Origin of the sequence: Microvirga lenta, from assembly GCF_020532555.1 — a bacterium.
Taxonomy (GTDB): Bacteria; Pseudomonadota; Alphaproteobacteria; order Rhizobiales; family Beijerinckiaceae; genus Microvirga; species Microvirga lenta.
On record NZ_JAJBBR010000008.1, the window covers coordinates 224648 to 422410 of the forward strand.

Annotated in this window: 192 protein-coding genes and 1 pseudogene (1 of these 193 running past the window's edge); 81 read left to right on the plus strand and 112 right to left on the minus strand. The window is 66.5% G+C overall.

Features of this window, described 5'->3' with window-relative positions; genetic code table 11:
* The 4 genes from xdhC to LGR44_RS13820 all read right to left on the minus strand — a co-directional run.
* Positions 1–141, minus strand: partial view of a xanthine dehydrogenase accessory protein XdhC gene (gene xdhC / locus LGR44_RS13805; RefSeq protein WP_226741278.1) — the start only. The gene continues 831 nt to the left of window position 1, outside the view; only the first 141 of its 972 coding nucleotides appear in the window; it begins with the start codon at positions 139–141; its stop codon lies beyond the left edge, outside the window.
* Positions 138–2498 (minus strand): xanthine dehydrogenase molybdopterin binding subunit, encoded by a 2361-nt coding sequence (gene xdhB / locus LGR44_RS13810; protein ID WP_404809924.1) that lies wholly within the window; start codon positions 2496–2498, stop codon positions 138–140. Before xdhB ends, xdhC begins: the two co-directional genes overlap by 4 nt.
* 3 nt (positions 2499–2501) lie before the next feature.
* Positions 2502–3989, minus strand: a complete 1488-nt coding sequence (gene xdhA, locus LGR44_RS13815; RefSeq protein ID WP_404809925.1) for a xanthine dehydrogenase small subunit — start codon at positions 3987–3989, stop codon at positions 2502–2504.
* Positions 3990–4116: 127 nt separating this feature from the next.
* The gene (locus LGR44_RS13820) at positions 4117–4557 is read right to left on the minus strand and encodes a VOC family protein (RefSeq protein WP_226741467.1); all 441 of its coding nucleotides are present in this window, start codon (positions 4555–4557) and stop codon (positions 4117–4119) included.
* 197 nt (positions 4558–4754) lie between these two features.
* On the opposite strand from LGR44_RS13820, the gene pepN reads away from it, so the two are divergent.
* Both pepN and LGR44_RS13830 read left to right on the plus strand, forming a co-directional pair.
* The gene (gene pepN / locus LGR44_RS13825; protein WP_226741280.1) at positions 4755–7403 is read left to right on the plus strand and encodes an aminopeptidase N; all 2649 of its coding nucleotides are present in this window, start codon (positions 4755–4757) and stop codon (positions 7401–7403) included.
* Between the two features lie 196 nt (positions 7404–7599).
* On the plus strand, positions 7600–9927 hold the full coding sequence (locus LGR44_RS13830) for a sensor histidine kinase (protein WP_226741281.1): 2328 nt from the start codon (positions 7600–7602) through the stop codon (positions 9925–9927).
* Between the two features lie 21 nt (positions 9928–9948).
* Here the strand turns inward: LGR44_RS13830 and LGR44_RS13835 are convergent, their stop codons facing one another.
* From LGR44_RS13835 to LGR44_RS13855, 5 genes are all read right to left on the minus strand, one after another.
* Complete coding sequence (locus LGR44_RS13835; RefSeq protein ID WP_226741282.1) at positions 9949–10884, minus strand: DUF5996 family protein; 936 nt, start codon at positions 10882–10884, stop codon at positions 9949–9951.
* A gap of 440 nt (positions 10885–11324) precedes the next feature.
* Positions 11325–14309 carry a bifunctional [glutamine synthetase] adenylyltransferase/[glutamine synthetase]-adenylyl-L-tyrosine phosphorylase gene (locus LGR44_RS13840; protein WP_226741283.1) on the minus strand — a complete coding sequence of 995 codons (2985 nt, stop codon included), beginning with the start codon at positions 14307–14309 and terminating at the stop codon, positions 11325–11327.
* Positions 14310–14385: 76 nt separating this feature from the next.
* On the minus strand, positions 14386–15813 hold the full coding sequence (locus LGR44_RS13845) for a HAMP domain-containing sensor histidine kinase (RefSeq protein WP_226741284.1): 1428 nt from the start codon (positions 15811–15813) through the stop codon (positions 14386–14388).
* A gap of 13 nt (positions 15814–15826) precedes the next feature.
* Complete coding sequence (locus LGR44_RS13850) at positions 15827–16525, minus strand: winged helix-turn-helix domain-containing protein (RefSeq protein WP_226741468.1); 699 nt, start codon at positions 16523–16525, stop codon at positions 15827–15829.
* Positions 16526–16659: 134 nt separating this feature from the next.
* Positions 16660–17871: a S1C family serine protease gene (locus tag LGR44_RS13855; protein ID WP_404809926.1), complete on the minus strand. Its 1212-nt coding sequence runs from the start codon at positions 17869–17871 to the stop codon at positions 16660–16662.
* Positions 17872–18100: 229 nt separating this feature from the next.
* Here LGR44_RS13855 and LGR44_RS21835 point away from each other — a divergent pair, with 229 nt between their 5' ends.
* Positions 18101–18226, plus strand: a complete 126-nt coding sequence (locus LGR44_RS21835; RefSeq protein ID WP_264196507.1) for a hypothetical protein — start codon at positions 18101–18103, stop codon at positions 18224–18226.
* Positions 18227–18255: 29 nt separating this feature from the next.
* Here LGR44_RS21835 and LGR44_RS13860 read toward each other — a convergent pair whose 3' ends face one another.
* From LGR44_RS13860 to LGR44_RS13925, 14 genes are all read right to left on the minus strand, one after another.
* Positions 18256–18720: a cytochrome c-type biogenesis protein gene (locus LGR44_RS13860; protein ID WP_226741285.1), complete on the minus strand. Its 465-nt coding sequence runs from the start codon at positions 18718–18720 to the stop codon at positions 18256–18258.
* A 4-nt stretch (positions 18721–18724) separates the two neighbouring features.
* A complete protein-coding gene (locus LGR44_RS13865; protein ID WP_226741286.1) occupies positions 18725–20707 on the minus strand; it encodes a heme lyase CcmF/NrfE family subunit in 1983 nt (660 codons plus the stop codon).
* A 16-nt stretch (positions 20708–20723) separates the two neighbouring features.
* Positions 20724–21182 (minus strand): cytochrome c maturation protein CcmE, encoded by a 459-nt coding sequence (gene ccmE, locus LGR44_RS13870; protein WP_226741287.1) that lies wholly within the window; start codon positions 21180–21182, stop codon positions 20724–20726.
* The gene (ccmI, locus tag LGR44_RS13875; RefSeq protein WP_226741288.1) at positions 21179–22279 is read right to left on the minus strand and encodes a c-type cytochrome biogenesis protein CcmI; all 1101 of its coding nucleotides are present in this window, start codon (positions 22277–22279) and stop codon (positions 21179–21181) included. The genes ccmE and ccmI overlap by 4 nt, the downstream gene beginning before the upstream one ends.
* Positions 22280–22349: 70 nt before the next feature.
* The gene (locus LGR44_RS13880; RefSeq protein WP_226741289.1) at positions 22350–23747 is read right to left on the minus strand and encodes an ATP-binding protein; all 1398 of its coding nucleotides are present in this window, start codon (positions 23745–23747) and stop codon (positions 22350–22352) included.
* A complete protein-coding gene (locus tag LGR44_RS13885) occupies positions 23744–24415 on the minus strand; it encodes a response regulator transcription factor (protein WP_226741290.1) in 672 nt (223 codons plus the stop codon). Before LGR44_RS13885 ends, LGR44_RS13880 begins: the two co-directional genes overlap by 4 nt.
* A 15-nt stretch (positions 24416–24430) precedes the next feature.
* Positions 24431–24706 (minus strand): PepSY domain-containing protein, encoded by a 276-nt coding sequence (locus tag LGR44_RS13890; RefSeq protein ID WP_226741291.1) that lies wholly within the window; start codon positions 24704–24706, stop codon positions 24431–24433.
* Between the two features lie 85 nt (positions 24707–24791).
* On the minus strand, positions 24792–25001 hold the full coding sequence (locus LGR44_RS13895; RefSeq protein WP_226741292.1) for a hypothetical protein: 210 nt from the start codon (positions 24999–25001) through the stop codon (positions 24792–24794).
* The gene (locus tag LGR44_RS13900) at positions 24998–25543 is read right to left on the minus strand and encodes a glycoside hydrolase family 108 protein (RefSeq protein WP_226741293.1); all 546 of its coding nucleotides are present in this window, start codon (positions 25541–25543) and stop codon (positions 24998–25000) included. Before LGR44_RS13900 ends, LGR44_RS13895 begins: the two co-directional genes overlap by 4 nt.
* A complete protein-coding gene (locus LGR44_RS13905) occupies positions 25543–27063 on the minus strand; it encodes a DUF2793 domain-containing protein (RefSeq protein WP_226741294.1) in 1521 nt (506 codons plus the stop codon). Before LGR44_RS13905 ends, LGR44_RS13900 begins: the two co-directional genes overlap by 1 nt.
* Positions 27064–27080: 17 nt before the next feature.
* Positions 27081–30953: a baseplate multidomain protein megatron gene (locus LGR44_RS13910; RefSeq protein ID WP_226741295.1), complete on the minus strand. Its 3873-nt coding sequence runs from the start codon at positions 30951–30953 to the stop codon at positions 27081–27083.
* 5 nt (positions 30954–30958) lie between these two features.
* Positions 30959–31381, minus strand: a complete 423-nt coding sequence (locus LGR44_RS13915; protein WP_226741296.1) for an NlpC/P60 family protein — start codon at positions 31379–31381, stop codon at positions 30959–30961.
* A gap of 450 nt (positions 31382–31831) precedes the next feature.
* Entirely contained in the window at positions 31832–32722 is an 891-nt protein-coding gene (locus LGR44_RS13920) for a DUF2163 domain-containing protein (RefSeq protein ID WP_226741297.1), read from the minus strand.
* A 200-nt stretch (positions 32723–32922) separates the two neighbouring features.
* Positions 32923–33561: a DUF2460 domain-containing protein gene (locus LGR44_RS13925; RefSeq protein ID WP_226741298.1), complete on the minus strand. Its 639-nt coding sequence runs from the start codon at positions 33559–33561 to the stop codon at positions 32923–32925.
* 86 nt (positions 33562–33647) lie between these two features.
* Here LGR44_RS13925 and LGR44_RS13930 point away from each other — a divergent pair, with 86 nt between their 5' ends.
* On the plus strand, positions 33648–33896 hold the full coding sequence (locus LGR44_RS13930; RefSeq protein WP_226741299.1) for a YdcH family protein: 249 nt from the start codon (positions 33648–33650) through the stop codon (positions 33894–33896).
* 121 nt (positions 33897–34017) lie between these two features.
* Here the strand turns inward: LGR44_RS13930 and LGR44_RS13935 are convergent, their stop codons facing one another.
* Complete coding sequence (locus LGR44_RS13935; protein ID WP_449871022.1) at positions 34018–34776, minus strand: phage tail tape measure protein; 759 nt, start codon at positions 34774–34776, stop codon at positions 34018–34020.
* Here LGR44_RS13935 and LGR44_RS13940 point away from each other — a divergent pair.
* Entirely contained in the window at positions 34766–34990 is a 225-nt protein-coding gene (locus LGR44_RS13940) for a hypothetical protein (RefSeq protein WP_226741301.1), read from the plus strand. The two genes, LGR44_RS13935 and LGR44_RS13940, sit on opposite strands and share 11 nt — an antisense overlap.
* Before the next feature lie 124 nt (positions 34991–35114).
* Here LGR44_RS13940 and LGR44_RS13945 read toward each other — a convergent pair whose 3' ends face one another.
* From LGR44_RS13945 to LGR44_RS13975, 7 genes are all read right to left on the minus strand, one after another.
* On the minus strand, positions 35115–35345 hold the full coding sequence (locus LGR44_RS13945) for a phage tail assembly chaperone (protein ID WP_226741302.1): 231 nt from the start codon (positions 35343–35345) through the stop codon (positions 35115–35117).
* Positions 35342–35680 (minus strand): gene transfer agent family protein, encoded by a 339-nt coding sequence (locus LGR44_RS13950; RefSeq protein WP_226741303.1) that lies wholly within the window; start codon positions 35678–35680, stop codon positions 35342–35344. Before LGR44_RS13950 ends, LGR44_RS13945 begins: the two co-directional genes overlap by 4 nt.
* 391 nt (positions 35681–36071) lie before the next feature.
* On the minus strand, positions 36072–36482 hold the full coding sequence (locus tag LGR44_RS13955) for a phage major tail protein, TP901-1 family (protein ID WP_226741304.1): 411 nt from the start codon (positions 36480–36482) through the stop codon (positions 36072–36074).
* 194 nt (positions 36483–36676) lie between these two features.
* Positions 36677–36952: a tail completion protein gp17 gene (gene gp17 / locus LGR44_RS13960; RefSeq protein WP_226741469.1), complete on the minus strand. Its 276-nt coding sequence runs from the start codon at positions 36950–36952 to the stop codon at positions 36677–36679.
* Positions 36937–37086 carry a hypothetical protein gene (locus tag LGR44_RS13965; protein ID WP_226741305.1) on the minus strand — a complete coding sequence of 50 codons (150 nt, stop codon included), beginning with the start codon at positions 37084–37086 and terminating at the stop codon, positions 36937–36939. The genes gp17 and LGR44_RS13965 overlap by 16 nt, the downstream gene beginning before the upstream one ends.
* Positions 37083–37418: a phage head closure protein gene (locus tag LGR44_RS13970; protein WP_226741306.1), complete on the minus strand. Its 336-nt coding sequence runs from the start codon at positions 37416–37418 to the stop codon at positions 37083–37085. The genes LGR44_RS13965 and LGR44_RS13970 overlap by 4 nt, the downstream gene beginning before the upstream one ends.
* Positions 37419–37501: 83 nt before the next feature.
* Positions 37502–38062, minus strand: a complete 561-nt coding sequence (locus LGR44_RS13975; protein ID WP_226741307.1) for a head-tail connector protein — start codon at positions 38060–38062, stop codon at positions 37502–37504.
* Positions 38063–38082: 20 nt separating this feature from the next.
* On the opposite strand from LGR44_RS13975, the gene LGR44_RS13980 reads away from it, so the two are divergent.
* Positions 38083–38829: a S1 family peptidase gene (locus LGR44_RS13980; RefSeq protein ID WP_226741308.1), complete on the plus strand. Its 747-nt coding sequence runs from the start codon at positions 38083–38085 to the stop codon at positions 38827–38829.
* Between the two features lie 75 nt (positions 38830–38904).
* Positions 38905–39699: a S1 family peptidase gene (locus LGR44_RS13985; RefSeq protein ID WP_226741309.1), complete on the plus strand. Its 795-nt coding sequence runs from the start codon at positions 38905–38907 to the stop codon at positions 39697–39699.
* A 447-nt stretch (positions 39700–40146) separates the two neighbouring features.
* Here LGR44_RS13985 and LGR44_RS13990 read toward each other — a convergent pair whose 3' ends face one another.
* The 5 genes from LGR44_RS13990 to LGR44_RS14010 all read right to left on the minus strand — a co-directional run bounded on the left by LGR44_RS13990 (position 40147) and on the right by LGR44_RS14010 (position 42692).
* Positions 40147–41385, minus strand: coding sequence for a phage major capsid protein (locus tag LGR44_RS13990; RefSeq protein ID WP_226741310.1), 1239 nt, complete (start codon positions 41383–41385; stop codon positions 40147–40149).
* 83 nt (positions 41386–41468) lie between these two features.
* A complete protein-coding gene (locus tag LGR44_RS13995; protein WP_226741311.1) occupies positions 41469–41684 on the minus strand; it encodes a hypothetical protein in 216 nt (71 codons plus the stop codon).
* A gap of 104 nt (positions 41685–41788) precedes the next feature.
* Positions 41789–42325, minus strand: a complete 537-nt coding sequence (locus LGR44_RS14000) for an HK97 family phage prohead protease (RefSeq protein WP_226741312.1) — start codon at positions 42323–42325, stop codon at positions 41789–41791.
* Positions 42322–42495 (minus strand): hypothetical protein, encoded by a 174-nt coding sequence (locus LGR44_RS14005; protein WP_226741313.1) that lies wholly within the window; start codon positions 42493–42495, stop codon positions 42322–42324. Before LGR44_RS14005 ends, LGR44_RS14000 begins: the two co-directional genes overlap by 4 nt.
* Positions 42492–42692, minus strand: a complete 201-nt coding sequence (locus tag LGR44_RS14010; RefSeq protein WP_226741314.1) for a hypothetical protein — start codon at positions 42690–42692, stop codon at positions 42492–42494. Before LGR44_RS14010 ends, LGR44_RS14005 begins: the two co-directional genes overlap by 4 nt.
* 162 nt (positions 42693–42854) lie before the next feature.
* On the opposite strand from LGR44_RS14010, the gene LGR44_RS14015 reads away from it, so the two are divergent.
* Positions 42855–43217: a DUF4174 domain-containing protein gene (locus LGR44_RS14015; protein ID WP_226741315.1), complete on the plus strand. Its 363-nt coding sequence runs from the start codon at positions 42855–42857 to the stop codon at positions 43215–43217.
* Between the two features lie 13 nt (positions 43218–43230).
* Here LGR44_RS14015 and LGR44_RS14020 read toward each other — a convergent pair whose 3' ends face one another.
* The 8 genes from LGR44_RS14020 to LGR44_RS14055 all read right to left on the minus strand — a co-directional run bounded on the left by LGR44_RS14020 (position 43231) and on the right by LGR44_RS14055 (position 49533).
* Positions 43231–43803, minus strand: coding sequence for a hypothetical protein (locus LGR44_RS14020; protein WP_226741316.1), 573 nt, complete (start codon positions 43801–43803; stop codon positions 43231–43233).
* Between the two features lie 595 nt (positions 43804–44398).
* A complete protein-coding gene (locus LGR44_RS14025; protein ID WP_226741317.1) occupies positions 44399–45550 on the minus strand; it encodes a phage portal protein in 1152 nt (383 codons plus the stop codon).
* A gap of 94 nt (positions 45551–45644) precedes the next feature.
* A complete protein-coding gene (locus LGR44_RS14030) occupies positions 45645–46064 on the minus strand; it encodes a DUF2267 domain-containing protein (protein WP_226741318.1) in 420 nt (139 codons plus the stop codon).
* A 144-nt stretch (positions 46065–46208) separates the two neighbouring features.
* Positions 46209–46520, minus strand: a complete 312-nt coding sequence (locus tag LGR44_RS14035; protein ID WP_226741319.1) for a putative quinol monooxygenase — start codon at positions 46518–46520, stop codon at positions 46209–46211.
* A 147-nt stretch (positions 46521–46667) separates the two neighbouring features.
* The gene (locus tag LGR44_RS14040; protein WP_226741320.1) at positions 46668–47870 is read right to left on the minus strand and encodes a DNA-packaging protein; all 1203 of its coding nucleotides are present in this window, start codon (positions 47868–47870) and stop codon (positions 46668–46670) included.
* 58 nt (positions 47871–47928) lie between these two features.
* Positions 47929–48444 carry a hypothetical protein gene (locus LGR44_RS14045; protein ID WP_226741321.1) on the minus strand — a complete coding sequence of 172 codons (516 nt, stop codon included), beginning with the start codon at positions 48442–48444 and terminating at the stop codon, positions 47929–47931.
* A gap of 7 nt (positions 48445–48451) precedes the next feature.
* On the minus strand, positions 48452–49189 hold the full coding sequence (locus LGR44_RS14050) for a LamG domain-containing protein (RefSeq protein ID WP_226741322.1): 738 nt from the start codon (positions 49187–49189) through the stop codon (positions 48452–48454).
* On the minus strand, positions 49189–49533 hold the full coding sequence (locus LGR44_RS14055) for a hypothetical protein (protein WP_226741323.1): 345 nt from the start codon (positions 49531–49533) through the stop codon (positions 49189–49191). The genes LGR44_RS14050 and LGR44_RS14055 overlap by 1 nt, the downstream gene beginning before the upstream one ends.
* Positions 49534–49867: 334 nt before the next feature.
* Here LGR44_RS14055 and LGR44_RS14060 point away from each other — a divergent pair, with 334 nt between their 5' ends.
* The 3 genes from LGR44_RS14060 to LGR44_RS14070 are packed head-to-tail and all read left to right on the plus strand — an operon-like array spanning position 49868 to position 51622.
* Positions 49868–50251, plus strand: coding sequence for a hypothetical protein (locus LGR44_RS14060; protein ID WP_226741324.1), 384 nt, complete (start codon positions 49868–49870; stop codon positions 50249–50251).
* Positions 50221–50697 carry a hypothetical protein gene (locus LGR44_RS14065; RefSeq protein WP_226741325.1) on the plus strand — a complete coding sequence of 159 codons (477 nt, stop codon included), beginning with the start codon at positions 50221–50223 and terminating at the stop codon, positions 50695–50697. Before LGR44_RS14060 ends, LGR44_RS14065 begins: the two co-directional genes overlap by 31 nt.
* Before the next feature lie 25 nt (positions 50698–50722).
* Entirely contained in the window at positions 50723–51622 is a 900-nt protein-coding gene (locus LGR44_RS14070) for a protein-L-isoaspartate O-methyltransferase family protein (protein ID WP_226741326.1), read from the plus strand.
* A 274-nt stretch (positions 51623–51896) separates the two neighbouring features.
* Here LGR44_RS14070 and LGR44_RS14075 read toward each other — a convergent pair whose 3' ends face one another.
* On the minus strand, positions 51897–52988 hold the full coding sequence (locus LGR44_RS14075) for an endonuclease/exonuclease/phosphatase family protein (protein WP_226741327.1): 1092 nt from the start codon (positions 52986–52988) through the stop codon (positions 51897–51899).
* A 100-nt stretch (positions 52989–53088) separates the two neighbouring features.
* Between LGR44_RS14075 and LGR44_RS14080 the strand changes: the two genes are divergently transcribed.
* The 6 genes from LGR44_RS14080 to LGR44_RS14105 all read left to right on the plus strand — a co-directional run bounded on the left by LGR44_RS14080 (position 53089) and on the right by LGR44_RS14105 (position 58890).
* The gene (locus LGR44_RS14080) at positions 53089–53244 is read left to right on the plus strand and encodes a hypothetical protein (RefSeq protein ID WP_226741328.1); all 156 of its coding nucleotides are present in this window, start codon (positions 53089–53091) and stop codon (positions 53242–53244) included.
* 241 nt (positions 53245–53485) lie between these two features.
* Complete coding sequence (locus LGR44_RS14085; RefSeq protein WP_226741329.1) at positions 53486–53764, plus strand: hypothetical protein; 279 nt, start codon at positions 53486–53488, stop codon at positions 53762–53764.
* A 123-nt stretch (positions 53765–53887) separates the two neighbouring features.
* Positions 53888–55387 (plus strand): sensor histidine kinase, encoded by a 1500-nt coding sequence (locus LGR44_RS14090; RefSeq protein WP_226741470.1) that lies wholly within the window; start codon positions 53888–53890, stop codon positions 55385–55387.
* Positions 55388–55526: 139 nt separating this feature from the next.
* Positions 55527–56615, plus strand: coding sequence for a TRAP transporter substrate-binding protein (locus tag LGR44_RS14095; RefSeq protein WP_226741330.1), 1089 nt, complete (start codon positions 55527–55529; stop codon positions 56613–56615).
* A gap of 156 nt (positions 56616–56771) precedes the next feature.
* Complete coding sequence (locus LGR44_RS14100) at positions 56772–57395, plus strand: DUF2939 domain-containing protein (protein WP_226741331.1); 624 nt, start codon at positions 56772–56774, stop codon at positions 57393–57395.
* A 421-nt stretch (positions 57396–57816) separates the two neighbouring features.
* Positions 57817–58890, plus strand: a complete 1074-nt coding sequence (locus LGR44_RS14105; RefSeq protein ID WP_226741332.1) for an AI-2E family transporter — start codon at positions 57817–57819, stop codon at positions 58888–58890.
* 266 nt (positions 58891–59156) lie between these two features.
* On the opposite strand, the gene LGR44_RS14110 is transcribed toward LGR44_RS14105, so the two are convergent.
* Entirely contained in the window at positions 59157–59660 is a 504-nt protein-coding gene (locus tag LGR44_RS14110; RefSeq protein ID WP_226741333.1) for a YcgN family cysteine cluster protein, read from the minus strand.
* Between the two features lie 235 nt (positions 59661–59895).
* Here LGR44_RS14110 and LGR44_RS14115 point away from each other — a divergent pair, with 235 nt between their 5' ends.
* The 4 genes from LGR44_RS14115 (at position 59896) to LGR44_RS14130 (ending at position 63851) form a co-directional block, all read left to right on the plus strand.
* Positions 59896–62112 carry a transglycosylase domain-containing protein gene (locus tag LGR44_RS14115; RefSeq protein WP_226741334.1) on the plus strand — a complete coding sequence of 739 codons (2217 nt, stop codon included), beginning with the start codon at positions 59896–59898 and terminating at the stop codon, positions 62110–62112.
* Positions 62113–62191: 79 nt separating this feature from the next.
* Entirely contained in the window at positions 62192–62785 is a 594-nt protein-coding gene (locus LGR44_RS14120) for a DUF1214 domain-containing protein (protein ID WP_226741335.1), read from the plus strand.
* Entirely contained in the window at positions 62782–63345 is a 564-nt protein-coding gene (locus LGR44_RS14125; RefSeq protein WP_226741336.1) for a DUF1254 domain-containing protein, read from the plus strand. The genes LGR44_RS14120 and LGR44_RS14125 overlap by 4 nt, the downstream gene beginning before the upstream one ends.
* Positions 63345–63851: a GNAT family N-acetyltransferase gene (locus tag LGR44_RS14130; RefSeq protein ID WP_226741337.1), complete on the plus strand. Its 507-nt coding sequence runs from the start codon at positions 63345–63347 to the stop codon at positions 63849–63851. The genes LGR44_RS14125 and LGR44_RS14130 overlap by 1 nt, the downstream gene beginning before the upstream one ends.
* Positions 63852–63875: 24 nt before the next feature.
* On the opposite strand, the gene LGR44_RS14135 is transcribed toward LGR44_RS14130, so the two are convergent.
* A complete protein-coding gene (locus tag LGR44_RS14135; RefSeq protein WP_226741338.1) occupies positions 63876–64082 on the minus strand; it encodes a cyclase family protein in 207 nt (68 codons plus the stop codon).
* Positions 64083–64335: 253 nt separating this feature from the next.
* Between LGR44_RS14135 and LGR44_RS14140 the strand changes: the two genes are divergently transcribed.
* Entirely contained in the window at positions 64336–65436 is a 1101-nt protein-coding gene (locus LGR44_RS14140) for a hypothetical protein (RefSeq protein WP_226741339.1), read from the plus strand.
* Positions 65437–65788: 352 nt separating this feature from the next.
* Here LGR44_RS14140 and LGR44_RS14145 read toward each other — a convergent pair whose 3' ends face one another.
* The 3 genes from LGR44_RS14145 to LGR44_RS14155 all read right to left on the minus strand — a co-directional run bounded on the left by LGR44_RS14145 (position 65789) and on the right by LGR44_RS14155 (position 68715).
* Positions 65789–66130 (minus strand): DUF1491 family protein, encoded by a 342-nt coding sequence (locus LGR44_RS14145; protein WP_226741340.1) that lies wholly within the window; start codon positions 66128–66130, stop codon positions 65789–65791.
* A complete protein-coding gene (locus tag LGR44_RS21970; RefSeq protein ID WP_226741341.1) occupies positions 66130–66864 on the minus strand; it encodes a peptidoglycan-binding domain-containing protein in 735 nt (244 codons plus the stop codon). Before LGR44_RS21970 ends, LGR44_RS14145 begins: the two co-directional genes overlap by 1 nt.
* A 78-nt stretch (positions 66865–66942) precedes the next feature.
* Positions 66943–68715 (minus strand): sensor histidine kinase, encoded by a 1773-nt coding sequence (locus LGR44_RS14155; RefSeq protein WP_226741342.1) that lies wholly within the window; start codon positions 68713–68715, stop codon positions 66943–66945.
* 296 nt (positions 68716–69011) lie between these two features.
* Here LGR44_RS14155 and LGR44_RS14160 point away from each other — a divergent pair, with 296 nt between their 5' ends.
* Together LGR44_RS14160 and LGR44_RS14165 are read left to right on the plus strand one after the other, a co-directional pair.
* Positions 69012–69323: a hypothetical protein gene (locus tag LGR44_RS14160; protein ID WP_226741343.1), complete on the plus strand. Its 312-nt coding sequence runs from the start codon at positions 69012–69014 to the stop codon at positions 69321–69323.
* Between the two features lie 79 nt (positions 69324–69402).
* Positions 69403–69837, plus strand: coding sequence for a SufE family protein (locus tag LGR44_RS14165; protein ID WP_226741344.1), 435 nt, complete (start codon positions 69403–69405; stop codon positions 69835–69837).
* A gap of 244 nt (positions 69838–70081) precedes the next feature.
* Here the strand turns inward: LGR44_RS14165 and LGR44_RS14170 are convergent, their stop codons facing one another.
* The gene (locus LGR44_RS14170; RefSeq protein ID WP_226741345.1) at positions 70082–71047 is read right to left on the minus strand and encodes a DUF6456 domain-containing protein; all 966 of its coding nucleotides are present in this window, start codon (positions 71045–71047) and stop codon (positions 70082–70084) included.
* 178 nt (positions 71048–71225) lie between these two features.
* Positions 71226–71660, minus strand: a complete 435-nt coding sequence (locus LGR44_RS14175) for a rhodanese-like domain-containing protein (RefSeq protein WP_226741346.1) — start codon at positions 71658–71660, stop codon at positions 71226–71228.
* Between the two features lie 67 nt (positions 71661–71727).
* Here LGR44_RS14175 and ftrA point away from each other — a divergent pair, with 67 nt between their 5' ends.
* Positions 71728–72741, plus strand: coding sequence for a transcriptional regulator FtrA (gene ftrA / locus LGR44_RS14180; RefSeq protein ID WP_226741347.1), 1014 nt, complete (start codon positions 71728–71730; stop codon positions 72739–72741).
* A gap of 47 nt (positions 72742–72788) precedes the next feature.
* Here ftrA and LGR44_RS14185 read toward each other — a convergent pair whose 3' ends face one another.
* Positions 72789–73217: a MucR family transcriptional regulator gene (locus tag LGR44_RS14185; RefSeq protein ID WP_226741348.1), complete on the minus strand. Its 429-nt coding sequence runs from the start codon at positions 73215–73217 to the stop codon at positions 72789–72791.
* Positions 73218–73650: 433 nt separating this feature from the next.
* Between LGR44_RS14185 and LGR44_RS14190 the strand changes: the two genes are divergently transcribed.
* Genes LGR44_RS14190 through LGR44_RS14200 form a run of 3 tightly spaced genes read left to right on the plus strand, consistent with a single transcriptional unit; the run spans position 73651 to position 78798 of the window.
* Positions 73651–75762, plus strand: a complete 2112-nt coding sequence (locus tag LGR44_RS14190; protein ID WP_226741349.1) for a S9 family peptidase — start codon at positions 73651–73653, stop codon at positions 75760–75762.
* Between the two features lie 23 nt (positions 75763–75785).
* Positions 75786–78242: a PAS domain-containing protein gene (locus LGR44_RS14195; protein ID WP_226741350.1), complete on the plus strand. Its 2457-nt coding sequence runs from the start codon at positions 75786–75788 to the stop codon at positions 78240–78242.
* A 1-nt stretch (position 78243) separates the two neighbouring features.
* Positions 78244–78798, plus strand: coding sequence for a hydrolase (locus LGR44_RS14200; RefSeq protein ID WP_226741351.1), 555 nt, complete (start codon positions 78244–78246; stop codon positions 78796–78798).
* On the opposite strand, the gene LGR44_RS14205 is transcribed toward LGR44_RS14200, so the two are convergent.
* Complete coding sequence (locus LGR44_RS14205) at positions 78791–79795, minus strand: hypothetical protein (RefSeq protein WP_226741352.1); 1005 nt, start codon at positions 79793–79795, stop codon at positions 78791–78793. The two genes, LGR44_RS14200 and LGR44_RS14205, sit on opposite strands and share 8 nt — an antisense overlap.
* A 258-nt stretch (positions 79796–80053) precedes the next feature.
* Here LGR44_RS14205 and LGR44_RS14210 point away from each other — a divergent pair, with 258 nt between their 5' ends.
* Positions 80054–80653 carry a superoxide dismutase gene (locus LGR44_RS14210; protein ID WP_226741353.1) on the plus strand — a complete coding sequence of 200 codons (600 nt, stop codon included), beginning with the start codon at positions 80054–80056 and terminating at the stop codon, positions 80651–80653.
* Between the two features lie 59 nt (positions 80654–80712).
* On the opposite strand, the gene LGR44_RS14215 is transcribed toward LGR44_RS14210, so the two are convergent.
* Together LGR44_RS14215 and LGR44_RS14220 are read right to left on the minus strand one after the other, a co-directional pair.
* Positions 80713–81513 (minus strand): M48 family metallopeptidase, encoded by an 801-nt coding sequence (locus tag LGR44_RS14215; RefSeq protein WP_226741354.1) that lies wholly within the window; start codon positions 81511–81513, stop codon positions 80713–80715.
* A gap of 34 nt (positions 81514–81547) precedes the next feature.
* On the minus strand, positions 81548–82396 hold the full coding sequence (locus LGR44_RS14220) for a ChbG/HpnK family deacetylase (protein WP_226741355.1): 849 nt from the start codon (positions 82394–82396) through the stop codon (positions 81548–81550).
* 94 nt (positions 82397–82490) lie between these two features.
* Here LGR44_RS14220 and LGR44_RS14225 point away from each other — a divergent pair, with 94 nt between their 5' ends.
* Both LGR44_RS14225 and murJ read left to right on the plus strand, forming a co-directional pair.
* The gene (locus tag LGR44_RS14225) at positions 82491–83480 is read left to right on the plus strand and encodes a glycosyltransferase family 2 protein (RefSeq protein WP_226741356.1); all 990 of its coding nucleotides are present in this window, start codon (positions 82491–82493) and stop codon (positions 83478–83480) included.
* 3 nt (positions 83481–83483) lie between these two features.
* Positions 83484–85010 carry a murein biosynthesis integral membrane protein MurJ gene (gene murJ / locus LGR44_RS14230; protein ID WP_226741357.1) on the plus strand — a complete coding sequence of 509 codons (1527 nt, stop codon included), beginning with the start codon at positions 83484–83486 and terminating at the stop codon, positions 85008–85010.
* Here murJ and LGR44_RS14235 read toward each other — a convergent pair.
* The 4 genes from LGR44_RS14235 to LGR44_RS14250 form a co-directional block, all read right to left on the minus strand.
* Positions 84991–86169, minus strand: coding sequence for an adenylate/guanylate cyclase domain-containing protein (locus LGR44_RS14235; RefSeq protein ID WP_226741358.1), 1179 nt, complete (start codon positions 86167–86169; stop codon positions 84991–84993). The two genes, murJ and LGR44_RS14235, sit on opposite strands and share 20 nt — an antisense overlap.
* Positions 86170–86234: 65 nt before the next feature.
* Complete coding sequence (locus tag LGR44_RS14240) at positions 86235–86954, minus strand: DUF1194 domain-containing protein (protein WP_226741359.1); 720 nt, start codon at positions 86952–86954, stop codon at positions 86235–86237.
* 137 nt (positions 86955–87091) lie between these two features.
* Entirely contained in the window at positions 87092–88438 is a 1347-nt protein-coding gene (locus tag LGR44_RS14245) for an esterase-like activity of phytase family protein (RefSeq protein WP_226741360.1), read from the minus strand.
* A gap of 111 nt (positions 88439–88549) precedes the next feature.
* Complete coding sequence (locus tag LGR44_RS14250; RefSeq protein WP_226741361.1) at positions 88550–89425, minus strand: branched-chain amino acid aminotransferase; 876 nt, start codon at positions 89423–89425, stop codon at positions 88550–88552.
* A gap of 166 nt (positions 89426–89591) precedes the next feature.
* On the opposite strand from LGR44_RS14250, the gene LGR44_RS14255 reads away from it, so the two are divergent.
* The gene (locus tag LGR44_RS14255) at positions 89592–90269 is read left to right on the plus strand and encodes a haloacid dehalogenase type II (RefSeq protein WP_226741362.1); all 678 of its coding nucleotides are present in this window, start codon (positions 89592–89594) and stop codon (positions 90267–90269) included.
* 247 nt (positions 90270–90516) lie between these two features.
* On the opposite strand, the gene LGR44_RS14260 is transcribed toward LGR44_RS14255, so the two are convergent.
* From LGR44_RS14260 to LGR44_RS14285, 6 genes are all read right to left on the minus strand, one after another.
* The gene (locus tag LGR44_RS14260) at positions 90517–91899 is read right to left on the minus strand and encodes a M20/M25/M40 family metallo-hydrolase (protein WP_226741363.1); all 1383 of its coding nucleotides are present in this window, start codon (positions 91897–91899) and stop codon (positions 90517–90519) included.
* Positions 91900–91978: 79 nt separating this feature from the next.
* Complete coding sequence (locus LGR44_RS14265) at positions 91979–92437, minus strand: GNAT family N-acetyltransferase (RefSeq protein WP_226741364.1); 459 nt, start codon at positions 92435–92437, stop codon at positions 91979–91981.
* 42 nt (positions 92438–92479) lie between these two features.
* Complete coding sequence (locus LGR44_RS14270; RefSeq protein WP_226741365.1) at positions 92480–93460, minus strand: ABC transporter permease; 981 nt, start codon at positions 93458–93460, stop codon at positions 92480–92482.
* Between the two features lie 3 nt (positions 93461–93463).
* A complete protein-coding gene (locus tag LGR44_RS14275; protein WP_226741366.1) occupies positions 93464–94465 on the minus strand; it encodes an ABC transporter permease in 1002 nt (333 codons plus the stop codon).
* Positions 94458–95984 carry a sugar ABC transporter ATP-binding protein gene (locus LGR44_RS14280; RefSeq protein ID WP_226741367.1) on the minus strand — a complete coding sequence of 509 codons (1527 nt, stop codon included), beginning with the start codon at positions 95982–95984 and terminating at the stop codon, positions 94458–94460. Before LGR44_RS14280 ends, LGR44_RS14275 begins: the two co-directional genes overlap by 8 nt.
* A gap of 91 nt (positions 95985–96075) precedes the next feature.
* Entirely contained in the window at positions 96076–97053 is a 978-nt protein-coding gene (locus LGR44_RS14285; RefSeq protein ID WP_377034501.1) for an ABC transporter substrate-binding protein, read from the minus strand.
* A 121-nt stretch (positions 97054–97174) separates the two neighbouring features.
* On the opposite strand from LGR44_RS14285, the gene LGR44_RS14290 reads away from it, so the two are divergent.
* Entirely contained in the window at positions 97175–98395 is a 1221-nt protein-coding gene (locus LGR44_RS14290; RefSeq protein WP_226741368.1) for a LacI family DNA-binding transcriptional regulator, read from the plus strand.
* 192 nt (positions 98396–98587) lie between these two features.
* Positions 98588–99436 (plus strand): phytanoyl-CoA dioxygenase family protein, encoded by an 849-nt coding sequence (locus tag LGR44_RS14295; protein ID WP_226741369.1) that lies wholly within the window; start codon positions 98588–98590, stop codon positions 99434–99436.
* 93 nt (positions 99437–99529) lie between these two features.
* Here LGR44_RS14295 and LGR44_RS14300 read toward each other — a convergent pair whose 3' ends face one another.
* Complete coding sequence (locus LGR44_RS14300) at positions 99530–101071, minus strand: helicase HerA-like domain-containing protein (protein WP_226741370.1); 1542 nt, start codon at positions 101069–101071, stop codon at positions 99530–99532.
* Positions 101072–101190: 119 nt separating this feature from the next.
* Between LGR44_RS14300 and LGR44_RS14305 the strand changes: the two genes are divergently transcribed.
* From LGR44_RS14305 to LGR44_RS14335, 7 genes are all read left to right on the plus strand, one after another.
* Entirely contained in the window at positions 101191–101574 is a 384-nt protein-coding gene (locus LGR44_RS14305) for a DUF2267 domain-containing protein (RefSeq protein ID WP_226741371.1), read from the plus strand.
* Between the two features lie 303 nt (positions 101575–101877).
* Positions 101878–103746 carry a methylmalonyl-CoA mutase subunit beta gene (locus LGR44_RS14310; protein WP_226741372.1) on the plus strand — a complete coding sequence of 623 codons (1869 nt, stop codon included), beginning with the start codon at positions 101878–101880 and terminating at the stop codon, positions 103744–103746.
* Positions 103747–103792: 46 nt separating this feature from the next.
* Entirely contained in the window at positions 103793–104179 is a 387-nt protein-coding gene (locus tag LGR44_RS14315; RefSeq protein ID WP_226741373.1) for a hypothetical protein, read from the plus strand.
* Positions 104180–104581: 402 nt separating this feature from the next.
* Positions 104582–104950: a hypothetical protein gene (locus LGR44_RS14320; RefSeq protein WP_226741374.1), complete on the plus strand. Its 369-nt coding sequence runs from the start codon at positions 104582–104584 to the stop codon at positions 104948–104950.
* A 126-nt stretch (positions 104951–105076) separates the two neighbouring features.
* A complete protein-coding gene (scpA, locus tag LGR44_RS14325) occupies positions 105077–107248 on the plus strand; it encodes a methylmalonyl-CoA mutase (RefSeq protein ID WP_226741375.1) in 2172 nt (723 codons plus the stop codon).
* 170 nt (positions 107249–107418) lie between these two features.
* Entirely contained in the window at positions 107419–108600 is a 1182-nt protein-coding gene (locus tag LGR44_RS14330) for a family 16 glycosylhydrolase (protein ID WP_226741376.1), read from the plus strand.
* 254 nt (positions 108601–108854) lie between these two features.
* Positions 108855–109073, plus strand: a complete 219-nt coding sequence (locus LGR44_RS14335; protein ID WP_226741377.1) for a hypothetical protein — start codon at positions 108855–108857, stop codon at positions 109071–109073.
* A gap of 60 nt (positions 109074–109133) precedes the next feature.
* Here LGR44_RS14335 and LGR44_RS14340 read toward each other — a convergent pair whose 3' ends face one another.
* Positions 109134–110120 carry a Bug family tripartite tricarboxylate transporter substrate binding protein gene (locus tag LGR44_RS14340; protein ID WP_226741378.1) on the minus strand — a complete coding sequence of 329 codons (987 nt, stop codon included), beginning with the start codon at positions 110118–110120 and terminating at the stop codon, positions 109134–109136.
* A 219-nt stretch (positions 110121–110339) separates the two neighbouring features.
* Between LGR44_RS14340 and LGR44_RS14345 the strand changes: the two genes are divergently transcribed.
* Positions 110340–110588 carry a DUF6894 family protein gene (locus LGR44_RS14345; RefSeq protein ID WP_226741379.1) on the plus strand — a complete coding sequence of 83 codons (249 nt, stop codon included), beginning with the start codon at positions 110340–110342 and terminating at the stop codon, positions 110586–110588.
* Positions 110589–110966: 378 nt separating this feature from the next.
* Here LGR44_RS14345 and LGR44_RS14350 read toward each other — a convergent pair whose 3' ends face one another.
* A complete protein-coding gene (locus tag LGR44_RS14350; RefSeq protein WP_226741380.1) occupies positions 110967–111953 on the minus strand; it encodes an alpha/beta hydrolase in 987 nt (328 codons plus the stop codon).
* A 147-nt stretch (positions 111954–112100) separates the two neighbouring features.
* Here LGR44_RS14350 and LGR44_RS14355 point away from each other — a divergent pair, with 147 nt between their 5' ends.
* Both LGR44_RS14355 and meaB read left to right on the plus strand, forming a co-directional pair.
* Positions 112101–112886: a DUF3750 domain-containing protein gene (locus LGR44_RS14355; protein ID WP_226741381.1), complete on the plus strand. Its 786-nt coding sequence runs from the start codon at positions 112101–112103 to the stop codon at positions 112884–112886.
* A 35-nt stretch (positions 112887–112921) separates the two neighbouring features.
* Positions 112922–113908 (plus strand): methylmalonyl Co-A mutase-associated GTPase MeaB, encoded by a 987-nt coding sequence (gene meaB / locus LGR44_RS14360; protein ID WP_404809927.1) that lies wholly within the window; start codon positions 112922–112924, stop codon positions 113906–113908.
* Here the strand turns inward: meaB and LGR44_RS14365 are convergent.
* Positions 113886–114602, minus strand: a complete 717-nt coding sequence (locus LGR44_RS14365; RefSeq protein ID WP_226741383.1) for a glutathione S-transferase family protein — start codon at positions 114600–114602, stop codon at positions 113886–113888. The two genes, meaB and LGR44_RS14365, sit on opposite strands and share 23 nt — an antisense overlap.
* A gap of 137 nt (positions 114603–114739) precedes the next feature.
* On the opposite strand from LGR44_RS14365, the gene LGR44_RS14370 reads away from it, so the two are divergent.
* Positions 114740–115375, plus strand: a complete 636-nt coding sequence (locus LGR44_RS14370; RefSeq protein ID WP_226741384.1) for a TetR/AcrR family transcriptional regulator — start codon at positions 114740–114742, stop codon at positions 115373–115375.
* A 103-nt stretch (positions 115376–115478) separates the two neighbouring features.
* Positions 115479–116264: a bestrophin-like domain gene (locus tag LGR44_RS14375; protein WP_226741385.1), complete on the plus strand. Its 786-nt coding sequence runs from the start codon at positions 115479–115481 to the stop codon at positions 116262–116264.
* Between the two features lie 20 nt (positions 116265–116284).
* On the opposite strand, the gene LGR44_RS14380 is transcribed toward LGR44_RS14375, so the two are convergent.
* Positions 116285–116896: a LysE/ArgO family amino acid transporter gene (locus LGR44_RS14380; RefSeq protein ID WP_226741386.1), complete on the minus strand. Its 612-nt coding sequence runs from the start codon at positions 116894–116896 to the stop codon at positions 116285–116287.
* 93 nt (positions 116897–116989) lie between these two features.
* Here LGR44_RS14380 and LGR44_RS14385 point away from each other — a divergent pair, with 93 nt between their 5' ends.
* Complete coding sequence (locus tag LGR44_RS14385) at positions 116990–117874, plus strand: LysR family transcriptional regulator ArgP (RefSeq protein WP_226741387.1); 885 nt, start codon at positions 116990–116992, stop codon at positions 117872–117874.
* On the opposite strand, the gene LGR44_RS14390 is transcribed toward LGR44_RS14385, so the two are convergent.
* Positions 117871–118878, minus strand: a complete 1008-nt coding sequence (locus LGR44_RS14390; protein ID WP_226741388.1) for an asparaginase — start codon at positions 118876–118878, stop codon at positions 117871–117873. The two genes, LGR44_RS14385 and LGR44_RS14390, sit on opposite strands and share 4 nt — an antisense overlap.
* A gap of 159 nt (positions 118879–119037) precedes the next feature.
* Here LGR44_RS14390 and LGR44_RS14395 point away from each other — a divergent pair, with 159 nt between their 5' ends.
* On the plus strand, positions 119038–120342 hold the full coding sequence (locus LGR44_RS14395; protein WP_226741389.1) for a UDP-glucose dehydrogenase family protein: 1305 nt from the start codon (positions 119038–119040) through the stop codon (positions 120340–120342).
* Positions 120343–120429: 87 nt separating this feature from the next.
* Positions 120430–120666, plus strand: a complete 237-nt coding sequence (locus LGR44_RS14400) for an Lrp/AsnC ligand binding domain-containing protein (RefSeq protein ID WP_226741390.1) — start codon at positions 120430–120432, stop codon at positions 120664–120666.
* 21 nt (positions 120667–120687) lie between these two features.
* Here the strand turns inward: LGR44_RS14400 and LGR44_RS14405 are convergent, their stop codons facing one another.
* The 4 genes from LGR44_RS14405 to LGR44_RS14420 all read right to left on the minus strand — a co-directional run bounded on the left by LGR44_RS14405 (position 120688) and on the right by LGR44_RS14420 (position 126375).
* Positions 120688–121857: a sensor histidine kinase gene (locus LGR44_RS14405; protein WP_226741391.1), complete on the minus strand. Its 1170-nt coding sequence runs from the start codon at positions 121855–121857 to the stop codon at positions 120688–120690.
* Positions 121858–121934: 77 nt separating this feature from the next.
* Positions 121935–123023: a transglycosylase SLT domain-containing protein gene (locus LGR44_RS14410; RefSeq protein ID WP_226741392.1), complete on the minus strand. Its 1089-nt coding sequence runs from the start codon at positions 123021–123023 to the stop codon at positions 121935–121937.
* Between the two features lie 191 nt (positions 123024–123214).
* Positions 123215–123661 (minus strand): Crp/Fnr family transcriptional regulator, encoded by a 447-nt coding sequence (locus LGR44_RS14415; protein WP_226741393.1) that lies wholly within the window; start codon positions 123659–123661, stop codon positions 123215–123217.
* Positions 123658–126375: an ABC transporter transmembrane domain-containing protein gene (locus LGR44_RS14420; RefSeq protein WP_449871021.1), complete on the minus strand. Its 2718-nt coding sequence runs from the start codon at positions 126373–126375 to the stop codon at positions 123658–123660. The genes LGR44_RS14415 and LGR44_RS14420 overlap by 4 nt, the downstream gene beginning before the upstream one ends.
* 175 nt (positions 126376–126550) lie before the next feature.
* Between LGR44_RS14420 and LGR44_RS14425 the strand changes: the two genes are divergently transcribed.
* The 10 genes from LGR44_RS14425 to LGR44_RS14470 all read left to right on the plus strand — a co-directional run bounded on the left by LGR44_RS14425 (position 126551) and on the right by LGR44_RS14470 (position 139693).
* The gene (locus tag LGR44_RS14425; RefSeq protein ID WP_226741395.1) at positions 126551–127801 is read left to right on the plus strand and encodes a glycosyltransferase family protein; all 1251 of its coding nucleotides are present in this window, start codon (positions 126551–126553) and stop codon (positions 127799–127801) included.
* Between the two features lie 8 nt (positions 127802–127809).
* A complete protein-coding gene (locus LGR44_RS14430; RefSeq protein WP_226741396.1) occupies positions 127810–129084 on the plus strand; it encodes a glycosyltransferase family 4 protein in 1275 nt (424 codons plus the stop codon).
* Positions 129081–130214 (plus strand): glycosyltransferase family 4 protein, encoded by a 1134-nt coding sequence (locus LGR44_RS14435; protein WP_226741397.1) that lies wholly within the window; start codon positions 129081–129083, stop codon positions 130212–130214. Before LGR44_RS14430 ends, LGR44_RS14435 begins: the two co-directional genes overlap by 4 nt.
* 4 nt (positions 130215–130218) lie before the next feature.
* A complete protein-coding gene (locus LGR44_RS14440) occupies positions 130219–132144 on the plus strand; it encodes a glycosyltransferase (RefSeq protein ID WP_226741398.1) in 1926 nt (641 codons plus the stop codon).
* Between the two features lie 34 nt (positions 132145–132178).
* The gene (locus LGR44_RS14445; RefSeq protein ID WP_226741399.1) at positions 132179–134044 is read left to right on the plus strand and encodes an ABC transporter ATP-binding protein; all 1866 of its coding nucleotides are present in this window, start codon (positions 132179–132181) and stop codon (positions 134042–134044) included.
* Positions 134044–135960, plus strand: a complete 1917-nt coding sequence (locus LGR44_RS14450; protein ID WP_226741400.1) for an ABC transporter substrate-binding protein — start codon at positions 134044–134046, stop codon at positions 135958–135960. Before LGR44_RS14445 ends, LGR44_RS14450 begins: the two co-directional genes overlap by 1 nt.
* Positions 135957–136976 (plus strand): ABC transporter permease, encoded by a 1020-nt coding sequence (locus LGR44_RS14455; protein WP_226741401.1) that lies wholly within the window; start codon positions 135957–135959, stop codon positions 136974–136976. Before LGR44_RS14450 ends, LGR44_RS14455 begins: the two co-directional genes overlap by 4 nt.
* Complete coding sequence (locus tag LGR44_RS14460; protein ID WP_226741402.1) at positions 136973–138136, plus strand: ABC transporter permease; 1164 nt, start codon at positions 136973–136975, stop codon at positions 138134–138136. The genes LGR44_RS14455 and LGR44_RS14460 overlap by 4 nt, the downstream gene beginning before the upstream one ends.
* Positions 138137–138273: 137 nt before the next feature.
* Positions 138274–138645, plus strand: coding sequence for a putative quinol monooxygenase (locus tag LGR44_RS14465; protein WP_226741403.1), 372 nt, complete (start codon positions 138274–138276; stop codon positions 138643–138645).
* Positions 138646–138748: 103 nt separating this feature from the next.
* Positions 138749–139693 carry an acetamidase/formamidase family protein gene (locus LGR44_RS14470; RefSeq protein WP_226741404.1) on the plus strand — a complete coding sequence of 315 codons (945 nt, stop codon included), beginning with the start codon at positions 138749–138751 and terminating at the stop codon, positions 139691–139693.
* Positions 139694–139701: 8 nt separating this feature from the next.
* Here LGR44_RS14470 and LGR44_RS14475 read toward each other — a convergent pair whose 3' ends face one another.
* Together LGR44_RS14475 and LGR44_RS14480 are read right to left on the minus strand one after the other, a co-directional pair.
* Positions 139702–140463 carry a hypothetical protein gene (locus tag LGR44_RS14475; protein ID WP_226741405.1) on the minus strand — a complete coding sequence of 254 codons (762 nt, stop codon included), beginning with the start codon at positions 140461–140463 and terminating at the stop codon, positions 139702–139704.
* Between the two features lie 126 nt (positions 140464–140589).
* Positions 140590–142047, minus strand: coding sequence for a DEAD/DEAH box helicase (locus LGR44_RS14480; protein ID WP_226741406.1), 1458 nt, complete (start codon positions 142045–142047; stop codon positions 140590–140592).
* A 309-nt stretch (positions 142048–142356) separates the two neighbouring features.
* Here LGR44_RS14480 and LGR44_RS14485 point away from each other — a divergent pair, with 309 nt between their 5' ends.
* The 3 genes from LGR44_RS14485 to glpK all read left to right on the plus strand — a co-directional run bounded on the left by LGR44_RS14485 (position 142357) and on the right by glpK (position 146678).
* Positions 142357–143565 (plus strand): MFS transporter, encoded by a 1209-nt coding sequence (locus LGR44_RS14485; RefSeq protein WP_226741407.1) that lies wholly within the window; start codon positions 142357–142359, stop codon positions 143563–143565.
* A 77-nt stretch (positions 143566–143642) separates the two neighbouring features.
* Entirely contained in the window at positions 143643–145163 is a 1521-nt protein-coding gene (locus tag LGR44_RS14490; RefSeq protein ID WP_226741408.1) for a glycerol-3-phosphate dehydrogenase, read from the plus strand.
* Between the two features lie 27 nt (positions 145164–145190).
* On the plus strand, positions 145191–146678 hold the full coding sequence (gene glpK / locus LGR44_RS14495) for a glycerol kinase GlpK (protein ID WP_226741409.1): 1488 nt from the start codon (positions 145191–145193) through the stop codon (positions 146676–146678).
* 46 nt (positions 146679–146724) lie between these two features.
* Here glpK and LGR44_RS14500 read toward each other — a convergent pair whose 3' ends face one another.
* Positions 146725–147147: an HIT family protein gene (locus LGR44_RS14500; RefSeq protein ID WP_226741410.1), complete on the minus strand. Its 423-nt coding sequence runs from the start codon at positions 147145–147147 to the stop codon at positions 146725–146727.
* 368 nt (positions 147148–147515) lie between these two features.
* Here LGR44_RS14500 and LGR44_RS14505 point away from each other — a divergent pair, with 368 nt between their 5' ends.
* Positions 147516–147710 (plus strand): con-10 family general stress protein, encoded by a 195-nt coding sequence (locus LGR44_RS14505; protein WP_226741411.1) that lies wholly within the window; start codon positions 147516–147518, stop codon positions 147708–147710.
* Between the two features lie 96 nt (positions 147711–147806).
* Here LGR44_RS14505 and LGR44_RS14510 read toward each other — a convergent pair whose 3' ends face one another.
* The 5 genes from LGR44_RS14510 to LGR44_RS14530 form a co-directional block, all read right to left on the minus strand.
* Positions 147807–148355 carry a hypothetical protein gene (locus LGR44_RS14510; protein WP_226741412.1) on the minus strand — a complete coding sequence of 183 codons (549 nt, stop codon included), beginning with the start codon at positions 148353–148355 and terminating at the stop codon, positions 147807–147809.
* Positions 148356–148383: 28 nt separating this feature from the next.
* Complete coding sequence (locus LGR44_RS14515; RefSeq protein ID WP_226741413.1) at positions 148384–148623, minus strand: hypothetical protein; 240 nt, start codon at positions 148621–148623, stop codon at positions 148384–148386.
* A gap of 300 nt (positions 148624–148923) precedes the next feature.
* Positions 148924–149748: a PRC-barrel domain-containing protein gene (locus LGR44_RS14520; RefSeq protein ID WP_226741414.1), complete on the minus strand. Its 825-nt coding sequence runs from the start codon at positions 149746–149748 to the stop codon at positions 148924–148926.
* A 350-nt stretch (positions 149749–150098) separates the two neighbouring features.
* A complete protein-coding gene (locus LGR44_RS14525; RefSeq protein WP_226741415.1) occupies positions 150099–150632 on the minus strand; it encodes a hypothetical protein in 534 nt (177 codons plus the stop codon).
* 297 nt (positions 150633–150929) lie between these two features.
* Positions 150930–151733, minus strand: a complete 804-nt coding sequence (locus tag LGR44_RS14530; RefSeq protein ID WP_226741416.1) for a response regulator — start codon at positions 151731–151733, stop codon at positions 150930–150932.
* A 178-nt stretch (positions 151734–151911) separates the two neighbouring features.
* Here LGR44_RS14530 and LGR44_RS14535 point away from each other — a divergent pair, with 178 nt between their 5' ends.
* Both LGR44_RS14535 and LGR44_RS14540 read left to right on the plus strand, forming a co-directional pair.
* Positions 151912–152142, plus strand: coding sequence for a NepR family anti-sigma factor (locus LGR44_RS14535; protein ID WP_226741417.1), 231 nt, complete (start codon positions 151912–151914; stop codon positions 152140–152142).
* Positions 152126–152671: a sigma-70 family RNA polymerase sigma factor gene (locus LGR44_RS14540; protein WP_226741418.1), complete on the plus strand. Its 546-nt coding sequence runs from the start codon at positions 152126–152128 to the stop codon at positions 152669–152671. Before LGR44_RS14535 ends, LGR44_RS14540 begins: the two co-directional genes overlap by 17 nt.
* A gap of 93 nt (positions 152672–152764) precedes the next feature.
* Here LGR44_RS14540 and LGR44_RS14545 read toward each other — a convergent pair whose 3' ends face one another.
* Complete coding sequence (locus LGR44_RS14545) at positions 152765–152938, minus strand: DUF1328 domain-containing protein (protein WP_226741419.1); 174 nt, start codon at positions 152936–152938, stop codon at positions 152765–152767.
* Positions 152939–152975: 37 nt separating this feature from the next.
* Between LGR44_RS14545 and LGR44_RS14550 the strand changes: the two genes are divergently transcribed.
* Positions 152976–153338, plus strand: a complete 363-nt coding sequence (locus LGR44_RS14550) for a hypothetical protein (protein WP_226741420.1) — start codon at positions 152976–152978, stop codon at positions 153336–153338.
* Between the two features lie 62 nt (positions 153339–153400).
* Here LGR44_RS14550 and LGR44_RS14555 read toward each other — a convergent pair whose 3' ends face one another.
* Positions 153401–154261: an SDR family oxidoreductase gene (locus LGR44_RS14555; protein ID WP_226741421.1), complete on the minus strand. Its 861-nt coding sequence runs from the start codon at positions 154259–154261 to the stop codon at positions 153401–153403.
* 131 nt (positions 154262–154392) lie between these two features.
* The gene (locus LGR44_RS14560; RefSeq protein ID WP_226741422.1) at positions 154393–155730 is read right to left on the minus strand and encodes a solute carrier family 23 protein; all 1338 of its coding nucleotides are present in this window, start codon (positions 155728–155730) and stop codon (positions 154393–154395) included.
* Between the two features lie 177 nt (positions 155731–155907).
* On the opposite strand from LGR44_RS14560, the gene LGR44_RS14565 reads away from it, so the two are divergent.
* Complete coding sequence (locus tag LGR44_RS14565; protein ID WP_226741423.1) at positions 155908–156927, plus strand: alpha/beta hydrolase; 1020 nt, start codon at positions 155908–155910, stop codon at positions 156925–156927.
* 11 nt (positions 156928–156938) lie between these two features.
* On the opposite strand, the gene LGR44_RS14570 is transcribed toward LGR44_RS14565, so the two are convergent.
* The 6 genes and pseudogenes from LGR44_RS14570 to LGR44_RS14595 form a co-directional block, all read right to left on the minus strand.
* Positions 156939–157886, minus strand: a complete 948-nt coding sequence (locus LGR44_RS14570) for an NAD(P)/FAD-dependent oxidoreductase (protein ID WP_226741424.1) — start codon at positions 157884–157886, stop codon at positions 156939–156941.
* Positions 157887–157963: 77 nt separating this feature from the next.
* The gene (locus LGR44_RS14575; protein ID WP_226741425.1) at positions 157964–158467 is read right to left on the minus strand and encodes a peptide deformylase; all 504 of its coding nucleotides are present in this window, start codon (positions 158465–158467) and stop codon (positions 157964–157966) included.
* Between the two features lie 111 nt (positions 158468–158578).
* Positions 158579–159520 carry a cation diffusion facilitator family transporter gene (locus LGR44_RS14580; RefSeq protein ID WP_226741426.1) on the minus strand — a complete coding sequence of 314 codons (942 nt, stop codon included), beginning with the start codon at positions 159518–159520 and terminating at the stop codon, positions 158579–158581.
* A complete protein-coding gene (locus LGR44_RS14585; protein WP_226741427.1) occupies positions 159517–159960 on the minus strand; it encodes a hypothetical protein in 444 nt (147 codons plus the stop codon). Before LGR44_RS14585 ends, LGR44_RS14580 begins: the two co-directional genes overlap by 4 nt.
* A 95-nt stretch (positions 159961–160055) precedes the next feature.
* Positions 160056–160379, minus strand: coding sequence for a PRC-barrel domain-containing protein (locus LGR44_RS14590; RefSeq protein ID WP_377033180.1), 324 nt, complete (start codon positions 160377–160379; stop codon positions 160056–160058).
* Between the two features lie 63 nt (positions 160380–160442).
* Positions 160443–160988: pseudogene (locus LGR44_RS14595) on the minus strand (hypothetical protein); the annotation flags it as partial.
* Between the two features lie 131 nt (positions 160989–161119).
* Here LGR44_RS14595 and LGR44_RS14600 point away from each other — a divergent pair.
* Genes LGR44_RS14600 through LGR44_RS14615 form a run of 4 tightly spaced genes read left to right on the plus strand, consistent with a single transcriptional unit; the run spans position 161120 to position 162330 of the window.
* Complete coding sequence (locus LGR44_RS14600; protein ID WP_226741428.1) at positions 161120–161362, plus strand: hypothetical protein; 243 nt, start codon at positions 161120–161122, stop codon at positions 161360–161362.
* 38 nt (positions 161363–161400) lie between these two features.
* Positions 161401–161766 (plus strand): hypothetical protein, encoded by a 366-nt coding sequence (locus tag LGR44_RS14605; protein WP_226741429.1) that lies wholly within the window; start codon positions 161401–161403, stop codon positions 161764–161766.
* A gap of 6 nt (positions 161767–161772) precedes the next feature.
* Positions 161773–162039 carry a DUF5985 family protein gene (locus LGR44_RS14610; protein ID WP_226741430.1) on the plus strand — a complete coding sequence of 89 codons (267 nt, stop codon included), beginning with the start codon at positions 161773–161775 and terminating at the stop codon, positions 162037–162039.
* Entirely contained in the window at positions 162040–162330 is a 291-nt protein-coding gene (locus tag LGR44_RS14615; RefSeq protein ID WP_226741431.1) for a DUF5985 family protein, read from the plus strand.
* An 84-nt stretch (positions 162331–162414) separates the two neighbouring features.
* On the opposite strand, the gene LGR44_RS14620 is transcribed toward LGR44_RS14615, so the two are convergent.
* On the minus strand, positions 162415–163608 hold the full coding sequence (locus LGR44_RS14620; protein WP_226741432.1) for a YihY/virulence factor BrkB family protein: 1194 nt from the start codon (positions 163606–163608) through the stop codon (positions 162415–162417).
* A gap of 188 nt (positions 163609–163796) precedes the next feature.
* On the opposite strand from LGR44_RS14620, the gene LGR44_RS14625 reads away from it, so the two are divergent.
* Positions 163797–164693, plus strand: a complete 897-nt coding sequence (locus LGR44_RS14625) for a pirin family protein (RefSeq protein ID WP_226741433.1) — start codon at positions 163797–163799, stop codon at positions 164691–164693.
* A 63-nt stretch (positions 164694–164756) separates the two neighbouring features.
* On the opposite strand, the gene LGR44_RS14630 is transcribed toward LGR44_RS14625, so the two are convergent.
* The 6 genes from LGR44_RS14630 to LGR44_RS14655 all read right to left on the minus strand — a co-directional run bounded on the left by LGR44_RS14630 (position 164757) and on the right by LGR44_RS14655 (position 171336).
* The gene (locus LGR44_RS14630) at positions 164757–165497 is read right to left on the minus strand and encodes a PRC-barrel domain-containing protein (RefSeq protein ID WP_226741434.1); all 741 of its coding nucleotides are present in this window, start codon (positions 165495–165497) and stop codon (positions 164757–164759) included.
* Between the two features lie 399 nt (positions 165498–165896).
* Positions 165897–166946, minus strand: coding sequence for a sensor histidine kinase (locus tag LGR44_RS14635; RefSeq protein WP_226741435.1), 1050 nt, complete (start codon positions 166944–166946; stop codon positions 165897–165899).
* On the minus strand, positions 166943–167374 hold the full coding sequence (locus tag LGR44_RS14640; RefSeq protein WP_226741436.1) for a response regulator: 432 nt from the start codon (positions 167372–167374) through the stop codon (positions 166943–166945). Before LGR44_RS14640 ends, LGR44_RS14635 begins: the two co-directional genes overlap by 4 nt.
* On the minus strand, positions 167374–169482 hold the full coding sequence (locus tag LGR44_RS14645; protein WP_226741437.1) for a PAS domain-containing sensor histidine kinase: 2109 nt from the start codon (positions 169480–169482) through the stop codon (positions 167374–167376). The genes LGR44_RS14640 and LGR44_RS14645 overlap by 1 nt, the downstream gene beginning before the upstream one ends.
* A 522-nt stretch (positions 169483–170004) precedes the next feature.
* Positions 170005–170670 carry a hypothetical protein gene (locus tag LGR44_RS14650; protein ID WP_226741438.1) on the minus strand — a complete coding sequence of 222 codons (666 nt, stop codon included), beginning with the start codon at positions 170668–170670 and terminating at the stop codon, positions 170005–170007.
* A gap of 33 nt (positions 170671–170703) precedes the next feature.
* On the minus strand, positions 170704–171336 hold the full coding sequence (locus LGR44_RS14655; RefSeq protein ID WP_226741439.1) for a hypothetical protein: 633 nt from the start codon (positions 171334–171336) through the stop codon (positions 170704–170706).
* Between the two features lie 707 nt (positions 171337–172043).
* Here LGR44_RS14655 and LGR44_RS14660 point away from each other — a divergent pair.
* Complete coding sequence (locus LGR44_RS14660; RefSeq protein WP_226741440.1) at positions 172044–172226, plus strand: hypothetical protein; 183 nt, start codon at positions 172044–172046, stop codon at positions 172224–172226.
* 397 nt (positions 172227–172623) lie between these two features.
* Here the strand turns inward: LGR44_RS14660 and LGR44_RS14665 are convergent, their stop codons facing one another.
* The 4 genes from LGR44_RS14665 to rfbB all read right to left on the minus strand — a co-directional run bounded on the left by LGR44_RS14665 (position 172624) and on the right by rfbB (position 176892).
* A complete protein-coding gene (locus tag LGR44_RS14665) occupies positions 172624–172884 on the minus strand; it encodes a helix-turn-helix domain-containing protein (RefSeq protein ID WP_226741473.1) in 261 nt (86 codons plus the stop codon).
* 1035 nt (positions 172885–173919) lie between these two features.
* On the minus strand, positions 173920–174789 hold the full coding sequence (gene rfbA, locus LGR44_RS14675; protein ID WP_226741441.1) for a glucose-1-phosphate thymidylyltransferase RfbA: 870 nt from the start codon (positions 174787–174789) through the stop codon (positions 173920–173922).
* On the minus strand, positions 174786–175694 hold the full coding sequence (rfbD, locus tag LGR44_RS14680) for a dTDP-4-dehydrorhamnose reductase (protein ID WP_226741442.1): 909 nt from the start codon (positions 175692–175694) through the stop codon (positions 174786–174788). The genes rfbA and rfbD overlap by 4 nt, the downstream gene beginning before the upstream one ends.
* Positions 175695–175830: 136 nt before the next feature.
* On the minus strand, positions 175831–176892 hold the full coding sequence (gene rfbB, locus LGR44_RS14685) for a dTDP-glucose 4,6-dehydratase (RefSeq protein ID WP_226741475.1): 1062 nt from the start codon (positions 176890–176892) through the stop codon (positions 175831–175833).
* Between the two features lie 293 nt (positions 176893–177185).
* Between rfbB and LGR44_RS14690 the strand changes: the two genes are divergently transcribed.
* The 4 genes from LGR44_RS14690 to LGR44_RS14705 all read left to right on the plus strand — a co-directional run bounded on the left by LGR44_RS14690 (position 177186) and on the right by LGR44_RS14705 (position 183090).
* Positions 177186–179264 carry a glycosyltransferase family 2 protein gene (locus LGR44_RS14690; RefSeq protein ID WP_226741443.1) on the plus strand — a complete coding sequence of 693 codons (2079 nt, stop codon included), beginning with the start codon at positions 177186–177188 and terminating at the stop codon, positions 179262–179264.
* Positions 179155–180210, plus strand: a complete 1056-nt coding sequence (locus LGR44_RS14695; protein WP_226741444.1) for a hypothetical protein — start codon at positions 179155–179157, stop codon at positions 180208–180210. The genes LGR44_RS14690 and LGR44_RS14695 overlap by 110 nt, the downstream gene beginning before the upstream one ends.
* On the plus strand, positions 180207–180950 hold the full coding sequence (locus LGR44_RS14700; protein WP_226741445.1) for a hypothetical protein: 744 nt from the start codon (positions 180207–180209) through the stop codon (positions 180948–180950). The genes LGR44_RS14695 and LGR44_RS14700 overlap by 4 nt, the downstream gene beginning before the upstream one ends.
* Before the next feature lie 223 nt (positions 180951–181173).
* Positions 181174–183090: a glycosyltransferase family 2 protein gene (locus tag LGR44_RS14705; protein WP_226741446.1), complete on the plus strand. Its 1917-nt coding sequence runs from the start codon at positions 181174–181176 to the stop codon at positions 183088–183090.
* Positions 183091–183157: 67 nt separating this feature from the next.
* Here the strand turns inward: LGR44_RS14705 and LGR44_RS14710 are convergent, their stop codons facing one another.
* From LGR44_RS14710 to LGR44_RS14735, 6 genes are all read right to left on the minus strand, one after another.
* Entirely contained in the window at positions 183158–184741 is a 1584-nt protein-coding gene (locus LGR44_RS14710) for a glycosyltransferase family 2 protein (RefSeq protein ID WP_226741447.1), read from the minus strand.
* A gap of 41 nt (positions 184742–184782) precedes the next feature.
* Positions 184783–185340 carry a dTDP-4-dehydrorhamnose 3,5-epimerase gene (gene rfbC, locus LGR44_RS14715; RefSeq protein ID WP_226741476.1) on the minus strand — a complete coding sequence of 186 codons (558 nt, stop codon included), beginning with the start codon at positions 185338–185340 and terminating at the stop codon, positions 184783–184785.
* Positions 185341–185429: 89 nt separating this feature from the next.
* Complete coding sequence (locus LGR44_RS14720) at positions 185430–187325, minus strand: glycosyltransferase (RefSeq protein ID WP_226741448.1); 1896 nt, start codon at positions 187323–187325, stop codon at positions 185430–185432.
* A gap of 183 nt (positions 187326–187508) precedes the next feature.
* Positions 187509–188270, minus strand: a complete 762-nt coding sequence (locus LGR44_RS14725; protein WP_226741449.1) for an ABC transporter ATP-binding protein — start codon at positions 188268–188270, stop codon at positions 187509–187511.
* A gap of 9 nt (positions 188271–188279) precedes the next feature.
* Positions 188280–189059, minus strand: coding sequence for an ABC transporter permease (locus tag LGR44_RS14730; RefSeq protein WP_226741450.1), 780 nt, complete (start codon positions 189057–189059; stop codon positions 188280–188282).
* A gap of 138 nt (positions 189060–189197) precedes the next feature.
* Positions 189198–190505: a nucleotide sugar dehydrogenase gene (locus LGR44_RS14735; RefSeq protein WP_226741451.1), complete on the minus strand. Its 1308-nt coding sequence runs from the start codon at positions 190503–190505 to the stop codon at positions 189198–189200.
* Positions 190506–190984: 479 nt separating this feature from the next.
* Between LGR44_RS14735 and LGR44_RS14740 the strand changes: the two genes are divergently transcribed.
* Entirely contained in the window at positions 190985–191881 is an 897-nt protein-coding gene (locus LGR44_RS14740; RefSeq protein WP_226741452.1) for a glycosyltransferase family 2 protein, read from the plus strand.
* Positions 191882–191898: 17 nt separating this feature from the next.
* Here the strand turns inward: LGR44_RS14740 and LGR44_RS14745 are convergent, their stop codons facing one another.
* Positions 191899–192624: a NeuD/PglB/VioB family sugar acetyltransferase gene (locus LGR44_RS14745; RefSeq protein ID WP_319004853.1), complete on the minus strand. Its 726-nt coding sequence runs from the start codon at positions 192622–192624 to the stop codon at positions 191899–191901.
* Between the two features lie 221 nt (positions 192625–192845).
* On the opposite strand from LGR44_RS14745, the gene LGR44_RS14750 reads away from it, so the two are divergent.
* The 3 genes from LGR44_RS14750 (at position 192846) to LGR44_RS14760 (ending at position 196554) form a co-directional block, all read left to right on the plus strand.
* Positions 192846–193961: a DegT/DnrJ/EryC1/StrS family aminotransferase gene (locus LGR44_RS14750; protein WP_226741453.1), complete on the plus strand. Its 1116-nt coding sequence runs from the start codon at positions 192846–192848 to the stop codon at positions 193959–193961.
* 11 nt (positions 193962–193972) lie between these two features.
* A complete protein-coding gene (locus LGR44_RS14755; RefSeq protein WP_226741454.1) occupies positions 193973–195187 on the plus strand; it encodes a glycosyltransferase family 2 protein in 1215 nt (404 codons plus the stop codon).
* Between the two features lie 317 nt (positions 195188–195504).
* On the plus strand, positions 195505–196554 hold the full coding sequence (locus LGR44_RS14760) for a glycosyltransferase family 4 protein (protein ID WP_226741455.1): 1050 nt from the start codon (positions 195505–195507) through the stop codon (positions 196552–196554).
* Between the two features lie 205 nt (positions 196555–196759).
* Here the strand turns inward: LGR44_RS14760 and LGR44_RS14765 are convergent, their stop codons facing one another.
* Positions 196760–197719: a hypothetical protein gene (locus LGR44_RS14765; RefSeq protein WP_226741456.1), complete on the minus strand. Its 960-nt coding sequence runs from the start codon at positions 197717–197719 to the stop codon at positions 196760–196762.
* Positions 197720–197763 lie beyond the last annotated feature (44 nt).

Consider the following 197763-nt stretch of genomic DNA (forward strand, 5'->3'; position numbering starts at 1 on the left):
GCCGTGGAAGGCGCCATCCGGGCGCACGACCATGCGGGCGCCCGCCTCGCGCGGAGCCGAGCCCTTCACCTCGTGGACGCTGACGAGGGCAGCGGAACCGTGCCGGCCCACGAACTCGGCAAGCTGCCGCCAGACCTTCACCCCATCGGCCTCCCGCGCAGGGCCTCGCAGGCTCTCAGGAGGGCCTCGGGGGTGGCAGGCGCGTGCAGCGGCACGGGCTTCGACGGATCGAGGGAATGCACCGCATCGGCCAGCGCGCAGAACACGCTGTTCGCCAGCATGATCGGCGGCTCGCCCACCGCCTTCGAGCGGTAGACCGTCTCCTCCCGGTTGGCGTTGGGATAGAGCGCAACGTTGAAATCCGCCGGCACGTCGGACGCCACCGGGATCTTGTAGGTGGACGGCGCATGCGTGAGCAGGCGCCCCTCGCTGTTGAAGACCAGCTCCTCCGTGGTGAGCCAGCCCATGCCCTGAACGAACCCGCCCTCGATCTGGCCGATGTCGATGGCCGGGTTCAGGGACTTGCCGACATCGTGGAGGATATCCGCGCGCAGGAGGCGGTTCTCGCCGGTCAGCGTGTCGACGATCACCTCTGAGCAGGCGGCCCCGTAGGCGAAGTAGAAGAACGGGCGACCCGTGGCGCTCGCCCGGTCCCAGGTGATCTTCGGCGTCGCGTAATGGCCCGCTTCCGAGAGCGCCACGCGGGACTGGATGCATTTGCGCGCGAGCTCGGTGAAGGAGATGCTTTCGTTGCCGATGAAGACCCTGTCGTCGCGGAATTGGATCTGCTCCTCGGGCACGTCGTAGCTCTGCGCCGCATGGGCGATCATGCGGCGCTTGATGGCGCCGGCCGCGATGCGGGCCGCCATGCCGTTGAGATCGGAGCCGGAGGAGGCCGCCGTGGGCGAGGTGTTGGGTACCTTCGCCGTGGTCGTCGCGGTGATGCGCACCCGCTCCATGGCGATGCCGAACTCCTCGGCCACCACCTGCGCCACCTTGATGTAGAGCCCCTGCCCCATCTCGGTGCCGCCGTGGTTCAGGTGTACGGAGCCGTCCTGATAGACATGGACCAGCGCACCCGCCTGGTTGAGATGGGTGAGCGTGAAGCTGATGCCGAACTTCACCGGCGTGAGCGCCAGCCCCCGCTTCATGATGGGCGAGGATGCGTTGAACTCCGCGATCTCCGCGCGCCGCGCCCGGTAATCGGAGGTTCGCTCCAGCGTCTGCACGAGGCCGTGCAGCGTCTCGATCTCCTCCACCTCCATGCCGAAGGGCGTGAGGTTGCCGTCGGGCCGGTAGAAATTGGCATAGCGAACGTCGAGCGGGTCGCACCCGGTCGCCCAGGCGATCTGGTCCATCACGTGCTCGATGGCGAGCATTCCCTGCGGTCCGCCGAAGCCGCGGAAGGCGGTGTTCGACACGGTGTTGGTCTTGAGCCGTTTCGACCCCACATGGACGGCCGGCATCCAATAGGCGTTGTCGGCGTGGAACATGGCACGGTCGACCACGCCGCCGGAGAGATCGGCCGAGTAGCCGCAGCGGGCGAGAAGCTCCACGGAGTAGCCCTGGATGCGCCCCTCCCCGTCGATACCCACCGACCAGTCGCAGCGGAAATCGTGGCGCTTGCCGGTGAGGATGAAGTCGTCGTCCCGGTCGAGCCGCAGCTTGCACGGACGGCCCGTGACGCGGGAGGCGAGCGCCGCCGTCACGGCCCATTGCGTCGCCTGGCTCTCCTTGCCGCCGAAACCGCCGCCCATGCGGCGCGTCTCGCACACCACATAGGCATCGGGAATGTCGAGCACCCGGGCGACCACGTGCTGCACCTCGCTCGGATGCTGCGTCGAGGAATAGACGTGGATGTCGCCGTCCTCGCCCGGCACCGCGAGGGCCACCTGGCCTTCGAGATAGAAATGCTCCTGTCCCCCGACCCGGAACTGACCCTCGATCCGGTGCGGCGCCGCCGCAATGGCCGCCTTCGCGTCGCCGCGGCCGAAGGCATAGTCCGGCAGCACGGTCTCGCCGCGCGCCAGCGCATCCTCGACGGTGATGCTGGGCGTCTCGGCTTCGATCTCCATCACGGCCAGCTTCACCGCCCGGCGCGCCACGTCGCGGGTGGTGGCGACGACCGCGAAGACCGCCTGGCCGAGAAAGCCGATCTCGTTCTCGACGAAGAGCGGATCGTCGCCGAAGGCGGGCGAGACGTCGTTCTTGCCGGGAATATCGGCGGCTGTCAGCACCGCCACGACGCCGGGCACGGCGCGCACGGCGGAGACATCGAGGGAGAGCAGCCGTCCCCGCGCCTTCGGCGACTGGCCGATGGCCACGTGAAGCGTGCCCTCCGGTTCGCGAATGTCGTCGATGTAGTGCGCGGAGCCCTGCACGTGCTTGGCGCCGGAATCGTGCGGCAGCGGCTGCCGGACATGGCGCAGGGCCTCGCCCTGCTCTCCGGCCCATGCGGAAGCACTGGCGGCCCCGTCCAACTTCATACGCTCGTTCATGGTCTACTCCGCCGCCTCGAGCGCATCGCGCCGGCCGACGATGCGCGTGGCATGGGTCTGGCCGGAGGCGGTCTCGCTCAGGGCCTTGAACAGGAGGTTGCGGGCGACCGTCGCACGGTAGGCGGACGAGGCCCGGAGATCGTCGAGGGGCTGGTAGTCGCGCCCGATGGCCGCGAGCGCCTCGCCCCAGGACGACGCTTCGTCGAGGGAGATGCCGGCAAGCGCCCGCTCCGTTTCAGAGGCCCGTTTCGGAATGCCCGCCATGCCCCCGAAGGCGATGCGGGCCGAGGCGACGCGGCGCCCGTCCAGCGTCAGCCTGAAGGCCCCCATGACGGCCGAGATGTCCTCGTCGAAGCGCTTCGAGACCTTGTAGGCGCGGAAGACCTCGTGGGCCTTCGGCTTCGGCAGGACGACGCGGCGCACGTACTCGCCGGGCAGGCGATCCTGCCGGCGATAGGCGATGAAGGAGTTTTCGAGGGGAATGGTGCGGATGCTCTCGCCCCGGCGCAGTTCGAGCTCGGCGCCCAGCGCGATCAGCGCCGGGGCGAGGTCGCCGATGGGCGAACCGTTCGCGATGTTGCCGCCCACGGTTCCCGAGGCGCGCACCTGCGCGGAACCGAAGCGGCGCATCAGCTCGCCGAGATCCGCATCGATGCGGGCGAGCGAGGCGTAAGCCTGCGCGTGCGTCGCCGTCGCCCCGATGGCGAGCGCGTCCGTACCGTCGTCGATGATGTCGAGGCCCGCCACGCGGCCGAGCCAGACGATCTTTTCGAGCTCGGCCATTCCCTTCGTGATCCACAGGCCCACATCGGTGCAGCCCGCGACCAGCGTGGCGTCGGGATGCTGCGCATAGAGCGCGGCGAGGGAATCCTCCGTGGCCGGAGCGGCGAAGAAACCGTCCGTGCCGCCGACGAACACGTCCTGCCCGTCCGCAAGACTCGTGAGGCCTTCCAAGGTCCGTTCGCTCGATTGCGTAAAGGAATCGTCGGGATCGCCGCCGCAGGCATCGAGCGCCGCATCGACGATGGGACGGTAGCCGGTGCAGCGGCAGAGATTGCCCGCCAGCGCATCGTTGACCGCCTCGCGCGTCAGGGGACGCTCGCCCTCGTGATAGAGCGTGAACAGGCTCATCACGATGCCGGGGGTGCAGAAGCCGCATTGGGAACCGTGATGGGAGACCATGGCGGCCTGAACCGGATGGAAGTCGCCGTCGGCGACGAGATCCTCGACCGTCACCACCTCCGCGCCGTCCACCTGGCCGAGAAGCAGGATGCAGGCATTGACGGGCTCGTACTGCACCCGCCCGCCGCGCACGCGCCCGAGCGCGACCGTGCAGGCGCCGCAATCGCCTTCGGCGCAGCCTTCCTTTGTGCCGAGCTTGCGTTCCTGAAGCCTCAGGTAGTCCAGAAGCGTGGTGCGCGGGTGAAAGCCCGCGGCTTCGACAACTCGTCCATGCCGCCAAAAGCGGATCGCTTCCCGTGTCACAATCATCCTCCGCCGGTTGCACCCGGCTCCTTATGGTGAGCCGGGTAGAATGACGGAGCAAGGGCTTTTCGCCAACACCATCCTTAGGCGTGGCCTCGGACGAAGGCCAGGGAAGCGCCGAAACGCTTGGCCCTTACCAGCTTCCGGTGTTCGGCATGGAGGCCCAGGGCTCCTGCGGCTCTTTGGGCTCGCCGCGCTGGAGCAGCTCGATGGAGATGTTGTCCGGGGTCTTGATGAAGGCCATGTAGCCGTCGCGCGGCGGACGGTTGATGGTGATGCCCGCATCCATCAGCTTCCGGCAGGTCTCGTAGATATCGTCGACCCGATAGGCGAGATGGCCGAAATTCCGCCCTCCCGCATATTCATGCTCGTCCCAGTTATAGGTGAGTTCGAGCAGGGGAGCCCTCGTGTCCTTGGCCTTCTCCACGTCTCCGGGGGCGGCGAGGAAGACGAGGGTGAAACGGCCCTTCTCGTTCTCGATCCGGCGGGTCTCGACGAGGCCGAACTTGTTGCAGAAGAAGTCGAGGGATTTGTCCAGGTCCGAAACGCGAACCATCGTGTGCAGGTATTCCATCATGGTCTCCCCTTTTGCCGAGGCTACGTGATGGCGCATTTGACGCAGAGATCAAGAGCCACCCGTCACAAGCACCAGGAAAGCTTGAGGATGTTTAATGTTTGTTAACCTTTCACCGTTCGCACCGCCGCAGCCTTGCACTGAATCGCTCAGGCCATAGATCAAAACAAAGTTACGCCAGCACGAAAGCTTTTCCGATGCGCACCGACATTGCCCAGATCGTCCGCCTTGAGGATTACCGGCCCAGCGATTTCCTGATCGACCGCGTGGAACTCGATGTCCGGCTTCATCCCACGGCGACGCGGGTTACGGCCACGCTGGCCCTGCGGCCGAATCCGGAAGGGCGCGCGGATGCGCCCCTCGTGCTCGACGGCGACGAGGTGAACCTGAAGGCCCTGGCCCTCGACGGACGGTCCCTGCCGGGCGGCGAGTTCGGGGCCTCGCCGCAATCCCTGACCATCGCGCAGCCGCCGCGGCGGCCCTTCACGCTCACGATCGAGACCGAGATCGACCCGACCTCGAACACCAAGCTCATGGGCCTCTACCGGTCGAGCGGCAACTACTGCACGCAGTGCGAGGCGGAAGGGTTCCGCCGCATCACCTATTTCCTCGACCGGCCGGACGTGATGGCGGTCTACACCACCCGCATCGAGGCCGAGCGGGAGGAGGCGCCGGTGCTCCTCGGCAACGGCAACCTGGTCGAGGCCGGCGCCATCGAGGGCAAGGGCCGGCACTATGCCGTGTGGCACGATCCGCACCCGAAGCCGTCCTATCTCTTCGCCCTGGTCGGCGGACGCCTCGGCCGCGTGGCCAAGAGCTTCACCACCATGAGCGGCCGCGAGGTGGAGCTCGCCATCTATGTGGAGCCCGGCAAGGAGGATCGCGCCGACTACGCCCTCGATGCGCTGGAGCGTTCCATGCGCTGGGACGAACAGGCCTTCGGCCGGGAATACGATCTCGACGTGTTCAACATCGTCGCCGTGTCGGACTTCAACATGGGCGCGATGGAGAACAAGGGCCTCAACATCTTCAACGACAAATACGTGCTGGCGAGCCCCGAGACCGCGACGGACGCGGACTACGCCAATATCGAGGCGATCATCGCGCACGAGTATTTCCACAACTGGTCGGGCAATCGCGTCACCTGCCGCGACTGGTTCCAGCTCTGCCTCAAGGAGGGCCTGACGGTCTTCCGCGACCAGGAATTCTCTTCCGACGAGCGCTCGCGTCCCGTGCACCGCATCGCCGAGGTCAAGACCCTGCGCGCGCGCCAGTTCCTGGAGGATGCGAGCCCCCTCGCCCATCCGGTGCGCCCGGCGCAGTACCGGGAGATCAACAACTTCTACACGGCCACCGTCTACGAGAAGGGCGCCGAGATCGTGCGGATGCTCAAGACGCTGATCGGCCCCGAGGATTTCCGGCGCGGGATGGACCTCTATTACGAACGCTGCGACGGCACCGCCGCGACGGTGGAGGATTTCCTCGACGCCTTCGCCGAGGTGACCGGTCGCGACCTGTCCCATTTCGCCCGCTGGTATGCCCAGGCCGGCACGCCACGGGTGACGGTGAAGGGAACCTACGACGAGGCGGCGCGGACCTACCGCCTCGACTTCACGCAGGAAACGCCCGCGACGCCGGGGCAGCCGACGAAGGAGCCCATGGCGATCCCGGTGGTGGTCGGCCTCGTGGCGCGTGATGGAGGCGCGCTCGACGCCTCCGGCGACCGCGTGAATGCCCAGGGCGTGTTCCTGCTCGACAAGGCCAGCGACAGCGTGACCTTCACGGGCGTGGCCTCCCGGCCCGTCCCCTCGATCTTCCGGGGCTTCTCCGCTCCGGTGAAGGTCACGCTCGACCTGACGAACGAGGAACTTCTCGTTCTCCTGCGCCACGACAGCGATGCCTTCAACCGCTGGCAGGCGGCGCAGACCGTCGCCATGCGTCTTCTGGTCGAGCTCTCGAAGGGAGCGTCCGTTCCCGATGCGGCAATCGCAGATTTCACCTCGGCGTTGCGCGCCTTCATGGAGGCGGATGCCCTGCAGGATCCTGCTTTCGCGGCCCTTGCGATCACGCTTCCCAGCGAGGCCGATATCGCGCAGGAGATCGGCGCGGATGTGGACCCCGACGCGATCCATCGCGCGCGCAGGCATATGCGCCGGCATATCGGGCAGGCCTGCCTCGAAACGTTGCAGGATTTCCGCCGTTCGCTTGCGGAGACGGGCGCCTACAGCCCCGATGCAGCGAGCGCGGGACGGCGCGCCCTGCGCAATGCGTCGCTGGATCTCCTGGCGGCCGCGGACGCGGAGCTCGGCGAGGCGCTTGCGGGCGAGCAGTTCGCATCCGCCGGCAACATGACGGACCGTCTCGCATCGCTGAGCGTTCTGACGACGCTGCCGGGCGATGCACGGGAGAAGGCGCTGGCGCAGTTCGAGGAGCGCTATCGCCATGAGCCGCTCGTGCTCGACAAGTGGTTCACCCTGCAGGCCGCCATTCCCGAGGATGGCACTCTGGAGCGCGTGAAGCGCCTGATGCAGCACCCCGCGTTCTCGATCAACAATCCCAACCGCGTGCGCTCGCTGGTGGGAAGTTTCGCGATGCTGAATCAGATGCAGTTCAATCGCGCGGACGGATCGGGCTACGAGTTCCTGGCCGATATCGTGCTGCGCGTGGACGCGTTGAATCCTCAACTTGCGGCACGGCTTCTGACCTCGTTCAGCAGCTGGCGAATGATGGAAAAAACGCGTCGCGGCAAGGCCGAACAAGCCCTGCGCCGCATCGCTGGAAAGCCCAATCTTTCCCGCGATGTAGGCGACATCGCGGCGCGTTCGCTGGAGGAACAGAATGCCTGACAACCTCCTGAAAGGACTTGGTTTTTCTGTCCAGTACCACGAACGGCTGATGCGCAATCGGCAGCGTAAATTTCTGTTAACCTAGATGATCACATAGCTAGACAAATCACTCGCCCATGATTCTATTGATGGTGATTCGGAGAGATGCGGCACGTCCTCCGATCAAGGACGTAAATGGTTCCGGAGGGAGAATCGCATGGCGGGGGCGGTGACCGCATGCGTACCCGCTCGTGCGGGTACAATTCTCGGGGTAACGCGATCCGACGCGAACCCGACATATCGGCGACTTGAGCAATACGAACCCTGGCTCAGGCTTGCAGTTCCCGCTCTTCTCGCCCTCTTTCTCATCACGCTCGCAGGCAGCGCGTGGATCCAGGTTCGCGAGAACCGGGAGGACACGCTCGTCGATGCGATCGCGGATATCGACATCGTCGCATCCCTTTCTGCCGCGAAGCTCGGCGACCGGGCCGCACCGGCCGATCATGCCGCGGCCGTCGCGCAGCTCGCGGGTCTCGCGGAGAGCATGCCGGACAGCGCCCTCGCGCACAGCCGCACGCTGCTTCTGGTCGATCAGTCCGGCAAGGTTCTGGCCGTCTACCCGGCGATGGAGAACGCGCCCGACACCCTCGCCGAGGTGCTCGGCGATGCGCAGCCCCTCGCCCTGTTCGCGGACCGCGCGGGCGTGATGACCATCAGGCTCGTCAGCGGCCAGGAAGGCATCGCGACCGTACGCTCCCTGCCGGCATCGTCCGGACGGATCGCCGTGATCCAGCCCCTGCCGGATGTGCTCTCCGGCTGGTGGACGCGCACCATCGGTCACGTGTCGCTGCTGGCCGCCACCATCGTCGTGCTGATCGGCATCGGCATCGCCTATGTGATGCAGGCGAACCGCGCCCGCGCTGCCGACGAGGTGTGCGAGAAGGTGCGCGACCGCATCGACTCCGCGCTGAACCGAGGCCGCTGCGGCCTGTGGGACTGGGATATCGGCCGTGGCCGCATCTATTGGTCGGACTCGATGTACGAGCTTCTCGGCTACGAGCGGCAGGACGAGTTCCTCTCCTTCGGCGAAGTGAACGCCATGATCCATCCCGAGGATCAGGACCTGTACACGCTGGCCGAGCAGCTCGCTTCGGCCAGCACCTCGCTGGTGGATTACGAGTTCCGCATCCGCAGCCTCAGCGGCGACTGGGTGTGGCTGCGCGCCCGCGCCGAGCTGATGAACGATCCCGACGATGCGGCGAGCCATCTCGTGGGCATCGCGGTCGACGTCACGGAACAGCGCAAGCTGGAAGAGAAGACCGCCAAGGCCGACGCCCGCCTGCACGACGCGATCGAGGCGATCTCCGAGGCCTTCGTTCTCTGGGACGCCAACAACCGCCTCGTTCTCTGCAACTCGAAATTCCAGAAGCTGCACGAGTTGCCGGCCGAGGCGCCGCTTCAGGGCATGAGCTACGCCGAGGTGATGGCTCTCGGCCGTCCGCCGGAAGTGCAGCACCAGTTCGTCCGCGCGCAGAACCAGGACGTGGGCGCGCGCACCTTCGAGGCCCGCCTTCAGGACGGCCGCTGGCTGCAGATCAACGAACGGCGCACGAAGGACGGCGGCTACGTCTCCGTCGGCACGGACATCACCGCCCTCAAGCGCCACGAGCACCGTCTGGTGGAATCCGAGAAGGAACTCATCGCCACGGTTCTCGACCTCAAGCAGTCGCGCCAGAAGCTCGAGGCGCAGACGCACCAGCTCGCCGATCTCGCCGAACGCTATCTCGACCAGAAGGCCCAGGCCGAGAGCGCCAACCGCGCGAAGTCCGAATTCCTGGCCAACATGAGCCATGAGCTGCGCACGCCGCTCAACGCCATCATCGGCTTCGCGGAAGTGATGCAGAGCGGCATCTTCGGTTCGCTGGGCTCGGACAAGTACGAGGAATACTGCTCCGACATCCGCTCCAGCGGCGAGTACCTCCTCTCGGTCATCAACGACATCCTCGACATGTCGCGCATCGAGGCGGGCCGCACGAGCCTCAAGAAACAGCCCATCGAGGTTCATGCCTCGATCCAGCGGGCGATCAAGTTGGTGAGCGAGCAGATCCGCGGCAAAAGCCTCTCCGTCTCCGTCGACGTGAACCCCGAGGACATCGTGGTCCCGGCCGACGAGCGTGCCCTGCACCAGATCCTGGTCAACCTGCTCCAGAACGCCACCAAGTTCACGAGCGAGGGCGGCTGCATCACGGTGCGCACCCGTCAGGCCGGCAAGGCGGTCAACATCTACGTCGAGGACAACGGCATCGGCATTCCGGCCCATGCCCTGCAGAAGCTCGGGCGTCCCTTCGAGCAGGTCGAAACCGAGTTCTCGAAGAGCTACAAGGGCTCTGGCCTCGGCCTCGCCATCGCCCGCTCGCTCACGGAACTGCACGGCGGCTCCCTGCGCATCAAGAGCCAGGAAGGCATCGGCACCATCGTGCTGGTCCACCTGCCGCTTTCGGAGGCCACCAGCGCCGACATCGCGCTGGCCGACGCGGCGGCGTGAGGACGGGCTGAGTTCCCCACTCTATCCGACGACACGCGGCTGCGCCGGAACGCCGAAAGGACATTCCAGCGCCGCCCGGTCCCAGCGGCCTGTCTCGGCTGCGGCCTCGTAGGTGGCCGACAGGAAATCGAGCAGCAGCGTATCCGGCGCATCCGCCGTGCGGACGGCCTCGTAGGGCAGGATGAACTCGCCGAGGGTCGTATCGAAATAGGCTGGCGGCGGCACGGCGTGCTCGCGAAAGCCCTGGGGCTCCGGATAGGCGTAGGAGTAGAAGGCGGCCTGCGGGAAGGCCTCGCTGCCCGGCCAGAAGCCGGCGCTGCTCACCTCATGCGAATAGGCCTCGCGGGTGACCGCGTCCGGCAGTCCCGGCACACCGCCGGGATGAAGGGGAGCCGGCCTGCCGGAGAAGCGCGTCACCGCGAGATCGAAGCTGCCCCAGAAGAAGTGGACCGGGCTCGACTTGCCGAGAAAGCCGCTGCGGAAGAGCTTGAAGACGCGGTCGGCCTGCACCAGCGCGCGCCAGAACCGGTGCGCCGCCTCGGCATCGTATTCGGAGTGCGTCCGGTCCTCCGGGAAGCGGATCGGATCGGAAACCTCGTTCGGCATCTCGTTGATCGCGACCGGGATGCCGGTCCGGAGCAGGATGCCTATGAGGTCACCGTAGAAATCCGCGACCGTCCTGGGCCTCAGGTCGAGCGCCGCCTCGTCCCCGCGGCTCGTGCGGACGACGACGCGATGCGCGATGAAATCGAAGTCGATCTCCAGGATTTCGGAACCGAACGGAACGGGCGAGGTTCCGAGCCCGCGCGCGGTGACGTAGAGCGGAACGTGCCAGCCGTGGTTGAGCCAGGGCGACAGCGCGAGACGGACCTTGCCGACCACTTGGGTCCAGAGATGGAGGGTCGTGGCGGTCCCCCGCCAATCGGCATAGGGAATATCGGGCCAGACAATGTGCATGACGAGCCTCCGCACCGGGCGCCTGCCATCGGCAAGGCCGACCTCCGGCTCGCGCCGGGCGGATCGAGCTTAGATGTCTTCGGCCCGGCCGCAAGGCCGTCAGGTGTGCGGTCCCCTCAGAGAATGAGAGGCAGGTACAGAACGCCGATGACGCAGACGACCGACAGCACGGCTGTGATCTCTGCCCAGCGTGACGTCCGACCCGCATTCTGGCTGTTATCGCCGTCCATGACTCGTCACCCCATCGCCTCGTGAGCGATATCCTGTCCCCATTTCCACACTAGGCCGGGCGGACCGGGGAAGATGTGCTCTGCGGCACATCCAAAATGATATCTTGTAACATATCGGATATCGTCCCTTCGGACAAGCCGGTGCCCGAATCAGGATCCGGCTCCCTGCGGAGGGTGGCGTTCGCCCGGCGTTGATGGTTGCGGGCGCAATCAGCCCGACCGCCTCGATCTCTTCGCCGCGCCCGCATCGAGCACCCGGCCGAACACCTCCGTCACCTGCCCTCGCGTCTCGCCCAGGTGCTCGAGCAGCACCTTTTCGTCCGGCAGCCCGGCGACGGAGGCGAGCCGTTTCAGGATGACCGGCGGCACCGTCGCAGGATCGAATCTTCCTTCGATCGTCAGCCGCTGCCACTGGAAGATCGCGTTGAAGAGGCGATGCGCCTCGATGAGGGTTTCGGCATCGTCGCGGCTCAGCAGACCCGCCTTTCGCGCCTCGGCGAAGAGCGCTTCCGGCGCGAGGCCGATGAGGGCGGGATGCTCCGCGCCGTGCGTCAGGACGAGTCCTTGGGCGATGAAGTCGATGTCGGTCAGTCCGCCGCGGGCGAGCTTCAGGTCCCAGGGATTGTCGTCGCCCTTCTCCTGCGCGATGAGTTCCCGCATGGCGGCAACCTCCGAGATCACGTATTTGCGGTCCCGGGGCGTGCCGACGATCTCCTTCACCGCCGCCTCGACCTCGGCGGCGAAGTCGCCGTTGCCGGCGATCACGCGCGCGCGGGTGAGCGCCATGTGCTCCCACAGATCGGCTTCGGTCTTCTGGTAGCTCAGGAAGCCGCGGAACTGCGAGGCGACCGGCCCCTTCCCTCCCTGCGGGCGCAGGCGCAGGTCGACCTCGTAGAGCAGGCCGCGCCGGGTCGGCACAGTGAGCGCCGCGACGAGGCGCTGGGTCAGGCGCGTGAAATAAACCACCGCATCGAGCTTTCTCGGCCCGTCGCTCTCCCGCCTGTCCTCGTCGAAATCGTAGATGACCACGAGGTCGAGATCGGAGCCCGCGGTCAGCTCGCGGGACCCGAGACGGCCGAGGCCCAGGATGGCGATCCTCGCTCCCGGAACCACGCCGTGATCGGCCTCGAACACCTTGCGCACCGCCTCGAAGGAAGCGCGGATCACCGCATCGGCGATCGACGCATAGGCCTCTCCCGCCTGGGCGGGCGACAGAATGTCGGAGAGGAGCCGCGCGCCGGTGATGAAGCGCATCTGGCGGGCCGCGTCGCGGGTCCGGTCGAGGAAATCCTCGTGATCGCTGGGAGTGCCGATGATCTGGCGCACCTGCTCGCCGACGGCGGCATCGTCGTTGAACGGAATGCCGAAGGCCGGATCGATCAGCGCATCGAGCACGTGGGGCGACTGCGCCACCGTGTCGGCGAGGCGCGGCGCGGTGCCGAGAAGATCGGCGAAGCGCAGGCGCAGGCGGTCGTGCGACTGCAGGATGGTGAGGAGCTCGACGGCGGCCGGCATCCTGCCGAAGGCCCGGTCGAGCGCCGCGAGAGCCCCGTCGGGGTCCGCCGTGCCGCCGAGCGCCGCCAGGAGCGCCGGCACGAGCTCGGTCAGCACCTCGCGGGCGCGCTGGCTCGTGATGGCGGCCCGCCGGCCGAAATGCCAGCCGCGCACGGTTTCCGCCGCCTGCGCGGGATTGCGGAAGCCCATGCGCTCCAGGGTGGCGAGCGTTTCGGGATCATCCGTCGTGCCGGTGAAGACGAGATTGCCCACGTCCGAGGCGAGTTCCGGCCCCTCCTCGAACAGCAGCGCGTAATGCCCCTGCACGATCCTGGCCTGCTGCGTCAGCGCCTTGGCGAAGGCCTTGAGGTTGGGATAGCCGCAGAACTTGGCGAAGCTCTTGAGCGCTTCCTCGTCGGAAGGCAGGCGCTGCGTCTGCTCGTCCGCCACCATCTGCAGCCGGTGCTCGATGGTGCGCAGGAAGCGATAGGCGTCGGATAGCTCGTCGCGGGCCGTCTCCGTGATCCAGCCTTCGTCGTGCAGCGCCTCCAGCATGTCCAGGGTACGGCGGCCGCGCAAGGCGGGACGGCGTCCGCCGAAGACGAGCTGCTGCGTCTGCACGAAGAACTCGATCTCGCGGATGCCGCCGCGCCCGAGCTTGATGTCGTGCCCGGCCACCGCGATCTCGTCATGCCCGCGCACCGCGTGGATCTGCCGCTTCATGGCGTGCACGTCGGCGATGGAGGCGAAATCGAAATACTTGCGCCAGATGAACGGCCGCAATTCGGCCAGGAAGGTCTCGCCGAGGGCGATGTCTCCCGCCACGGGCCGCGCCTTGATGAGCGCCGCGCGCTCCCAGTTCTGGCCGACGGTCTCGTAATAGATATAGGCCGACGGCAGGGCGACGGCGGTGGGCGTCGAGCCGGGGTCGGGTCTCAGGCGGTAATCGACCCGGTGCACGTAGCCGTCCGGCGTGCGCTCCTGCAGCAGCCGGGCGAGCTGCTGGGCGATGCGGGTATAGAGGGTGGCGGGCTCCGCCCCTTCCGGCAAAGCGGGCGACTGAGGATCGAAGAAGATCACCAGGTCGATGTCGCTCGAATAATTGAGCTCGCCCGCCCCGTGCTTGCCGAGCGCCAGCACGGTGAAGCCGCAGCCCTCCCCCGGATCCTCGGGATCCTTGAGGCGGATGCGCCCGAGATCAGCGGTCTCGGTCAGAACCAGATTGACGCCGCCGCGCACGGAGGAATCCGCGAAGGCGGACAGGGCTCCGATGACGTCCTCCACGCTCCAGAGACCGCCGATATCCGCAAGCGCCACGAGAAGGGCATGGGAGTTGCGGTTGCGCCGGAAGGCGCGGACCACGTCGTCGCGGGTCCGTGCGCCGGAACGCAGCTCGCGGAAGAGATTGGCCTGGCTCTCGACGATGGCGCGATGACTCTCCTCGGGGGGTTGCAGGACGAGCCTCGCCATCCGGGCGGGGTCGCTCACCACGAGCTGCCAGAGAAAGGTGGAATGGTCGGCCAGGGCGAGAAGGAGATCGCGCAGGATTCCCCCTTCCAGATGCGGCAGCAGCGCGGCCGCCTCGGGATTGTCCCGCACCCGCTCGACGAAGTCGGCGAGTTGCGCCTTCGCCCGCCGGAGATCGGACACGGGAGGCGCCTTGCTCAGGCGGCTGAGGAGGGAACGGTTCTGGTCCGGCACGGCCAATCCATGGAAAGGGTCATCGGAGCCTATGTCTCCATGCCGCTGCCGGGAAGGCAATCGAAATATCGGACCTTCACGCCGCCGTTTGCGCAGGCTCCGGCGAGGCCTGCGCATTGCCCAGGGGCAGGACGAGGACGGCGCGCAGGCCCGGCTCGTTATCCTCCAGGGTGAGGGCTCCGCCATGCAGGCGGGCGACGGCGGCGACGAGGCTCAGGCCGAGGCCGAAACCCGGGCGGGAGCGGGCCGTCTCCAGCCGCACGAAGCGCTCCAGCACGCGGCCGCGGTCGGCCTCGGGAATGCCCGGGCCGCGATCCGCCACCACGATGCGCATGGCCCCGTCGATCCGGTGGGCGGATACGGTAATGGAGCGAAAGGCGTCGCTGCCTTCGGCCTGGGCGCCGTATTTCAGGGCGTTGTCGAGCAGATTGGCCACCGCCTGTCCGAGAAGCTCGCGGCTGCCGTGAAGAGGCAGGTCCTCGTCGACCGTCACCTCCAGGGGCAGGCCCGCCTCCTCGGCCAGGGCCTCGTAGAGCTCGGCGACGTCGCGCACGGTCTCGGCGGCGTTGAAATCCGCGAGCCCCTCGCGGGCGTTGCCGGCCTCCAGGCGCGCGATCATCAGGAGCGCGTTGAAGATGCGGATGAGGTTGTCGCTCTCCTCGATGATGGCCTCCAGGGAGCCCTTCAGCTCGTCGGGGGACTTGGCGGTGCGCAGGGCCTCGTCGGCCTTGTTGCGCAGGCGCGTCAGCGGCGTCTTCAGGTCATGGGCGATGTTGTCGGAGACCTCCCGCATGCCGTGCATGAGTTCGCCGATGCGGTCGAGCATGTCGTTGAGGTTCTGCGCGAGACGATCCAGCTCGTCGCCGGTTCCGGCGATCCTCAGGCGCCCGCCGAGATCGCCCGCCATGATCTCCCGGGTGGTCTCCGTCATGTCGTCGACGCGCTTGAGCACGCGCCTGGCGATGAACCAGCTTCCGGCGCAGCCGAGAATGCCGATGAAGAGAAGGGAATAACCGAAGGCGCGGTGGATGATGTCCCGCAGACGGATGCGCTCCTCCACGTCCCGTCCCACCAGCAGGCGGAAACCTCCCGGCAGGCGATAGACCCGGATGATGGCGTGGTTGGGCCCGGCATCCGCATCCTCGGTCCGGCTATAGGGCGTCTCGAACTGCCCGGGCCGGTCAATCACGCCCGGCGGCAGCGCCCCGACATTCCCGGCGATCCGCTCGCCGGCATTCGTGGTCACGAGGTAGAGGGAGGCGCCGGGCGCCCGGGAGCGCCGCTCGACGATGTTCACCAGACGGCGCAATCCACCGACCCGGTACTGCTCGGAGAGGCCGTTGATCTCGGCCTCGATGGTGGAGATGAACTGTTCGGTCAGGAGCCTCTGTGCGCTCCAGGCCACATAGCCCAGGGTCACGAAGGCGAAGATCGTGAAGACCAGCAGATAGGCGAAGGACAGCTTGAACGCGGTCGTCCGGAAGAGCTTGCCGAGGGCGGTCATGGATCGGCCCCCGTCACTCCTCGGCCCCTTCCGCCCCCACGCGCACCATGTAGCCCGCGCCGCGGATGGTGTGGATCAGCGGCTTGTCGAAGCCCTTGTCGATCTTGGCCCTCAGGCGCGAGACGTGGACGTCGATCACGTTGGTCTGCGGGTCGAAATGATAGTCCCAGACGTGCTCCAGCAGCATGGTGCGGGTCACGACCTGGTTGGCGTTCTTCATCAGGTATTCGAGCAGCCTGAATTCGCGCGGCTGCAGCACGATCTCCTGGCCGGAGCGGGTGACGCGATGGGACAGGCGGTCGAGCTCAAGATCGGCGATGCGATAGATCGTGGGCTCGGCGTTCGGCGTCGCGGCGCGACGGCGCGAGAGAACCTCGACCCGGGCGAGCAGCTCGGAGAAGGCATAGGGCTTGGGGAGGTAGTCGTCGCCGCCCGCGCGCAGGCCCTTCACCCGGTCGTCCACCTGGCCGAGGGCCGAAAGGATCAGCACCGGAGTCTCGACCTTCTGCTCGCGCAGGGAGCGGATGAGGGAGAGGCCGTCGAGCTTGGGGAGCATGCGGTCCACCACGAGCACGTCGTAATCGCCGGATTCGGCCATGGCGTAGCCGTCGAGGCCATCGGCGGCGTGGTCGGCCACGTAGCCGGCCTCACGGAACGCCTTCACGAGGTAGGAGGCCGCCTCTCGGTCGTCCTCGATGATGAGAATCCGCATGGACATGAGCGTAACGTACTGATTTCCCAGCGGCAGGCCAGCCCTGGAGGGGAAAGAGGCCGGCCTGCCGTGGGCAAGGGACACCGGGTACGGGGGCTATCAACAAGAAACCCGGTATCCGACTTGGGAAGGGGTTAGATGCCCTTCGGCTGAGGGGCGACCTCGAGAGTCACGGTGCGCTCCTTGCCGTCACGGAAGAGCGTGAGCGACACGGACTTGCCGGGCGCGACCTGGGCGACCTTGCGGGACAGGTCCTTGGCCTCGCGGATCGGCTGGCCGTCGACGGCCACGATGGTGTCGCCGGTCTTCACGCCCGCCTTGGCGGCCGGACCGTCCTTCATGGCTTCCGCAACGAGGGCGCCCTTGGGCTCGGACAGGCCGATCGCTTCCGCGATTTCCTTGGTCACCGCCTGCATCTGCACGCCGATGAAGCCGCGGGTCACGGAGCCGTTCTCCTTGAGCGCCGTCACGATGTTGTCCACCGTGCTGGCCGGGATCGCGAAGGCGATGCCGACATTGCCGCCGGACGGCGAGAAGATCGCCGTGTTCACGCCCACGACCTCGCCCGCGAGGTTGAAGGTCGGGCCGCCCGAGTTGCCCCGGTTCACGGAGGCGTCGATCTGGATGAAGTCGTCGTACGGACCCGCGCCGATGTCGCGGTGCTGGGCCGAGACGATGCCCGCCGTCACGGTGCCGCCGAGGCCGAAGGGGTTGCCGATCGCCACCACCCAGTCGCCGATCCGGGCCTTCTGGCCGGCAAGGCGGACGTGAGGGAAGTCGCTGCCCTCGACCTTCAGCAGGGCGAGGTCGGTCTTCGGGTCGGTGCCGATCACCTTGGCGTCGAGCTCCTTGCCGTCGTCCATGATCACGGTCACTTCGCTGGCCTTGTCGACCACGTGGTTGTTGGTCACCACATAGCCGTCGGCCGAGATGAAGAAGCCGGAGCCGACGGCCTGGCCGAAGCGGCGGGGCTGCTGACGCTGGCCGCGCTGACCGCGCTCGCCCGGCTCCTGCCGGTCGCGGAAGTTGCGGAAGAAGCGCTCCATCGGGTGGCCGGGCGGGAGGTCGGGCATCGAGAACTGCTGTCCGTCGCCGTCGCCGCTGCGGTCGGCCACGTTCTGCACCTTGACCTTGACCGAGACCACGGCGGGCTTCACGCGCTCGACCACGTCCGCGAAGGACGGGGCGGCCGGAACGGCCTGTGTCATGGAGCGCAGTTCGGCATGGGCGGAATTGGGAGCGATGAGACCGGACTCGACAGCGCCGCCCGCAATCAATGCTGCGACGGCCGCCGCGCCGAGCCACGTGGTCATACGCTTGCGGGGTGTGGAAACCTTGTCCATCATATTTCTGTCTCTCCTCGAGGACCCTTGGGGAGGAACCCTTGTGGGATCGTCGTGAGAGGAAGATGGGGTCCCCCGCGTTACCGTACCCTCACGCGCAGATGAAATGTTGGTAAGGTTTTGTTGGGCATGACCCCATAGGGTCCCTGCCCGGCCGTCCGCGCCGGCCCCGGGAGGCTGGAAGCCTCGAGGGTCGTGTCATAGGGTGGCGGCGCAGAGTGGGGGTTTGAAGATGAAGCGTATTATTCAGGTCGCATGCGTGGTCGGGCTCGGGCTCCTGGCGTCGGCCTGCGACAAGTGCGGGAACTGGAACATCAACACCCCGCAATTCTGCAGCGGCGTGAATCCCAAGAGCTGACGCCTCCGAAAGGCAAGGCCGGCATCCGGTCAGGACCGGGCGCCCTCGTCCCGTTTGAGCACGGCCTCCAGTGCCTGCTGCTCCTCGATATCGAGCGCGGCCGCCGGCTGCGGCCGGCGGCGCAGGGCGGCATAGGCCCCGATGCCGCCCAGGACGAGCACCAGGGCCGGCGCGAGCCACAGCAGCAGCGTGTGCGTGCCGAAGGTGGGTTTCAGCAGCACGAACTCGCCGTAGCGCTGGACCAGGAACGACTCGACCTCCGCATCCGTGTCCCCCGCCTGCAGGCGCTCGCGCACGATCAGGCGCAGGTCCTTGGCGAGAGGCGCGTCGGAATCGTCGATGGACTGGTTCTGACAGACGAGGCAGCGCAGGCCCGCCGAAATGTCGCGGGCGCGCCGCTCCAGGGCGGGATCCTTCAGCACCTCGTCGGGCTGGACCGCATGGGCCGCGGTGCCGATGAACAGGGTTGCGACGAGCGCCAGAACGAACCGCATGCCCTTACTCCGCCGGTACGGATGCCGCCTGCATGGCCCTCGCCCGCGACGGGGCGCCGATGCGCAGGCGCCGGTCGGTGAGCGACAGGGTGCCGCCCGCGGCCATGACCACGGCGCCGAGCCAGATCAGCAGGACCAGGGGCTTGTGATAGATCCTCATGCCGATGGAGCCGTCGGGCAGGATCTCGCCGATGCTGACATAGACCTGGCTGAGGCCGACTGTCATGATTCCCGCCTCGGTGGTCGGCATGCCGCGCGTCACGTAGAGGCGCTTCATGGTCTCGACCGTGCCGAGCTCCCGCCCGCCGCGGGAGATGCGCAGGGTTGCGACGTCCTCGCGGTAATTGGCCGCCTGACGCGGCACCACCCGCTCCAGCCGCGCCTCGTAGGCGCCGGCCCGCATGGTGTCGCCGATTTTCAGGGTTCCGAGCCCCTCCGCGTCCCAGGCGGTGGCGGCGATGCCGATCACGGTCACGCCCACGCCCGCATGGGCCAGCACCGTGCCCCAGGTCGAGCGCGGCAGGCCCGAGGCCTTGCGCCAGGCCGAGGCCAGGGGAGTGCCCCGGCTCCAGGACCGGGTCACGATCTCGTTGAAGGAGCCCAGGATCAGGTAGATGCCGAGGCCGATTCCCAGGGGCGCGGCCACGGGGCCGCCGTTGCGGAAGGCGACGAGGGCCAGCGTGGCGATAAGGGAGATGCCCAGCACCGCGTAAAGCCGCTGCGCCGTGCCGAGGAAGTTGCCGCGCTTCCAGGCCAGCGTCTGCCCCAGCGGCACGAGCAGGAGCAGCGGGACCACGAGCGGCAGGAAGGTGAAGTTGAAGAACGGCGCACCGACCGAAATCTTGTCGCCGGTGACCACCTCGAGAGCCAGCGGGTAGAGGGTGCCGATGAACACGGTGGCGCAAGCGGTCGCCAGGAAGAGGTTGTTGAGGACCAGCGCCCCTTCCCGCGAGACGGGTGCGAACAGGCCGCCCTGCTTGAGCAGGGGCGCGCGCCACGCGAAGAGCGTCAGGGATCCGCCGATGAACAGGACCAGGATGCCGAGGATGAACACGCCGCGCTCCGGGTCCACCGCGAAGGAATGAACCGAGGTCAGCACGCCGGAGCGGACCAGGAAGGTGCCGAGCAGCGACAGCGAGAAGGTCAGGATCGCGAGCAGGATCGTCCACACCTTGAGGGCGTCGCGCTTCTCCATGACGACCGTGGAATGCACGAGGGCCGTTCCCGCGAGCCACGGCATGAGGGAGGCATTCTCCACCGGGTCCCAGAACCACCAGCCGCCCCAGCCGAGCTCGTAATAGGCCCAGTAGGAGCCCATGGCGATGCCCAGCGTCAGGAACACCCAGGCCCCGAGCGTCCAGGGCCGGACGATCCGCGCCCAGACAGCGTCGATGCGCCCGTCGATGAGGGCGGCGCACGCGAAGGCGAAGCAGATCGAGAAGCCGACATAGCCGATGTAGAGCAGCGGCGGATGGATCGCGAGGCCCAGGTCCTGCAGCAGCGGGTTGAGGTCCTGTCCCTCGGCCGGCATCGGAACCACCCGGGTGAAGGGGTTGGACGTGGTGAGGATGAAGAGCAGGAACGCGACCGTGACGAGGCCCTGCACGGCCAGGGTGTTGGCCTGGAGGCGCGCGGGCACGCTGTTGCGCGCCAGGGCGACCACGGCTCCGAACAGGGCCAGGATCAGGACCCAGAGCAGCATGGAGCCCTCGTGGTTCCCCCACACGCCGGAGATCTTGTAGATCATCGGCTTGGTCGAGTGCGAGTTCTCGACCACGTTGAGCACCGAGAAATCGGAGGTCACGTAGGCGACGGTCAGGCTGAGGAAGGCGAAGCCCAGACAGGCCAGAACCGCCAGGGCGGCGGCCGGGGCCACCGCCATCAGGACCGGATCGTTCGAACGGGCGCCCCAGAGCGGCACCACGAACTGGATCAGGGATAAGCCAAGCGCGAGCGCGAGCGCGAAATGTCCGGCCTCGACCAACACGGATGGCACTCCTTCGTTACTGAGTCGGCGGCGCGGCGCTGGCCTCGCCCTGCCAATGGCCCTGCTTCTTCAGGGTGTCCGCCACCTCGCGGGGCATGTAGTTCTCGTCGTGCTTGGCGAGAACCGTGTCGGCCTTGAAGATCCCGGCCGGGTCGAGCATGCCCTCGGCGACGACGCCCTGCCCCTCGCGGAACAGGTCGGGCAGCATTCCCTGGTAGCTCACCTTGATCGAGCGCTCGGCATCCATGACCTCGAAGGCCACCTGCTGATTGTCCCCGCGCTGGACGGAGCCTTCCTTCACGAGCCCGCCGAGGCGGAAGCGCGTGCCGGGCTGCACGTTCTTGGCAACAACGTCCGCAGGGGAGTTGAAGAACACGATGGTGTCGTTCATCGCGTAGAACACAAGGCCCAGGGCGATCGCGAGGAAGCAGCCCGCGACACCGATCAAGGTCAGGCGGCGTTGTTTTCTGGTCATTGCGCGGCGTCAGTCAGTTTCAGTTCACGGGCCATCGTTTCGATGGTCTTCAGCCCTGCGTCGTCCTTCGCCAGTGCCTGGCGCGCACGTCGAGCTGCGGCCTCTGCTTTATCACGTTGGCCGAGGACCGCATAGGAGCGCATGAGTCGCGCCCATTCCTCGGCGCTGCCGCCCTGGCTTTCCAGGCGCTCGGCGAGGCCCGAGACCATGCGCAGGATGTCCTCCGGGCCCATCTGCGGCTCTCCGCCCTGAGCCGGAGCGGCCTGCGGGGCGCCGAGCCGGGCCAGCTGCTCCTTCACGAGCGGCGTCCACGGGGCATCGGCGGGGGAGACGGCCAGGAGCTCCTCGTAGGCCGCCTTGGCCTTGTCGGTCCGCCCGTCCTGCTCGGCGGCCTTGGCGAGATAGAACCGGGCCTTGGGGGCGGCTTTGTCGAGGGCCACCGCCTTCTCGAAGGCGGCCTGCGCCTCGGACGAGATCAACCCGTTCCCGGCGAGCACCATGGCCTCTCCGTAATTGGAGAGCCTGTCCGCATTCTCGCCGAGGATGCGCAGGGCATTCCCGTAGGCCTTCACCGCATCGTCCACCCGGCCCATGCGCAGGTAGACAGGCGCCAGAACCTCCCAGCCGCGCCCGTCCTGCGGGTTCTGGGCCAGATGAGTCTCGATCTGGGTGACGGCCACGTCGAGGTCGGGCGCAGCGGCCTGCGGCCGGCTCGCCATCATCGCGGGGCGGTCGAAGATGTGGGGCGAGCCGTAAGCGCCGTAGAGGGCGATGGCGAGAATCGGGACGACGGACAGGGCCAGGGCCGATACGGCGCGACGGCGGCGCAGGGCGGGCTCGCCGAGGGCCGCGAAGCCCTCGTCCTGGGTGCCGGTGGCGCGCAGGAGGCGGCGTCCGGCCTCGGCCTTGGCGGCCTCCGCCTCGCCCGGCAGGAGCGCGCCTCTTTCCTGGTCGCGTTCGATCTCGGCGATCTGCTCGCGGTAGAACTGGATGTCGGGATCCGCCTGCCCGCGCGCGGCGGCGTGGCGCGACAGGGGCCACAGGACCACCATCACGGCCGCGGCCGTCATCGCCAGGAGTATTATCCAGATCACCATGGGCTCCTAATTAACCCGCGCACCCGTCAAGCACGATGGCGGCACGGTGTCACGCGCAAAGCGCACAGGGTCAAGCTCTGTCCCCGGGGAGTTCGAGGATCGCGCGCAGACCGCCCATGGGCGAGGCGTCGAGCTTGAGGGAGCCCCGGTAGAGCGCGGCCAGGTCGCTGACGATGGACAGGCCCAGCCCCGAGCCCGGCTTGGTCTCGTCGAGGCGGCGTCCGCGCTTGAGCATCTCCTCCCGCGCGGCTTCGGGCAGGCCGGGGCCGTCGTCGTCGATGAACAGGCGCAGGTTGGTCCGGTCCGCGTCGGTGCGAACGATCTCGGCCGTCACCGCCACCTTGCCCGAGGCCCACTTGGCCGCGTTGTCGATGAGGTTGCCCGCCATCTCTTCCAGGTCCTGCTTCTCGCCCCGGAAGCGCAGGCCCTTCGGAACGGCGAGTTCGACCGCCAGATCCTTGTCGCGGTAGATCTTCGCGAAGGTGCGGGCGAGACTGTCGATCACGGGGTCCACATCCGTCAGCGTGCCCAGGGTGCCGGCGAGCGCCGCGGCGCGGGCGCGGTCGAGATAGTAGTTCACCTGGTCGCGCATGACCGCCGCCTGCTCGCGCACCCTGGCGGCCACCTCCTCCGGCGCATTCTCGGCCTCGTTGACGACGATGCTCAGCGGCGTCTTGAGGGCATGGGCGAGGTTGCCCACCTGGGTCCGCGCCCGCTCCAGGATCTCCCGGTTGGTGTCGAGGAGCAGGTTGAGCTCGCTCGCCAGCGGCGCGATGTCCTGCGGGTACTCGCCCGCGATGCGCTCCGCCTCCCCGCGCCGGATGGCCCCGAGGGCGCTGCGCAGGTTGGCGAGCGGGCGCAGGCCGAAGCGGATCTGCAGCAGGGTCGTGAAGCCGAGCGCGAGCCCGAGCAGCGCGAAGGTCACGGTCATCGCGAACACGAAGTTGCGCACGTCCGTGGCGATCTCGTCGGAGGGGCCGGCGACGCGGATGATGAACCGGCCGTCCTCGCCCAGGTCGATGTCGCGCTCGATGATGCGCAGGCCGCGCTCGTCCGGGGCCTTGCCGTAGCCGCGGCGGATCTGCCCGAAGGTCTCGTCGCTCACCGGCCCGAGGCTCGGCAGCATTCCGCCGAAGAGCGACTTGGAGGAGCGCACCTCCCCCGGCCCTGCATTCGGCCTCGCCACCTGCCAATACCAACCCGACAGGGGCAGCTCGAAGCGCGGGTCGCCGATGGGGCCGAGGTCCCGGTCGGGATCGCCCGGCGCGACGAGGTTGGAGGCCAGGGTGTTGGAATAGACCAGCAGGCGCTGGTCGAACGCCCTCTCGGTGGTGTCCCGGTAGAGGGTCGAAAGAATGAGCCCCGCGATCAGCAGGATCGCGAAGCTCCAGAAGACCGAGGAAGCCGCCAGGCGGACCGCGATGGACCGGCCCGTGAAGCCCTTGAGGATCGGGCGGAGCCCGCTCACGTCTTCGACTGGCTCGCGTCGAGGAGATAACCCAGGCCGCGCACGGTCTGGATGATGTCGACGCCGAGTTTCTTGCGCAGCCGGCCGATGAACACCTCGATGGTGTTCGAATCCCGGTCGAAGTCCTGGTCGTAGAGATGCTCGGTCAGCTCGCCCCGGGAGACGATGCGGCCGGTATGGTGCATCAGGTACGACAGCAGCCGGTATTCGTGCGAGGTGAGCTTGATCGGATTGCCGTCCACCGCCACGCGGCCGGAGCGCGTGTCGAGCTTGACCGGGCCGCAGCTGATCTCGCTCGTCGCATGGCCCGTGGCCCGGCGCAGCAGGGCCCGCACCCGGGCCAGCAGCTCCTCCATGTGGAAGGGCTTGGTCACGTAGTCGTCGGCGCCGGCGTCGAAGCCCTGCACCTTGTCGCTCCAGCGGTCGCGGGCGGTGAGGATGATGACGGGCATCTTCCTCCCCTCGCGCCGCCAGGCGTTGAGCACGGACACGCCGTCGACCTTCGGCAGGCCGAGATCGAGGATCACGGCATCGTAGGGCTCTGTGTCGCCCAGGAACTGCCCCTCCTCCCCGTCCGAGGCGGAGTCGACCGCGTAGCCGGCCTGCTCCAGGGCGGTCACGATCTGGCGATTGAGGGTATTGTCATCCTCGACAACGAGAAGGCGCACGCTTTTCAGCTTTCCTTATTGAACCGATTTCACGCGTCCCGAAGAACCGTCGATCATCACTTGCACGATCCGGCCGTTCTTCTGCAAGGCCATGATCACATAAACCAGGGCATCGCTGCTCCGGCAGAGATTGGCCCGGACCACGTCGGCGTTGGGAACCTGGCGCCTCGCCGTCATCACGGCGACGGCGGGCGCGACCACGCCCTTGGAGGCCACAGCCTCCTGCATTTCCCGGGGCGGCAGGCAGTTCCGGAGCGCCGCCGACGCGCTCTGCGCGTGCGCGGAACCCATCAACCCACACAAGACGATGATCGACCAAACCAGACGCATGTTGCGACCATGCCTTTCCAGCACTGAACGAAGTCTGAATGTAACACTAGCTCAGGATCTGCTTCGTGGCCAGGATCCGGAACACCGTCGAAGCGATAAAGCTCGCGCCGGCAACGAGTTGCGCCGCGGCTTCCGCGAAGGCGTCCGAGTCCAGCTCCGAAGCGTCGAAGCCGAGGAGGCCGAGGACGAGCGCCGCGAGGCCGACCAGATTGGCCCAGACGGTGCGGCTGGCGAGAATGGTCTTGGTGTCGATCATGAGGATGGTTCCCTTTCAGGGTGGGTGGAGGAAGGGGCGAGCCGGAGAGCCTCCCGCTCGACCGCGAGAACCCGAATGCGCCAGCCCCGCCCGAAGACGGGCCAGGCGGCGAGCCGGGAAAGGAAGGCAAGCCGCGCGCGGGTCAGGCGGCGGACGGCGTCCGCCGTGTCCGCCTCCCGCGCGGCCTGCAGGGTCAGCGGCCCGGCGACGCCGTCCGCCGCGACGCCGAGGACGTCCTGCAGCGTCCGCACGGCCCGCGCCGGACCGGAATTGACCGCGAAATCGAACAGGGCGAGATCGAGCCCGGGCGGCAGGTCGTCGGCCCGGACCACGTCCCAGTAGAGGCGGCGATAGATCCCGCCCGCCTCCTCCCGGCTGAGCCCGCGCACGTCCTCCACCGAGACGGGGCGGCCCCGGGACCGGGCGAGGGTCGCGCGGGTGATGCCGAACTTGGTCGCTCCGCCCGGATCGGCCGGGTGGTGGACGAACCCGCCCTCGTGCCGCAGGACGCAGGCGAGGCAGGCCTCGAAGGTCGCCGCCATCACGGTTCCGCCTGCAGGGCGATGAAGGCGGAGGCGCCGAGATGGAGCGCGCCGACCGCGCCCGGCGACCCGCTGAACGAGGTGCCCGCCTGCAGCCTCACGACAGCGGAGCCGGCCCCCGCGCGCGCCAGCGACAGGGCGAGCCCGCCCGACAGGCCCGCCCAGAGCCCGGCGGCATTGTCGAAGAAGGCGATCTGGTTGCCCGAAGGCGCCGCACCCGACCACGCGAAGCCGCTGGTCAGGAGGGCCGGAGCGGCCCGCATGGGCGTGGGCAGAGGACAGAACACGTCGATGAGATTGCCCGAGACCCGCTGGGCGAGAACCATGCCGCCGCCGCTCGCGATGCGCTGGTAGTAGCGGCGGCAGCGGGCCTCCGTGATCTCGATGGGCTCCGCGCTCCATGGCGTCGCGACCGCTCCGCGTTCGAGCCGGACGCGGGCGAAGGTGCAGGCCGATGCCGGATGAAGGCGGACGGTGACGTGCCCGGTCTCCGATGCGTCGAGCGTCACGGTGGCGGAGCGGCGGCCGCTTCCGGCCGGGATGGTCGCGGCCTTCGTGCCGACGACCACGGGGATCGGCGCCGAAGGGTTTTCGACCGAGAGGGTCAGGGTGCCGCCCGCATAGGAGGACGCGCCGGTGAGCGCCGCCGCCTGCGCTACGTCCACCACCTGCTCGACCGGCCCGGTGAGAGTGACGGTTCCGTCGGCCGTGCGTGCGATCGTGCAGCCCCCCGGCCCCGCCTTCCAGCGGTCGAAGCCGGAGGCGCCCGCCGCCAGGGCGCCGCCTGCGAAGGGGCGCTGGTTGACGAGGAAATGGCCGTTGACGAGGAGGTTCGGCGCGGTCTCCCCCGCATGGCCGCTGGGAAACGACACGAGCCCCGTTGCCGCATCGACGCGGAGCGCATCGTGCCACGCGCTGCCGTCGGGCGAGACGCGGATGCGGAAGTCGTCGCCGCCGATCAGGCCCGTCTCGGCCCGTCCGCTGTAGCCGCTCTGATAGAGCTGGGACAGCACGCTGGCGGCGCCCTCCTTGTTGAGCACGAAGCGCAGATCCCCCGTGCCGCCCTCCCCCGCGCCGAGCGCCGTGAACAGCGCCGCGTTGAGCTTCGCGGCGAGGCGGTTGAGATCGTCCGCGCCCGTGCCGATACCGAGGCGCTCCACATGCGAGAGCTCCCGGGTGTAGCGGCCGAGATCGCGCCATTGCGCGCCGTCGAAGACGAGGATCGCGTCCTCCGCCTCCACATAGGCGCGCCAGCCGGGGCGCGGGACGAGGAAGCGCCACGAGCCGAGGTCGAACAGGGCGATCTCGCCGCCATGGCCGGCGAAGACGCCGGCGGCGTCGGAGCCGAGGAGATAGCGGTCCCCCTCCTGCGGGGAACCCGGCGCGGCAACGCGGTTCCTCTCCTTCACGGCGAGGTGGACGAGCGCGTCGAGGGAGGCCAGGGCCTCGTTGTGCGTGACGTGCTTCTGGGCCTGCGCCGCGGCGAGCAGCGGCAGGTCGAGATGGGGTGTGCTGGTCATGTGGTACCGACGGGAGGTCAGAGGATGGGAACGGTGACGGCGCGCGCGAAGCCGCGCCCGGCCGCGGCGCTCACCTGCGCGATGCGCAGGTCGAGGCTCGTCTGCGGCGCGCCGAAATCGGCGATTTCCTGCACGGACGGATAAAGGACGAAGGGCGCCGCGCTCGACAGGACGCGGCAGACGGCGCCGCCCTGGAGGATGTCGACCTCATAGAGCTCCGCATCCTCCCCGAGCGGCACGTCGGCGGGCTCCCAGGCGTCGCCGTCGCGGCGCGTGCGGCGGAACCAGCGCAGGGCGATGCCGCCCTCCTCCCGCCTCGCGCTCACGCCGACGGGACTGAAGGGCTTCAGCGCCTCGCGGCCCGCGGCGGCCGCGAACTCCACCACGGCCGGATCCGCATGGTCGCGGCCCGCCGGTCCGACGCGGTAGCGCCATGTCCGGCCGAGGTCCTGAAGGTCGCTCGTGAGCGGCACGACGCCCTCGTCCAGGCGCACGATCAGCGCCCCTTGCGGCACGGCGCGCATGGCCTCGGGCTCGCTGCCCGCCAGGCCGCGCAGCAGGCGCGAGAGGCGGTATTGCCGCTCGCCGATCATCTCCGCGCGGGCGGCGGACAGGATCTCCCACCGGCCGTCCGCTCCCTGCACGGCGAAGGGGTTGCCGCCCGCGAGCGCCGCCTCGTCGTCGATGGAACCGACGGCGCCGGATGAGATCTCGACATCGACACTCCCGCGCCGGTCCCAGCGCCAGAGGGGACCGGGATCCAGCGCGGTCAGCGTCCTCCCGATCACCGCCGGCAGGCTGAGAATGCGGTGCGGCGTGAAGCTCGCGCCGTTGCCCGAACGCCAGACGGCCACCGCGCCGGGCCACGGATCGGCCGCCACGGCGATATGCTGCAGCGGCGTCGGATCCGCCGGGCTCGCGGGCAGGTCGAGGACCACCGCGAGCGGCTTGCCCGGAAGCGGCGGCGGACGGCGGACCGGGCGCGGGATCGAGGCGCCCGGCGTCTCGAACACGGCAGGCTCCACCGCCCGCGCCGTCACCTTGCGGGTCGGCCCGTCGGCGATGCGCGTGACCCGGTGCAGCTTTCGCCCGGCATCCGTGGAAAGGGAGATCACGTCGCCGGGTTCGATATCGACCCGGCGCGGGGACAGGGCGAACTCGGCGCTCTCGCGCCCGGCCCAGAGGTCCTGCAGCCAGGCATCGGCGAGGCGCTGCGCCTCGGCGCGGCGGGTCACGACGGCGGTATCCGCCCGCGCCTCCCGGCGGCTGGTGCCCGCGAGGCGGCGCGAGGCCACCGCGGCCCGGCGATAATCCAGGTCCCCTTCCGTGTAGCCGATCTCCACCTGCTGCGGCAGGTCGGTCTCCTGGGACCGGACGAGCTTGAGGGAGGGCTCGCGCTCGTCGAGAACGAGGTCTTCCGGCGCGAGGTCGAGCACCGCCCGGCCGCCGCGCCCGCGCCAGAGGATCCGGCCGCCGCTCGCCACCGCATCGACGCCGAAGAGGCGCAGCAAGGGTTCGAGGGCGCCGCGGGCCGACAGGGGGCGGTCGATCACATAGCCGTCCACGAAGCCGTCGACCGGAAACGGGCCCGACGCGTCGAGGCCGAAATCCCTGAGGATGGCGGCGAGAAGCCGGTCGAGGGGCGCGCCCTCGATGCGCCCGGTGATCCAGTGCCCGGTCTCCCAGTTGGCGCCGTCGTTCCAGACCGTGTCGAAATCGGGAAAGGCCGGAAAGGGGCGCGCATCCCAGGCCCAGACATAGACGTGGTCCGGATCGACCATGCGGCCGCCGTAAGCAGGCGAGACCGGATTGTAGGTCTCCTGGAAGCCCGGCAGGCCGGGATCGAACCGGGACAGGATCGCCTCCAGTCCCCGCGCCTGGATGAGGTCGTCGCGCACGCCCCGGGAGAACGGCGGGCGGGCCGACTCGGAGGATTTCGGGTCCGGGAAGACGTTGGGGCCGTTGGAGCCCTTGTCCACGGCCGGAATCCCGATCTCCGTGAGCCAGATCGGCTTCGACCGGGGTTCCCATGCGGTAGTACGGATTTCCGTACCCCCCTGGCGCTCCACATGCGGGTTCGACCACCAGGAGACGAGGTCCTTCGCCCGGTAGATCCAGGGCTTGCCGTAGGCCCCGTCCGCGATGGGCCGGCGGACCTGCCCGGCGCGCTCGGCGGCATCGGCATAGTACCAGTCGAAGGCCTCGCCGCTGCCGAGCCGGGCGCGCAGGTAATCCACGTCATGGACGCTGCGCCCGTCCGGAAGGTCCGCGTGATCCGGCCCGTCGCGCCAGTCGGAGATCGGCGGATAATAGTCGATGCCCACCGCGTCGATGCTCGCCTGCGCGAAGAGCGGATCGAGGGGAAAGCGCACCTCGTTGCCGCCGTCGAGCACATGGGCGCCGTACTCGGTCCAATCCGCCGCGTAGACGATCTTGGTGCCCGGGCCGAGAATGGAGCGGACCTCGTTCGCAATCTGCCGCAGGCGCGTGACGGCCGGGTAGATGCCCGAGGACGAGCGCACCCGCGTGAGCCCCACGAGTTCGCTGCCGATGACGATGGCGTCGACCCCGCCTTCGTCCTTGGCCATCCTGGCGTAATGCACGATCAGGTCGCGAAGGCCGCCGCCGTCCCGGAAGAAGAACTGGTTGATCTGCAGCGTCGCATCGCTGGTCCCGTCCGGCGAGCCCGGCTGGCCGGGCGCCGGATGGCAGGTGATGCGCCCGCGCCAGGGATAGGCGGGCTGGCCCGTGCCGCCATAGGGGTTCGGCAGGTCGTTGCCGGCGGGCACGTCCATCATCACGAAGGGATAGAGCACCACCTCCAGGTCGCGCTCCTTGAGCTCCGCGATCAGGCGCCGCACGGAGGCGTCGGAGGGCGTGCCGCCATACGCGGGGGCGCCGTCGGCCTGCGACACCGCCTTTGCGTCCGCGCGGGACCGGCCTGCCACCGCCCATTCCGACCCGTCGGTGGTCTTGGTCTTCACGTCCACGCGCGGCTCGATGAGGCACGAGCCCGCGCGCAGGTCGTCGCCGAACCAGCTCACCACCAGGGAGACCCGTTTCAGGTTCGGGCAAAGGGCCTGCAGGGCATCGAGGGAGGCGGCCACGTCGGTGCCGTTGCGCAGCTGGTGGCGGTTCTCCGGCCGCGTGGCCCCGAGGCCCAGGACCTGGGTGACGGGCCGCGTGTCATAGCCGAACTCGCTCGCGCCCGGGATCAGGCAGACGGCGCGCACCATGCGGTTGAGGCCGTCCACGGGCCGCACCACCTCGAAGGCGAATTGCGGCACGCGGTTGCCGTAATCGGCGAGGGGCAGGCGCTCGAACACCACATAGGCGAGGCCGCGATAGGCGGGTGCGTGGGAGGAGCCCTCCTTCGCGACGATGAGCGGATCGGGACTCTGCGTCTCCGAGCCGCGATGCACCCGCATGGTGACGGTCGACAGGTCGATCTCGCGCCCGTCGGCCCAGACCCGGCGGACGAAGGCGATGCGGCCCTCGCACAGGCCCACCGCCAGATTGGCGAAATAGGAATAGGTCTTGTTGACCGTCTCCGGCCCCTGGCCGCCCACGCCCTTGCCGCCCTGGCTCCCGGAGCGCTGCGTGCTGGTGTTGACCACCTCCTCCAGGCGGGTCGCCCAGATGAGCTGGCCGCCGATGCGGGCGCGTCCGTAGACGCGGGGGATCGGCGCGCCCTCCGTGGAGGTGAGGCCGTCGATCTCCTTCAGGCGCGGTCCCTCCACGACCTTGGGGCCGTCGGAGCCGGCAAAGAGCGCGTTGTCGATGGCGGCTCCGGCCAGGGCCCCGAGGGCCCGGCCCGCCATGGCCCCGATGGGCCCGGCGATCGCGCCGCCGACCACGGAGCCGACGGTTTGCAGGACGAGAGTGGCCATGGGCGTTATCCGGGAAAGCGAAAGACATGGGCGAGATGGCGCCGCCACCAGGGCCGGAACGCCACCTCGGCGACGCAGGCCCCGTCATGGGCATGGATCATGGTGGCGTCCGACGTGGCGATGGCGCAGTGCTTGGCGGGCAGGCCCGCGCGCCAGCGGAAGAGCAGCACGTCCCCCGGCGCGAGATCCGCGATTTCCACCTCGACCAGGTGCCGCCGCGCCGCGGCGAGAAGCGTGTCGGCCCCCGCCTCCGCCCAGTCGGCGGCATAGGGCGGCGGCTTTTCGGGCTCGGCGCCCATGACCTCCCTCCACACCCCGCGCAGAAGGCCGAGGCAGTCGCAGCCGACGCCCTTGAGCGAAGCCTGATGGCGATAGGGTGTGCCGAGCCAGGAGCGCGCCTCGGCGACGACTATGTCGGGTATGGGCATGGAAGATGCAGCCTCGTTCCTCTCCCCTTGGGGAAGAGTCAGGGATGGACGTGCGACGGATGAGGAGGCGGGTCGGTCGAAGGCCCACACGGGCAGCGCCGCGCGAGCTCTCCTCCCTCACGGATCTTGGGCCTTGGAAGCGCCGACCGGCTCTCCTCCCCACGGACCTCGGACTTGCCGGAAGCGCCGCGTTGCTCTCCTCCCCCTTGTGGGGAGGAGGTGGAGGTGGGGGTGTGAGCGCCATCCTGGTTCCAGTCCTGCGCTCACACCCCCACCCTGGCCCTCCCCACAAGGGGGAGGGAATGAGGTCGCGCTGTACGCTGCCACATTCGGAAGCGACACATCTCCCACCCTCATCCCGAGGAGCCGCGAAGCGGCGTCCCGAAGGAGGCTCCAGGGCATTCCGGAGACGCCTCGCCCCTGAGAATGAGACTGCGGAAGTGCCTTGCGTCACCGGAAGAAGCTGCCGCCGTCGAGGCCGGGTTCGCCCTGGCGCGGCATGCGGATGATGAAGTCGTTGCCGGGCATGTGCGGGAAGCCGCGGAAGTTCGCCACGTTGCGGAACCTGGCGCGGCACATGGCATGGGTCTTGTCGCATCCGGCCGTGACCCGGAACGTGTCGCCGGCCGCGATGGCCTGCGGCGCGCGCTGCCAGAGGTCGAATTCGTCGGTGCCGCTCACGGCGCGATGGACCTTGACCTCGACCGACAGCCCCGCATTGGCCCCGCCGGTCCAGGTGAGCCGCCCGCCCGTGCACCAGCCGTCGGCGAACCCGATGCCGGCAGCCGCGATGACCAGCGCGCCGTCCGTGCGGGTGACGGTGCCGGTGCCGGAATAGCTCGACGACGAGAGGTTCACGCCGCATTTCCCATCGCCCAGATCGGCCGAGCAGGTGGCGCGGAACAGGCGGCCGCGTTCCTCGTCGAACCGGTGCATGAGCCCCCTCACCTCGGCCACGAAGCTGCCGTCCGAGCGGCGGATCTCGCCGATGGAGCCGATGTCGAGGAGAATGCGCTCGTCCGGGCTCTCCCAGTTGACGAGCCAGGTCTCGACGCTCGCGTCGTCGTAGAGGCCGGACGCGATGTCGTCCTCGGTCAGCCCGGCCGAGACGAGCGCGCCCGCCACCTCCCCGCCCCCGACCGCGAAGCCGAGCTCGGCGGAGGCCTCGGCGGCTTCGAGCCCGGTACGGGCCGCGAAGACGGTGCCGCCGAAGGCGAGGTCGCGGTCGTGGTCGGTGAAGCCGAAGGCCTGCCCGTCGCGGCGGATCAGCTTCCAGCAATGGCAAAGGAAGGTCGCCCCCTCCGCCAGATGGGCGGCGAGGTCTTGGGGGATGGTGCGCATGGGGACTCCAAGGAGAAGACGCAACCGCCAGCGATCCGAGGCGCGCCCTTCCCGTCATCCCGGGGCGCACCGGAGGTGCGAGCCCGGGACCCATAACCGCCGACGTGGCAGGAAGAGGTGGGACGCTTGCCGCTTTTTAGCAGAACGTCAGTGGTTGTGGGTTCCGGTCCCGGCCTGCGGCCGTCCCGGAATGACGGCCGCTACGGCACGATCTCGATCAGCGGGATCTTCGGGATCTCGCCGGCGTCGAAGGCCGAGAGGTCGATATCGAGTTCGTCGGTGTCGAAGCGGACCGGCACGTCGAAGGCAAAGCCCGCGGTGACCGCCGAGCCGGGCGGCGGCGGGGCCGTGAAGACCACGACGCCCGTGGCCGGGTCGCAGGTGAAGGCGGCGCCGACGGGCTGTTCCACGCCGTCGAGGGCGACGCGCACGGTACCGCCCACCGGCTTGGCGATCGGGCGCCGGTAGGGCGCGTGAGCGGAGCCGTAGGTCTTCGCCAGGGGAAAGGCCAGGCTCGTCCCGTCGCCGGTGCCGATGCGCTGGTCCAGGGGCGTCGGCTCCCGCGAGGGCGGGCCGGAGCGCCAGTCGGCGCGGTCGCGGAAGCGGAAGCCGATGAGGCGCCCGCGCCTTTCCTCGAAGAAGGCGATCACCGCGTGCAGCGCGTCCACGGTCCGCACGCCCAGGCCCGCATCGTAGCGGCGGCGCGACCGGACCCAGCGGCTGTTGCGGTGCTCCCGGCCCGAGGCCAGCGTGACGATATCCGTGCGCCGCACGGGCCCGCCGCGGCTGCCGAGGCTGACGTCGAGGGGAAAGCGCACCTCGTGGAAGTCGGAGGCCATGATCCTCACCTTTTGCGATGAAACGGAAAATGCGGGGTGACGTTGTCGTGTCGACACGTCGAAAACGAAAAGGGAGACGACAGGCGATGAGCAACGCCCCCAACGACCTCGCCTCGGACTTTCCGGACAAGACCGACCGGATCCACCAGCTCAAGACGAGCAACAACCACTTCGCGCGGCTCTACGACGAGTACAACGAGCTGAACCGCACCATCCATAGGGTCGAGACCCGGGTGGAGCCGACCACCGAGGACGTCGAGGAGGACCTCAAGCGCCGCCGCGTCAGGCTCAAGGACGAGCTGCTGGCGATGATCGAGAACGAGGAGAACGCCTAAAGCACCGGACCCAGAAGTGGACTTGCACTTTGGGGCTGATCCGATGCTTTCCCTATGGATGAGAGCATCGTTCATGCGGAAAACCGGATCCCCTTTTCGCACGATGCTCTAGGCACCGTCCTCACATCCCGCGCTGCCCCCGCGCCACGGCCCGGGCCAGCGCGGCGGAAACCTGCGCCTCGGACCGGCGGAAGCTCTCCGCGTCCGGGGTCGCGATATTGACCGTGATCGAGGCGGAACGCCCCGCCCCGCCCGCCTGCACGCCGAGCCGTCCGTCCGGCCCCCGCGCCAGAGGCATCACGGCCTCGGCGCCGCGCTCGCCCATGAGCCCGAGGCCGCGCCCGAGCGGGAAATAGGTCGGCGCGCCGACCACGCCTCCTTGCGCGAACGGCATCACCATCCCGCGCGAGAGCACGCCGCCCTGCGCGAGCGCCGTGGCCTGCCCGCCACCGAAAAGCGAGCCGAAGAACGAGCCGATGCCCTTTCCGACATCGGACAGGCCGGACCCGTCCGACAGCGAATTGTCGAAGATGCCCCCAAGCAAGCTTTGGAGACCTTTCGTCAGGGAATTTTGCAGCGGCGCGATGGCGCTACGTAAAGCGAATTGTGTGAATGTCTGCCGGACATTCTTCAGAACATCGTCAAACTTCTTGCCCTCGGCAATGTTCTTTGCGAAGGCACTGGCCATGGACTCACCGAAACGGTCGGAAAGACCTATGAGCGTATTGAGCTGCCGGTCTTTATCCTTGAAAACTTCTTTTTGCGTATTCTTGAAATCGATAGGATCAGCCACGATCCGATCTCCTTTAAACCTGTTCCTGATTCCGATCCTGAGCCTGGCCGCCTGCGTGTCGGAGCCGGTATCGCTGGTGTTCGACACCAGCAAGCTCACGCAGCAGGAACGGGTGCGGATGCAGGATGAATGCGACTACGAGGCCGAGAAAGCCACGGCCTCGGCACCCGTCAACATCGCCTATTACAGGTGGCGAAGGCTCTACATCGGCTGCATAGAATTGCGTGGAATCAAATATCTGGGAACAACCGACGACTTTCCGCACCTGAGGAGGAGTGCGGTGCAGAAAACCAGCGATTGATGACATCGTCCAATCTGGCGCTCTCGGCAGTATTCCTTGCGAGGCATTGGCCGTGGACGCACCGAAACGGTCGGAGAGGCCGATGAACATGTCGAGGCGTTGCCTGTCGTCCGCAGGTCCGTCGTCACTTGTTCGCAGATGATCCTTCCGTGCCTCGTTCATCCGGAAATGCCGCCATCAGCCGCATGAGATCGTGGCCCAGCGCCGGCTCGGCTCTTCGCCCACCGTTCAATCCCTCCCACGCCGCCATCAGCTTGCGCGGGGTGGCGCGCCAGAAGGCGGACGGGCTCCACCGCAGGACACTCAAAGCGAACATCATGGCGTCGTCCCAGGGAAACGCCTGCGGCTCGCTCACGCGTCCTGCGGCTGCAGATGGTTTGGAGCGGCTCCGAAGGTCGCGGCGAGAAGATCCGCAATCGCCGCCGCCACGGGCGCGATGCCGTCGTTCAAGGGCAGGCTCGCCACCTCGGCGTCGGAAAGCGCATGACCGCCGCCGCGCAGGGAGATCGCGAGCAGCGCGAGGAGATCCCGGCTCGACAGGCGACCCGTGCCGAAGCGCTCGGCCAGGGCCATGAGATCCTGCACGCCGAAGGCATCCTCGAGCTCCGCGAGCGCCCCGAGGGTGAGGCAGAGCGTGTAGCGCACCTCGCCGATCTGCAGCGCGACCTCGCCGCGTCGTCTGTTGGGCATGGTCGTGTCCTTTCGTGATGGATGGTGTCGTTCGGGACCGTACGAAGACCCGTTCCGGCGGCTTCCCGCCGTTTGGAAGCCTCATCCTGAGGAGGTCATGCCGTGACCGTCCCGAAGGACGAGGCGTCTCGGGAGTAAACTGGAGCCTCCTTCGAGACGCCGCTTCGCGGCTCCTCAGGATGAGGGTGGGAGCGGTTGCGGCCCTCGTTAATGCGGCGCTGTCTGGCGCGACCTCCTTCCCTCCCCCTTGTGGGGAGGGCCAGGGTGGGGGTGCCGGCGCCACACCTTCATAGGCTATCGCCCACACCCCCACCTCCACCTCCTCCCCACAAGGGGGAGGAGAGCAACGCGGCGCTTCCGACCTGCCGCCGAGTGCAGGCCGCGCCGCTTGTCACAACGCCGCGAAGGTGAGCGCGCCTGCGGATTCGAAGGCCATCTCGAAGGTCACTTCGCCCGCATGGTCGCCGCGATATTCGAGACTCGTGATCTGGAACGGGCCTTCGATGCGGCCGAAATCCGGAACGACGATCTGGTAGGCGAGAATGTCGCCGTCGAAGAAAACCTGGCGCATGCGCGCGTCGGAGGCTTCGTCCTTGAACACGCCGGAGCCGGTGATGCCCGCGCGGCGCACGCCGACCCCGGCGAGAAGCTCGCGCCAGCGTCCGGCGGATTCCGCGTTCGTCACGTCGACCGTTTCGGCGTTGAACGCGATCTGGCGCGTGCGCAGCCCCGCCACCGTGACGAAGCCGCCATCCGCATCGCCGATCTTGACGAGCAGGTCCTTGCCCTTCTGTGCAGGCATGGAAGATTCCTTTCATGATCGATGAGGAACGCTCCACCGTCATTCCGGGGCGAGCGCAGCGAGAGCCCGGAACCCATAGACGCTGACGATGCAGAATGAAGCGGGACGCTCGCTGCATGTCTCGGATACGCTGGCGGTTATGGGTCCCGGGCTCCGCTTCGCGGCCCGGGATGACGGCGGGCGTTGAAAAAATGTCAACCCACCTCCGTCACCGCGCGCAGATTGAGCGCCACGCGGGTGAGCTGGCTATCCTTGTCGCGGCTGGCGGAGAGTTCCGTCACGCGCAGGTTCACGAGGCGGTGGCCGTCGAGGGGAAGCGCCGCATCGTCGAGGATCGCCGCGAAGCGCTCGGCGACTGCGAGCGCCGTGCCGGCGCTGCCGCGCTCGGCCCAGACCACGAGGCTTGCATCCTGCTCGTGGCCCCGGTCGAAATCGGTGGACCAGTCCTGCGCGGTCACGTTGCCGAACAGCGCATAGACAGGGCGCTGGCGCGGGGCGGCTCGTCGTGGAGCCGCAGGGTGCCGCCCATGAGCGCGACGAGGTCCGGATCGGCCGTCGCCGCATCGAGAATGGCGCGGCGCAGGGCCAGGACCGGGCTCGTCATGCCTTGATCTCCTCGACGAGGCAGACGAGGTCGCGCCGTGAGCCGTCGGGATCGGACGCGGCGCGGATCGCGAAGCGCCGGAGGCCGCAGACGATCCGCATGGCGCCGGTCACGCCCTCGCGGTAGCGCAGGGTGATGCGGTGGGTGAGCGCCTGTTCCGGCCGGTCGGCGCGCACGCGCTCGGCGCCCGAGAGCATTTCCATGGCGCCCCAGATCTGGGGGCCCGGCGCATAGGACCGGATGACGCCGCCGAAGCCGTCGGGCCGTTCGAGCGGCAGTTCGAGCACGAACCGGCGCGCCCGCGCGCCGATGGGAAGGGTTTTGGATGGCATGGTTCTTTTCGGATGACGGGAGATGTCTCCGCCGCCCCTCCGGGCTCAGCCCTGCGGACTGCCCGGAATGGCGGCGGCGGTTTTCACAGCCGCGCGCGCCGGAACGGCGCGACGAGGGCGAGGGCCTCCGGCGGCAGGGTCTGCTCGCCGGTCATGTCGCCCCGGTTCTCGAACCAGCGGGCGACGAGCATCCGCACGGCGAGGCGCAGGGTGGCGGGCACGTCCTCGGGCGCAGGCCCGAACCCGGCCCGCACGGTGACGGCGATGCCGTTGCGGGCGAGCGGCGATTGCGGCGGCGGCAGAACCGCGAGGCGCGGCGGATCGCTGAGCGTGTCGGCCTCGATGCGGTCCGGCGCGATCTCGGTTTCCGTACCGGAAGAATCGCGCACCGAAACGTTCTCCACAGCGATGATGGGCGACAGGGGCAGCATGAGGGTTCCGTTCTCGGGCCAGCGGTCCAGCACCACGCGCCAGCGCTGCGAGACGAGCACGCGCCGCGAGGCGGCTTCCACCGTCAGGCGCGCCGCCGTCACGAGGCCGCCGATGAGTTCGTCCTCCGCATCGCCGTCGACGCGCAGGTGCAGCTTCATCTCCGGCAGGCTCACGGGCTCGACGGCGGGGCCTTCGACGAGTATCGGGGTCATGGAAACAGGGATCCTTTTTCATGAAACGGCTCACCACCCTCCTCCTCGCGTGCGGCCTGTCGGCGACGGCCGCGCAGGCGATCGTCGGCGGCCGCGAGGACAACGGTCCTCTCGCGCGGCAGAGCGTGATGGTCCTGAGTTCGAACGGCGGCGTGTGCAGCGCCGTGGTCGTGGCGCCGGACGCGGTGCTCACCGCCGCCCATTGCGTGACCGGCGCGGCGGAACACCGGGTGCATTTCCGCGACGAGTCGGGAGAGCCGGTGCTGATCGTGCCCGCCGCGAAGGCGGTGCATCCGGCCTACGACCCGAAGGCCATCGAGACCCGCCGGCGCTCCATCGACCTCGCGCTGCTGCGCATTCCCGAACCGCTGCCGGACCGATTCGAGACGGCGACCCTCGGCGCGTCATGGCCGGCGAAGAACGGCACCGTCGTGGTGGGCGGCTACGGCCTTGCCCGCCGCAACGACCCGAAGACCACGGGCACCTTCCGCACCGCGTCCCTGACGGTCATCGAGCCCTACGGCCCAAGCCGGATTCTCCTGTGGTCGAAGGGCACGGGCGCGATGGGCGCGTGCCAGGGCGATTCAGGCGGGCCGATGGCCTCGGGAGATTCGGTGGTCGCGGTCACGAGCTGGTCCACCGCCGCCAAGGGAGAGAGCTGCGGAGACGTGACGCAAGGCATCCTGGTGGGGCCGCAGCGGCAATGGATCGATCAAACTCTCGCGAGCTGGCGGCGAAGCGCGCGGTGGAACGGCGCGGTGCCCTGAAATTCCTCAGGGAACCATTGGCCTACCCCAAACCTTCACTTGTGGAAACGCCCACCACCCCTCACACTCGTTCCCATGCGCATCCTGCCGTTCCTCATCGCCGCCTTCATGCTTTTCGCCGCTCCCGCGCAGGCCGTGCTGCTGGGCACCACGACCCGCGATCCGAACGGCCTGCGGCGCTCGGTGGTCTACATCGAGAACAGCGCGGGCGAGCTCTGCTCCGGCGCGGTGATCGCGCGGGACCTCGTGCTCACCGCCGCCCATTGCATGATGGACGTGGCGTCCTACCGGGTCGTCGCGGTGAACCGCGCCTTCCGTCCGCAGCGCTACGCGGTGGTGGCGATGGCGGTTCACCCGACCTTCGTGCACGGCACGACGCCGCGCACCCAACCCGGCGTGGACCTGGCGATCCTCAAACTCGGTCAGCCCCTCAGCCCCGACTACGCGCCGCTCGATCCGAGGCTCGCGGTGGACATCGACACGGGCAACCGGGTCACCATCGCGGGGTTCGGGCTTCTGTCCGAGCGGCAGCGGCGCACGGCGCGCATTCTGCGCCAGACGGATCTGGTCTCCCTCGGCCCGGTGGAGGTGGCGAACCGGGTGATCATCGTCGCCGACAGGACCCGGCTCGCCGAGACCACGGGCGCGGGCGCCTGCCGCGGCGATTCCGGAGGCCCCGTTCTGGCCGCGACCCGCGGCGGCTACCGCCTCCTCGGCATCGTCAGCTGGTCGAGCGGCGCCCTGCGCAGCCGCGACACCAGCGCCTGCGGCGGGCTGACGGCCGTGACGCCGATTTCCGAGCATCTGGGCTGGATCATGGAGGGCATCCGCTCCCTGGACGGAATCGGGCCCGCCTGGACGCGGCGCTGAGGGCGAAAACCGGGCTCCTCATCACCCTCCGTCCTTATCCTGAAAGTCTGGCTCTCGGGGCGCCGACAGCCCTCCTCCCCACGGAACTCGGGCCTGCCCCTGTTCACCGGTGGCGCTGACCGGCTCTCCTCCCCACGGACCTCGGGCTTGCCCGAGATCCGCATCCTCTTGCGCAAGTCGGGAACACCCGACTTGCGGTGGGGAGGAGGTGGAGGTGGGGGTGTGGGCGCCACACCGTCATAGGCTATCGCTCACACCCCCACCCTGGCCCTCCCCACAAGGGGGAGGGAATGAGGTCGCGCTTCATGGGCCAGATTTGAGGGGCGGCGTAGCCGCGTCCCGAAGGATGGTTCCAGCGGTCTCCGGAAACGCCCTCGTGCTTCGAGACGGTCACTGCGTGACCTCCTCAGCATGAGGGCTGTGGTGAGGCGATGATGACCCCGACTATCAGCTCGCGAACTTCAGGAGCTTGATCGCCGCGAAGTCCTGCACGCCGCCGCCCACGCGCTTGGTGGTGTAGAACAGCACGTAGGGCTTGGCGGAGTAAGGATCGCGCAGCACGCGCATCCCGGCCCGGTCCACCACCAGATAGCCGCGCTTGAAGTCCCCGAAGGCGACCGCGCAGGCATCCGCCGCGATGTCAGGCATGTCCTCGGCCTCCACCACGGGAAAGCCCATCAGGGTCGCGGCCTGTCCGGCGCTCGCGGGCGGCGCCCAGAGATACTGGCCATTATCGTCCTTGAACCGGCGAATCGCGCTCTGCGTCTTGCGGTTCATCACGAAGGCGGCGTTCTGCCGGTAGCCGGCCTTCAGGGCGTAGATCAGCTCCACCAGTACGTCGGACGGGTTGGTGGCCGGAAAGCCCGCGCCGCCGGTCTGCACCGTGCCGAGGCGGCCCCATTCCCAGATCTCGTCCTCCACCGTGTCGGCGGCCAGAAAACCCTTCGGCTTGTTCACGCCGTCGCCGTTGACGAAGGCGGCGCCCTCCTGTTCGGCGAAGGCGGATTCGACCTCCTCCGCGATCCAGCGGTCGATATCGACCACCGCGTCGTCGAGAAGGGTCTGGGTCGCGGCCGGCATGGCATAGAGCTCCATGGCCGGGAAGCTCATCTCCGAAAGGGTCGGGCCCGCCGTCTGCGGCCGGGCCGCCGTCTCGCCGACCCAGCCGGTGGCCGGTCCCGAGGCCGAGAAGGCGCGCTTGTACTGCCCGCCGGAAATCACCCGCACGGACGAGATGGCACGGATCGGCGACACCGCGGACAGGCGCCGCAGCACCTCGCGCTCCACGACATCGGGCACGAGATAGCCGCCGTCCGGTCCGGAGCCCGCCGACAGGGCCTTCTCCTCGAGCCGCTTGAGCCCCGAGGCCTCGCCGCTGCGGATATAGGCGTGGAACGCGGTCTTGTGCTCGGCCTGCGCCGGATCGCGCGCTCCCTCCCCGCCGTCGCCCAGGGGCGGGCGCGAGCGGTCGAGGGCCAGGCGGTCCAGGCGGCGCTTGGCGTCGTCGAGGGCGGCGTCGATGCGGGCGAGCTTCTCGTCCGTCACCACGTCGCCGGTCAGGCGCGTCTCGATCTCGCCGAGGCGGGTGTCGTTGGCGTCCTTGAAGGCCTCGAAGGCCCGGGCGAAATCCTCGAAGGCCTGGGCCACGTCGGCGGATTGCGCCTTGGTTTCAACAATGGGGATCATGTCACTCAATCGAATGGATGGATTTCAACGAAAAGGCCCGCCGGATGGCGGGCCCTGCGGTTTTCCCTCGGTGAGGGAAAGGGTCAGCGGCGACGGCGAACCGTGCGCGTATTGTCCTGAACCGTGTCGACCACCGTGGGCGCCGTCGCGGCGCCCACGGCGCCGCCGGCGATTGCGCCGACAGGACCGGCCACCGCACCGACGCCCGCGCCGACGGCCGCGCCGCCGATCCGCTCCTCGGTGGTGGTGCAGGCCGCGGCCGCGAGGGCCAGGAGAGCGACAAATCCAAGCTTCTTCATCAAAACCTCCCAGGCGAGCGGACTTGAGATACCGGACACCCGAAGATGCCCGCAGCGTCCGCCCCTCTGCGGGCTTTCAGCTAACGCGCTGTCGCAGCTAAGGTTCAGGGGAACAATCGGGCCGCGGCCCGGCGGATCGCGCCCGCCAGATCGGGCCTGCCGCCCTTCACGCTCGCCACGCGGGCGCCGGGCAGCATGGGGAAGGTCACGACGGAGATTTCCCACAGGTCGAGCTTTTCGAGCCGGCGCAGGCCGGTGGGCCGCTCGGCCCGGGCGCGCTCGACGCGAAAGCCGATGGACAGCCCGTCGACCGCGCCGTCGCGCATCAACGCATGGATCTCCCGCGCCCGCTCGACCGCGAGGTTGAGCCTGCCGCGCACGAAGAGGCCGCGCCGGTCCTCCTCGATGGCGAGCCAGCGTCCGATGGGCTCGGACGGATCGTGCTGCCAGAGCAGGCGCACGGCGGCGGCGCCGCGCTTGGCGAGGCTGTCGGCGAAGGCGCCGGGCATCACCACGTCCTTGCCGAGATCGGCGATGCCGAACAGGCTGGCATAGCCCTCGAACACCCCGTCCGCCTCGACGGTGCTCAGCGGCTCGGCCAGGAGCTTCACCTCGCGGGTGAAAGGGGTGCGGGCCTTCATCGCGCACCGCCGCGGGCGGCCTTCAGCGGGCGGGCGTCGAGCTTTTCGAGCTGGCGCACGAAATCGCGGAACACGAGCGAGGCGCGGCTCTGCGTCTCGCGCGCCGCCTTGGGCTTGCGGGCGGGGCGGGTCGAGGCGCGGCAAGGGGCGTTGGAAGCGGCGCGGGTCATGGGGTGTCTCCCGAGTGGCGGCGGTTGAAGAGGGCGAGCTCGCGCACGAAGGCGTCGAAGCGGCGGTTGGCCGCGAACAGATCGCGCAGGGTCATGGCGAGCAGCGCGGAGGCCCCGCTCGCCCAAACGAACAGGGCGAGATGGGCAAGGTCGCCGCGCCGGATCACGGCTTCGGCGACCTGATCGAAAATGTTCATGATTTGTTCTAGCCTGGATATGGGGGAATACGGAGAGGTGAACGAGGCGCGGTGCAACCCGCGCCCGTCCGGCGGCTTACCTCCTGGTCCGGGCGGCAGGTTCGGGTCGCCCCTGTGGCCGATCCGAAAGCCGCCGTCGTCATTGCCGATGGAGCCTCAGCCATGCCGTCGTCCTGGCACGACAAGCGCGTCCTTCTCGTCTTCGCCGATGCAGCCGGCCCGCGGGTCGACGAGCAGACCGGCGCCTTCCTGTCCGACCGCGATGCGCTCGCGGAGCGCGACATGGTCGTCCTCGCGGTGGTCGGCGACCGGGTCGATCCCGTTTTCGGAGACGCCCCCTCCGGCGCCGACGCGGCGGCCCTGCGGGCCCGTTACGGCGTGGAGGCCGGAACGCCTTTCACGGCCCTGCTGATCGGCAAGAACGGCGGCGTGAAGCGGCGCGAGCACAAACCCGTGACCCCGGCCGAGATCTTCGGGCTGATCGACACCATGCCGATGCGAAGGGCGGAGATGCGGGAGCAATAGGGCCCGAACGCCCTCACGCCGACCCACTGACCGGAGTTTCAAAGCCCGATCTCGCCCGGCGAACTCTCTCGACGCTCGCCAGGAGGTCGGCGTATCCGACCGGCTCGGCAAGACTCCGTACGCGCGAAAGAGTGATGGTCTTGTTGTTCGGCAACAGGTCGGATGGCGTCACATGGAAGATCCACTGCGAGGGGTCGCGATGGTCGGCCGTGTCGTCACTCACAGGATGGAAGGCGAAAACATAGAGGTTGGCGAGACGGCCTGCCGTCTCGTTTTGCTGCCAATTGCCTCCCTCCACCCAGTGGCCACTACGCGCTTCGATGTCGAATCTGGGAGATTGCGGACGCTTCGGTCGCGTGGACCAGGATTGTCTGGCCGCTGACTGCTTGACTTCGAGGCGCGTTCCATCCGCGTGTTCGAAGTCCCAGCCGGCCCAGTCCCCTGAGCACCATCGCCACTCGGGCCGCAATGCGCAGTCGACGATCAACTCGGCCACCAGGGCTCTCAGATTGTTGACGATCAATGGCTTGCCGAACGCGACTTCGGCGGCCTGCTGCTTGATCTGTTCGGGTAACGGCAACTGCATGTCAGGACGGCGCTCTCCTCAACCTGCGATATATGAAACATGATTGCAGAAAACATTCCACACCCGTGCCCGCTTCCCGCCGTCGTCTTCGCGGGGGCTGTCGCTGGAAACAGGCCCTTGGCTCACGCCGAATGGCACTGCGTCCTCTCCCACGTGGCGGTGTCCAGCGCGACGTCCTTCCCTCCCCCTTGTGGGGAGGGCCAGGGTGGGGGTGTGAGCGATAGCCTATGAAGGTGTGGCGCCCACACCCCCACCTCCACCTCCTCCCCACAAGGGGGAGGAGAGCCGGTCGGCGCGTCCGAGGTCCGTGGGGAGGAGAGCCGGTCGGCTCCACTCGCGTCATGGCCGGGCCTGTCCCGGCCACCCACGCCTTCAAGCGGCATTGAGTGCTCCCACGCCCGTCATTCCGGGGCGGCTCGTCAGAGCCGCGCCCGGAACCCATAAACGTCAGCATCGCAGGAAGGAGCGACAACATTGCCGCTCATCCTGAACCGTCAGCGGTTCTGGGTTTGCCCGCTTCGTGTGCCCCTTCGGGTCGGGCTCCGCTACGCGGCCCCGGAATGATTGAGGTGGCGCATCGAAACATCTGTGCCGCTCACCGCCGCCCGTATCCCACCGCCTCGCGTTTCTCGTCGTCCGTGAGAAACGCCGCCGCCGAGACGCGCCGCCACAGGCTTTCGCGCTCCTCGGCCAGCGCCTCGATGGCGTCGAGGTCGGGCATGAGCGTCAGCGTCTCGCCAAAGGCAGGCGAGAGCCAGTGCGCGAGGGCTTCGGCCGTGCGGCGCACCAGCGGGATGACCGTCTGGCGGTAGAAGGCGCGGTTGGCCTCCGCATAGTTCGCATGGGTGTTGTCGCCGGAAAGTCCGAGCAGCAGCGGCGGCACGCCGAAGGCGAGCGCGATCTCCCGCGCGGCGGCCGCCTTGGCCTCGACGAAGTCCATGTCCTTCGGCGACAGCGACAGAGGCTTCCAATCGAGGCCGCCTTCCAGCAGCAGCGGGCGGCCCGCATTGGCGGAGCCCTGGTATTGCGTGTCGAGCTCCCCTTTGAGCCGGTCGAACTGCGCATCCGTGAGTGACGCGCCGCCGACCACCAGCGCGCCGGAGGGCCGCGCCGCGTTGTCGAGGAGCGCCTTGTTCCAGGCGCCCGCCGCGTTGTGGATGTCGAGGGCGGTGGCGGCCGCCTCCATGGGCGACAGGCCGTAATGATCGTCCGCCGGATGGAACAGGGTGAGGTGCAGGACCGGCGGCACTGTCTCCCCGGCCCTCGGCGCGAAGCGGATCGTCTCGCCGCCCACGGCGTAGTTGTAGGCGGCGGGCCAGCCGTCCGCGCCCGGCACCACGCGCATCCGGTCGGGACGCAGCGCGTGGAGTTCGCGCGGCATACCGTCCACCTGCACGGCTTCCACATAGGCATTGCCGGACACCATGAGATGCCCGTAGACGCTCTCCAGGAAACGCTGCCCCTCCTCCCGCATGTTGGGCCGGGCGAGAAGCGCCAGGAGCGGATGCTCGACGAGTTCCCCTGCCCCGCGCCTGAGCACCAGCGGCAGCGACGCCGCCGCCTCGGCCACCAGCCGCACGGCGCGATGCACGACGGCGTTCTTCTGGAATCCCTCGCGCGAGAGCGCCGTGTAATCCCGCGGCGTCCAGACGGGATGTCCCGCCACGTAGAGCGCGATGGCCCCTTGCGTGCGCGAGGCCTTGGCTTCGGGCGGCGCCTGAAGCCAGCGGGTCAGCAGATCGATCATGAAAAAGGCTCCTGCCCCGGCGGGGCGAAGACGGGTGGATGCGGCGACGGTCCGGTTCAGCCGCCATGAGGCCCGTAAAGAGGCCCGTATCGGATCAGGCGCTCCAGAATTCCCGCGCCGCCGCCGGCAATTCGGCGAGGACCCGGTCCAGCCCGGCCCCGTCCGCGTGGCGCCGCAGGGCCGCCGCCACGTCCCGGATCGAGCTGTCGGGCGCAAAGTTGTGGTGGCGGCGGACGGCCTGCACCTCCCGGGTCATTGCGGCGCGATCCGCGAAGGGAAGCCTCGGCTCGTCCACGTCCCAATCGGTCACGAACAGCGCCCGCAGGACGGGCGGCAGCGCGTTGGCGAAGCGGATCGCCTCCTTCACCGCGAGGCGGCGGCGGAAGACCTGGAGAACGGCCTGCACCATCGTGTAGGTCTGGTTGCGGGTCGCAAGGCCCGCGAGATCCCGCGCATCGGCCAGGAATCTCTCGAAATCCTCCGAGGCGTGCTGGAACTCCATCGGTATCGTCATGGGCCGTCCGGTCCGTCCGTGTCGCGATGCTTCACGAACCGGGTCATAGCACGATCCCGTCCGGGGCGTGCGCGGTCGGCCTTCCGCCTCATCCCGAGGAGCAGCCGGCAGGCCGTGTCCCGCGGGAACGACCCGGAGCGCCGGTCATGCCATCACGACGCCCTGCATGGCGGTGTCCTTCATGGCCGCCACCTCCAGGAACCGCGCGGTCGGCTCGCCCTCGACCATCGGCGCCATCTGGGCCCAGAGGGCCCTGGCGTGCGGCAGGGCATCACGGGCGGCCCGCTCGTCGTCGAAGATCGCCAGGACGAAGAACTCGCCGCCGGTGTCCATCATCCCGATCCATTGCCGCAGCCCCGGCTGGGCATAGATCGCGGCCTCGTTCTGCTCGCGCCAGCGGCGCAGCTCTTCGAGCTTGTCGGGCTTGACGCGGAACGTCGTCAATCGTGCGTACATGATGACCTCCTCGTGGAGGCTGATGTGACTGGCATCAGGCCAGCGCTGCACCGGATACGACGGCGGGAGTCTAGACCGGTTCGAGAAGCCGGGAAAGAACAATCCTCTGCGAGCCGCCGGGGATGGCAGGAGGGCAGCGCCGCCCGCCTACAGCACCCGCACCCGCGGCTCGCGCCGTTCGCGCAGCATCAGCTCCGTGAGCGCCCAGACCAGCGCGTCCATGCGGTCGGGGGAGCGGCCGTTGCTCAGGCCCCCGGGGCCGAAATCGCACAGCTCGTCCTCCAGCTCCGGCAGCGCGCCCACGTGGCGCACCCGGTTCTGCGCGTAGAGCACGGAGACCGGCTCCGCGCGCAGGTATTTTCCCCGCGTGGCGCGCACGCTCGCCACCGGCACGGCGGGATCGACCTCGCGGATCACGCCGGTCGCCATCTCGCCGCCCTGGTTGGTTTCGACCACGAGGGCGTCGGCCTGCAGGCGGCGATACAGCGCCACAGCCTTCGTGGCCCATTCCGGCGGCCTGAGGCCGGAGGCGGTGGCGTCCTCCAGCACATAGGCCGTGCCGCCCTCGTCCACGCCCGCCGCGACGATGCCGCAGGCATCCGCCCGCTTCGACGACGAGGCGGGCGGATCGACTGCGACGACGATGCGCATGAGCGGCGGCGGCGAGTCCACCCGGTTGAGTTCGAGCACGTCCCGGGTCCAGAGCGCGTCGGGCCGGTCCTCCACGATCTCGCCGTCGAGCTCCTGCCGCCCGAGCCGCGTGCCGCCGTAGCGGCCGATGACCGTTTCCAGAAAGGCGGGTGCGAGATTGTCCGCATTGTCCGCCGTCCTCACCCGCGACACCGCCACGTGAGGATCGGCGAGGAAGCGCTTGAGCAGCGGGATCGGGCGCGGCGTCGTCGTGACCATCTGGCGCGGATGCTGGCCGAGGCGCAGGCCGAATTGCAGCATGTCCCACGTCTCCTCGGCGTGCTTCCACTTGGCGAGTTCGTCCGCCCAGGCGGCTTCGAATTGCGGGCCGCGCAGGGAGTCGGGGTCCTCCGCCGAGAAGACCTGCGCCACCGCGCCGTTGCGCCATTCCAGCTTGCGCAGGGAGGGCGACCAGGCCGGGCGCTCGTGGCGGTCATGGACCTCCAGGATTCCGGCGGGTCCCTCCACCATCACGTTGCGCGCATCGGAAAAGGTTTCGCCGATGAGCGCGATGCGCCCGACGGCGTTCGGGGAAAAATCCGGCAGGCCGAGCGCGAGGCCGCGCACCCATTCGGAGCCAGCGCGGGTCTTGCCCGCGCCGCGCCCGCCGAGCATGAGCCAGGTGGTCCAGGGATCGTGATGCCGCGCGAGGCCCGGCATTCGCTGTTCGGGACGGCAGCGCAGCGGCCAGTGCCGGAGCGCGACGTCGAACTCCGCCTCAGACCAGGAGGCCGTCGCGGCCTCGAGCCTCCTCCTCCGCGATAACCCGCTCAAGATGGCGAGCAAGTTCGTCGCGGAGTTCGTGGATGCTGCGGGGCGGTTTTTCGGTGTGCCCGTGTCCATCGAGCGTGCTGCCTTCCTGTTCCAGCAGGGATTGCGCGGCCGTGAGCGTCTTCGCATAGGAGGCGAGCGTGCGCGCGGTCCTGTCGTGATCGTCGGCGCCGTCCGCGCGCTGCTCCCTCACCAGCGCGTCGATGCGCGTGCGGGTGACCTGCGCGAGCGACAGGGCCGCCTCGCGCAGGGTGTTCTGCGGCGACGCGGGAACGCTCTGCGGCGGCTCCGCATTCAGGGCCTCGGAGCGCGGCGGCCAGCCCCAGCTCTTGCGCAGGCGGCGGAAGCTCCACACGCTCACGCCGAGGAACGACGCGATGGCGCCGAGGGAGACTTTCGGGTGACGGGCATAGTAGTCGTAGGCCCGCTGCCTGACGTCGTCGGTGATGGCGGATGTCTTCATGTCTGTCTCATGCTTGTCCGAGAGTGACGCCGGCTTCGGCCGCGACCTGCGCGGTGCGCTGCGCCACGAGGGCGGGCGCGAGCGCGCCGGTCCAGACCTCGAAGGCCGCCAGCACCATGTTGTTGCCGTCGCCGGTGCCCGTGTCGCTGTAGATCGAGTTGATCATCATGCCGGCCGAGCCGCCCGGATCCCAGACCGGCGCATCGGCCGCGGCCACCACCTCGCCGTCCATGTGGACCTTGAGGTGGTTGGACGGCAGCGCCGGATCGAACGTGACGCAGAAGACGCGCCAGACGCCCGGCACCACCGTTCCGCCGACCGCGCGGCTGCCGTTGCCGGCGGTGCCCGCATTGAGGCTCGCGCCGCCCGGCTGTCCGCGCCAGAGCATGTAGGGCAGCGGCGAGCTCCTGGCGGTGAAATACACCCCCTGCCCGTCGAGGCTGGCGTTCTTCACGAGCATCAGCACCGTGAACGGACCTGCGGGAAGAGTGGCGGCGGTTTCGAGGATCTGCGCGGCGGTGAATTGCAGCGCCCCGCCCTCGCCCAGCGCGACGAGTGCCGGCTCCTCGCCGGGTTTCGGGCGCCATTCCGTCGTGTCCGTGCCGGTGCTCGGCACCACGAGGGGCGCGGTCTGCGCATGGGCGAAATCGAGGCGGATCATCGGGTCCGGCATCGCGACGGGGGAACGGGTTCGCCTCCGGCGCCGCTGCAGCCCGTAGCCGTAGCCGAAGCTGTAGGCGGCCATCAGGCGATCTCGACGAGCGAGAACAGGGTGCCCGCCTCGCAGAAGACCGGCACCTCCTCGCCGGGCTCGACGAGCTTGCCGTTCGTCTCCGACGCGACCGGATCCTCGCCCCAGGCGACGGCGACGGGATTGTCCGACCCGCCCAGGCAGCGCACCAGCGCATAGCCCGAGGCGCGCGAGCCGAAATCCGGCGCCGCCGGTCGCGCCGCGCCCGCCGTCGGCGCCGTGGTGACGGCGAGGATCACGGCGGAGCCGTGCAGGCGCTGGATGATGTTGTGAGCCGACCCGTTCAGGGAGCGGCCCTCGCCGAGGGTGACCCATTCGATGCGGGCGCGTGCGGCCATGGGCGATCTCCGAATATGACTGAAACGAATGCCGGGGCCCGAGGCGAAGGTCGCGCCTGCGAGGGCCCCGGAAGGGGAATAAAAAAACCGCCCAGGCCGGAGGCTTGGGCGGTTGCAGACTGACAGGAGAGCAAAGAGGCCGGGGGGCACGGGTCTCATTCACACTTCGTCAGCGTTCTTGTTTTGTACTCTAAGAGCGTCGCGCTGTCAAGGTGGATTTTCTGAATAGGCAAGTGGACACAATGTTGCACATCGTGCCATTCTATCCAGAATAAAACCCACAATTCGGTCAATGCACGGGCGTCAAGCGGAATCGGTTGAGGAGTGGCTACAGTTGGTGGAGCTTTCTCGCCGGCAAGCAGAGTTTTGTCTCCAATTTCCTGAAATGGCCGCCGCAGCTTGGAGCCACTGTGGCTTTGCCTGTGAGTGTGTTCTCAAGGCTGCAATTATGGATAAAGAACGTTTGAATTCCTGGCCTTCCAAGGGAGCTAGAAAGGAATCACACACCCATAATCTACAGGATTTAGCTAAGATCTTGGGCTGGCAACCTATCCCTCGGGATCACGTTGCCCCAGCATGGAGTGTTGTGGTCAACTGGCGGCGCGGCCATATGTATAGCCTTGAGATGTCGCCTGCGGCGGCACAGGATCTATTTGACGCAACCTTTGGAGAAGAGGGAGTAGTGACATGGATACGCCAGCGCTTCCTGAAGCTCTAAAGCGAGCAGGCGCAGACTATCAGAGGAAGTTAAGAGCTCTTGGCTTAGACCCCGAGGGCTTCCTTTGGGCCTTTGATCGATATGACGAGAAGTTTCACCTCTGGATTGTGTGGTCTGGCGTTGATGAGTTCGGCCCTTACAAGCTTGCTCAGCTCCTGTTCAAAGCCTATCGCCTATCGGCGCTCCCGCAGGAAATCGACCCCTTTACAGTGGAGGTTTTGAGCCCACGCCTTAGCATCGTTCATGCTCTTCGTAGATTGATTGAAGAATCAATCAAGAAGGGACCTCAGGAAATGAAAATCTCTGAGACATCCGACCATACGACTGAGCTAACCCGCTTCAAGACCGCTTGGATCTACAAATTCGACCGGAAAGATTTACCGACGACAAGGGTCTTGAAAGACTGGAAACGTTTTCAGCACAACGTCGGTGCTTTGGCTGCCTGAGGGTTAAAAAGCTTAACGGCTCCGCATGGACTATGACACCTCCTTCGACGACAAGGCCCTCTCCATTATCCGGCGCGCCTATGCCCGGCAGATGCTGGCCGTGGCCGGAATCGAGGACGATCCCCGGCTGGAGGAGGCCTTCGCCAGTGTCCCGCGCGAACACTTCCTCGGCGACCCGCCCTGGCTCATGTCGGGCTTCGGCGGCTACAAGCCCCTGCCCTCCGGCGACCCGGTGCTCGTCTATCAGGACGTCAATTTCGCGCTTTCGCCCTCGCGCGGCGTCAATAACGGCTCCCCGTCCCTCCATGCGCGCTGGCTGCATCAGGCCGGGCTGAAACCCGGCGAGCGCGTGGCGCATATCGGCGCCGGAACCGGCTACTACACCGCGCTGATCGCGGATCTCGTCGGCGAATCGGGGCATGTTCTCGCGGTGGAGTTCGATCCCGCCCTCGCCGACATGGCCCGGCGCAATCTCGAGCCCTCGGCCAACGTCACCGTCGTCCAGGGCGACGGCGCCGAATGGCCCCGGGAGGAGGTGGACTGCGTCTATGTCAATTTTCTCGTGCAGCGTCCGGCGGATGCCTGGATCGAGCGTCTCGCTCCGGGCGGCCGTCTGATCTTTCCCCTCGGCGTGCCGCGTCCGCAGCGCAGCCCGGCCGGCGGGATGCACACGCTCCACGGCGCCGGCCTGCGCATCGAGCGCCGCGCCGGGGGCTTCGCGGCGCGCTGGCTCGGCGCGGCCTATTTCGTCTGCGCGGAAGGCGCGCTCGCCGGTAGCCCGGAGGAGAGCGCGGCGCTGAAAGCCGCCTTCGAGCGGGGCGGCGTCGAGTTCGTGCGAAGCCTCGCCTGGAAGGAGCCGGGCGATCCCGGGCGCTGCTGGTTCAGCGGACCGGACTGGAGCCTGAGCTACGACGAGGCCGCCTGACCGGCCCCTGCGTCGGCCGTGTTCACGATAAGTTCCCACAATACCGTTTTCCGGTAAATATTGTTGCAGATGATCACGATCAAAATCGGAACATTCCGGCAATCAATCGGCAACAACGACAGTCTAAATTTCGCCTCAACAGAATAACCTATATGTTTATATAGCTATTCCCTGACGTTATTACTTGATGTGATGTTTCTGCATTACCTATACGATTGAGTAGGTTATTTTACAACGGCCTGTTCTGTTGCCCCGCTTCGGGTGGCGCCGGGCCTCAAAGGACCAGATCCACCGCGACCATCTCATGATCCGAGATCGGTTTTCCGGACCCGTCGAGCACGGGAACGACCTGGGGATTCTCCGCCGTCACGCCGCGCACCACGAGCCAGTCGAGCTTGCCGAAGGGCGGCCGGGGCTTGTTCGCCGGTCCGGTGCGCTGGGTCGGGCGGGCCAGGTTGGATTCGGCCCATGAGAACCCGGCGGCGCGCAGGTCGCCGAAGAGAGGCTCGAAGCGTTCGGGCGCGTCGATCAGGAGATGGCGCTCGTCCTCCCCGCGCGGCAGCGCCTTGGTGTTGAAGTCGCCGCCGATGATGCAGGCATCGTTGGGCGCGAAGCCGTCGAGGGCGCGCAGAAGCGCCTGAACCTGGCGTTGCCGGTCGGCCTCGTCAGTCTTGCTTTCGAGGTGGGTGCTCACGAGCCATAGGGGACGCGGCGCGGCTGCGACCCGCGCGGCCAGGGCCATGCGCCCGCCGATGCGCCGCTGGGTCCCTTTCCGGCCCGGGAACCAGAAGCCGCTTTCCTCCAGCGGGATCAGGCACGGCTCCTCCAGCGCCAGGCGGGTCACGACCGCATTGCCGTGGAAGCCGCAGGCGTTGCGCTCGCCCGCATGAAGACGCGTCTCGCTCACCCCGCCGAGATCGAGTTCGACGAACTCGACCCCGTAGAGATAGCCGTCGCCCGTCTCCCCGATCAGATCGCGGATCGTGTGGACGTTGCCGGAACGCGCCATCCCCACATCGACCTCGCTGAGAAGGGCCGCATGGGCGCCGATCCGGTCCAGCAGGGCGCGGGTCGCCGGGCGGTACTTCAGGCGCTCCGCATTGAACGCCGCGACCCGCAGACGGCCCGGCCAGTCGAGCGGCTGCGCGGGCGGGCGCCGCTCCAGGGCGTGCAGCGCCGCGATGCGCTCCAGGAAGCGCCGGTGCTCCGTCGGATTCGGCTCGGCGCGGCGCGCCTCGGCAAGAAGCGCGTCGTCCGGTGCCGGAAGCTCATCGAGCGCGTGCTTGATCGGGGGCCGCATGGAGGTCGGGGGCGCTGACGTCAGGAAGAACTCTCGCGCAAGATAGGGTCGCGCGGCGCCCGCCACAGGGCCTCCGCGGCACAGAAATTTTTCACCGCGGCCAGGAACTTTCACCCGGCTTGGCCGTTGACCGGCCGCACAACAAAGAATGCCTGGGAGAGGGCCCATGATCGCTTGGGCTGCCGTTGTCGCGCTCATCTTGAGCGCAATCGCTTACTTGAGCAGCGATCCTTCTTCCTTTTTCCTCAGTCTGGCCGAACTCGGCGGAGTCCTCGCGCTCTTCGCCCTTGTCTGCGCCGCCGAGTCCTTCGACCAGACCTGAGCCGCGCCATCCGGCATGATCGCTCCGCGGACCCGTCATTGGCCGTGGCGTCGTGTGCCGTGAGAGGACCGACCGGCGGCAGGAAGGCGCCCGCACGAAGTCTGCAGATCACGACGATGAGGCCAAAAACGGCAGCGCCGCAGGCCCGGCGACCGGTCGCCTGCGTCCCCGGAACCACCCCGCAGCCTTGGAGTTCAGTCCTAGAACGGCAATGCCGGCAGGCTTCGAGGAGGAGAACGTCATGGGTCCGCGCAGATGGGGTGCACTCTCGATCATTGCCATCGCGACGATCGTTCTCTGCGCCGTCCTCTGGTACGTCTTCATCGCCGGCGAACCGACTCCCGCCCTCGACCAGGGCACGGTCGCTCCGGCGCCGGCGCCAGCCGCCCCTGCCCCGGCACCGGGCGTCGCACCGGCTCCAGCTCCAGCTCCAGCACCAGCCCCGGCTCCGGCACCGGGCGTCGCACCGGCACCGGGCGTCGCCCCGGCTCCGACACCTGCCCCCGCCCCTGCCCAGTAGCGCGGCGGCTTTCCTAGGCGGGCGGTCCCACGCGGCAAGGGGTGCGAACGTTATCCTATAGACTGATTGCCACGGAGCTTGGCCGCATTGCCTCAACGGCATTTTGTGACTAAGTTTCACTTGATGGACATCGCCCGGCCCAAATACGCCGATTCGCCCGCCCTCGCGCAGCTCGTCAGCGACGCGACGGCGGCCGCCTCCCGCCCGGATGCGGGCGGGCTGGCCGAAGCGGCCCTCGAGAAGGCGATCCAGCTTTCCGTCGACGCCAAGGTCGAAGCCCGCCTCTCCGTGATCCTCGAAGGCATCGGCGACGCCTTCTATTCCCTCGATGGCGACTGGCGCTTCACCTACATCAACCGCGCCGCCGAGACGTTCTACGGCATGCCGCGGGACGAGATGCTGGGCCGGGTGATCTGGGATCTCTTCCCCTGGTCTGAAGGCACGGAGCTTCGTGCCCGCTACGAGGAGGTGTTCCGCACCGGCCGGCCGGTCGCGTTCGAGGGCAAGGCCGTCAGCGCGCCCGACCGCTTCGTGGAATTCCACGTCTTTCCCTACGATGGCGGCCTCGCGGTCAGCTTCCGCGACTGGACCGAACGGCGGCGGGCCGAGGAGGAACTGCGCGAAACCCAGGCGCGCCTGAGCGCGCTCGCCGACAACCTGCCCGTCGGCATGGTCTACCAGATGCTGGAGAGCGACAATTTCTTCGCGCGCAAGTTCATCTACCTGTCGGCGACCTGCGAACGGCTCAACGGCATTCCCGCCGAGGAGGCGCTGAAGAACCCGTTCCTGCTCTACGAGCTTCTCCTGCCGGAACACCGCCAGCGCATGTTCGAGAAGCAGGTCGAGTCCTTCCACAAGCGCCAGCCCTTCGACATCGAGGTCGCCCTGCGCCATGCGCAGACGGGCGAGACCCGCTGGCAGCGCATCGTCGCCACGCCGCGCGAGCTGCCGAGCGGCGCCGTCGTGTGGGACGGAATCCAGATCGACATCACCGACCACAAGCGGGCCGAGGAGCACCTGCAGCTTCTCGTCAACGAGCTGAACCACCGGGTGAAGAACACCCTCGCCATCGTCCAGTCCCTCTCCTCGCAGAGCTTCTCCAGAATCGGCGCTCCCGGGGACGAGGGCGGCGCCTCCGCCCGCAGCGCCTTCGAGGCGCGGCTCTTCGCCCTGGCGCGCGGGCACGACGTCCTGACCCGCGAGAACTGGGAGGGCGCGAGCCTGCGCACGGTTCTCGACGAGGCCTTCGCGGCCTATCGCGAGCGCCCGGAAGGCTGCGACCTCTTCCGCATCTCCGGGGAGGACCTGCGGGTGACCCCCGCCATGGCCCTGAGCCTGTCGATGGCCCTGCACGAGCTGTGCACCAACGCGCTGAAATACGGCGCCCTCGCGGCGCCCGGCGGCCGGGTCTCGGTCTCCTGGGAAACGCCGTCCGGCCCGGAGGGAACCCGTCTGGTGATGCGCTGGGAGGAAAGCGGCGGCCCGCCCGTGGCGCCGCCGGCCCGGAAGGGGTTCGGCTCCCGCCTGATCGAAGGGGGCCTGGCGCGGGAGCTGAACGGCTCCGTCCGGCTGGAATTCGCCCCCGGCGGCGTGGTCTGCACGATCGACGTGCCTCTTGCTTGAGCAAATCCCCGTGAGATCTCCTCAGGCATCTCAGCCATTGGTCGATAGTATGACGAAAGCTCCTTGCTAGGGTGGTGGGATTTGGTGTCAATAAGCGCCGAGTGACAGAGTCACTATAAACCAGGGAGGAGTTCACCCAATGAAACGTCGTCAGTTTCTTCAGGCCGCAACGATCGGCGCAGCCTCGACCGCTGTTGCCGCCCCGGCCATCGCCCAGTCGATGCCGGAGCTGAAGTGGCGCCTGCAGTCCGGCTTTCCGAAGTCGCTCGACACCATCTACGGCGCCGCCGAGGTCATCACCAAGTTCGTGTCCGAGGCGACCGACGGCAAGTTCCAGATTCAGCCTTTCGCGGCCGGTGAGATCGTCGGCACGCCGCAGGTCGCCGACGCGGTCGGCAACGGCACCATCGAGATGGGCCATACCTGCTCCTACTACTATTTCGGCAAGGACCCGACCTTCGCCATCGGCACCGCGATTCCGTTCGGCCTCAACGCCCGTCAGACCAATGCCTGGATGTATCACGGCAGCGGCAACGACCTGCTGAACGAGTTCTACGCCAAGCACAACATGTACGGCATGCCCGCGGGCAACACCGGCGTGCAGATGGGCGGCTGGTTCCGCAAGGAGATCAAGACCGTTCAGGACGTGCAGGGCCTGAAGATGCGCATCGCCGGTCTCGCCGGCATGGTCATGGCGAAGCTCGGCGCGGTGCCGCAGCAGATCCCGGGCGGCGACATCTATCCGGCGCTCGAGCGCGGCACCATCGACGCCGCCGAGTGGGTCGGCCCCTACGACGACGAGAAGCTCGGCTTCGCGAAGGTTGCGCCGTACTACTACTATCCGGGCTTCTGGGAAGGCGGCCCCGCCATCCACCTCTTCATCAACAACGCGAAGTGGAACGAGCTGCCGAAGGCCTATCAGGCGATCCTGACCGCCGCCGCCGGCTACGCCAACTCGGACATGCTGGCCAAGTACGACGCCCGCAACCCGGCCGCCCTGCGCCGCCTGCTCGGCGCCGGCACGCAGCTCCGTCCGTTCTCGGCCGAGATCCTGGACGCCGCCTACAAGGCCTCCAACGAGGTCTATGACGAGGTGTCGGCCAAGAACCCCGACTTCAAGAAGATCTACGAGAACTACCGCGCCTTCCGCAACGAGGAATACCTCTGGTTCCAAGTGGCCGAATACGCCTACGACACCTTCATGATCCGCGCCCGCGCGCGCGGCTAAGGCGTCGTCTTCACGATCTCGACAAAGGGCGATCCACGGATCGCCCTTTTTTGTTGCGACGTTACGTCCTTCCCGGCATCAAGGAACGATTCCCATATGAGGTGGCCCGCGGGGGCCTCCCGCCCGCGCCTATCGGCCGGAAGGAAAGACGAAGACATGATCTGGACGCTGCGCATCACATTCCTGCTCTTCATCGCCTGGATCGTCTTTCTCGTCTCGCCCTTCGTGGCCCTGTACGACCTCTCCCGGGCCGTGGAGGCGAAGGACGTCGATACCATCACGGAGCGGGTGAATTTCCGCGCCTTGCGGATCTCGCTCTCGCGCCAGATCGCCAGCGAGTTCCTGAAGACCCGCGACGGCAAGGAGGAGCTCGGCGGCCTCGACCCCCGCGCCGCGGCCAATGCCGGCGCGGTCATGGTCAATCCGCTGGTGGAGCAGCTCGTCACGCCGCAGGCCCTGATCGACCTGCTCGAGGACGGCTGGCCCCAGGCGGCGGCGGGCAGCCGCCGCGGCGGCGCTGCCGCGCCCGCGGTCTCGCCGATCAGCTTCGACATCGGGTCCCTGGGACAGGCCCTCAAGCTGTTCTTCACCTCGGAAGGCCAGGGCTTCAGGAGCGTGACCGTGCCCGTTCCGGTCGACGAGCCGCGGGACAAGCAGTTCAGGCTCACCCTTCGCCTCAGCGGGATGACCTGGCGCCTGACGGGCGTCGAGCTGCCCCAGGCCCTGCGCCAGGAGCTGATCCGGCGCGCCCCCAAGGCGACCACCTTGAACATTCCCTGACCGGATCCGCACGATCCGCACGATCCGCCAGTCACGGCCAGAAAAAACCCGCCCGGGCAAGCTCGGGCGGGTTCTTTTTCAAATGCTACGCAACTTTCAAGTCATGCAGTACAAATAAATACTTCAATAAAAACCAGGAAAACAATGCCCTTCGTCAGCCGTTCACAAGCAACCAACCCACCGTAGCCAAGGGGAATACCGTTCCCAACAGAAAACAGATTACGCTCGATGTCATAGGAGAACCCTCCTTCATCGGATCAACCTCCGGAAAAAGGAACCGTTCCCTAATTTTTTCACTCACCGAGGAGTGAATACTTTTTCGCCGCGAGCCGGCACGCGGCGCCGCCACGCCCGGGTTTTCACTTTCCAAGGAACCAAGCTTCACCGTTTCCATTGTCCAGCGGAGACGTGAGGTGCGACGATGAACGAGCAAGGCGGCTCATCGAGGGGCCTGATCAGCGATGCGGAATTCATCCGCAAGTGCCTGATCGTTCTGGGAATCGTCCTGCTCACCCTGGTCCTGTGGAGCCTGTCGAGCGTCCTGCTCCTGGGCTTCGGGGCCATTCTGGTCGCCATCATCTTCCATTCCGCCGCCGAGGGGCTCGTGCGCTACCTGCGCGTGCCGGAGCGCTGGAGCCTTGCCCTGGCCAGCCTCCTCATCCTGGGCCTCTTCGTCGGGCTGGCGATCCTGTTCGGAACCCAGCTCCGGTCGCAGCTGACCAACGTCATCGAGCAGTTGCCCAGGGCCCTCGACAATTTCGGCCGGGCCATCGGCGTGGGGGCGGTCAGCGACGATCTCAGCAACATCATCGATTCCCAAAGCGCCGGCGGGCTCGCCAGCCGCCTGGCCGGTATCGGGGGAACCATCCTGGGCGGCCTGGCCGACTTCCTCCTGGTGATCGTCGCGGGCCTCTACATCGCCGCCTCGCCCAAGACCTACGTGGACGGGCTGGTCAAGCTGTTCCCCGTGAAGCACCACGAACGGGTGAGAGGCTCGCTCCACGCCTCGGGCGAGGCGCTGAAGCTCTGGCTGCTGTCCCAGCTCATCGCCATGGTGTGCGTCGGCGTGCTGTCGACCCTCGCCTACTGGATGATCGGCCTGCCCTATTTCTACGCCCTCGGCCTCATCGCGGGGCTGGTGGACTTCATCCCGTTCCTCGGCCCGATCCTGGGCGCCCTGCCGGCCGTCATGATCGCCTTCACGCTCGAGGGCAACGCGGCCCTGTGGACCATCGTGGCGGTGCTGGCGATCCAGCAGATCGAGGGCAACATCATCTTCCCCCTGGTGGCGCGCAAGGTGGTCACGATCCCGGCGGCGCTCGCCCTCTTCGCCATCGTGGCCGGAGGCATCCTGTTCGGCAGCTTCGGCCTGATCTTCGGCTTCCCGCTCGCCGTGGTCACCTACGTGCTCGTGAAGAAGCTCTATGTCCGGGAGACCCTGGGCGAGGACACGCCGATCCCGGGCGAGGACGAGACCGCCGACAAGCCGTCGTGACCGGCGGCCCGAGCCTCGCGAACCCATGGAAAAGGGGTTCTGCGCTGGGACTCAGAACCCCTCCGTGACGATGTCGTCATGCGCCAATGGCGAGAATCCGGCAGAAGCCGGCAAGTATAAGACGGATTTTATGTCCTGTTCCGGTCACAAGCGCAGCTGTTTCGCTGCAGCCTCAGGTCGACCTCAAGCATTCCTCTGCGGCGGCGTCATTATCTTAGCCTCCAGCATCGAAGAGACCGGGATTCTGGGCGCGATCGTCAGGGGCGTCAAGCCGGATTTTCTTGCGGCCAGTCGGTGATCCGCTCCAGCAATTCACGAATGGTGAAGTCTTCCTCGGGTCCGGCCACGCGGTCGCGGACCGAGATCCCGGCCGCATGGACCGTCTCCGCATCCCCGGACACCAGGGGGTGCCACCAATAGAGGTCGTGCCCCTCCGCCACGAGCCTGTACGCGCAGGTCTCCGGCAGCCAGGACAGGCCGCGCACGGCATTGGGGGTCAGGCGCACGCAATCCGCCACCTTGGCCTGCCGGTTGGGATAGTCCCGGCAGCGGCAGGCTTGGTCGTCCAGAAGGGTGCAGCCGACATCCGTGTAGAGGACATCCCCCGTATCCTCGTCCTCCAGCTTGACCAGACAGCAGCGGCCGCAGCCGTCGCAGAGGCTTTCCCACTCGTCCGGGGTCAGGCTCTCGAGGGTCTTGGCGCGCCAGAAGGGCAGCTCGTCCGGACGGTCTTCCGGAAGGGGGGCGGCGGGGGACGTTGCGTGTGTCATAGGGGGAGCCTTGGCGCCTCCTTTGCGGCGGTTTGAGGGAAGTCGCGAGGATGTGAGGTGCGGCTTTGTTGGCTCTGTCCCGTTTTCGCCCGGAAGAGGTAGAACCGTTTGAACCGATAAACCTGTTTGTGAGTTGTTGATAGAAGGTTTCGGCAGCTCGGAAGCGTTGCCGTAACGAAATTCAACAATCATATAAGCAGGCACAAGGTTGCCTGACCTGCCCCGAAGGACCGCCGTGCGCCCTCAACCCACTCCCCCCCTGTCAACCCGTCTCAAGCGCGCGGCTCTGGCATTCGACGCATGGCTCAACTCGTTCCTGTTCCAGAGCGGTCGGGGACTGGCAGGCGCCTGGGATGCCTATTCCGAAAAGGCCAAGTGCCTGAGATTCCGCGGCGTTCCGCGCGTCGCCCTCGACCTCGCCAGCGAGGCGACGACGCTCGGCCTGGTCGGCGGCGTGGTGATGCTCGCCCTCGCGCTTCCGGCCTTCCGGGAGACGGAGGACGACTGGCTGAAGACCCAGGACCTCGCCGTCACCTTCCTGGACCGGTACGGGCAGGAAATCGGGCGCCGGGGCCTGAACCTGGACGATTCGTACAAGCTCGAAGACTTTCCGGACTACATGATCAAGGCCGCCCTGGCGACCGAGGACCGGCGTTTCTACGAGCACTGGGGCATCGACCCGATCGGCACCTTCCGGGCCCTCGTGGTCAACGCGCAGGGCGGCGGCGTGGTGCAGGGCGGCTCCTCGATCACGCAGCAGCTCGCCAAGAACCTGTTCCTCACCAACGAACGCTCCCTCGAACGCAAGATCAAGGAAGCCTTCCTGGCCGTGTGGCTGGAATTCCACCTGACCAAGGACGAGATCCTCAAGCTCTATCTCGACCGCGCCTATATGGGCGGCGGCGCCCACGGCATCGTGGCCGCGGCGGAGTACTATTTCGGCAAGTCGGCCAAGGACCTGACCCTCGCCGAGTCGGCCATGCTGGCCGGCCTGTTCAAGGCGCCGACCAAATATGCGCCGCACGTGAACCTGCCGGCGGCCCGCGCCCGCGCCAACGAGGTCCTGCGCAACATGGTCGAGGCCGGCTTCCTGACGGAGGGCCAGATCCAGATCGCGCGGCGCAACCCGGCGACCCCGGTCAACCGCAGCCGCGAGACCACCCCCGACTACTATCTCGACTGGGCCTTCGACCAGGTGAAGCGCCTCGCCGCCGACAAGAAGCTCGGCAGCGAGCGGGTGCTGATCGTGAAGACCCCGCTCGACACCGCGCTCCAGCAGCATGCGGAGCAGACCCTGGAGAACATGCTCCGCCAGCACGGCCGCCAGTACAAGGTGGGCCAGGGCGCCATGGTGGTGATGGACGTGGACGGCGCCGTCAGGGCCATCGTGGGCGGCCGGGATTACGGCCAGAGCCAGTTCAACCGCGCCGTCGGGGCGCTGCGCCAGCCGGGCTCGTCGTTCAAGCCCTTCGTCTACGCGGCCGCCATGACGGTGAACCCGAAGCTGCGGCCCAACTCGAACGTGGTCGACCAGCCCATCTGCCTGGGCAACTGGTGCCCGCAGAACTACGGCCGCAAGTTCTCCGGCAGCATGTCGCTCACCTCCGCCATCGCGCGCTCGATCAACTCGATCCCGGTGCGGATGTCGCTCGAGATCGGCAAGGGCAACGCCAAGGCCGGCCGCGCGGTCATCATCGACACCGCGAAGCGCATGGGCCTGACCCATCCGCTGACGGATTCGAGCTCGCTGCCCATCGGCGCGGCCGAGGCGACCGTCATCGACATGGCCGCCTCCTACGCGGTCTTCGCCAACGGCGGACGGCGGGCCGATCCCTACGCCGCCTGGGAGGTGCGCAGCTCCTCCGGCGAGATCATCTACCGCCACGACCGCGACACGGAGCCCAAGCAGGTTCTCGAACCCCGCGTCGTGAACGACATGAACTTCATGTTGAGCAAGGTGGTGGAGGAAGGCACCGGCAGGCGCGCCGCCCTCGACGGGATCAAGGTCGCCGGCAAGACCGGCACGACCAACGCCTATCGCGACGCCTGGTTCGTCGGCTACACGGGCAATCTCAGCGCGGCGGTCTGGTACGGCAACGACGATCACAGCACCATGAACGACATGACCGGCGGCAGCCTTCCGGCCATGACCTGGAAGGAAGTGATGACCGTCGCGCACCAGAACCTGGAGATCCGGCCGATGCCGGGCCTCGAGCCGGAGAGCGCCCGCGTCGCCTCGAAGGGCGGCTCCGCCACGGATCAGCAGGCCGCGCCTCCCGCCTATCTGGCAGGCACCCTGTCCCGTCAGTCCTACGAGGTGCTGGGCAACATCGGCAACCTGTTCCAGTCGGTGGAGCGCGCGGCCGCCCCGGCGGCTCCGGCGGGTGCCCAGAGCCAGGCGGCATCCACAGGGAACACGACCCGCGTCGCCCGTCAGGTCACCGTCCCCTAGCAGGATGGAGCGCCACGCGATATTGACGAACCTCCCGGCGGGCGCTTCGGCGCGCGCCTATTCGAGCTTGCCGTTTTCCGTGACAGCCAGATTCAACCTGACCGCCCTTCTGATCGTCTATGCGCTCCTGCTCGCGCTGGGGCTCGGATTGGGCACGGCCTACTGGGCCCTGAAGGGCGATCCGCCCTTCGGTGGCGTGCGGCTGGGCCCGTGGGAGACCTGGCCCCGGCTCGGCTCGCCCCAGGCCGATCCCTACATGCGGGCGATCGTCGCCCGGCGCGGCGAGATTCCGCTGGCGACCGGCGAAGGCCTGGCCCTGACCGCGAGGGTCGACAGCGAAGGCCGCCGCCTCGACGCCGGGTGCTCCTACCGCATCGGCTCGGTGATGCCGCCGGCGCGCCTGTGGACCCTGACGCTCTACGATTCCGAGGGCCGCCTTCCCCCGTCCGAACTCGGGCGCAGCAGCTTCACCTCCGCCGAGATCGTGCGGGCTCCCGACGATACCTTCTCCATCGCGCTGTCGCGCAACCTGACCGCCGGCAACTGGCTGCAGGTTCCGGCCGGGGGGCCGTTCAGCATCGTGCTCCGCCTCTACGACATGCCCGGCGCGGCCGGCTCCAACCTGGAGGCAAGCGCCTATCCGATCATCGAGCGCGTGGGGTGCGGGTCATGAAACTCCGCCACCGCTTCCTGCTCGCCACTCTCGTCGGCGTCGTGCTGGGCCTGGGCGTCCACATCGCCGCGATCATCGCCGCCCCGCGCCTTGCCGAAAACGACGCCTTCGGCAAGATCCTGCCGACCCTGGCCGCCGAGCGGGCGCAGATCGTCAGCGCCCCGGGCGGCGGCGACACCTGGCTTCCCCTGCCCGACCCGTCCGTCGCGGTCGCGGCCTGCGCGTTCGACCTGCGGACCGGCCCCATGCGCGTCGGCGCGCAGACCGGATCGCTCTTCCTGTCGTTCTCGTTCCACACCAAGACGGGCGGCGTGTTCTTCGCGGTGACCGACCGGGCCGCCGTGCGCAACCAGCTCGAAATCGTCGTCATGACGCCCCGGCAGCTCGACGAGGCCCGCGCGGCGGAAGACGAGAACGACCCGTCCCGCGACGTGCGCATCATCGCGCCCGAGGAACAGGGCTTCGTGGTGGTGCGCGTCGCGGCGCCGTCCCACAGCCTGCGCACCCAGGCGGAGGAATCCGCCAAGGCCGTCGCCTGCACGGTGGACGAGGAAGCCTGATGCCGTGGCGTCCGATGACGTCGCCGGACCTCGATCGGGTGCAGGAGCTGGCAGACCGGATTCATGTCGATCATCCCGAGGACAGGGATGTTCTGGCCGAGCGCCTGGAGCTCTATCCCGCGGGCTGCCACGTGCTCGAGGAAGGCGGAAGCATCGTCGGCTATGCGCTCACCCATCCCTGGCGCTTCGGAGAGCCGCCGCCGCTGAACGAGCGCCTGCGCGGGATCCCGCCGGTCCCCACCACCTATTACATCCACGACGTCGCGCTGCTGCCCGGCGGACGCGGCAAGGGACATGCGGCCGACATCGCGGAGCGCGTGGCCGAACATGCACGGTCGGAGGGCTTCACCAACATGTCGCTGGTGGCCGTGAACGGGTCTCGACGGTTTTGGGAGCGGCTGGGCTTTCGTGCGGAGGCCGTACCGGGCCTGGAGACGAAGCTGCTCAGTTACGGGTCGGACGCGACACTGATGGTGCGCGATCTGACGACGGCCGGCCGGCGCTGAACGACGCGCGGGCCCGATCTTGGATCAGAAGCGGCGGCGACGGCCCGGGCCGTCCGACGCGAAGGGCTTCGAGGGACCCGGATTGGGAGAAGGCCGCTCGTACCGCACGCCGGTGAAGAGCAGGATCTCGCCCCTCGGCTCGTCGGGAGAAAGGTGCGGACGCAACGGCCGCGAGGCGGCATCGGGAAAATCGATCACCACACCGGGCGATCTTATCGAGACCTCACGCATCGGATATCCTCCCTTCACCGGGACAAAGCTGCTTCGACCGACCTCAACAAAATAGCCCTATGGTTAACAGACGGTTTCCGGGAAGGCGGGCTTTGCTTCAAAAACCTTGCTCGGACACAAAACCAACAACTACGGCTGCGCTTCTGTTCCATGCGCGCCCGATCACATCCTCTCCATCTGGAGGGGCTGGTTAAAGATGCGCTAACGGACATTCTCTAAGCTTCCGGCTCAGTTGCGTGAGTAGAGTTGAGTGATGGCGTCCCTTGCTTCGCCGGACCGCCGGCCGGATCTGTCGGGTCTCGACATGGCGGAGACCAACGGCACCGATGCGCGTGCGGCCCTCCTGAAGGCCAATGCGGAGATGTTCGTCGCGGCGCCCGTCCGCGACCGGGAGATGATCGAGACCTTCGAGATGCTGGCGCTCGGCTTCCTGCCGATGGTGAGCCACGCCACCCTGGTCGAGATCGCGCGCATTCTCGCCGCCTGCGAGGACACGCCCGCTTCCGTGCTCGACCATCTCGCGCGCCATTCGCCGCAGGCGCGGGACATCGTTCTCAAAGGTGCCGCTCGCCTGCCCTCGCCACAGGGGGACAAGCGCCTCGCGACACGGGAGGGGCGGATGCGGCTGGCCTCCCGCTCGGACATCGAGCCGGCTCTCGCGGAGCGCCTTCTCGTCCTGCACGAGGACGACATCGACGACCGTCTGGCCGCCAATGCGGGCTTCGTTCCGGCGGAGCCTGCTTTCGACGCCCTCGTGCGCCGCGCGCAGCACCGCCCTGCCCTCGCGGCCCTTCTCCTTGCGCGCAGCGATCTCGCCTGCGCGCAGGAGGCGGCGCTCTATCTCTCCGCATCACCCGAGCGCCGTGCGCAGATCAGGAACAGGATCGCGGCCTCGCTCGCGCATCGGCGTGCGAAGCTGACCTTCGTGCTGACGCAGCACGACATGGGCGAGTTCCTCGATGCCGCAAAGGAAGGCGATGCGCGGCGCCTCGAATGCCTGATGAACGCGGCCCTCGGCTTTCCGCCCGCAACCGATTGGTGCTGTCTGCAGATCGGCCGCCACGGACTTCTCGCCCTCGGCCTGAAGGCTCTCGGTTTCGCGCACAAGGATGCCGCGCGCGTCTTCATCGCCCTGCATCCGGCGCTCTCGCATCCCCTGTCGGCGCTCAAGGCGCTGGCGCGCATCGTGCGCGACGTTCCGAGTCCCGTGGCGCTCGCGCTCGTGGAATCGATCCTGGATGTGCAGGCCCTGTCCTGGAGCGAGGCCACGCAGCGGGCGCTCGCGGATGCGCAAGTCGATCGCCGCGCCTTCGCGGCCCTGGCGCAACGGGGACAGACCAACGCAGATCCCTGACAGCCCGTTTCAGCGCTCGATGCTCATCATGCCTCGCGTTGCTGTCCTCCCGGATCTCGAGTCTCGCCGGAAGCGCCGCGTTGCTCTCCTCCCCACGGAGTTCGGGGCCCGTCGAAGGCGCCAGCCTGCTCTCCTCCCCCTTGTGGGGAGGAGGTGGAGGTGGGGGTGTGGGCGCTAAGGCTTCAGGATGTGGCGCCGGCACCCCCACCCTGGCCCTCCCCACAAGGGGGAGGGAATGAGGTCGCGCCATCACAGCCACATCCACGACGGTCGCAACCAAACTCCACCCTCATCCTGAGGAGCAGACGAAGTCTGCGTCTCGAAGGAGGGCTCACGGATGCCGGTGAAGGCCTCAGATGTCGGGCGCGAGATCGAGGAAATGCCTTCCGTCGCGGTCGTCCACCTCGACCAGCCAGAGATCGGAATCGAAGCGCAGCTCCCGCTGCACCCGTTCCTCCACATCGAGCGGCGTCACGTCCTGCAGCACCGGGACGAACAGGCGCTCGCCGGAATCATCGAGGAAGAGCTGCGGCGCGGGACCGTAGAGGCTCGCGGTGCCGTCGAGACGATCCACCTTCACGAAGATGGCCCCGGCCTCCGCCGCGCCGCGACGGCGCAGGGCGGCCTCGATCCCCTCCACGCCGCAGCGGCGCAGATAGGCCGAGACCCAGAAGTCGGAACGAAGGCGCGCCACTACGGGACCGCGATGCCGGAGGCGGCGGACAGCTCGCGGATCGTGCGGGCATTGAGCTCGCCCGTCACCGGCAGGTTGCGGTCCTGTTCGAAGCGCTCGATGGCGTGGCGCGTCTCCGAACCCATGATGCCGTCGACCTTGATGTTGAACCCGAGCTTGGCGAGCGCACGCTGGCCGGAGAGCACCACGTCGCCGTTGTCGCTGTGTCCCACATTGGCGGGCGGCATCGGAACCGGGCCGCCCATGCGGATGATCTCCGCGATGGGATCGCGCACGAGCGGCGCCCTGGACGGAGCGGCCGCGACCTTCGCTGGCGGCGCAGGCGCCGGAGCGGGCGCGGCACGCGGGGACGGCTGGGAAACGGCGCCCGGCTGACCGTTGTTGCGGATCAGATCCGTGATGGCGCTGCGCGAGGGCGGCATGGGCACGGCGACGGAGGGCGACGCCGCAGGAGCGGGAGCCGCCTCGAACGTCTGCGGCGCCGTCTCCGCCTGCGCCTGGGACGGAGCCGCCATGGGATGTGCCGCCGGCAGCGGCTGCGCGGCCTGCGGCGCCTCGGGGCTCTGGTTGAAGAGCGGCGCGGGGTGATGGGCCGTCTGAAGCACGAGAGCGTTCCAGGCGATGTAGGTGCCGCACCCGCCCAGGATCAGCGTCCCCAGGATGCGGCGGGGATGCTGCAGGGCCAGCGACAACAGGCGCGAGGACAGGCTCGGCGTCTTCGGCTTGCGCTTCACGGCCGATCTCCTCCGCACGGGCGCGGAGATCATGAAATCATCGTCGGAGCGGGCGGCTAGGGCTTCACGCAAGAGAGGTCATCCCGTCTTGAGAACGATCACGTCGGATTCAGGGCGCTTGGCTGCCGGGACAAGTCCCTTGGCGGCAGCGGCGCGGTGCGCGTCGACCGGCAGGCTGATCTTCACGCAGGTCCCGTTGCCGGGCGCGCTGGAAATGCGCAGCCGGCCCTGATGCAGGGTCACGAGACCGCGCACCACGGAAAGGCCGAGGCCGTTGCCCTTTTCCGGGCGGGCGCGCGTCGAGCCTTGATAGAACGGCATGCCGAGTCGCGGAAGCTCGTCCTGCGCCACGCCCACGCCCGTGTCGCGCACCGCGAGGGTGACGGCATCGGCCTCGTGCCGCACCTCCACGGTCACCTGCCCGCCCTGCGGCGTGAACTTCACCGCGTTGGAGAGCAGGTTCAGCAGGATCTGCCGGCAGGCGCGCCGGTCGGCCACGAGCGCAGGCAGGCCGGGCGCCAGCTCCTGCTTGAGCACGATCCCGCCCTGCTCCGCGGGCAGCGCCATGACCGTGCAGCATTCGCCGATCAGCTCCGCGAGGTCGATGGTCTCGAAGGCGAGATTGTAGTGCCCGGCCTCGATGGCCGAGAGGTCGAGCAGCGTGTTGACCACGCCCAGCATGTGCTGGCTCGATTGATTGATGATCTGCGCGTAGCCCTCGCGCCGGTCGAGCAGGATCGGCCCGCCCTTGCCCATGAGGATTTCGGAATAGCCGATGATGGCGTTGAGCGGCGTGCGCATCTCGTGGCTGACAGTGGCGAGGAGCTGGGCGCGGCCCTCGCTGGCGCTCACCGCCTCGCGGCGCATGGCGTCGAGCTCCTCCGCATGGCGGCGATGCTCGGTGATGTCGCGGATCACCGCTACGGCGGCGCAGCGGTCGTCGCCCGGCAGGACGAGCCGGTTCGCGCGCATCTCGATCCAGATCGTGGACTGGGACGGACCCTCGCCCGTCTGCACGCGCAGCTGCGCGACCGCGAAGCCGCTGCCGTTGGCGGCGTCGCTGATCGCCTTCAGGAAGGCGGGCCTGTCGGCGACGTGGATGCGCGTGAACAGGCCGTTGCCGTGGATCGAGGACGGCGATGCGCCGAGCAGGCGCGTACAGGCGCCGTTGGAACGCAGGACGATGCCGTTGCCGTCATGCCAGGTGACGAGGTCGTCGATGGCGAGCAGGGTCTGCGCATCGCGCTCCGCGCCCGCATCGGCGCCCGTGCCGAGCAGCGCCGCAACCGTCCGGTCCGACACGAGACGGGACAGGACATGCCCGAACGCCACCGCCCCCGCGATGGCGAACACGGCCCCGGCAGGCAGGCTCTGGCCGGCCATGCCGTAATTCTGGAGAAGGAGGGTCAGGGGAAGGCCCAGCAGGGCGAGGAGGCAGGCGGCGAGAAAGCCCCGGCGCGAGCCGGACGAGGCGGCCTCCAGCGGCACCGCGAGCAGGGCCGGCAGGGCGAGGAGAAGCGGTCCGCCGCCCGCCGCCATGGCCTTGGCGACGAAGAAGGTCAGGGCCGCGGACATCACGGCCTGGGCCGTGCCGAGCCGCCCCCAGCGGGAGAGGACGAACACGGATGCGAGAGGCGCGAGAATCAGGATGGCCCAGTAATCGAGAAGCTCGGGCGCCACCTCCCCCAGCAGGGACAGGGGTAGGCCCGCCATGGCCACCAGGGACGTCGCCATGCGGCCGACGACGAACCGCTCCTGACGCAGACGCTCGGCGGGAACGGCCAGAGCCGAACGATGGACGAGCCCGGAGAGCCATTCATCGGTCCAGTTGCCTGTGAGGTCCGTTTGCAAGGCGTTTCCGCTCCCCGTCTTCACTGGACCGGACCCTGACAGAGGCCGCTTAAGCGAACCCTAAAGGGACCGGCGGCAGCCCCGCACCCGGGTCCCGCAGGCAGTCCACAAGGAACGGCACCGCCTGCGGGACACCCGGTTTTGGCATGGTTCCTCAACAGCTTAACGGCACTCGCGCCGGTTTAACCCTTTGTTCATCCTGTCCGCAGGTTGTCGCCGGAGGTCCTACGCGGCGGCGGGCGGGCACGTTATGATGCTGCGCGTCATCTCCCGCCCAGGGCAATCAGCAGCCGGCCATGTTCTCCATTCTGCGTTTCATCCTCATCGTCGGAGCGATCTTCTACTATTCGCCCGTGCGCGAGCGCAGCGACATGCCCGCCTCCCTCGAGGCCCTTCTCGGCTGGTCGAAGGGCGGAAACGAGGACGACGCGGAAGCGGCCCCTCCCCTGACGCCCGACCGGCTCGAAACCGTGTGGCAGGCCCTGCCCGACAGGGCCAAGCAGGCGGTGATCGAGAAGATCCTCACCACCTCGGGCCTCGGCGCCCCGGCCCCTTCCGGGCCGACCGACACCCTCCAGCCGGGCGAGCGCCACCCTTCCTTACGCTGAAGCGCGCCTTTGCGCGCCTGCCGCCATCGCCAAAGCGGCCCGCCATGACTATATGAGCGGCAGACACGATAGGGATGCCATGCTGCCGTCAATTGACGAGATCGTCTCCAATTTCGAGCTGCTCGACGACTGGGAAGAGCGCTACCGCTACATCATCGAGCTCGGCCGCCAGATGGAGCCGCTGGCCGAGGAGGCCCATACGGACGCCAACAAGGTGCAGGGCTGCGCCAGCCAGGTCTGGCTCGTGACGCAGCTCGACCCGACCCAGGGCGACAAGCCGGTGCTGCGGCTCGTGGGCGACAGCGACGCCCATATCGTGCGCGGCCTCGTGGCCCTGCTGATCTCCCTCTACAGCGGCAAGACCCCGGCGGACGCCCTCTCCACCGACGCCCTCGCCCTGTTCAAGGAACTCGGCCTGTCGGAGCATCTGACGCCGCAACGGTCGAACGGCGTCAGATCCATGGTCGAGCGCATCCGCCACGACGCGCAGGCGGCGCTGGCCGCCTCAGGATGAGGCCTTCGAGACGCCGCCGACGCGGCTCCTCGGAGTCTCGCTCATGAAGCGCCGATAGCCCTCCCCCACGAATCTTGAGCCTCACCGGAAGCGCCGCGCTGCTCTCCTCCCCCTTGTGGGGAGGAGTTGGAGGTGGGGGTGTGGGCACCATCCTGGTTCCAGTCCTGCGCCGGCACCCCCACCCTGGCCCTCCCCACAAGGGGGAGGGAAATCGCGCCGCGCCTTCATGGGCCAGACTTTGAGGTCAGGTCCGCCCGCCCTCGATCACCACCGCCTTCCAGGTGCGGATGCCCCGCGATGCGGCGGGGCCCTGCGCGGCGGCCTCGATGCCGTAATGCTCGGCGAGTCGCGCCAGCGCCATGCGCAGCACGATCTTGGCGGAGCGTGGCGGCCAGTGCCGTTCGCGCTCGATCACCTCCAGCCCCTTGAGGAAGCCGCAGAGATCCATGAGCAGGTCGGCGAAATCGGCGCCGACCGCGTCGAAGGCGTGCCGGATCCGCTGGCGCGCCGCCACCATGCGGTCCGAGGCATCGGAGGGCGAGGACGGACCGCCGCTGCGGGGCATCGCGTCCCAGCGCGCCGTCACGCTCGGCAGCATCCCGGCGAGCATGATGTCGGTCCGCAGGCGCTCGCCCGCCTGATACGACGCCTCGTCGATCAGCGGCTGCCCGTCGCGGCCCTTGCGGCGGCGCAGCCAGTCGAGGGGGCTCTCGTCCGTGTCGACCCGCACCCGCTGCATCCCGGTCTCCGTCTCCATGGCGACCAGCGCCGTCTCCCGGTGCTGATGGAAGAAGGCGGCGTCCGGCTCCGGCGCCTCGGCGCGGCGCAGATGCGCGCGCCCCGCTTCGGTCAGGCACAGGGTCGTCTGCCCGGTCTTCGCCTTCTCCCAGCAGGCGAGATCGTGCCGCTGCAGGGCATCGGCCGCCGCGCGGGAGAACCGGCCCGCCCCCACGGAGACCCCTGCCCTCCTGCGCTGGAGGATCACGTCCTTGTCGTCGGTGGGGTCGAGCAGAACCCGCGCCTCCGGCAGCCCGAGGGCGCTCAGCAGGCGCTGCGCCTCCTTCGCCAGCAGGTCGTTGCGGCGCAGGTTGGAAGGCTCCCTCGCCCGTCCCTCGCCGTCGCGCCTCCGGCCCGCCCGGCGGCTCCGCCCGGCGGCGGGATCGGGCTTCTTCGAAATCGTCTCGTCTGAGCAATCGCCTTTTTTGTTCATGATTTGTTCCTAAAATAACTAAACGGAGGGACGAGTCCCTCCGCCCTTGATAGTGGGCCATCATTCCTACCTGTCAACGGCGATTCATGGGCGGTGTTGATAGCGAGGATAACTCCCTCCCGAACCGTGCCGGAGAACGAACGCGCCCTTGCCGCTCGGCGAAGGGCGCATCCGATTCTCATGCGGCGGTGGTGGCCGAGGGCGTTCCGGGTTCGCTGCCATGGGCGAAGGCGAAGCCCTCGTCGGCCCAGCCCGTCATGCCGCCCAGCATGAGTTTGACGGAACGGCCGAGGGTCGCCAGCTTCAAGGCCGCGCGGTCGGCCCCGTTGCAGTGGGGACCGGCGCAATAGACCACGAAGAGCGCGTCGCGCGGCCATGCCGCCAGCGTCTCCGCCGTGATCTGCCGGTGCGGAAGGTTGATCGCGCCCGGCACGTGCCCGCGCAGATAGGCGTTCGGGCCGCGCACGTCGAGCAGCACGAAATCGACCGTGCCGCTCTGCATGGCGTCGTGGACGTCGGCGCAGTCGGTCTCCAGGGAAAGACGGCGCGCGAAATGCTCGGCGGCCTGGGCGGGTGAGGCCGCGACGACGGCGGCGACGGAACTGACTGGCATTGCAATCTCCCTGTGGAAAAGCCGCTGCCAGATTTCCGCGCCGGAGCTAAGGTGAAAAGTGGCACTCATGCCAACAAGCGTTCAAATCATGCCAAACCGTCTCGTCGTCGCCCTCGCCTATGACCGGCTGTGCACTTTTGAATTCGGCATCGCCACGGAAGTGTTCGGCCTGCCGCGTCCCGAGATGGGACCGGACTGGTATCGCTTCGCGGTCTGCGCCATCGAGCCGGGCCCGCTGCGGGCCACGGGCGGCTTCCATGTCATCGCCGATGGCGGGCTGGAGCTGCTGGAGGATGCGGGCACCATCGTCATCCCGGGGTGGCGCGGCGCCATGGCGGAGCCCGTTCCGCCCGCGCTGATCGAGAGCCTCAGGCGGGCCCATGCGCGCGGCGCGCGGCTGATGTCGATCTGCTCGGGTGTCTTCGTTCTCGCGGCCGCGGGTCTGCTCTCCGGCAGGAAGGCGACGACCCACTGGCATTACGCGGAGCAGCTTTCCGCCGCCTATCCCGACATCCAAGTGGAGCCGAACGTTCTTTACGTGGATGAAGGCAGCGTGCTCACCTCCGCCGGCAGCGCGGCGGGCATCGATCTGTGCCTGCACGTGGTGCGCCACGATTTCGGACCCGAGATCGCCAACCGCATCGCGCGGCGTCTCGTGGTGCCGCCGCACCGGGAAGGCGGGCAGGCCCAGTTCGTCGAGCGCCCGGTGCCTCCGGCCCGGGAGGGCGTGCGCTTCGGGCCGCTCTTCGACCGCATGCGCTCGCGCCTGACCGAGGAGCAGCCGGTGGCGGAGCTCGCCGTCGAGGCCGGCATGAGCCTTCGCACCTTCCTGCGGCGCTTCAAGGCGGCGACGGGAATGCCGCCGGGGGAGTGGCTGCTGACGGCGCGGCTCCTGCGCGCCCGCGAGCTGCTGGAGACGACGACGCATTCCATCGACGCCATCGCGGCGGCATCGGGCTTCGGCTCGGCGGCGGCCCTGCGCCACCACTTCCGCGCCCGCCTGGGCACGAGCCCGGCCGCCTACCGGATCAGGTTCGCGCGCAACAACGGCGGCGATGCGGACGCCGCACGGCCCGCATAACAAAAAAGCCGCCCGTGGGGCGGCTGATTTAAAGTATTCGTTAAGGATCAGCCGCGGGAGGAGCGGCGCTTGCGGCGCTGCTGACCGAGACCCATTTCCTTCGCGAGCTCCGAGCGGGCCTTCGCGTAGTTGGGAGCGACCATCGGGTAATCGACGGGCAGGCCCCACTTCTCGCGGTACTGCTCAGGAGTCATGTTGTACTGCGTCCGCAGGTGACGCTTCAACGACTTGAACTTCTTACCGTCCTCCAGGCAGACGATGTAGTCCGGAGTGACGGACTTCTTCACCGGAACGGCGGGCTTCGGAGCCTCGGCCGGCACCTCGATCGCGCCGCCCCCGACACGCAGAAGAGCCGAATGGATATCGTTGATCAGGTTCGGGAGTTCGCCCGACGGAACGGAGTTGTTGCTCACGTAGGCCGAAACGATGTCTGCCGCCAGCTCGATATAGTTCGATGTAGCGATGTTGTCGCTCATTTTGATTTTGTTCCTTTCCGGTTCTTTAGAACAACTCAAAAAAGCTTTTAAGCCCATATTTTGAGCAGTCTTTTCCGAGGCTATGCTTGCCTCATCATCGAACCGCACTGTAATCACGCATAAAACGTGCCTGACCGCTCAGGTATGGCAAAATTCACCGGATTACAAGATGTTCAAAAGGAAAACTTTGGAAAACTCTGTATCATCTTCGTGAACGCAATAAAGACCGCTTGTTTACAGCTCCTGCTTTTAACCATAGGTCACGTGCTGGCTAAGCTCATGTCCGGCATCCGGACCAGAAGAAGTAGCTATTTATCGTTCTCTTCCGTTCCTTCGCCCGCTTCGCAGCATCGGGCGGGACTGTCACCGGTTAATCGGTGTTATATATGGGTGCCGGTCCCGTATTCCTTAACGTCACGATCTGGATGGTTTCATGAAGCTCGAGCGCCTTCCTTCTCCTGTGCTTCCGCCCGCCCCCGCCGCCCCGGCGAAACCCCATGTCTTCGAGCTTCATGGCGAGCGGATCCGGGACGACTACGCCTGGCTGAAGGCTGAAAACTGGAAGGACGTGCTCAAGAACCCGCAGGCGCTCGATTCGTCGATTCGCGAATACCTGGAACGGGAGAACGCCTACACGGCGGCGGCCTTCGCGGGCACGGAGGCGTTCCAGCAGCGTCTCGTTGCGGAAATGCGCGGCCGCATCAAGGAGGACGATTCCTCCGTGCCTCAGCCGGACGGGCCCTATTCCTATTTCACCCGCTACCGCGAGGGCGGACAGCATCCCCTCGTCTGCCGCATGCCGCGCGACGGCGGCGCGGAGACGATCATGCTCGACGGGGACAAGGAGGCGGACGGCCACGCCTTCTTCGACCTCGGCGGCGCGGATCACTCTCCCGACCACCGCCTGATGGTCTGGGGCTCCGACGTCAAGGGCTCCGAATACTTCACCCTGCGCGTGCGAGATCTTGAGAGCGGCGAGAATTTCGCCGACGAAGTGCCCCACACCTCCGGCGGCGCCGTCTGGCTCAACGACTCGTCGGGCTTCTACTATGTCGAACTCGACGAGAACCACCGTCCCGTGCGCGTCAGGCGCCACATGCTCGGCACGCCGGCCGATCAGGACGCGGTGATCTACGAGGAGAAGGACCCCGGCTTCTTCGTCAAGCTCGGCGTGACGCAGTCCGACGCCTTCGTGCTGATCGAGGCGAGCGACCACGAGACGTCGGAGGTCTATCTCATCGACAGGACCGACCCGACGGCGACGCCGCGCCTGGTCGAGCCGCGCACGCCGAAGCTGCAATACGACGTGGAGCATCACGGCGACAGCCTGATCATCCTGACCAATGCGGACGGGGCCGAGGACTTCAAGATCGTCACGGCGCCGGTCGCGACGCCCGGGCGCGCCCATTGGCGCGACCTCGTTCCCTACCGGCCGGGCGTGATGATCCTCTTCGTCATGGCGCTCGCGCGCTATCTCGTGCGCCTCGAGCGGGAGAACGCCAATCCCCGCATCGTCCTGCGCGAGATCGCGACCGGCCGCGAGGAGACCATCGCCTTCGAGGAGGACACCTATTCCCTCGGGGTCGATCCCGGCTACGAGTTCGACACCGACACGATCCGCTACCGCTACTCGTCCCTCACCACGCCGACGGAAGTCTACGACTACGACCTGCGCACGGCGGAGCGGACCCTGCGGAAGCGGCAGGAAGTGCCGAGCGGGCACAACCCCGCCGATTATGTGACGCGCCGCCTGTTCGCGACCGCGCCCGACGGCGAGCAGGTTCCGATCTCCATCGTCCACCGGCGCGAGATCGCCCTCGACGGCACGGCGCCCTGCCTGCTCTACGGCTACGGCTCCTACGGCATGTCCATGTCGGCGAGCTTCCGCACGGGCATCCTCTCGCTGGTCGATCGCGGCTTCGTCTATGCCATCGCCCATATCCGCGGCGGCACGGAGAAGGGCTGGCGCTGGTATCTCGACGGCAAGCGCGAGAAGAAGACGAACACCTTCACGGACTTCATCGCCTGCGGCGAGGCGCTGATCGCGGCGGGCTACACCGCGCGCGGGCGCATCGTGGCCCATGGGGGCAGCGCGGGCGGCATGCTCATGGGCGCGGTCGCCAATCTGGCGCCGAACCTGTTCGCCGGCATCGTGGCCGAGGTGCCGTTCGTGGACGTGCTCAACACCATGCTCGACGCGGATCTCCCCCTCACCCCGCCGGAATGGCCGGAATGGGGCAACCCGGCCGCCGACGAGGCCGCCTTCCGCACGATCCTGTCCTACTCCCCTTACGACAATGTGAAGCCCCAGGCCTATCCGGCCATCCTGGCGCTCGCCGGCCTCACCGATCCGCGGGTGACCTATTGGGAGCCGGCCAAATGGGTGGCGAAGCTTCGCTCCACCGCGACCGGCGGCGGCCCGATCCTGCTCAGGCTCAACATGGATGCCGGCCATGGCGGCGCCTCCGGCCGGTTCGACAGGCTGGAGGAGGTTGCAATCGCCTATACATTCGCGATTAAAACCGTGGCAGGTTTCCAGAACTGATCGAGGCCCTATGTCCAGGGGTCATGTCCGGAAATCGGGGCAACGAGAAGGATGGGACGCGCGTTAAGAGCATCCGCGAGTACGAGTACGAGTACATGAAGAAGCAACGCGAATTGCCGGATGCAAAGAACGGCGCCCCCGCCGCGGGCGACGATCCTGCCCGCATGGCCGAGCTGCGGAGCCGCCTGGAGGCCGCGGAAGCGGAGCTGGACCGGTGCCGCGGCACCCTGCGGATGTCGCTCGACGTGGGAAGGCTCGGCTCCTGGGAGCGCGACCTCGCCACGAACGAGCTCGTCATCGACAAGGCCGGCAAGACGATTCTCGGCGTCGGGCCCGACGACACCCTGACCTACGAGCAATACGAGCGGATGATCCATCCGGGCGACGTGGAGCGGCGCAGTCAGGCCCTCGCCTATGCCCTGGCCACGAAGACCGACCTCAACATCGAGCACCGCATCATCCGCTCCGACGGCCGGATCGGGCGGGTTCTGGTCCGGGGCGGCGCCATCTACGAGGCCGGCCGCCCGATCCGCATCCTCGGCGTCATCCAGGACGTCACCGAGCGTGAAAAGGCCAAGGAGGAGATCAACCTCGCCCAGCGCCGCCAGGAATTCCTCCTGCGCCTGAACGACCAGCTTCGCGGCATCGACGATCCCTACGAGATCATGGAGGCCACGGCCCGCGCCCTGGGCCGCTTCCTCAAGGTCGACTGCGCGGGCTACGGAGAGGTCGACGAGAACCGGGAGCTCATTCTCGTGGAGCGGGAATGGTCCAGGGGCGCGATCAGCAACGAAGGGCGGCACTACCGCCTCCAGGACTTCCTGCCCGACATGCTGGCGGAGCTCAAGCAGGGGCGCACGCTCTCGTTCAACGACCTGAAGAACGACCCCGACCGGGCCAACCTGTCCCGCCAGGGGGTCTTCAACGCGGTGAACGCCAGGACCGCGCTCGCCATCCCCCTGCTCAAGAACCAGCGCCTGACGGCCCTGCTCTATCTGAACGCGGCCGAGCCCCACGAATGGTCCAGCGACGAACTCGCGCTGATCGAGGACGTGGCCGAGCGCACCTGGATCGCGGTCGAGCGGGCCCGGGCGGAAGCCGCCCTGCGGGAGAGCGAGGCGCGCTTCCGCGTGATCGCGGAGTCGCTCCCGGCCCTCGTCTGGATCATCGACACCAACCTGCACCTGACCTATGCCAACGACCGCTGGCGCGAGTTTTCCGGGCTTCCGGCGGAAGACGCCCTCGGCGACAGCTGGATGCACTGGATCCACCCGGACGACCTCGCCCGGGTGCGCGCCGAGATGGAGCCGGTGGGCCGGAGCCAGTCGGCCCACACCACCGAGATGCGCTACCGCACCCTCCAGGGCGAGTATCGCTGGCACATGATCCAGGCCGCGCCGGTTCACGACGCCCGCGGGGAGTTCAGGGGCTGGTGCGGCACGAGCGTGGACATCCACGACCTCAAGGAGACCGAGCAGGCCCTGCGCCGCAGCGAGGAGCAGCTCCGCATCGCCCTGCGGGCCGCGAAGATGGGCGACTGGAACTGGGACATGGACAGCGACGTCATGACCCTCTCCGAGCGCGCCGCCGAGATCTTCGGCCTGGAGCCCGGCACCGCCCTGACCTGGACCGACCTGCGCAACCTGCTTCATCCGGCCGACATGGAACGGGCATCCGCGGCCATGCTGCGGTCCATGGACACCCAGGCGCCCTACGACGTGGAATACCGGATCACCCGCGCCAGCGACGGGGTCCGGGCCTGGGTCGCGGCGCAGGGCCAGACGACCTTCAACGAGTTCGGCATCCTGAGCGGCATGACCGGCGTGGTGCAGGACATCACGGACCGCAAGCACGCCGAGGAGCGCCAGCAGCTCTTGATCCGCGAGCTGCACCACCGGGTCAAGAACACCCTCGCCACCGTGCAGGCCATCGTGGGCTCGACGGCGCGCACCGCGTCGAGCATCGACGATTTCTACCAGGGCTTCGTCGGCCGCATCGTGTCGCTCGCCCGCACGCACAACCTGCTCACCGAAGACCTCTGGCAGAAGGCCTCCCTGGAGGAGCTGGTCCAGACGGAGCTCGGCCCCTACGAGGACGAGGCGAGGAACCGGGTCGTCGTCGAGGGCCCGTCCGTCGAGCTGCCCTCCGAGGCGGCCGTTCCCATCGGCATGGCGATCCACGAACTGACCACCAATGCGGCCAAGCACGGCGCCCTCTCGACCTTCGGCGGTCAGGTGGAGGTGAAATGGGAGGTCGTGCGCGGCGGCGACCGGCCGATCCTTCGCTTCTCCTGGACGGAGCGCGGCGGTCCGCGCGTCTCGATGCCGACCCGCCAGGGCTTCGGCTCGCGCCTGCTGCAACGGGTTCTCGCCACGCAGCTCCAGGCCGATGTGAACATGGATTTCCCGGAAGACGGTTTGCGGTTTACGATGGTGCTGCCCATCCCCGGCGACCCGCCGCTCTTCAATCCGGACAAGTGACATGCTGCTGAATGCCGCCCGCTCGCATCTCGTCGTCGTCGACATGCAGGAGCGCCTCATGCCGGCGATCCTGGACGGCGACCAGGTCGTCAAGCGGGCGCGGGTCCTGATCGCCGCCGCCGCCCGGCTCGGCGTGCCCGTCACCGTAACCGAGCAATATCCCAAGGGCCTCGGCCCCACGGTCTCCGCCGTCGCCGAGGCCCTCCCGGCCGATCCCGTCGTCCTGCCGAAAATGGACTTTTCCGCCGCCGGCGATGCCGCCACCATGGAGCGGATGATGGCCCTGCGCGCCGAGCGGCGCGACCAGGTGGTGCTCTGCGGCGTGGAGGCTCATGTCTGCGTGCTGCAGACCGCCCTGGGCCTGAAGAACGCGGGCTTCGACGTCTTCGTCACGGGGGACGCGGTCTCGAGCCGCTCCGGCCACAGCGTGAGCGCGGCCTGCGCACGCCTGCTCCATGCGGGCTGTCACTGGGTGACGACGGAGATGGTGGTGTTCGAATGGCTCGAACGGGCGGGCACGGACGATTTCCGCGCCCTGTCGGCGCTCATCAAGTAGCCGAGGAGCCGCGGTCGCCCTCGCCGCCGGACGCGATGAATTCCTTCAGCTCGTCCAGGGAGTTGAACCGGAACACGCCCTGGGGCGTCTGCGCCTCGATCGAGCCGTCCGAGAACATGACGTAGCGGTTGTCGCCGGAATTGTAGGTTCCGACGATCGTGGAGGCGGAATCTCCCGCGTCGGCCCGGGTCTCCTCGTCGGCCGCGGCATCCTCTTCCGGCGCCGTCTCCGTGACCGGCTCCTCGGTCTCGTCGAAGCCGCGTGCCTCGCGCCGCTCTTCCTCCTCCTCGGGCGCCGCGGACGGCTGCTCTTCTTCCTCGGAACGGGCTTCGTCGGGCCCGGGCGCATAGAGGGTTTCGTCGGTCTCGGGATCCTCGATCTCGGTATAGACCGCCTCGCGGTAGCGGTCGGCGATCAGGAAATCCGGCACCCTCACCTCGGGCGCCTCTTCCTCCTCGGCGACACGCTCGGGCTCGCGGGGGGCCTCGGGATAGACGCGCGGCTCCATGGGCTGGAACAGGTCGGCCGGCGCCTCGTCGCGGCTGTCGGCGGCGGGCCCGGGCTCGAAGTCCCGGTCCCTGTCCAGGTTGCTTTCGGGCGCCTCGGGGAAGAGCGGCAGCGGCGGCTGCTCGGTGCGCGGCTCGGGCTCCGGAGCGGCTTCCGCCGACCGGCTGCCGAACAGCCCGCCGGACAAGGCCGCCAGCGAAAGCCCGCCCGCGGCGGCCGGCGCAAGGGAGGGTTGCGCTGTCGGCAGGGACGCTCCCGCCTCGTCGTCGTTCAGGTCGGCGTGAAGGCGCGCCAGCTCGCCCTGGATCCGGCTCAGCTTGGACACCGCGGCCGCGATGCCCAGAAGCAGCGCACCGCTCGCGGCAAAGACGCTTCCGGCGATCACCATGGTCCAGCCGCGCTCGACCAGAACGATGTCCCAGCCGAGAAAGGCCGCCAGCAATCCGCCTACAATCATCGCGACAGCTAGGGCGAAAAGGGCGATGATCATGCGGGCTCCATGTTACGCAACGTCATGTACATTCAAAGGCAAAGCTATGGTCCTATAGGCCAAAGGCAATATCATGGAAAGCTTGACGGGAAAAAAGTCAGGAGCTTGGCCGTTGCCCTTGGGCTTTCGGCGCTTTAACTAAGCCCCAGAGCATTTTCCGACGTGGATCCGGTTCGCCGTGGAAAATGCGGCACGAGAAGCAGAGGGACCGTTCCGCCTGGACGATCCCCTGGTCGCTCAACCCCGAAGGAGACGCCGATGTCTTTCACCCTGCCCGAACTGCCCTACGCCTACGACGCGCTGCAGCCCTACATGTCGCGGGAAACGCTGGAGTTCCACCACGACAAGCATCACGCCGCCTACGTGAACACCGGCAACAATCTGCTGAAGGGCACCGAGTTCGAGGGCAAGAGCGTCGAGGAGGTCGTCCAGGGCTCCTACGGCAAGAACCAGGCGCTCTTCAACAATGCGGGCCAGCACTACAACCACATCCACTTCTGGATGTGGATGAAGCCCAATGGCGGCGGCGCCCTCCCGGGCAAGCTCGAGAAGAAGATCGTCGAGGATCTCGGCTCCGTCGACAAGATGAAGGAGGACTTCATCCAGGCCGGCGTCAGCCAGTTCGGCTCCGGCTGGGCCTGGCTCGCGGTCAAGGACGGCAAGATCACCGTCATGAAGACCCCGAACGGCGAGAACCCGCTCGTGCACGGCGCACAGCCGATCCTGGGCTGCGACGTGTGGGAGCATTCCTACTACATCGACTACCGCAACCGTCGCCCCGACTACCTCAAGGCCTTCCTCGACAACCTGGTGAACTGGGAGCATGTCGAGGAGATGTTCGAGACCGCGACGCGGTAAGGAACGATCCCACGACCGTGAACGGGCCCTTCGGGGCCCGTTTTCTTTTGCACGATGCGCTAGGCCCTCGCGGCCTCGATGGCCTGCGGGATCAGCGCCTCGATGGCCTCGATGCGGTCCTGCGGGGCCGGATGGGTCGAGAGGAGCGCCGGGGTGCCGCCCCCGCGCTCGTCCATGCGCCGCCAGAGCTCGGCGGCCTCGCGCGGGTCGTAGCCGGCCTTGGCCATCGTGAACAGGCCGAGCCTGTCCGCCTCCAGCTCCTGGGCCCGGCCATAGGGCCGGACGAGGCCGAACTCCACGCCGACGCCGAGCAAAGCCGCGATCTCGCGGGCGAACGCGACGTCGTTGACCTGGAGCAGGAAGCTGATGAGCTGCAATCCCCATTGCCGCAGCGTCTCGCCGGAGACCCGCTCCCGCGAATGCTCGGCCTGGAGATGCCCGATTTCATGGCCGATGACGGCAGCGAGCTGGCTCTCGTTCTCGGCCACCCGGATCATGCCTTCGAGCACGCCGATCTTCCGTCCCGGCAGCACGAAGGCGTTCGCCTCCGGCTGGGCGAAGACCTGCACCTCCCAGCGGCGGGGATCCTCGCCGGCGGCGACGAGCAGGCGGGTCGCGATCTCGGCCACCTGCCGCTGCGCCCCGGCATCGCGCGAGACGGGCATCCGCTGCTGAAGCCGGCTCCAGGTCTCCAGCCCGAGCTGCTCCACCGTCTCGTCCGAGACGACGAAGGGGGCGATCCGCTCGCAGCCCGCCAGGGCGGGCGCAACGGCGGCGCAGGCCATCAGGCGCAGGGCCTTGCGGCGCGACAGCGCATTCTTCGGGGAGGAGGCGCGGTAGGAAAAATCGCAGTTGCACATCGTATCGACAAACTCCCTGGGCCGTGACTGGTTTCTATCCGCCGGGACGGGGCGAGAGCCGGGCTCCGCATTTTTCCAGCAGGGCGGGAAACGCGTCCGATCCCAGATAGTCGCGCTCCTCCCGGCGGCTATCGAGAGCCGGATCGAGGCTGCGCAGTTCGTCGTCCACATAACCCGGGTGGCACATGACGACGGGCTTCGGCCCCAGATGCGAGAAGGCCGCCGCGAAGATCCGGTCGACGGGAATGGAGAGATCGAGAGGGGCGAAGCCGGAAAAGCCTTCGTTCGTCCCGAAGCCGGAGGCGCGGACATCCCCGGCGAATCCTGCCGCCAGGGCCTGGACCACGAAGGCCTTCCTCCGCCCGACGGGACGGCGCAGGATCGCGGCCGGCCCGTCCGACGGATCCCGCAGCCAGAGGCGTCCGGCATATCCCCGCTCCGTCAGCTCCTCGATCAGCGCCCGCCGGACGACCGGCAGCACATGGACATGCTGGTGCCCGTCCACGAAGGCGGGATGCTCCCCGTGGTGCTCCACGAAGGCGTCGAGCTGCCGTGCGATCTCGCCGCGCACCTCGTCGGCGGGCACCCGCCGCCTCAAGGCCTTCGCCATCAACGTCCCCAAGGGCGGGAACACGCCGCCGGGGGCAAGCTGCGGCATGGCTCCGAGGGGCCTCCCCGTCGTGAGGTTGAGGTGCAGGCCGATTCCGATGCGTCCCTTCAGGGGCTCCAGCATCGGGGCGTTGCGCCGCCAGCCCGGCATGTTGGTCATGGCTCCGGTCGCGGAGATGCGGCCGGCCTCCGCCAGCTCGGCGATGCCCCGGCTCACCCCGTCGGCCAGGCCGAAATCGTCGGCGCAGAGCACGACGGAACGCTTCGAGACCATGGATATCCCCAAATTCGGCTTTGCCGCACCCTAATACTCTTGAGGAAAGCCGCAAACTCGGCTCTCAATGCGCGCGACAACGAAGGATCACCGCGTGGCGTCGCCCGAGCTCAGCGTCATCATTCCCGTTCACAACGAGAGCGCCAATATCGCGCCCTTGTGCGGCCGTCTGCTGCCGGTCCTGAACCGGATCACCTCCCGCTGGGAGGTCATCTTCGTCGACGACGGCAGCCGGGACGACACCCTGGACCTGATCAGAGCCCAAAGCCTGAAGGAGCCCCGGATCGGCGCGGTCTCCTTCAGCCGGAACTTCGGCAAGGAGATCGCCATCGCGGCGGGGCTCGACCATGCGCGCGGCGATGCGGTGGTCATCGCGGATGCGGACCTTCAGCACCCGCCGGAGATGATCGAGACCTTCGTGGAGCGCTGGAAGGAAGGCTACGACATGGTCTACGGCCAGCGCACGGACCGGTCGGACGAGACCCGGGCCAAGCGGGGCTTCGCCCATCTCTTCTACCGCCTCTTCGCCCGCTTCGGCGAAATCGAGCTGCCGCCCGGCGCGGGCGATTTCCGCCTCATCGACCGCAAGGGCGTGGACGTGCTGCGGGCGCTGGGCGAGAAGGCCCGGTTCTCCAAGGGCCTCTATGCCTGGATCGGCTTCAAGAGCACGGGCGTGCCCTTCGTGGTCGAGGAGCGCCTCCACGGCGCCACCAAGTGGAGCTTCAGGAAACTCTTTCGCTTCGCCTTCGACGGCATCGCCGCCTTCTCCACGGCCCCCTTGCGGATCTGGACCTATCTCGGCTTCCTGATCTCGTTCCTGGCCATCGCGACGGCCGTCTACTTCCTGGTGCGCACCATGCTGTTCGGCACCGACCTCCCGGGCTTCCCGAGCCTCATCGTCTCGGTCATGTTCTTCTCCGGCATCCAGCTCATGTCGCTCGGCATCATCGGCGAGTATGTCGGCCGCATCTTCGCGGAGGTGAAGCGGCGTCCGCTCTACGTGGTCTCCGAGCGGCTCGGCGGCGCGGCGGAGGTCGGGACGGGCCTCGTCCCGGACGGCTCCCGGATGATGCGCCGGGTCTGACCGATGTTCAGGAAAATCCTTTCCGTCGGCGGCTGGACCCTCGTCTCCCGCCTCACCGGCTTCGTCCGCGACGTGGTGATCGCCGCCGTGATGGGCGTCGGCCTGGTGGCGGACGCCTTCCTGGTCGCCCTGCGCATCCCGAACCACTTCCGGGCGATCTTCAGCGAGGGCGCCTTCAACAGCGCGTTCCTGCCGACCTATGCCCAGGTGCTGGAGAGCGAGGGCGCGGCCCCTGCCCGTTCCTTCGCGAGCCGCATCACGACCCTGATGCTGATCGTGCAGATCGGCGTGCTCGTCCTCGCCTTCGTCGGCATGCCGGTGGTCGTGACCCTGCTGGCGCCGGGCTTCACCGAGGATCCGGCGAAGTTCGACCTTGCCGTCACCCTGACCCGGATCACGTTTCCCTACCTGCTCTTCATCACCCTGGTGACGATCCTTTCGGGCATCCTCAATGCCCATGAGCGGTTCGCCGCCGCCGCCGCCGCGCCGGTCCTGCTCAACGTGGCCATCGTGGCGGCCCTGGGGGTGGCCTTCCTGTTTCCCAGCGCCGGCCATGCCGCCGCCTGGGGCGTGGCGGCCGCGGGCGTGCTCGAACTGTTGCTGGTCTGGTTCGCGGCCAAGCGGGCGAAGGCCGCGCCGGGGCTGGAGGCGCCGCGGCTCGACCCGGCCATGAAGCGCTTCTTCAAGACCCTCGGCCCGGCCGTGATCGGCTCGGCGGGCGTGCAGCTCGCCATGTTCGCGGACACGATCATCGCGTCCTTCCTGCCCACGGGCGCGGTCGCGTCCCTGTATTACGCCGACCGGCTCTACCAGCTTCCCCTGGGCGTCATCGGCATCGCGGCCGGCACCGTGGTCCTGCCCGAGATGAGCCGCCGCATCGCGGCGGGCGATGTCGGCGCCGCCCACAACGCGCAGAACCGGGCCATGGGCATGACCCTGGCGCTCGCCGCGCCCTTCCTCGTGGCCTTCGTCGCCATGCCGGAACTCATCATGTCGGCCCTGTTCCAGCGCGGCGCCTTCGACGAGGCGGCGGCGGAGCGCTCCGGCGCGGTGCTCGCCGCCTATGCGCTGGCGCTGCCGCCCGCGGTGCTGATCCGCTCCGCGGTCGCAAGCTTCTACTCGCGCTCCGACACGGTGACGCCGCTCATCGCCTCCCTCTCGGCGGTGGCGGTCAACATCCTCACCAAGGTCCTGCTCATGGACCGTTTCGGCGTCGTCGGGCTCGCGCTCGGCACCGCCGTCGGGATCTGGGTGAATTTCGGCCTCCTCGTCATCCTCGCCTGGCGCCGGGACTGGATGGCGCCGAGCGGGGCGCTCGCCCGCACGCTCGCGGCGGTGGCCGCGGCGAGCGTGGTGCTGGCGGCCTTCGCCTGGCTCGCGCCCGCGCCGCTCTCGGCCTGGACGGACACCCTGTCCGTGTGGCGCAACGAGATCCTCCTCGGCCTTCTCGGCACGGGCGGGGCGCTGGTCTACGGCGCGGTGCTGCTCATCTCGCTGAAGGTTCTGGGAGTCAGGCTCTCGCGCCGCTGATCGAGGCCAGGGTGAACAGCTCCCGCTCGGCCGCGATCCCGCGCAGGCGCTGGCGGCCGAGGGGGCGCACGGGCAGCGGGCTCGCATCCGCGATCCTCTCGGACATGACGACCGCGCAATCGAGCTCCCGGCACAGCGCCTCCATGCGGCTCGCCTCGTTGACCACCGGGCCGATGACCGTGAAGTCGAGACGGCCGGCGGCGCCGATATTGCCGTAGAACACGTCGCCGCAATGGAGCGCGATGTCGAGGTGGAGCGCGGTCTCGCCCTCGTAGAGGCGGTTGACGGCGTCGTTGCGGGCCAGCGCCGCCTCGGCCGCGCGCACGGCGGCGGCGCAGGCGGCCTCCGAGGGCTGCTCTTCGGTGATGGGGAAAGCCGCGAGAAGCCCGTCGCCCATGAATTTCAGCACCTCGCCGCCCTGCTCGGCCACGGGATCTGCCATGGCTTCGAGATGCCGGTCGAGGCGTTCGATGAGCTGCGTCCCGCCCCCGTCGGCAAGGGCGCTGAAGCCGCGCAGATCGGCGAACATCAGCGCCGCCGTGATGGTGGTGCCGAGGCCGCGCCGGATCTCGCCGCTCAGCACGCGGCGGCCCGCAGAGAGGCCCACATAGGTGTCGAGGATGCCGACGGTCAGGTCGAACAGGGTCATGCGGTAGGCGGCAAGCGCCAGCAGGGGCAGCACGGCGTCGATGCGCGCGACCTCCTCCGGGGAGAAGCCGCCGTCGCGGTGGGACGAGAGCGCCGCCGCGCAGCCGCGAAGATCGGGAGCCGCGGCATTCTCGAAGCTGAACAGGCGGGCGAGATAATCCGTGCCGCCTATCTGCCTGACGTCCTCGAACACGGCGAAAGCCTCCGCGTCGGGTCCGTCGAAGCGCCAGTGGCGCTTCATCTCCCCGATCCTGAGCAGATGGCCGAAGGGACTGACCTCGAAGGCGTCGTTGTTGCGCTCATGGGAGACGCCTTCGACGGACAGACCGGCGGAGCGCGTCCAGACATGGTTGTAGACGCGGAATGTCGGATTGACCGTCGGCAGGGCGAGATAGGCCCGCGCCACGGGAATGCCTTCCGCCGCGAGTCCTTCGGCAAACCCGGCGAGCAGCGGGGCGACGCCTGTGCCGCTCAGGCCCTGTTGGATGATCCAGCTTTCGAGATTCGTCATGGCGCGCAATCTAGCATTCCGCAAAGGAATGTTCGCTCGTAGCGTGGCGGATCGGCGAAGCGGGACTACCGGCTCGCGTGGCGTGCCGCGCCGCCCGTACCCGCGATCTCGGTCAGGAGCTTGCGCCGCGCCGCGACCGCGAAGGGCTGCGTCTCGTTCGCGATCTCCACGAAGGAGCCCGGCCCGCCGATGACGTTCTGGCCGTAATAATCCTCCAGCGGCATCCCGCCGGGCCCGCCCGGCCGGCCGCTGCCGGGACGGCGGATCGCCAGGGCATTGATGGTGAAGCCCTTGGCGAGCGCATCCGCCCGCGCCTCCTCCAGCGGGCGCCCGCCCCGGTTCGCTCCGTCGCCGGACACGTCGATCACCTTGCGGGTGCCATCATGGGCGTTCGTTTCCACGAGGCGGACGGAGAAGTCGATGGCGTTGGAGATGGAATTGTAGCCGTAGGCGCCCCGGGGCGCGCTCATGAGCTTGTCGGCGAAGACCTGGGCGCTCGCGGCGTCGCGGATCACGTGCCAATCGACGATGAGCACCTGCGAACTCGGCCCGCCCCACTCCATGTAGGCGACCGCGATGACGCCGAGGGGGCCGTTCCTGATCCCGTTGAGCACGTCCTCGCTCGTCAGCGCATCGGCCCAGCCCTTGCGCTGGAGGCGCAGTTCCTCGTCGTCGATGGAGCCGGAGCCGTCCGCCGCGAAGACGAGTTCGAGATCGACGGATTCGGCGCGGGCCGCTCCCATCGCGAGGCCGAGAGCGAGCAGGCTGGTCAGTGCAAGGCGCATCGGAAGGCTCCACCGCAGTTCCATGAAAGGGACACACGATGGAGCCATCTAGGGCGTTCTTCCGGCGAAGGGCCGAGGGGACCGGATCACAACTTCGTTGAGACCGGCCCTCAGCCCTTCCCGGCCGGGAGAGACGGTCAGCGGGCCTTCAGCAGGTCGCCGACCTCGAGCAGGACGAACTCGTTGTCGTCCGCCTTGTTGGGCTCGCGGCTCGACGAGAAGGGAAGGTTGTTGTCGTTGCCGACGATGATGTGACGGTCGTCGACCACGTCCACGTTCTCGATGGTGAAGAACGGGAAGGTGAGCATCGTGTCGTTCAGCGGCTTGCGGGCCTTCTTGTTCGGATCGGCGATCTGCATGAGATCGACATAGCCGATCTTGCGGACGGGCGCGTTCGCGTTGGCGTCCGACAGCTCGATCTTCACGATGCGCTTGAACTTCGCCACGTCGTGGAAGCAGTCGGGCCGCTTCTGGCCCTGCGGGCAGGCCTTGTCGGCCGTTCCCTCGCCGTTGTCGCGCTCGATGATGAGGCCGGTCGTGGCGTCGATCATGTTGAAGTCGCCGATGGCGAGGCCGTTCTGGTCGAGAACGTATTTCCAATGGCGGCCGGTCCATTTCTCGTTCGCCACGTCGAATTCGAGAATACGCAGGTATTCGCGCCCGTCGACGTTCTCCCACTGCTTCTTCTCGGCATCCCAGACCGGGCCTTCGAGCAGCGCATAGAGGAACTTTCCGTCCTTCGAGGCCGCCATGCCCTCGTAGCCCTTGGAGCGCCGGATATTGAAGCTGACCGTCCCGGTCGGAACGGCGGGTGTGGTCACGGAGGGATGGTCGGGCGAGCGGGCGGGTTTGCCGTCGATCGACGTCTCGAACACGGCCTCGATCTTGCCGGAGCGGTCGGCCTTGATCAGGAAGGGGCCGAATTCGTCGGCGATCCAGATCTTGTCCCCGATGGGCTGGAAGCTCTCGATGTCGAAGTCGGAGCCCGTGAGATAGCGCTTCTCGGTCGCCTCGTTGGCGATCCGGAACGGCACCTTCTTGTCCGGGTCGTGCAGGAACACGGTCTCGAGGCGGTCGGCCGATCCGCTCGTCCAGTCGATCCGGTAGCGGTTGAGATACAGCATCGAGTCGGGCGAATTGGCCTTCGAGCCGAAACCGTTGTCGGTGAGGACCCAGAAGGTGCCGTCGCCGGCGGACTTGATGCCGGAATGCCCCTGGAGGGGCTGGCCCTTGAAGGGCACCTTCACGCCCGTCGGGCGATCCCCCGACGTGCCTTCCACGGTTCCGAGCGCGTCGACGCGCTTGGCCGTCGTGAACTTGCCCGGCGTCTTGAGGTCGGCGGGCGCATCCGCGGGAGCCTCGACGAAACTCTGCGCCGGGAGGATGGCATGGCCGGCGAGAGAGACCGGGAATTGCTGCTGCGCGAGGGCGCTCGTTCCGAGCAGTGCGGCCAGCGGCAGGGCCGAGAGGAGACGGACAGACATCGTAGACCTTTCATGCTTCTTCAAGCGAGGCCGTCTCTTGAAGGAGCTCGATGTCCGTCCGTTAACGTATCGATGACAACTCTGTTAAGGCTGGGGAATGATCCCCCAGCCTCACGCCGCCTTGCTGGCGCTGTTGCCGTGGGCGTAGGCCCAGTAGAGCTCGCGGGCGCGGCGGTAGAACGGGCCCGGCTGGAGGTCGCGGGAATCGATGCGCAGCACCGGCATGACCTTGGAATAGTTGCCCGAGATGAAGATCTCGTCGGCGGCCGCGAAATCCTCGTAGCGCAGAGTGGCCTCGACCACCGGCACGCCGTCGTCGCGCAGGAGCTGGATCACGCGCTGGCGGGTGATACCGTTAAGGAAGGTGCCGTTCGGATACGGCGTGTAGACCGTGCCGTCCTTGGCCATGAACACGTTGGAGGTGCCGGTCTCGGCCACGTTGCCGAGCGCATCGCACACGAGGGCGTTGTCGAAGCCCTTCTCCCGCGCCTCGCGGATCACGCGGGCGTTGTTGGGATAGAGGGCGCCCGCCTTGGAATCGGTCGGCATGGATTCGAGGGTCGGGCGGCGGAAGCTCGACTTCATGATGGACAGGCCGCCCGGCACCGGCATCGGCGCCTCGAAGAGCGACAGGCAGAACTGGGTCGAAGCCGGATCGGGCGCGATGGTGGCGATGCCCTCGGCCTCGCCCCAGTACATCGGCTTCACGTAGAGCGCCGTGCCGGGCGCGAACTTCTTCACGCCCTCGCGGACCAGCTCGACGATGGCATCCGGGGACAGGGTCGGCTCGAGGCCGATGGTGCGGGCGGAGCGGTTCACACGGGCGCAGTGCAGGTCGATGTCGGGCATGACGCCCTCGAACACGCGCGCGCCGTCGAAGACGGAGGAGCCGAGCCAGGAGACGTGCGAACGGGGCCCGATGAGCGGCGGATTGCCCTCATGCCATGCGCCGTTGAACCAGTTCCAGGTCTGCGAATACCAAGCCACTTTTGTTTTCCTTACCGAACGGAGGGTCACGCTATCGAATCCCCTCCCCGCCCCCGCGTCAATCATTTGGCTGGCTCATGGGTCATAAAGACTTGTGATGAAACGCATGACGAAGGCTGATTGATCTTCGGTTGCGTCGGACGGAACCGGATGCCAAGCTTGCCCCATGCCGCTGCGTCCCATCATTCCCGCCCAAACCCGAGCCGTGGTCTTCGATGCCTACGGCACCCTGTTCGACGTTCATTCCGCCGTCGCGCGCCATGCGGACCGCGTCGGTCCGGATGCGGCGCGCCTTTCGGAGGTCTGGCGGGCGAAGCAGCTCGAATATTCCTGGGTTCTGTCCCTCGCCGAACGCTACGAGCCGTTCTGGCGGCTCACGGAAAAGGCGCTCGATTACGCGCTGGCCCGCCATCCGGGCGTGGACCCGACGGTGAGGCCGCTGCTGCTCGACGCCTATCGCAGCCTCGATGCCTATCCCGAGGTGCGCCGGACCCTGGAGGCCCTGCGCGGGCGCGGCCTCGGCACGGGCATCCTGTCCAACGGCGACCCGGCCATGCTGCAGGCGGCCGTCTCCTCGGCGGGTCTGCGCGGCCTGCTCGATCCGGTGCTGTCCGTCGAAGCCGCGGGCGTGTTCAAGACGAGCCCGCGCACCTACGACCTTGTCTGCGACGCCCTGTCGGTGTCGCCGCAGGAGGTGGTCTTCGTGTCGTCCAACCGCTGGGACATCGCAGGCGCCGCCGCCTTCGGGCTCACGCCGGTCTGGATCAACCGCTTCGGGCTGCCGGACGAATACACGGAATTCGCCCCTCGGGCGGTGGTTTCCTCGCTCGAGAAGCTCCTCTGAGATCGATCCCTGCCCCATTGTGGGCAGAGGCTCGCGCCGGAAGCGCCGACCGGCTCTCCTCCCCCACAAGCTTCGGCCGGTTCGAAGGCTCATGCGGATGGCGCCGACCTGCTCTCCTCCCCCTTGTGGGAGGAGGTGGAGGTGTGGGCGCCACACCGTCATAGGCTATCGCTCACACCCCCACCCTGGCCCTCCCCACAAGGGGGAGGGAAGACCGTCGCGCTAGGGCCGCCGTGCGCCCTTGCCGTTACTTCGCCAGAGCCGCCAGGATGCGCGCCCAGGAGCGCGTGCCCTTGTGGAAGCTCGTGAGGTCGTATTTCTCGTTCGGCGAGTGGATGCGGTCGTCGTCGAGGCCGAAGCCGACGAACAGGGTGTCGAGGCCGAGCGTGCGCTTGAAGTCGCCGCCCACGGGAATCGAGCCGCCCATGCCGATCACGATGGGATCGGCCTTCCACTCGTCGTGCAGGGCCGCCTTGGCGGCGGTGAGCGCCGGGAAATCGTGCGGCAGGGCGAGCGCGCGCGAGCCCTTGTGATGGATGAACTCCACCGAGCAGTCGGCCGGGATCCGCTCGCGCACGAAGGCCTCGAAGTTCCTGGAGATCTTCTCGGGGTCCTGGTCGCCCACGAGACGGAACGAGACCTTGCAGCGGGCTTCCGACGCGATCACCGTCTTGGTGCCCTCGCCCGTATAGCCGCCGATGATGCCGTTCACGTCGCAGGTGGGACGGGACTGGATCTGCTCGATGAGCATGCGGCCCTTCTCGCCCGCCGAGTGCTTGAGGCCGACCTGGCCGAGGAACTCCTCCTCCGTCAGGTTCAGCTTCTTCCACTGCTCCAGAACCTGGGTCGGGGTCTCGTGCACGCCCTCGTAGAAGTCCGGGATCATGATGCGGCCGTTATCGTCGTGGAACGCCGCGACGATCTTCGACAGAACGTGGATCGGGTTGCGGGCGGCGCCGCCGAACATGCCCGAATGCAGGTCGCGGTCGGCGCAGCGCACGATCACTTCCTCGTAGACCATGCCGCGCAGGGACGAGGTGATCGCGGGCGTGGAGCGGTCCCACATGCCGGTGTCGCAGACGAGGGCCACGTCGGCCTTCAGCTCGTCCTTGTTGGCCTCGATGAACTCGGGCAGGAACTTGGAGCCGTCCTCCTCCGCGCCCTCGACCAGGAAGGTGATGTTGAGCGGCAGCGAGCCGGTGACGGCCTGCCAGGCCCGGCACGCCTCCACGAAGGTGAGCACCTGGCCCTTGTCGTCGGAGGCGCCGCGGGCGCTGATGACCTTCCGGCCGTCGGGCAGCGTCACCATCCGCGGCTCGAAGGGCGGGGTTTCCCACAGTTCCAGCGGATCGACCGGCTGCACATCGTAATGGCCGTAGAACAGCACGTGCGGCTTTTCCTGGCCGTTGGCATGGCCCACCACGGCCGGGTGGCCGCCGGTCTCGCGCAAGGACGCATCGACGCCGATCCCCTTCAGCTCGTCCACCAGCCACTGGCCTGCGGTGCGGCAATGGTCCTTGTAGGCGGGATCGGTGGAGATCGACGGAACCTTCAGCCACTGGAACAGCCGCTCCAGGGATTGGTCGAGGTCGGCATCGATCTTCGAGAGGACTTGGTCGAGTTGGGACATGGTGTGATGGCTGCCTGATGAGAAGGATCGTCCGAGAGGTACTCCCTCGGGCGGCAGGGTCGCAAGTGCGAGTTTGGCCTCACGGCCGCGCGTCGAGCAGCTTCGTCATGTAGACGCGCCTGAACCCCTTCTCCTCGGCGCGGTGGGTCTCGACGAAGCCGAGCCTCCCGTAGAGCGCGATGTTCTCGGTCATGGCCTCGTTGGTGTAGAGCCGGATCGTGCGCAGGCCGCGCTCCCGCGCGAATTTCTCCGCGAAGGCGATCAATGCACCCCCGAAGCCGCGTCCCTGAGCGTCCGGCGCGACGGCAATGTTGTCGAGGAGCATGGCGTGCTCCTCCGGAATGAGAACGAGGATTCCGGCGATGCGGCCTTCGTCGCACAGGACATGGACGTGCCGGCCCGCGATGAGCGCCCCGTAATCGTCGAGCATCGGTCCGGGCCTGCGGCCCATGCGCGGGATGTAGGGGGCGTAGGCCGCCTCGACGACGGCCTCGACCGCCGCCCGGTCGCCGGGACTTGCGAGACGGATGTGAACCATGGCCGGAGGATGCCGTCCGGGCGGGCTGTCTGCAAGCCCCCCTCAGGCGTGGGATTCCTCCGTGCGCGCCACGAGGCGGGCCTGGATCGCCACCACGAGCAGCAGGAGAGCGCCGCGGATCACCGATTGCCAATAGGCCGACAGGCTGATCCAGCCGAGGCCGTTCTCGAAATTGAGGATGTTGAAGATCAGGCCGAGGAGCAGCACGCCCGCGAGCGTCGAGCCGACGGAGCCGACGCCGCCGGTGAGCAGGGTGCCGCCCACGACCACGGACGCGATGGCGAACAGCTCCCAGCCGACGCCCTCGATGGGCTGACCGGCGCCGAACTGGGCGGCGAGGATCACCCCCGCCAGCCCCGCCAGCGCACCGCTCAGGATGTAGACGGCGGCCTTCACGCGGGTGGTCGGCAGGCCCATGAGGCGGGTGGCGTCCTCGTTGCCGCCCACGGCCAGCACGGTGCGGCCGAAGGCCGTGAAGTTGAGCACGAGGGAACCGGCGAGATAGGCCGCGAGCGCGATCCAGGCCGGAATGGGAAAGCCGAGGAAGTCGCCCTGCCCGATCTCGATGAAGGCCGTGTCGTAGGACACCGAGACCGACTGGTTGTCCGCCAGCAGCAGGGCGCAGCCGCTCGCCGCCAGCATGGTCGCGAGCGTCGCGATGAAGGGCAGGACATTGAGGCGGATGATCACGAAGGCGTTGATCAGGCCCACCGCCAGACCCGCCGCCAGCCCGCCGAGGAGTCCCGGCAGGAGGCCGTAGGGCGACAGCAGCGCCGCCACGACGCTGCCCAGGGCCGCCGTGGACCCCACCGAGAGGTCGATCCCGCCCGTGATGATCACGAAGCACATGCCGAGCGCCACCAGGGCGAACATGCTGTTGTAGCGCAGCACCGTCAGGATGTTGAAGCTGCCGAGGAAGTTCTCGTAGCGCAGCCAGCCGAAGAGGAGCAGCGCGAGAAGCGCCAGCAGCACCCCGTAGCGGCCCACGCCCCGGAAGAGTTGAGCGGTGTTCAGCCTCGCCATGGATCAGCTCCTGCCCTGCCGCTGGACCCAGACCGCCAGCACGATGATCGCCGCCTTGGCGATGAGCGCCGCCGCATCCGGCACGCCGTTGGCGAGCAGCGTGTAGCGGACGAGCTGGATGATGAGCGCGCCCACCAGCGTGCCGATGACGGTCGCGCGCCCGCCCGTGAGAAGCGTTCCGCCCACCGCCACGGCCGCGATGGCGTCGAGCTCCATGCCAAGGCCGACGAGGTTGGCGTCGGCCGCGGAGTTGCGCGCGATCACGATCAGCCCGGCGATGCCCGAAAGCAGGCCGCTGATCATGTAGACCCGGCGCTTCACCGACACGACCGGAATGCCGGAGAGGCGCGCCGCGCGCTCGTTGCCGCCCACCGCCAGGATCTGGCGCCCGAACACGGTGCGCTTGAGCATCCAGGCCGCCGCCAGCACGATCACGACCATCAGCACCGCCTGGAACGGCAGGCCGAAGAGGCGGCCGAGGCCGATATACTGGAACTCCGGAACCTTGAAGACCTGGAGATTGCCGTTGGTCATGACCTGCGCGATGCCGCGCCCGGCGATGAACAGGACGAGGGTCGCGATGATGGGCTGGATGCGAAGCCGCGTGATGAGCCAGCCGTTGAACCAGCCGAAGGCCCCCGCGACTAGGACCGGCACCACGAAGGCGAGCGCGATGCCCACGTAAGGGTGCGGCAGGGGAAAGAGGTTGCCGAGGAAGATCAGCGGCGCGAGCGCCCCCGCGATCGCCATGAGCGAGCCGACCGAGAGGTCGATGCCGCCGGTGGCGATGACGAGGGTCATGCCCACGCCGACGATGACGATGGAGCAGACCTGGGTGAGGTTGACGTTGAGCGTCTGCCAGGTGGCGAAGTTCGGGGTGAAGGCGAGATTGAACAGGATGAGCAGCGCCAGGGCCACCCAGGCGCCGTAGCGCGTGAGCACGCCGCGCGGATCGAGCCTCGGCTGGCTCCGCGCAGGCGGCAGGGTGGTGGCCGTGTCAGCCATGGGCCATCTCCTCCGGCTGGTCGTGCCCATGCGCCATGGCGGCCATCACGGCCTGCTCGCTGACCTGGTCGCCCGTGAGCTCGGCGACGCTGCGCCCGTCCCGCAGGACGAAGATGCGGCTTGCGGCCTCCACCACCTCCTCCAGCTCGGACGAGATCATGAGGACGCCGAGCCCCTGCCCCGCGAGCTCGCGCACGAGGTTGAGGATCTCGGCCTTGGCGCCCACGTCGATCCCGCGCGTGGGCTCGTCGAGGATCAGGAGGCGCGGGTTCATGCAGAGCCAGCGCGCCAGCAGAACCTTCTGCTGGTTGCCGCCCGACAATTCGCGGATCGGCTGCTCCGGCCCCGAGCAGCGGATGCCGAGGCGCTGGATGAAGCGGTCCACGATCTCGCGGCTGCGCGCATCGTCGACGATGCCGCGCCGGGCGAGCTGCGGCATGAGCGCCAGGATCAGGTTCTCGCGCACCGACATGTCGGGGATGATGCCCTCCAGCTTGCGGTCCTCCGAGAGGAACCCCATGCCGGCGCGAATGGCCTCGGCCGGTTCGGCGGCCGGCTCGTGGACGCTCCCGAAATCCACCGTGCCGGCCTCGGCCCTGTCGGCCCCGAAGACCACGCGGGCGGATTCCGTGCGGCCGGACCCGAGGAGGCCCGCGAGTCCCACGATCTCGCCGGGGCGGATATCGAAGCTCACGTCGCGCACCTTGCGGCCGACGGCGAGGTGCGCGACCTTCAGCAGGGCATCCTGCGAGGCCGCCGCGGCGCGATGGGCCGCCGCGTCGTGCAGCACCCGGTCCAGCTCGCGCCCCAGCATCGCGGTGATGAGATCGAGCTTCGACAGCTCGCTCATCTCGGCCACGCGCACGGTGCGCCCGTCGCGCATGATCGTGATGCGGTCGCACACCGCATAGAGCTCGTCGAGCTTGTGGCTGACGAAGATGACGGACACGCCGACCTGCTTGAGCTGCCGGATCACGTCGAAGAGGACCTCGACCTCCTTCTCGTCGAGGGACGAGGTCGGCTCGTCCATGATCACGAGCCTGGCCTCGAAGCCGATGGCGCGGGCGATGGCCACCATCTGCTGCACGGCGGTCGGATAGGCCATGAGCGGGCGGCGCACGTCGATATGGATGTCGAAGCGGGCCAGCAGCGCCTCGGCCTCCGCGTGCATGGCGCGCCAGTCGAGCAGGCCGAAGCGGCGGCGCTCGCGCCCGAGGCAGATGTTCTCGGTCACCGAGCGGTAGGGAACCAGGTTGATCTCCTGATAGATCGTGCTGATCCCGGAACGCTGCGCGTCCTGGGGCGACGAGAACTCCACGGGCCTGCCGTCGAACAGGATCTCGCCGGCATCCTTGGTGTAGTAGCCGGTGAGGATCTTGATCATCGTCGACTTGCCGGCCCCGTTCTGGCCGATGAGGGCATGAACCTCGCCCCGGCCGACTTCGAGCGAGGCCGAGACGAGCGCGGGCACGCCCGCGAAGCGCTTGTCGATCTCGCGCATGGAGAGAAGCGGGGTCATGGCGATCCATCCACCCTTCAGGGCAACCGAGAAGCCCGATGCACGCCGAAAAAAGGCGCCGCCTCGCGAGGAGGAGCGGCGCCTTCGGGACTCAGTACGCTTCGCCGATGAGCTGCTTGGCGTTCGACTTGTCGAAGAAGCGGTCGGGCACCACGACCCACGGCTCGATCTGCTCGCCCTTGGCGTAGCGGGCCATGGTCTCGAACGCCTTCGGTCCGAAGCGGGGATTCGACTCCACGGTCGCGAGCATCTTGCCGTCGATGATGGCCTGGAGCGCATCGCGCGTACCGTCGATCGACACGATGGTCACGTCCTGCCCCGGCTTCTTGCCCGCGGCTTCGAGAGCCGAGATGGCCCCGATGGCCATTTCGTCGTTGTGGGCGTAGATCGCGGTGGCGTCGGGATGCGCCTGGAGCAGCGTCTCGGCCACCTGGCGGCCCTTGTCGCGGGCGAAGTCGCCGGACTGCGAGGCGACGATCTTCATGTTCGGCTTGTTCTTGATGTACTCCTCGAACCCCTTGCGGCGGTCGTTGGCGGGCGAGGAGCCCGTGGTGCCCTCGAGCTGGATGATCTTGGCGTTGCCGTTCGTGGCCTTGTCGAGCGCCTCGGCGGCACGCTTGCCCTGCTCGATGAAGTCGGAGCCGATGAAGGTCACATAGTCCCTGCCGGCCTTGGCGAGGTTCTGGTCCACGTTGCGGTCGAGCAGGATCACCGGAATGCCGGCGCGCTTGGCGGCCATCACGGCCGGAATCAGCGGCTTCTCCTCGCGGGGGGCGAGGAAGATCAGATCGACGCCCTGCGCGATCATCGAGTTGACGTCGGCGACCTGCTTGGCCGCGGAGCCGGCGGCATCCGTGTAGACGAGCTGGTGCCCGAGCTTCTCGGCCTCGGCCTTCATGCTCTCGGTCTGTGCGATGCGCCAGGGATTGTTCGACTCGGTCTGCGCGAAGCCGACCTTGTACTTGTCCTTCTGCTTCAGCTTCGGAAGTTCCTGGGCCGAGACGGCGGCGGCGCTGACGCCGAGCGTCGCGACACCGGCCGCGAGCATGAGAAATGTTCTTCTGAGCATACGTTTCCTCCGGGTTTTGACAGGGGGTGCTTCTGTGTCACCTCACCGACCGGATTGAACGCTTGCTAATTTTATTAGTCAAGTCATGATACGGCCTGCCGGCGGCAATTGAGAGGCGACCATGCGTCAGGGCGACCGAACCGATCCCAAGCGCGAGCGTAAGGCTCGCCAGGGCGGACGTCGTCCGACGATGACCGACGTGGCGCGCCTTGCGGGCGTCTCCCAGTCCAGCGTGTCGCTGGTGCTCAACAACATGTCCGGCGCGCGCATCGCCGAGAGCACGCGCAAGCGCGTCCTCGACGCCGCGCAGGCCATCGGCTACCGGCTGCAGAGCCGGCGCATCGATACGGGGGCGCAGCCCAAGATCATCGCCTATCTGGTGGACGAAATCTCCACGAGCCCACACCCCGTGGTGAGCGTCGACGGCGCGCGCGACGCGGCCTGGGAAGCGGGCCACCTGATCGCGGTTCACGTGACGCGCGCCAACCGCGAGCTGGAGGCGGCCACTCTTCGGGCGGTCGCCGCCGATGCCGCGCTCATCGGCGTCATCTATTCGACGATCTTCACCCGCAAGGTCGAGCTGCCGCCGGAGCTCGACAACATTCCGACCGTCCTGCTCAACTGCTACACCGGCCAGCGGCAGCAGCCCTCGGTCGTTCCCGGCGAGGTGGCCGGCGCCTTCACGGCCACCGAATACCTGCTGCAGCACGGCCATCGCCGGATCGGGCTCATCAACGGCGAGCCGTGGATGGACGCCTCCCGCGACCGCCTCAAGGGCTATCGCCAGGCCCTCGCCACGGCCGACGTGCCCTTCGATCCCGAGCTCGTGCGCAACGGGGACTGGATGCCCGACACCGGCTATCGGCGCACCTACGAATTGCTGCGCCTCGACCGGCCGCCGACCGCCCTATTCTGCGCCAACGACCTGATGGCGGTGGGCGCCATGGAGGCGCTGGCGGAACTCGGCATCGACGTGCCGGGCGAGATCTCCGTCATGGGCTACGACGACCAGGAGATGGCCCGCTACACGCGCCCCGCCCTGTCCACCTGCGTCCTGCCCAACTACGACATGGGCCGCTGGGCGGCCGAGACGCTCATCGACATGGCGGTCAACGGCGGCGGCAAGCGCCCGATCCAGCTCAAGATGGACTGTCCCCTGGTGCCGCGCCGCTCGGTGAGCGCACCCTGCCCGGACATCGCCGCCGCGATCTCCCGCGCATCCGAGAGGATCTTCAGCGGTCCGACCTCGAAGCCGATCCATCGTGCGTTCTCGTGGAGCAGCCTGGTTCAGGGCGTGCCGGCCCTGCCCGAGAGCTACGGAGCCGTCCTCGACGGCCAGTGAGTTTGCGTTGCGTATGCGTAACCGTGGCGGCGGGCTCCGGCCCGCGCCATGAAAGACCGGATTGCCGAACTGCCGCGACGGCCACGGGATCGTCCGACATGGCGCGTGGCCCCGGCGGTGACGTGATGCGTGCCGGTGGTTTGCATCGGCACATCGAAGCGAGAACGACAAAACACCTGGAAGGAGACATCCATGACGGCACAAGCCAAATTCGCCACGGACGCCAAGCTGCCCTATGACGTCACCGAGCATGTCGAAACCCTGTACCGCGACGGCATCACCGGCCTGAAAGGCGCCTTCTCGCGCGAATGGGCCGAGGCCATGCGCGAGGACATGATGACCGCCTTCTGGGAGGCGATCCAGCGGCCGGGCGGCGCCGTCGGCCGCGGCCCGCGGCGCTGGTATGTGGAGATCCACCCGCAGGATTTCCGCGGCTTCGTGGATCTCGTGACGCATCCCTGGGTCGTTTCCATGTGCGAGGCCGTGTGCGGCCCGAACTACGAGATCGTGGAGATCGGCTTCGACACCCCGTTCCAGGGCGCGAAGAACCAGCCCTGGCACCGGGACTTCCCCTCCCCGCCCGAATCCTACGAGCAGCACCGCATCACCTCGCTCGCCTTCAACCTGACCGGCGTCGACGTGACCCCCGACATGGGGCCGTTCGAGGTCGCGCCCGGCACCCATTGGGACGACGGACGCGAGTGGAAGCACGAGATGTTCCCGCCGCAGGATCTCTGGCCGCGCTTTGCCGAGCGGGGCGTGCGCAAGTATCCGCAGATGGGCGACATCTCCTGCCGCTCGGCCCTGACCGTCCATCGCGGCACGGCCCACCCCTCGCCCATCGCCCGCCCGGTGATGGTGCTGGGCGTCGACGCCCCCGGCGCCGGCCATGCCGCGCTCCACGACATGATGGTGACGCAGGACTACTACGACGCCCTGCCGCAATCCGTCCGCGACCACCTGGTCTGCCGCGTCGTCGAAAAGCTCATCCCCGTGACGCAGAAGCACGACATCGAAGGCCTGGTGATGGGCACGGAGTAGCGCCGCGACATGCTTCTCGAACGCCAACGGAAAGCCCGCCGCGGACGTACCGCGGCGGGCTTTTTCGAGTTTCAGACCGGGAGAGCGGCGGACCTACCGCCGCAGCAGCCCGCCCAGCGTTCCGCGGACGATGGCGCGGCCGATGGAGCTGCCGTGACGGCCGCCGATGGATTTGCCGATCTCGGCGGCGAGGTTGCCGACGGTCTGGTTGACGATGGTGCGGGTGACCTCGCGGGTCACGCGCTGGCCGACCGTCATCGTGCCCTTGCGCTGCGGGCCGCCGGTGCCGAAGAGGTTGCCGATCATGTCGAGAATGCCGCCGCCCCCTTCCGCCGCCTTGGCGTCGACGGAGGCCTGCTCGGCGCGCTTCGCCAGCATCTCGTAGGCGGATTCGATATCGATCGCCTGATCGTATTTTCCGCGCATCGGGCTCGCCGCCATGATCTGCCGGCGCTCTTGCGCATCGACCGGCCCGAGCTGCGCCATCGGCGGCGCGACGAGGGTGCGCTCCACCATGGAGGGCGCGCCCTTGCCCTCCAGCGTCGAGACGAGGGCCTCGCCGACGCCGAGTTCGGTGATCGCCTTCTCCGTGTCGAAGGCGGGGTTCTGGCGGAAGGTCTGCGCCGCGACGCGCACGGCCTTCTGCTCGCGGGGCGTATAGGCGCGCAGCGCGTGCTGCACTCGGTTGCCGAGCTGCGCCAGCACGGTCTCGGGCACGTCCACCGGGTTCTGCGTGATGAAATAGACGCCGACGCCCTTGGAGCGGATGAGGCGCACGACGCGCTCCACCGTCTCGACCAGAGCCTTGGGAGCATCCGCGAACAGAAGATGCGCCTCGTCGAAGAAGAAGACGAGCTTGGGCCGGTCGAGGTCGCCCACCTCGGGCAGTTCCTCGAACAGTTCCGACATCAGCCACAGCAGGAAGGTGGCGTAGAGGCGCGGGTTGTTCATGAGCTTGTCGGCCGCGAGGATGTTGACCACGCCGCGCCCGTCCCGGTCCGTGCGCATCAGGTCCTTGATGTCGAGCGCCGGCTCGCCCAGGAACTCGTCGCCCTGCTGGTTCTCCAGAACGAGAAGCTGGCGCAGGATCGCGCCGACGCTCGCCTTGGACACGTTGCCATAGGTGGTGGTGAGTTCCTGCGCGTTCTCGGAGATGAGCTGCAGCAGCGCGCGCAGGTCCTTCAGGTCGAGGAGCAGCAGGCCCTGCTCGTCGGCGATGCGGAAGGCGATGTTGAGCACGCCCTCCTGCGTGTCGTTGAGATCGAGCAGGCGCGAAAGCAGCAGCGGCCCCATCTCGGACACGGTCGCGCGCACCCGGTGCCCCTGCTCGCCGAAGAGATCCCAGAACACCACCGGGAAACGGTCGGGCACGTAGTCGATGCCGATCTCCCGCGCGCGCTTGACGAGAGGCTCCTTGCCCGTGCCGGGCGCCGCGATGCCGGAAAGATCGCCCTTGATGTCGGCGGCGAAGACCGGAACGCCCGCATTGGAGAAGCCCTCCGCCAGCACCTGCAGGGATACGGTCTTGCCCGTGCCCGTGGCGCCGGTGATCAGGCCGTGCCGGTTGGCGAGGCGCAGATCGAGATACTCCGGCTTGCCGCTCTTGCCGATGAAGATCTTTCCGTCTTCCAGCATCATGTCTCTCCAGAATCGCCGAGGATCTTAGACGCCCTTTTGCCAGTTTCCACTCTGGGAATTTCGGCTCAACGGTTTATATGTGAACCATCACGTCCATCCCAGTGCAGGAGAATCAGATGGAAGAGCTCATCGCTCGCGTAACGCAGAAGACGGGACTGGAGGCCGCCGTGGCCCGCAAGGCCATCGGCATCATTCTCGCCTATCTCCAGAAGGAGGGGCCGCAGACCGAGGTGAACCAGCTCATCGCAGCCCTGCCGGGAGCGGAAGAGGCCATCAGCAACGCCAAGGGCGACAGCACCGGCGGCGGCATCATGGGCATGATGGGCGCCATGGGCGGCGGCGTCATGGCGCTCGGCGGCCAGCTCATGGGCGCGGGCGTCTCCATGGGCCAGATGCAGCCCCTCGGCAAGGAGCTCTTCGCCTATGGCCGCGAGAAGGCGGGCGAGGACGTGATGGGCCCCATCGTCGGTTCGATCCCGGGCCTGTCCCAGTTCGTCTGATTTTCGCCACGACCGTCTCCCTCAGGGAGAAGGCGGACTGCCAGTCCGGGCGGAGGGCGACACTCTCTCCGGACATGGCGCAGGATCTTCCCTCCCCCTTGTGGGGAGGGTCAGGGTGGGGGTGCCGGCGCAGGACTGGAACCAGGATGGCGCCCACACCCCCACCTCCAACTCCTCCCCACAAGGGAGAGGAGAGCCGGACGGCGCATCCGCTCATCATGACCATGGTAGCGTTTCCACGGCCCGCCCGACCCGGTATACCCTCCCCCGAACATCACCGACCGCTTCGGGCGAGGCCTGACCATGGACGATCTGAACTTTGCCGCCGACTTTCCGACGCCCACCCGCGAGCAGTGGCTCACGCTGGTCGAGGGCGTGCTGAAAGGAGCGGACTTCAGGAAGAAGCTTGTCGCCCGCACCCATGACGGGCTGGAGATTCAGCCGCTCTATCCGAAAGCCGAGAACGCCTCCCGCATCGTCCGGGCGGAAAGCGGCCCCTGGCGCGTGTCGCAGCGGGTCGATCACCCGGAACCGGCGAAGGCGAACGAACTCGCCCTCCTCGACCTCGAGGGCGGCGCGGATGCGCTGACCCTCGTCACCCGCAAGGCCCCCGCCGCCCGCGGCTTCGGCGTGAGGGTCGACAGCGTCGAGGATCTCGACCGCGCTCTCTCCGGCGTGATGCTCGACCTCATTCACCTGCGCCTCGATGCCGGCGGCAAGGGCCGCGAGATGGCCGGAATGCTCGTCGAGCTGGCGGAGCGGCGCGGCCACGACCTTTCCGCGCTCTCGCTCGATCTCGGCATGGACCCCGTCGGCGCCCTGGCGGCTTTGGGCCGCCTCTCCGTTTCGTGGGACGAAGCCGCCCGCCGGATGGGCGCCGTGCTGGGAGACCTCGCGCAGCGGGGCTTTTCCGGACGGGCCTTCCTGGCGGACGGACGGCCCTATCACGAGGCCGGCGCCGGCGAGGCGCAGGAGCTGGCCGCCGTTCTCGCCACGGGCGTCGCCGATCTGCGGGCGCTCGAGGCCAACGGCCACACCCTCGAAGCGGCGCGGGACGCCCTCGCCTTCCTGCTCGTGGCGGATGCGGACGAGTTCCTGACCATCGCGAAGTTCCGGGCCCTGCGGCGCCTGTGGGCGCAGGTGGAGCAGGCATCCGGCCTGACGCCGAAGCCCATCCGCCTCCACGCGGAAACCGCCTGGCGCATGACCACGCGGCGCGACCCTTGGGTCAACATGCTGCGCACCACCATCGCCACGTTCTCCGCCGGCATCGGCGGCGCGGATGCGGTCACGGCCCTGCCCTTCACGGCCGCGCTCGGTCTGGCGGACCCCTTCGCCCGCCGGGTGGCGCGCAACACGCAGCTGATCCTGCTGGAAGAGGCCAATCTCTGGCGCGTCGCGGATCCGGCCGCGGGCGCGGGCGGCTTCGAGGCGCTCACCGATGCCCTGTGCGAGAAGGCCTGGGCGCTGTTCCAGGAGATCGAGCGTGAAGGCGGGATCGTGGAAAGCCTCGCCCGCGGAGCGCTGCAGCAGCGGATCGCCGCCACCAGGGCGCAGCGCGAGAAGGCGGTTGCGACCCGCAGGGAGCCCATCACCGGCACGAGCGAGTTTCCGAACATCCGGGAGGCGGACGTGACGGTGCTGTCTCCCCTGCCCGCCTCCCCGCCTCGGAGGGACGAAGAGCAGGAGGACGCAGCCCTTCGCATCGAGCTCCTTCCCTCCACCCGCACGGCCGAGCCCTTCGAGCGCCTGCGCGACCTGTCCGATGCGCATCTGGCCCGGACCGGCGCGCGGCCGAAGGTCTTCCTCGCCAATCTCGGCCCGGCGGCAGCCTTCACCGCCCGCGCCACGTTTGCGAAGAATTTCTTCGAGGCCGCGGGAATAGAAGCCGTGACAAACGAAGGGTTTTCGGATCAAGACAAGCTTAGGCAAGCCTTTGTTGAAAGCAAAGCCAAGCTTTCGTGCATCTGCTCGACAGATGAAATTTACGTAATGCATGCATCCGAGACCGCAGAGACCTTGCGAGATGCCGGATCAGGTCCCATCTACCTGGCAGGCCGACCGGGGGAAAGCGAAGAACAGCTCACCCGCTCAGGCGTATCCACATTCATCTATGCCGGGTGCGACACCCTCAAGGTTCTGAGCGAGGCGCTGGAAGCGGCCTGCGACTGAACCGCGGGGAGTTCTTCCCGGTCCCGAACCGGGAGGAGCACGGTTTATGACTTTTGCGACACGATCCGCCATCGCCCTGGGCCTCGGCCTGACCCTGATCGGCACGGCCATGGCGGCTCCGGCCGCGCGGCACGACGGCACCTGGAGCGTCCGGATGGTGACGGATTCCGGCACCTGCGACAGCAACTACGACTATTCGATCGCCATCGAAGAGGGCAGCGTCCGCTATCTGCAGGGCCCCGGCGACGCGCCGGCTTCCGTTTCGGGCCGGGTCGGCTCCGACGGGAACGTGAATCTCGACATCCGCCGCAGCATCGCCAAGGTCGATGCGCAGGGCCGGCTGAACGGCAAGTCCGGCTCGGGCACCTGGAATCTCGCCATGCTCGGCTGCTCCGGCCGCTGGAACGCGCAGAAGCGCTCCGGCAACGCCTGACACCGGCACCACCGCGACCAGGACAACCAAAAATAACAAAAGACTTCCGCACCGCCGCATCCCCGATGCGGCGGCTTTTTTACGTCTTCCGACAGCGACCGCGTGCTCTCCTCCCCACAGACCTCGGGCTTGCCGGAAACACCGACCGGCTCTCCTCCCCCTTGTGGGGAGGAGGTGGAGGTGGGGGTGTGAGCGCCACACCTTCATAGGCTATCGCTCACACCCCCACCCTGGCCCTCCCCACAAGGGGGAGGGAACAAGGTCGCGCTGAACACCGCCACATCCACACATGCGGCGCCCATCGTCGCTCCCGCCTCACGATGACCTGAGCAGCACCGCCGGAACCCCCTGTGAGAACCTCACGTTACCCTCACCCGATTGGATGAGATCATGGAGTTGTCGATGCGGTTTCTTTCCTTGCTCGGCGCAGCGGCCGTCACGGGCTCCCTGCTCGCCGCTCCCGCCTTCGCCCAGACGAGCCGGTTCGACGGCACCTGGAGCGTGGAGGTCGTCACCGAGCAGGGCGCGTGCGACCGGGCCTACCGCTATCAGGTGATCGTCGAGAACGGCCGCGCCCGCTACGGCGGCCCGGAGCAGTTCAACGTCAGCGGTCAGGTCCAGCCCAACGGCACCGTCAACGCCAGCATCTCGCGCGGCCAGGACCGGGCCAACGTGCGGGGCCGCCTCTCGGGCAATTCCGGCTCCGGCACCTGGAGCACCTCCGGCGGCCGCGCCTGCTCCGGCAACTGGAACGCGGAAAAGCGGGGATGACGGCTCGGCCGTCCGGCGTGATGGAAGGTGTCGCGACTAAGCGACGATAGCCTCCCCGCGCCGGATGCCCTAGAATGAGGCAGCTTTCGCGTTGCTTCAGGTACATCAAGGGCATCCGTCTCGACCATGACTCGCATTCCGGACTTCTCGAGCATCAGCTGGGCCGAAACCGCGCCGCCGCCCGCGGCGCAGCGGTCGCAGAGTGCAGAGCCCTGGCTCACGCCCGAGGGGATTGCGGTCAAGGGCGCCTACGGCCCCGAGGACCGGGTGGGCCTTGCCTTCGCGGACACCTATCCGGGCATCGCGCCTTATGTGCGCGGCCCCTACCCGACCATGTACGTCAACCAGCCCTGGACCGTGCGCCAATACGCGGGATTCTCCACGGCGGAAGACTCGAACGCCTTCTACCGCCGCAACCTGGCCGCCGGGCAGAAGGGCCTGTCGGTGGCCTTCGACCTCGCCACCCACCGCGGCTACGATTCCGACCATCCGCGCGTGGCGGGCGACGTGGGCATGGCGGGGGTCGCCATCGACTCGATCTACGACATGCGCACGCTGTTCGCCGGCATCCCGCTCGACCAGATGAGCGTGTCGATGACCATGAACGGCGCGGTGCTGCCGGTGCTGGCGCTCTACATCGTGGCCGCCGAGGAACAGGGCGTTCCGGCGAGCAAGCTCTCGGGCACGATCCAGAACGACATCCTCAAAGAGTTCATGGTGCGCAACACCTACATCTATCCACCCAAGGGATCGATGCGCATCATCTCCGACATCTTCGCCTATACCTCGGCGAACATGCCGAAATTCAACTCGATCTCCATCTCCGGCTATCACATGCAGGAGGCGGGCGCGACGCAGGATCTCGAACTCGCCTACACGCTCGCCGACGGCGTCGAGTACATCCGCGCCGGCATCCAGGCGGGACTCACCATCGACCAGTTCGCGCCGCGCCTGTCCTTCTTCTGGGCCATCGGCATGAACTTCTTCATGGAAGTCGCCAAGATGCGCGCCGCGCGCCTGCTCTGGGCGAAGCTGGTGAAGGAGTTCAATCCGCAGAACGAGAAGTCGCTGCCGCTGCGCACCCATTCGCAGACGAGCGGCTGGTCGCTGACCGCGCAGGACGTGTTCAACAACGTCACGCGCACCTGCATCGAGGCCATGGCGGCCACGCAGGGGCACACCCAGTCGCTTCACACCAACGCCCTCGACGAGGCGCTGGCCCTGCCCACCGACTTCTCCGCCCGCATCGCCCGCAACACGCAGCTCTTCCTGCAGCAGGAAAGCGGCACCACGCGCATCATCGATCCGTGGGGCGGCTCGTACTACGTGGAGCGCCTGACGCAGGAGCTGGCCGAAAAGGCCTGGAGCCATATCCAAGAGGTGGAATCGCTCGGCGGCATGGCGAAGGCCATCGAGGCGGGCATTCCGAAGCTCAAGATCGAAGAGGCCGCCGCCCGCACGCAGGCGCGCATCGATTCCGGCCACCAGAAGATCATCGGCGTGAACTGCTTCAAGCCGAGCGACGAAGCCTCCATCGACATCCTCAAGGTCGACAACGCGGCGGTGCGCGCGCAGCAGATCGAGAAGCTGAAGAAACTGCGCGCCGAGCGCAACCAGGCCGATGTGGACGCCGCGCTCGCGGCCCTGTCGAAGGGCGCCGCATCCGGCGAAGGAAACCTGCTCGACCTCGCCGTGAAGGCGGCGTGGGCCAAGGCGACCGTGGGTGAGATTTCCGACGCCCTCGAAAAGGTCTGGGGCCGTCACCGGGCCGAGATCAAAGCCATTTCCGGTGTCTACAAGCGGGAGGTCGGCATGGCGTCGCCAGCCCTGGAGCGGGTCCGCCGTCTGGTGGAGCAGTTCGAGCACGACGACGGGCGCCGCCCGCGCATCCTCGTCGCCAAGATGGGCCAGGACGGGCACGACCGCGGCCAGAAGGTCATCGCCTCCGCCTTCGCCGATCTCGGCTTCGACGTGGATATCGGCCCGCTCTTCGCCACGCCCGCCGAGGCCGCGCGTCAGGCCATCGAGAACGACGTCCACGTCATCGGCGTCTCGTCGCTCGCGGCGGGTCACCTGACCCTCGTTCCGGAGCTGCGCGCCGAACTCGCCAAGTACGACCGCGAGGACATCATGATCGTGGTCGGCGGCGTGATCCCGCCGCAGGATTTCGACGCACTGATTCAGGCCGGCGCCTCCGCGATCTTCCCGCCCGGCACGGTCATCGCGGATGCGGCCGCGAACCTGATCGAGGACCTGAACCGCCGTCTTGGCTACGGCCCGAAGCAGGCGGCGGAGTAAAGCCCCTCGCCTGTTCTTGCCTTTCCTGCCTAGACAAATCGTCGCGCGCCGGCTTTTCAAGAAAAAACCGGCTCGTCAGCCCCGCCTCCCTCGCACAGTCTTAACATCCTGCGCGAGATACTTTGCCTCCACCTGCGGCATGAGCGCAGGACAACTGACGGGGGCTCCACATGTCGCTCAATCTCGACGGCTATTCACTCACCTTCTCCGACGAATTCACCGGCAGCTATCTCGACACCTCGGTCTGGGGCACGAAATACTGGTGGGGCGGGCGCAGCCTCGCGAGCAACGGCGAGATGCAGTACTTCGCCGACCGCTCCACACCGGTGGTCCAGCAGAACCCGCATCTGGACCCCTTCGCCATCGCGGCGGATCCCTTCGAGACGGGAGACGGCATTCTCACCATCACGGCCAATGTCTCCCCCGATCCGGCGCTGACCGACGGGCTGCCCTACGTCTCGGGCCTCATCAACACGCACGGCACCTTCTCGCAGACCTACGGCTACTTCGAGATCTGCGCCCAGGTGCCTGCGGGCCAGGGGCTGTGGCCCGCCTTCTGGCTTCTGCCGCAGAGCGGCAACTGGCCGCCGGAAATCGACGTGCTGGAGCTCCTCGGCCACGATCCCTCGACCTATTACGCCGGCGCCCACTGGACCGATGCCAGCGGCGGCCACGCCTACGACACGCAGGCGGTTTCGACCGGAATCGATCTCTCGCAAGGGTTCCACACCTACGGTACCATGTGGACCGCCGACACGATCACCTTCTATCTCGACGGCAACGAGGTCTGCTCCATCCAGACCCCCGCCGGCATGAACGAGCCCATGTACCTGCTCGCCGGCCTTGCGGTGGGCGGCAACTGGCCGGGGGCGCCGGACGGGACGACGCCGTTCCCCTCCCAGTTCCAGATCGACTACATCCGCGCCTGGGCTCTCGATGCCCCCGCCCCCTCCATCGTTCCGACGCTCGAGGGCGGTGCGGGGCCGGACGTTCTCGTGGGCGACAACCGGACGAACACTTTCGACGACATCATCTTCGCCTATGGCGGCAACGACACGCTGGAGGGCCGGAAGGGCAACGACCTTCTGTCCGGCGGCGCCGGGGCCGACACCTTCCTCTACAGGAGCGGTCCGACCGGCCACGACGTCATTCTCGACTTCGATCCTTCCGGCGGGGACGTGGTCCGGGTGACCAAGGCGATCCTGGGCCAGAAGAACTTTTCCGGCCTCTACCGCAAGATCTCGGACAACGCGGCCGGGGACGCGGTTCTCAAGCTCGCCGACGGCGGCTCGATCACCTTCGAGGGCGTGAGCAAGGCGCAGCTCGGATACGACGACTTCCTCATCGTCTGAGGCGCTCCTCAAAGGCCGGAGCATCGGACCCAGAAGTGGGTCCGATGCGCTAGCGCGGCGGGCCGGGCGGACAAGCCCCGGCCCGCGAACTATTTCGCATAGACATGATTTGGCCGCAAAAAATCGCTCGGTTTGGCCGCATACCTCTATGAATAGAGGTGTCGCAAGGGAATGAAACGCGTTAAAGCGTGGATTGTTAAGACCTTAGAAATCGAAGCCGCCTCAAAGTCTCAGAATGACGACCGGAGTTTATGATGATCCCGATGCTTCTCTTTGGGATAGTGGGAGGTGCGCTTTCGGCTTACCTGGCCTTCCCCTACGGCTACATCGCCGCCTTCCTGGCCTACATGATCGGCGGCAGCCTGTGCGCCCTGATCCCCGGGCTGCTGCAGGCGAGAGCCGAGTTCAAACGGGAGCGTGAGCGGGAACGCGCCGCCGGCATCCACGCCTCGCCGGTCGGCGAAGAGTCCTGAACCCGGTCAGGACTCCCCCCAGCCGCAAGACCTGCCGCGCTCACACGGCATCGTTCACCCTCATTCGAACTTGATGCCGGCCGTCTTGATGACCTGCTCCCACTTGTCGCCCTCCGCCCGCATATAGGCCGCCATCTCCTCCGGCGAGCTCTGGAGCACGTCGATCCCGGCGGCAGCGAGCTTCTCGCGGATTTCCGGCTTGCCGACCGCGCGCCGGTAGGCCTCGTTGAGCTTGGCGACGATCTGGGGTGGCGTTCCCGCAGGCGCCACGATCCCCTGCCAGGCCCAGGCCTCGAAACCGGGATAATCCGCCGCCACCGGAGGCACGCCCGGAAGCCCGGGGAACGGCCCGGGCGACGCGACCGCGATGGCCTTGATGGGCCCTGAGAGCTGGGACCGCGCGGTCGCGAAATCGATGAACATCATGCTGATATTGCCCGCCACCAGATCCTGCACGGCGGGTGCGGCGCCCCTGTAGGGCACGTGGGTCATCTTGATCCCGGCCTGCTGGGACAGCAGCTCCGTGGCGAGATGGAACGGGCTTCCGAGCCCCGGAGTGCCGTAGTTGATGGATCCCGGCGCCTTCCTGGCCGCTTCGACCAGCTCCTTGACCGAGTTCACCTTGAGCTTGTCCGTGTTGACGAGCAGCACGAGGGCGAAGCGGCCGCTGAGCGAGATCGGGCTGAAATCCTTGTAGGGGTCGAAGGAGAGGTTGCGGTAGAGGGTGCGGTTCGTGGCGAAGGTCGAGCTGTCGCCGAGCAGGAGCGTATAGCCGTCCGGCTCGGCGCGGGCCGCCGATTCCGCTCCGATATTGGTGCCGGCGCCCGCCTTGTTCTCGATCACGAATTGCTGGCCGAGATCCTTGCCGATTTCGGCGAAGACGAGGCGGGCGAAGAAGTCCGTTCCGCCGCCGGCCGCGTAGGGCACGATGACCCGGACGGGCCGGGTCGGATAATCGGCCTGCGCCATGGCGGGCCACGGCGACAGGATCGAGGCTGCGCAGGCGGCGGCCATGCTCAGGAGAACGTTGCGGCGGGTCGGGTTCATGGTTTCCTCGCATCTTCTTGGTTGTGAGAAGAAGCTAGTCCCGGCGCCCGTGAGGGCAAGCGGGACCTGCGCGGGAGACCCGCCGCGCACAGGACTTTTCACCGGGTTGAGCGGAAATGGAGACGATGCTCTACTCCCTGCTCGATTCCCTCGCAGTTCAGAGGCCGCCGATCCACCTCCCCCCGCGCCTGCGGGGAACGAGCCATTCAGGGTGAAGGGATGCCACGCTACTTCTTCAACGTGCATATCGGCGAGGACGTTCTCGGCGATCCCGAGGGCCAGGACCTGCGCGACGCCGACCAGGCCTGGGAGGTCGCCCGGGCGATGGCGCAGAACCTGCTGGGCACCGAATTCGCGCAGCCGATCAACTGGGCCGCCTGCCATATCGAGGTGACGGACGACCTGGACGAGATCGTCCTCGAATTCCCGATCCTCGAGGCCATCGACCTGTCGGGACAGCCACATTGACGACGCCGCCTCGCCTCCCCTTCAGGGAGAGGTGCAGCGAAGCGAGGATGTTGGATTGCGGCGGTAATCGGCTCGCACGGATAGCGCCGACCGGCTCCCCTCCCTGATCTCGGGCTCGCCGGAAGCGCCAGCCTGCTCTCCTCCCCACGGACCTCGCCCCGGCTCGAAAACTCACGCCGGAAGCGCCAACCTGCTCTCCTCCCCCTTGTGGGGAGGAGGTGGAGGTGGGGGTGTGAGCGATAGCCTATGAAGGTCCGGCGCTCACACCCCCACCCTGACCCTCCCCACAAGGGGGAGGGAATGAGGTCGCGCCATATGGGCAGCGTTTGCGGACCCACCTCAGGCGGAAGAGGTGAAGGGCAGGCTCAGGTCCTGCCATCAGAGCTTCTCGCGCTCGATGGCGCGCTTCACCACCTGCTGCACTTCCGGGTTCGACAGGAAGAGGTCGTGGTTGATGTTGATGAAGCGTCCGCCGAATTCGGACGCGTCGGCCACGCGCACCCCCAGCGCCTCCAGGCGCTCGCGGTCGGCAGCGCCCGCCCTCACGATGCCGCCGGCGAGACGGCCGGAGACCTGGAGGGCGCGGTCGTTGGTGGAGCTGATGACGGTGATCTTCTTCGCGTCGGGTCCCAGCTTCTCCAGGCCGCGGGCGAAGAGGTCGATGTCGATGTCCGGGGCGGCCAGCACCACCGCGCCGATGCGCTCCATCGCGCTGGCGCCGCCGGAGCCGCGCAGCATCCGCAGGGTCTCCAGGGTCAGCAGCGTGCCCATGCTGTGCGCCACGATGTGGATGCGCCCGCCGCTCGGGGTCTTGGCCATGGCGGTCAGCAGCTCCTCCAGGGCATCGCGGGACCACATGGCGCTCTCGCGGTCGCTCACATAGCTGAAGGTCGAGCCGGCCGACGGCCAGGTGAAGAGGCCGGTCGCGCCCGGGAACTTGATCCCCTGCGAGAGCTGAACGGTGGAGGTGGCGGCGGACTCGAAGCTCTCCCGGTAGCCATGGATGTAGAGAAGCAGGTCGCGCCCGAGGGCCGCCTGGGCGAAGGTCTGCGCGGCATTCCTGCGGTCGAGCGAGCCGACGGAGGCGATGCTCCAGTCCGACGTGCCGAGCAGCCCATCGGCCGGCGGCGTCATCTTCGCCTCGGCAAAGACCAGGTCCGCAGATCGCTCGCCGGTGAACCAGGGTTCCTTCAGCGGCTCACCCGCAGGCAGGCGCGTGGTGGCGATGAGAAGCGTGGGGTCGCGCGACAGCCCGGCGCGAGGCGCCAGGGGCGCTTCGGTCAGGGGGGATTCGCCGCCGAGACAGCCGGACAGAGTCAGGCTGGCGAGAGCGACGAGGGCAAGGCGTCGTGTGGGAAGCGGCATGAACCGGGAATCGAAAGGACCAATCGGGGAAGCTGTTTCACCTCCGATGATGGCGGGCACAAGGCAACCGCCGTGCTTCGCCGCATTCCTTTCCGAACATGGTAAACCCTTGGTGAACGGAACGCCGCAGGCCGCTGCGAAGCCTTGATGCCCCAGGAATCGAGACTTACCTTCGCAACCATGTTCCTCCTCGCCCGCGCCCTCCTGACCATCTTCGCCCTCTTCCTGCTTCCCCTCGCCGCCCATGCCGCATGGTGGGCCATGCGCGACGACGTGGCGCCGTCCTGGCGCGCCGCCGACTGGTCGAGCGCGAAGCTCCTGCCGCAGCCCTCCGAGGCGCCCCAGGCCATCGTCGCCGTCTATGCGGCGCGGGTCGGACGCTGGCGCGGCATCTTCGCCCATCACACCTGGATCGTCGTGAAGGAGGAAGGCGCCACCCGCTACACCCGCTACGACAAGGTCGGCTGGGGCAGCCCGGTCCGCACCAACGGATGGGTGGCGGACGGCCGCTGGTTCGGCAACGCGCCGCAGCCCATCGTCCTGATCGAAGGCGAGGCCGCGCAGCGCCTCATCCCGCAGATCCAACAGGCGGTGGCGAGCTATCCCTACCGGTCCGTGGGAGCCTACAACGCCTGGCCCGGCCCGAACTCCAACACCTTCGTGGCCCATGTGATGCGTCAGGTGCCCGAGCTGGAGGCCCCGCTTCCGCCCACCGCCATCGGCAAGGACTGGCAGCCCCTCACCGACATCGTGGGCCTGACTCCGAGCCGCACCGGCATTCAGGTCTCCCTCGGCGGCTATGCGGGCTTCACCCTCGGCTGGATCGAGGGGGTCGAGGTCGATTTCCTCGGCCTCGTGGCCGGCGTCGATGTCCGCCGCCCGGCCGTCAAGATTCCCGGCTGGGGACGGATCGGGATGAATCCCGTTACTTGATGAAAAGCCGCGCGGAACGCGCTAAGGCTTTGCCCATGAACGGGGGCGTGCACAGACGACAGGCGGTGACGGCGGAGGCCGTGGCGAACGGCGACCGCGCCGCCTTGGCGCGCGCCATCACGCTCATGGAGTCGCGCCGCGCCGACCACCGGGAGACCGCCCGCGCGCTCCTGCAGGAACTGATGCCGCGCACCGGCCATGCGGTGCGCGTGGGCATCACCGGCGTGCCGGGCGTCGGCAAATCCACCACCATCGACGCCCTCGGCAGCATGCTCACCGAGCAGGGTCACAAGGTCGCCGTGCTGGCGGTCGATCCAAGCTCCACCCGCACCGGCGGCGCCATCCTCGGCGACAAGACCCGCATGGCGCGCCTCGCCGCCGATCCCAACGCCTTCATCCGCCCCTCCCCCTCCTCGGGCACCCTCGGCGGCGTCGCGGCGAAGACCCGGGAGACCATGCTCCTGTGCGAGGCCGCGGGCTTCGACGTGATCCTCGTGGAGACGGTCGGCGTCGGGCAGTCGGAGACGGCGGTGGCGGACCTCACTGATTTCTTCCTCGTCCTGATGCTTCCCGGCGCGGGCGACGAACTGCAGGGCATCAAGAAGGGCATCCTCGAACTCGCCGACATGATCGCGGTCAATAAGGCCGACGATGCGGGCGCGAAGGCGAAGGCCGCGGCGGCCGAGTACAAGGCCGCCCTCCACATCCTCACCCCCGCCTCGTCGAGCTGGACGCCGCCGGTCCTGACGGTCTCCGGCCTCACGGGCCAGGGGCTCGACGAGCTGTGGACGAAGGTCCTCGATCACCGCAAGCGCCTGGAGGCGACCGGCGAACTCGCCGGCAAGCGCCAGGCGCAGGACACCAAATGGATGTGGGCCCTCGTCCACGAACGCCTGCACGACCGCCTCACCCACGATCCCGCCCTGCGCAAGCGCGTGCCGGAGATCGAGCGCGCCATCGCCGACGGCTCCCTCTCGCCCAATGCGGGCGCGAGCGAGATCATCGCACTGCTGGGGCTGTGAAAACGGGCGTCCTGCCGCCATAGGCGCCTTCGACCGGCGCGGACAGTTCCAGATCGGCGGCGACGATTTCGGACGCCGCCTTCGCGAAGGGCGGGCGGTCGCTCAGCCTGTCGTACCAGGCCGCCAGCGCCCGGTGCTCCGCGAGCGGCGGGCCGCCGAGGCGTTGCCCGAAGAGCACCGCCATGAACACCGAGGTGTCGGCGGCGCTGAACGTTCCGCAGAGATACGGCCTGTCCCCGAGCCTGCGGTCGAGTTCGGCGAGATGCCGGCTCATGACGGTTTCCGCCTGCTTGGCGGCCGCCTCGTCGGCCAGCCACCTTTCCGGATCGGCGGGACGGGGGCCCGTACGGTGCATGAGCGCCCGCAGGGGAACGAACATGACCTCGTCCGCGAACAGATCGAGGAGACGGCAGGCCGCCCGCTCCGCCGGCCCATGGGGGAAGAGCGGAGGATCCGGGTAGGCATCCTCGAGATATTCGAGGATCACCGTGGAATCGTAGAGGGTGACGGCCCCGTCGACGAGAACCGGCACCTGGCCTTTCGGGTTCGCCGCCAGAACGTCCGGATGCCGGGGGCTGTACCCCGTCGTCTGGTTGAACGGCACCATGATGCGCTCGAAGGGAAGCGCCTTTTCGCCGAGCGCGATCTCCACCTTGCGGGAGAAGAGGCTCAGAGGCCCCGAGTAAAGCTTCATCGTCCGCTCCTTCCATTCCGCTGCAGCAGGCCCGCATTCCTCGGCGCCGCCGAACAGGACACTTGTCCTGTTTCTGATTACAGGATGGTTGTCCTGTTTTGTCAATCTGCTAAGGTCCGGTCCAGGAGGCGACGAGAATGGCGAAGCAACCTGCCCCGGCGCGCGGGCGGACCAACGATCCCGAAGGCCTGAGACGCCGGCTCGTGGATGCCGCCTATGCGGCCTTCACCACCCAGGGGTATCACGCCACCTCGATGCACGACCTGAAGCGCGAGGCCGGGGCGACGGGCGGCGCCCTCTCCCATCACTTCCCGACCAAGAAGGATCTCGGCCTCGCCGTCATCCGCGACCGGGTGGCCGACGCGGTGGAGGAAACCTGGATCGAGCCGCTCCGGTCGGCCGCCAGCGCGTCGGAAGGCATTCAGGCGGCATTCTCCGCCATCGCGTCCGAGCTGGAACGGCGCGGCGCCGTGTCGGGCTGCCCCCTGAACAATCTCGCTCTCGAACTCTCCCGGCACGACCCCGACTTCCGGGCGCAGATCGAGGCCGTCTTCGAGCGCTGGCGGGAGGCGATCGCCGAAAGGATCAGGGCCGATCGGGCGGCGGGCTTGGCGGCCGGTCTCGACCCCGACGCCTTTGCGACCCTGGTCGTGGCCGCCTATTCGGGCGCCATGGCCATGGCCAAGGCCAGCCAGGATGCAGCCCCCCTCAGGATATGCGCCGAGCAGCTCGCGCGGGCGATGCAGGAAGGGCGCGGATCCCCCGCCGCCTGAGGAATCCCCTGCCCCGTGGGGGCATACCGGCCTGAGCCCTTGCCGGAAGACGGAATCTGTCGGAGCCTGTGCCGTCCATGCCGCAACGGGAGCTGACGGCGCCGTGATCGAGTGGTTGCATGAAATGCCGACCCTGCTCGGCGCCGGCCTCCTCTGTCTCATCTTCGTCGTACCGACCCTCATCGGCTCGGTGCTGCTGCAGCCCGCCGTCGCGCGCCTGATGTCGGGCGAGAAGGACGCCAACACCCTCGTGGGGCTGCTCCTCAACGCCTATACGCTCTTCTACGGGGTGCTCCTGGCCCTGCTCTCGGTCTCGGTCTTCGACAATTACGGCGAGGCCCAGCAGGCGATCGCCCGGGAGGCTTCCAGCATCACGACCCTCTACCGCAACATCAGCAGCTATCCGGAGCCGCCCCGGACCATCCTGCTGGACAATCTGCGCCGCTATGTGGACGAGGAGATCGGTCCGGGCTGGTCGCATCAGCGACAGGACGAGGCCGCGTCCCAGGGCATGGCCCTGGTCACGCAGTTCGGCGAGCAGATCATGCGCTTCAGACCCGACCGCGCCATGGGCGAGGACATGCTGCACCGTGAGACCCTGCACGCCTTCGACCAGTTCGTGGAGCGGCGCCGCGCCCGCATCCAGGCGGCGGGAACCAACATCCCCACGATCATGTGGTACGTGGTCATCATCGGGGCGGTGCTGAACGTCTTCGTGCTGTGGCTGTTCGATCTGAAGCGCACGACGCATTTCATCTTCGGCGGCGTGCTGATGGTCTTCATCGGCCTCGTCATCTACATGGTCGCGGTGCTCGACCGCCCCTTCCGCGGCACCCACGGCCTCAAGCCCGACGATCTCGTCCAGGCACGGCAACTGATGGATCCGTGAGGAGCCGCGGGCACGATGCTCTAGGCGGCGCCATCCAGCAGCAGGCGCGCGGCGGTGATCCACATCACCGCGCCGATGCCCGCGTCGAGAAAGCGCCAGGTGGCGGGGCGGGCGAAGACGGGGCGCAGGAAACGCGCGCCGTAGCCGAGGGAGAAGAAGAACGTGAAGGAGGCCAGCATGGCCCCGAGCGCGAACATGCCCCGGCTTCCGTCGAACTGGGTCGAGATGGAGCCGATCAGCACCACCGTGTCGAGATAGACGTGCGGGTTGAGCCAGGTCAGCGCGAGGGAGGTGAGCAGGGCCCGGCCCAAGGTCGTCGCGGTGGCCTCCGAGGGCTTCAGCGCCGCATCCGCCTGGAACGCGGCCATGAAGCTGCGGACGCCGTACATGACCAGGAAGGCGGCGCCCGCGAAGCGCAGGGTGGGCTCGGCCCAGGGCATGGCGGCGCTGATGGTGGCGAAGCCCGTGACGCCGGCCAGGATCAGCACCGCGTCGGAGAGCGCGCAGGTCAGGCAGACCGCGAGGATGTGGCGCCCGCGCAAGCCCACGCGGAGCACGAAGGCGTTCTGCGCGCCGATGGGCAGGATGAGGCTGAGGCCGAGCATGAAGCCGGCGACGAGAGGCATGGTCATGTCGTGCGTCCGAAAATGTGTCGACACTGGATAGATCGGGCCGCACAATTAGGACAGTTAAAGCTTCTGCATCCGATTTAGAAATTCTAATCCATGCTCGACTATGCCCATCTCTCCGCCCTCGCGGCCGTCGTCAGGACCGGAAGCTTCGAGCGCGCGGCGCAGCAGCTCAACGTGACCCCCTCGGCGGTGTCCCAGAGGGTGAAGCTCCTGGAGGAGCGGCTCGGCGTCGTCCTGGTGGTGCGGGGCCAGCCCTGCACGGCGACGGCGGCCGGACAGCGCCTGTGCCGGCATGTGGAACAGGTCGCGCTTCTCGAAAGCTCGCTGCACCAGAGCCTGCCGGGGTTTCAGCCCGAGAACAGGTCCGTCACCCTGCGAATGGCCGTGAACGCGGACAGCCTCGCCACCTGGTTCGTGGCCGCGATGGCGAAGACGGACGGCTACCTGTTCGACCTCGTGCTGGACGATCAGGACTACAGCGCGGAATGGCTGCGGCGCGGGGAGGTCGTGGCGGCCGTGACGGCGCATGGCAGGCCGATCCAGGGCTGCGACTGCCGCGCCCTCGGCGCGCTGCGCTATGTCGCCACCGCGAGCCCGGATTTCGTCCGCCGCTGGTTCCCCGATGGGGTCGATGCGGAAGCCGCCGAGCGCGCCCCGTGCATGGTGTTCAACCAGAAGGACCGGCTGCAGGGCCTGTGGCTGCGCCAGGCTCTCGGATCCGATCCGCGCCCGCCGGTCCATTGGCTGCCCTCGTCGCAGGCCTTCATCGACGCGGCGCTGGCGGGTATCGGCTGGGGCATGAACCCCGAGCCGCTGGTGGCCGATCACCTGCGCGACGGAAGGCTGGTCGCGTTGAAACCGGACCAGCCCCTGGACGTGCCCCTGTTCTGGCAGCAGAGCCGGATCGCCGACGCCCTGCTGCGCGAGGTGACCCGCGCAGTGCTGCAGGCGGCCCGCGCAACCCTCGTTCCGCTCTAGCCCAGCACCTCCGGCGCGACCCTGAAGCGGCCGACCTCGATGCCGTTCCAGTTCGTGAGCACCGGTTGCGCCAGGGCTTCGACGACGGCGCGGTCCTGGTCGTTGAGGGGCAGGAAGTGGAGGATGAGGCCGGCCATGGCGGCGGATGCGGCGCGCGGGCCGCCGTCGTCCACCTTCAGGGCGATGCCGTATCCGAGTTCCGGCAGGCTCGCGCAATAGACGCCTTCGGCGCCGGACTTCACGAAGGCCCGCTCGCGCAGGGTCTCCATCAACTTGGTATCGAACCGGTCCGTGCCGGCCACCATGAAGGGATGCTGCGCCACCGCCCGGCGGATGCGCTTGGCGGCCTCCTGCGTTCCCTGCGGCAGGCCCGCGCCGGTGCCGAACTTGGCGAATCCGAAGGCGAGCGCCGGCAGCGGGATGGCATAGGTCGGGATCGAGCAGCCGTCGATGGCCGCCTCCTCGTCCGTGTGCGACGCGCCGGTCACGTCCTCGAGGGATGCGCGAACCGCCTGCTGGACGGGATGCCCGGCCTTCACATAGCCCTGCGGGTCCTCGTCCAGGCCGCAGGCGAGGCAGATGAAGCCCGCGTGCTTGCCCGAGCAGTTGTTGTGGAGGGCGTTCGGCTGCTCCCCCTGCGCCGCGAGCAGCCGGGTGGCCGCCTCGCCCATGGGCCAGTGGATGCCGCATTCCAGGCACCCCTTGTCCCGTCCGGCCTTCGCCAGCATGGCGGCGGCGGTCTCCACATGCTCCGGCTCTCCCGAATGGGAGGCGCAGGCCAGGGCGATTTCCGCATCGGTCAGCCCGTATCTGTCGGCGATGCCGCTCTCGACCAGCGGCAGCGCCTGAAGCGCCTTCACGGCCGAACGCGGGAAGACGTGACGCTCCATGTCGCCGAGAGACAGAACCGTGGCGCCGTCCGCGTCGATCACGGACACGCTGCCCCGGTGGCGCGATTCGACCAGATCGCCGCGCAGAACCTCGACGAGGAAAGGATTATCCATGAGGGCCCCCTTTTTGGACGCGGTCTTTTGGGCGGGTGAGGCCCGGAAGTCAAAGGGGACCTTGTTGCACTAGGTTATTTCGGGGCACCTCACGGCCCCCGCTTGCCGCGGGACCCCTGCCCCCCTAAACCCTAGCTTGGGTGAAATGGGGAGAACCTGATGCGTATTGCGATGATCGGAGCGGGCTATGTGGGCCTGGTCTCCGGCGCCTGCTTTGCGGACTTCGGCCATTCGGTGTGCTGCGTCGACAAGGACCCGGCCAAGATCGAGGCCCTGGAGCAGGGCCGGATCCCGATCTTCGAGCCCGGCCTGGCCGAACTCGTCGCCACCAATGTCCGCGAAGGCCGTCTCTCCTTCGCCACCGACCTCTCGCAGGCCGTCCAGTCCGCCGAGGCTGTCTTCATCGCCGTCGGCACCCCGTCCCGGCGCGGCGACGGCCATGCGGACCTGTCCTACGTCTATCAGGCCGCCCGCGAGATCGCCGCCGCCATGGACGGCTATACGGTGGTGGTCACCAAGTCCACGGTGCCGGTCGGCACCGGCGACGAGGTCGAGCGCATCATCCGCGAGGCCCGGCCCGATGCGGATTTCGCCGTGGTGTCCAACCCGGAATTCCTGCGCGAGGGCGCGGCGATCGCCGACTTCAAGCGGCCCGACCGCATCGTCATCGGCACCGAGGACGAGCGCGCGGAAGCGGTCATGAACGAGATCTACCGCCCGCTCTACCTCAACCAGGCGCCGATCCTCGCCATGTGCCGGCGCGCGGCGGAGTTGACGAAATACGCCGCCAACGCATTCCTGGCCACCAAGATCACCTTCATCAACGAGATCGCCAATCTGTGCGAGCAGGTGGGCGCCGACGTGCAGGACGTGGCCCGCGGCATCGGGCTCGACAACCGCATCGGCTCCAAGTTCCTCCATGCCGGTCCGGGCTATGGCGGCTCGTGCTTTCCCAAGGATACCCTGGCGCTGATCAAGACGGCGCAGGATTTCGAGGCGCCGATCCGCATCGTCGAGACGGTGGCGGCGGTCAACGACCAGCGCAAGCGCGCCATGGGCCGCAAGGTGATCGCCGCCTGCGGCGGCTCGGTGCGCGGCAAGACGGTGGCGGTGCTGGGCCTGACCTTCAAGCCCAACACCGACGACATGCGCGAGGCGCCGTCCCTCGACATCATCCGCACCCTGCAGGATGCGGGCGCGAAGATCCGCGCCTACGATCCGGAGGGCATGGAAGCGGCCAAGGGGATGCTGCAGGACGTGGAATATGCGCGCGACGCCTATGACTGCGCCAAGGACGCCCATGCGCTCGCCATCGTGACCGAATGGAACATGTTCCGCGCGCTCGACCTGGAGCGGCTGAAGAAATCCATGGCCGAACCGGTGATCGCGGACCTGCGCAACATCTACCGCGCCGAGGAGGTCCGCCGCCGCGGCTTCACCTATGTGAGCGTCGGACGGGTCTGATTGCAGCCGGGAGCCTGTTCACGCGGGCTCCCGGCCGTGGCATATCTGCCGTCACGAGATTCAGGCCGAACGACCTTTGGAGCGCCCATGCAGACCTTCTTCGTCGAGATCAAGTGCAAGCTCGGCAGGACCTACGACGTGGCGAGCATGCTCGCCGACCGGGAAATCGCGTCCGAGATCTACTCGACGGCCGGCAATTACGACATCCTGGCCAAGTTCCACGTGGACGACGACGTGGATATCGGCCACTTCATCGCCCAGAACGTGCAATCCATCGCGGACATCGCCGACACCCGCACGATCATCACCTTCAAGGCGTTCTGACCCCGCCCCTGCGGGACGGCGCTAGAGGGGCACCGGAAACCGCACGCAGGTGCGCGTGCCCTTCGCGACGGGCTCCTGCTCGACCCGGCCGTCGAGCTGGTTGGTCAGGGCGTCGATGAGCTGCAGGCCGAGGCCGCCCTCGCGGGGCGGCCCCATGCCGCGACCGTTGTCCTCGACCGCGAGACACGCCTCTCCGTGCTCCACGTTCGTCGTGAAGGTGACGCGGATCGTGCCGCCGCCTTCGTCGAAGGCATACTTGATGGAATTGGTGACCAGCTCGTTGACGATCAGCCCGACCGGAACCGCGCGGTCGAGCGGGAGCAGCACGCCCCTGATCGTCTCGACCTCGATGGAAACCCTGTCGCGGCGGGGATCGATGTTGGAGCACAAGGCCCGCAGGTAATCTCCGAGTTCGACGTTGCTGACCCCCGACTCGAACGACAGCTGGTCCTGCGCCAGGGCGATGGCGTGAACCCGGTCCATGACGCTGGCGAAGCGGCTGCGGCTGTCGGGCGTGTCGGCGTGGCGCCGCTGCAGCGCCAAGAAGGAGACGACCGTCTGCAGGTTGTTCTTCACCCGGTGCTGGAACTCGCGCAGCACGACCTCCGAGAAGGATTTCTGCCGCGCATGTTCCGCCTCCGCGTCGGCCGCCTTGCGCTCGGTTTCGAGGCGCAGCAGAGCGACGCCCAGGATGTTGGCGAAGGTGCTCAGGAAGATCACGTCGCCCTCGTCGAAGGTTCGCGCCTCTTCCGAATCCACCTCCAGCACGCCCCATGTGCGCCCGTCGATTCGCACCGGGACGTTCATGAGCGAGACGATGCCGTGGTCCCGCAGCACCGTCGACATCCGGAATTCGGTCTCGTTCGGGAAATCCTCGATGATGACGGGAGCCGCGGTCTGCATGGCGCGGCCGGGCGGGGACGCGCTGTCGAGGGGGAACGTGGCATTGCCCACGATGCCGGGCTTCCAGCCGACCCCCGCAACGGTGAGCAGGTCCCCGTGGTCGGGGCGGTAGCACATCACCTTGACGTGCCGGATATGCGTGACGCGGGAGACCTGTGCGGTCACGTATTGCAGCAGCCGGTCCACCGGCAGGGGCTCGGACGCGATACGGCTGAACGCTGCGAGCGCACGCTGGTACTCGTGCATGCGCTTCAGTTCGGATGCGGTATCGTGGCTCTTCCTGGACATCCAGGCTACAACCCGCTTTTCACGGCCAAGTTCCGTGAAGAGCGGGTGCTATACCTTCGAGGTCGCGCCGCGGGCGCTTACTGGACGACGGCGCTCGCCTCGATCGTGCGGCCGTTCTGCTCCGTGATCTCGGCGAGGTAGGGGCCGATATCGTCGTAGCGGTCCAGGCGGCGGACGATCTTGGAATCGATCTTGTTGTAGAATTCCGCCACGGTGACCGCGCGGCGCTTGCGGCCCTTGCCCTCCATGAACAGCCCCACATTGGCCTTGGCGGCCTTCGGGAACAGCTTGGAGGCCCGCATGTTCGGGTCCTGGTCCAGAACCTCGAGGAAGCGGACGGCGCTTCGCGCGCCCAGGAAGTGGGCGATGTAGAGCTCGGCTTCGGCCAGCTCGCGCTCGCCTTGCGCCTGCAGGGCGCGCTCCACGTCCTTGATCAGCTCGCCCGCCATGAGGGCGGAGAAATAGGGATCCGTGCGCAGGCCCATGACCCACTCGCGGTCCTTCTCGCTCACCGCGAGTTCGCCGTCGACGACCTTGATGGCCTCGGCCGCGGCGCCGAAGCCGTAATCGGCGGCATGGCTGCGGACGGTTTCGAGCCAGGTGGCGTCGATGAACTGGAACAGTCCCTCGGCCGAGGAGGTGGAGGCTTTGGCCTCGGGCGAGAGGCTCGATTCCACGTCCGCCAGGGTCATCATGTAGACCGGATCGACGCCGGTCACGTGAGCGGCCTTGAGGATGGAGTGCACGAGCCAGCGCGGAACGTTGCGGCCGCTGAACGGAATGAGCTCGTCGGGATCGCCCGCGGCCTCGACCGGGTAAGGCTCGGCCTCGGGCTCGGGCCGGGGCTTGGCCTCGGGAGGCCGGGTGAACGAGAAGGCGCTTTCGACGATGGACCGGAAGAGGTCCGGATCCTTGCCCAGAGCGGGCGTGAAGGCCACCGGAACCTCGATGGCGGTGGCGGCGGCGACGGGCGCCACCGCGAACGGCCTCGCGTTCAGGGCGCTCGGCAGGGTCGCCACCGCGGCGGGGCCGGCGGTGAAGGCCTGAAAACCGATCATCATGGAGACGGCCGCGAGGAGGCGAAGCGAATGGCGGCCAGTGGTCGTGCGGGGTGCCGCAACGGGTTGCGGCACCGCACACAGCAGCGTTCTCGCATTGGTTTGCATCAGTTTTTCCCGCTTGATCCGACCGGACGGCCGAACCTTCCCTTGTGTCATTCTGGGACAAGGGTTGACGGGAAGATGTGTCCATAATCGGTCAGCTTGACCGTAACAGGTCCTTTTCCAGGGCCGTTTTCAGGGTTTTCCCCCGAAAGTTCCGTGAATTTTCCCTTAAATTCCGGGAAATTTTGCCGCGCTCAGGAAGATGATTGCGCGACAAGCTGGGCATTCGTTCTTTCCAGCCTCTGCGCCAGCTCGCGCATCACGGCCAGGGACATCTGCGGGAACTGCGCCAGCAACTCGAGAAAAACCCGCTTGTCGATTCGCAGGGCCGTCGTGGGTTCGGCCGCCATGATGGTGGCCGAACGGGGCGAGTCCGACAGGATGCCCATTTCGCCCACGAGGGCGTTGTCCCCCAGCTCCGCCACGGTGATCTCGCCGCCCGGCGTGTTGAGCAGCACATGGGCGCGGCCGTCGAGGATCACATAGGCCGCGTCGGAAGCATCGCCTTGCGAGAAGAACCGTTGGCCGTCCGAGAACTGCACCCGTTCGCTCGTGAAGGCGAGGAGCTTCAAACGGGCAGGATCGATGTCCCGGAACATCGGCACCTGTCGCAGGGATTGCACCTCGGCCTCAAGGGTCATGCCACCTCTCCTTCCATTGTCTGAGCCGCCGCCGGGGGCTCGTCCGCCCCGGGAGCCCGGCTGCCGGTTTTCTCTGCTGTAATCTGTCCGTCGCGGAACCGCATCTGAATATCGAACGAACCCGCCTGCCGGTCGTTGGGCAGCACCATGAACAGGCTCCGCTGCTCCGTGAGCTCCATCAGCAATTCGGTCATCTGCTGGCTGCGCGCCTCGTCGAAGGGCGCCAGCGCTCCGTCGACGATGAGGATGTCGGGCCGCTTCACGAGGCAGCGCGCGAGGCTGACGCTCGCCCTCTCCTGCGGCGTGAGGAGACGGCCGGCGGTTCCGACCTGCTGGTCGAGGCCGATGCGCTGGATCTCCTCCAGCAATCCGAGTTCCTTGACCACGGTGGAAATCGCCTCCGACACCCGCACGCGGGCATTGGCGACCCGGTAGCTGATGCGCCCGAACAGGAGGTTGTCGCGCAAGGGGGCGGCCGAGCAGACCCTTTCGGGATCGTAGAACTCCACCCCCGCGCTTCCGTCCTTCTCCAGGGTTTCCCGCACCAGGGCCCGTGCCCGCACGAGCTTGCCCCTGAGCTTGTCGTCGAGCAGGCCGAGGCGGTGCCGGGCCTCTACATAGGCGAGCGGCAGGGAGAGGAGCCGGACCTGGTCGTCCCGGTCCATGTCGTCGTCGAGATGCGGGTGGCGGCGCAGGATGGCCTCGAATTCCGGCAGCTCCTCCGCCCCCACGAAGGAGAACTGCTCGAACAGGGAATGGCCGGGCGGCAGTCCCTCGAAGATCTCGGTCATGGTCTCGGCGATCTGCAGGCCCATGCGGACGAGATCGCGGGTCAGCTCCGCCTTGTCGATGGCGCTGCGGAACTCGTTGTTCTCCGCGAGATTCCGCCCCTTGAGCTCGCTCGTTGTCGGCACGCCGAACAGCAGGTTCTCGGCCACCGTCGCCTGGTCGTTGTAGCGGTCGGCGTCGAAGGGCTCGACCAGACCTTCCATGCCGCTCGCCTGGAAGGTCTCGTGCAGGCGCCTGCGGGCCTCCACGAACCGTCCGGCGAGGTCAGGATCCTTTTCGGGGTCGAGCCGGCCGGCGAGGCCGAAGAGATACATCTCGTTGCCCATCCCGATGCGGCTGAGCAGATCCACGAGCAGGCGGTCGAACTCGTCCGCGTTCCCCACCCCGAACTGGCTGTAGTCGATCCATTGGTCGGAGATGCTCTCGACCGGGTTCCCCGTGCGGATCGCCTCGGCCACCCGGCGCTCCGCCTCGCGCCTGTCCTCCTCGCGCTGGCCCAGGGGCTTGAAGCGCAGGCCGTAGACCACGTTGTCCCGGATGGTGCCGGGGAACAGGATCGGATCGATGCCCGCATAGGCAATCCGCCGGCCGGCGACCGAGGGCGGCAGCCGCATCAGGTCCCTGTCGCCGATGCGGATATGGCCGCCAAAGCCCGGGATCCGGCGCGCCAGGATCCGTGCGGTGATACTCGCGGCGGGGCTGCCCGCGGAGATCAGGGCCAACCGGGCGGGAAGCTCGATCGCGAAGGAGGCATTGTCGAGGATCGCGCCGCCGTGGGAATCGCTGAGCTGCAGCTCCTCGGCCACCAGGGGGCCGACCAGAGGCTCGTCCTGCGCCGCCTCCTCCCGCGCCTCGACGAGCGGCGCGAGACGCTCCTCCGCGAAATGCTGCGTGACCTGATCGTACTTCACCTGCACGTCCAGGCGCTGCTGGTCCCAGTCGATCAGCTCCTTCAGGGGCGGCGGCAGCTCGCGATAGGCGCTGATGACGGCCACGAGCTGGCCGATGTCGAGGGTGCCGCGCAGGGCGAAATAGCCGCCGATGGCGTAGAAGAAGAACGGCGTCAGCTGCGACAGGAAATTGTTGAGGAATTTGACCAGGAATTTCCGGTTGTAGATCTTCACCCGGATATCGAAGAGGGTGAACAGCCGGTTGCCGATCTCGGCCCGCTCCCAGCTGTGGGCGTTGTGCACGTGCACCACCTCGATCCCGTCGAGGACCTCGCCGACGCGCCCGGCCAGCTCGCGGGAGGCCAGCTGGCGCTCGCGGCCCAGGCGGAGCAGCTCGCGCCGCAGGCGCGGAATGATCACGATCTGGATCATCACGACGCCCAGCGCCAGCAGCCCGAGCCAGACGTTCTGCACCATGATGAAGAACAGCGCGGTGAGCGCCTGCATGGTGAGGAAGACCGGCGTGATGAAGGCATCGCCGATGAAGCCGCCGATGGGCTCCACCTCGTCCTTGATGATCGTGGCGGTCTCGGAGGACTTCACCGTGCGCAGGGCTTCCGGCGTGAAGCGCAGCACCATGGAGAAGAGGTCGAACCGCAGGCGCCGCAGCATCCGCTCGCCCAGCACGCCCTTGGAGACGTTGATCCAGTACTTGAACGCGCCGTTGATGATGACGAACAGCAGGAAAAGGGACGAGAGCCCGAAAAGAAGGCCGACGCGGGAGAGCTGGAACCCCTCGAAGATCTGCACGGATGCGCCGCCGAGCCACTCGGGCAGCTCGAAGCCGAGGCTGAGGAACGGCGCCGTCACATTGCCGTCGCGGAAGGCCTCGCCCTGAATCGCCTCGTTCACGATCTGGCGAGGCAGATCGAGGGACATGAAGTAGAAGGGCTGCGAAGCGAGGACGACTCCGCAAACGATCAGTTGATCGCGCTTCGAGTGCTTCCAAATGTAACGGAAGAGGCTCTTATCCATTAGGTGGACGTTACCATCTCCAGAGCATGGGGCGATACCTCTACCCGTTCTAAAGTTGCGCCATAGCTTCTTTGCGCGAGGCCTATTGCAACGGTAGAGAGTAGTGTCCTAACGTCAACTGAAACCCTTTCCACCAAGGGGCGCCTGCCCGGCGGACTTGGTCATGGATGTGAAGATGGCATCTCACCATACGAAGGCTCCGTCAGGGCGCAGCTCAGGCACGCGTGTCCTCATCTACAGCCACGATACCTTTGGCCTGGGTCACCTGCGCAGGTCCAGGGCGATCGCGAACGCCCTTGTGGAGAAAGAGCCGGAGACCTCCGTCGTCATCATTTCCGGCTCGCCCGTGATCGGCAATTTCGAGTTCGGCAGCGGCGTCGACTATATCCGCATTCCGGGCGTGACGAAGCTTCCCGACGGCGACTACCGCTGCCTCAACCTCAACATGAGCCTCGACGAGGCCGTGCGCCTGCGCCAGTCGCTCATTCTCCAGGCGGCGAAGTCGTTCCAGCCGGACGTGTTCATCGTCGACAAGGAGCCCACGGGCTTCCGCGGCGAGGTCGTGCCGGCCCTCGACTATCTTCAGGAAGCCGGCTGCCGCCTCGTGCTCGGCATCCGCGACGTGATGGACGAGCCCGCCCTGCTGGTTCCCGAATGGGAGCGCAAGGACGCCAAGGACGCCCTGATCCGCTATTACGACGAGATCTGGGTCTACGGCCTCAAGGACGTCTACCAGCCGCTGGCGGCCCTCGGCCTGCCCCCGGAGGTGGAGAAGCGCATCACCTATACCGGATACCTGCGCCGGGAGGTGCCGCCGACGCCCTCGCTGAACCGCTATCCCAAGATCACGAAGCAGCCCTTCATCCTGGTCACCACCGGCGGCGGCGGCGACGGGGACGACCTCATCGACTGGGTCATCTCCGCCTACGAGGCCGACCCGGCCATCGAGATGCCGGCCCTCGTCGTGTTCGGCCCCTTCATCGACCGGGACAAGCGCCGCTTCTTCGTGGAGCGCATCGCCCGGCAGCCGAAGCTCGACGTGCTCTCCTTCGACAACAAGATCGAGCACCTGATGCAGAAGGCCGAGGCCGTGGTGGCCATGGGCGGCTACAACACCTTCTGCGAGGTCCTGTCCTTCGACAAGCGCACGCTCATCGTTCCGCGCACCCGCCCCCGGCTGGAACAGTATATCCGCGCCGTCGAGGCCGAGCGCCTCGGCCTCGTGCGGATGCTGAGCGACTACGAGGAGCCGCGCACGCCGGAGCGCATGGCGGAGGCCCTGCGAGGTCTCTCGTCGCAGCCGCGCCCCTCCGAGGTGGTGATCCCCGGTCTGCTCGACGGGCTTGACCGGGTGCAGGAGCGGCTTAAGGCTCTGGCCGAGACCGCCACCACCTTTGCGGCCCCGTACCATCAGGCGGCCGAGTAAGAGCCAGGATGCTTCCATCCCCTGCAGCCCGACGGATCGCCGTCGTCGTCAAAGGTTACCCGCGCCTTTCCGAGACCTTCATCGCCCAGGAGATCCTCGCCCTCGAAGGGCGTGGGCTACCGCTCGAGATCTGGTCGCTGCGGCACCCGACCGAGAGGGCCGTGCATCCCATGAACCGGCAGATCAAGGCGCCGGTGACCTATCTGCCCGAATATCTCTACGAGGAGCCCGTGCGGGTGCTGCGCGGCGCCCTCTGGAGCCTGCGCCGGAAGGCGTTCGGCTCCCTGATGAAGACCTTCTGGCGCGACCTGAAACGCGACTTCACCGCCAACCGGGTCCGTCGCCTCGGCCAGGCCTTCGTCATGGCCCGCGAACTCCCGGCCGATGTGGGCCACCTGCATGTCCACTACCTCCACACCCCGGCTTCCGTGGTGCGCTACGCGGCCCTCCTGACCGGCCGCTCCTGGACCTTCTCGGCCCATGCCAAGGACATCTGGACCACGCCGGACTGGGAGAAGCGCGAAAAGCTCTCCGAAGCCCTGTGGGGCGTGACCTGCACGGCGCAGGGCGCCGAGCACCTGCAATCCCTGAGCCCCCTGACGGGCCATGTCTCCCTGGTCTATCACGGGCTCGACCTGTCCCGTTTCCCCGCGCCGCCGGAGGCGCGGCCCATGCGGGACGGCTCCGACCCGGCCGATCCGGTGCGGATCGTCTCCGTGGGACGGGCGGTCTCGAAGAAGGGGTTCGACGACCTGATCCAGGCGCTGGCCGCCCTGCCGCAGGATCTCAACTGGCGCTTCGCCCATGTGGGCGGCGGTGAGCTCCTGAACAGCCTGAAGGCGAAGGCGCAGCAGAACGGCATCGCCGACAAGGTGGCGTTCCTCGGCTCGAAGGCCCAGCCCGACGTAATCGCGCTCCTGCAGCAGGCGGACCTGTTCGTCCTGCCGTCCAAGAAGGCGGCGTCGGGCGACCGGGACGGGCTGCCCAACGTGATCATGGAGGCCGCGAGCCAGAAGCTCGCGATCCTGGCGACCGACTTCGCCGGGATTCCCGAATTCATCCGCGACGGCACGGACGGGCAGCTCGTACCGCCGGGCGACTGGGAGGCGCTGTCGAACGCCGTCAACCTGCTGGCCCGAGAGCCCGAACGCCGACAGGCCCTCGGCGCCTCGGCCTATGAGCGCCTGCGCCGGGACTTCTCCATGGACGGCGGCATCGACGACCTGGAGGGCCGCTTCCGCGCCCTGACCGAAGCGGGTCCGCGAAATCCGGTGGCCGCGTGAACAGCACGAAGTCCGTTGCGTTCTATGCTCCCCTGAAAAGTCCGGACCATCCCTCCCCGTCCGGCGACCGCACCATGGCGCGGCTCCTGATGAAGGCCCTCGGACGTGCCGGCTTCGCGCCGAGCCTCGCCAGCCACCTGCGCAGCCTCGACAAGGGGGGCGAACCGGCCCTGCAGGAGAAGATCCGCAAGGAGGCTCTGGCCGAGGCGGACCGCCTGGTGCGGCGCTACCGCGCCCTGCCCGCTGCGGAGCGCCCCTGTCTCTGGTTCACCTACCACGTCTACTACAAGGCCCCGGACTGGATCGGACCGCGCGTCGCCGATGCCCTGAGCATCCCCTATGCCGTGGCCGAGGGATCGCGCGCGGCCAAGCGCGCCGGAGGTCCGTGGGCGCTCGGCCACGCGGGCGCGGAAGCGGCCCTGGACCGGGCCGACGCGGTCTTCGTCATGACCGCCCTTGACCGCGAGGCCCTGGCAGCCGCAAAGCCCGCCCATCAGGCCCTCGTCGATCTGCCGCCCTTCATCGATGCCGGGGAATGGCCCGACACGCCTCCCGCCCCGCAGGCGCCGGATGCGGCGCCCCGCCTGCTCACGGTCGCCATGATGCGCGACGGCGACAAGCTGGCCTCGTACCGGCTCCTCGCCGCCTCTCTCGATGAGCTGCGGCACCGGCCCTGGACCCTCGACATCGCCGGCGACGGCGAGGCGCGGGACGAGATCCGGCGCCTCTTCGCTCCTTTTGGGGAGCGGATACGCTTCCACGGGGAAGTCGGGAGCAAGGCCGCCCTGAAGGCGCTCTACGAGAGCGCCGATCTCTTCGTCTGGCCCGCCGTCAACGAGGCCTACGGCATGGTCCTGCTGGAAGCCCAGCTCTTCGGCTGTCCGGTGGTGGCGGGCGCCTTCGGGGGCGTCGCCAGCGTGGTGAGGCACAACGAGACGGGTCTTCTGACGCCGCCCGGGGATGCCGCGGCCTTCGCGCAGGCCGTCGCGATGCTTCTCGAGAGCCCGGACAGGCGGGAACCGTTCGCCGCCGCTGCCCAGCGTTTCGTGACCGCCGAAAGAGATCTCGACCACGCCGCCGCGCGGTTGCAGACTGCGCTTTCCTCTCTCAACGCGGTGATCGGAGCATAGGGTCTTGCGCGTCCTGATCGTCGTCACGCATCTCCTGGGCGCCGGGCACCTGACCCGGGCGGCGGCGCTGGCCCGCGCCTTCGCCCGCGCCGGACACGCGACGACCCTGGTCTCGGGCGGAACGCCGGTTCCCCTGGCCGATTTCGAGGACGTGTCCCTCGTCCAGCTCCCGCCCGTGCGCACGACCGGCACGGACTTCAAGGCGCTCCTCGACGAGGCCGGTGCGCCCATCGACGCGACCCGGCTCGACCGGCGCCGGGAACTCCTGCTCGCAACCCTGCAGGAGGCCCGCCCGGACGTGGTCGTCACCGAGCTCTTTCCGTTCGGACGCCGGGTCCTCGCGGACGAGTTCATGGCGCTGCTGGAGGCGGCGCGATCCCTGCAGCCGCGCCCGCTCGTCCTGTCCTCGATCCGCGACATCCTCGTGGCCCCGTCGAAGCCCGAGCGCGTTGCCGAGGCCCATGGACGCATCGCCGCGTTCTACGACGCCGTCCTGGTGCACGGCGATCCCCGGATCGTTCCGCTCACGGCCTCCTGGCCGGTGGACCCGGAGCTGGCGCCCCTCCTGCACTATACCGGCTATGTGGATGAGGGCTCCGCGCCGGCCCGGAACCTCGCCCGGAACGGCATCGTCGTGTCGGGCGGGTCGAGCGCGGCGAGCCTGCCGCTCTACCGTGCCGCCGTCGAGGCCTCGCGCATGGTTGCCGACCGGCCCTGGCGCATCCTGATCGGGCGTGGCGTGGCGGAGGCCGATTTCCGGTCGCTTCAGGCCATGGCCCCGCCCCATGCGACGGTCGAACGGGCGCGGCGCGACTTCCGGGACCTGCTGGCGCAGGCGGAGGTGTCCGTCAGCCAGGCAGGCTACAACACCGTCGTCGATCTGCTGCAGGCCGGGGTGACGCCGGTTCTCGTGCCGTTCGAGGCCGGGCACGAGACGGAGCAGCGCCTGCGCGCCGAGCGGCTGAAGAGCCTCGGCTTCGCCGAGATCGTGCCGGAGGCCGGACTGTCGGCTCCCCTCCTGGCCGATGCGGTCCGGCAGGCCCTTGCCGGTCCCTCCTCCCCGCCGCCCACCCTGTCCCTGGACGGCGCGCGCGAGAGCGTCACCATCGCCGAGACCCTTTCCGTCGCAAGGCCGGCCCTCAACCGGTCCATCGACTGGTCGCCCATCGGCCAGGCCCTGAGCCGCGCCCGCGATGCGGGCCGCGGGATCGGCTTCTGGTGGCGGGACGACGATGCGGTGGCGCACACGCCCGAGCTCGACCGTCTCCTCGGCCTGGCCCGCCGCTACGAGGCGGGCATCGGCCTGGCGGCGATCCCCGCCCTCGTCGAAGCCTCGCTCGCGCACCGCCTGCGGGACGAGGACGGGGCGCTCGCCCTCGTCCATGGCTGGAGCCATGCCAATCATGCGCCGCCCGGCCAGAAGAAAGCCGAGTTCGGCGATCACCGCCCCACCGCGACCCTTGCGGCGGAGGCCGGGGATGCGCTCCGGATGGCGCGGGCGGCCCTGGGCCAGAAGGTCCTGCCGGTCTTCGTGCCGCCCTGGAACCGGATCGCGCCGGGGCTCGTGCCGCACCTGCCGGGGCTGGGCTACCGGGCCCTTTCCACGTTCAGGGACCGGGACCGTCATCAACCTGTCAGGGACCTCGTCCAGATCAACACCCATATCGACCCCATCGACTGGCACGGCTCGCGCAGCCTCGTCGAGCCTGCGGCGCTGGTCGCAAGCGTGGCCGCGGCCATCGACCGGCGGGTCGATGGAACGGCGGATGCGGACGAACCCATCGGATTCTTGACCCATCACAAGGTCCACGACGAATCCATATGGTTCTTCTGCGAGGGTCTGGCGGCCTATCTCGCCGACCGGGAAGTCCGCTTCTTGCGGATAAACCGGTTATTCCGTAACGAAAGCAGGATCGCGGTGGAGCAATGAAGCGTTATCGTCGAAACCGCGTCTGGAGGAGTCCATGGAGAAGCCTCTCCTGTCGATCCGTCAGCTGACCGTCGACTTCAAGGCCGATTCCGGAGATTTCCGCGCGGTCGACGGTCTGTCCTTCGACATCCCGAAGGGCAAGACGGTGGCGCTGGTGGGCGAGTCCGGGTCCGGAAAGTCCGTGACCGCGCAGGCCATCCTGCAGATTCTTCCGAAGAAGGCCCATCTGTCGGGCGGCTCGATCGTCTTCAACGATCCCGCCGGGACCGCTCCCCTCGACATCGCGGAGATCGGCGCCGAGAGCGATGCCATGCACGCCCTGCGGGGCGGGCGCATCGCCATGATCTTCCAGGAGCCGATGACGTCCCTGTCGCCGCTCCACACCATCGGGGACCAGATCGGCGAGGCTCTCGTCATCCATGCCCGCGTGGGACGGGCCGAGGCGGGCAAGCGCACGATGGAGGTGCTCGCCCGGGTCGGCTTTCCCGATCCCAGGCGGGCGCTGCGCACCTATCCGTTCGAGCTCTCCGGCGGCCTGCGCCAGCGCGCCATGATCGCCATGGCGCTGATCACGCGCCCCGCCCTCCTGATCGCGGACGAGCCGACCACGGCCCTCGACGTGACCACCCAGGCCCAGATCCTCGATCTCATCAAGGAGCTCCAGGCCGAGACCGGCATGTCGGTGCTCCTCATCACCCACGATCTCGGCGTGGTGGCGAACGTGGCCGACGAGGTGGTGGTGATGTATCGCGGCCGGGTCATGGAGGCGGGCTCCCGGGAGGACATCTTCCGCAATCCGCAGCACCCCTATCTCCAGGCGCTCATGCGCGCGGTCCCCCGCTTCGACATGGGCGAGGACGAGCGGCTGAGGCCGATCCGCGAAGTGAAGAGCGCCACCCTTGCGCGCGTCCATGCGCCGGAGCGGCCCGAGCCCAAGGGACCGATCCTGAAGGCCGAGGGGCTGACGAAGTGCTTCACCCTTCGGTCGGGCTGGTTCTCCGGCAAGACCCGCACCATCCATGCGGTGAACGACGTCAATCTCACCCTCCCCGCCGGCAGGACCCTGGGGCTCGTGGGCGAGTCCGGCTGCGGCAAGACCACCGTTTCGAAGATGATCATGCGGGCGATGCAGCCCGATGCCGGGCAGGTGATCTTCGACGACGGCACCGGGCCGCGCAACGTCTTCGAACTGGATGGCGACGCCCTGACCGCCTATCGCCGCTCCGTGCAGTTCATCTTCCAGGATCCGTTCTCGTCGCTCAATCCGCGCATGACGGTCTACGAGATCCTCACCGAGCCGCTTCGCATCCACAACATCGGCACGCCCGACCAGCGCTACGAACGCGTCAAGCAGCTCCTCGACATGGTGGGGCTCGATCAGCGCTCCCTGCGGCGCTACCCGCATTCCTTCTCGGGCGGCCAGCGCCAGCGCCTGGGCATCGCCCGCGCGCTCGCCCTCGAGCCGCGCGTCCTGCTCTGCGACGAGCCGGTCTCGGCCCTCGACGTGTCCGTGCAGGCGCAGGTCCTGAACCTGCTCAAGGACCTGCAATCCGCCCTCGGGCTCTCGTACATCTTCGTGTCGCACAACCTCGCCGTGGTGGACTACATCGCCGACACCATCGCGGTCATGTGCCGGGGCTACATCGTGGAAGAGGCGCCCAAGACCTCACTCTTCCGCAATCCGGTCCATCCGTACACGCAGGCCCTGCTGGCCGCCGTGCCGGACCCGGACATCGACCACCCGCTCGATTTCGACAAGCTGCGGACCGACCGCTTCTCCCATCCATCCGAATGGCCCGAACCCTTCCGCCTCGTCGAGGGAGAAGCCGGCCTGATGAAGGAGATCGAGCCGGGCCACAGGGTCCGCCTGGGAAGCCACAGGGCTTTGGAGGCCGCGTGATGTTCACGACACTCAGAACCAAGGGTCTCTTCCTCGCCGCCGCGCTGAGCCTCCTCGCCCTTCCGGCCCTGGCGCGGACGCTCGTGGAACCGCCCTTCTTCGCCGACAAGGTAGCGAAGAACGAACTGCCGCCGCTGGCCGAACGGCTGCCGCAGAATCCCATCGTGGTGAACCCGCCCGGCGGGGATTACGGCGGGGACGTGGTCACGCTGGTGCCGCGCGCGCGCGACATCCGCTACATCTCGACCTATGCCTATACGCGCCTCGTCGGCTACGACCGGCAGCTCGACCTCCAGCCCGACCTTCTCGAGCGCCTGGAGAACGAGGACGACCGCGTCTTCACCTTCACCCTCCGCGCCGGGCATCGCTGGTCGGACGGCTCGCCCTTCACGGCGGAGGATTTCCGCTATTACTGGGAGGACGTGGCCCAGAACCGGGAGCTGTCCCCCGCGGGTCCGCCCGAGTTCATGATGGTGGACGGCAAGCTCCCGCGCTTCGAGGTGCTCGACGAGCGGACCGTGCGCTACACCTGGGACAAGCCGAACCCGCGTTTCCTGCCGCAGCTCGCAGGCCCGCTCGATCCCGGCATCTACCGCGCCTCGGCTTATCTCAAGCGCTTTCACGCCAAATATGCCGACCAGGCGGCGCTCGACGAGGAGGCCAGGAAGCAGAAGCTGAAATCCTGGGCCGCCCTGCACAACCGCCTCGACGACATGAAGGAGCAGACCAACCCGGACCTGCCGACCCTTCAGCCCTGGCGCATCACCAACACCGCGCCCGCCTCGCGCTTCGTCTTCGAGCGCAATCCCTATTATCACCGCATCGACGACGAGGGCCGGCAGCTTCCCTATCTCGACCGGATCATCATGGACGTGTCCGCCCCCGGCCTCTTCGCCGCCAAGGCCAATGCGGGCGAGGTCGACCTCCTGTTCCGCGGCCTGTCCATGACCGACGTGCCGATCCTGAAGGAGGGCGAGAAGGCCAAGGGCTACAAGACCCTGCTCTGGCCCTATGCCCGCGGCACGGAGCTGGCGCTCTATCCGAACCTCAACACCACCGATCCCGTGTGGCGCAAGCTGAACCGGGACGTGCGCTACCGCCGTGCCCTGTCCCTGGGCATCGACCGCAGGACGCTGAACAACGCGCTCCTCTTCGGGCTCGGCGTCGAAGGCAACAACACGGTGGTGGCCGAAAGCCCCCTGTTCTCTCCGGAGCTGCGGACGCTCAACGCCACCTACGATCCCACGGAGGCCTCGCGCCTTCTGGACGAGATCGGCCTGACGGAGCGCAACGGGGCGGGCATACGCCTCCTGCCGGACGGGCGGGAGCTGGAGATCATCGTCGAGACGGACGGCGAAAGCAGCCTCGTGGTGGACGGGTTGACCCTGATCGCCGAGTTCTGGCGCGAGATCGGCGTGAAGCTGTTCATCAAGCCGCAGGACCGCACCGTCCTGCGCAACCGGTCCTACGCCGGCCTCACCGTCATGGTGGCGTCCGCGGGCTTCGACAACGCCATTCCGACGGCCATCATGCCGCCGACGGAATACGCCCCCATGCGCCAGGACAACTACGCCTGGCCGAAATGGGGCCAGTACGTGGAGACCAAGGGCAAGAACGGCGACCCGGTCGACATTCCCGAAGCGGAGCGCCTCCTCCAGCTCTACGAGACCTGGATGAACACCGGCAACAGAACCGTGCAGCGGGAGGTCTGGACCGAGATGCTGCGCAACCATGCGGAGAACCAGTGGGTGATCGGCACGGTCGCGGGCGCGCTGCAGCCCATCGTCCTGCGCAACGGCCTGCACGGGCTGCCCGACAAGGCGCTCTACAGCTGGGAGCCGACCGCCATGATCGGCATCTACCGCCCTGACGAGCTGTACTGGAACAAGGCCGCCGGCAAAGAGGCCCGCCGATGATCCGTTTTCTGTTGCGTCGCCTCGTCACCATGTGCGTGACGCTCCTGATCATCTCGGCGCTGGTGTTCTTCATCATCAAGCTGCCGCCGGGAGACTTCCTGACCAACCAGATCGCCGAGCTGCGGGCGCAGGGCGAATCCGCCTCCATCGCCAAGGCCGAATTCCTGATCCAGCAATACGGGCTCGATGAGCCCGCGTGGCAGCAATACCTGGTCTGGATCGGCGTGATGCCCGGGCCGAACGGCTTTTCCGGCCTGCTCCAGGGCGACTGGGGCTGGTCGTTCGAATTCGACCGGCCGGTGGCGGAGGTGGTGGGCGACGCCTTGTGGCTGACGCTCCTCGTCAACCTGGCGGTGGTGATCTTCATCCACGTGGTGTCGATCCCCATCGCAATCTACTCCGCGACCCGGCAATATTCGGTCGGCGACTACATCGCCACCTTCATCGGCTATATCGGCCTTGCGACGCCGAGCTTCCTGCTCGCCCTGATCCTGCTCTACTACATGAACCGCTGGTTCGGCGTCTCCATCGGCGGGCTCTACGACGCGCAATATGCGGGCGAACCCTGGACCTGGGACAAGACCAAGTCGCTCCTGTCCCACCTGATCGTGCCGACCCTGGTCATCGGCCTCTCGGGCACGGCGGCCATGATCCGCCGCATGCGCGCCAACCTGCTCGACGAGCTCGGCAAGCAGTACTACGTGACCGCGAAGGCCAAGGGCCTGCCGCCGGGCAAGGCGCTTCTCAAATATCCGTTCCGCATGTCGCTGAATCCGTTCATCGCCGATATCGGCAACCTCCTGCCGCATCTGATCTCGGGCTCGGTGCTCGTGTCGCTGGTCCTGAGCCTGCCGACGGTGGGACCGATCCTGCTCGGCGCCCTGAAGAGCCAGGACCAGTTCCTGGCCGGCTTCATCCTGATGTTCGTCGCGGTGCTGACGGTGATCGGCATGATGGTCTCCGACCTCCTGCTCGCCCTGCTCGATCCCCGCATTCGCCTGGGAGGCAGCCGATGAACGAGGTCGCTCCCTCCCGGCGCCATTTCGTCGATCCCACGCTCTTCGATCCCGGCGCGACGGAGCCCGTCGGCGCGGAGAACGAAAGCTTCTACCGCGCCTCGTCCTGGCGGCTGATGTGGTGGAAGTTCCGCCGCCACAAGGTCGCGGTGGCCGCCGCGTTCATCCTGCTCGCCTTCTATCTGGTGGTGCCCTTCGTCGAGGTGATCGCACCCTACAACCAGACCAAGCGCAACGGCGAGTTCCTCTATGCGCCCCCGCAAAGGGTGCATCTGATGCACGAGGGCCGCTTCGTCGGCCCCTTCGTCTATCCCTATTCGCAGAGCTTCGACCTGGAGACCTTCCGGCGGGTCTACACGGTCGACACCTCCAACCCGCAGCCGATCCGTTTCCTCTGCCGGGGCGACGCCTACGAGTTCTGGGGCCTGTGGACGACGGACTTCCACCTCTTCTGCCCGCCCGAGAACGGCACCCTGTTCATCATGGGAACGGACCGGCTCGGCCGCGACCTGCTCTCGCGCATCATCTACGGGGCGCGCATCTCGCTCACCATCGGCATCGTCGGCATCGCGGTATCGTTCTCCCTCGGCCTCCTGTTCGGCGGCCTCGCCGGCTATCTCGGCGGCTGGGTCGATCACGTGATCCAGCGCATCATCGAGATCCTGCGCTCCCTGCCGGAGCTGCCGCTCTGGCTCGCCCTGTCCGCGGCCCTGCCGCCCAACTGGAGCCCGATCCTCGTTTTCTTCGGCATCACGATCATCCTCGGCCTTCTCGACTGGCCGGGCCTCGCCCGCGCGGTGCGCTCCAAGCTGCTGTCGCTGCGCGAGGAGGATTTCGTGAAGGCGGCGGAGCTGATGGGGGCCTCGAAGAGGCGCATCATCGGGCGCCATCTCATCCCCAACTTCATGAGCCACCTGATCGCCTCCGCGACCCTGTCGATCCCGTCCATGATCCTGGGCGAGACCGCCCTCTCCTTCCTGGGGCTCGGCCTGCGTCCGCCGGTGACGAGTTGGGGCGTGCTGCTCAACGAGGCGCAGAATCTCGCCGCCGTGCAGCTCCACCCGTGGCTGCTCTTTCCCATCGCCCCCGTGGTGATCGTGGTCCTCGCCTTCAACTTCATGGGCGACGGCCTGCGCGACGCGGCGGATCCGTATCACTGACGCGGATGCGAACGAAGGGCCGCGTCGGACCGTCCCCGGAACGGCGCTCGACGGGAACGGACCGTTACCTGCCGGGTAATTTCTTTCGCTCCCGCCAGGGACGATCCTCCGTGCATCGCACCTGAAGGAGAGAGCCCATGAGACATCATCCCGATCTCGCCCGCGAGGAGAGACACGACGGCCCGGCCGGCATCGTGACCTTCGTCATCACCGTTGCCCTCAAGCCGGGCTGCGAGGAGGCGCTTCTCGACCTGCTGACGCCGGTTCTCGACGCCATGCGCCACGAGCCGACCTTCATCAATGCCGTCCTGCACCAGGATCCGGAGGATCCGTCCCGTTTCATGCTCTACGAGACCTGGGCCGATCTCGACGACGTGGTGCAGGTCCAGATGCACCGGGACTACCGCAAGACCTTTTGGGAGCGCCTGCCCGATCTCCTGCGCGAGCCGCGGCAGGTGCAGACCTGGAAGCCGATACGCCGGGACTTCACGTTCTTCGCCTCGTGGTGAGGTCACCCGGTTGCCCTTGCCTCAAGGGAATGCGAGACATTTCAACCACCGTGCCGGTGCGCCGCGAAGGCCCGCGCCGGCATTCCATGCGCAGAGGATTCCCGTGGCAGAACACCGACTTGATGCCTCCCCCGACACCGTTCACTGGGGTTATTTCGACGCCGGACTCGCACCGCTCGTAACGGTCGATTCCGGCGACACGGTCACGATCTCGACCGTGTCGGGCAGTCCGGAGGTGATGCCGAAGGCGCCCCTCGCGGTGCCCGAGGCCCTTTCCGCCATTCACGCGACGCGGACGCCGAAGCTGCCGGGCCACATCTGCACGGGACCCGTCGCCATTTGGGGCGCGAAGGCGGGTCAGGTTCTCGAGGTCCGGATCAAGGCCATCGACCTGCATTACGACTGGGGCTTCACCTATGTGGCGCCGCTCAAGGGCGCCCTGCCCGACGATTTCGACGAGATGCACCTGATGCACATCCCGCTCGACCGGGATCGGATGACCGGCCGCCTCCCCTGGGGCCTGGAGCTTCCGCTCAAGCCCTTCTTCGGCGTGATGGCCGTGGCGCCGCCCGCCGCCTGGGGGGCGCTCAGCACGCTGCCGCCGCGCCGCAACGGCGGCAACCTCGACAACAAGGAACTGGTCGCGGGAACCACGCTCTACCTGCCGATCCACGTGGACGGCGCCCTGTTCTCCGTCGGCGACGGCCATGGCGTCCAGGGCGACGGCGAGGTCTGCGTCACGGCCATCGAGACCGGCCTGATCGGCACGTTCGAGCTGCACCTGCGGGACGACATGCGCCTCACCTGGCCCATGGCCGAGACGGAGACGCACGTCATGACCATGGCGTTCGATCCCGACCTCGATCAATGCGTGGTGATCGCCCTGCGCGACATGATCGACCTGATCGTCGCCCGGACCGGCATCGAGAAGACGGAGGCCTACGCCCTGTGCAGCCTCGCGGCCGATCTGCGGATCACCCAGGTGGTCAACGGCAACAAGGGCGTGCACGTGATGCTGGAGAAGAGCCTGCTGCAGAAGGGACGCTGAGCACAGTGTCACCGGTGCGGCAGGTCCGTGTCGCTCAGATACTCTCGGGCAGCCTCACTCAGGGGCTGCCTGCTTTCGACCGGCCCGGGTGACAGCCCTGACAGATCACCAATGCGCTCGGACTGCCGAAGCCATGCATCGGGCTTCGTCCAAGCAAGAGAGGAGAGAACACCGGGACAGTGCTCAAGCCCCGGCGTAGTCTCAAGGCAGTCGGTCCATATTCCCCCACGTCGGACAAGCAGGCGCTTTCCGTTCGGCGTCAGAACCAGCGCCGGATCCTCTGTCCATGACCCGTCTTCCGAATAGGTCAGCGAGACGTCGCGCAACCTGCTCCAAACCAGTCCAAAGGAATCTTCGGACTGCCAGACATTGTAGACGGCGTCGGTTGGAACAGGCTCTATCGCCAGCATCAACAGCCTGCCATCGTCGAGCCGAATGCGATTGATTTCGCTCGGAGTTCCGGCACTGAGCGCTAGGACCGCAAGGATGAGGGTAATAATTGGAACTCCTGGGACCACCCCGAGGATCCAGGAAAGACGTCTCCCGCCGGAGGCGGTGATGGCGCCGAAGCACAAACCGGCTGAAAGGGCCAGCAGGCCGTAGACGGCAAGCTCATCCAGGATGCGGGGCGCGAACGCCCTTTCGCCGCTTGTCCCGGTCAGGAGCACCCAAAGATAGGCGACGAGGGTCGCTGCCAGAGAAAGGGCACCTGCCGCCAGAGTGGCGTTGCGCACCCAGAAAAGCAGCCGTCCAAGGGATTGCCAATGCATTGTTGGCCTCGCGAGACTTGCTTCCATATAACGGCACCGAAGCCGACCGTCGAACCCAAATCGTAGTCGCGGACAGCAAAAAGGCGCCCGAAGGCGCCTTTATTTATTCGTCGTTTTGAGCAGGCCTCAGCGGCGCCGCGGCGCCTTGTCGAGCCATGCGACCTGCATCCCGTCGTTGCGGCCGTCGCCACGCCGGGGAGCAGCCTTGGGGGCCGCCTTCTGGGCAGGCTTGCCGTGCTGGGCCGCCTGCGGCTGACGGGCCTCGCCCGGCTGTCCGCCTGCGGGCTTTCCGCCGCGACCGCGACGGCGCTTGGGGCCGCGCTCCGCGTTCGGGTCGGCCGAACGGGGCTGGCCGTGGCCCTGGTGCCCGCGGGCATGGGGGGCCGGGCGTCCGCGCTGCGGCTGCTCGCGGCGCGGCTCGGGAGCCGCCTCGCCGCCGACCGGACCGGCCGAGAAGCCTTCCGGCAGGTTCGCCACCGGCACCTTGAGGCGGGTCAGCTTCTCGATGTCCTTCAGGTAGGCCCGCTCCTCGTCGTTGCAGAACGAGATCGCGAGGCCGGTCGCGCCGGCGCGCGCCGTGCGGCCGATGCGGTGGACATAGGATTCCGGAACGTTCGGCAGGTCGTAGTTGATGACGTGGGACACGCCCTCGACGTCGATGCCGCGCGCCGCGATGTCGGTCGCCACCAGAACCCGGCAACTGCCGTCACGGAAGGCCGCAAGGGCCCGCTCGCGCTGCGGCTGGGACTTGTTGCCGTGGATCGCCGCGCCGACGATGCCGGCCTTGTCGAGCGAGCGCACGACCTTGTCCGCCCCGTGCTTGGTGCGGGTGAAGACGAGGACGCGGTCGATGCTCTCGTCCTTCAGGACGATCTCGAGCAGGGCCTGCTTGCGGCCCGTCGAGACGAACATGACGCTCTGCTCGACGCGCTCCGCCGTGGTCGCCACCGGGGTGACGGCCACCTTGGCCGGGTCGCGCAGGAAGTCGTCCGCTAGCGACGAGATGGTCTTCGGCATCGTGGCCGAGAAGAACAGGCTCTGGCGCTTGGCGGGCAGCAGCTTCACGATGCGCTTGAGCGCATGGATGAAGCCGAGGTCGAGCATCTGGTCGGCCTCGTCGAGGACGAGGATTTCCACGTCACGCAGGGTCAGCGACTTGCGGTCGATGAGGTCGAGCAGGCGGCCAGGGGTGGCGACGAGGACGTCGACGCCGCCGGAGAGCTCACGCTCCTGCTTGCCGATGGTCACGCCGCCGAACACGACCGAGGTCGAGAGGCGGAGATTGCGGCCGTAGACCCGGAAGCTGTCGGCGATCTGGCCGGCGAGTTCGCGGGTCGGGCTCAGCACTAGCACGCGGCAGCCCTTGGGGGCCTTGGGACGCGGGTTCTGGGCCAGGCGGTGGAGGATCGGCAGCGCGAAGGCCGCCGTCTTGCCGGTTCCCGTCTGGGCGATGCCGCACACGTCGCGGCCTTCGAGCGCAAGCGGAATGGTCTGCGCCTGGATCGGCGTGGGCTTCTCATAGCCCTCGGATGCGAGCGCCTTGAGAATCGGCTGGGCCAATCCGAAATCGGAGAATAGGGTCAAAGGGTATTGTCTTTCGAACAGATATTGGCGAGCCCTAAAGGCTTGATCTTCCAAGGAAACAGGCGTTTCCGGGCTCTAAGGCGACAACCCGCGTGATGGGGCCGTCGTACGGTTGGAGCGATTGAAGAAGGGGACCGGGCCTTCGCCGTTGCGGCGAATATCCGTCACGCAGTCCCGCTCAAGCGGCTCCGGATGCGGAGCGCTGACGCCGTGTTGTGCATATGAGGGCTAAAGGCCTATCCGTCAACCGCCGCCGATGACATAAGAGCAAGGATCGTTCTTCTTTCGGACGATTGTCTCAAGGCCGCCATGTCCTCTCCCCCTCGCATGCCTTGGCGCTTCGTCTCGGCGCTCTCGATTGCCGTCACGATCTCCTATGGGACGATCTTCTATGCCTTCGCGCTCATCATCGAGCCCATGGAGCAGGAGCTCGGCTGGTCGAAAACGGCCCTGACGGCCGCCTTTTCGCTGGCCTTGGGCTCCTCGGCCCTCTTCTCTGTGCCGGTCGGCCGCCTCATCGATCTCGGTTACGGCCGGGCCGTGATGACCGGCGGCTCGATCCTGGCCGCCGTTCTCCTCGCCCTCTGGTCGCAGACGGAGAGCTATCCGGCCTTCCTGCTCATCTGGTTCGGCCTCGGCATCGCCATGAGCGCGGTGTTCTACGAGCCCGCCTTCGCGATCCTGGCCGGGCACCTCCACCTGCTGACCCGGCGGGGGATCACCTTCATGACCCTGGTGGCGGGCTTCGCCAGCACCGTGTTCATCCCCCTCACCCACCTGCTGATCGAGGCGTATGGCTGGCGCGGAGCCCTCCTGGTGCTGGCAGGGCTCAATCTCGGCCTCTGCGCCGTGCTGGAAGGGCTGAGCATTCCGCGCTCGGGCGCCCATGCGGCCAACCCGGGACCCGGGCCGGCCGCACCGCCCCCCTCGGGCGCGCGGCGGGTCCTCACCTCGGCATCGTTCTGGTTGTTCGTGGTCACGTCGGTGCTCCAGGGCATGATCGCGACCGGCATCCCGGTCCACCTCATCCCGCTCCTGGTCGAGCGGGGCTTCAGCCTCGACTCGGCCGTCGCCGCCTTCGCGGTGATCGGCCCCGCCCAGGTGGCGGCCCGGTTCCTCACCGGCTTCGGGGAGCGGGCGCTGAGCCTCAAGGGCGTCGGCGTGCTCACCATGGGGCTCAACGTCCTGGCCTTCGGCCTCCTGCCCTTCATCCCCCCGGGCTCCTGGCTGATCCTGGCCTTCGCGGCCTTCTACGGCGCCTCCGCCGGGATGATGACCATCGTGAGGGCGCTCCTGCCGCCGGAGCTGTTCGGGCGCGAGAATTACGGCCTGATCCAGGGCATGATCGCCATGCCGGTCCGGGTCTCCATGGCGGCGACGCCCTTCGCGTTCGGAGCGCTCTGGGCCTGGAGGGGCAGTTATGACGCTGTCGTATTCCTGTGCTTCGCTATGGCCCTCTGCTCCCTCATCGCTTTCATGCTAAACCTCGCCGTGGCGAGGGGCGGTGAATCCCGCTAGAAAAGCCTTGCGTTAGACGGCTAAAGGAAACATTTGCAGGAGACCGGGATCGCCCGGTCTCAAGGAAAGACGCGTTCGTGACGACAGTGACTGATCTTCTGATTGTTGGCGGCGGCATCAACGGCGCGGGCATCGCGCGCGATGCTGTCGGCCGGGGCCTTTCGGTGGTTCTCTGCGAGCAGGGCGACCTCGCCGGCTACACCTCCTCCGCCAGCACCAAGCTGATCCACGGCGGCCTGCGCTATCTGGAATATTACGAGTTCCGTCTGGTCCGCGAGGCCCTGTTCGAGCGCGAGCGCCTGCTGAACTCCGCGCCCCACATCATCTGGCCGCTGCGCTTCATCCTGCCCCACGAGAAGGGCATCCGCCCCGCCTGGTTCGTGCGGATCGGCCTCTTCCTCTACGACAACCTCGCCCCGCGCAAGAAGCTGCCGGGCACGGAGACGATCAAGCTCACCCGGCATCCGGCCGGCCAGGCCCTGAAGCCGGGTTTCGACACGGCCTTCGTCTATTCCGACTGCTGGGTCGAGGACAGCCGCATGGTGGCGCTGAACGCGCTGGATGCCTTCGAGCGCGGCGCCGACATCCGCGTGCGCACGAAGCTGACCGCCGCGCGGCGCGAGGGCGACGTCTGGGTCGCCACGCTCCAGAACGCCGAGACCGGCGAGACGACGGAGGTGCGCGCCCGCGCCCTCGTCAATGCGGGCGGCCCCTTCGTGGCCGACGTGCTCAATTCCAAGCTCGGCCTGAACACCCAGAAGAACGTGCGCCTCGTGAAGGGAAGCCACATCGTGGTGCCCAAGCTCTTCGACACGAAGGAGGCCTTCATCCTGCAGAACACGGACAAGCGCATCGTGTTCGCGATCCCCTACCAGGAGAAGTTCACCCTGGTGGGCACCACGGATATCCCGGTGGAGTCCATTCCGGACAAGAAGGTCGTCATCGACGAGAACGAGATCCAGTACCTCTGCAACGTGGTGAACCACTTCTTCAAGCGGGAGGTGAAGCCCTCCGACGTGGTCTGGTCCTATTCGGGCGTGCGCCCGCTCTTCGACGACGGCTCCTCCAACGCCTCCGCCGTGACCCGCGACTACGTGTTCGATCTCGACGGAGCCCCCGGCCAGGCGCCGGTCCTGTCGATCTTCGGCGGCAAGATCACCACCTTCCGCAAGCTCGCTGAGCACGCGCTCGAGGAGCTGAAATCCTATTTCCCCGGCATGAAGCCGGCCTGGACCGAAACGGCCAAGATGCCGGGCGGCGACATGCCCGATGCGGATTTCGACCGGTTCTTCGCCACCGTCCGGTCGCGCTGGCCCTTCCTGCCGGAGGCCCTCGCCCACCGGCTCGCCCGCGCCTACGGCACCCGGATCGAGGAGCTTCTGGGCTCGGCCAAGTCCATGGCCGATCTCGGCGAGGATTTCGGCGCCGGCCTGACGGCCGCGGAGGTCGATTACCTGGTCCGCCGCGAGTGGGCCCGCAGCTCGGAGGACATCCTCTGGCGCCGGTCCAAGCTCGGCCTGCACGTGCCTCCGGGCGCCGCTCAGGCCATCGACGCCCACATCGCCAAGCGGAACGCGGCCGCCATCGCCGCCCAATAAGCCGCATCTGAACTCTCGGGGGAAATCATGGCCAACTACGTCGGCGCCATCGACCAGGGCACGACCAGCTCGCGCTTCATCGTCTTCGACCGGTCGGGAAGCATCGTCTCCGTCGCCCAGAAGGAGCACGAGCAGATCTATCCCAAGGCGGGTCATGTGGAGCACGATCCGCTGGAGATCTGGCGCAACACGCAAGCCGTCATCGCGGACGCCCTGGCCAAGAAGGGCCTGGCGCCCCGGGATCTCGCCGCCATCGGCATCACCAACCAGCGCGAGACCACGCTGATCTGGGACCGGCATACCGGCAAGCCCCTGCACAACGCCCTGGTCTGGCAGGATACCCGCGTCGACCCGATGGTGCAGGAATTCGCCAGGGACGGCGGCTACGACCGTCTGCGCGACAAGACCGGCCTGCCCCTGACGAGCTATTTCTCCGGCCTCAAGCTGCGCTGGCTTCTCGACAACGTGCCCGGCGCCCGGGAGAAGGCCGCGGCGGGCGACGTGCTCTTCGGTACCGTAGACAGCTGGCTCGTCTGGAACCTCACAGGCGGCCGCTGCCACATCACCGACGTGACCAATGCCAGCCGCACGCAGCTCATGAACCTGCACGACCTGGCCTGGGACGACGAGATCCTGGCCCTGTTCGACATCCCCCGCGCCTGCCTTCCCACCATCGTGTCGTCGGGCGAGGTCTACGGCGAGGCAGTGGACCTCCTGGCGGGCGTGCCGATCGCCGGCATTCTCGGCGACCAGCAGGCGGCCCTCGTGGGCCAGGCCTGCTTCGGGCAGGGCGACGCCAAGAACACCTACGGCACCGGCTGCTTCATGCTGATGAACACCGGCGAGACCCCCTACCCGTCCAAGTGCGGCCTGCTCACGACGGTGGGCTACCGCTTCGGGCAGGGCAAGACCGTCTATGCGCTCGAGGGCTCCATCGCGATCGCCGGCGCCTTGGTGCAGTGGCTGCGGGACAATCTCGGCATCATCCAGGCCAGCACCGACATCGAGAAACTGGCCCGCAGCGTCGAGGACAATGGCGGCGTGACCATCGTCCCCGCTTTCTCCGGCCTCTACGCCCCGCACTGGAACGCAGGCGCCCGCGGCCTGATCGGCGGCCTCACGCGCTATGCCAACAAGGGCCACATCGCCCGTGCGGCGCTGGAAGCGACCGCCTTCCAGACCCGCGAGGTCCTGGAGGCGATGACCAAGGATACCGGGATCGCCGTCAAGGAGCTGCGCACCGACGGCGGCATGGTGGTCAACGAGCTCCTGATGCAGTTCCAGGCGGACATTCTCGACGTGCCGGTCCTGCGCCCTAAGGTGATCGAGACCACCGCCCTCGGCTCGGCCTATGCGGCCGGCCTCGCCACCGGCTTCTGGGCCGGGACCGACGAACTCGTGCGGAATTGGGCCGTGGACAAGCGCTGGCAGCCCACCCTCGACGCCGGCACGCGCCAGCGCCTCTATGCAGAGTGGTGCAAGGCGGTCGAGCGGTCGCTCGACTGGGCGAAGTAAGTCGATCCGGCGGCCTCCCGGCGAGGCCGCCCTCCGTTCCCGATCCTTACCCTCGCAGGGCGGCGCGGATCTTTTCGGCCGCCTCGGCCAGCTTCTCGGGCGCTTCCATCTGGCCGGTATGGGGCTTGAGAGGAACGCCCTCGAAGCGCGGGATCACGTGGAAATGCAGGTGGAACACCACCTGGCCGCCGGCACTCTCGTTGAACTGCTGGATCGTCAGTCCGTCCGCGTCGAAGGCCTGCTTCACGGCCTTGGCGACGATCTGGACGTCCTTCGACAGATCGGCCAGCGCGTCCGGCGCGATGTCCAGGATGTTGCGCGCCTCGACCTTCGGGATGACGAGAACATGGCCGTCGCCGCGCGGCATGATGTCCATGAACGCCAGCGCCCTATCGGTCTCGTAGACCTTGTGGCACGGCAGCTCCCCCCTGAGGATCTTCGCGAAAACGTTGTCCTTGTCGTAGCTCATGGATCGTCCTTCTGATGACCGCGCCTGAGGCTCCGGCCGGTCGCCGCGCGTCGGGTGGGTGCCGCGGGCGCGGGACCCGCCGCCCCTCGCTGCAGGCGCGGAGCCGGGGACAGGGATAGCCGACCGGGCGTGGCCCGTACAGCCATCGAGTCCCGTCCTCCCGAGCGGACGCGACGGCGGATCTGCGGCCGGGCGCATGAGCCCTGCCGGAACGGCAGCGAGCCGGCCGCACAGGAACCCTCCGATGCCACAGCCTAGCTTTGCAGTAGAGCCAAAGCAAACGCTAAAAACTCCAACTAATAAGCGGAACTATCGAAATTAAGGGTGGTTGTTCAGGACAGTAGAACATCCGGTTAAGGAGGCATGTGATGGCGACAGGAAGTTCGACTTCGAAGCGTGGTTTCGCATCGATGGACGGTGACCGGCAGCGCGAAATCGCCAGCAAAGGCGGCAAGAGCGTTCCGGCCGAGAAGCGGTCTTTCTCGCAGGACCGTGAACTCGCCTCCGAAGCAGGCCGCAAAGGCGGTCAGGCCTCGGGTAGCACCCGTAACAATCAGGAATGATTTTTACTGATTTGCATAAGTAAAGGGGCCGCTCAGCGGCCCCTTTAGTTTTTGTCCCGGCGATGCGCAAAAAAACGCGGGCCGAAGCCCGCGCCTTCAGAACCGGAACCGGAGTTCCGATCGGCCGAGGACCTCGCCCAGATCGTCCTCGAACAGCACGCGCTCGCCCACCACGCCTCGGAACTCGGATACGCTCGGTGTGGTGAACATGAGCCCGCCATTGTCGATCTGACGGATCAGATCCGAGGCAAGGGACGTCATCAGGTCGAGGGACGCCACCCCGAGCACGGAAGCCGCCTCGAAGGCGAGTTCCGAATCCGGCATGCGCGCGGAGCCGATCAGGGCCATGAGGCAGTACTCGTCCATGCTGCCCCGGCGCGAGTTCATCGGCCCGTGCTGCAGGGGCTGGCTCCGCTGCCGGTCGAGGGCGAAGGCAAGCAGCAGGGCGTCGGAAATGATCGCCTTCGCCGCTTCCGGCCGCGTCAGCCCCATCAGGGCCTGTTCCGGGCCGTTGAGCAGGGCAAGATCGTATTGATCGTCGAAGCTGCTGATGCAGCGGAAAATATCGACGATCGGAACCGTGTTGGGGTGAAAGAGGACGGAGACGGGCCCCGATTCATGGAAAAACGAATGGGTCGCGGTCATGAACTGAACAAACCTAACTTTACGGGCCTCAGATGTGCTGCCCCGGCCGCACTGCGAAACTGTTCTGCCATGCCGGAATGATCAGGTGGCGCCGCAGCAGGAGGGGGCAAATGGCGTCGTCGTGCTGCTCGCACGCCGCGACCACCCCGCTCAGCATCGAGGCGATGGACGGCTTCTCTCCGGGGGCGGAGCTCGATGCCAGGCGGCAGAATTCGTCGGGCAGTTCCTCACGGGACAGAATGGCGTCGACTTCGTTGGTTGCGGTCATGGCTTCCTCCCACCGTACTTGCGTAGCAACGTATCGGGATGGCCGCGGTTCCTCATGCGGCAACTCGTCCGGAGGCACCGGCCCGGTTCCTCCTGGCAAAAAAGAGAGATCCTTACGGAACCAACCGCATGTCGCGGTGTTATGACTGGGTCGGTTCGATTGCCCCCTCGGGCCGGCACCCTACAAGGCGCGGTCACTCATGACCGCGCCTTTTATTTTGCCTTCGCCCACGGCAGCCGTCCCATGGAAAAGCGGCGCCCGGGGTCGCCGGACGCCGCTCCGATGCCGCTATGGGACGGGTTACTGCTGGGGAGCCGTCGTGCCGCCCGCACCCGTGGTGCCGGTGGTGCCGGTTCCGGACGCGCCGCCCGCGCCAGAGGCATTGTTGTCGTTGTTGTTGCCGCTAGTGTTGAAGGCAGGCGCGGCCTGGAGTTCGGCCTTCGTCATGCGCAGCACCACGCGCTCCGGCTCGTTGGTGTTGCCGCCGCTGCCGGCGGTCGTGTTGGAGGCGCCGGCCGTGTTGGTGTTGCCGCTCATGGCGCCGCCGGCTCCGGTGGTGCCGGTGGTGCCGGTCGCAGTACCTGCAGTCGAACCGGTGGTGGTGACGTTGCCGCCCGCGTTGTTGCCGCCGGCATTGTTGCCGCTCATGGCATTCACCTGGTCGCGGCTGGCGAATTCGAGCGAATCGAACGGAACGGCGACATCCTTCTCGCCGATGCCGAGGAAGCCGCCGACGCCGACCACGGCCGCCACGGCCTGGCCGTTGCGATCGACGATCACGTCGTTGATGTCACCGATCGACTCGTTGTTGCTGCTCACGACGCGGGTGCCGATCAGCTTGGAGGCCATGATCTGGTTCGGCTGCATCTGGGTCATGAACTGGCCCTGAGCGCCGCCACCCTGGTTCATGGCGGAAGTGTTGGGAGAGGACATGCCGCCGGCAGCCGGATTGGCCTGGTTGGCGGTGTTGGGCTGCATGGCAGGCGATCCGGTCGCCGTGGAGCCGGAACCGGCTGCGACCGGGCGATCCGTCGCACCGGAGGGGGTCGTCGAGGTCTGTGCGAGAGCGGGAGCCGCCACGAACATGGTCGCGACGAGGCACGCCGCCATATGCGTCTTCAGCATCGGTTATTCTCCTGAAAGTACGTTGAATCGCTTCATGCGCCATACTGCGCGTTGGCAAAACGCGAGCCGCATGTAATCGTTCCCTGAGATCCCGAATATCTCATCAGGGAGCGGCGCTGCTTATTTGCAGCCTGAACATGAATACTTGTTAATATTACTGGACAACAAAAGAAATGTTCCACCCGACATGCACGGGCGCGAACCGTCCAGCTTGATGAAATCAACCTGTGCTGGAGTAAATTGTTCCGCCGTCGTCTTCCGTTCGGAACAAGGTCGGCCCGGGGCCGTGCCGCGAGCGGAAAGCGCAGCTCGCGTCTTGCAGGCGGCCGGAGGCCGGCCGCCCCTCGCGATCAGATGAGCGAATGCTGGAGCAGCGCGAGGCACAGGCTCGGGGAGCGGTCCGCGCTGGCCCGCGCCAGGGGGCTGACGTCGCCGAGGCAGCCGACCGGATTGCGCCGCTTCTTCGGATTGGCCGCGGGCGCCTCGTTGCCTTCGCGCCGCACCGTCGGATGCTGCACGGCGGGCCCACGCGTCTCTTCCTTGAGGGTGACGACCGGGAGCTCGGTGTTCTTGGAGAAGGTCGTGGTGCCGGACTGCGGGTCGGACTTGTAGAGAATGGCGCCGTTGCGGTCCCGCAGGATCACGGTGGCCTGGGACACGCCCACCAGTTCGACCGTGGAGACCGTCAGGCGCTCCTCCAGGGAGAGAGGGGCATCCATGCGGTCCGCCTTGGCCGAGGACACGACCTGCCGGGCAAGGGCGGCCTGAAGGGAGGCGGGCTCGGAACCGGCAAGGGATGCCGTGCTGAACGCATCGGGAGCCTTGCTCCCCGCCAGAAAGGCCGCAGCGGCCAGCCCAATGACTGTTGCGGGTGTCCGGAACATCCTCGTCTCCTGCTTTCCCATCGGCATCTTGTGGGAAAACAACGCGACCGTATCTGTCCTGTTCCTAAGGAAAACTTCAGCAAAAACTCAATAAAGTACCTGGAACCTTTAGTCGAAGACTGGCGTTCTTTAAGCACCGGCCTCCTGGTCCTCCCCGCATTCCCCTTGTGCATTGGCCGGCACCTTAAGACGGGCTTTATAGCCCGTCTTTTTTTATTTCCTCACAGCTTTGCAATAACGAAAAAGCCCAGCCTTTCGGCTGGACTTTTACTTCTTTCAAGCTTGGCAATACTGAGATCAGGCCGTCGCCCGCACCTCGCGCCGCCGGGCGCTCTGCTGGAAGAACAGCGCCTGGCTGATGACGGCCGACACGTTGGCCGGCTGGAAGGGCTTGGCGATGAGGAAGGCCGGCTCCGGCCGTTCGCCGGTGAGGAAGCGCTCCGGATAGGCGGTGATGAAGATCACCGGAACCTCGAAGGACTTCAGAAGATCGTTCACCGCATCGAGACCCGAGCTGCCATCGGCCAGCTGGATGTCGGCCAGGATGAGACCGGGCTGCTTGGTGGAAGCGAGTTTGACCGCCTCGGTGCGGGTCCGCGCCACGCCGGTGACGTTGTGGCCCAGCCCTTCGACCAGGGCCTCGAGATCCATGGCGATGAGCGGCTCGTCCTCGATGATGAGGATGTCGGTGGCCATGTCGGCGGCCAGCTCGCGCCCGGCCTCGTCGACCAGCTCACGGACCGTCTGCGTGTCGACGCTCAGGATCTGGCCGACCTCTTCCTCTCCGAAGCCTTCGAGGCAGGAAAGCAGGAAGGCCTGACGCGGCAGCGGGGTGATCTGCCCCAGCCGAACCTCGGCCGGCAGGTCCCGCTGGATCTGGTCGCTGCGGCCATTGACCGACAGGGAATTCCAGATCCGCGTGAAGACCTGGAAAAGCTCGACCTTCACGTTACCGGAAGGGCCGATCGTCTCAGGCTCGCTTACCAGGGTTTCAAGTGTGGCCGCAACATAGGCATCGCCCGCCATCTGGCTGCCTGTGAGGGCTCGGGCATAGCGTCGAAGATACGGTAAGTGCTGGACGACAAGCTGAGCTGTCGACATTCGCTTCCCCTTATGTGCTTTTGACTCATTGTACCGATACGGACCATTCAACTCGGCAGCCATGCGAAAGTTCCATCCGTTGGAACCTGCGACGAGGATATGCGTTGTTGCTCAAAACGATTTGAGATACTGCCAAGGTTACTATCCCGGTCGAATCGGGAATGGCAAGGGGATGCCAATGACGGGTGAGAAGGGGAACAAGCTGGCTCGTGTCATACCTGACTCGGACCTCAACGGGACGCTTGCCGCCGATCCCAAGCTCGACAGCACCAGCCAGAAGCGCATCGGCGACCAGTTGCGCGCCATGTACGACGAGCTGATGCAGCAACCTGTCCCCGATCGCTTCAAGAACCTGCTGGATCAGCTGGAGAAGAAGGACAGGGAGACATCCCATGACTCCGGAGCCTGACCTCCGAGACGCTCTCCTCGCTGCCGTTCCAAGCCTCCGCGCCTTCGCAATATCCCTTTCCGGCCACGTCGACCGCGCCGACGATCTCGTCCAGGACACCCTCCTCCGCGCCCTGTCCAACCTTCATCGCTTCGAGCCCGGCACGAACCTGAACGCCTGGCTGTTCACGATCCTGCGAAATCTGTTCCACTCCGAGTACCGCAAGCGCCGCCGCGAGGTGGAGGATCCCGACGGGTCCTATGCCGGCCGGCTGAAAGCCCTGCCGGAGCAGGGTTCGCACCTGGATCTGGAGGATTTCAGGACGGCCCTGGCGACGCTCCCGCCGGACCAGAGGGAAGCCCTGCTCCTGGTCGGAGCCTCGGGTTTCTCCTACGAGGAGGCCGCGAGCATCTGCGGCTGCGCCGTCGGAACGATCAAGAGCCGCGTCAACCGCGCCCGGTCCCGTCTCGCCGCCTCTCTCGACGTGGGCGACGCGGAGGATCTGGGTCCCGACCGCATGACCCGCGCCGCGCTTCAGAGTTCGGTCTGAGGCCTGTCGTTCCGCCCCCTCGCCTGCCCCCTGCGCCAACAAAAACGCCGCCCGAACCGGACGGCGTTCTTGCCTTCAACTCGTTCCGCAACGTCACATCGGGTTTCGTCCACGCATCAGACCGATGACGGCGGAGATGGCGAACAGAACGATGGCAACGAAGAAGATGAGCTTGGCGATCTCAACCGCGGTGCCGGCGATGCCGCCGAAGCCGAACAGGGCGGCGACCAGCGCGATGATGAGAAAAGTGACTGCCCAACCGAGCATGATGTTACCTCGCATACTATGGGATCGGCCTGGGCCGATGACACTCAACCAACGTCAAGCGCGACTGTGGAGTTCCGTCAAAAAGACTCATTTGGACAGTTTTTGGGAAAGCCTCGGAAGTATAAAGGAGCTCACCTTAGGTATGGAACCGACCTCCCGTCCCCACGTTTCCCAAAACAATTGGGAGACGAATCCGATGAACAGGCCAGTTGCCCTTCGAGCATTTTTTATTTTCACGATCATTGCGGCCTTTGCTGCCATGACCGGTCTGGCGTCTAACGTCGAGATCGCAGAAGTTCTTTTTCTCATCGGCGGATCTCTCTCCGCGCTGATGCTCTTCTTTGCCATGTCGGCGTCGGCTCCAGCTCCCGTCCCCGTGAGGGTCCGGCGGCGGCGCTGACCGGCCGCTGCCATCGCTACGAAGATCGAGGGCGGCTCCTGATGGAGCCGCCCTTTTTCGTGTCAGGACTCCGTCGGGTCGCCGCCGTTCGGGTGCAGGACCGAGCCGGTGATGTAGGAGGCGTCGGCACAGGCCAGGAACAGATAGCTCGGGGCCACCTCGTTCGGCTGGCCCGGACGCTTCATCGGCGTGTTGGCCCCGAAGGACTTGACCTTGTCCTCCGGGAAGGTCGACGGGATCAGCGGCGTCCAGATGGGACCCGGCGCCACGCCGTTGACGCGGATGCCCTGCCCCGCCAGCTTCTGCGCCAGCGAGCGCGTGAAGGCGACAATGGCGCCCTTCGTGGCGCTGTAGTCCAGCAGCTCGGAGCTGCCGCGATAGGCCGTGACCGACGTGGTGTTGATGATCGAGGCGCCTTCCTTCAGGTGCGGCATGGCGGCCTGGACCATGTGGAAATAGCCGAAGATGTTGGTGCGGAACGTGCGCTGGAGCTGATCCTCGCTGATATCCTCGATTTCCTTCTGCGGGTGCTGCTCCGCCGCGTTGTTGACCAGCACGTCGACCCGGCCCAATTCCTTGATCGTACGGTCCACGGCGGCCTGGCAGAAGCCGGGATCGCCCACGTCCCCGGCGATCGTCATGCACTTGCCGCCCTCGCGCTCCACGAGGCGCTTCGTCTCCTGCGCATCCTCGCCCTCGTTGAGATAGACGATGGCGACGTTCGCGCCCTCGCGGGCGAAGAGAACCGCGACGGCGCGGCCGATGCCGCTGTCCCCGCCGGTGACGAGCGCGGTCTTGCCCTGGAGCCGTCCGCTGCCGGGATAGCGCGGCTCGTAGTCGGGCCTGGGATTCATCTGGGTCTCGCGACCGGGCTGCTGGTCCTGGGTCTGCGGCGGCAGGGTCTGGTTCTGGTCGGGGCTCATGACGTCTCCGCGAAGTGGAAGGATGCGGTCGCGTGGACCGGAGGCGACGAACGAAAGCAGGCCCGTAAAAAGACGAAGCCCGCGTTGTTTCTCAACGCGGGCTCCAGAAGCGTGTTCCTGGCGGGATAGGGCTATTCCGCAGCGCGCGGCCGCTCCGCGGCGGTGGCGGTCTGTCCCATGTTCAGGATGTGGTAGAGGATGATGGCCCCGAAGGTCGCCGTGCCGATGCCGTCGAGGGTGAAGCCCCCCACGTTCAGCTTGAAGTTGCCGGCGCCGAGCACCAGCGCCACCGCCACCGTGATCAGGTTGCGCGGGTTTGAGAAGTCGACCCCGTTCTCCACCCAGATCCGGCCCGCCGTCGCGGCGATCAGGCCGAACACCACGATCGACAGGCCGCCCAGAACCGGCCCCGGAATGGTGCCGATGAAGGCGCCGAACTTCGGCGACAGGCCGAGCAGCAGCGCGATGCCGGCCGCGATGACGAAGATGAGCGTCGAATAGATGCGGGTGACCGCCATGACGCCCATGTTTTCCGCATAGGTGGTCATGCCGGTGCCGCCCGCGGCGCCCGAGAGCATGGTGGCGATGCCGTCGCCCATGAAGGCGCGGCCGAGATAGGGATCGAGGTTGCGGCCGGTCATGGCCCCGATGGCCTTGATGTGCCCGAGGTTCTCAGCCACGAGGATGATCGCCACCGGCGCGATCAGGCTGATGGCCTGGATGTTGAAGACTGGGCTCTGGAAGGTGGGCAGGCCGAACCAGGCCGCCTCTCCGACCTTGGTGAAGTCCACCGGCTGGCCGAGACCCAGCATGTTGGCGCAGATGAAATAGACCAGATACCCGATCGCCCCGCCGACCAGCACCGGCAGCCGGCGCCAGATGCCCGGCGCATAGACCGCGATGATGCCGACCGCCACCACCGTGGTGAGCGCGATCCAGCGGGCGAAGGCGGTGCCTTCCGCGTTGTCGGGCGTGACGCCGGAGGCGCTCGAGATCGCGATGGGAGCGAGCACGAGGCCGATGGCGGCCACGATGGCGCCGGTCACGACCGGCGGCATGAGCCGCTCGACCCAGCGATGGCCGGCGAGCTGCACCACGAGGCCGATCAGGAAATAGAGCGCGCCCGCCGCGATGATGCCGCCCAGCGCCAGGGAAATGTTGGGGTTCGGCACCCCGACCGAGGCTCCCGTCGCGACCAGCACCGGGCCGATGAAGGCGAAGCTCGATCCGAGATAGCTCGGGACCCGTCCGCCCACGATGAAGAAGAAGATGATCGTCGCGATGCCGGAGAAGAGGATCGACACGTTGGGGTCGAAACCCATCAGAAGCGGCGCCAGCACCGTGGCGCCGAACATGGCGACCACATGCTGCAGCCCGAGAATGAACATCTGACCCGACGGCAGACGCTCGTCGGGCATGATGACCCCTTCGGACTTCAGGGTCCATCGTGGCAGGAAACCGTCGGACATGATTACTCCCCCAAGTCACGGCCGTTTGAATGCGGAATGTGCTCGCACCGTAGCGCCGGAAGCCTCGGAATGGCTAGGTGGGGTAAGGACTTATTAACCGCCGCGGCTGCCCCATTTATGGACATTTGGTCGCCATGCGGTCAAACCCGCCCCCAGCCCGACTCAACGAGGATGACGATGCGCAGGAACCACAGCGCGCCGGAAGGCGTCGTTCACACTCTCCGGATCGACAGCGAGTGCCTGAAAGGCAATCTCCTCGGCGACCCCGCCCGCCGCCGGATCGACGTCTATGTCCCCGCCGGCCATGACGGGCGCGGGCTGCCCCTCCTCGTCGATCTCGCCGGGTATACCGGGAGCGGCCTCGGCCACACCAACTGGAAGAACTACGGCGAGAACGTGCCCGAGCGCCTCGACCGCCTGATCGCCACCGGGATGATGCCGCCGGTCGTGGTGGCCTTTCCCGACTGCTTCACCCGGCTCGGCGGCAATCAGTACATCGACAGCGCGGCGACGGGGCCCTGGGAGACCTTTCTCATCCGCGAGATGCTCCCCTTCGTGGAGGAGCGCTTCGGCTGCGGCGGCGACGGACGGCGGGGCGTGTTCGGCAAGAGCTCGGGCGGCTACGGCACCCTCGTCCACGCCCTCAGGCATGGCGGGTCCGTCTGGTCGGCCGCCGCCTCCCATTCGGGGGATGTGGGCTTCGAATATCTCTATCACCTGGGCGAGTTCGCCGGCGCCCTGCGCCACCTGTCCGGCTTCGGCATGTCCATCGAGGCGTTCATCCGCAAGTTCGAGGAAGGCCCGAAGGCCAAGGATGCGGACTGGCATACCCTCATGATCCTGGCCCAGGCCGCGACCTTCGACCCGGATCCGAGCCAGTTCTACGGGGTGCGGCTGCCGGTCGATCTCCATACGGGCGAACTCATCGCCGAGCGCTGGGCCAACTGGCTTCGCTGGGACCCGCTGCGCATGGCGGACGAGCCCGAGCGCCTCGAATCCCTGCGCAAGCTGAAGCTGCTCTTCATCGATTGCGGCGATATCGACCAGTACAACCTGGTCTACGGCTCGCGCATCCTGCACCGGAAGCTCGAAGCGGCCGGCGTGCCCCACATCTACGAGGAGTTCCACGACAACCACTCCTCCATCGACTACCGCATGGACACGAGCCTCCCGCTCCTTGCGAAGGCGCTGGCTTAAGGCTTGCAGGCTCACGCTCCGCCGGGTTCGTCTTCCGTCGGCAGTTCGCAGTGATTGTGGATGTGGATGGCGGCGAGAGCGGAGTGACCCATGGCGACCACGATCTGGTCGATGCCGCGCACGATGTCGCCCGCCGCGTAGAGCCCCTTCACCGAGGTCTGGCAATGGCTGTCCACGATCAGGCTGCCGGAGGGATCGTGCTCGGCGTCGAGCGAAACGGCGAGATCGGAGCGGTATTTCAGGCCCAGCGCCGAATAGAGCACGTCGAAGCGGTGTTCCTGGCCGTTCACGTTGATGGCGGCGATCCGGTCTCCCTCCATCTCCAGGGCTTCGACCGGGTTCTCGATCACCTTGATCCCGTGCGCGTCGAGCTTCGCCTGCTGCTCCGGCGCGAGCTGCATGGGCTGCCCCAGGGTCAGGAGCGTCACGTCGTCGGAATAGGTTCGGGCGATGAAGACCGCCTCCCCGAGGCCGTGGTCGCCGTATCCGATGACCGCCACCTTCTGGTCGCGGGATTCGTACCCGTCGCAGATCGGGCAGTAGCGGATGAGCCCGCGCTGAACCGCGTTCGGCAGGTCCGGAAGGTCCGGTTCGATATCGACGGCGCCGGTCGCCAGCAGGACGCGCCGGGCCGCGATCTGGCGCGTGCCGGCGCCGTTGCCTTCGACCAGCGCCACGAAACGGTCGGGCTGCTTGCGCAGGCCCGTCACCATGCCGGCTTCGATGCAGGGACCGTACTGCTCCAGGTTCTCCCGCGCGCGGGCGATGATGTCCTTGCCCGAGATGCCCTCGGCAAAGACCGGAATGTTGTGGCTCGTAGGGATCCACGCAGCCCGCGGCGCTCCACTGTCGACGACGAGGAAGCGGCGTTTGAAGCGCGCGAGATAGAGCGCCGCCGTGAGCCCGGCCGGGCCGCCGCCGATGATGAGGCAATCGAGAATGTCGCCGTCGGAAGGCATGTGCGTCCGTATCCTCCTGCTGAGAGTCGCAGTAGGCACAACACGCGAGAGCCGAAAAAGGTCGATGCCCTGAAGTCTCACCCCTGTGCGCGGCGGAGCTTCTCGTACCGCTTGACCGTGCGCTCGCGCTTGAGCCGGGAAAGGCGGTCGATCCAGAAGATGCCGTCGAGCTGGTCGATCTCGTGCTGCAGGCACACGGCCATGAAGCCCTCGGCCTCCTCCTCGCGCCCGGCGCCCTCCACATCCCGGTAACGCACCCGCACCCGCGCCGGACGCTCGATCTCCTCGGTCACGCCCGGCATGGAGACGCTGCCCTCCGTGTGCCGGATCAGATCGTCGGAGAACCAGACGATCTCCGGATTGACGTAGACCTTCCGCTCGCTGGCGGGATCGAGCTGGATGACGGTCACCCGCTGGAGGATTCCCACATGCGGCGCCGTGATCCCGACCCCCGGCGCGGCCTTCATGGTGTCGTGGAGGTCCTGCACGAGCGTCCGCAGCCCCTCGTCGAAGGCGGCGACGGCCTCCGCCTTCCGGCGCAGTCGGGGATCGGGAAAGAACACGAGTGGTCGCACGGCCAAGGGCGCTTCTCCGTCATGCTTCGGCAGTTGGACGCCCGAGCCTTTAGCATGGGAGACGACAAGTGGTGCAACGGCCTCCCCTCGCCCGAAGGGGCGAAGAGGATCCACCCCTCATCCCTTCGCGCGCTCCGGCCTGTCCTCGCGCTGCTCCAGGGCCACCTCGATCAGGCGCCAGGCCTCGTCGTCGCCGATCAGCGACCGCGCGCGCTCGCCGGAGACATGGGGCCGGTCGGGCGGCTCGACCACGGCCCGCATGAAGCGGCCGGTCTCCCGCACCTGAATGTTCACGTCGCCATGCACGTCCTTGAGCCTCTCGACCAGCCGGTCCACGAGCGGATCGATCTCGGGACCGTCGATCTTCCTGGGAGCGCCGTCGATGAGCTCGAAGATGGATGAGCGCATCGACTTCAAGCCGTCCGTCAGGATCGAGAACGAGATGAAGCCCGCAGCCGCGGCATCCGCCCACCACAGGCCGAAGGCGACGCCGACGATCCCGAAGATGCCGGCGAGCCCGGTCTGCCAGTCGGCGGCATTCATCAGGGCATCCGTGTGCAGCACCTTGTCGGCGATCTTGGCGGCGACGGGCTTCTTGAGCCGGCCCAGGATCATGGGCGGGATCACGGAATAGATCAGGACCGCGATCATGATCCAGCCCATCCAGATCTCGTGGCCGAACAGGTTGTACGATCCGATCGTGGGGTGCTCGCGTTTGATCAGGGTGGCGCCCGCTTCGTAGAGCATGAGCGCCCCCATGGCCGTCAACGCGGTGGCGGCAATGAGAAAGGCGAGCGAGTTGGCCCTGTAGAAGCCGAACGGGAACTGGTTCGTCGCCGGCTTCTCCTCCAGGCGCAGGGCAATGAGGAAGGCGATGGGCGGGAGAAGGCTGAGCATGTCCTCCACCCAGGCCGTCCGCATGGCCTGGCTGCCGCCCATGACGAGGGCCATGGCGACGATGATGGACGTCAGGAGGCCGATGCTGATCCAGGACAGCCTCTTGGCGCGCCGCATCGCCTGTTCGATTTCGGCGGGCAGTGCGGGATGAGTCTCGCTCATGACGAGGCTCCCGCGGCCTTCGCGGCCTCGATGGCGCGGTTCACCCTCAGCAGGAATGCGTTCTCGCCCGCGCGCACGGCCAGAACGCGCTTCTCCTCCTCGGCCGAGCCGTAAAGCGGCCCCACCGCCTTGGAGAAGCCGGCCTTCTTGAACGGAGTGGATTTCGGGACGCCGCCGATGATCAGATGGATATGCCCTCGGTCGAGTTCCTCGAACAGCCTGTGGGCATCGCCCTCCGTGTAGACGGGCTGGGACTGGAGGTTCTCGGCCAGGATCTCGACGACGGCCCGATCCTGTTCCGCGTTCCTGTCCGACTGCAGCACTCCCACACGCAATTCCTTGCCCCGGACCATCTCCAGGGTCTCCTCCGGGTCCCGGGGCAGGTCACATCCGGCGAGGAGCCCCCCGAGGGCGGCAGTGGCGGCAAGAACTCTGAACACTCGGGCACACATGGGACGGCATCGACCTTCCATCTCTCGGCCAAGGTTGAACGAGAAGCCGGGCCGTTTGGTTCACTCCGATCTCCATCGGAAGGCTAGATGCCCCAGTAGTAGCGGGCGCCGTAGTAATCGTGCAGGGCCCGCTCCCGATCCCGATAGAGCCGGCTCTCGCCCTCCTCGCCGAAGAGCGCCGGAGCGCCGCGCACCTGCTCCTCGGTCACGTCGGTCCGGTAGCCGCCGAGATCCGTGTCGTAGCGAAGGGTCTCCCAGGGAATGGGGTGCGTGTCCTCGCCGACGCCGAGAATGCCGCCGAAGGCCAGCACCACGTAGGCGACCTGCCCGCTCACCTTCTCGATCATCATGCGCTTGACCGCGCCGATATGCTTCCCGTTGGGATCGTAGACGGACGTGCCCTCCACCCGGTCGCTGGCGATCAGGGGCTCCGGCGAGGTCGTGCGGCCGGCGCCAGCCTGGGCGGCGGCCGGACCGGCCCTGTCGTCCGAGCGGGTCCAGCCGGACGCTTCATAGACCCGCGCCCGCGCCCCCACATCGACCGCATGGCCCCGGGCCAGGATGTCCTGCGCCGCCGCGTGCCGGTCGTCGTCGACCCGGACGGAGACCAGGGCGCCGCCCCGATGCACGCCTTCCGCATAGACTCGGGCATCCTCGTCGTTGAGACCTGCCCCCGTCAGGGCGCCGATGATCCCGCCGGTGGCGGCTCCGGCTCCTGCCCCGACGGCGGTGGCGGCGAGCCATCCCGCGGCCACCATGGGGCCCAGGCCGGGAATCGCCACCAGGCCGAGCCCGGCGAGTAGACCGGCCCCTCCCCCCACGGCGGTCCCGACGGCCGCGCCGGTGCCGGCCCCGTCCTTGGCATCCTCCGCGTTGCCGAAGGAAACCGTCTGCCAGTCCTCGGACTTGTTCGCCACCATGCTGATGTCGCTGGAAGGAATGCCGGCCGCCTCGAGGTCCTTTACCGCCTGAACGGCATCGCGGTAGCTGTCGAAGAGAGCCGTAACCGTCCGCATCATGGGAAGTGCTCCTCTCCAGAAGGGTCTTCCTAAGAGGCTACGCTTTCAGTCGAGCGAAATCGTGACGGCGTGCTGCGGACGCATTTTCGCCCCTGGACCGCAAAAAGTTGGGCACTATATGCGCGCGCATGCAACTCGACCGATATCAGATCGTGCGCGCCGGCGCCTTTTGGGCTATTCAGCTGAACGCAAGCACCCTTCGCACCTTCGCCAAGAGAAGGGATGCGATCAAGGCTGCGATCGAAGCCGCTCTCCAGTCCGGGGAAAGCGGCAATGCTGCCGAGGTCATGGCTCAGGGCCGGGACGGCAATCTCGTGCCGCTCTGGACTTTCGGGCGAGATGCTTACTCCTCCGAAACCGTTAGCCGCTAAGGCCTCATCAGCATGAGAAGAAAGCGGATACTGGTTTGATGGATGATGAACTGCGCGAATTCCTCCGGCACTCCCTCCGTTCCGTCTGGAATATCGAGCTTCTGCTCCTGCTCGCCCGTCACCAGGGCCGCAGCTGGCCCGCCGGGGACCTGGTACGGGAGCTGCGCGCCAGCGATCTTGTGGTGAGCCAGGGCGTCGACGGCCTGCAACAGGCCGGGCTGATCATCGCGGAATCCGGCGAAACCTATCGTTATGCGCCGGCCTCGCCGAATCTGGATCGTCTCGTTCAGCAACTCGAACGGGTCTATCGCGAGCGCCCCTCGGCCGTGACGAAGGCCCTTTTCTCGTCACCCACCGACAGGCTGACGACCTTCGCCGATGCGTTCCGTCTGAAGAAGGAATAAAACCGCATGCTGAGTTTTCAGGCGACCATCTATACCCTCTGCCTCCTGGCGAGCGCCGGCTGCGCCTCGCTCCTCGTGCGCAGCTACCGGGAAACGCGGGCGAAGCTCCTCCTGTGGAGCGCCCTGTGCTTCGTCCTTCTGGCATTCAACAATCTCTTCGTCGTGATCGACCTGCTGGTCCTGCCGAGCGTCGATTTCGTTCCTTTCCGGCACCTGGCGTCCCTTGCCGCCGTGAGCGTCCTGCTGTTCGGCTTTATCTGGGAGACTGAATAAGTGAGCAACGCCGCGTCGCAATTCATCTCGGGCATGATCACGATGGGCTTCCTCGTGGCGGGCCTTCTCTTCCTGCGCTTCTGGACCCGCACCCGCGACATGCTGTTTGCCGCCTTCGCGGCCGCTTTCGCCCTTCTTGCCGCCAACCAGGCCCTCGCCGCGCTCATCGACGTGCCGCGGGAAGAGCGGAGCTGGATCTATCTCCTGCGCGTCGCCGCCTTCGTGCTGATCATCGCGGCGGTGGTGTGGAAGAACAGAGGCGCCGTCGCCCTCTCCCAACGCCGGGAGTGAGAGGCGACCGGACAATCTCCTCATGCAAAGGCGCAGATCCCGTGGGACCTGCGCCTTTTCTCGTGCCGCGAGAGCTCAGGCTGCTCAGGCCTTGGCTTCGCCCAGGGTATCCGCCATCTGCGCGCCGCGTGCGCCCATGGGCTCATGTGCGCCCTCGGTACTGTCCTTGGCCGTCTGGTGTTCGACCTCGGCATTCAGTTCGGCGCCCAGGAGCACGACGATGGTCGAGAGCCAGATCCAGGTCATGAAGCCGATCACGGCGCCCAGCGAGCCGTAGGTCTCGTTGTAGCTGCCGAAATTGGACACGTACCAAGAGAAGAGCGCAGAGCCCGCGAGCCAGAGAACGGCGGCCACCAGGCTTCCCGGCGACACCCAGCGCCACTCCGGCTTGTCGCGGCTGGGACCGTAGCGGTAGATCACCGAGAGCCCCGTGATCACGATGAGGAGCAGGACCGGCCAGCGCGCCAGCGAAATCAGCGTCTCCGCCGTGCCTCCCAGGCCGAGGAACCCGAGGACGACGGGAAGAACGACGATGCCGCCCAGTGCGAGGAGGATGAAGAGAATTCCGCCGAGCGTGAATGCCAGCGACTGGAGGTTCAGCATGACGAAGCTTCTCTTCTCGTCCTCCTCGTAGACGATGTTCAGCGCATCGATGACGGCCTTCACGCCTGCATTCGCGCTCCAGAGGGAGACCAGGAGGCCGAAGATGAAGCCGAATCCGAGGGCGCCGCCGCCCTGCGATGCGATGCGCCTTACCTGCTCGCTGATGATTTCCATGGCGCCACCCGGAAGAACCCCGGATACCGCGCTGAGATGGCCCTCGATCGTTGCCGGATCGGAAAAGAGGCCATAGATCGAAACAAGAGCCGCAATGGCCGGGAACAGCGCCAGCAGGGCATAGAACGTCACGCCGGCGGCGACGGCCATGATCCTATCCTCGCCGAATTCCTCGTAGACCCGCCAGAGGATGTCCTTCCAGCCCGGCGTCGGAATCTCCGTGGGCGTGTCCGCATGCCGTCCGCGTTCCTGTCCGCCCTGGTCCTGGCGGGCTTCCTTTCCCGCCGTGGCATTCTTCTTGGGGAAAGGGGCACCCCTCCGGCTGCCCTGCTGAACCGCATCGCCACGCCCTGCCGGAACATCGCGCCGGTACGCCGGAGCATGGGCCGGCCGGGTGCCGCCGGCGACGAGCTTGAGAAGGGCCCATCCCGCGACCATGGCCCACATGGTGGTTGCGGCGGACGGATATGTGGGACGGCCTTGCGCGGGACTGTTTGCCATGGCGTAGTCAGCGATGCTCCTCTCCCAAGCGGTCATTGCTTGGCTTTTCCGCTAACTCCCGGACGGAATTGACGGTTCCCGCTCCCGCCGAGCATGCTGCCCCCCGGCCACGCCCGCGCCTCACTCGAAGCGGACATTTTCGAGCGGATGGGGCACCGTCGCTGCCGAGGAATGCGCAGGAGGATCAGATGCTGGACATGGTGATTTCGGCCCGGAGACGGGATCTCGGCGGCTTCGAGGTCGGGCGGGTGCTGCCCTTCATGAAGCGCCGCATGGTCGGGCCCTTCATCTTCTTCGACCATATGGGACCGGTCGACCTGCCGCCCCATGTGCCGCGCAGCACCGATGTGCGCCCTCACCCGCATATCGGGCTGTCGACCGTGACCTACCTCTTCGATGGCGAAATCATGCACCGGGACAGCACCGGCGCCCGTCAGGCTATTCGTCCCGGTGCCGTGAACTGGATGACGGCCGGAAGCGGGATCAGCCATTCGGAGCGGTTCGACGGACCCATCCGCGAGACCGGCGGGCGCATGCACGGCATCCAGGCCTGGGTCGCCCTCCCCGAGACCTTCGAGGAGACGGATCCGAGCTTCATTCATCATGGTGCGGAAGAACTGCCGATCTTCGGAGAGACCGACGTTTCCGCCCGCCTTATCGCCGGCGAGGCGTTCGGCCTCGCCAATTCGGTCACGACCCACTCTCCCCTCTTCTATCTGCATGTCGAGCTGGATGCCGGCGCCCGGATCGGCGTTCCGACAGGCTATCCCGAGCGGGCCGCCTATGTGGTCCGGGGACGGATCGAGGCCGACGGCCACCCATACGAGGCAGGGCAGATGCTGGTCTTCGCAGGCGGGGACGACCCGGTCCTGAGAGCGCTCGAGCCCACGACCGTGATGCTCCTGGGTGGAGAGCCCCTGGGGCCACGGCATATCTGGTGGAATTTCGTGTCGTCCCGCAAGGACAGGATCGAGCAGGCCAAAGCCGATTGGCAGGCCGGCCGAATTCGCCTTCCCCTGGACGACGACCGGGAATTCATCCCCCTCCCCGAAGAGCCGAGGCCTTCGCCGGAGCCCATGTCCTGAGCTGCCCCAGTGAAACGAAAAAGGAGCCCCGGACGGGGCTCCTTCCTTGTCGTGGACTCTCGCTTAGCGGGAATAACGGAATTCCGGCGCCCGCTCGAGCATCTCCTTGGTGGCGTTCGGCAGGATGGCGCGCTCCGGATAGTCGCGCATCTCGTCGCCGGCCGTGGCACGCACGCCGTAGGCATCGCCCACCGTGCCGGTGGTTGCAGGCGAGGCGTTGTTGGTCATCGCCGTCGTGGTGCCCGCCGTGCCGGTGGCGCCCGTAGCGGCGCGGTTGTTGTTGGCCGGCGCCGCGCCGGTCATGGCCGTGTTGGTGCCGGTCTGGCCGCCTGCGCCCATGCCCGTGCCGGCCGTGCCGACCGTACCGGCCGCGCCGGTGCCGGTCGCTGCCGTGCGAGCCTCTTCCTGCTGCCACTGCAGCGCATTGAACGGCACCGCCACGCTGCGCTCGCCGATGCCCAGGAAGCCGCCGACGCCGATCACCACGGCCTCGACCTGACCCTGCTCATTGACCAGCACTTCGCTGATGTCGCCGATGCGCTCGTTGTTCTGGTTGTATACGTTCACGCCCTCGAGACGCGAGGCGCGCCACAGGTCAGGGCGGTTCTCGGTGACGTACTGGATATTGCCGCCCTGCATGGTGGCCGCCGAACCCTGCTGGTTCATCTGCGTGCCCTGCTGGTTCTGCTGGATGACCGGAACCGTCGTGGTGGTGCCGGACGGAGCCGTGGTGCCGGTCTGCGCCAGCGCCGGAGCCGATAGAAGCGTGCCCGCAAGAAGTCCGATGGCGACACGATTAAGCATGTTTTCCTCCGTTGATTGAGACCAGGGCGCTTGGAAGCGCGCACCTCTTGAGAACGGACTTCTCGGGAGTTGGTTTCCAAAAAACGGACTCTCGACCCGGAAAAGCGGGCCTCTTCTCTTGGCTTGTCGAGAAATAAACCGAAATCACACGAAAAGATCAGAGACTCAGCTGCACATCGGCAGTGCCTTTGGCGCACGATTTCGCATATATAGCAGACGAAAGCACGATATATTCCTTAATATACGTCAGCAGCAGCACCGTTCATAAATGATCCTGGACGAATTCTGCCGGTATATTGATCGTACATCCAGCCTGCAGCAGGTCTATTTTGACGCTAATATATAACATATAAGAGGATAATTGTCGGCGTTCCCCGTCCGGTGGCGCAGGCGCTGCCGTCAGTTCGAGAACAGAAGCGCGGCGCGCGTACCTGCGTGGGTCGGGTCGAACGCGATGGAGGAATTGAGGTTCGACACCATGGCCTGGATGATCTTGGTGCCGAGGCCCGTGCCCTGCACGATCCCGTCGCCCCGCCACCCGATGCCGTCGTCCTCGACGACAAGGGAGGCACGGTCCCCGAGGGACGTCAGGGTGATCCGGATATCGCCCGAACGGCCTGGAGGATAGGCATACTTGAACGCGTTGGTGACGAGTTCGGTCACGATCACGCCGAGAGACACGGCCTTGTCGGTCGGCACGCGAAGCGGTTCGGCGCGCAGCTGGATCACGTGCTCGCGCCCGGCGGCCCGCATGACCCCCTCGAGCTCTTCCACGAGGCCCCGCAGGTAGGTGTCCATCTCCACGAAACGGACATCCTCGGAGGTGTAGAGGCGGCGATGAATCTGGGCGATGGCCGTGATCCGCCCCTGCGTTTCCGTGAGCGCATCCCAGGCGGCGCGATCGGACTTGATGGCGCGCTGCTGCATGGCCACGAAGGACGCCACGAGCTGAAGGCTGTTCGCGACGCGGTGATTGACCTCGCGCAGAAGCATCTCGGCCCGCTCCCGAGCCTCCTGCATCCGCCGGTCGGCCTCCTCCTTCTCGCGCCGCAGGCGTTTGGCCTCGATCGCCTGCTCCACCGCCGTGTGCAGGAGTTCGACGAAGGCACCGCTCACGTCCTTGATCACGTAGTCCGCCGCCCCGGCCTTCATGGCGGCGACCGCAATGCGGCCTTCATCCGAACCGGTCACGTAGACGACGGGAGGCGGATCCGGCAGCGTCTGGACCTCGGCGAGGATTTCCAGCCCTTCCCGGCCCGGCATGAAATGGTCGAGCGCGATCGCATCGAAGGAACCGGAAGAAAGCCGCGTTAGGCCCTCGTTGCCGGATTGGACATGGGTGACGGAGACCCCGTGACGCGCGAAGGCCCGCTCCACGAGACGGCCCAGCCCTGCATCGTCGTCGATGTAGAGAATGCGCCGTAAATCCGGGTTGGAGGAGCCGCTCACGATGCCTCGGGTATCTGGATGACCGACAGGAAGAGCCCGAGTTGCCGGATCGCCTGCGAGAAGGTTTCGTACTCGACGGGCTTGGTGATGTAGACGTTGGCGCCGAGATCGTAGCAGCGCTGGATCTCGCGTTGGTCGTCGGTGGTCGTCAGGACGACGACCGGCGCGAGACGCAGCTTCTCGTCCCGCTTGATCTGCGCGAGGATGTCGACGCCGCTCATGTCCGGCAGGTTGAGGTCGAGTAGCACCAGGAGCGGACCGCCGTTGCGGATGGCGGGATCGAGCAGGTGCTGGAGTGCAGCCGTGCCGCTCGTGTAGTGCCGGATCTCGTTGCAGACGCCGGCCCGCCGGATGTTCTTTTCAATCAGGCGGGCATGGCCCTCATCGTCCTCGACCATGACGATGGTGACTGACTGGTGCTGGGGCATTAGGCGGCCTCTGATGCGATATGAAGCGTTTTGGGCAGAAGCACCGTGAAAGTCGAGCCCTGACCTGGTTGCGACGACACGCTTATAGCCCCGCCGAGGCGTCGCACAAGGGAGCGTACATGCGCCAGGCCGATGCCCTCTCCGGGCCTGTCCTGCGACCCGGCCCGCCGGAAAAGGTCGAAGATGCGATCGAAATCCTTCCGGTCGATGCCCCGGCCGTTGTCTTCGACCTCGTAACGGAGATATGCGCCCGTTTCATCCCCCCTGACCACGATGCGGCCCGGTCGGGCGGGATCGAGATATTTTGCCGCATTGTCGATGAGATTGCCGAAGATCTGCTCCAGGGCGAGCCGGTCGCTCGTGAGGTCCGGCGCAGACTCGATGATGAATTCGGCACCGGTTTCCTCGAACTGGTGTCTCAGGCTCTGCTGACAGACCGCCAGGAGGTCGCGCATGGCGACCGGCTCCGGAGTGAGAACCCGGCGCCCCTCGCGGGAGAGCCTGAGGATGGCACCGATGAGGCGATCCATCTTGGCGGTCGAGGTGCGGATGAAGGAGATCGCCTCGGGCAGGTCCTCCTCGATGGCGACGCGCGCCTCCTGGGTGGCGAGATCCGGCGCCCGGTCCTGGACGGCTGCATGGTAGCGCTCGATCGCCTTGCGGGTGGCTTCGAGCTCGCTGGTGAATCCCATGATGTTGACCAGGGGCGCGCGCAGGTCGTGGCTCACGATATAGGCGAAGCGCTGGATCTCGTCGTTGGCGGCCTGCAGGTCGGCCTCCACTTCCTTGATCTCGGAGATGTCCGTGCAGGTCCCGAACCAGCGCTCGATCTCGCCGGCCTGGTTGCGGACCGGCAGCGCCCGGCCGAGCGTCCAGCGGTATTGTCCGCTGCGGTGCCGCAGCCTGTATTCGATCTGGTAGGGCTCCCCGGTCGCGAGGGAATGCTGCCAGAGCTTTCGCGCCCGATCCCGATCCTCGGGGTGGAACATGCCGTTCCACTCCTCTCCGTCCGTCGAGCCCTCGTGCATGCCGGTGAACTCGTACCAGCGGGCATTGTAGTAGTCGTGAAAGCCGTCGGCGCGGGTCGACCACACCATCTGCGGCATGGCATCCGCAAGGATGCGGAACTTGCGCTCGCTCTCCTGGAGGGCCTGTTCGGCCAGAATCCGTTCGGTAATGTCGTGGCCCTGGACGAAGATGCCCGACACCGTGCCGTCGGCTCCGACGATGGGCTGGTAGACGAGATCGACGAAACGCTCCTCGGGCGTGCCGGCCGGCTCGTGCTGGAGCAGGACCCTCAGGTTTCGCCCGACGAACGGCTGCCCGCTGGTGAAGACGTTGTCGAGGAGCTCGAAAAAGCCCTGCCCCGACACTTCGGGCAGCGCCTCGCGGACGGTCTTGCCAACGACATCCCGGTGGCCGACGAGCTGGAGATAGGCCGCATTGGCCAGTTCGAAGCGGTGCTCGGGCCCTGCGAGGACCGCCATGAATCCGGGGGCCTGCTCGAACAGGCGCCGGAGGTGGCGGCGCTCCGCGTCGAGGGAGAGGTTGGCCTCCTGGACCGCCTGGGCCCGCCGGAGCACATCGCCCTCGACCTGGGTTGCCGGCTCCGCCGCCCCGGGGAACGACCGCGCCGCCATGCGCAGGCGATGCAGTTCGGTGACGTCGACCGTGTGCTGGAGGATGCAGAAGACCTCGCCCGCCGCATCGAGGAGGGGCGTGTGAGTGGCGCTCCAGAACCGCTCCTCGAAGCCGTTCCCGTCCGGACGCGGGATATCGTAATGGATCAGGGCCAGGTGATCCGGGCTGCGGTTCTTGAGCGCCCGATCGAGGGACGCCCGCAGCTGCTCGACGCTGGCGCCCTCGCCCGGGAAGGCCTCGAACATGTTGCGCCCGGTAATGTCCTCCCGCGTGCGCATGGTCACCCGAAGGTAGGCCTCGTTCATGCCGAGGATGGTGAAATCCGGCGCCAGCAGCACGTAGGGGTTCGGAGAGGAATCGAACAGGGCTTGGTAGTCGATCGGCGGGTTTCCAGCACCTGTTGTTCCATCTGCAGGGGGTGCAGGGGGTGCAGGGGGTGCAGGGGGTGCAGGGGGTGCAGGGGGCAACGGGAGCGACTTTCACGAAGCGACTGCCGATTGGGCAGGATCTCTGAACTCTGCCGCTAAAGATGGGAAGGCTCCGGAGAAAGAAAAGCCGGTTTGGGGCGGCTCACCGCGAGTTTGGGGAGAGCACTACGAGCCTTACAAATGACGGATGAGGGCCATGCGCCGGTCCTGATTGGACTAAAGCGTCGGCATCGAGCTGGTGGGTTTGTTCTGCCAAACTCCAGACGTGGACGCCGAGGACCATGAGCCAAGCAGACCCAGATGTCCAAGGTTTGAGCTCATCTCCGGTCTCGTCCGCATCGATCATTCCCATTCACCCCAGTTTGTCCCGACCGGGAGGCCCATTCTTAGGTCGGAGAACCCGTGGTTTTGTCCCCGTCGCGGGTTTGGCCTCTGCTGGTGTCTCCTTCGCATTCAGCGACAGGATATTGCCCTGGCCTCCGGGCAGGAGTGATTCACGTGGGCCGCTCGGGCTTCCGGGCCCGCTCTTTGCGTGAGCCAAGTGGGTTCGTTCTGCCAGATTCAGCTCTCCTCGTCGCTGGAAGGGGCGGAACCCTCGAGAGCAAGGAGAGCCTTGACCGCGCTGCGCCGCCGTGACAGCGCTCGGCGCTCATACCGTTCGAGCTTCTCGAGCCGGGACCAGGTCAACCGGGATTGTGCGGAGTGCTGTTTCACCCGCTGTTGGGCCAGCGGACGGCTCTCCTTTAGCCGCCGCACCTCGAGCCCGACATGGTAGCGCTCGAGGAGATTAGCGTTAAAGAGTGCGGTTATTGCGGGCCCACCGCCATTGTCATAGGCGCGTAACGTCTCGCGACGTGTGGGCGGACGCGGCAGCACCGGCAGAGGTGGCAACCGTTTGTCTGCCGGCGGGGGCGGTGGCAGATCGAGGAGGCTCACCAACTCACCGATAGCCTGTGCCCGGGCCTGGCGCACACGAAGCACATCGATTGCGGCCTCGGCCAGCTGCGTTGCAGCCTCCACGATGGCCGGGTTCGTGGTTTGCCCGCCGGCGATATGCCGTGCCAGTTGCGCCGCCGCCCGGGCCAAGTCTGGGACAGCCGAGACTGGCACAGCGAGACTGTGCCTGGTGGCATTGCGGCGGGATGATGCCTTGCCCGCGGCCGAGCGCGGGCCGGTGCTGCGCTGGGCATTCGCGCGATTGGCGGTAATTTTGCGTTGTGAGGTCATTCGGATTTTGCCCTCAGCCTAGGGGACAGCATGTCACCGTTCGGTGTTGGCGTAGCCGCTCGCGCGGAGCCGGCGGGCAAACGCATCGCGCCGCCGATCGATGTCCCGGAGCACCTTGTTCCGACGGAGATCCGCCCCTGTGATCATGCGCTCGATCGGGCCGATCTGATCGAGCTTGTCGATAAGGGCCTCTGCCAAGATGGCGTCCATGTCCTTGCCAAAGTGCGCCAAGACCCTCTCGACTTCGGCCGTGGCCTTGCCGTCGCCCTCGGCAAAGCCGTTCACCAGCTCGGAAACGGTAAACGTCTGAGTGCCATCAATCACGCCAGCGTTACCGCTGCGCAACAGCCTCGCCAAAGCGGATTTTGCCGCACTGATCAGAAGGCTTGCCTGAATCCGCCGCAAGCGCATGGCCTCCCATTTGAGGTCGGCAATGTCCTTGACCCACAGCGTCTCGATAGTGTCGCTGGGCGCCACGGCGGCGGCGATTTCCGCCAGCAGCTCGTCGTAGTCCTGTTCACTCTCGCCGATCACCAGCGGACGCTTGGCGACGAGCAGCCCGAGATTGGTCAGAGCGACCAGAGTGTCACGGCCCGGCGGGGAGCGTCTGATGCGCTCATCCTGAGTGGCCGGCAGATGGGCATTTGTTGCAAGATTGCGTGCCATAGCGAGATCCGTCCTTTTCTCATGTCGCTCGGTCGGCCAGGCCGGGGCCGGTATGCCCTGAACGTGACCAGTGCTGCTGCGCCGGTCCGATCGCCTTCCGCCGACGCGCTATGACGGATGTAAGAGCGAATTGTCGGCTCCCTAGGACCTCGCGAAAGTTCCCTGTGGAGCACTCTGGTGGATCAAGGCCAATGAGCCGGCAGGCAGGGTCAGGTTGGTGATCCGCGGCATCGAATTCTGGCCGCTGGATGCGATCGGCCCAGAGCGCCGCGACCCTCCTGAGGGTGGCGGCAAAGGCACGAGATCCGGAAGGTGACCTGGATCCGATGCGGTTGCCCGACGCTGTGCAGGAAGCGACGGCACCCGCAGGAGACGGCCATGAGGGCCCCAAACCTGGACAGTCTTTAAGGGGTGCGCATAGGATCGGTATGCTCCGGCTACTCCCGCTGTCCGCCGGGATCGGGCGGGTGGCATCACACGCTGCAATACCGTCCGCAGGTGCGGCGAGGAGCGGCGCAGCCGGGGGAGAGTGCTTCCGGTAGGATCCTTGCGCTTCGGGACATCTCGGCTCACGACCATCGTGTGCTATCAAGATCGTCGTAGGAGAACGAAGACCTTGGGCAGTGACACGGCACCGAATCCGGAAGGCAAGTGGCGAATGTGTTCGGTTGAACCGAGGCGGCCGAAGGCCTCACGGGGGAGATGGTATGCCAGGTCCAGACCTCGTTGATCGTCTCAAAGCGGCGTCGGACCATGACGAAGGGATCCCGGCAGCCGACGCCCAGGCCTTGTTTCTTGAAGCGGCGGAGATGATTGAAATGCTCCGGTCACTTCTGGAGCCGGTGACGGACGGCGGGCTTGAGGATTTGGAACCGAAAGGTCGAGCCTAGGCTCGGATGGAGTGGTTCAATGCTTCGATCCTGAAGTAGGGTCGGATCCGTTCATGATGCTGGCGTGGATCTTTCTGATTCCAGGCTGGACCACGCCACGACCGGCCCTTGGCCTTCTCCCGGATCGGCCAGTTTCGCTCTTGGGCATCGGACGAAGCCGCCCCGCCCCTCGGTGGCAGAACCACGGCTGAACCAGCGGCGCGTTCAAGCTGCGATGCGATCGGTTATTCGCCCTGCTGGCCCACATTCCAAAATGACGGCAGTGTGCGAGCGCCTTTGTGCGGATGGGCTGCACAAGTTCAGGCTCGTCCGAGCATCTGGCTGGAAGGCACTGCTAATCCCCTAAAACCCACGAGCGAGTTCCTGAACACCACCCAATCGAAGCTTGTTGCTGGTATCAGGGCTCGGCGGGACCTTTTCGGATAGGGTAGCGCAAACGGACACCAGGACCGCCACCGTTTTCAGGGATGATCTGAACGCCAGCAGCTTCCAGTGCTCGGGATAATGCTCCAAGAGTTGGACCGTGAGCGTTCAAGACACCCGGCTTCGCTTCAAGCCGTTTGATTGTTGGCAGTGATACGCCAGAAGCCGCCGCCAGATCCTTCTGCTCCCAACGTAATAGCGCCCGGGCAGCACGGACCTGCTCACTTGTTAGCACCAATTCGAGCCCCTAAGCATTTTTTGATACCTAAAGTATTGACTTTGGCAGGTCAAAATGATACTTTAGGTATTATACATCCTGAGGTTCACCATGTCATTCATACTTCGAACTACTTGGCCTATCACCCTCATCCTCTTGCTGTACCCGATACCGAGCGCGGCATTTCATCTTGTGGCTCATTCCGAGGCTGCAGCCAAGGGCCGTGATGCACTTCAGGCAACTGCGTCTCTCCTCTTGGTTCCGCAAGCAGCCCCGATAGCTCCGATCGAAGGACCTTTGTCACGAGGAGGAGCAGGGACTGAACTCAATGGTTTTCCCTTTTACAACAGGGAGGCACTACGATGACACAGAGACCACCACGCTCCCTTCCGCGAAGGACAGTATACAGGCCGAAGTTGTCTACGCGGCATGCCTCCCCGACTGTTGCATCATTAGGAATGCGGGTGTGTTTAGTTCCGGCTAATCCAGAACGTGAGCGCCGGCTATCGGACCTGATTGATGCGTGTGAAACGCTGCGCACCGAATGGGAGCGACTGTTTCAGCGGATCATCGCGTATCTTGATGAAGACAGTCGAAAGCACTGCCATGACAACCGCTCCCTACACCGCCCCCACCCGTGACGGAGGTATGCTATGTGCTTTGTTGAAACAGAGGATATGGGCACGACATCCCGTCGCAGGCTTACGCCCCATCGGCGACTTCAGGTGTGGGAGAGGACAGCAGGCGTCTGTGTGATCTGCCATCAAAGGATCAATGGCGTCCGCGAACGCTGGATTGCCGAGCACTTTCGCGCCCTGGAACTTGGTGGCACAGATGAACTGGCGAACCTAGGGCCCGCTCATGAGCGATGTGCGAGGTCGAAGACACAAGACGACCACCGTCGGGCGGCAAGGGCCAAGCGGCAGAAGATCCGTCATCTCGGGGCCCATGCCGCCAAACGCCCCCTCCCCTTCGGCAGGAATAGCGCTTGGAAACGAACGTTATCGGGTCAAATCATTCCCCGATAGCGCCAGGTAGGGACGAACTGCGCACCTATACCTGATCGGCAATCCGCATTAGGTATTTTCCGTAGCTGCTTTTGGCGAGTTCCTGGCCGAGTTTGATCAGCTGCTGGCGATCGATCCATCCCATGTTGAAGGCGACCTCCTCCGGACAGGCAATGCGGAACCCCTGCCGCTTCTCCAGCGCCCGCACGAACTCCGCCGCCTCCACCAGGCTGTCCGGCGTACCCGTGTCGAGCCAGGCATAGCCGCGCCCCATGCGCTGCACGTGCAGCTGCCCCCGCTCGAGATAGGCCCGGTTCACGTCCGTGACCTCCAGCTCCCCGCGCGCCGAGGGCTTGAGGCCAGCCGCGATCTCCACCACCTGCTCATCGTAGAAGTAGAGCCCGGTCACCGCCCAGCTCGACTTCGGCTGCGCCGGCTTCTCCTCGATCGAGATCGCCCGCCCCTTCGGGTCGAACTCGACCACGCCGTAGCGCTCCGGATCCGTGACGTGGTAGGCGAACACGGAGGCGCCGGCTGGCTGATCCCGGGCCTCCCGCATCAGCTCGGGCAGGCCGTGGCCGTAGTAGACGTTGTCGCCCAGGATCAGGGCCGACGGCCCCCCGGCCACGAACTCGGCCCCGATGATGTAGGCCTGCGCCAGCCCCTCCGGCTTCGGCTGCTCCGCATAAGACAGCCGGATGCCCCAGCGCTCGCCGCTACCCAGAAGCTGCTTGAACCGCGGCAGGTCATCGGGTGTGGAAATGATGAGGATGTCCCGCACGCCCGCCAGCATCAAGGTGGTGAGCGGGTAGTAGATCATCGGCTTGTCGTAGATCGGCAGAAGCTGCTTCGACGTGACGTAGGTCATCGGATGCAGCCGCGTGCCGGAGCCCCCAGCCAAAATGATGCCCTTCATGATCGGGTCTCCTGAGCTTTCGCCTCTTCGAGGAGGCGTTTGATGCATGGTTCGAGAGAGGTGTGCCAATCCGGCAGGGCGACCCCATGCACGCTGGCAAGTTTGGTGCAATCGAGCCTCGAATCATCGGGCCTTCTTGCGGGCGTCGGATAGTCCGCAGCCGCAATCGGACGCACGCGCGCTGTCGGCCCCCCATGGCGGGCCGACAGCCGGAAGATCTCCGTGGCGAACTCTGCCCAGCTGGCTGTGCCCAATCCGGTCATATGGAAGATGCCGCGCAAACGAGCCTCGTCCTGCCTGGCCAGCAGATTGCGGGCGATGGCGATGACACCGTCGGCGATATCCAAGGCGCTGGTCGGAGACCCGACCTGATCGGCCACTACGCCGACCTCGTCCCGCTCCCGGGCCAGGCGGAGCATGGTCCTGACGAAGTTACGGCCGAAGGGGCTGTAGATCCAGGCGGTCCGCAGGATGACGTGATCGGGTGCCTCGGCCGCGACCGCCCGCTCGCCCAGGAGCTTGGAGGATCCGTACACGCCGAGGGGCCGGGGCTCGTCGCCCTCGCGGTACGGCCGCCAGGCCGTGCCGTCGAACACGTAGTCGGTCGAAAGATGGATGATCGGCACGCCCATCGTGGCCGCCGCGCCGGCGACCGCGCCGGCGCCGATGCCGTTGACGGCCTCCGCCAGTTCCGGCTCGGCCTCCGCCTGATCCACGGCCGTGTAGGCCGCCGTGTTCACGATGAGATCGCCTCCGGTCTCGACCAGGATGTCCTCGATGCCGGAAGGATCGGCCAGATCGAGCTGCGGCCGCCCGAGCAAGACAGCGGTCGCCCCATGGGCGAGCACCCGCTCCGCAAGCGCGCGGGCGACCTGGCCTTCCTTGCCAATCACGATGAGGCGCATTGAATTCTCTTTGAAAGCTCTATGCCCGGTTTAGGCGAGGGCACCTTTTCGTCCTGCCCGATGGATGATGCTGTCAGCTCATTGGATCTTGGATGGACTCGGCTGCGGGACTGCACTCCAGGCACCCAAGATACGTCTAGGCAACAATTCCAAGTCGTTCGCCGCGATATACCCCAGAGCGGACGCGTTCCCACCACTCGCGGTTGTCCAGGTACCACTCCACCGTCTTGCGTAGTCCAGTCTCGAAGGTCTCTGCAGGACGCCAACCGAGGTCACGCTCGATTTTCGAGGCGTCGATGGCATAGCGCCGATCGTGCCCGGGCCGATCAACGACGTAGGTGATGAGTTTCTCCCGGGGACCGATACCCGTATCGGGGGCCAATTCGTCGACGAGAGCGCAGATGGTGCGAACCACGTCGATGTTGCGGCGCTCGTTATGCCCGCCGATGGCGTAGGTCTCGCCCGGAAGCCCCCGCTCCGCCGCGAGGATCAAGGCTCGTGCATGGTCGTCGACGTAGAGCCAGTCCCGAACGTTCTCGCCCTTGCCGTAGACCGGGAGTGGCTTTCCCTCGAGCGCGTTGAGGATCACCAAGGGGATAAGCTTCTCGGGGAAGTGGTAGGGCCCGTAATTATTGGAGCAGTTCGTGACCAGCGTCGGTAGACCGTAGGTGTGATGCCACGCGCGCACGAAATGATCCGATGCGGCCTTGGAGGCGGAATAGGGAGAAGTCGGTTGGTAAGGGTATTCCTCATGGAAGAAACCCTCGTCTCCGAGGGAGCCGAAAACCTCGTCGGTCGACACATGGTGAAAGCGGAAAGCCGCCTGTCGCTCCGGCGAAAGGCCGCGCCAATACTCCAGAGCCGCTTGGAGCAGGACATAGGTGCCGATTACGTTGGTTTGCACGAACTCTCCAGGTCCGTCGATAGACCGGTCCACATGGCTCTCGGCTGCGAGATGCATGATCACGTCAGGCTGGTAAGCCTGGATGATCGAGCGCATCCGCTCGGGATCGGCCACGTCGGCACATTCAAACCCGTATCGCGGATTGTTGGCGACAGGCTTGAGGGAGTCCAGGTTGCCCGCATAGGTCAGCTTATCGACCACGAGCACCTGATAGAGCGTGTCTCGCACGAGCATTCGGACAACCGCCGAACCGATGAATCCGGCGCCACCGGTTACAAGAAACCGCTTCATGATGCCCCTTGCCTGCTGAAAAGCCCTGGAAGGAAAATTAGCCGCACAACTTCTGCTTGAAACAGAACATACTTCGTTAAAGGCGGATATACTCCGACAGGGTCTTCTTGCCAACACCCTTGGGATTTCCGCGCTGCCCGCGCGGCACCGCCTCTCCCTTACCCCCTCCCTGTGAAGAAAGGCCTCATTGGCGGCGATTGCAGGGGTCAGGAGCCGTCTCTCGGCTACCCCCTTCTCAAAGGGAGGCGAGCACGCTAGTAAGCATGTTTCCTCGCGAAAAGCGATAGGTCCGCAGAATGGATATCACCAGCAATCCCACAGAAAGGATCGGCCGAAATCCTAGTCTCAGTGTGATTATCGGCATTCGCAACTGGGGACTGGACAGACTGGAAGTCGCCATCCGATCGCACCGATCGTCCAATACTGAAGATTTAGAGATCGTCATCTCGGATTACGGCTCCGACAACAGCTCTGCCGTTCGAAAAATCGCAGAGCGGTTCGGCTGCGGCTATGTTTATACCGACGCAGATGTCTGGAGTCGCTCCGCTGCCTTGAACGCTGGCATCAGGATTGCGTCCAGCCAGAACATTTTGACGACGGACGGCGACATCATCTTCTCACCGAGATCGCACGAGGTCCTGCTTAGCAATCTTTCTCGCATGCCGGATTCCGTGCAGATCATCCAGTGCCGGGACCTACCGGAGGGTTATGGCGCAGAGGGCCTTTCCTCCTTCGACTGGGACGAACTCTGCAGCGTATCCTCCATCCGCCCCCGATGGGGCATGGGAGGTTCCGCGACCTTTACCAGGGCTCTTTTCTCGCGGCTTCATGGCTTTGAGGAGCGGATGACCGTGTGGGGCGGCGAGGACAACGACTTCGTGCAGCGTGCACGCCGATCCGGCGCTCTGCTGAACTGGGTCGAGGATCCCGCGGCGCAGATTTACCACATTTGGCATGCTCCGGACTCCCGGGGAGCCTCCCCTGCGGGAGCAAAGACCATCGAGCAGAACAAGAAAATTCTGCAGAACGATCACACTATCGTCAGAAATCTGTCGCGCTCCTACAGAGGCTCGGCACCGTTCGTTCCAACGGTCTCCATTGTCATCCCCATTGGAGAGCGCCCGGGTTCGCTCCGTGAATCGCTTTCAAGCTGCCTTCGTCAGACGTTCCAGGATTTCGAGCTTCTCGTCGTCAGCGATGGATCTGGCGAAGGGCTGAGACCCATATTGAACGCTTTCGACGACAAGCGCATCAGGCTGCTGGAGCTCGGCGAGAGCCGAGGACCGGGCTTCGCCAGGAACTGCGCGACCGCATTGGCGCAGGGGGAGTTCATCACGATCCACAGCGACGAGGACATCATGCTCCCTCGCCGGCTGGAGCGGCAGCTTGCCGCAATCATCGACGACTGCGCCGGCTCCTATGGAGGGTCGATCGGGTTCGACGACCAGACCGGCGCATTGACGCTCAACCCGGGCCGCAGGGCCTTCGACTGCGCGTCCATGATGTTCGGCAGGACACCCAGTCACACGAGCTTTCTCGTCAGACGCCGGGTGCTCGAACACTACCGCTACAATGAGAATTTCCTAGTCGATTCCGAGTATCACCTTCTGAACAGGATCGCGCGCGCAGGCATCCGGCTCACTCATTGCGGCCACTACGTCGTCTTTCGCCGCATTCATGCGAACGATCCGGCAGGAACCTACCTTTCGGCTCAGAAGCCGACTGCGGGGATCAGCAAGGCCATGGCTCGCAGCACCGTCTCGGCCGACCGGGATCACCAACTCGGGAAGGCGTCGCGCGCGAATCCGCAGGCCGAGATGGACCTTTCGGAGGTCATCGACGCGATCCGCCATCTGCCGCCGCGGCTCCTGGCGAAAAGCATGCGGCTGGAATTCATGGTGCCCCTACCGGGGAGCAGCGACACCTTCAAGTTCCTTGCCTCAGCACTGGCGTCTCACCGGAGCATTACCTTCGAGTTCGATTCTGAGGGATCACGCGGCATTGTCGCCGTAACAATTCCTCTCGATGATGCGTCCTCCTCCCAGGACGACATCGCCTCACGCTTCGCCCGGATTGGGACCATCGCCAGCGCGGATGAAGTCGTACTCCCCCTCGCCTATCCCAATCTCCCCATCCTCGAGCACGATCTTCTGAGCGGGCCCGACCGAAAGGGTGAGACGCTCGGCGTTGGCCGCGACATCGAAGGGATTCTTCGCGTTATCGGGAAGCATTGCGGTCGCTGCGTCCTTTCCACTGGCGAGGATGATGGATACCGGCTCGATCTTCCTCCCCTGGGCCCGGCCACCGGCACTCTCGTACGGGCGAAGCTGGGAGGTTTTCTCACCAACGGCCGCCGCGTCGACGCAGAGGTTTGAAGTGAAGACAGAAACTGTCATCGAGTCCTCCGAGCGAACTACCACGGTCCGGTACACGCCCGAAAACTATGATGCCTATCCGCCTGCGGCGATGGCCTGGGTGGATGGACGGGTCATCGAGCGCAACAGGGACCGGGAGGCGGCAGCTCATGCGCTCCTTCTGTTTCCGTTCGTGTCGGGTCGCCTCTGCCCGGCCCGCGGCTGCGGTGTCGATGTGGCCAAACCCCTGCGCGAACTTTTCCTGCCGAGAAACGTGCTCATCGAAGGCGTCGAGATGGCGCCCGCCCGCATTCCGACCGGGACGCGGACTGCCATCGTGTGCGACGGGTCCTACCGGTCGGCGGCGTTGCTGAAGACTCGAAAGGCGGATCTCTCATTCAGGCTGAGCGAGAGCGCCTATACGACGTTGATTGGACCACGCAACGTGGTGGTCGCCTCCAACTTCGGCGTTTTTGCGAACCAAGAAGGCCAACTTAACATCCTTGTGCCGGCGATCGCCGCTGCGCTGCTGTTTTGCGAGGACCTCGGCATCGTTCGCCTCGTTCTGCCGGTCCATGACCTAACGGCTGAGGAAGCGGAACTGCTCGGGCGGCTTTCAGCGCTCTTGGCGTCTGTGAACATCTCTGTCGAAACTCCTCTTCTGGGCATGGATTTCGCGGCTCTGTCCAGGAGCCTGCCGGACCTGTCCGGGCTCGAAATATTCCTTGCCGAACGACACGAGCACATCACCTGCGTCGAAGATCTCCCCGATTTCTGGCTCGCGCAGCTGCTGCTGGCGCAAGCCTCGGGCGACAGGACAGCGACCACCCAGGCTCGCGACCGAGTAAAAATCCTCCTGCGGCGTGGCTGCAGGCTCTCCGCCGGTGAACAGGACCTGCTCTCGTCCGCCCAGAGCGCCTCCAACGGGCAGGTCATTGCTCAACCTGACATGAAGAGCACGACGTGACCATATTAAGAGCGATCAAGAACCTCATTCCATTGTCGGCCCGTCGTTCTCTGAAGGAGCGGCTTCCTACGCAGTTGGTCGGCCTGATCGCGACCGCGCCGGCACGCGGAGCGTCGAGCGCGCAGACCAAGGCAAGCAAAAGCAAACCCATCGCCGAGAAGCCGCAGTGCCCGATCTGCGGCACTCCCTTTCCTCCTCCGGACGAGCAGACGACCACATGCGCCGGGTGCGGATCCGCTCCGCATCACCGTCGGCTGGCGCTGGCTGCCTATGCCTGCGAGCCGCTGCCAAATCGACGCGTCCTGGCGCTCGGCTCCGACCCTCTTCTGAAAACCATCTTTGATGGAATGGACGGCATCCATTTTGCGGAGGATCTCTCCGAGGTCCCGCCCGAGCTTCACGGCCGGGTCGATCTCTGCGTCCATTCAGGCTTTCTCCGGAATGACGACCCAAGGCCTGAGAAGGCCCTGAAAAGCATCGATGCCCTGCTATCACCCGGCGGCCGACAGGTCTTTGCGCTCGGCGCTGTGGCGGGCAGCTGGCGCAAGCTCAAATGGCGGCAAGATGAAGAGGCTTTAGTCCAATGGCTGCGCCGAAAAGGTTGGCTGGAGCCTTTGCCATTCGAGCCGATGAGCTTCTATGGCGCGAACGCAGCTGCGACATTCGGCTACGAGAGCCCCGATCATAATACCTCCGAGGCCGTCGTCATTCTGCTGAAAACCTCGACGAAGGTCGGCTGAAATACGCCCGACCAGCAGTTTCTCCCTGGGTAAATGTCCAGGCGGGTTCGGGAGAGCCCGTCCCGATCCTCCAGCCTCATGCGGCGGTGGGTCCGTCACCGCCGTTCCATGCGTCCGCACGCCCCTTGCGTATCCCTGTAACCGATCTATAGCTTCGTCCCACGTACTGGGTCCAAGATTGGGTCCTGGTCATTCGCCACATCCTGGAACCTGATCCTAAGCCATGACGGTCGCACGAACCATCAAGCACATCGTTCCGGCCGATGCTCGGACACTCATCAAGAAGAACTTTCCCGGATCGGTCGAGAAGGTTGCGTTCGGCTTGGATTCGATTCCTCTCTTCCTGAACGGCAGGGCATGGAAGCGGCTCCTGCAGCCCAACCCCAACCAGCGACTGCATCCCCTGGGGTCCAAATTGTGGTCCGGTTTCGGGGAGCGGGCCTCCGGCGAGATCGAGTTGTCCAAGCTCTCAGCCCAGCGCGACCGCAAGGTGCTGGCCGCCGCGGCCTGGTCGCTCGCCAAGTGGTACGCCTACAACCGGGACTACGGCCGAGCCCTCGAGAACCTCGTTCTCATGACGACGGCGATCCCCAGGATGCGGCGGAATGTCTACACCCAACTCATGGTGGTCGAGTGCCTGCTCCGGCTCGACCGGCTGGACGAGGCCCAGGAATGGCTGGAATGGGCCTCGCGCGGCACCGAGACCAGAGCGGAATTCTACTTCTCGGCCGCCAATATAGCTTATGCGCTCGCAAGCCGGGCGGGCTCCCTGACCACCGCCGACGCCGAGCGCCTGGCATGGCTGAACCGGGTCTACGAGGAGGGGGGCTTCTCCAAGATCGAGAAACGGGACCCGGATGCTCCCTTAAGCCTCGACAACCTCAAGGTCGCCAATCCTCGCTCGGTCGAGGCGACGACGAAGCTGAGCGTCCTGATGCCCGCCTATAACTGCGCGGACACCCTGCCGATCGCTCTGACCAGCATTCTCGACCAGACCTGGCGCAATCTGGAAGTGCTCGTCGTGGACGACAGGAGCCCGGATGAGACCTGGCAGGTCATCCAGCGCTTCGCCGAGCGCGACAACCGCATCATTCCCTTGCGTCACGAACGCAACGGCGGCGCCTATGCGGCCAGGAACACCGCCCTCGCGCATGCGACGGGCGACTTCGTGACCGTTCACGATGCGGACGACTGGTCGCATCCCGAAAAATTCGCGGCGCAGATGCTCCATGCGCTCTCGCAGCCCGACGGCATCAGCACGACGATCGGCGTCCGCGTCTCGATGGATCTTCGCTTCGACGTAAAGGCCAATATGGCCGGGATGCTGATGGAGAACACCTCGTCACTTCTGGTGAAGCGGCAGGTCATGGCCGATCTCGGCGGCTGGGACGTGACCCGGCTGGGGGCGGATTCCGAGTTCTACGAGCGTATCAAGGTCAAGCACGGTCTTGCGACGAACAAGCTCTTCCCGGCCACGCCCCTGACCCTCATCCTGTTCAGCGGCTCCTCGCTGACGCAGACCAAGGCGGCTGGGATCGCGACCGTGAACTACGGCGCGCGCCGGCAGTACAAGGAGGCCTACCGCTTCTGGCACGCCACGGAAATGGCCAAGCCCGAGCCCGATCTGCGCATGACCCCGGAGCGGCGCTTCCCGGCCCCCCGTATCGTTCTCGGACAGAAAGAGCCGATCCAGGACATCGACGTGGTCGTCGTCGGGAACTTCGCCGATGCGGCGCGGCCTTTCGAGCGGGACGTCGCGCACTGGGAGCGCCTCGTGGAAGGAGGCCTGAAGCTCGGCCTCGTCCACTGGCCAACCTACCGGCGCGCAGAGGCCAACATCGTAGCTCCGATCCGCTCCGCGATCGCCACGGGCCTCATCGAAAACATCGTTCCGGGAGAGAGCGTGTCGTGCCGGGCCGCGGTTCTCCTGGATCCAGCGCTTCTCGCCGATCCTCCTGCCCCGCTTCCGGTCATCTCCGCCGAGCGCCTCTACGTGATGGCCGCCGCCACGCTTTCGGCGCAGCAGGAGGCGGATGCGCAGGGCTTCTTCGGCTGTGTTCCCCTCATGATCGGCGAGGATGACATCACGTCCGCGCTGAATGGGCTCGACAGCGCCGTTATGACAGCGCCGTCTGCGTGACGGCGCCATGCACTCGCATGCGCCTGTAGGCCCTTTATAAGATCCTCGCGTTTCGCTCCGAATGCCTTCAGCTTGCGAGGGCCGGCGCGGGCAGCAGATTGTCTGGAACGGGGAACGGGCGCCTCTCCAGAGGAAAGGGCATGTAGAGCCTGTCCGCGGTTTCGTGCCAGAGGCCGAACGCCCGGCGATAGGCACTTCGTGTTGGGCTGAAGAGGCCCATGTCGCTGTCGATCTGGAAGACGCCGCCGCCGGAGAGGCTCGTTTCCGACCAGCTGACAAAGGACAGGAGCTTGTCGATCCTGCGGATGCTGTCGCGCCCGAAGGCACGCTCCATCCTGAGATGGAACTCCCCATCGCCGGCGGCGCGCACCGAATCGTACCAGCCGATCCTGTCCATGACGGGTTTGCGCCGGAACATCAGCGACGACGCATCCGGCCGGAAATAGCCATTGAGCGCCCGGAACCCGCGTTCAGGCGAGCAGCGAACGTGTTCGACCCAAGTGGCGACAATGGATCGATCCCGCTGCAGCTCGGCGACCGCCGTTGCGATTTTCTGCGGGTGCGCCCAGTCGTCGGCATCCTGGTTGGTGACGAACTCCCCTGCCGCCGCTGCAAGGCCGACGTTCCTCGCCACGAAGGCGCCGGAATTCCGGTCGAGGGAGATCAGGCGAAATCGTGAATCGTCCCAGCTCAGCCGCTCAACGATACGGGCCGTTTCATCACTACTCGCATCATTGACAACGATGATCTCAAGATCCCGATAGGTCTGGTTGCGCAATGATTCTAGGGCGTATGGCAGCGTATGCGCGCTGTTGTAGGCCGGCATCAGGATTGACACGAGTGGCCCATGAACAGGAGCACCCACGCATGAGATAGGCGCTAGATTCTCGCAGGCGAACGCAGCATTCTCTTCCTTGAGGCGCACCGGATCGACTCCCTGCCCAGCAAGGATCCTGTTTACTGCGGCGAGCTGAAGATCGTAGCGACCATCCCAGAATTGAGTCTGCGCATCGAAGATATCGAGCTTCATCCTGCTCCGGACATCGGCGGCCTCGTTCCGGAGCGCGCGTTCAAGTGCAAGAGACGCATCCGCCATATTCGCTCCACGAAACTGGTGCGCACATTTGAGAGCAGCATCGAACTGGTTTGCTGCGATCCGCGATGCATGGGTGACGATACGTGCGACGGCAATTTGGCTGACCTCAGGGCTGATGGACGCCGCGAATGGATAGACTCTGCATAGGAAGCCGGATGCGTCGGCGCTATCCGGCTCCTTCAAGACGTCCTCGATCATCCTTGCGGCCGCTGCTGGGCGTTTCAGATTGGCGGACGCCAGCAGATAGAGCTGCCGACACGTATAGTCCCTTCTATACTCGACCGGCATTACCTCATAGGTGGAGCACACCTCCTCAAACCGATGGGCCGTGAAGTAGCAGTTGAGCAACATCTTCCAGGCACGGGTCCGCTTCGCATCGATACGGTCCAGAAGAGCGGCGGCGGCATTGAAATTGCCAGTTTCGATCAACTGTCCGGCCCGCCCCAGGGCCGCCGTCTGCCGGTCGAAGGACACAGCCCTGAGCCAGAAGACGGCTCGCCGGAGCGTAGCGTTCGCCTTCAGCCGGGAAACTGTTGTTCCAAGAAGACGCTTCATGCAGGAACACCTCACGCCAGCCGGTGGAGCCGCCTACAACCTCATTGGAAATAGGTCGGCAACTCTGACAGTTTCGGCTGCCGCCGGTCCTTGTCGGAAAGAATTGCGTCAGTCGGACCGACGGGCCATGCTATGCCGAGGTCCGGATCATCCCAGGCCAGACCGTGGTCGTGGTCGACGGAGTAGTAGGCGGATACTTTGTACAGCACTTCAGTGTTCGGCTCGAGGGTGCAGAACCCGTGAGCGAACCCGACCGGCACAAGGATCTGGCATCCGTTCTCGGCAGACAGCTCGGCCGTGACGTGCCTTCCGTAAGTAGGGGACGAGCGCCGCAGGTCGACCGCGACATCGAGGATCCTGCCGCGCACAACCCGAATGAGCTTGACTTGTGCAAACGGACCACTTTGGAAATGTAGGCCCCGCACGGTTCCAACCATCGCAGACAGAGAGTGATTGTCCTGGACAAACTCCTCGGCGATTCCAGTCTCCGTGAACCGCTGGCGGTTGTAAGTTTCTGAAAAGAAGCCCCGGCTATCGCCAACGCGCCTTGGCGTCACGATCTTCACATCCGGGATCGCTGTCGGCTCTACGCTCAACACCTTTGGCACCTCATTGAACTTCACGCTTAGGCTCGGGTACAGCAGTTCGTCCCGGGAGCGGAAAGCCGCATTCAGATTCTTGCAGCATGTTATCGAACGCCTGAACTTTTGGATGCGCTGTGCCGTGCTGTTCGCGCGGCCTTGAAATAACATGCCGCCTCCGTGCGCATGCGCTCGAGAAGCGGATGCTCCTCCACCTGGCGGTAGGCGCTCAGAATCGCCTCCGTACCATACAGATCCCGCAACCGTTTCCAGGCCTCGGCCATATGGACGACGCGCTTCTCCTCGTCAATGCTGCGGGATTTGCGGTGGAACACGAAAGTATGGGTCGCGACCGCGAACTCGAAGCCGGCCGCGAGAGCCCGGAAGCAGTAGTCGTTCTCCTCCCCGTAGAAGCGATGGAAGTTCACGTCGTCGAACAACCCGATGCGGTCGATGACCTCCTTCTTCATGCCGAAGCAGAAGCCGTGCACGAGCGGCACGCGCGGCAGGAGGTCCGCGAAGCTCCAACCCTCGCAGGCGAGGTCGAGATCGACGAGGCCAAGCCCCTTGGGCAGTTCGTTGATGGCGGTGTTCCGGCGGCTGCTCTTGATGTGAGGGATCGATTGAGCGCCTGCTGCATTCGAGAGCGGCCCGACAATGCCGATCCGGTCGCTCCGGTTTGCGGCGTCGAGCATCTTCAGGGCCCAGTTCGGACACACGATCGTGTCGCTGTTCAGGAGGATCCGGAAGCCGGCGCTCCCGGCTTGAAGGCCCCAGTTGGCCGAGCCCGTATAACCGAGATTCTCCTCGTTCTCGATCAGGGTCGCCTGCTCCTCGCTTCCCGCAAACCGGCGCAGATAGGCAGTCGTCTCCTCATCGGACCGGTCGTTGACGATGATGATCCGATGTCCGGGCAGCAGATTTTCCCGGACCGACTCCAGGCAGAGGCGAACATCCTCCAGGGCGTTGTGGACGCAGACGACGATATCGACCGGAATGCCGGCCACCGCTCGCAGACGCTCGTCCTTGACGGTCGCAAAGGAAGGACCGCCATCGGGGCTCATCTTGGAGCCGAGCTGCAGGAGCACCTCGGGTACGATCAGGGCGCGTGCATTGACATGACGAAAATAGCGGAAGTCGTCATGATCCCGTACCGACTGGCCTTGCGGCAGGAGAGGCACGATCTTGAGATCCGGACGCTGGTGCGTGACCCAGGCCAGGCCGAGCTGGTCACGACGGCTGAACCCCTCGATTTGCTGCCACCACAGATCGAGCGCCGCGGCCGCTTCCGGGCGCTGCAGCCGAACCACCATGAAGCCGGTCTCGAAAATGGGCTGCTTCGGCGGCAGGCCGTTCTGCCGGTAGTGCGCGACCTGCCGGTCGATGGCCGCCGCGCTGTCCTTCTTGAGCTGCTTGCAGGCTTCCGCTTCCTCGTAGAAGCAGTCCCGATGCGGATGCGACACCAGCCCCAGATGCCCATTGGCCCGACCGACCATGTCGATATATCGCCGGACGTCGCCTTTCAGGATGATGTTCGCGTCCAGCCACACGGCGATTTCGTGATCCGGGAATAGCTCATGAGGATGTGTCTTTACCCACCGGGCCACGCGGGTGGGGTCGGGATGATAATAGGGCACGGAGCGCATCTGCCACACGCCGTAATCATGGCGCGGCTCGTCGGTGAAGCAGACGTAATCGATGCCGGGATCGATGATGTCCGGAAGCAGCAGATTGTCGTATTTGCCGAAGATGGCGGTGTAGAAGATGATCTTTCGTCCACCCTCGCCTCGCGCCTCGCGATGCGCCGCGATCATTCGGGCGATGTCCGGGTCGACCTGCCAGCGGCTGTCGGTCAGGAAGGCGGCGACTTGTTTTGGGAGTCTTGCCAGCAGGGCGTCCCTCGTGCTGTTGATCGCCTGTCGCCCGAAGGCGGCCAAACGCGGAACGCGGTGGGCTAGGGCGCGCAGAGGGCTCGTCACCTTATGGGAAAGGGAACTTCGCATCCCTCCGATCTCCTCCAGTCTAACCTTTTGATGCTAGGCCCTATTCCTGCCAAACGCTTTGCCTCTATTCGAAAGGCTCCGCCATTCGTCCCTTCTAGCTTCCACGCCAATGGCGCTGCAAGCCTATAATATTTGCTGGCTCGACCTCGGGGTGAGAGAGCGGGCTCGGCTCTGCCCCCTGCCCTACTTCGCTTTCACGTCCGACGAGGTCTTGTAGATCTGAATCACCTCATCGACGGAGCCGAACGCTTTAGCCCGGCCGTGTTCGAGCAGAAGGGCCTTGTTGCAAAGATCCCGCAGAACTGAGTTGGAGTGGGACGCCAGCACCATGATCTTCGACTGCATCATGAAACCCTCGAGCTGCTCGTTGGCCTTTCTCAGGAAAGCGGCGTCGCCAGTGGCCACCACCTCGTCGAGCAACAGGATATCGGTGTCGACATGGGTCGAAACCGCGAAGGCAAGGCGAGCCCGCATGCCGGAGGAATAGGTGCGCATCGGAAGATCGAGGAACTCACCGAGCTCACTAAACTCGGCGATGCTGTCGATCTTTCTTCTGATTTCGGCGCGGCTCATCCCGAGAAAGAGACCCCGGATGAAGATGTTGTCGTATCCCGTCGCCTCCATGTCGAGGCCGAAGCTGAGGTTGAGGAGCGGTGCAACGCGCCCCTCGACGACTATGTGACCCTCCGTAGGGGCATATAGTTTGGCCATGACCCGCAGCAGGGTCGACTTGCCCGCGCCATTGTGGCCGAGCAGCGCGAGCCGGTCACCGGGCTCCAGGCGAAGAGAAAGCCCATCAAGGGCCCGCACCCGCAGATATCCGGCTCCGCCGTCGGCGAGCTGACCGCCGACAGCATTGCTCTGGAGTCCGGGATGATTGCCGCGGGCTTTCGTCTGAAGCACCGGAAAGTCAAGCGATATGTTATCCAATTCCAGGAGAGCCATGACAGCACCTCAGATCCAGAGGGCGATCTGACGCCGCCAATGGGCGTAGACCGGCAGCATGATGCACCAGCCCAGCACAGTGATCCCCAGAACCACAGCCCAAACGAGCAGGCTCGGGACCTGACCAAGAAGCGGCGCGCGCAGGATTTCCACGAAGTAGTACATAGGGTTGAAGTAGACGAAGATCATACGTGCGCCTGTCGCGCTCTCCGCATGCCACAGGATCGGAGTGACGAAGAAGATCAGCCGCATCGCGTTGGGTATGAGCTGGCCGAGATCCCTATAGCGCGCATTGATGAGCCCGAGCAGCATGGCGACCCAGACGCCGTTCAGAAGGATCAGCGCAAGCGCCGGAAGGGCCAAGAGCACGGCGGGGAATGGCCAGACCTGGAAGATCAGGAGCACGATGACGAGAACGACGGCGTTATATCCGAAGATCAGGATGTTCTTCCACAGAAGTCGGTAGACGAACACCGTGCTGGGAACAGGGATTTCCCTGATGGCCGAGGCGTTCGACACAAAGGCGTCCTTACCCTCGTTCACCAGCGCCGAAAGAAAGTTCCACGTGGTGAAGCCCGCCACGAGATAGGGAATGTAGTCGTGGACGCTCTGCCCCATGATACCGCTGTACAGCGTTCCCATGCCGAAGGCCACGAAGGCCATACTAAGAGAGATCCAGAGCGGCCCGAGCCGCGTCTGGCGGTGACGCGACAGCACGTCTCGCCAGCCGAGCGTGAGCCACAGCTCGTGCCAACGCCAACCCTCGCGGACCTCGCGTATCGCTTCCACCAGCCCGGATCCTTTGCTTCTCAACTTTCCCATCCTTGATGGCATGTCCGAATCCGGAACCGCCGACCTCGATCGGCCTGCGATGCCCTGGTCAAGGGCCTCGCCTTAGCCCGCTTTCTTTACCGCCTGCCTCTCGGCTTATGCCTTGACCACATTGTCGCGGGTCCCGAGATAGCGTCCTCGGGTGTCCACAATCAGCTGCGCGTGCTTCTCGATCAGCCCGTAGTCGAACCGGTCGTGGTCCGTAGCAAGGAGCACGAGGTCGAAGCCGGAGAGCACCTCCGGCGTCAGATCGATGCTGTCGAGCTGGAACGAGTAGCGGCGCATCTTCGGGAAGTGCGGCACGTGCGGGTCGCTGTACGCGATATGAGCCCCCTTGGCTTCAAGCATGCTCATAAGCTCGACGGAGGGGGATTCCCGCATGTCGTCCACATTCTTCTTATAGGCAATGCCGAGGACCAGGATCCGGCTGCCGCGGATCGATTTCTCTCGGTCGTTGAGAGCATCGGAAATTTTTTCGACCACCCATTCGGGCATCGTGCTGTTGATCTCGCCCGCGAGCTCGATGAAGCGCGTATGCAGACCGTATTCGCGCGCCTTCCAGGTCAGATAGAAGGGATCGATGGGAATGCAGTGCCCGCCAAGGCCGGGACCGGGATAGTAGGGAACGAACCCGAACGGCTTGGTCGCGGCCGCACGGATGACTTCGTGGATATCGATCCCCATGCGGTCGGCGATGATCTTCATCTCGTTGACGAGGCCGATATTGACTGCACGATGGATGTTCTCGAGCAGCTTGGTCAGCTCGGCGGCCTGGGTCGAGCTCACCGGAACGACCTTGTCGATGACTTGGCCATAGAGAGCGATCCCCACCTCCAGACAGGCCGGCGTGGTGCCGCCGCACACTTTAGGGATGTTGCGCGTGCTGAATTTCGGGTTGCCTGGGTCCTCGCGCTCTGGGGAGAAGACCAGGAAGGCGTCCTGGCCGACAGTGAGGCCGACCTTCTCGATTCGGGGCCGCAGCTCCTCTTCGGTCGTGCCGGGATAGGTGGTGCTCTCCAGGGAGACCACTTGGCCGCCTCGCAGGTGCGGCAAAAGCGCCTCCACCGTGTTCAGGACGAAGCTCAAGTCCGGCTCGCGGTACTTGTTGAGGGGCGTCGGGACGCACAGAATCAGAGCATCGGCCTCGCGAGCACGAGACAGGTCGGAGGTAGGCTCGAAGCCGTTCCTGACCGCTTCGGCGATCCCTTCGGCCGGAATGTGTTCGATATAGGTCTGCCCGCGGTTGATGATCTCGACCTTGCTCTGGTCGATGTCGAAGCCGATGACCTTGTAGCCGGTCTCGGCGTAGCGGAGCGAAAGCGGCAAGCCGACATAGCCCAATCCAACGACCCCGATAACCGCCGTCTTGTCGTTCAGCTTTTGAAGCAGCGCATCTTTGTTCATGAGGAATCCCGGCCTCGCCTTCTTTGGACAGCGGACCAACCAAAAGGCATGATCGGGCCCGCAAGGGCTCCGGAAGGCGCCACAGGCCCGCCGGAACCGGAAAAGCGGCAGTCACCTAGCCAAGAGACCTTGGCTAGGGCCGCGCGCACGCCGCTATACCTCCTTGGCGTGCGGCCAGCAACCGTCATGGAACATTGGATCGTCAGCGTTTCAGCCGGATCGCAAGGCGGGAGTATGCCCCAGAAGGCCCATGCCGCCGGCGGGCGCCCCTCCGAGGGCCGGGCGGCGTATAGTTTCCTAACAGTATGCGCCCTCCCCGGGAAGCGTAGCCATGTGGCGATTCGCCTGAACCGGACCCAGCGCCTCACGCAAGTCACTCAGGAGCACCTGGCTCGCAACCGGCAGCCACGCCCTCTTCCTCGTGCTTGCTCAGGCCCTGAGACCGCTCTACTAGACGTTCCGAGTCCCGGAGGACGGCCATGCGCGTTCTGGCGATCGCCATCACATACAATCCCGAAACAGCCTTGCTGGCCGACGTTCTGAAGGCGATTGCTCCGCAGGTTCAAGGGATCGTCGTGGTCGACAACGGGTCGGCCAATGTGAGCAGCATTCGCGACATCGCCGCGATAGTCGGCGCGCAGATCATCGCCAACGATCAGAATCTCGGAATTGCCGCCGCCCAGAACCAGGGTGTCTCGCAGGCGCGGGCTGACGGCTTCTCGCACGTGCTGCTGCTCGATCAGGATACCGTCCTGTCGCCCGGTGTCGTGGCCGAACTGATGCAGAACTTGGAAGAACTCGAACGTCGCCAGGAACGCGTGGCTGCCATCGGCCCAGCCTATTACGAGATCAATAGCCAGCGGCGGACCAGGGCGTACCACGCCAGCGCCACGCGCATTTCCCGGATCCCTCTGGACGGCGGCACCCAGCCGGTCGCCAGCGACTTCATCATTGCCTCGGGCTCCCTCATCGCGCTCGCCGTCTTCGATGAGGTCGGGGGATTCTATGAGGATCTCTTCATCGACCTTGTTGATGTGGAATGGTGCTTCCGGGCTCGCGCCGCGGGCTACCGGAGCTTCTTGGCGCCGACGGCGGCCGTGGAACACCGCCTGGGAAGCGGCACCGTAAAGGTCGGCTCCCGCGAAGTTGCCCTCCATGTGCCGATAAGGAACTATTACTGGGTCAGGAATGCGCTCTGGCTCGCGCGGCGGTCCTGCACGCCGGCGGCATGGCGACTGTACTTCATCAGTCGATGCCTGGCCTTTCTGGGGGTGTACACCACCGCCGCCGATCAGCGGAAATTACGGCTGAAACTCATCGTCCGCGGCTTCCAGGACGGCCTCAGAGGCAAGCTGGGCCGCATACCCCAGCGATAGCCCCTGACGAGATCGACTTAACGAGCCGGCACGCCGATGACGCTCGCGCCGGCGGGAACGTCCCTGACCACGACAGCTCCCATCCCGATGACAGCGCCTTTGCCAATCCGAAGGTGTCGCCCGGGCGAACCGTTGCGAATGACCGCTCCTGCCCCCACGAAGACGCCGTCCTCGATATGGACCCAGCCATTGCAGGAGACCCGAGGTGCGAACGTAACATAATCGCCGATGATGCAGTCATGGGAGACTTGGCAAAAACTATTTCCTTGGAAATGCCGCCCGATCAGAGCGGAGTTGTTGATGACCGAATAATCGCACAGCACCGACCCCTCTCCGATCTTAGCCGAGGACGAAACAATCGCCGTCGAAGCAACGATCGTGGCGAGCGGCTGATGTGAAAACCGGACAGATAAAGTCCTGCGGTCGTCGGAACTGCCGACGGCAAAACAGATCTTGTCGCTCGGACGCAGGTCGGTCGGACGGATCACCGGAATGCCCTGGACCGGCCCATCAGGTTCATCCGTGACGAATACGAGGTCGATGGGATCGGTGGAGGAAATTCCCCGTCGGACGATATCCGCGACCTCGCGTCCCATTCCGCCACATCCGAAAATTGCCAACCGCATCCCGCAAAAGTCCCCATCGTCCCGCGCCGGAGGGCTCTGAGAAGCCTGTCTGGCGGCCATTTCCCCCGCATGAATTCCGGAGGTTGGGTTACCGTTCGAACGGGGAGAATAGAGCATCACGCTTCAAAAGTGGATCTATGTATTCGCCATTAGGGACCTCTTCGCCGCCCACCTTTACGGGAGCCGCCGGGGTTGCGCGACTCGGTCGGCTCTTCCTCTCCTAGGAGAGAGGATCCGGTGTTCTTGCTCATGGTCTCCCTTTTGTTTATTGGGCAGTTTCCCGCCGTGCGGGGGCGTTCCATTCTCGGAATGACGTAAGCAGGGCCCAGGAGAGTGACTTGGCCGAAACGAATTCTCTGCAGACACAGGTCCTCGTACCTGTTCTCCCGACCTTAGAGATGATCCGCCCGTACCTGGAATCGATTGACCGGACCCATATCTATTCCAATGACGGCCCCCTGAACCGCCTGTTCTGCCTGGAACTCGCCAAGTATCTAGAGGGACGCATCACGCCTCCTGCAACGATTGTGGCCACGACGGTTTCCAACGGAACCATCGCGATCGAACTCGCCCTCAAGGCGTCGGCCAAAAGGGATGCACGATACATCATGCTTCCCGCTTACACGTTTATCGCTACCGCACATGCGGTGAAGAACGCAGGATTCGAACCATTCTTCCTGGACGTCGATGAGGAGCTTCTCACAATTACCCCCGAGATCGTGCGTGCCGCGCTCTCGGAGTGCGACGCACCGGCCGCCGTCATTGTCGTGAGTCCATTTGGAGGGCCTGTGCAGACGTCGGGCTGGGAGCAGTTCGAGGATGAGACAGGCATACCGGTAATCTTCGATTGCGCTGCAGCCATAACGTCAATCCGCTCGGTCTCGCGGCAACCGATGTGTATCAGCCTGCATGCGACGAAGATGATAGGCGTCGGTGAGGGTGGAGCAGTCATTTCAACGGATGCGGATCTCATCGCACGGATCCGGCAGGCGGCGTCCTTCGGCTTCACACCGGACAGCAGGATATCGGAAGTCGTAGGTGGAAACTATCGCCTCTCGGAATATGCAGCCGCCATCGGCCTCTCCTCCCTCGAATCGGTCGACGGCAAGGTGTCGTTGCTATTCGACAAGGCTCGAATCTACAGAGAAAATTTCAGCGGCAACCCTGTTCGCTTTCAACCTGGTTTCGGCCAGGACTGGATTGCCATGACGATGAATGTTATCCTAGAGGGGGCACGTGTCCAGCGGGTCCTGGATACCCTTGACCGACATCGGCTTCCATGGCGACGGTGGTGGTCCCTCGGGTGTCACACCCATCCGGCCTTCGCAAACTCCGCCCGTACAGAACTGCCAGTCACCGAAGTTGTCGCGTACAACACGATCGGTCTGCCTTTCCACGTCGAGATCTCGGAACAGGAGATCGCTCGGATTAGCAGAATCGTTACAGACGCATAGGATTTGCCGCTATGGCGCCCCAGGTGAGCTTCATCGTGCTGTCATTCAACTATGCCCACTACATCGGGCAGACCATCGACAGCATTCTCAAGCAGACGATGGGAGACTTCGAACTCATCGTCATCGACGACAACTCGCGAGACAATTCCGTGGAGGTCGTAAAGACCTTCGACGATCCGCGCATCAAGTTGATCAGGAACGAGAAGAACTTAGGAGGAGCCGGCTCGTTCAACAAGGCGTTTCAGCATTCCAGCGGAACCTTTATTTCGAATGTCGATGCGGACGATTGGATCGAGCCGGAGAAGACCGAAAAACAACTCCAGGCAGCGCAAGAACATTCGGCAGATATCGTCGGGACATGGGTTAACTACGTCGACGAATCCGGATCGCTGCACCCAAACAGCGAGGCGCTTGAGGTAATTGCGAGTCGGCAGGCGGACTACAACCTCCCGAGCACTTGGATCGTGCAAAACAGCTTTTGCAGATCATCGACGCTCATTAAGCGATCATTCCACGAGAAATTCGGGCTGATGGACCCTGAGCTTGTTCGCGCTCCAGATTTTGAGCTTTGGCTCAGAGCCTTGAGCGGCGGACAGCGCTTCCATATGGTCCAGGAAAAGCTGACGAACTACAGGCTGCATTCCGGCGGAGTGACACACGCCGATCCCATTGGAAGCTACCTTGAGATCGCGTACACATTCAGGAAGAATATGCTTCCTCTTCTGAATAAATGGGGGGATCAGAAGTCAAAAGCCGAACTGTTCGATTGGTTCATGGTGGCGCCACAGGCCTTGGAACTTCCCCCGAAGCAGCGGTTCCGCGTCCTTGGATACTTAGCCTCCGCCAATCGAGAGCTATCATACCGCGAGTTCCGCGACTGGATTATGGTTGATTCCAACCAAGAGAGCGAGAATGCCGAGGAAATCGGCAGAAACATCGCGTGCATTTTCCGCTATGGCGCAGCCAGCGCGAAACTTATCGAAGAGAGAAGATACTCAGTCAAGCTGGAAGAGGCACGCGATTGGTGGCAAAAGAAAAGCAATGAATGGGAAATGTCTTTTCGCGAGAGCCGTCAGAAGTGCGACACCTTGAAGGCGGATCTGCGTGCCGCAAGACGCGCGGCGGCAATTGCTGAAAAGTCAGCGAAAGCGGCCATCGCGCAGCAGCAGTCGAGCGGCACCGGCCTCAAGGGTAAAATTCGCCGGATCTTACAGCTTGTGAAGTAACGGACCTGTAGCGTTCTTTGCGTGGAGGATCCGATGTGCTTTCAAGAATACCACGCACAAGAAGAGAGCGGCCCCCACACCAGTGAAAATGCTCTCAGGCACTGACCTGAAAGGCGGAAACGGCTTTGCGGTGGATGATGCACAAGAACTAAGACCTTGAAGCCGAGATGCGGCGGCAAAAAAGATCCGCAATAGCAAAACGAGAACCCCCGTTTCACCGACATGGACTTCAGTTCCGCACGATGTGATCACCCTGCGCCCGCTCTTCTACGCCCCGATACACGCCCTCTACGCCCCCGATAAAGGTATGCTATTTCATGACGCATGTTTTGGCACTGCTACCCTTCCCGGTAAAGAGCTTTTTGCACCTGTCCACGCTTCGGTCGCTTAGTGAGCACGGCGTCCATGTTCATATCGCCGTCGAATCCATGGATGCCTCTCCTTATGCGAGTGATTCACTGGATGATTTTGTCCAGATGCGGTCCCTTACGGACTTGTCGGCGGAGGACTACTCCCGCCATTCCTCCGTTCTGGCGGGATTGATCGAGGCGCGGGGCATTTCAGCAATACTGCAGATCGGTGCAAGCATGAGCTATCCTCTGCTCCCCGAACTGAAGATGAGGTTTCCCCATATTCGCATCATCGACCTCATGTTGAACCCTTATGGTCACAACTGGGACCATTTTCTTTTCGAGAACGTCATAGACACCGTTGTCGTCGAGTCAGAGTTCATGGCGGACGTGATAAGGAATTCGACGATGCGCCCTGCACGAGATATCCGCGTCGTTCGAAGTGGAACACGAATAGGGGGCGCATATTCCACGCTGCAGACGACTCGCCCCCTGACGGTCGGCTATGCCGGACGCCTGAGCGAGGAAAAGGCGCCGGTCGAGTTCGTTAGGGTCGTCCAGCAGGCCTCGCAGAGGATCTCAGCTCAGTTCAAGATCTTCGGAAAAGGTCCTATGGAACGGGAAGTTTTGGCGGCGATCCGACGGGCAGATCTGCAGGAGCGGATCTCCATGGAGGGGTTTGCCCCAACGAATGTGGAGGCACTCTCCTCACTGGACGTTCTGATCGTGCCGTCGCGGTTTGATGGTCGACCGGCCGCCATCATGGAGGCGAGTGCTCTCGGCGTCGTGACAATCGCGGCTGGAGTCGGCGGAATTCCGGAAATGCTTCAGGACGGAGTGAACGGCTTCTGCCTCACGCCGTGGAGCGTGCCTGCTGCCGTCGACCGTCTATGTGCACTCGCCGAGAACAAGGAACTGCTTGAGTCGATGAGACGAGCATCACGGGCCTTCGCCGAAGTGGAGTTCAACTACGACAGAATGGTGCTGAGCTACGCCGATATCCTGAGGGCTGCCTAAAGCATCGGATGACCTCCAAAAGTGCAAATCCACTTTTATCCAACAGTTTGACGAAGTGGGTCCGCTTCGCCTTCTGAGAGCACGACACCCCTCACATCTCCATGACGGGTAAAGTCAAGCGGCGGAGCGGCCCGCGCCTCGCTCCGCAGTCAGGCCTGGAATTCGCCCAAGAGGTGAAGCGTCGAAGAAGGCATTCTCGAAAGGCCTATGGGTCGCTCGATGCTGCTGCCTTCTTGGCACGCCCGAAACCATCCTGCTTTGGCTTCAAAATAAGGCTCCAATAGCTCGCGCGGCCGGACAGCGAAGCTCTGAAGCATGTCGCCAGGTCCCCTTGCTTCTGCGCTAGCACGGCGCGGTCGTGGCTCTCCCGGATCGCCTCGGCGGCGGCTTCCGGCAGCGACACCGCGCCGAGAGCGGCCATCAGGGCGATGCCCGCAGAGCAGTTGTGTGGAGTCGGAACGGACGAAACCGGATCTAGAATTGCCGGCCAACGCTGTGTCAGGTCTCGCGTCTCGAAGAGGCAGTCGATCTCTCCCCGGCCGTAGCGATCAACGAAGAGATTCCGGCCTGCACGGACAGCCTGCTCGTCCGCCGACAGGGCACGGTTCGCATCGATCATCGTGTTGAGGAAGCCGCCATCCACCCGGCAGGGATAGGACAGCGCCGCCTCCACAGCCTTGGCAGACAAAATCGGCTTGTATCCCTTCGCCTTCAGGGTCTCGTCCAATCGCCGCTGGCGATCGTTGGCGTAGGGTTTCAAGATAAGATCGAAATAGCTCGCGCGGCCGGACAGCGAAGCTCTGAAGCATGTCGCCAGGTCCCCTTGCTTCTGCGCTAGCACGGCGCGGTCGTGGCTCTCCCGGATCGCCTCGGCGGCGGCTTCCGGCAGCGACACCGCGCCGAGAGCGGCCATCAGGGCGATGCCCGCAGAGCAGTTGTGTGGAGTCGGAACGGACGAAACCGGATCTAGAATTGCCGGCCAACGCTGTGTCAGGTCTCGCGTCTCGAAGAGGCAGTCGATCTCTCCCCGGCCGTAGCGATCAACGAAGAGATTCCGGCCTGCACGGACAGCCTGCTCGTCCGCCGACAGGGCACGGTTCGCATCGATCATCGTGTTGAGGAAGCCGCCATCCACCCGGCAGGGATAGGACAGCGCCGCCTCCACAGCCTTGGCAGACAAAATCGGCTTGTATCCCTTCGCCTTCAGGG

Excerpts from the sequence above, each read along its gene's own strand:
- LGR44_RS14095 (WP_226741330.1), top strand. The coding sequence starts at position 55,527 with ATGAAACGTCGTCAGTTTCTTCAGGCCGCAACGATCGGCGCAGCCTCG.
- scpA (WP_226741375.1), top strand. The coding sequence starts at position 105,077 with ATGACTCGCATTCCGGACTTCTCGAGCATCAGCTGGGCCGAAACCGCG.
- LGR44_RS14485 (WP_226741407.1), top strand. The coding sequence starts at position 142,357 with ATGTCCTCTCCCCCTCGCATGCCTTGGCGCTTCGTCTCGGCGCTCTCG.
- LGR44_RS14505 (WP_226741411.1), top strand. The coding sequence starts at position 147,516 with ATGGCGACAGGAAGTTCGACTTCGAAGCGTGGTTTCGCATCGATGGAC.
- LGR44_RS14195 (WP_226741350.1), top strand. The coding sequence starts at position 75,786 with ATGTCCGGAAATCGGGGCAACGAGAAGGATGGGACGCGCGTTAAGAGC.
- LGR44_RS14020 (WP_226741316.1), bottom strand. The coding sequence starts at position 43,803 with ATGCAGTTGCCGTTACCCGAACAGATCAAGCAGCAGGCCGCCGAAGTC.
- LGR44_RS14525 (WP_226741415.1), bottom strand. The coding sequence starts at position 150,632 with ATGTTCCGGACACCCGCAACAGTCATTGGGCTGGCCGCTGCGGCCTTT.
- LGR44_RS14345 (WP_226741379.1), top strand. The coding sequence starts at position 110,340 with ATGCCACGCTACTTCTTCAACGTGCATATCGGCGAGGACGTTCTCGGC.
- LGR44_RS13950 (WP_226741303.1), bottom strand. The coding sequence starts at position 35,680 with ATGCCCAACAGACGACGCGGCGAGGTCGCGCTGCAGATCGGCGAGGTG.
- LGR44_RS14405 (WP_226741391.1), bottom strand. The coding sequence starts at position 121,857 with ATGTCCAGGAAGAGCCACGATACCGCATCCGAACTGAAGCGCATGCAC.
- LGR44_RS14395 (WP_226741389.1), top strand. The coding sequence starts at position 119,038 with ATGCGTATTGCGATGATCGGAGCGGGCTATGTGGGCCTGGTCTCCGGC.
- LGR44_RS13895 (WP_226741292.1), bottom strand. The coding sequence starts at position 25,001 with ATGATCGACACCAAGACCATTCTCGCCAGCCGCACCGTCTGGGCCAAT.
- LGR44_RS14335 (WP_226741377.1), top strand. The coding sequence starts at position 108,855 with ATGATCCCGATGCTTCTCTTTGGGATAGTGGGAGGTGCGCTTTCGGCT.
- LGR44_RS14210 (WP_226741353.1), top strand. The coding sequence starts at position 80,054 with ATGTCTTTCACCCTGCCCGAACTGCCCTACGCCTACGACGCGCTGCAG.
- LGR44_RS14580 (WP_226741426.1), bottom strand. The coding sequence starts at position 159,520 with ATGAGCGAGACTCATCCCGCACTGCCCGCCGAAATCGAACAGGCGATG.
- LGR44_RS14045 (WP_226741321.1), bottom strand. The coding sequence starts at position 48,444 with ATGAAGACATCCGCCATCACCGACGACGTCAGGCAGCGGGCCTACGAC.
- LGR44_RS13900 (WP_226741293.1), bottom strand. The coding sequence starts at position 25,543 with ATGGCGGCGACCTTCGAGGCCTGCCTCGCCTGCGTCCTGCGGCACGAG.
- LGR44_RS13830 (WP_226741281.1), top strand. The coding sequence starts at position 7,600 with ATGGCGGGGGCGGTGACCGCATGCGTACCCGCTCGTGCGGGTACAATT.
- LGR44_RS14415 (WP_226741393.1), bottom strand. The coding sequence starts at position 123,661 with ATGACCCTTGAGGCCGAGGTGCAATCCCTGCGACAGGTGCCGATGTTC.
- LGR44_RS13910 (WP_226741295.1), bottom strand. The coding sequence starts at position 30,953 with ATGGCCACTCTCGTCCTGCAAACCGTCGGCTCCGTGGTCGGCGGCGCG.
- ccmE (WP_226741287.1), bottom strand. The coding sequence starts at position 21,182 with ATGACCAGAAAACAACGCCGCCTGACCTTGATCGGTGTCGCGGGCTGC.
- LGR44_RS13965 (WP_226741305.1), bottom strand. The coding sequence starts at position 37,086 with ATGACGAGCCCGGTCCTGGCCCTGCGCCGCGCCATTCTCGATGCGGCG.
- LGR44_RS13890 (WP_226741291.1), bottom strand. The coding sequence starts at position 24,706 with ATGGGTTCCGCGCACGCGCAGAGCGCGTCGGCGGCGCTCCGGAACTGC.
- LGR44_RS14285 (WP_377034501.1), bottom strand. The coding sequence starts at position 97,053 with ATGCTCAGAAGAACATTTCTCATGCTCGCGGCCGGTGTCGCGACGCTC.
- LGR44_RS14520 (WP_226741414.1), bottom strand. The coding sequence starts at position 149,748 with ATGCTGAAGACGCATATGGCGGCGTGCCTCGTCGCGACCATGTTCGTG.
- LGR44_RS13860 (WP_226741285.1), bottom strand. The coding sequence starts at position 18,720 with ATGCGGTTCGTTCTGGCGCTCGTCGCAACCCTGTTCATCGGCACCGCG.
- LGR44_RS14735 (WP_226741451.1), bottom strand. The coding sequence starts at position 190,505 with ATGAACAAAGATGCGCTGCTTCAAAAGCTGAACGACAAGACGGCGGTT.
- LGR44_RS14500 (WP_226741410.1), bottom strand. The coding sequence starts at position 147,147 with ATGAGCTACGACAAGGACAACGTTTTCGCGAAGATCCTCAGGGGGGAG.
- LGR44_RS14010 (WP_226741314.1), bottom strand. The coding sequence starts at position 42,692 with ATGAACATTTTCGATCAGGTCGCCGAAGCCGTGATCCGGCGCGGCGAC.
- LGR44_RS14640 (WP_226741436.1), bottom strand. The coding sequence starts at position 167,374 with ATGCCCCAGCACCAGTCAGTCACCATCGTCATGGTCGAGGACGATGAG.
- LGR44_RS14705 (WP_226741446.1), top strand. The coding sequence starts at position 181,174 with ATGACGGTCGCACGAACCATCAAGCACATCGTTCCGGCCGATGCTCGG.
- LGR44_RS14625 (WP_226741433.1), top strand. The coding sequence starts at position 163,797 with ATGCTGGACATGGTGATTTCGGCCCGGAGACGGGATCTCGGCGGCTTC.
- LGR44_RS14305 (WP_226741371.1), top strand. The coding sequence starts at position 101,191 with ATGGAAGAGCTCATCGCTCGCGTAACGCAGAAGACGGGACTGGAGGCC.
- LGR44_RS14710 (WP_226741447.1), bottom strand. The coding sequence starts at position 184,741 with ATGAAGCGTCTTCTTGGAACAACAGTTTCCCGGCTGAAGGCGAACGCT.
- LGR44_RS14650 (WP_226741438.1), bottom strand. The coding sequence starts at position 170,670 with ATGACCTCACAACGCAAAATTACCGCCAATCGCGCGAATGCCCAGCGC.
- ccmI (WP_226741288.1), bottom strand. The coding sequence starts at position 22,279 with ATGGTGATCTGGATAATACTCCTGGCGATGACGGCCGCGGCCGTGATG.
- LGR44_RS14255 (WP_226741362.1), top strand. The coding sequence starts at position 89,592 with ATGCCGCTGCGTCCCATCATTCCCGCCCAAACCCGAGCCGTGGTCTTC.
- LGR44_RS14215 (WP_226741354.1), bottom strand. The coding sequence starts at position 81,513 with ATGTGCAACTGCGATTTTTCCTACCGCGCCTCCTCCCCGAAGAATGCG.
- LGR44_RS14745 (WP_319004853.1), bottom strand. The coding sequence starts at position 192,624 with ATGCTCTATTCTCCCCGTTCGAACGGTAACCCAACCTCCGGAATTCAT.
- murJ (WP_226741357.1), top strand. The coding sequence starts at position 83,484 with ATGTTCAGGAAAATCCTTTCCGTCGGCGGCTGGACCCTCGTCTCCCGC.
- LGR44_RS14425 (WP_226741395.1), top strand. The coding sequence starts at position 126,551 with ATGGCATCTCACCATACGAAGGCTCCGTCAGGGCGCAGCTCAGGCACG.
- LGR44_RS13925 (WP_226741298.1), bottom strand. The coding sequence starts at position 33,561 with ATGGCCTCCGACTTCCACGAGGTGCGCTTTCCCCTCGACGTCAGCCTC.
- LGR44_RS14240 (WP_226741359.1), bottom strand. The coding sequence starts at position 86,954 with ATGCGCCTTGCACTGACCAGCCTGCTCGCTCTCGGCCTCGCGATGGGA.
- LGR44_RS14450 (WP_226741400.1), top strand. The coding sequence starts at position 134,044 with ATGTTCACGACACTCAGAACCAAGGGTCTCTTCCTCGCCGCCGCGCTG.
- ftrA (WP_226741347.1), top strand. The coding sequence starts at position 71,728 with ATGCCAACAAGCGTTCAAATCATGCCAAACCGTCTCGTCGTCGCCCTC.
- LGR44_RS13970 (WP_226741306.1), bottom strand. The coding sequence starts at position 37,418 with ATGCCATCCAAAACCCTTCCCATCGGCGCGCGGGCGCGCCGGTTCGTG.
- LGR44_RS14105 (WP_226741332.1), top strand. The coding sequence starts at position 57,817 with ATGAACGAGCAAGGCGGCTCATCGAGGGGCCTGATCAGCGATGCGGAA.
- LGR44_RS14535 (WP_226741417.1), top strand. The coding sequence starts at position 151,912 with ATGACGGGTGAGAAGGGGAACAAGCTGGCTCGTGTCATACCTGACTCG.
- LGR44_RS13985 (WP_226741309.1), top strand. The coding sequence starts at position 38,905 with ATGCGCATCCTGCCGTTCCTCATCGCCGCCTTCATGCTTTTCGCCGCT.
- LGR44_RS14380 (WP_226741386.1), bottom strand. The coding sequence starts at position 116,896 with ATGACCATGCCTCTCGTCGCCGGCTTCATGCTCGGCCTCAGCCTCATC.
- LGR44_RS13850 (WP_226741468.1), bottom strand. The coding sequence starts at position 16,525 with ATGCGGATTCTCATCATCGAGGACGACCGAGAGGCGGCCTCCTACCTC.
- LGR44_RS14410 (WP_226741392.1), bottom strand. The coding sequence starts at position 123,023 with ATGCAAACCAATGCGAGAACGCTGCTGTGTGCGGTGCCGCAACCCGTT.
- LGR44_RS14400 (WP_226741390.1), top strand. The coding sequence starts at position 120,430 with ATGCAGACCTTCTTCGTCGAGATCAAGTGCAAGCTCGGCAGGACCTAC.
- LGR44_RS14185 (WP_226741348.1), bottom strand. The coding sequence starts at position 73,217 with ATGAGCGACAACATCGCTACATCGAACTATATCGAGCTGGCGGCAGAC.
- LGR44_RS14110 (WP_226741333.1), bottom strand. The coding sequence starts at position 59,660 with ATGACACACGCAACGTCCCCCGCCGCCCCCCTTCCGGAAGACCGTCCG.
- LGR44_RS13975 (WP_226741307.1), bottom strand. The coding sequence starts at position 38,062 with ATGACCCCGATACTCGTCGAAGGCCCCGCCGTCGAGCCCGTGAGCCTG.
- glpK (WP_226741409.1), top strand. The coding sequence starts at position 145,191 with ATGGCCAACTACGTCGGCGCCATCGACCAGGGCACGACCAGCTCGCGC.
- meaB (WP_404809927.1), top strand. The coding sequence starts at position 112,922 with ATGAACGGGGGCGTGCACAGACGACAGGCGGTGACGGCGGAGGCCGTG.
- LGR44_RS13845 (WP_226741284.1), bottom strand. The coding sequence starts at position 15,813 with ATGACCGCCCTCGGCAAGCTCTTCCGGACGACCGCGTTCAAGCTGTCC.
- LGR44_RS14165 (WP_226741344.1), top strand. The coding sequence starts at position 69,403 with ATGCTGCCGTCAATTGACGAGATCGTCTCCAATTTCGAGCTGCTCGAC.
- LGR44_RS14070 (WP_226741326.1), top strand. The coding sequence starts at position 50,723 with ATGGACTATGACACCTCCTTCGACGACAAGGCCCTCTCCATTATCCGG.
- LGR44_RS14035 (WP_226741319.1), bottom strand. The coding sequence starts at position 46,520 with ATGTACGCACGATTGACGACGTTCCGCGTCAAGCCCGACAAGCTCGAA.
- LGR44_RS14005 (WP_226741313.1), bottom strand. The coding sequence starts at position 42,495 with ATGACCCGCGCCGCTTCCAACGCCCCTTGCCGCGCCTCGACCCGCCCC.
- rfbD (WP_226741442.1), bottom strand. The coding sequence starts at position 175,694 with ATGCGCCTCATCGTGATTGGCAAGGAAGGCCAGGTCGCCCGCGCGCTT.
- LGR44_RS14465 (WP_226741403.1), top strand. The coding sequence starts at position 138,274 with ATGAGACATCATCCCGATCTCGCCCGCGAGGAGAGACACGACGGCCCG.
- LGR44_RS14315 (WP_226741373.1), top strand. The coding sequence starts at position 103,793 with ATGACTTTTGCGACACGATCCGCCATCGCCCTGGGCCTCGGCCTGACC.
- LGR44_RS13915 (WP_226741296.1), bottom strand. The coding sequence starts at position 31,381 with ATGCCCATACCCGACATAGTCGTCGCCGAGGCGCGCTCCTGGCTCGGC.
- LGR44_RS14100 (WP_226741331.1), top strand. The coding sequence starts at position 56,772 with ATGATCTGGACGCTGCGCATCACATTCCTGCTCTTCATCGCCTGGATC.
- LGR44_RS14740 (WP_226741452.1), top strand. The coding sequence starts at position 190,985 with ATGCGCGTTCTGGCGATCGCCATCACATACAATCCCGAAACAGCCTTG.
- LGR44_RS14570 (WP_226741424.1), bottom strand. The coding sequence starts at position 157,886 with ATGCCTTCCGACGGCGACATTCTCGATTGCCTCATCATCGGCGGCGGC.
- LGR44_RS14055 (WP_226741323.1), bottom strand. The coding sequence starts at position 49,533 with ATGGCCGCACGCGCCCGCATCGAATGGGTCACCCTCGGCGAGGGCCGC.
- LGR44_RS14300 (WP_226741370.1), bottom strand. The coding sequence starts at position 101,071 with ATGCTGGAAGACGGAAAGATCTTCATCGGCAAGAGCGGCAAGCCGGAG.
- LGR44_RS14355 (WP_226741381.1), top strand. The coding sequence starts at position 112,101 with ATGCCCCAGGAATCGAGACTTACCTTCGCAACCATGTTCCTCCTCGCC.
- LGR44_RS14545 (WP_226741419.1), bottom strand. The coding sequence starts at position 152,938 with ATGCTCGGTTGGGCAGTCACTTTTCTCATCATCGCGCTGGTCGCCGCC.
- LGR44_RS14550 (WP_226741420.1), top strand. The coding sequence starts at position 152,976 with ATGACACTCAACCAACGTCAAGCGCGACTGTGGAGTTCCGTCAAAAAG.
- rfbA (WP_226741441.1), bottom strand. The coding sequence starts at position 174,789 with ATGAAGGGCATCATTTTGGCTGGGGGCTCCGGCACGCGGCTGCATCCG.
- LGR44_RS14610 (WP_226741430.1), top strand. The coding sequence starts at position 161,773 with ATGCTGAGTTTTCAGGCGACCATCTATACCCTCTGCCTCCTGGCGAGC.
- LGR44_RS14090 (WP_226741470.1), top strand. The coding sequence starts at position 53,888 with ATGGACATCGCCCGGCCCAAATACGCCGATTCGCCCGCCCTCGCGCAG.
- LGR44_RS14190 (WP_226741349.1), top strand. The coding sequence starts at position 73,651 with ATGAAGCTCGAGCGCCTTCCTTCTCCTGTGCTTCCGCCCGCCCCCGCC.
- LGR44_RS14720 (WP_226741448.1), bottom strand. The coding sequence starts at position 187,325 with ATGCGAAGTTCCCTTTCCCATAAGGTGACGAGCCCTCTGCGCGCCCTA.
- LGR44_RS14135 (WP_226741338.1), bottom strand. The coding sequence starts at position 64,082 with ATGCGTGAGGTCTCGATAAGATCGCCCGGTGTGGTGATCGATTTTCCC.
- LGR44_RS14025 (WP_226741317.1), bottom strand. The coding sequence starts at position 45,550 with ATGATCGATCTGCTGACCCGCTGGCTTCAGGCGCCGCCCGAAGCCAAG.
- LGR44_RS14000 (WP_226741312.1), bottom strand. The coding sequence starts at position 42,325 with ATGAAGGCCCGCACCCCTTTCACCCGCGAGGTGAAGCTCCTGGCCGAG.
- LGR44_RS14430 (WP_226741396.1), top strand. The coding sequence starts at position 127,810 with ATGCTTCCATCCCCTGCAGCCCGACGGATCGCCGTCGTCGTCAAAGGT.
- LGR44_RS21835 (WP_264196507.1), top strand. The coding sequence starts at position 18,101 with ATGAAGCGTATTATTCAGGTCGCATGCGTGGTCGGGCTCGGGCTCCTG.
- LGR44_RS14540 (WP_226741418.1), top strand. The coding sequence starts at position 152,126 with ATGACTCCGGAGCCTGACCTCCGAGACGCTCTCCTCGCTGCCGTTCCA.
- LGR44_RS13995 (WP_226741311.1), bottom strand. The coding sequence starts at position 41,684 with ATGAAGAAGCTTGGATTTGTCGCTCTCCTGGCCCTCGCGGCCGCGGCC.
- LGR44_RS14310 (WP_226741372.1), top strand. The coding sequence starts at position 101,878 with ATGGACGATCTGAACTTTGCCGCCGACTTTCCGACGCCCACCCGCGAG.
- LGR44_RS14160 (WP_226741343.1), top strand. The coding sequence starts at position 69,012 with ATGTTCTCCATTCTGCGTTTCATCCTCATCGTCGGAGCGATCTTCTAC.
- LGR44_RS14265 (WP_226741364.1), bottom strand. The coding sequence starts at position 92,437 with ATGGTTCACATCCGTCTCGCAAGTCCCGGCGACCGGGCGGCGGTCGAG.
- LGR44_RS14560 (WP_226741422.1), bottom strand. The coding sequence starts at position 155,730 with ATGTCCGACGGTTTCCTGCCACGATGGACCCTGAAGTCCGAAGGGGTC.
- LGR44_RS14690 (WP_226741443.1), top strand. The coding sequence starts at position 177,186 with ATGGATATCACCAGCAATCCCACAGAAAGGATCGGCCGAAATCCTAGT.
- LGR44_RS14365 (WP_226741383.1), bottom strand. The coding sequence starts at position 114,602 with ATGAAGCTTTACTCGGGGCCTCTGAGCCTCTTCTCCCGCAAGGTGGAG.
- LGR44_RS13920 (WP_226741297.1), bottom strand. The coding sequence starts at position 32,722 with ATGCGCACCATCCCCCAAGACCTCGCCGCCCATCTGGCGGAGGGGGCG.
- LGR44_RS14370 (WP_226741384.1), top strand. The coding sequence starts at position 114,740 with ATGGCGAAGCAACCTGCCCCGGCGCGCGGGCGGACCAACGATCCCGAA.
- LGR44_RS14200 (WP_226741351.1), top strand. The coding sequence starts at position 78,244 with ATGCTGCTGAATGCCGCCCGCTCGCATCTCGTCGTCGTCGACATGCAG.
- LGR44_RS14555 (WP_226741421.1), bottom strand. The coding sequence starts at position 154,261 with ATGAGCCCCGACCAGAACCAGACCCTGCCGCCGCAGACCCAGGACCAG.
- LGR44_RS13980 (WP_226741308.1), top strand. The coding sequence starts at position 38,083 with ATGAAACGGCTCACCACCCTCCTCCTCGCGTGCGGCCTGTCGGCGACG.
- LGR44_RS14170 (WP_226741345.1), bottom strand. The coding sequence starts at position 71,047 with ATGAACAAAAAAGGCGATTGCTCAGACGAGACGATTTCGAAGAAGCCC.
- LGR44_RS14295 (WP_226741369.1), top strand. The coding sequence starts at position 98,588 with ATGACGGCACAAGCCAAATTCGCCACGGACGCCAAGCTGCCCTATGAC.
- LGR44_RS13905 (WP_226741294.1), bottom strand. The coding sequence starts at position 27,063 with ATGACCAGCACACCCCATCTCGACCTGCCGCTGCTCGCCGCGGCGCAG.
- LGR44_RS14040 (WP_226741320.1), bottom strand. The coding sequence starts at position 47,870 with ATGCCGGGCCTCGCGCGGCATCACGATCCCTGGACCACCTGGCTCATG.
- LGR44_RS14125 (WP_226741336.1), top strand. The coding sequence starts at position 62,782 with ATGAAACTCCGCCACCGCTTCCTGCTCGCCACTCTCGTCGGCGTCGTG.
- LGR44_RS14420 (WP_449871021.1), bottom strand. The coding sequence starts at position 126,375 with ATGGATAAGAGCCTCTTCCGTTACATTTGGAAGCACTCGAAGCGCGAT.
- LGR44_RS14725 (WP_226741449.1), bottom strand. The coding sequence starts at position 188,270 with ATGGCTCTCCTGGAATTGGATAACATATCGCTTGACTTTCCGGTGCTT.
- LGR44_RS14275 (WP_226741366.1), bottom strand. The coding sequence starts at position 94,465 with ATGGCTGACACGGCCACCACCCTGCCGCCTGCGCGGAGCCAGCCGAGG.
- LGR44_RS14085 (WP_226741329.1), top strand. The coding sequence starts at position 53,486 with ATGGGTCCGCGCAGATGGGGTGCACTCTCGATCATTGCCATCGCGACG.
- LGR44_RS13855 (WP_404809926.1), bottom strand. The coding sequence starts at position 17,871 with ATGATGGACAAGGTTTCCACACCCCGCAAGCGTATGACCACGTGGCTC.
- LGR44_RS14080 (WP_226741328.1), top strand. The coding sequence starts at position 53,089 with ATGATCGCTTGGGCTGCCGTTGTCGCGCTCATCTTGAGCGCAATCGCT.
- LGR44_RS14065 (WP_226741325.1), top strand. The coding sequence starts at position 50,221 with ATGGATACGCCAGCGCTTCCTGAAGCTCTAAAGCGAGCAGGCGCAGAC.
- xdhB (WP_404809924.1), bottom strand. The coding sequence starts at position 2,498 with ATGAACGAGCGTATGAAGTTGGACGGGGCCGCCAGTGCTTCCGCATGG.
- LGR44_RS14515 (WP_226741413.1), bottom strand. The coding sequence starts at position 148,623 with ATGACCGCAACCAACGAAGTCGACGCCATTCTGTCCCGTGAGGAACTG.
- LGR44_RS14340 (WP_226741378.1), bottom strand. The coding sequence starts at position 110,120 with ATGAACCCGACCCGCCGCAACGTTCTCCTGAGCATGGCCGCCGCCTGC.
- LGR44_RS14475 (WP_226741405.1), bottom strand. The coding sequence starts at position 140,463 with ATGCATTGGCAATCCCTTGGACGGCTGCTTTTCTGGGTGCGCAACGCC.
- LGR44_RS14630 (WP_226741434.1), bottom strand. The coding sequence starts at position 165,497 with ATGCTTAATCGTGTCGCCATCGGACTTCTTGCGGGCACGCTTCTATCG.
- LGR44_RS14760 (WP_226741455.1), top strand. The coding sequence starts at position 195,505 with ATGACGCATGTTTTGGCACTGCTACCCTTCCCGGTAAAGAGCTTTTTG.
- LGR44_RS14050 (WP_226741322.1), bottom strand. The coding sequence starts at position 49,189 with ATGGCCGCCTACAGCTTCGGCTACGGCTACGGGCTGCAGCGGCGCCGG.
- xdhA (WP_404809925.1), bottom strand. The coding sequence starts at position 3,989 with ATGATTGTGACACGGGAAGCGATCCGCTTTTGGCGGCATGGACGAGTT.
- LGR44_RS14660 (WP_226741440.1), top strand. The coding sequence starts at position 172,044 with ATGCCAGGTCCAGACCTCGTTGATCGTCTCAAAGCGGCGTCGGACCAT.
- LGR44_RS14030 (WP_226741318.1), bottom strand. The coding sequence starts at position 46,064 with ATGACGATACCGATGGAGTTCCAGCACGCCTCGGAGGATTTCGAGAGA.
- LGR44_RS14620 (WP_226741432.1), bottom strand. The coding sequence starts at position 163,608 with ATGGCAAACAGTCCCGCGCAAGGCCGTCCCACATATCCGTCCGCCGCA.
- LGR44_RS13955 (WP_226741304.1), bottom strand. The coding sequence starts at position 36,482 with ATGCCTGCACAGAAGGGCAAGGACCTGCTCGTCAAGATCGGCGATGCG.
- LGR44_RS13835 (WP_226741282.1), bottom strand. The coding sequence starts at position 10,884 with ATGCACATTGTCTGGCCCGATATTCCCTATGCCGATTGGCGGGGGACC.
- LGR44_RS14385 (WP_226741387.1), top strand. The coding sequence starts at position 116,990 with ATGCTCGACTATGCCCATCTCTCCGCCCTCGCGGCCGTCGTCAGGACC.
- LGR44_RS14205 (WP_226741352.1), bottom strand. The coding sequence starts at position 79,795 with ATGATCATCGCCCTTTTCGCCCTAGCTGTCGCGATGATTGTAGGCGGA.
- LGR44_RS14510 (WP_226741412.1), bottom strand. The coding sequence starts at position 148,355 with ATGACCGCGACCCATTCGTTTTTCCATGAATCGGGGCCCGTCTCCGTC.
- LGR44_RS13990 (WP_226741310.1), bottom strand. The coding sequence starts at position 41,385 with ATGATCCCCATTGTTGAAACCAAGGCGCAATCCGCCGACGTGGCCCAG.
- LGR44_RS14655 (WP_226741439.1), bottom strand. The coding sequence starts at position 171,336 with ATGGCACGCAATCTTGCAACAAATGCCCATCTGCCGGCCACTCAGGAT.
- LGR44_RS14460 (WP_226741402.1), top strand. The coding sequence starts at position 136,973 with ATGAACGAGGTCGCTCCCTCCCGGCGCCATTTCGTCGATCCCACGCTC.
- LGR44_RS14530 (WP_226741416.1), bottom strand. The coding sequence starts at position 151,733 with ATGTCGACAGCTCAGCTTGTCGTCCAGCACTTACCGTATCTTCGACGC.
- LGR44_RS14260 (WP_226741363.1), bottom strand. The coding sequence starts at position 91,899 with ATGTCCCAACTCGACCAAGTCCTCTCGAAGATCGATGCCGACCTCGAC.
- LGR44_RS14175 (WP_226741346.1), bottom strand. The coding sequence starts at position 71,660 with ATGCCAGTCAGTTCCGTCGCCGCCGTCGTCGCGGCCTCACCCGCCCAG.
- LGR44_RS14130 (WP_226741337.1), top strand. The coding sequence starts at position 63,345 with ATGCCGTGGCGTCCGATGACGTCGCCGGACCTCGATCGGGTGCAGGAG.
- LGR44_RS14320 (WP_226741374.1), top strand. The coding sequence starts at position 104,582 with ATGCGGTTTCTTTCCTTGCTCGGCGCAGCGGCCGTCACGGGCTCCCTG.
- LGR44_RS14350 (WP_226741380.1), bottom strand. The coding sequence starts at position 111,953 with ATGCCGCTTCCCACACGACGCCTTGCCCTCGTCGCTCTCGCCAGCCTG.
- LGR44_RS14445 (WP_226741399.1), top strand. The coding sequence starts at position 132,179 with ATGGAGAAGCCTCTCCTGTCGATCCGTCAGCTGACCGTCGACTTCAAG.
- LGR44_RS14235 (WP_226741358.1), bottom strand. The coding sequence starts at position 86,169 with ATGACGAATCTCGAAAGCTGGATCATCCAACAGGGCCTGAGCGGCACA.
- LGR44_RS14600 (WP_226741428.1), top strand. The coding sequence starts at position 161,120 with ATGCAACTCGACCGATATCAGATCGTGCGCGCCGGCGCCTTTTGGGCT.
- LGR44_RS14755 (WP_226741454.1), top strand. The coding sequence starts at position 193,973 with ATGGCGCCCCAGGTGAGCTTCATCGTGCTGTCATTCAACTATGCCCAC.
- LGR44_RS14015 (WP_226741315.1), top strand. The coding sequence starts at position 42,855 with ATGCCGTCGTCCTGGCACGACAAGCGCGTCCTTCTCGTCTTCGCCGAT.
- LGR44_RS13930 (WP_226741299.1), top strand. The coding sequence starts at position 33,648 with ATGAGCAACGCCCCCAACGACCTCGCCTCGGACTTTCCGGACAAGACC.
- LGR44_RS14330 (WP_226741376.1), top strand. The coding sequence starts at position 107,419 with ATGTCGCTCAATCTCGACGGCTATTCACTCACCTTCTCCGACGAATTC.
- LGR44_RS14290 (WP_226741368.1), top strand. The coding sequence starts at position 97,175 with ATGCGTCAGGGCGACCGAACCGATCCCAAGCGCGAGCGTAAGGCTCGC.
- pepN (WP_226741280.1), top strand. The coding sequence starts at position 4,755 with ATGCGCACCGACATTGCCCAGATCGTCCGCCTTGAGGATTACCGGCCC.
- LGR44_RS14245 (WP_226741360.1), bottom strand. The coding sequence starts at position 88,438 with ATGTCTGTCCGTCTCCTCTCGGCCCTGCCGCTGGCCGCACTGCTCGGA.
- LGR44_RS14695 (WP_226741444.1), top strand. The coding sequence starts at position 179,155 with ATGGATACCGGCTCGATCTTCCTCCCCTGGGCCCGGCCACCGGCACTC.
- LGR44_RS14455 (WP_226741401.1), top strand. The coding sequence starts at position 135,957 with ATGATCCGTTTTCTGTTGCGTCGCCTCGTCACCATGTGCGTGACGCTC.
- LGR44_RS14140 (WP_226741339.1), top strand. The coding sequence starts at position 64,336 with ATGGCGTCCCTTGCTTCGCCGGACCGCCGGCCGGATCTGTCGGGTCTC.
- LGR44_RS14280 (WP_226741367.1), bottom strand. The coding sequence starts at position 95,984 with ATGACCCCGCTTCTCTCCATGCGCGAGATCGACAAGCGCTTCGCGGGC.
- LGR44_RS14565 (WP_226741423.1), top strand. The coding sequence starts at position 155,908 with ATGCGCAGGAACCACAGCGCGCCGGAAGGCGTCGTTCACACTCTCCGG.
- LGR44_RS14390 (WP_226741388.1), bottom strand. The coding sequence starts at position 118,878 with ATGGATAATCCTTTCCTCGTCGAGGTTCTGCGCGGCGATCTGGTCGAA.
- LGR44_RS13820 (WP_226741467.1), bottom strand. The coding sequence starts at position 4,557 with ATGGAATACCTGCACACGATGGTTCGCGTTTCGGACCTGGACAAATCC.
- LGR44_RS14220 (WP_226741355.1), bottom strand. The coding sequence starts at position 82,396 with ATGGTCTCGAAGCGTTCCGTCGTGCTCTGCGCCGACGATTTCGGCCTG.
- LGR44_RS14270 (WP_226741365.1), bottom strand. The coding sequence starts at position 93,460 with ATGGCGAGGCTGAACACCGCTCAACTCTTCCGGGGCGTGGGCCGCTAC.
- LGR44_RS14605 (WP_226741429.1), top strand. The coding sequence starts at position 161,401 with ATGGATGATGAACTGCGCGAATTCCTCCGGCACTCCCTCCGTTCCGTC.